A 166,854-nucleotide genomic window follows, 5' to 3' on the forward strand; every position below is an offset into this window, starting at 1 on the left:
ATGTAGAAGTTGCCTTAAAGCAGGCTATGCATCAGGCGGTAAGACGTATTAAAACCTCTTACGCACACCAGTGTAATTAACTCAGTGTGCAATTAAGCTTCACTAAATTGATTGCACTTTACCGTTGATCACCATGATACATTGCATCCCCGCGCGCTCAGCGGCTTCTCGCCCAATATTAGTATCTTCAAAAACTACACACTCATTGGCAGGAATGCCCATTAGCTCAGCAGCTTTGAGAAAGGTTTCAGGGTGAGGTTTACCGTTACTCACATCATCAGCAGTGACAATAGCGTTAAGCTGATGATGGAGTCCGTGGTGACTCAAAACATGGTCAGCATGTGCTCTATCCGACCCAGTACCCACAGACATTGGTAGTTTGCCAAGATAGTGCTGAAATACCAATAAAGTGTCTTCGATCAAATCTGGCGTATGGGCTAGCCGCTCGTATTGTGCTTTTTTAAACGCCGCCACTTCTGCAGTGTCATGAGTTTTACCATGCTTTTCATTAAGCAATCCAACCGTATTCACTGTGGGAACACCGCCAAGGCTGTAGTGGTAATCACTGTCGAAAGGGTAACCAAATTCCTCGCAGGTAATTTCCCACGCACTAATATGTGCGCTCATAGAATCAACGAGAGTCCCGTCCATATCAAAGATAATGCCGTTGAATTTAGATAAATCGATCATCAGTCACTCCCTGTCCATTCACAGCTTAAAATGATATTAGTTTGACGAATCAACCACTTGACGAGCGGTTGTCATATTGAAATCACGAGTTACTTTTAAGTATACCGCGTCATGATTACTGTTTAACGTCACTTCTTCGACGCCAGGTTGCCCCATCAAGGTATCGATAATATGGGGGTTAGCCGCACCGCTGTTAATCGCCAGTGTTACTCGCTGTATTCTGCTGACTTCATTCAAACCCAACAACAAGAGTAACCACAATAGTGCGATACCCGCCCCAATAGCGTAAACCATTTCGGGGGAGGCCAATTCTGTGATTACACCCGAAAGCATCCCCCCCAGAAACGCGCCAAAGAATTGGAAACTCGCGTAAATCCCCATAGCAGTGCCTTTTTGACCTGCCGGGGCAATACTTGATACTAGTGCAGGAAAGTTTGCTTCTAAATAGTTAAAGCCGACGAAAAACAAAATACACGCACTTAAGACCAACCACCAGCGCTGGTCTAATCCACTTAAACCACCAAGAGCAACGGCGAGCATGACAACGGCGGTAACAAGATATGACTTAGGTGTGCGCCCTCTCGCCATTCCCATCATTATTACCAACCCCACTATCGACGCGCCTAATACTGGCAAGTAAAGGCTCCAGTGTTCTTCCAACGCTAAATCAAACTTTAGCAGCGTCAGAGGGAGCTGCGTGAACAGTAGGGTAATCAACATGTGAAGCAACAGCACACTCACATTGAGTCGCCATAGTTGGGATGAGAAAAACAGCGTCGATAGCTGACCTTTCTGAGGCAAGGTATCACCGCTACTCACAATGCTGGTTTGCGGTACAACCCAAACAATCAGAGGCATACACAAGAGTGCCAATAAACCGGTAACACCAAAAATCCCCGCCATCCCCCACGCATTAGCGATTAATGGGCCAAGCAAAACGGCAAGGTAAAATGAAAAACCAATAGCGATACCTATCACTGCGAGCACCTTGGCACGCTGCGACTCTCGACTAACGTCGGTGGCTAGCGCCATAATTGCACCAGCAATAGCCCCCGCTCCCTGAAGAACGCGGCCGACGATCATTCCCAGCATGGTATCGCTCATTGCTGCAATGAAGCTTCCTAGCGCAAATACTGCTAGACCTAGCAAGATAACGGGCTTTCGTCCCCATTTATCAGACAACATACCCATGGGTATTTGCAGTGCAGCTTGGGTTAACCCGTAACCGCCAACCGCGAGTCCAACATACAAAGGCGAGTAATCTGGATAATCCATGGCTGCTATAGCAATAACTGGCATTACCATAAACAAACCCAACATACGCAAAACGTAAACCAAAGCTAATGCCAGCGATGTGCGTAATTCCAGAGCGTTCAAACCTTTATATCCTCTTGGCTAATATGGCGGCGAAGTGTAGCACAATTAATGTCAATTTCGTTGTCGACTATGGCATACTGATTCTTTTTTTCGCACTTGAGTATCAATGGACAAAATCGAAGTACGCGGGGCTCGCACCCACAATCTTAAAAATATCGATTTAACACTACCACGAGATAAACTGGTGGTGATTACCGGCCTCTCAGGCTCCGGAAAATCTTCATTAGCTTTCGATACACTTTATGCCGAAGGTCAACGACGTTACGTCGAATCACTATCTGCATACGCGCGCCAGTTTCTTTCCATGATGGAAAAGCCAGATGTGGATCACATCGAAGGCCTCTCTCCAGCGATTTCTATTGAGCAAAAATCTACTTCTCATAACCCTCGTTCTACGGTGGGAACCATTACTGAGATCTATGATTATTTGCGTTTGATGTACGCTCGTGTCGGCACACCAAAATGCCCTGACCATGATGTTCCTCTCGATGCGCAAACCGTAAGCCAAATGGTCGACAAGGTGCTTTCACTCCCAGAAGGCAGCAAGCTCATGCTGTTGGCGCCTATTGTGAAAGCCAGAAAGGGCGAGCATATTAAAACCCTGCAGAACTTATCGGCGCAAGGTTACATTCGTGCTCGCATTGACGGTGAAGTGTGTGATTTGTCCGATCCGCCTGAATTAGACTTACATAAAAAGCATACCATCGAGGTAGTAGTCGACCGATTCAAAGTACGAGAAGACCTAGCGTTACGACTTTCAGAATCCTTCGAAACAGCCCTAGAGCTAGCCGGTGGAAACGCGGTGATTGCCGATATGGACAACCCCGACGCCGAAGAAATCGTATTCTCTGCAAACTTTGCCTGCCCTCACTGTGGCTATAGCTTAAGTGAACTCGAGCCTCGTTTGTTCTCATTTAATAACCCAGCGGGAGCTTGTCCAACGTGTGATGGATTAGGTACACGCCAATTCTTTGATCCGGCAAGAGTCGTCACAAATGATGAACTGAGTTTGTCTGGCGGTGCCATTCGCGGATGGGACAAGCGCAGCTACTACTATTATCAAATGCTCCAAGCCGTTGGCGAGCATTATGGTTTTGACCTCACAGTCCCATATCAAGAGTTAGACGATAAACATAAAGACATTGTGCTCTATGGTTCAAAAGGTAAATCACTGTCGTTTAAATACATCAATGAACGTGGTGATGTGATGGAGCGCAAGCACCCCTTTGAAGGCATCATTCCGAACATGGAGCGTCGCTATCGCGAAACTGAATCCAACGCAGTGCGTGAAGAGCTTGCCAAGTTCTTGAGTCAGCAGCCTTGTAACAGTTGTAATGGCACGCGATTGAGAGTAGAAGCTCGCAACGTATTCATTGCCGATACGCCGCTGCCAACAGTCACAGATATGTCCATCGCTGACGCTTTTGCCTTCTTTGACACGCTAAACCTAGAAGGGCAAAAAGCACAAATAGCGGAGAAGATCCTCAAAGAAATTCTCGATCGTCTGCGATTCTTAGTCAACGTGGGATTAAACTATCTCACTATGTCACGCAGTGCGGATACATTGTCAGGTGGTGAGGCGCAGCGCATTCGACTCGCCAGCCAAATCGGCGCTGGTTTAGTGGGCGTGATGTACGTGTTAGATGAACCCTCCATTGGTTTGCACCAGCGAGACAACGAAAGATTACTCAAAACACTGACTCACCTACGGGATTTAGGTAACACTGTACTCGTAGTAGAGCACGATGAAGACGCTATTCGCGAAGCGGATTTTATTGTGGATATTGGCCCAGGCGCGGGCGTTCACGGTGGCGAAATAATTGCTCAAGGCTCTCTTGATGATATAAAGAACAGTGAAGATTCACTCACTGGAAAGTATTTGTCCGGCAGAGAAAAAATTGAGGTTCCCACGCAAAGAACACCGCTGAAAGATGATAAGTGGTTGTCACTCACTGGGGCCAGTGGAAACAACTTAAAGAATGTTGATCTAAACATTCCCATCGGTTTAATGACGTGTATTACTGGCGTATCTGGTTCGGGAAAATCTACTCTAATCAATGATACGCTCTACAAGATTGCCCATACAGTGCTTAACAAAGCAACCACTGCTGAACCATCACCTTACACTGATATTCAAGGGCTAGATCAACTCGACAAAGTCGTCGATATAGACCAAAGCCCTATTGGCCGCACACCGCGTTCTAACCCTGCAACGTATGCAGGTATTTTCACGCCAATTCGCGAACTCTTTGCTGGCACTCAAGAAGCCCGCTCTAGAGGCTATAAGCCAGGCCGTTTTAGCTTTAACGTTAAAGGCGGACGTTGTGAAGCCTGTCAGGGTGACGGTGTAATCAAAGTTGAAATGCACTTCTTACCCGACGTTTACGTACCTTGTGATGTGTGTCACGGTAAGCGTTACAACCGAGAAACCCTAGAGGTAAAATACAAGGACAAAAGCATTCACGAAGTATTGGAAATGACGGTAGAAGACGCTCGACAATTCTTCGATCCCATTCCTTCCATTGCCAGAAAACTGCAAACGCTGATGGATGTTGGACTCTCCTATATCCGACTTGGTCAAGCTGCTACTACCCTGTCGGGTGGTGAAGCGCAACGTGTGAAATTAGCAAAAGAGCTTTCTAAACGGGATACCGGACAAACTCTGTATATCCTTGATGAGCCCACCACAGGACTTCATTTCCACGACATTAAGCAGTTACTTGCGGTACTTCACAGACTAAGAGATCACGGTAATACCGTGGTTGTCATAGAACACAATCTAGACGTGGTAAAAACCGCTGATTGGCTGGTAGATTTGGGGCCTGAAGGGGGATCAGGTGGCGGCCAAATTATTGCCCAAGGAACGCCGGAAACCATCGCTGAAAGTGACATTTCACATACTGGACGCTTCCTAAAGCCATTATTAGAACAACAATAAGGTAGCCGATATGAGCACCCCGATGGAAATGACCTTTGACGTAAGGTTTTACGAAACAGACGCACTTGCCCACGTCAGTAACACCGCGCTGGTAGGCTGGTTCGAAGCGGCTAGAGAGCCTGTATTTCGCATGTTCAACCCCACGCTAGATTTACAAAACTGGCCACTTATTTTGGCCAGCTACAAAGTAGATTTTCTGGCGCAGATTTTCTACGGCAAACCAGTGACCGTTAAGTCCTTTGTGAGTCGTTTGGGGAGTAGTTCTTTCGACGTATACCAAGAGCTTTGGCAGAACGACATCATGTGTGCCACAGGGGTTACCACCATGGTTCACTTTGACTACGAAACCCAGCGTTCATCGCCCATTCCAGATGATGTGAAGCTGCAACTAGAAGCACATAAAAAAGAAATCGATAATGACTGATTTTATAGAAGTTATCGATAATGTTCTGTCACCGGAACTGTGCAATAAAATTATCGAGCGATTTGAGCAAAGCCCGAACATGACTCAAGGTGTTACGGGTGGTGGTGTTGATCTGGACAAAAAGCGCAGCACTGATGTGCAGTTCAGTCATAACCCAGAATTTCATGACTTAATACCACCAGTCATGAAATATACCGGTGAACAGTTAATCAAGTATATCGAGAAATATTACTACGCTTTGGTAGGCCCAATTGGGCTTACGGTAAAACACCCTAAAACTGGCGAACCGGTAAAACTCACTGGCGACAATTTCGAAGAAGTCGGCAAGCCCAATTTAGGCGGGTTGATGAAGTATCTATTTCGCTTGGGCAAAGTAAACGCGCAGCGTTACACCGCCGGTGAGGGCGGCTACCCTTATTGGCATTCCGAAGTTTATCCTCAACATCCGCATAATGACGCGCTGCATCGCATTTTGCTATTTATGTTCTACTTGAACGATGTTGAGGAAGGTGGCGAAACAGAATTTATTTATCAAAATAAGTCTGTAAAGCCTAAAGCGGGGACTATGGTTATTGCCCCGGCCTATTTTACCCATACTCACAGGGGTAATATTACGGTGAGTAACGATAAGTACATTCTCACGTCATGGTTGTTGTTCAACCCTGCAGACCGTATTTACTCACCGCCTCCTGCACGCTAGTGCTCTCGCCACCGCTTGTTTTACTAGCGGTGGTATAGGCAACTTAAAACGCCTCAACAGCCTCGCCCGAAAGTCGATATCCAACTGACGCTATATCACCTTTCCAGCCTTCTGTAGACATTTCACCGGTTACCCAAATCGCATCATAAAGATTATCTATGGAGATTCCCTCTTCAAAAGTCACATGCACAATTTGATTAGAAGGTGGAGGGGGTACGTGAACACAAGCCCCAAAAAAGGGTACCAATAGAAATTCCGTAATTTTATCTGCATCACCTTCTAGCGGTACAACAAACCCCGGTACTTTTACTCGCATACCGTCATACTTTTCAACCACAGGCGCATTGGGTTGAAGTTGCGTCATTTGACTGTCGTGTTGCATGAGGGGAGCGGTAAGTTCATTGAAACCCTCTGGAACGAGATCTTCCCAATACACTTCAACAGCAGCGTCGTCACTCATAACGCCAGTATGGAAAAACAAGAAAAATGCTAAAAAGCCTGTCGTAATACTATTTTTTATTCTTTGCATGAATCTATAAAACCTATCTGCAACGCACCAACTAAAAAGGGTTCGCGACTACGAACCCTTTAATACGTTGAAGTGCTGTGTAAGGGTTAGTTACCGTAAAACGCTACCTTCCCTTACTATACACATGAGAGTAAAAATTACTCTGCTTCGTAGCGTGCAACACTTGCAGTAATTTCTTCTTTCGCTGCGGCAGCGTCTGCCCAGCCATCTACCTTAACCCATTTACCTGGCTCAAGATCTTTGTAGTGCTCAAAGAAGTGCTCGATTTGCTTAAGTAGCAAAGGCTCAACGTCAGAGATTTCTTTAACGCCACGGTAAATTGTTGAAAGCTTGTCTACTGGAACCGCAAGCACCTTCGCGTCTTTACCAGATTCGTCAGTCATGTTTAAAACGCCAACTGGGCGACAGCGAATAACAGAGCCAGCAAGAAGTGGGAACGGAGTGATTACTAATACGTCGACTGGGTCACCGTCTTCAGACAGTGTATTTGGCACATAACCATAGTTAGTTGGGTAGTGCATACAAGTTGCCATGAAACGGTCAACAAAAATAGCACCCGAGTCTTTGTCTACTTCGTATTTCACTGGGTCTGCGTGGGCAGGAATTTCAATGATTACATTTACTTCTTCTGGCAGGTTTTTGCCTGCAGGAACAGCATTCAAGCTCATTCTAATGTCCTTTCAATAATAACTAATTCAGTTGGCCGTAAGTATACGGCGAGCGCAGCAAAATAAAAACGCTTTACGACATATGTCGTACAAAACATCGTCAAAAACCGCGCGTATCGCGCCTAATTATTTACTTTTGTAGCTCAAACAGGTTTCAACTTCTTCTTTTGAACCTATTAGCACTGGCACGCGCTGATGTATTTCTGTTGGCATAACTTCAAGAATACGTCCATCACCGGTATCAGCTAAACCACCTGCTTGCTCCATAAGGAACGCCATTGGGTTTGCTTCATAAAGTAGGCGAAGTTTACCTGGCTTTGCAGGGTCGCGTTTATCGTAGGGATACATGAAAATACCACCACGACATAACAAACGGTGAATATCACCTACCATGGCCGCCACCCAGCGCATGTTGTAATTTTTACCACGAGGACCCTCTTCACCTGCTAGAAGGTCATTGATGTAGCTTTGCATCGACGGTTCCCAATGGCGCTGATTTGACGCGTTAATTGAGAACTCTTTGGTTTGCTCGGGCACTTTTACATTGGGATGGGTTAAAAGGAAACCACCGTGGGTTTTATCCAAGGTATAAATGTGAGTACCACGGCCTGTCGTTAGCGCAAGCATAGTAGATGGCCCGTACAATACGTAACCCGCCGCAACCATTTGCGTACCCGGTTGCAAAAATGCAGAAGGATCGTTTGGCTCCATCCACTGAGGTGCATGTGTAATCGAGAAAATAGTACCGATCAGGCTGTTAATTTCGGTATTAGATGATCCATCAAGTGGGTCAAAGCTCACTAGGTAGTTACCGTCAGGGTTACAACCCACTACGTCATCCTCTTCTTCTGAAGAGATAGCTTTAACGTAACCAGATTCACTTAAAATATCTTTAAGGATTTGGTTTGAGATAACATCTAGCTTTTTCTGTGTTTCGCCTTGTACGTTTTCAGACAGGGTCGAACCAAGTACGCCGGCCAATGCGCCCTGACTGACGCGGAAAGATATTTCTTTACAGCCTGCTAAAAGTGTACGAATAAGAAGGATGAGTTCTAACGGGGCACCGTCGTTCTGCAGTTGTGAATTTAAACGTTTCATCGTGTGGTTAAGCCTTTTTGTGGGTGTAGGGTAACAACCAATCAAGCGTCAGTATTTCCTTACCTCTTTGCGAAACCAACAATACAAACCGTGTAGGAAAAGTTTGTATACAATCACAAAGGTTGACCACTTTTGACTGATTGCGTGAGCAACTTTGCACTCACCTAGTGATTGTAACCGCCTTTTGCACTAAGTGAAACCAATCTCACACACAACATACCAGCCTATTCGCGCCGTCCTCAGCTTCTGTTAAAGTAGGCGCAAATCGCGGTAAAAATAACGAGATAGATACATGCACATACATATACTGGGTATTTGTGGCAGTTTTATGGGTGGTATTGCAGCTATTGCAAAATCCCTAGGTCACAAGGTGACAGGTTCAGATACCAATGTTTACCCTCCCATGAGTACACAGTTGGAAAACTTAGGTATTGCTCTCACCCAAGGTTACGATTCGGCTCAGTTTGACCCAGCGCCAGATATGGTCGTGATTGGCAATGCAATGTCACGAGGCAACCCTGCAGTTGAGTATGTACTGAACCGCAACTTGCCTTATACAAGCGGCCCTCAATGGTTGTTAGATAATCTATTAAAAGATCGCTGGGTGATTGGTCTATCAGGCACTCATGGCAAAACAACTACCAGTAGTATGGTGGCGTGGATACTTGAGTTTGCGGGGCTTAATCCCGGCTTTTTGATTGGCGGTGTACCTGAAAACTTTGGTGTATCAGCCCGTATCGGAAAAAGTCCCTTCTTTGTTATCGAGGCCGATGAATACGACAGTGCGTTTTTTGACAAGCGTTCTAAATTTGTTCACTACCGACCAAAGACACTTGTTATCAACAATTTAGAATTTGATCACGCGGATATTTTTGCCAATCTTGAGGCCATTCAAACCCAGTTTCACCATTTGGTGAGAATGGTGCCGCAAACTGGCCTTATTCTTTATCCTGAACAAGAACAAGCCATTGTGGAAACCCTGGAAAAAGGCTGCTGGAGCGAATGCCAAACTCTGGGGGTTGACTGGACAGCCAAGCGTATTGAGGCGGATGGCAGCGTTTTTGAAGTGATTCACAAGGGTGAAGCTGTGGGTACTGTGCACTGGTCATTAATTGGAGAACACAATATCAATAACGGACTTATGGCTATTGCTGCCGCGCACCATGCAGGTGTAACGCTTAGCGACGCTATAGCAGCATTGAGTTCGTTTAAAAATGTTAAACGTCGTATGGAAACCAAGGAAACGTTGGCGGCATCACGGTTTATGACGACTTTGCCCACCACCCCACGGCCATTGAAACTACCCTAAAAGGCCTCAGAAACCGTGTAGGTAATCAGCGTATTCTCGCCGTGCTAGAACCCCGTTCAAACACAATGAAGATGGGTGTTCACCAACACAGTCTTGCTCAGTCTTGGCAAAACGCGGATCAAGTATACCTGTATGAACCGCCGGGCATGGATTGGTCACTGGAAGAGGCCGCAAAAGGCAGTAAAGTACCCACAAGCTGCTATAACAAGGTAGAGGACATCGTTCAGCAACTAAAGGTGATCGCGCAACCTCAAGATCACATATTAGTCATGAGTAATGGTGGTTTCGAAGGTATCCATCAACGTATTTTAGATGCACTTGCCGAGGACAAAGGCTAAATGAAGCATGACAAACAAGTAACACTGGCCATCACAGGGGCGTCTGGCGCTCCCTATGCACTGACGTTGATGCAGTCATTAGTTAATGCAGATTACCAAATCTACGTATTGATATCGTCCGCGGCAAAAGTGGTATTTGCCACTGAGGAAAACTTAAAAATTCCCGCAAGACCCTCTGATGCTGCAGCATTTTTTACCGAACGTTGTAACGCTAAGCCCGAGCAGATTAAGGTGTTTGGCAAAGACGAGTGGTTTTCTCCTGTGGCGTCTGGTTCAGCAGCCCCATCGAAAATGGTGGTCTGCCCCTGCTCTACAGGGACGCTTTCTGCGATTGCCGTAGGTGCCAGTGATAACCTCATTGAGCGTGCCGCAGATGTGGTCATTAAAGAACGAGGACAACTCATTCTTGTCACTCGCGAGATGCCATTGTCGTCTATACATTTAGAAAACATGCTTAAGCTGTCACAAATTGGTGCCACTATAATGCCTGCATCACCGGGTTTTTATCACAATCCTGAGAGCGTTCAAGACCTTGTAGATTTTGTTATTGCAAGGGTACTAGACCATTTGGGCGTTGAACAAAGCCACGTGGCCCGTTGGGGATACCAAACAAGTAAACACAAAGAGAGTCAATAATGTTTCGGATTCGACAGAACACTATAAAGTTATTATTGGGTGCAGCGCTAAGTACGCTTGTTGCATCGCCAGTATGGGCGTGGGGACAAACCGGCCACCGTGTAACTGGTGCTATTGCACAACAGTACTTGAGCCCTCTAAGCCATGCTGCATTAATGGATCTTCTGCCCAGCCGTTCATTGGCTCGAGCATCTACCTATGCTGATGAAATGCGATCTAACCCCTCTGAATTTTGGCAAAAAACGGCATCGCCATGGCACTACGTATCGGTACCTGAAGGGAAACATTATCATGAGGTAGGTGCACCAAAGGAAGGTGATGCAGTAACGGCTTTGGCTGCATTTACCGAAACGCTTAAAAGCGACTCTGCGAGCGTTGAAGATAAGCAATTAGCCCTACGCTTTATTGTGCATATTATCGGCGATTTACACCAACCATTACACGCTGGTAATGGTACTGACCGCGGGGGTAACGACGTGAAGGTGCGCTTTTTCTGGCAAGACTCTAACCTTCACCGAGTATGGGATTCACAAATGCTCGACAATCGCCAGTTGTCCTACACCGAATGGACAAACTGGCTAACAAAATCAATTACTGCTGAAGATATTCGCGCGTGGGACAGTACAGACCCCCTCGTATGGATTACTGAAAGCACAGAAATACGTGACACCATTTATCCCGAAGATGCTAACAGAATGTCGTACGACTACTTATACGATCACCTACCAACCGCAGAAAAGCGTCTTAAGATGGCAGGCATTCGTATCGCGTTGTACTTGAATCGAGTATTCGAAGAAGCTAACCAATAAGCAAGAGTAACCGGGGCTGGCTCAGCCCCAGCGTTCGTGCATTTTCTATCAGTCGATATCCAAAGGCTCAGGAGAGAGAATAACACCTGTACTATCGGCGTAGAGGTGGTCTTCTGGCAAAAACGTCACTCCCCCGAAGTTTACGGGTATATCTACGTCGCCAGTGCTTTCACTTTCAGCATTCACGGGGATCGTTGAAACGGCAAGTAAACCAATATCCATATCCACAAGAGTATCAACCTCTCTCACACTACCGTAACAAACAATACCTTCCCAATCGTTATCAATAGCGAGCTGCAATGATGCGCTGTCGATGAGCGCTCTACGCGTAGAGCCACCACCGTCAATCAACAATACTTTACCTTCTCCGGATTGGGCTAATACGCGGTCAATCAATCCACGGTCTTCGTAGCACTTGATGGTGGTAATTTCTCCGCCAAACGAGTAGCGACCACCGTAGCTCGCAAAAATTGGGTCAACCACGTCGACGCTATCTGCAAACAAGTCGCATAATTCGGAAGTGTTGTAATCCATTGTATTGCCTTACCTTTGCCTAACTGAACTTAAAAACTGCAACAATTACAGTGTGTAATATGCTGGTGCTACACACAAAAACTGTGAGAAGTGACATACGCTCTGTGAACTAGCATAGCACTTATTCAAGAGTTTAAAACTGTTACTTATCTAGGATATTAAATTTACGTAACTCTCTGAAAAATAACGTGCAAAAATATCCACCCGATCTTCTTTACACGGTGGCTGTCACAAAGGTTTCTTTTTTTGTAACAGGAGGGTCACAGTCGCCTTTTAGCCTATTTATTAATCAAGGTTAATGGGCGTAAATCACGTGCTATTAAAATCATTTACGAAATATGACACAGAGCTTTTTTACTTTCTGTATCGCCTTACAGTAAAACGAGACTGTAGGAGCATCATCTGGCTGTCTAAAAACCGGCGACGGGTATCTCTATTTCGTGATCGGCATGTTATTGTGGGCTTTCGAGCCTCAACACGGTGAGCTCTTTTTGTACACAGCACTCATGGCGTACGCACTGGAGCTACCCGTTTATGTTGTGCTTAAAAAGATGTTCAAACGCCCACGACCTTGCGACTTCTTAGTTAACTTAACTGCACACGTCACGCCTTCTGATAAGTTTTCATTGCCTTCCGGTCATACCGCCGCAGCATGGTTAATGGCGAGTATCGTCGCCCATTATTATCCACCTTTCGCACTACTTGCTTACAGCTGGGCAGCCCTTATTGGCCTGTCTCGTGTATTGCTTGGGGTTCACTATCCTTCTGACGTGCTCGCCGGTACTGCACTTGGCGTCACGATAGCTTCTTTGAGTATTTCCATTCTGGGGTAACATGAAATTATTGTATGGCGTGCAAGGGACCGGCAACGGTCATATTGCTCGCGCAAGAATTATGGCTGCGGCGCTGGCCCAGCGAGATGATATTGACGTGGATTTCGTTTTTACTGGCAGAGATCCTGAAAAATACTTCGACATGGATGTATTTGGTGACTACCGAACGTTTTCTGGCTTGAGTTTTATCACCAAGCATGGGCGGGTAGACCAATGGCAAACCGTGAAGCAGGCTAATGTTACTGCGCTATTTCGCGATATTCGCCAATTTGACACGTCTAAATACGATTTGATGGTTAACGATTTTGAGCCAGTCACTGCATGGGCGGCTAGACGACAAAAACTACCATCCATTTCAATTAGCCATCAGGCATCTTTTTCTTATGACGTACCCAAGTCTGGCGACACTATTCTAGACAAGCTACTGATGCGTACATTTGCTCCCACCGATGTGCAGCTTGGTGTGCATTGGTACCACTTTGGGCATCCTATTGTGCCGCCATTCGTGGCAGATAAGCCGGCGACAGTAGCGAGTAATCAGCATGTCTTAGTGTACTTACCTTTTGAAGACGTTAACGACGTTCAACAAATGTTAGAACCTCTCAGCGACCAACAATTTCAGTGCTTTCACCCTGAGATAAAAGAAGCGCGTGATTGTGGCCATATTCAATGGCACCCTACGTCAAAAGTACATTTTCAGAAAGCACTGCAGCACTGTAGTGGTGTTATTGCTAACGGCGGCTTTGAATTATCCAGTGAAGCGCTGCACTTAGGTAAAAAACTTTTAATAAAGCCATTACACGGACAATTTGAACAACTATCCAATGTACTCACGTTGAATCAACTTGATCTTTGCCAAACACTGTTCCAGCTCGATACGGATATTGTTGAAGAATGGCTCGAATCGCCGGACATAGAACGCATCGAATTTCCAGACGATCCAACACCACTGATAGACTGGCTCAAAAAAGGGGATTTGCACGACACAAAAACCCTCTGCGAAACCCTTTGGAAACACGTTAAATACGGCGATAAAACACGCTCGCGATTATTGTCTCTTGCAATTTAATCCCGCAATGCGATGATAACGGCATTCTATGAAGTTATCGCTGGAATTGCTGTGCTAAAAAAATGTGTTGCTTGCCTCTTTTTCACTCTATTTTTAGGTGGATGTGGATACAAAGGGGCATTGTACATTCCACCTGAAAGTGAGCTTTCTGAACCAGACGTTCAAGCCACCAAGCAAGAAGATGCACAGCAATCGCTTGCACCCATGCCTAGGGATTCGTAAACGTGGATTTTTTTGATTACAAAGACGGACAGTTATTTGCCGAAGATGCTGCAGTGAGAGACATTGCGGCAACGCACGGCACGCCGCTATATATTTATTCTCGCGCCACTTTAGAGCGCCATTGGCACGCTTTTAATGACGCTATTGGTGATCACCCGCATCTTATTTGTTACGCCGTAAAAGCAAACTCAAATTTAGGTGTACTGAGTACATTAGCAAAACTAGGTTCTGGCTTTGATATTGTATCAGGCGGCGAACTTGCTCGTGTTATTGCAGCAGGTGGTGATCCGAGCAAAGTCGTATTCTCAGGCGTAGGCAAAACCTCAAAAGAAATTCGCTACGCATTAGAGCAAGGCATTCATTGTTTTAACGTAGAATCAGAGCCCGAACTACACCGTATCAATGCAGTGGCAGAGAGCATGAGCACCACGGCGTCGATTTCATTGCGTATCAACCCTGATGTAGATGCTAAAACCCACCCGTATATCTCAACTGGATTAAAAGCGAATAAATTCGGTATTTCTCGCGAACGAGCGCTTGAGACTTATGAGCTTGCAGCGTCGCTAAGTCACTTAAACGTTGTAGGGATGGACTGTCATATCGGCTCACAACTTACCGACATAGACCCATTTGTTGATGCATTAGAGCGTCTATTGGTATTGATTGACGAATTGGCTGAGCGCGATATTCATATCAAGCACTTAGATGTTGGTGGCGGCCTTGGTGTGACATACGACAATGAAACACCGCCTCATCCCAAAGCTTACGCACAAGCAATGGCTGAAAAGATGCAAGGTCGAGAGCACCTCAAACTCATTTTAGAACCCGGTCGCGCTATTGCGGCAAACGCAGGTATTTTGGTCACCGAGGTAGAATTTATTAAGCAAGGCGAAGAAAAGAACTTCGCAATTGTTGATGCAGCAATGAATGACATGTTGCGTCCGTCGCTTTATTCAGCATGGCAGAAGATCATTCCTGTGAGTCAAACGTCTAGCGCTGAAGCTAAGACTTATGATGTTGTTGGGCCTGTCTGCGAAACCGGTGATTTTCTTGGAAAAGATCGTGAACTCGCTGTTGAAGCAGGTGATTTACTCGCTGTTAGAAGTGCCGGTGCGTACGGTTTTGTGATGGCATCTAACTACAACAGTCGATGCCGTCCTGCAGAAGTGTTAGTTGATGGCGATAATGCGATTCTCGTTCGTGAAAGAGAATCATTGGATTCACTGTGGGCAGGCGAGCATACCGTTTAGTTGGCAGAGCAATAGGAAAAAGAAACCGGTTCGATGCAAGTTCAATTTTCAAAAATGCACGGTCTTGGGAACGACTTCATGGTCATTGATAATGTGACCCAGAATGTTTACTTCTCAAAAGATAAAATTCTTCAACTCGCCAATAGAAATTTTGGCATCGGGTTCGATCAGCTATTAATGGTTGAACCGCCCTACGACCCAGAGCAAGATTTTCACTATCGCATTTTTAATGCGGATGGTTCAGAAGTTGAACAGTGCGGTAATGGTGCAAGGTGTTTTGCCCGTTTTGTTAAGCAAAAAGGCTTGATTAACCGCAATAAAATTGTGGTGAGCACCAAAGCGGGAAAAATGGTCCTGTATCTTGAAAAAGACGGCCAAGTAACGGTAAATATGGGTAAGCCCAATTTTGAACCTGCGCAAATCCCATTAAAAGCTAACAAGAAAGAGAACACCTACATTTTACGGGTGGAAGACAAAACACTTTTCTGCGGTGCAGTTTCCATGGGCAACCCCCATTGTGTGATAGAAGTGGATGACGTAGACACTACTGAAGTGCTCACTATAGGCCCAAAAGTGGAAAAGCATGAACGCTTCCCCGAAGGCGTTAATGTGGGTTTTATGCAAATTATTAATGACAGTCATATTCGCCTTCGCGTGTTTGAACGAGGTACAGGTGAAACCCTTGCTTGCGGTAGCGGTGCGTGTGCTGCGGTGGCAGTAGGTCAACTTCAAGGTAAGTTAAGTAAGGACGTTCGTGTAGACCTACCGGGCGGAACACTTCGGATTCGATGGCCTGGCAATGACAATGTATTGAAAATGACTGGGCCAGCAGAACACGTTTACGATGGACAGCTAAACCTATGAGTAATTTCTCAGAGCATAAAAATAATACCCTGCTAGATAGCCAGCCTGATGACTACTCCTTAAGTGCAGAAGAAGTAAGTGAATACCTACTTACAAATCCAGACTTCTTTACTAAGCACCCCGAGGTTACTGAAAAGTTAGTCATCCCTCACACACAAAAAGGCAGTGTGTCGCTGGTAGAAATACAAGGTGAGTTACTGCGTAAAAAGACACGTCAGTTAAACTATAAGCTCAACCAACTGGTAACCATTGCTAAGCAAAACGAAAAATTTACCGCGTGTATACTGACTTAAATGTTCAGCTGTTACGCTGTAAAAGTGTAGCTGAGGTTCAATACACATTAGAAGATGTTCTCCAAGAAAGACTCCAATTGTCGTGTGCCGTCATCAAGAGTTTTAAAGGCCCGCATGCAATCCCTGAGTTACAACAACGACTCTTTACCGAAAAACGTTTTCAATCAGAAACCTTCTTTTTTGGACGTCTCTCCCAACATGAACGCCAGCTGTTGTTCAGTGAACAAGCCGCAGAATCTGTAGCCCTAATGCTATTGGGAGATAACAAAGACTTGGGTATTCTTGCTATAGGAAGCGCAGATCCGTCTCACTTCACACCTGATATGGATACTCTGCTGTTACAACAGCTTCAGCAGGTTTTAAATATCATATTGCCCCCAATGATGGGCTATTAAGCGCATTGTGAATAATGCCTCAATGCTGTCTGAAAACTGCCAGTTGTGGCTCGACAAATTCAGTCAGCATTTACGCGTAGAGCGCGGTTTATCAGAACACACCATCAGTAATTATCGTCGACAGCTCACTGAAGTTGCCAAAACACTCGGCATACAAGAATGGGCTGAAGTGACCCCTTCAGATGTGAAGCGGGTGATGGGTACAGCGAAAATGGCAGGCAAAAAAGCCAACAGTATCGCATTAATGTTGTCAGCGCTCCGTACATTCAGCCAGTACCTTATCGATAATCAACAAAGAACAACTAACCCAGTGGAAGGCATACAGGCTCCCAAACAAGGGCGCCCTTTACCCAAAAATCTCACCGTAGATGCCATGAATCAATTGCTCGCCGATGAAAGTGACGAAGATATTCTGTGTAGAGACCAAGCCATGTTCGAATTGCTTTACGGCTGCGGATTACGATTGAGCGAACTCACCGGCTTAAATGTTGAGGATTGCCTTAGCGATGGCACGGTAAGAGTGACAGGTAAGGGAAACAAAGCCAGAATACTACCACTGGGAAAACAAGCGCAAAAAGCACTGACAGCTTGGTTAAAAATACGAGGTCAGCACGCATCACCCTATGAAAATGCCGTGTTTGTGAGTAAACGCCGAACGCGGATCTCCAATCGGCAGGTAGCCAACCGATTGAATGCCATGGCGATGCAGCAGAACATTAATCAGAAAGTAAGCCCCCATAAACTGCGCCATTCCTTCGCAACCCACGTATTAGAATCAAGTGGGGACCTACGTGCGGTTCAAGAGCTGTTAGGCCACGCGAATTTGTCCACCACTCAGGTGTATACCCACCTAGATTTTCAACACTTAGCCAAGGTATATGATCAAGCCCACCCACGGGCACAAAAGAAAAAATAGAGGCATTTATTTTCATGCGATTCTACCGACCCTTTTCTCCCGTTCACGCGTTCACCTTCGACCTTGACGACACCCTGTACAATAACGGACCTTACATTCGTCATGCTGATGCTGTACTCAAAGCTTACATAGCAGAACACTTTGAACACGCCTCGAAGCTCTCGCCACAGGATTGGTTTGCCATAAGAAAAGAAGTCATCACCGAAACACCTACCTATGCCTACGACATGGGAAAGCTAAGAATGGCAGTGTTACGAGTCGCACTGAAACAAGACGTGCAAGGAGAAGACAACGAAACGGCGGCTAAAGCTTGCTTTGATTGTTTTTATCACGCTAGAAGTGATTTTACCCTAGACCAAAACACGCTTGATTTATTAGAACGCCTCAGTAAATCAGCTCCCCTATTAGGTATTACCAATGGCAACGTAGATTGCGACCAGATAGGTATTCGAAAGTATTTTGTCGACGTGTATCACGCCAGCACCACACGCCCTTCCAAACCCCATCACGCCATGTTCGATGAAGCTGCCAACGCCCTATCACTCCCAGCACATCACATTTTGCACGTGGGTGATTGTTTGAAAAACGACGTTTACGGTGCCGTAAACGCCGGTTATCAGGCCGCTTGGTACGCATTTAACCGTCCCATGGCTCTGACTAACGAGCGCGTAAAAGTCTTGCCTCATGTGGCGCTTGATAACCTCAATGAATTAACGAGCTTTATTGAATAAAGTAGCTAATTACCTAGTTGGTATCTGAACAACCATGAGCTTTCACCCCCGAATCACCTATGCTTTGTTAGCACTTGGCACTGTGTTGCTTGGCCTTTTTTCTCGCTCTAGTGTACTTGAGCATAATCACTTCATTGTGATGTACGTGGGCGACTCGCTGTGGGCGTTATTAGTGTATTGGTTAGTCCGATTTTTACTACCAAAAAAGAGTTACTGGCTAAGCGCCATTGTTGCCTTACTGTTTTCGTTCTCAATTGAAGTTTCTCAGCTCTATCAGGCGGATTGGATTAATGCTATTCGTCATACTAGGCTAGGCGGTTTAGTGCTTGGGTTTGGTTTTCAATGGACGGATTTAGTGGCATATTCGGTTGGTATAGCGTTTGGTGCGACACTGGATTACCCATTGCGCAATGGGAGTAAGGAATCCAAGACATGATGGAGCCAGTGGCAAGAATTAAAGTTGATTCTCCTAGCCCTTTGAATGGTAGCATTCGCTTTGATCTGACTAAGATGCTATGGAATCTAGGCATTATTTTGACTGCAATTATATTAGGGCCTCTGACGTTTAATCTAAGTTCCTTCGTTATATTTGTGGTTATGACCTACTTATTTTTGATGATAGGTCATAGCGTGGGCATGCATCGAATGATGATCCATAGAACGTTTAGTGCCAATAGGTTTGTTAGGTGTACGCTAATATATGTAGGGGTTCTAGTGGGAATGTCAGGACCTTACGGAATAATTAGGATCCATGACATTAGAGATTGGGCGCAGAGAAAACCTACATGCCACGACTTTTTCTCACACAAACGGAGCTTTACCCAAGACTTGTGGTGGCAGTTAACGTCAAAATTTGAATTTACACATCCACCTGAATTGGCCATAGAGCGCCTCTACCGAGACGATAAGTTTTTGGCTTTCTGCGATAAAACATGGATGCTCCACCAACTACCCATCGCCATTATTCTTTATTATTTTGGTGGCTGGTCATTTGTGGTGTGGGGAGTGTTTGTACGTATTTCAGTGAGTATTCTTGGTCATTGGACGATAACCTACTTCTGTCATAACCCCGGCGTACAAAGATGGCTGGTTAAAGGAGCGGCAGTTCAAGCGTCTAATATTCGTGGATTAGGCCTTCTGACTTACGGTGAATGCTGGCACAACAATCATCATGCATTTCCTGAATCTGCAAAGATAGGATTAGACAAAGGCCAATGGGATCCATCTTGGTGGTTTATTGTGCTCCTCAAAAAGTTTAATTTGGTTTATGGCGTAAAGTTACCTCGAGACAAAACGCTTAGGGATGATTTGATAGAGTGCAAGTAACACAAGTCTTGTTGCATATGAAAAAGAGTATATATCAATGGACACTATCGCGATTATAGGTGGAGGGATTGGTGGCTTAGCCAGCGCTATTCTTCTCGCGAGAAAAGGCTTCCATGTTTCAGTGTTCGACAAAGCGGCTACTCCACAACCGGTAGGAGCAGGATTTCTGCTTCAACCACCTGGGCAAGCTGTATTGCAAAAATTGGGGGTACTCGACAGTGTTCTAAAATATGCAGTTCCCATAAGCGGATTACAATCAAAAACGGTATCAGGGCGTACTGTCCTAGACCTCGATTATTCCGCACTAAAGACCCCTTCTTACACTGGGTTAGGGGTTCAAAGAAATGATATCTACCAGGCCTTGCTATCGAAAGTATTAAGCACGGATAGAATCAAGTTTCACTGGGGCAATGAAGTCACCCAATGCATGCCAGAGGTAAGTAAAGTAACCATAGTTTCCAACAACGAAAAACACGACTTCGATCTATGTATATTATCTTCGGGAGCCAATAGCATTCTGGCTTATGAGCACTTTAGTGGCAGAATCCATCGTCCTTATGGTTGGGGTTGTCTGTGGACAACCATCGATTTACCTCAGAGCCTAGCACCGAATATCCTTCATCAAAGATGTAAAGGTTCAAGTAAGATGATGGGGATCCTTCCTGTGCAAAACATAGACGGAAACTACCAAGCCGCTTTGTATTGGAGTATGAAGTCTTCTGATATCGATGGCATAAACGGTAATAATTTCGGCGCTGTAAAGAACGAGATTGAACAGTTCTGGCCCGATGCTAAACAATCCATAGCCTCTCTACAATTTCACGACTTTATTTCTGCGAAATACAACGACGTTTGGACACCAAAACCCTATAACAATCGATTGGTAGCACTGGGGGATATTTGTCACGCCACTAGCCCACAATTGGGTCAAGGTTGCACTATGGCATTGTTAGACGCGTGGGTATTATCGATGCAACTAAATCAAAATGATGACCTACTCTTAGCGTCGCTCGACAACTGGTGGGCAATAAGACGAAATCAATTAGCTTACGTTCGCCACCTAAGCAAACTATTAACTCCATTATTTCAATCTGATAGTAAAGCACTGTCACTATTTCGCGACTGGTTAATGGCACCGATTGGACGCCTACCTTTATTCAATAACCTGCAGCTCAGTACGTTAGCATCAGACGTATTCTTGAACAAAGCTGAACTAAAGCTCCACTAATAAAACGACTCTCTAAATTTAATTGAATATATTTTTGCATGGTTTAAACCTTCCCGCATCGAACTGCTACTAACCTTGTAATTGAACGCGCACAGAATGGAAAACACCATGAAATCAACACTATTAAAATCTGCTCTACCTTTTGCCGTTATCGCTTTAGCTTCCGCTTTTTCTGCAACCGCAGAAAACATTGAACAACAAATGGATGTTCCGATGGGCGGTACTTTAGATTTGCGCACCGATGCGGGGTCTATTGAAATTCGCACCCATAATCAACCTTATGCGGTAATCGAAGTTGATGTACGAGGTCGTGACCAAGAAGACTTTGAAGTCGTCACCCAAATGCGTGGTGACACGTTAGAGGTTATCGGCGAAGTCGAATCTAACAACTGGAACAGAAGTCTACAGGTAAAGTTTGAGATTACTGTGCCTGAAGATTTTAACATTGAAGTGGACACGGCAGGGGGCTCAATCAGCATTGATGATCTAGAGGGCAACATTGACGCTCGTACCTCCGGTGGTTCAATTCAAGTAGGTGAGGTACATGGTGAAGTTGAACTACATACTTCAGGCGGCTCCATAAAAACCGAAGCTATATACGGTCCGCTTAATGCACACACTTCTGGTGGTAGTATTCGCGCCACTTTTGCAGAACAATTGACAGAAGACGCCTCGTTAGAAACATCCGGCGGCTCAATCACAGCATACTTAATTAAAGACATTCAGGTAGACATTAACGCATCTACCGGTGGAGGTTCAGTACGCACTGACTTTGACATTGATGGCCGAGTTAAAAAGCAATCTATCAAAGGTGAAATTAACGGCGGTGGCCCAGAACTGGACCTACACACAAGTGGCGGAAGCGTAAACATTCGGTCACTGTAAAAGCCTGAGTATACGCGAAATACGAGTCAGCTAAGCGCCGTAGGTGATATGAACTACGGCGAGAGGGAGCGATGGACTTTTTATTGCACGCCGTAAACCCATCCTTGGGGGCTCGGCTTCGGCATCCATGCCTCAGACGGCTATAAAAAGTCCTTCGCTCCCTCTTCCAAGTACCATAAAACCTGTTGATTTAAACAACTAGCTATTTGCGTACAGAGGCTTTTTAATTTTCGCTATCTTCTAACACGTTTTGAAGCATTGATTCGCAGGGGCGATTGCAAACGGGGCGGCCAACGACTTTTGCAGGTACACCAACCACGGTGACATGCGCAGGTACACTGTTGAGAACTACACTTCCTGCACCCACTTTAGAGCCTTCGCCAATTTCGATATTGCCAAGAATTTTTGCCCCAGCACCTACCATGACCCCTTGACGAATCTTGGGGTGCCTGTCGCCAGATTCGTTACCCGTACCACCCAAGGTCACGCTTTGTAAAATCGATACGTTATCTTCTACTACAGCAGTTTCACCAATAACAATACCCGTGGCATGGTCGAACATGACGCCCTTACCGATTTGCGCGGCTGGATGAATATCAACACCAAAGGTTTCGGCAATACGACTTTGTAAAAACAGTGCCAATTGAAAGCGACCACGCTGCCATAAATAGTTAGCCAAACGATGCGCTTGAACCGCGTGAAATCCTTTAAAGTACAATAATGGAGTGAGTAGATCACTGACAGCAGCATCCCGTGCTACGGTGGCTTCAATATCTGCCACTGCCGCTTCAGTAATCTCTGGCTGCAACAAATAGGCTTCATCAAATACTTCGCGAATAGCCAACGCTGGCATAACATCATCGGCCATTTTATTGGAAAGAATGAAGCTTAAAGACGTTTCGAAGTTGTGGTGGGTCAAAATACACGCGTGAATATAGCTCGCCAATAACGGCTCACTCTCAGCCACTCGTTTTGCATTTTGCTTCAGAGATAACCAAAAATCATTCACTTGCGCGCTCGCTTGCATAATACCCTTCCAATAGTATAGCTGTAGGTTTAGCTAGATGGGGTTATAGACCGGAAATTCAACAAACAAATTTCTTCTGTACTATACCCTTTTGTACGGTAATGCGATCAGTTTACCCTAACTATTGCCTGTATAAATGCACAGTCAGCTGGCATAATAGCGCGCTTATCTTGAACATTTGAGAGGTTAATCAAACGATGGATGTATCACGACTGCTTGACGAGCTAAACGACAAACAACGTGAAGCGGTAGCTGCGCCTTTATCTAACATGCTGGTACTCGCCGGTGCAGGTAGTGGTAAAACTCGTGTTTTAGTACATCGCATTGCTTGGTTAATGGAAGTAGAAAACATCGCGCCCTTCTCTATTCTGGCGGTAACTTTCACAAACAAAGCCGCCAAAGAAATGCGTGGTCGTATTGAATCGCTGATGGGACAAAGTCTGCACAATATGTGGATCGGTACCTTTCATGGTTTGGCCCATCGTTTGTTACGCGCTCACCACGCAGAAGCCGGATTACCTGAAAACTTCCAAATTCTAGATTCCGACGACCAGTACCGTTTAATTCGCCGTGTGCTCAAAGCCATGAATTTGGACGAAAAACATTGGGCACCTCGTCAAGTGCAGTGGTACATCAATGGCAATAAAGACGAAGGGCTTCGTCCTCAGCACATAGAAACCCACGGCGATCACACCCAACAGAAAATGCGCGAGATTTACGCGGCCTATCAAGATGCATGTGATCGTTCTGGATTGGTCGATTTTGCTGAGTTATTGCTGCGTGCGCATGAACTCTGGGCGAAGAACCCCGAGGTATTAGCTCACTATCAACGTCGATTCCGCGCGGTATTGGTCGACGAATTCCAAGACACCAACAACATTCAATATGCTTGGCTTCGTATGTTGTGTAGTGGTGACAAGAATAACATTATGATTGTGGGTGACGACGACCAATCTATTTATGGTTGGCGCGGTGCGAATGTAGATAATATTCAACACTTTTTAAAAGACTTCGAATCACCCAGCACGGTGTGCCTTGAGCAAAACTATCGTTCTACAGGTACCATTCTAAAAGCCGCCAATACGGTTATCGACAATAACCAAGGACGTTTGGGTAAAGAATTGTGGACTGATGGCACTGATGGCGATCCAATATCGGTATACGCAGGCTTTAACGAGCTTGATGAGGCTCGTTTTATTGTGTCTAAAATCAAGCAATGGCTCGATCAAGGTAACGCCTTATGCGACACCGCGATTTTATACCGAAATAACGCTCAATCTCGCGTTCTGGAAGAAGCCTTACTTCACGAAGGTTTAGCGTATCGCATTTATGGCGGACTTCGTTTCTTCGAACGTCAAGAAATCAAAGACGCTCTTGGCTATCTACGCATGGTTAATCACCCTCATGACGATGCCGCCTTTGAGCGTGTGGTGAATACGCCTAGCCGTGGTATGGGTGAGAAAACGCTGACCCAAATCCGTGAGGCCGCTCGAGCGCACAATTGTTCTATGTGGCAAGCCAGTCAGCTTTTGATTAACGAAGGCTCTCTGAAAGGCCGTGCTAAAACGGCACTAACCAACTTTGTTGCCGTTATTACCGACATGGAACAAAACATGGCAAATGAGGTACTGGAAGAACAAGCTGACATTGCTATTCGCCAGTCGGGATTATATGCCATGTATCAAGCTGAACGAGGCGAAAAAGCCCAAGCGCGATTAGAAAACTTGGAAGAATTGGTTACCGCATGTAAGCAGTTTGTCGTACCGGAAGATGCTGATGAGATGACACCCTTGGCTGCGTTTTTAGCCCATGCGTCTCTTGAAGCAGGGGAAACTCAAGCCAAAAGCGATCAAGACGCCGTGCAAATGATGACAATTCACACGGCTAAAGGTTTGGAGTTCCCATTAGTATTTATGGCCGGTGTTGAAGAGGGCATGTTCCCGAGTCAAATGACCAATGAAGAGCCCGGTCGCATGGAAGAAGAACGTCGCCTTTGTTACGTGGGCATGACACGCGCCATGCAAAAGCTTTACATTACCTACGCTGAAAGCCGCCGCTTATACGGCCAAGACAAGTATCACACGGCGTCTCGTTTTATTCGTGAGATTCCATCTGAGTGCGTTGAAGAAGTGCGACTTAAGTCCACCATTTCCCGCCCCGTTCACAATCGCTTTAGCCAAGCAACGGCTCATGCGTCCTTCGAAAACACCGGTTTTCAATTAGGGCAGCGAGTTTTACACCGAAAATTCGGCGAAGGTATAGTTCTCAATTATGAAGGCAGTGGCGATAATGCACGTGTGCAAGTAAACTTTGATGAGTTCGGCAGCAAATGGTTGGTGTTAGCCTACGCAAAACTCACACCGGCGTAATCGAATAAAAAATGGCGTGCTAATACATGTTCATGCAGCAAAACGTACTGGTAATTGAAAACAGTCACACTAGCTTAGAAATTGTCTCTAAGTTAGTGAGAAAGGCGGGGCTTAATCCCATTGGCGCACGTTCCTTGATGGAAGCTCGCGCTCGATTTTCCCAAATGATGCCTGAAAGCTGCTTGTGCGCCATAGTGGCTTATAATCTACCCGACGCTCCTCATGGCGAAGCCGCTGACGCAACCATTGCCGCGTATATCCCCACTATCGTGGTAACGGATAGCGTACACCCCCCAACGCGAGAACACATTCTTACGAAAGATGTTGTGGACTATATCCCTAAAGAGAATGCACAAAATTATGACTATTTAAGTCGCCTTCTTGCTCGATTAGAGAAGAATAAGTCCACTGGGGTGATCGTAGTCAGCACCCATCGAAAGTCGCGGAAAAACATGCTCTCGATGTTGCACAAACACAACTTTGTAGTATTTGATTGCCCAACCGCCAGTGATGCTATGCAACACTTGGCAAACAACAAGCACATTAGGCTAGTCATTACCGACTACGCCATACCTGATATGACAGGCACTGAATTTGTATCCACACTGCGCAAAGCCTTTGCCAAAGAGCAGCTTGCCATTATGGGGATTGCGGGTGGCGAAAATACGTTGCTGTCGGCACTATTCATTAAAAGTGGCGCCAATGATTTTATTCACCGCCCCTACAGTCACGAAGAGTTTTTGTGCAGGGTAATGCAGAATGTGGAATATATAGAAAGCGTTGAGGCCATACGCCGTGCGGCAAACTCAGACTACTTAACGGGATTGCCCAATCGACGCCACTTTTTCTACACGGTAACAGTGCAACAGTCTTCATTACCCGATTCACACGCCCTGGCCCTTATCGATCTAGACCACTTTAAGTCAATTAATGATACCTATGGTCATGATGCGGGAGATGAAGTGCTTAAGGTTGTTGCCAGCGTTATCGAAGAGCAGTTCCCAGATGAAGTCATCGCCCGCTTTGGTGGCGAGGAATTTTGTATTTATTTCCCTGAAACTCATATCGATGACGTAATAAAGTTACTCAATACATTCAGAGAAACCTTGGCCGACACTATCATTAGATTCAATGGGGAAACCCTCAGTGTTACATGTAGTGTGGGTGTAAGCACCCTCAATACACAAAATATAGAAGCCATGTTAAGCAATGCAGACAAAGCACTTTACGAGGTAAAACGCCAAGGACGCAACCAAGTGTTAAAAGCGTGTACAGAGTAAGTTAACAATTGTCCATTTGGTCAAATTTTATCTAAATTACCTCAGTATTTCATTGTCATGAACAATCTATGACAGTAAACTCGCGCTCCAGTCTTCAAACGAGAATCTTCAACGTGAGATTATTGAGGGCTGGATGGAATACATGCGAGTTTTTACTTACCTCTCTCTATCTCCTAGCAGCACTCTTACTCTTTTTCGTTTAGTTTTCTCGTCGATTCTGCGATGAAATGTTTCTCAGAGAACATCTGTAATCTTTGAAGATGGTTATGCGACCTAACACATAAAAGAGACAGTGAATGAAACCCACGATTAACAAAAGCAAATCACTAGCTAGTCAATATTCTCCTGTTGCCATTGCTGTGGCAATGACTATTCCCACTCTAGGCAATTTAGCATTCGCTCAAGAGGATACAGTTACAGAAGAACAAAAATTTGAGGCTATCACGGTTACCGCGACAAAACGCCCTCAAGTGATTTATGAAGTGCCAATTGCGTTGAGCGCATTTGATGGCGATATGCTTGCAGAGCAAGGTATCACCGACCTTACTGATGTGGGTAAATTTGTGCCGAACTTGAACGTTACGGGTTTCTCAGCAGGGCATACGTCCTCGGTTAACCCATTTATTCGCGGTATCGGACTACAAGACCATTTGATCACTACAGATCCTGGTGTCAGTGTATACGTTGACGGGGTTTATCTGGGTCGTCAGGTGGGTCAGAACTGGAGTTTGAGCAACATCGAGCGTATTGAGGTACTTCGTGGACCACAGGGTACGCTTTATGGTCGCAACTCTATCGGTGGTGCAATTAACATCATCACTAAAGAGCCAGACCAAGGTGACGTTACCAAGGTAAACACAGAATTTGGTACTCGCGGCCGAGTAAAGGCTGACTTATTTGTTAACCATGGTTTGTCAGACTCCCTTGCGTTCAACATGAACCTATCCGTCAACAAACGCGATGGTTTAGGTGAATTCATTAATGTACCTGATGCTGAATTTGATGTGGGCGAAACAGAAGACGTTTCTGGTCGCATATCTGTTAAATTCGAGCCAACCAATGACTTCCGCATGGTACTTACTGCCGATGCAAATAATGGCGACGGTGGCCTTCGTCCATATAATGTACTTATAGATGAAGTGGGTTCTGACCGCTATGCGGGTGGTGCAAATGGTTTAGGCGTAGCACTAGGCAATGACGACGTTGTTCCTGACGGCTACGACATGTACGACAACGCCACCAGCACAAAAGAAGTCACTAGCGTATCTAACGAGGCTCGTGGTATTTCACTCACAACAGAATGGGATATCAATGAAGACTACACTGCCAAGCTTGTTGCCAGCCAGCGTTCATCTCAATACAAAGCGGGTCTAGATGACGACGGTACTATTTATGCCCTCGATCACTACCCAGAGCTAGGTGAAGCTGACCAAACGTCTATCGAACTTCAACTTAACGGTTACCTCAACGAGTACACTGACTTTGTTGCTGGTCTTTACTACTTCAACGAAGAAGGTAAAAACCGCCAAGGTGCAGACTCTAGCTTTGATGGCGGAGCAAACCTTCTTGAACTTGACCAAGAAACCACAAGTAAAGCGGCATACATTAACGTGCGTCACGACCTAACGGACGAGCTGACCGTGTCAGGTGGTCTTCGCTACACAGAAGATGAAAAAGAAGCATCGGCAAACGTATTCTCTGCGCTAGGCACAATCTACGATCAGAACGATTGGGACGAGCTAACGTGGGAACTTGCCGCAAACTATACCTTTGAAAACGGTATGACGGGTTACGCGACCATTCAATCTGGTTACCAGTCTGGTCAATACCCAGCACGTCCTTACTGTCTTATCGGTCAATTCTTTGCCGGTGGTGGTTTTGATGACATCGATGCTGCGCAAGCTGCGGTGAGAGCTAACAACTGCTTTACTGCATCAGAAAACATAACAGCCACGAACTATGAAGTGGGTGTTAAAGGTCGAGTTAATGACTACTTTGACGTAAGTATTGCTGTATTTAATACAGAGTTTGAAGACCTACCTTACCAAGTCAGCCGAGTAAGCGATTCTGGTTTTGATACCGCTAATTTAGTCGTAGAGCAAACGTCTCGCGGTATTGAGCTAGACACAACGTTCAACTACGACAACTTCAGCATGATGACTAGCATTGGTTTTATGGATGTTGATGTAGAAGAACAAGACGGCTTTAGTCCAGTAGCGCCACTAACGCCAGATTTAACCCTAGCCATTGGTCCTTCATACACTTTCGACCTTGAGGGTGGTGCATCGATTCGCGTTCGCGCTGATTACTCATATCGTTCAGACATGTATGGCGAGCCATCATCAGCACCAGAGCGTATGACAGAGCTAGAGAGCAGAGAGTTAGTTAACTTTGACGTGGCTTACACGCCAGCCAACGAAGGTTACACGCTTGCGCTTTATGGCCGAAACGTATTCGATGAGCGTTATGACAACGCCCGTCTAAATACAGGCGACTACATCTTGCAAATTCTAAGTAATGATGCGAGCGAGTTCGGCGTTAGATTCTCAACAGAGTTCTAACCTCTTACCGAATAACTATGTGGCACTACCATGGTGGTGCCACATAGCTTACGTTTTTCTGTAGCTAAACCATCCGTACTTCCCATAGATAAGGGAAATAAAAATCACCAGAATGTGATACCACATGAAAGGTAGGTATGACACGGTAGCCACACCAAGCGTAGATGCCATAAAGATGCCTCCGTCTGACCACGGGATCATAGGCGTTGGAATGGTCGCTCCCGCCTCTGTATTACGTGACAACACACGTTTATCAATATTGAGTTGTTGGTAGTTCTGTTTTGTGAGTGTACTGGCGGTGATAATGGCGACATAAGCTGCACCACCAATCATATTTCCCACCACACCAGCCATCATAGTGGCCGAGGTTAAACGACCAATAGACGTCGCCCAGGATTTTATTCGTGTTGAAATGGTTTCTAACACTCCAACCGTTCGCATTAGACCACCTAAGCCCAACGCTAGTATGATGATAACCACTACGTTTGCCATTGATGCTATACCGCCACGATTGAGTAGTATGTTCAAAAAAGATAAGTCGGACTGAATACTGTTACCTTTGACTAAACTACCAAAAGCCATATCGAAGCTATTCGATTCGAACACCATTGCCCATATGACACCCAGCAAAGCGCCAAAGAAAATGACCGGTACAGACGGGAGTTTTAATACCAATAGCGCTATAACGATAATTGCTGGTAGCAACATGTACCAACCGATAGAAAAGTGCTGTTCGAGTGCTTTGACTACCACGTCTGTTTGATTGTTCGCTGGGTCAAAGTCATAAAGCAGCCCTACCACCAAAAAAAGACCTGCGGCGATTGCAATGGCTGGAAGGCTGACCATCAACATGGACTTAATATGCTCGATAATATTCACTTCGCATAATGAAGCAGCCATTACTGTAGTATCAGATAACGGTGATAGTTTATCACCCACATAGGCACCACTAATGACAGCGCCGGCAACAAGAGGCAGAGGCAGCCCGAACGATGCCCCGATGCCCATCATGGCCACACCTGCAGTACCTGCCGTTCCGAAGGATGTACCGGTTGCTAACGATGTTACGCTACACACAAAAAACGCACCCACAAGGAAATATTCAGGGCGCATAATCGATAAACCAAAATAGATGATATTGGGAACCACACCACCGGCAATCCAACTTCCAATAAGTGCGCCCACTGCAATGAGGACTAAGATTGCATCGCCACCTTGCGCAATCCCATCAATCAACCCTTTTTGCAATGTGTGATAGGAATGGCCAAGTAAAACGCCGAGCCCGATAATACAAAACCAACTGAAAATCAGTGGAACTTGCACGGGGACATCATTGACTTCAGAGAATAAGACGATGCAGCCGATTATAGTCAAGGCAAGGAGTAAGATCTGACGCATAGAGGGCAGTTTTACCGCCGCATTAACTGATGACATAGTGGTGGCCAATTCTCTTGATTCGGTTATCGAACAACGACGACTTCAACCATCACAACGCGCTTTGTACTATATAGGTTAGGTCGCTTGCCACACAGATTCAACACAGAGTGTGATGCAAAATTGTGCAACGTTTCTCATTAATGCGGCATGTACCCGTGACTTTCCAAGGCTAACGATATGATTACATTGAATTCACTAAACAATGAATACAGAAAGCACAAACCACGCCAGATCAAAGGGTTATGCTTTTGCCTGTTTTTGAACACGATATGCTCGAAGTGAATCTAAACTAAATAACACTAACCCAGCCCACACAAAACCAAAAGTCACCAGCCTGTCTTCTTCTAATGGTTCTCCATAGAGCGTCACCGCAAGAATAAACATGAGTGTTGGGCCAATGTACTGAAAGAACCCGAGTGTTGAGTACATGATACGTTTGGCCGCAGCAGTGAAGCACAACAAAGGCGCTGTGGTAATAACGCCAGACGCGATAAGCAGAATGTTAAACGACAAATCATTAGTGGCTAAGTTTGAATACTCAGTGCCAAACATCACCCAATACACGATTGCGAAAGGGCTGAGTAATAGGGTTTCGACAAATAACCCGGTTAAAGAATCGACGGGAACCCGTTTTCGCAATAGCCCGTATGTACCAAAAGTACACGCAAGTACCAAAGCTATCCAGGGTAATTGCCCGTAAGACACAATCAGAATGGTTACACCAACAATGGCAAGCAAAACAGCCACTCGCTGAAGTGGTCGCAGTTTTTCACCTAAAAACACACGGCCAAGGAACACATTAACCATGGGATTTATGTAATATCCCAAACTCGCATCCAGTATCTTGTCATTGTTGACAGCCCAAATATATAACAGCCAATTCGCCGCCAAAAGCACGCCTGCAATGAACAAAATCCCCATGATTTTCTTGTTGCGCATCACGCTGACAAGGGCAGGAATTTGTTTGGTAGCAACAATTAACCCAAACACCAAAATCACAGACCAAATGACGCGATGTACAAGGATTTCCGCCGCCGGAAGCATAGCTAACTCTTTGAAATACAAAGGAGCAATGCCCCACATGGTATAAGCCGCAATGGCGCAGATAACACCGGTTCTTGTGGCATTTGATGCGTTAGCTGATACGTTCACATTTGGTCCTTTGAAATGAGCAGGGCTTATTATTTGCTATTCGACCCTGACCAACAAGTGGGAAAGCATGCCGAATGGGAATTTTCTTGAGATTTAACGACGCGCGACAAAATTGTACGTTTTTTGTGATACTTCTGTGATGAATTGATTTGCCTAGTCCTCTAATTTTTATGTGCTTCCAGTCATAAACAAGGACAATACAATGAAATTTTCTAAACTTGCTGGCGCTACATTGTTCGCGTTGGCATCTGTATCAACTACACAAGCGGTAACGCTTGATATTGAAATTACTAACTTAACGCAAGCGCAAAGCTTCACACCACGCTTGGTAGTGGCACATGATGCAACTGTTGATGCGTTTGAGGTTGGTGAGACGGCTTCAACGGCATTAGCGTGGTTAGCAGAAGCTGGTGTTATAGACGACGCCCAGGAGCCAGCATCTAGTGGCGAAAACTTTGAAGCGGTACTTGGCCCAGTTGACACAGACAACGGCTCAAATACCTGGCATCGTTTTGGTGGCCTAGTAGCACCAAAAGCTACATTAAGCTATCCGTTTGACACTATGGATAAGCCTTACTTGTCTATTCTTTCAATGATGATCCCTACCAATGATGCCTTTGTTGGTCTAGACAGCATCATGATCCCAACTGAGCCAGGTACTTACACCTATTACCTTAATGCATACGATGCTGGCACAGAGCTAAACGACGAACTGAACAGTGCACGTACTGACGTTGTTGAAGCTGGAACCGGTAACGCTCTTGGTGGCTACGGTGTACCAGGCGTTGCAGGTGGCGGTGCACCAACGCGTATTGTTGACCTAGGTATGGGCGGTACGGGCGTAGCCGCAACAGTAATGAGTGGCGAAGTTGAAGACGGTACCGACGGTCCCGTTCACATTCACCGTAATGCCTTGGGCGATACTGATAACGCGGGCGGCGCAAGTGACCTAGACTCTACCGTTCACCGTTGGTTAAACCCTGTTGCGCGTGTAGTTATCACTGTTCCTGCGTCTTAAGGAGCGATGTTATGAAAAACTCAATAATTAAACTCAGTACGCTGCTGCTACTTTCTGCATTGATAGTTGCTTGCGGTGACGATGGTGATACCGGTCCAGCTGGCCCACAAGGCGCTGCTGGTATGGATGGCGCTGACGGTATGGACGGTGCCGATGGAGCAGATGGTGCCGACGGTGCTGATGGTGCTGACGGTGCCGATGGCGTGAATGGTAACTCGGCGGTGTATACCGTTCAGATAACCAACCTTACTCACGCACAGCCTTTTGCACCTGCGGCAGTCATTCTTCATGAATCTGGTTTTTACTCCTTTATGGATGGTCAGCCAGCAAGCATGGGAATTGAAGTCATGGCAGAGGGCGGTGACCCATCAATGGTTATCGATGAAGCAATGAACTCTACGGATTTCCTAGATGCACAAAACTCTGGTGGCATCCTTCCTCCAAGTTCGATGGGCGACGTGATGACATTAGTAGTGCCTGAGCTAGATGCGGATGACTTGCGACTGACCATCACTACCATGTTAGTCAATACCAATGATGCGTTTACTGGGCTTAATGCCGCAAACGTCAGTGACATGGCAGTGGGCGATAGTAAAACTTTCATGACGGTTACATGGGATGCAGGCACAGAAGCTAATACCGAAACTGCTGCAACCATGCCTGGCCCTGCGGCAGGTGCAGCCGGTGGTGGCGGTGCAGCGGCGGGTTACGATCCAACTCGTGATGATCTTGCTGACGCTGTACGTCTGCACACAGGTGTAACCACCAGCGCAAATGCTACAGACCCGAGTAGAGAGGGGTTAGCAACATCTGTGTTAGGTGAAGCGCATCGCTTTGATAATCCCACGAGTCGTGTAGTAATCACCCGCACTCGCTAGGGTATGTATTGAGTCACAGATATCAAAAAACAGTTATCTGTGACTCTTTTTAATTCCGCTTTTGATTGTCGAGTCTTTTAAAAAATGAAATTTTTTAAAACTATGTGAATGATTTTTGCCCTACCTCCGGTCTGTGTGGATTGCAGTCATATTCTGAGGATTGGGTATGCAAGACAATATTCTTGTAGTTGAAGACGACGCTGATATCGCGGATTTAATTCGAGTCAATCTATGCGAGCTTGGTGTAGACATTACATTGGCCCACAACGGTCGAGCGGGATTACAACGAGCCTTGGACGAGCAATTCTCGCTAGTCATACTCGATGTGACACTTCCAGAAGTCAACGGTCTAGATATTTGTCGTCAAGTACGAGACAAACACCCAGAGAAGGCCATTATTATGCTGACCTCTAAAAACTCAGAAACCGATCGTGTGCTCGGCCTTGAACTTGGCGCCGACGACTACATGACCAAGCCATTTAGCGTACGTGAGTTACAAGCGCGTGTAAGGGCACAGTTACGCAAAGTCCACCTGATGGCCAAGTCACCGCTTGAGTCAGACTCAGTTGAAGATAAAGACATTACTATTGGTGCGCTGGCCATTAGCACTAAACTTCATCAAGCCACTTTTTTTGGAAAGCTACTAGAACTCACGGCAACAGAATTTGACTTGCTCCTTTATCTAGCCAAACACCCAAACCAAGTATTTAGTCGAACTCAACTATTAGAGTCGGTATGGGGCTATCAGCATAGCGGCTATGAACATACGGTAAATTCCCATATTAATCGCCTACGGGCAAAAATTGAGCTTGATGCTACCGCTCCTCAAATAGTGCAAACCGTATGGGGTGTGGGCTATAAGTTCAACCCAGACGGAGTTCAAGCACAATGAAACTATGTTTTTATCAGCGGATCTCACTAGCATTAGCAGCAGTTTTTATTTGTGTGCTTGCACTGTTCTTTTTCACCAGCGCTCATTTGCAATCGATTACTCAAGATGAGGCTGAACAACAACTTCATCTGGGTCTCGCCGAACACTTAGCCTTAGACAGCCCTTTACTTAAAACCGGCGTTTACGACTACGAGGCACTCAAAAACCTGTTTCATACGTTGATGATATTAGGGCCAAATTTCGAGTTTTATTACTTAGATCCCAATGGCAAAGTACTTACCTACTCGGCAGAGGCAGGCAAAGTAAAGTCTGAGTACGTGGATTTGCTGCCCATTCAAAACCTTATTCGAGACGCGAGTCAGCTTCCCATCAAAGGCGACGACCCGCGAAACCCCGGCGTCAAAAAGATCTTTTCTGCCGCTCCGGTGATGAATGGTGATGTATTACAGGGTTACTTGTACGTCATCATTGGTGGTGAAATTTACGACTCTATTCTCGAGAATGTTAAGCAAAGTGAGAACCTACAACACCTCATTCTATTTAGCGCAATGACCCTCGTATTTTTGTTCGTGGCATTGATGATGTTGTTCAAAGCACTGACCTCCCCCCTTCGTAAACTCAGTGCTGAAATGGACAAAGTCAGTGAGTCAGACTTTCATCAAGAGCGTTTGGACGAACCGCAATACCAGTGGAAATCTAAGAGTCACGATGAAGTACAACGTTTAGGTAGCACCTTCAACCGTATGTTGAAGCACATCAATATGCAATTTGACCAGTTACAGCAAATAGATACTCAACGCAGAGTATTGTTAGCCGACTTATCCCACGACCTGCGCACGCCACTGGCTAATCTGCAAGGTTACATCGAAACCCTTGCTATCAATGACGACAAATTAGACGTCCCCAAAAGAAAACGCTTTATTGATATTTCACTCAAAAATGCGCGCAACTTGAAACACCTTATCGATCAGATTTTTGAACTGGCCTATTTGGAAGGTGGACAAGTCACTCTGAACCAAGAGCCATTCCCCCTCGGTGAGCTATTACACGATATTGCCGCGAAGTTTGCGTTGAAGGCGGCGGAAAAAGACTTAAGTCTTGATGTGAGTCTTGGCGAGTCCGACTACCGCGTGTTTGCAGATATGGGCAAGCTTGAACGCATCTTGACCAACCTGTTGGAAAATGCCATCAGGCACACGCCAGCACAAGGCAATATTACACTGGCGGTCACCCCGCAAACTGACAAAATTCGTATCGATATTCGCGACACAGGTGTGGGTATTAGTGATAAAGAAATTGCCTTTATTTTTGATGCTCGCTATCAGGCCACTAACCACGAAAAAGACAATTGTCTGCATGCGGGATTGGGACTAGCCATCAGCAAAAAGCTTGTCTCCTTATTAGACTCAGACCTGTTAGTAGAGAGTCAGTTAGGCAAAGGGACCTGCTTCAGCTTTGAATTACAGGTTGTGCCGGCGTAGCCTAAACTCAATTGAGCCTCCGCTAAACCTCGTCAACCCAGCATATATGTTCCGGTGCCAAAGGCGATGTGATCGCCTTTTTCGTTGTGCAGCTCCATTCTACAAACCACAACACGACTCCCTCTGCGGATCACTTCAGCGGTAGCTACGAAAGTTTCGCCTCTACCCGGTCGAAGATAGTCTACTCGCATGTCAATAGTGCCTGTCGTAGCCAACTGTTCCCGCAGTGTAGGCAATTCACTAAGCGGGGTTTGCTTTATGGTCTCAATAATAGCAACTAGTCCACCAATGGTATCGAGCATAGATGCAGTCACTCCTCCATGAAGAATCTTCTGCATGGGGTTACCTGTGAGTTCTTCACGCCAATTCACGCGCAGCGCTACGGAATCGTTCTGCTCCTCAAAGACTAACTGAAGAAAGCGATTGAAGGGCATGGTATCGCGAAACAAATGAATCACATGGGAAATCATTTTTTTATGAGTCAGTGCATTTTCTGACGATTCGTGGGAGACATGCTCAGAGACTGTCATAGTGTTTTGCCTTTGCCATATGTATTGATAAATAGCTTTGGGTAGCGTACCGCAAATACATTCAATGCCAACATAGCGTTTGTGATAGACCTTTATAGAAAACCTGAATTTTAGTTGGTTTTTGCGCTTTTAAGATGAAGCTCTCACTGAAAACGCGTAGAATCCATCGCTATGCAAACAGTGTCTCCACTTTCACCCGATATTGAACAACCACTTCAGGAAAATAGTCCTGCGGCGGTGCTTAAGCGTGTGTTTGGTTATGACACTTTTCGCGACGGTCAAGAAGCTGTTATTGAGCATGTTTGCAAAGGGAAAGACGCATTGGTACTGCTGCCTACAGGTGGCGGAAAATCCTTGTGCTATCAAATACCTGCGTTAGTAAGAGACGGTATTGCCATTGTTGTGTCTCCGCTTATTTCACTCATGCAAGATCAAGTGGAGCAACTCAAAGAACTTGGCGTTAAAGCGGACTATCTCAACTCCACATTGGAACCAGAGCAACAAGCCGCGGTAGCTGATAAAATTACATCCGGAGCTATTGATTTACTGTATGTCTCACCCGAGCGGTTATTGCAGTTTGGTTTTCAACAAACGCTGCAACATACCACTATTGCGCTGTTTGCCGTCGATGAAGCTCATTGTGTTTCACACTGGGGTCATGACTTTCGCTCAGATTATCGATCACTAGGGCAAATAAAGTCTCGCTTTCCCACCGTACCCGTCATTGGGTTAACGGCAACTGCCGATACCGCAACACAAGCGGACATACTCACACAGTTGCGACTGGAATCTCCCTTGGTATACAAAGGGAGTTTTGACCGCCCCAATATTCGCTATCGCGTCATGGCGAAGTACAAAGCCTTTGAACAAGTCGTTGATTACGTAAAGCAACAAGATGGCAGCGGCATTATTTATTGCAATAGTCGCGCAAAGGTCGATGACTTACACGCAAAATTGTATCGCCAAGGCTTTAGATGCGCCGCTTATCATGCTGGATTAGACGCCGATGAACGAGAACTCGTTCAGCGTCAGTTCCTCACCGATAAAATAGACATTGTTGTTGCCACCGTCGCCTTTGGCATGGGGATCAACAAATCAAACGTACGCTATGTTGTGCACCATGACGTGCCTCGAAGTATTGAAGGCTATTATCAAGAAACCGGACGCGCTGGACGGGACGGTCTTGCGTCGGAAGCTTTACTATTGTTTGACGAAAAAGACGCAGCAAGAGTGCGTCAATGGATTGAGCAAGGAGAAAACGCCGATCGCAATGCCATTGAGCTTCAGAAGTTTGCAGCCATGGAAGCATTTTCAGAAGCTCAAATTTGTCGACGTCAGGTATTGCTGAACTACTTTTCTCAATTTAGTGACAGTGCCTGTGGAAACTGCGATGTGTGTTTGGATCCACCCAAAATGTTTGATGGACTAGTCACTAGCCAAAAAGTACTTTCGTGTATTTTGCGCCTAGCACAGCAAGCCTCTTCCCAATACGTCATTGATGTTTTGCGAGGTAAACAACTTCGACGATTACAAGAAGCAGGACACAATCAGCTATCTACCTACGGCATTGGCAAAGAACAGTCTGATATCTATTGGCACAACATAATTAATCAACTGGTTCATAAAGGCTTGATAAGAGTCGACATTACTGCCAAAGCTGCACTGCGCTTAACCGAAGCTGCTCGCCCTGTATTAAAAAGTGAGGTTGCCGTGATGCTTGCGACGCCTAGACTCGAATTTAAGCCCGAGAAAAAAGCCAAACTCGCGCCAGCCAATTACGACAGAACACTTTTCGTTCGTTTAAAGCACTTGCGCAAAACCCTCGCAGAGGAGCACGAAGTGCCGCCCTATGTGGTATTTAGTGACGCCACTCTGGTGGACATGGCCTCAAAAGTGCCCACAACATTGAATGACATGCTCGACATTAGCGGTGTGGGGCAAACCAAGCTCGCTCGCTACGGCGATGCGTTTCTTCAACTTATTACCGACTACATCAACAAAGACGATTAGGCATATGCGTATTCGCCGCCTTTTTCAAGCGCGCGTTGATATGTATCGCGTTCATGCACACGCTTTACATAAGCTGCAATGGCTGGAAGATCTTTCGCCTTACCACTAGCAACAATGGCTTCTAACGGAAAAATCATTTGTACGTCTGCCGCATTAGGGGTTCTGCCAGCAAACCATTCGTTTTGCTCGAGATAGGCTTCAATATAGGCCAAACTCTGCGTTAAATTAGGGCCATAGTAGGCGTTAATGATTCCATCAACAATTCTGTCTGCTATGGGTTTAATGAAGAACATTTTCGACGCTTTTACCCGTGCTTTTTCTAAAATCATCAAAGCGACCAATGGTGGCATTAACGAACCTTCAGCAAAATGCACCCAAAACAAATACTGCTGATAGTCTTGTTTATCTGTTGGCGGAGCAAAGGTATCTTTTCCATACATTTGAACAAGGTAGTCAACGATAGCGCCCGACTCAGCGATAGTAGTATCTCCCTCAGTCAGCACAGGTGAGCGCCCCAATGGATGAATAGCTCGAAGTGACGCAGGTGCCAAATTTGTCACTGCATCACGTTCATAACGTTTTACGTCGTAATCTATACCTAATTCCTCGAGTAACCATAAAATGCGCTGTGATCTGGAATTATTTAAATGATGTAAGGTAACCATGAGTGTCTCCTCGTCCGCTCGGTGTTTCCGTGTTATTTGTTATTGTTGTCTCTCCTTCTACCTCGATTATTTGGTATTAGATTAAACTTGGATAATTTTTTTCGTTATAGGCGAAAATTAATCTTGGTGTAATGTAAGCTTCGTCATCGCATCATGGGATTTGCTAGGAAAAAGTAACCAATGATTTTACATCATCAATACGCTGAACAACTCTCTAGCTTGGGTAGTTACGTTGTTCCGTCACCCCTCGATAATATGCAGGTCGAATTGTTTAATCATGAGCTTGCCCAACAGATTGGCTTTCCCATTGATGACATATCACCAGACCAACTACTGGCAATGCTCCACTCTCCCTCTACGCCATTTACTTTCAAAGCATTTGCACAAAAGTACGGCGGCCATCAATTTGGTCATTGGAATCCTGAACTGGGTGATGGTCGGGGGCTATTGCTTGGTGAACTTAAAAACCAGCAGGGGTATTACACCGATCTTCACTTAAAAGGTGCGGGTCCTACACCTTATTCACGACATGCCGATGGTCGCGCTGTACTTCGTTCAACCATTAGGGAATACATTGGTGGCGAAGCACTTCATGCGTTAGGTATTCCCAGCTCTCGCAGTTTGTGTTTATTTTCAAGCAATACTCAGGTGTTGCGGGAAACCGCTGAGCCTGGCGCTATGATGATAAGAACCGCACCAAGTCATATTCGATTCGGACATTTTGAATATTACTTTTATGCACAGCAGCACGACAAACTAGAGCAACTGATGGATTACACCATTGCCAATCACTTTAGTGAGTGTGCTAACGCTGATAATCCGTATGCAGAATTGTTGCGGCAAATAACCCTTCGCACTGCACGAATGATAGCGCTGTGGCAGTGTCATGGTTTTGTACATGGCGTAATGAATACCGACAACATGTCCATTCATGGTATCACCTTCGATTATGGCCCATACGCCTTTATGGACTATTACGATAGTAATGCGGTGTTCAATCATACCGACCAAGGTGGCCGCTATGCCTTTGACCAGCAACCGGGTATTGCACTATGGAATCTAAACGCCCTCGCCCATGCGTTCTCAAGTCATTGTTCCATTGATGAACTCAAAGACATCCTGTCTCAATTTGAGCCAACGTATTTAGCGCAATACAACAGCATAATGTTGTTACGGATGGGCCTCGAAAGCACATCAGAGCACAAGTCTTGTTTAACCACGTGGCTAGATATGCTCGCATCTGAGCAACGTGATTATACCTACTCATTTAGACAACTTGCGTTGTGTGATGGGATTAATCTGTGCGATTCACTACGTGACAACTTTATTGATAGACGTCGTTTTGACAAATGGTGGAATCACTATTCAGCACTTCGCCAGCGCAGCGCGAATCAATCTACTGATTTAACCCGATTAAATCCGGTGGTGATCCCACGAACTCACTTACTTCAAGACGCAATAGAGAGTGCTGAACTCGACGATTTCTCAAAAACCACAACATTACTAGAGGCTACATCGACACCCTACGATAAAAAGTGGGATAATCACGACCTTTCTAAACCACCTGCAACAACGTCGGCCGTTTCATTATCATGCAGCAGTTAACACGCCAAGACATTACACAAGCGCTATCAATGCAAGGTGACAATCTCCTTATTGCTTTGCCGTTACCGTCTACCCCACTAAAAACAACACAATGGACAGAGAATTTTGCCGCACTGTTTGATTTCACCTGCTACGAAGCTGACTGGGGTGCAGATAGATACCAAATTCGCCTTCGAAACAACGATGTGGAATGCTTGCTGTGTATAGAGTGGTTATGTGAGGCAATGTGGTTAACACCGCTCGGTCAAGGTCAAACCGCGCTATTATTGAGAGACTGGTTGTACCAAAAAAAGTCCTAATAATTCTATTATTAGGTTACCTAAACTCCTGAACTTCCGTTACTATGATGGTTGAGGGATCATTTCGAAGAGGCGAAATACGCACCTATGCCATTCATTAAAAAAGGAATTTTGGCATTTACCATTATTGTTCTTGTGGCACTATCGTGGCTACTTATTACGCCTACGTCTTCTGCACTTACGGCTCCCATTCTCACCGTTGACGAAAGCTTTGAACGTTTCAACATTACCGACCGCAGCGATCAATACCTTACGCCTTTAAACGCAACCTACCTTGACGTGTTGTCCACATCTCGCACCATGCTGACCAACACTTCTGAACAACGAGACAACCGCTTGTGGTACGTTACTTCCATTGAAAACAATGGATACAGCGATATTCCGCTCGTAGTAAATATCGACAGACTCAATCTCGACGATCTACAGTTATATTTGGTTGATGAAAATCAACGGATCATAAAATCATATCGCTACGAAGCGGGTAAAGGTGACTATTCGCTTGCTAAACCGATTCCCACCATTCGCTTTGCTTTCACGCTGACAACAGATGTTCGCCCCACATTACTTGTCGGCATTAAGGACGATGGCCTCAGGCACTTTCCAATATCGGTATGGCATAAAGACGCATTGAATAGTTTTGACCGTCAACTATTGTCACTGTTTGGTGTAGTGATGGGCACCTTGTCTATTCTCACCGGGTATTTCTTATTGTCGTACCTGTATCAACGCACACCAGCAAGATTTTGGTTTGCGATGACAAATGGCGCATTGTTTTTCTTGTTCTTTGTTGTACAAGGTGGACTGGCAAGCTGGCCTGCACTCACCAACACCTCTGAAATGGCCATTGCCGTGCTGTTGTCCATCAGCTTTTTGATGATGGCGAAAGTGACACACAACTTATTTTTGAGAATTCCCCCTACACTGCGTGTAGTTAACTTTCTATTGCCAACGTTTATGGCCATTCTCACGCTAACCAGTTCACCTTATCAGGCGGTTATCACACTGTTCTGGTTATGCCCCGTCATCGGCTTGTTCAATGTGTTTTTAGCCATGACCTTTAAAGACGAGCGCAATCTCGGTTCAAGTCGACTGTTTTCAATCGCTTGGATGTGCATGTTTTTGCTGTGTGCCTTGATGGTAGAAATTATCTTCACTGGTATCACCTACACAACACCACTTATCGTCGGTTTGATCAGTCTACTCACGCTCGCTCAGCTATGTTTGGGATTTAGCGTTGAATTAAAAGAACGCACCTTTAACCTTCAACAAATATCTGAGCGAGAAGCGACGATTAACAGCTTGAACTACTTTTTTGATTTATTCCGAAACTCTGCCGAAGGTTTATATACTTCAACCCTCGAGGGCACATTAAAAACAGTCAACCCCGCCATGTGTGCATTGTTTGGCTATAAAGATGAACAGAGTATGTTGGCTGCGGTAAACAATACACGGCAATTCTACGCTGACGAAGGCGATAGAGACTTACTGGTGGGAGAACTGCTGGATAGCGGCCAAGTAATGGGACGGGAGATCAAAGGTGTTCGTGCCAACGGTAACGAGTTTTGGTTCTCAATTTCCTGCCAAGTACGAAAGAATGAAAAGGGTAATTTTCTTTACGGCTCAATTATTGATGTCACTGAAAAGAAGCAATCAGACATCAGCTTAAAATACCTTGCCACCCACGATACACTCACCGGAGTCTATAACCGCAGGCAATTTGAGAATATTTTCAGAGAGCGTCTTGCCGACGACAGCGAACTGCCCTTGTGCCTGTTAAATTTAGACTTGGATCGCTTCAAAGTGGTCAATGATACCTGTGGGCATAAAGCAGGTGATGCGCTGATTAAGGAACTCGCCCATCAACTACAAAAAGTCGTCACTGGCGACGCTATTCTTGCTCGTCTTGGCGGCGATGAATTTGGTGTATTGGTAGCTGATAGAACGGAACTGGAAGTTAACGAGCTTGCTGAAAGCATATTGAATGCGGTGCAATCGTTCCGTTTCATGTGGGAAAACCGCATTTTCAATTTGGGTGTCAGTATCGGATTAATTGTTTGCGACGACAAGAACCTCAGCCATGAGAACTACTTGGTCATGGCAGATGCCGCGTGCTACTTCGCCAAGGAACAGGGTCGAAATCAAGTACATCAGTACAACAAAAATGACGAGGGAATGCTGAGATACAAGAAAGAGTTGGATTGGATTTCAACGATCAACCAAGCACTTTCAGAAAACCAGTTCGTACTCTACTATCAACCATTGCGCCCTCTCAACAAACCAAACGATGGTTACTACTACGAAGTGTTGCTCCGGTTAAATGCGCAAGACAGCAAAGTGATTGAGCCTGCAGCCTTCTTACCCACAGCTGAACGTTTTGAAATGAACGTCAACATTGATAAGTGGGTGATTACCAATACATTCCGATGGTTATCAGAAAATCCGGAGCACGTACGCTCACTTAGACGTTGTAGCATAAACTTAAACTGTCATTCCTTAGCAGATAGAGATTTCAAGCTCTTTGTGTTGAATGCATTTGAAAACTACCAGATCCCCTACGACAAAATATGCTTTGAGGTCATTGAATCTGTAGCCATCATAAAAATGGAAGACACTCTCAATTTTATGGAAACCTTCAACAATTTGGGCTGCGCTTTTGCGCTCGACGATTTTGGAAGTGGTTTCTCATCGTATAACTATTTAAAAAGCTTACCTGTGAGCGAAGTTAAAATAGACGGTACCTTTATCAAGGACATGCTGTTCGATACCGTAGACGCTGCAATGGTGTCATCGATAAAAGATGTGGCAAAAAGTATGGGTATGAAAACCGTCGCAGAATTCGTCGAAAACGATGCGTTAATGGCACAGCTCGGTAAGATGGGCGTAGACTTTGCACAGGGCTACGGTATCGCTCCTCCCAAGCCGCTGAATGAGTTTACCCCCCTGTAACTCTTAGCAAGTATGATCTGTCTTGTTATACTTCAGAGTAGTAAATTAAAAAGAGTAAGATTAAACGAACGTTTTACTCTTGATTTCACCGAGACAGCCCCCACTTCATCTAACCTGAAAGTAGGGTGCAAGAAGTACTATGAGCAGCAAACAGCCAAAATACGAATACGTAAGTTCCGCGAAATTGCCCACCCGTAAAGGGGAATTCACTATCCATGGTTTTGTAGAAGCCAGTGGACAGGAACACGTTGCGCTATCTTATGGTACATGGGAAGAAGGTGATGTCGTTCCCATTCGCATTCACTCTGAATGCCTTACCGGCGACGCCCTGTTTAGCACTCGTTGCGACTGTGGTTTTCAACTTGATCGGGCGCTCCAGAACATAGCCGACAATGGTTCAGGCGTACTGTTGTACCTTCGGCAAGAAGGTCGAGGTATTGGATTACTCAATAAGATCCGTGCGTACAATTTGCAAGATAGCGGCTTAGATACGGTTGAAGCCAACGAACATTTAGGTTTTGACGCTGACCTGAGAAGTTATGACATTTGCAAATTGATGCTAGATACTCTCAAAGTGAGCAAAGTAGAGCTAATGACCAACAACCCACGAAAACTCAAAGCATTGACGTCTTTGGGCATTGATGTGGTTGCCCGCAAGCCCATTGATCACGGTATTACCGAAGACAACAAAGGCTATATCAAAACCAAACGGAAAAATTGGGTCACGCATTCGATCCACACGCATTTAAGTAAATAATTTTTTGGTTCAGCTTAGGTTAATTAGCGTCAGTTTATAAATTATACATACTTTGTATCACTCCCGGTGTTGGGATGTGTAAGGAGAATGTATGAAACGACTTACTTTACGTGCTTTTTTTGCCGTAGCAGGCCTAGGTGTACTGGCGTCTAGCCAAGCCACTTTTGCTACCAATATCACCACAATGCCGCCACCGGAACCGGCAACGATTGATGCCTCCTACACCGATGCTCAGATAGATAGTATTCTTGCTCCTATCGCCTTGTATCCCGATACGCTACTCACCCATATACTGATTGCTGCCACCTATCCTTTGGATGTAGTTGCTGCAGACCGCTGGCGTCAAAGCAATGCACATTTGTCTCCTGAAGAAGTGGAGCTTGCCCTTGAATCGGTAAGCTGGGATCCAAGTGTTAAAGCAGTAGCGGCGTTTTCAGATATCCTAAACACTATGGCTCAGGATTTAGCTTGGCTTCAGCAGCTAGGTGATAACGTATTAATTAATCAAAATCGTGTGCTAGCGAGAGTTCAAGTATTGAGGCAACACGCACTCGACCAAGGTAACTTGTCATCAAACGATTACCTCAATGTTTCCAGAGACCGAGAAGTCATCGTTGTTGCACCACGTCGACCTGAGGTAGTGTATGTGCCCTACTATGACCCAGTAGTGATTTACGGCCATTGGTGGCACCCCATCGCACCTGTGCGTTGGCATCACAGACGCTCATATCATCACCATCACGGCATTTTTTGGTCGCCTAGAGTCAGCTTGTCTACCTCGTTCTACTTTGGTGGCATACATTGGCACAACCGACATGTTGTGATTCATCGTAGCCCAGTTAGGCACTACTACAGAGGGCCTGCGCATCGCAGAGTACATACAAGAGAGTATCATCGCTGGGAGCACAATGTGGGTCATAGAAGAGCGCGTTATTCTAGCCCAGTAGTTTCCCGAACGGTTCGAGCACACAGGCAAGCACCTGTCAGTCAGCGCCAAGTAGTGAGAACACTCTCTGAAGCGAGAACACCGATGCTGCGATCTAGAGAAGTAATCAGCACACAGCGAGCAGTGAGAACACCAACAGCACCAGTGCGTCAACCTCAATATCGACAGGTTCAGCCTCGGCAATCCACCGAGCGTACGGTAACGCACACGACTAGAACGGTAACGAGAGAGTCAAACAGACGAGCACCAGTGTCGGTCAGTCGAAGTACAACGCACGTAAGGTCCAGCCAACCTCAACGTAGCTCTCAACCAAGAAGCGCTCCTAGTCCACGACGCTCACATGACACGGGAAGACAACACCGCCAACGTGAACGCTAAACTAGCGCTCCAAGTGCCAATCTACCATCGCCTGAACAAAACGTTCGGGCGATGCTTTATCTAAGTTGAAGTATAACGAAGGTTCGATGAGTTCCAATTCCATAATCGACCACTTATCTTTGATTCTCACTAAATCCACTCTCGCATAAAGTGCTCGTGACGGCATTGCTTCAAGTGATTGAGTGGCAACGTTAAGCATGTCTTCAGTAGGCTGAATGGATCTCAGCTGTCCACCATGCTCCTCTTGAACCCGAAAATCGCCAGTAGCCGGAGTTTTTAAAATGCCATGACTAAAAGCGTGATTGAAGTAAAACAATGAGTACTCGCCTTCATCAACAATGCTTTGCGCAAAGGGCTGAACCATGTGTTTTCTAGTGTTAAAACAACTAGTCAAGGTCGGCAATAACGTAGATAGGTTTGCTCGTGTTATCTTGAAAGTGTCATCTGCATTGGCACTTAGAATTGGCTTAATGACAAGGGTTGAGGTATCGAAATGAGAGAACTGAGCCTGTAAAAAATCGACATTAAATGTGTCAGACCAGACTGTTGGAACAATATCCACGCCCTGATTTTGCATGTCTTTGAGATAGGTTTTTTCAATATTCCACTGCATAAGCGCAAATGGATTGAGCAAGGTAGCACTAGAGGACTCTATTGTCGCTAAGCAGGCTTGAAACTCAACAGCATGCTGCTGATAGTCCCATGTGCTGCGCACAATCACATAATCAAATGTGTTCCAATCAATCGTTTTGTCATGCCAAGATATGGTTTGCACATGCCAATCACGATCGCGAAATGGTGCTATAAGCATGTCGTCATACACAAAAAAATCTTCAAGTTTGTCGGTCGACAAAAACGCAATTGATGGCAAAACCAGCTACTCCCTAATAAAGACACATCGAAGTATCGCAAAAAGCTAAAAACCTTGCGACTTTTATCACTGAATTCGAGAGAAAAGTCGGTAAAATTCAGCCCAAAGTCAAATAGGCAAAAGTTACCTTAAGCTTTAATCTTTAAATAGTTTTTAAGAGTGCACGATAAATTTGTGCCCTCAAATAGCTGTACTAATATTTATCACCTACACTTATTTTAAAACGTGTGCTGGAGTAGCGTATGCAATACCCATGGGTTCTAGAAGGTCACAGAATTTTTCGCGTTGTGATCATCATTCAATGGCTGGTGTCAGTTGTCATTGGCTTGGTGACTGGTGAGCTGCTACCCGCATTTATTTTGGGTATTCCCATTGCCATCGTTCCCTTGGTACTCAGCATACAACAGCCGAACTCTACGATTAGTCAGCACGCCCTTGCCATCGGCACTCAACTGCTTACAGCACTCCACATTCATCAGTCCCTCGGCCTGATCGAAATGCACTTTGAAATTTTTGTGATATTGGCCTTTTTGTCTTACTTCCGAAACTGGAAAGTCATCGCATCTGGCACAGCCGTTGTTGCAGTGCATCACCTACTCTTCTTCTTTTTGCAGTCTCAAGGCAGCGGTTTATACATCTTTGAAGAAGGACACGTTACCTTTCCAATACTGCTAATGCACGCTGCATTTGCACTTGCTGAAGGTATTGTACTCATGTACATGGCTAATCAGTCTTCTAGAGAGGGTGAAGGTGCTACTGCACTGAGAAATACGATCAAAGCAATGCAAAGGGAGCCTGGCAAATTAGACTTGTCTGTTGATATTAACCGTAGCAACAAAGTGGTGCTGCCATTTGCAGAACTTATTGATCAAGTAAAAGAACTAGTGACGCTGGCATCATCACTGACATCTGACGTTGTTACTGGGTGTGAGAAAATGAAAGGCGCAGCCCACAATATGTTCGATATTAGTCAAAAAACTGACCAAGAAATAGCAATGGCTTCAGCAGCCGCCGAGGAGATCGCTCAAACTATGGTGACCTCAAGCGAACAGACTACCAACGCCAGCCAGCAAGCCCTTGGCGCCGATGCTTCTGCACAGACCACCCGTGATTCGATATCGTCAACGAGTCAAACCATAGACTCGCTTCGCAGTACGTTGAATAGTGCGGCATCAACCAACCAAGCACTCAATGAGCAATGCTCGAATATTTCCGAAGCGATGAGAGCCATTACCGCAGTAGCGGAGCAAACGAATCTACTCGCGCTCAATGCCGCTATTGAATCAGCCCGCGCCGGTGAACACGGTCGTGGGTTTGCCGTGGTTGCCGATGAAGTTCGCACGTTAGCAATCCGTTCTAAAGAGAGTGCAGACCAAATAACAAACATCACCGAAGAATTAGTCTCTAGAACCGCTAGCTCTGTGAGTCAGATGCAAACCTGTATCGAGCTTGTCGATGAAGCCGTAAATTCATCAGAAACCGCTACTGGTACCATGACCGAAATTATGGAGCAGATCCGTAATGCCAGTGAGAGTATGACAAGCGTTGCTACGTCAGCCATGGAGCAACAAACCGCGTCTACTTCCATTGCCGAAAGTACGGCGAGAATTTCGGGATATACTGCGCAAGAGGTGGCCACTTCGAAATCACTGGCCGCGGAAGTTGAAATGCTGTCAGAGATTTCACAGAAGATGCACAGTGCCATTGACCGATTTAAAGTCTAATGCCAAAACACATTGCGTGGACACTGTTGATACTATGGGCGTCGGCACTCATTGCCGGCCTCGTGTTTTACGGTCAAAAACAAGTCACTCCCTTCGACCCTAACGGTGTTTTACTTCATCAGTCTACAGACTTAGCCTTTGATAAGCGCTTGGTAGAAACACTTCAAGCTAATGATATTTCGGCCAACACAGTGCTTCACGTAGGTTCAGAAAAACGATGCTACTGCGAGACGGTGACTGAGCCTCATCAATTACAGTTAACCGCCGTGTTAGAAGAGTTTGGCTATCAGTCTCAACACATTGCCATTGAGTCATTTCCAAATTTAGCCGATGTAATAACCGCTGTACCAGCGTTAATAGTGATTGATGGAGAATCAAATTTGCGATATCTAGGCCCCTACGCCACAGGGCTTGGATGCTTTACTGGGCAAACACTCATTGGACAAATTACCCAATTAGCCACACAAATAGATTATGCTGGCGCAGTGATTAATGCGGATGTGGAAGGATGCTTTTGCGAAGCCTAGTAAATACCTTGGCCTTTACGCCGTTTCCAAGTCAGTAAGCCATCAATGCTTTTAAATGACTGACTACACTTCGCGATAAAGCGCTGTTGTCATAACCACCTTCAAGCATACTGACCACCCTACCGTTACTCGAATTGTACGCAAGCTGCGCTATCTTTTGCGTTATCCAATAGTAATCTGATTCAACTAGTCGCATATGGGCCATAGGGTCTTCTGAATGACCATCAAACCCGGCCGACACCAGTACTAACTCCGGTGCAAAAGTCGCTAACTCATCAAACCAAAAGGCAACTTTTTGACGAAAATCATTGCCCGTTGTTCCCGCATCAAGGGGAACTTTCAACACATTACTCGCTGTACGTTCAATGTCGGTATGAGGATACAGGGGATGCTGAAAGCTAGAACAAAAGAGGATCCGCTCATCGCCAGACACAATGTCTTCCGTACCATTACCGTGATGCACATCAAAATCAACAATGGCAACACGGCTGAGGTTATAGTGAGACAATGCATAGTAACCGGCAACCGCAACGTTGTTGAAAAAGCAAAACCCCATAGCTTGGTCTTTAGTGGCATGATGTCCAGGCGGCCGGGTCAAACAAAACCCATGACGATTGTTCCCAGCCATAACCCAATCGACAGCATTAACACCGGCTCCTGCTGACAACAAAGCTGCTTCAAAGGTGTCTTTTGTCATGCCAGTATCATCATCAATCCATACGGTTTCATCTGGCTGGAGCACGCTAGACTTAGTCATTAGTCCGTCGACATGTTCAAAACTGTGAGCGAGTAAAAGGTGTTTTATTGAAGCAGGTTCTGCGTCTTGATGCTCGCAACTAAAATCCAATCCAGAGCTAAGTAACTGATCCTCTATAGCGTAAACTCTATCAGGTGACTCTGGATGATCAGGGCCATAGTCATACAAGGTCGCCTTTTTTGATCGAAACAAGCGCACTGTCATTCGCTATCCTCCAAGTTACGAATGAGCTCAACCTCACTGGGATCGCCGGTAAACACACGCTTAAATTTTGCTTGCTCAAATATAGTAATCATTGGTTTATTGTCTCCCCTGACATACGCTGACATCTTGCTAATACCTCGCTTAGAGGCAATGTTTATCAGCTCATTAAGTAGGCGACTCGCCATACCTTTTCCTTGTTGTGTTTCCCGTGTGACAAAAGCTGCCTCACAGGTATTGTTTTGCTCGTAGAAATAAAAACGCCCCACAGCGTGAATGGTAATTCTCGAACCTTCTTGACGAACAATACAAAGCGCCGCATCGGTTGACTGGTCGATACTGACCAAGTTACATGATTTTTCCCGTGACATCTGTTTAGGATCGTAGTTATAACGAAGCCTCAACGTCTCTTTAGTATGGGAATAGAAAAACTCCTGTAGTCGACGTTCATCAGCAGGATTAAGGGGCCTCATGTAGTAAGTCTCGCCTTTGACGTCGAGCTTTTGCAATTGAATAGCACCTAATTCGGGAATATCTGTGGGGTGTTTTTCTTGATAGTGAGGCACCCAATAATGTTGTCGAACTTCATCGAGAAGTTGAGCCCTAAATTTCGGATGTGCCACTCGAATCAGTTCTAACGCCCGCTCTCGAATACTCTTACCTTTTAGTGAGGCAATACCATACTCAGTCACCACGTAATGCACATTTCCGCGAGAGGTAACAACCCCTGCACCCTCGGTAATTCTTGGTGTTATCCGAGAAATACTCTCGCCCTTGGCCGTTGAGGGCAATGCAATGATAGGCTTACCACCTTTGCTAATAGACGCCCCTGTCACAAAGTCTACCTGACCACCAATACCACTATAAAAATCATAGCCAATGGAATCGGCCACCACCTGCCCGGTTAAATCAACCTCCAAGGCGCTATTGATGGCTATCATATTGTCGTTCTTGGCGATGTTAGTCGGCTTGTTAACATAGCTGTTGGGGTAAAATTCTATGTGCGGGTTTTTATCAATAAGGTCGTAAAGTTTTTGAGTGCCAATAGCAAAGCTGGTAACGACCTTTCCGGGATGGAAATTCTTTTTGCGGTTAGTGACCGCTCCCGACGAAATCAGCTCAATAACACTGTCTGTGAGCATTTCACTGTGGATACCCAACTCTCTGTGATTACACAGATACTTGAGTGTTGCGCTGGGAATTTTACCGATCCCAAACTGCAATGTTGCGCCATCGTCCACCAACATTGCTACGTACTGTCCAATGCGCTCGGCCACAGAATCTATGGGTTCGGGAGCGACTTCAATGAGAGGTTCAGAGGCCTCAATACACGCATCTATTTCGCTAATATGAATATAGGAATGGCCTGAAGTTCTTGGCACACAATCATTAATTTGCGCCACCACCAAAGAAGATTGCCTCACCGCTGACATACTAATGTCTACGGCTGCGCCCAACGAGCAATAGCCAAACTCATCCGGAGGGCTAACATTCACTAACGCGACATCTAGTGGCAGTGTACCGTCTCTGAACAAGCTTGATATCTCAGACAAAAACACTGGCGTATAGTCAGCTCTACCCTCATCTACAGCGTTCCTGATAACATCGCCGCCAATAAAAAAGGTGTTCGCTTTAAACAGGCTTTTATATTGCTCTTGTGCCCAGCGGGTGTCTCCTAATGCCAACATATGCACCAGCTCAATGTCACTAAACCCTTGGCTGTTATCAATAAGGTGTTGAACAAGTGCATAAGGTACAGAAGCATTGCCCCCCAAAAAGGCGCGGCATCCAGACTTAATCAATTTGTGCCAATCGGGTTCAGGCGGAAGCTTATGAATCATGAGGCGATATCCTGTCACTACTTATGGTCATCATCTTGGCACATTGTTTCGCTATTTTCAGTTAAGGTAAACATAAGACATATAAGCGATTGGTCGTAGACACACTACGATAGCCCTGTGTAGTGTCTTACTAGGTCGTTATATGCATTGATCAGCGCTTTTGCGTCCTCAGCGCTTCCGCCTTTATCAGGGTGGATCTGATGTAGTCTTTTTCTATAAGCAGTTTTTAACTGTACTCGACTCGGCGGTGAATCAGCATCGATAGGTAATTGGAGTACACCATGAGCATGTTTAACCGCCAATTGGCTCAATGGGCTCAAGCTTTGTCCCTGCATCATGCGCCAAAAATCAGTAATTAGCTTATCCACGTCATCACTAGACGTAGACGCTAACGTATCCAAATCAAGATAGTAGACTTCCAGTGGATCTTCACTTGTCAGTGCTTTTTCAGCGGTAACGTTTGGCATCAATTGAATGTTGGTAGTATGGATGTCCAACTCACCCACCCCTTCAGACCTCCATTGACGACGGAGCAAATAAAGACCGTGAAAAAGTAAAAAATGTGCTTGGAACAAAGTGTCGGACGCGCTCAGTGCCTTTTCGTCGAACAAACAATAAGGAGGTTGTTGTAGAGTGTGAATAAGTTCGTACTCTTTAATCCCTGTCACCATAGCTTCTCTCATATCGCCCAATGTATCTACGAGTATCGAGATAAAGGCAGCTGTGTCATTTGTAGTGTTCAACGCTATACTCCTTGGGTTAGCAGAGACAATGTGTGCAATTAGTGCATGCCTAAACTATTCACCATGTAATCAATCGTATATTCGCACTTTTTATGCAGAAAACTGAACCAGAACATACGATTCGCTGTTAAAGTAGTCTTATCATTACAACAATAACTAGGAGCTTTTGTGAGAGCACTTATCGCACTAACCAGCATAGTTGGTTTTTTAATGGTTATCCTGCCGGGGCCATTGTATCAATTCGCAGGTGTAAGCCTTGGTATTGCGTTCACGCTATTGAGATACGGCGTATTTGTCGGCGGCGCAGCAATTATTCTAATCATCCTTCACGTATTACTTACTTATAAGTCACGCAGACGTCGTGGGGAAGCAGCACCTAAGTGGGGTAGCTTATTCGTTTACGGTATTCTAGCAGTTGTGGCTGTAGGCATGCCTGTGAGCATGATGAGTAAAGCGAGCTCAGTACCGCCAATTCATGACATTACTACCGATGTATTCAATCCGCCTGAGTTTGTTGCCGTTGCGCCTCTTAGGGCCGATGCTCCAAACCCGATTACTTATGAGGGTGGTGACATTACCCGTCAACAGGTTGAAGCATACCCAGAAATAAAAACACAGTTAATGTCTCAGTCAATCGACGCAGTTTATGCTGCTTCTGAAAAAGCCATCACCAGTCTTGGATGGGAGCGCGTTACCGAAGGTGCAAAGCCCAATACATTGGAAGCAACAGATACTACTTTGTGGTTTGGCTTCAAAGACGATGTAGTTATTCGTCTTACCGCACAGGGTGATAACACACTCGTTGACGTTCGCAGTAAATCTCGCGTTGGCATGAGTGACCTCGGCAAAAATGCTGAGCGAATTACCATGCTGATTGAAGAAATTCGCGCTCAACTAAACTAAGCCCACGCGCCAAATAATCACCACAAAAAGCTATTTGACGGTGCTTGTCGAATAGCTTTTTTTATTCTCAAAACTCATCTGTGTCTAGAGCGTGTTGACCTTTTCTGTACGTTTTTGCAGCGAAGTGTTTGTCATTTAGGCAAGGAAGTACTCACGTCGTGTAGTCATCTACATAAGTGAGTAGTGACGCCGTATAAATGACAAACAATCGCTGCCTGAAAGGTTCATCCAAGTGAGTCTCATGCTGCTTCACTCGTTACTAATTTGGAATAACCAAACTACGCTCCTCGTTTATTGCCTGAGACTCACTTGGAATGAACAAAAAGTGTACCGCAAAGGTCAACACGCTCTAAATATTCATTAATATGTGATCGGCCTCATACGTTGCATCGTTTTAAGTGCATCAAAACTGCAATTGAGGTGAACCATGTTTGGTCTATTTAAAGGTAATCCGACGAAAAAAATGAGGAAGCAATACGATGCATTGCTTGAGAAGGCCATGCACGCTCAACGAAATGGTGATATTAAATCGTACTCAATGATAACGGCCGAAGCGGAAGCTTTGTGGGCCGAAATAGAGCAGAAAGAAAAGCAATCATAGCTTTTTGACGAGCACGGTGAGCACTCAGCTCACCGTAAATGCTAACTTAGCTAGTCTGCTTGTCTGCAACGTACTGCTTCACCACTTCTTCAAGCAGTGATAATGGTAAACCGCCATTCTTCAGCACAACATCGTGGAATTCGCGAATATCAAAATCCTCTTGAAGTTGCTCTTGCGCGTAACTGCGTAGCTCCAAGATTTTTATCATACCCACTTTGTAGGATGTAGCTTGGCCAGGCATAACTAAGTAACGCTCAATCTCAGCAACGACATCACTCATTGCCATACCTGTATTGCGAGACATGTAATCGATACCCTCTTCGCGCGTCCAACGCTTGTGGTGCATACCGGTATCTACCACCAGACGCACCGCACGAAATAGCTCAGCGACTAAACGACCAATGTTGTCTTCTGGATTTTCCTGAAATCCTTGTTCATAAGCCACTTGTTCGGCGTAAAGCGCCCAACCTTCTGAGTAAGCGGTAAATGGCGCGAAACGACGAATAAAGGGCATACCTTCCAATTCCATAGCAATAGCAATTTGGAAGTGATGGCCCGGAATACCCTCGTGGTAGGCCAAGGTGCGCATACCAAACTTAGGTGTCGCCTTTATATCGTATAAGTTTGCAAAGAATCGCCCTGGACGACTGCCATCTAACGACGGGCCTTGATAGTAAGCTCCTGCAGAGGTTTTCTCTTTAAACTCAGGAATTCGCACCACTTCCATACCCGCTTCTGGACGCACATTAAATGCACCGTTGATGCCTTCATTAATCTCATCAAGAATGGTCTGATAATCAGCTAATATTTGCGCACGACCTTCGTCACTGTCTTCGTAGTAAAATTTTGGGTCTTCAGTGAAAGCAGCCATGGCATCGGTGTATCCTACCGACGTATCAAAGCCCAAAGACGCTAGAATTGTGAGGATCTCCCCTTGGATTCTGTCAACTTCTTCAAGCCCAAGGTTGTGAATATACTCTGGCGTGTAATCTGTGGTTGTAAACAACCTGAGTGCTAACTGATACGCTTCATCACCTCTGGGGTGCTGCCAAAAACCATGATCTTCGCCAGCCTTGGTTTCTAACTCGGCAAAGTAGTCGATAAACAAATTATAGCCAGCAGTGACACTGCCGTTAATTTGCTCAACGGCTTGGGACAAAATTGCCTGTTTTTCTTCGTCCGTCACATCTTCTAGCTTACTCAGCTTCTCTTCTAGTGAGGTATAAAGAATGTTTTCTTCGACTGGTGTGCCAATGAAGTCACGCATTTGTTCTAGCACGCGTTGAATCACAAACTTAGGAGGAATAACACCGGCTTCTTCACGCAATCGTAAGTCGATTAAATACTGGGTAAACTTTCGCTCTAATTGACTGAGTCGCGAAATGTAATGCTCTGCGTCTTCCAGCGTGTTTACTTGGTGAGTAGACTCCATAAAGCTTGGAAAGCCACTCTGAATACCAAACATTTGGTTGGCTGGATAGTAGTGATATTTGAACGGTTCCGCATCAGTGAGAAGGTCTGTAAGGTACTTCACTACCTTCTTAGAGATAAGCTGGTTCGGATCTAAGTCTTCATCTGGATATTGATCTAAACCTTCACCAAATGCTTGAAATGCTTTGAACATTTCCTCTGAATTTTTTAGGGCAACATCATCGAGATGGGCGTTATGGCCTTTTATGCCAAGAGATTCTAAAAAACCCAACGATGACAGGGTTTCAGGATCTTTAAATGCAAACTTAACCATCTCGCGATTGAGGTAGTTATTAAAGAAGAAGGGCTTCTCTGCATACCATTCATGGCCTGCAAACGCACCAGCTAAAAACGCGCTCGTACCAATAACGATCCCCGTTCCTTTCAGAATTTTTTTTATCATTGTATTTCTCTTTATTTCCCTGGACTGTGGTGTTGATGTAGCAATGCTTTGCTTTGTAATTATTTATGGTTCAACACGTTCTTGTTATATCAGGTAAATAAGAGAAATACGAATTGAGACTACCCTTCGTCTATTGCCGCTTTCAACCCATTAAATGATGCTTCTACTGACTCTAGTGGCGTCATTCCTTCTGGGTATTCCTCTTGTTCAACGACAATCCACTGTGCGCCTGCGTATCGGTGTGCAGCATCTACAAAAGCACCCCAATCAGATTCATCAGTACCAATGATTATCTTGGTATCGGCAGGTACTGTACTCGGTTTTCCTTGGTATGATCGTCGTTTGAAATGAGAGGTTAACGTACGACCTGGATATTTTTTAAACAGTGCAATGGGGTCAAAGCCCGCGTATATCGCCCATCCAATATCTAACTGTAATATAAAATTTGATGGGGTATTTTTGGCGAGATAATCCCAGAACGTTTCATCGTTGAACGGTTCAAACTCCTTGGCATGATTGTGATATCCCAATTGCATACCCACTCGCTCGAGAGAGGTGGAGATAGTCAGCAAATCAGCAATGAGTGCATCTATTTCTTCAGGATTATTAACGCGTTTATCATGAGGAATAATCACGCTTTTTGCGCCCAATGCTTTGAAGAAAGCAATATTGCGCTCGCCCTTCTCTCCCATCAACTGAGGAAGGCCCGCATGCATACCGCTCACTTCCAAACCTAGCTCGTCAAGAAATGCTTTAAGGCCCTCAGGATCATCTTGAAACTTGCCATATCTACCAGCAAACTCAACACCATCGAATCCCATTTCAGCAATAGCGCGAAGCGTACCTTCAAAATCTTCACTTAGCTGATCTCGAACAGAATGCAGCTGCACAGAGATTTTGGGAGAGGCGCTTTCATTGGGCGCAGCCATCACTGAAAAACAAGGCAATACCACGAGTGTGCTAACGAGGAAAAACCAGATGCGTTTTAATACGTTCATAATGATTGAAGTGGAGTTAAGGATTACCCAACAGTAACACAATCAATCAAAAATAATCACATTAAATTAAAAACAATCAAGCAACCTGACCTGCGGCCCAACCTGAACTCCACGCCCATTGGAAATTGAAGCCGCCTAGCCAACCTGTTACGTCGACGACTTCACCGATGAAGTAAAGGCCGTCTACATCTTTAGCCATCATAGTTTTAGACGATAGAGCATCCGTGTCTACGCCACCCAAGGTAACTTCTGCGGTACGATAGCCTTCGGTGCCATTCGGCTTGATTTTCCATTCTTGCAGCGTATCTGCAATTTCACTGCATTCGGCGTGAGAAAGCTGTTTTACCGGTACGTTACGCCATCCATTTAACTCAATGAAGCTTTGCACCATACGTTTGGGAAATACCTTGCCTAAACAAGTAGCCAGTTGTGCATCGGGGTTGTTGGTGCGCGCGTCTTCAATAAGCTCGCTTGCACTTTGGGTAGGCATCAGGTTTATTTCTACTTCATCACCCGGTGTCCAATAAGAAGAAACTTGTAACATAGACGGGCCGCTTAAACCTCTGTGGGTAAAGAGCATGGCCTCTTTAAATGACGTGTTATTGCACGAGGCAGCTACATCAACGGCAATACCGCTGAGTTCCGCAAGTACCGATTTATCTTTTTCATGCAGCGTAAATGGAACGAGCGCTGCACGAGTGGGAAGCACGGGTAAACCAAATTTTTCCGCTATTTGATAACCAAAGGGTGACGCACCGAGCTTAGGCATACTTAAGCCGCCCGTCGCAATGACCAACGACTTACATTCATACATACCTAATGACGTGTTCACCACAAAACCTGATGCGACTTTTTCTACGGATAATATTTCACAGCGTGTGGTAATTGTGACATCTGCTTTAGCGCATTCACTCTCGAGTAAATTAACAATATCTTTCGCAGAGTCGTCACAAAATAGCTGTCCTAAGGTTTTCTCGTGATAAGCAATACCGTAGCTTGCTACTAATCCAATAAAATCCCATTGGGTATATCGACTGAGTGCCGATTTACAAAAATGCGGGTTATTCGATAGAAAGTTATCAGGCTCTGCATACATGTTGGTGAAGTTGCATCGACCACCACCTGACATAAGAATTTTGCGGCCGATCTTTTTAGCGTGATCGAGCACTTCAACGTTGCGCCCTCGAGCTCCCGCTTGCGCAGCGCAAAATAGCCCAGCGGCTCCCGCTCCAATGACGATGACATCACGCTTGATTACTGACACTTACTAACCCTTCTTGCTATCACTATGACTACAGGGCTGGATTATACGTTATTTCACCTATATGGCTTCATTAACTAAGTGCTCTTTTATCCAATTACTGAAAATTTGTATGCGTTTTTGCTTGGGCGAGTTTTTAAGTGATACCAAATGTGATTTCCAGCGAGCGGGATGAGGTATATCACTGAGTTTGACCAATTGCCCTGAACGCAGATAACTACCCACCATAATGTCAGACGCCAACATAGCGCCATGACCAGCGAGTACTGCGCTTAATGACAAGTCACTCGATGTGACCAAGGTTTTTTGCAGCTTTTTCGGTGTGAAACTCACACCGACATGCTCAAACCAAGACTCCCAATTAACTACGCTTTCACCTTCCAAGCTCAACAAACGGACTTTCAATAGGTGTTCAGGGTGATGAATACTCAGCCGAGATTGCAGTGTTGGCGTACAAACCGGATAACAGGCATCATCGCCAACAACGTCTACGTTCAATAACGGGCTTTTGAGCTTTTCAGTGGTGGTACTAAAACGCACAGCAAGGTCAACTTTCCCTTCCCGCAAGTCCTCTACATGATTAGAGCCCTGCACATTCACATTAATCTGTGGATATTGCACTGAAAAACTCATACAACCGTGGCACCAACCATAAAGCACAGAAGGCCTGAGTAGAACTTACCGTAAGATCGCCTTCAATAGGCTCTTCTTGCACTTGGTTTAGCCCGTGAACAACTTCTGAAAAACCTTTCTGACAGGCTTGTAAGAGCGTATGGCCTTGAGGAGTCAGCTCCATTTTTCGTGCCTTGCGACGAAAGAGCGACACCCCGAGGTTCTTTTCTAGCTGTCGCATTTGTTGACTCACTGCAGCCTGCGACACAAACAACTCTTGAGCTGCACGACTATAGCTCTGGTGTCTAGCGGCAACTTCAAAACACAAAAGGTTGTTTAGCCAGCGTAAACGCTTATCCATAACCAAAGAATAAAATAAGATTAACTTATATTACAGATTAATTCTTATCGTTGGAGATGTATACAAAGAACGCACAAAATATCGGCATGTGAACACAACAAAGGAAATGTGACTATGCTGATTCAAAATGCAGATAACTCCCTCAATGAAAGACAGAAAGCGCCTACATTGCAGATTAAAAAAGATAGTGTGATTACGAAGGTTAATCGGTATCTTGCCAAGTTATGCCATAACCTGAACTTATCCGGATGGAGCCAATTCAAGTAGAATCAACCTAATTGCAAAAAACTTAGAATAGTGTTTATCGTGGTTTGCGCTAACCTATGCATAGCGACAAATGAAACCCGCATCTTTAAAAGGACACGTACAATGGAAGAGTTTTTTGCTTCACTAGATATTAATCAATACTTACCTGCAGCACTAGCATGGGCAACGAACATTCTGCTGGCACTAGTGATTTTAATAGTGGGTATATGGGTTGCCGGCAAGGCCTATAAAGGAATTGTGGCAATCGCTAATCACTACCCACAATTGGATGACACGCTGTTTAAATTCTTTGGCAGCGTTGCTCGCTATACAGTGCTGGCATTTGTAGGTATTGCCGTGCTTAACCGCTTTGGTGTTCAAACTGCTTCGATAATCGCATTATTGGGCGCTGCAGGTTTAGCGGTAGGTTTAGCACTTCAGGGCACTCTGTCGAACCTTGCCGCAGGCGTAATGCTATTGATTTTCCGCCCGTATAAGGTCAATGACTTTGTCGATGCTGCAGGGAAGTTTGGTAAAGTTACTGAAATCGACATGTTCACCACCATACTGCAAACCTTTGACAATCAGCACATTATCATTCCAAACAGTCAAATTTGGGGAGAGCAGATTATCAACCACTCACACCACAAACAGCGTGGTGTAGATATGCATTTTGGTATTGCTTACAACGAAAACATTGAAGAAGCCAAGGCGGTTATCAATAAGGTTTTGGCAGACCATCCCCATGTATTAAAGGAGCCAGTGCCCTTCGTCGAGGTTGAAACGCTTAATGATAGCTCAGTGGACTTTCTCGTTAGGCCATTTTGCAACGGCGAGCATTATTTTGACGTGTTGTACTCAGTACCAGAGCAAGTGAAAAAAGCCCTAGACGACGCCAACATAGAAATTCCGTTCCCGCATCGTAAAGTCATTGTGGTCAACGAGGACAGTTAACTCAGAGTTATTCGCCTGATTTCTCAACAGGTGAAAAGGCAGCCAGGGGATGAGTGGTGGTTAATGACAACACTGCTCGTTCGCCAGGCTTAATGGCGTTTTCGTGGCTAACTCTTACTTTTAACTGTGCACCTGTATCGAGTGTTACTGCGTACAATCGACTTTCACCTTCAAAGCGTACCCAATCAACGGTGCCATTTCCCTCGCCATTAACCGCATCTGATGCGGCTGTTAGTGCTAGATCGTCAGGCCTCACTAACAGATCAACGCTATCAGTGGGGTCATCGATAGGCGTACCTAATACAGTACCGATTTCAGTTGTCACCTTGCCATTGCTGAGGCTACCAGGAATAAAGCTCGCTTCTCCTAAAAAGCGTGCGACGAATCGACTGGCTGGTGCAGCATAGCAAGTTTCAGGTGTATCAATTTGTTCCAAAATGCCTTTATTGAGTACACCAACTCGGTCGCCGATGGAAAGCGCCTCGTCTTGATCGTGCGTTACCCAAATAGCCGGAACTCCAGCTGCTTTTAGCGCTTCCCGAATCTCCCAACGCAGACTGTCTTTTAGTGCTGCATCAAGGTTTGATAAGGGCTCATCCAGCAATACAAAAGAAGGTTCATGAGCTAACGTTCTTGCTAGCGCAACCCGCTGTTTTTGACCACCAGAGAGCCGAGCGGGCTTGGCGTCGCGAAATGCTGACAATCCAAGTAAGTCGATCCAATGATCAGCAAGCTTGGTGTCTTTTAAGCGAAAGCAGATGTTTTGCTCAACAGTAAGGTGTGGAAACAGTGCAAAGTCTTGAAACACCATTCCCACATTGCGTTTTTCTGGCGGCACATGTTTCGCTGCTGACGACGTCCAGTTACCTAACTGAATTTGTCCCTCTGAGATAGGAATAAGTCCGGCTAACGCTTGAAGTATGGTGGTTTTACCGCATCCCGTGGGACCCACTAGCATCAGGATTTCATCGCTACCCAAAGTAACATCTAACTGGTTAACAACGGTGGTACTTCCGTAACGCACGGTCAGGCCGTTCACATTCAACATTAGCGATCTTTTTCCTCAGAAACTGAAAAGTTACTGCGCCCCTCTCCGGAAAGCATTAATACTAATCCCAATCCAGACAGGAGTACCAATAGCAAACCTGGTACTGCAGCGCGCCCAAAATATCCCGCCTCGTAAACGCGCCATAAGTAGGTAGCTAGTGTTTCAAACCCAGTGGGCCCTAGCATGAGCGTGGCAGGTAACTCTCGCATAGCTTCAAGAAACACCAAAGCCGCGCCAGCAATCATGCCCTTTAAGGTCAGCGGTAAGGTAATACGCATAAATGCTTCACGGGGACTGGCGCCTAACACCCGAGCCGCATTAATTAATCCAGAATCTAGATTCTCGGTGGTGGTTCTTACCGTTCCGACGGCCAAGGGAATGAATCTAAGCACATAAGCTGCAACAAGTAACCCCAAGGTTTGATACATAAATGGGATTTGCAAGCCAAGGTAGACGAGTGCTGTTCCCATAACGATGCCAGGCACGCCAAAACCAAAGTAGGTAGTACGCTCCATAATGCGTCCAGCTTTACCTGCAACCGCAGCCTGCGCCACAGGAATGGCAAGCACGACTGCCACGATTGCCGCTAGCACCGACGCATAGGCGGAGTTAATGGCAAACTGGAACTCAAAACCACCAGCGCCTTCGCGAACAAGCCACAACAAGAATATTCCCAAGGGCATAACAATCGCGAGAAACACAACGGGCAAGCTGGCCGCTAACATAAGATTGCGCTGCCATGATGCTGGCCATAATGAAAGGTGTCTGCCCGGACGTTCTTTATTTACGCCAATACGTGACTCGATAAAGAGGATCAACACAACAATCAACATCAATTGTAAAGACAGCATCGCCGCCTGACTTAATCCAAAAGCATTGTATTCAACAAAAATAACACGGGTAAACGTATCTAACCCCATGATAGCGGGTGTACCGAAATCAGATAAGGCATAGAGGGCCGCAAGTAAGGCCCCTGCTGCAATACTGTTTTTTACCCGAGGAAGTACGATGCGCCATAAGCTTTGGGGTAGCGATAGTCCCAGAGTTCTTGCAGCATTCACTAAGCTACCATCTAGACTTAGCAATGAAGCACGGGTTGTCATCATGACGAATGGATAGGTATACAAGGACATCACTAGCGCCGCGCCCCATAGACCATTGACAGCTGGCAAAGTAATACCAAGAAGGTTATCAATTTCTCCACCACGTCCAAAGGCAAAATACAGGGCAAATGCACCGAGGTAACTCGGCAATGCCAGAGGTGCAGCAAGTAGTACTAACCAGAAGCGCTTAAAAGGCATTTCTACATAAGCCATTAGTATGGCTAAAGGTACACCAATGAGTAGAGAGCCTAATACGGTAAGACCCATCAGTGCCAGTGTATTACCTAGTACCCTTAGATTATGAGCATCGAACAAAGTAGACGTATCTGAAGCAAGCGAGACGAGCACGCCTACGGGCAATATGGCAATAAGCGCTATGACTAGCGCGAAAGGATAAGATTTAGGCCAGTTTGTCACAGTACGCCGACTTTTCTCATTAAGTTTAAGGTTGGGCGCAAATCAGCGAGCTTTCGAAGGTCTAATTCTGGTGGTGCTATTGTGTCTAGAGACGGCAGTGCCGATGGCGCACTAACACCATTAACCAACGGGATCTCGTAAGCCTCTGAGGCGAGGTATGATTGTACTTCGGTGGTCAGTAGATATCGGATGAAGTTAGTGGGAAGGTCACCTTCACTCAAAGCTACAATACCTGACGCGTTGACCAAACAACCCGCATCACCCTTGGTAAATGCAAGATCTACATTGGCATCGGGTTTACCCGACTTTAAACGCAACGTGTAGTAATGGTTAGCAAAACCTAGGTCAACTTCACCTCGTTCAACCCCCATAACAACGCCTAATTCGCCTGCGTATTTTTTAGCGTTTCGGCTCACACCTTTTAACCAATCAGATGTTGCCTTTTCGCCCTCGAGCAAACGCATCGCTGTTACGAAAGATTGAAAGGATGCATACGCTGGCGCCCAGCCAATTGCAAGGTCACTGTCCGCCAGAGCCATCACGTCGTCAGGGATTTGCTCTGGCGTAAGGCGCTGGGTGTTATAGGGTAAGGTACGAACTCGCCCAGTCACAGGCGACCAACTAGGGTACTGAAACCCTGCTTGTAACTGCGACTGCAAATCTGACGGTAATGGCTGCGCTACTCCAGCATCAGTAACAAGACCAATAGAACCTGTATCTACTGCCCAAAACAAATCAGCTCTACGTACGCCCGCTTTTGCCTCAGCAACTATGGTATTTGCCAATGCCGCTGATGCACCGCGACGAATTTGTAGATTTAAATCTGGGTTCCGCTTTTTTATCGCGTCGAGTACATTCTCGTACAAGCCGCCTTCGCCACGACCAAGATACAAAGTAAGATCGCCAACTAACTTAGGGAGTTGCTCAACAGATACTGAGGGCATGGCCGACGCAGCGCTGAAGACACTCATTGGAACGCCAGCAAGTAAACCTGACGCCGCTAGTCCCTGAAGAAATGTTCTGCGCTGCATAGTAGCCCTTAGCTTTTAGCCATTAATAATTGGCGTTTAAAATACGTCTCTGCGTTGTTGCTCTGCGGCTTCGAGAAGTCCTTTTGCAACATCAATCTTGTCCTGCATAGACTCAACTACGCTTCTCACCGCGTCCACGCCTTTGTCTTGGCTGATGGCTTGAGGAAGCGTTACGTTAAAGTCTTTTTCGAGATCTTCAACAAGGTCTGCGTTTAGCGCGATAAGTGCGCCTTCAACACCTTCAAAACGTTGCAGGTAGGTATCGTGAACCAAGGTGGTAGCAACTTCTGTCAGTTGCTCGGCATATTTTGCCACCACTCGGTCAAGGCGTTGTTTGATATCTTCTAGCACTTCAGGTGCTGTCGTAGGCTCGGATTCAGTGGTTTGCACTGCAGCAACCAAGCCTTTCTTTTGATACTGGGACGCAAGTTTAACTGCACCTAAAGCTTGCCACAAGGCTTGATTCAGCTTGTCTTGCTCTTGTCGAACTAGGTTAATGTCTGAACCATTGTCCATAGCCATTTTTACGCCATAAATTCCTTGCCAAATTGTGGCATAAATAGGCACATATTGAGTTTCGATAGCTGAGTGAAAATCTACTTCTTCCCAGTATTCGATCAAAGAATCGGAATCTACACTCTCAGGTTTTGCTTCATAGGCATTTACTACACTGTCGTATTTTCCTACCAGCCACTGTACTTCTTCATTGTACTCTTTCAGGTGGGCGTGAAGGTTGTTTACATGATCACCAATTTCACCATTGGCCGATACCTGACCTGTAAATACTGATATGGCGATTGCTGACGCGCTCAACAGTGCGGTAAATTTTTTCATTCTTTCTATTCCTCTATCATTTCCCTAAATGATATTAATTATCATTAACCAAGTAAAGATAACCTTTGGTTTAAGTCTACGTATCTGAGGGATATTTGGTTTTTGAAAGGATAGCTGTGTAGATTAGATGCGAGCCAGTAATGCTCTGACTCGCGTTGGATTTATTTATTGTTACAGGCTATCAAGCATTGCTTGAGCATCACTGACTTCAAATTGGCCAGGGTCTTCTACGTTTAATTGCTTAATGATTCCGTCTTCCAACAACATTGAATAACGCAGTGAACGAATGCCACCAAAATCACCCGTATTCATATCAAGTCCAATCTGGCGGGTAAAATAACCATTGCCATCAGCAAGCATCATGATTTCATCGGCATTATTAGCTTCGCCCCAGGCATGCATTACAAATGCGTCGTTAACTGAAAGACAAATGATGAGGTCTACACCTTTTTCTTTGATCTTATCGGCCAGAGCAACATAACCCGGTAAATGAGACTGTGAGCACGTTGGTGTAAATGCGCCAGGCAACGCAAACATTACAACGCGTTTGTCTTCAAAAATCTCATCAGTTCTATAATTCTTAACCTTACCATCTTCCAAGATAGTAAATTCTACTTCTGGTAACGCGCTTCCCACTTCTATCATGACGCTCTCCTAATTCTTGTTACATAAGTATACGTCAAACCTATGTTTTTTACTTTCTATTGCCATGGTCGGGTTAATCTCAGCCAGTACGCTTGCACTGTTTGGCCGTTTTACAACAACCCTCGCATTAGCGAGCGATAGTGCGGGTGCTAGCAACGCATCAGCATCGGGGTCGTGCCCCAACAAATGCTGAAAAATTCGCATCTCTTTTTTAACCAAAGCAGACTTTTTTCTATGAGGAAACATGGGATCTAGGTAGATGGCATCCACGTCACCATCCTTCCAGTATTGCATTACCTCTGCGCTATTTCCATGATGAAGTGTCATTCTCTCGGCAAGTTCAGGGTATTCAATAGCCAATCGGCGTATACCATCTTCCAATAAGGCAGCCACCACAGGGGATCTTTCTATCATACTCACATGGCATCCCACAGACACCAAAACAAAGGCATCTCTCCCCAGCCCAGGTGTAGCATCAACCACATGCCAATGCTCCGCACCTTTCAAGCCAATAGCTTTCACGATAGCCTCTTTTTTACCACCACCATGAGCTTTACGATACATGCTCGCGGGAGAGGCAAAGTCCACAACGACGGGGTTTACTTTTTTCTCTTCTCCGTCCACAAGCCCGAGGGTGCCATCTACAACCTCGAGATACAGTGTTTGCGGGCTATCATCGATAATCGGAAATGACCAGTGCTCACTGATCTGGCGGCCGAGCAAGGCGTCGTTTGGAGCGCTGTCACTCGCAATTCGCAAAGGAATAAGTTTAGGCATGACCATATTGTTCTTTGTGTCCTATCCAGCGATTAATGATAGCCTGAGCATGAGATGGATAACTAGACCAGAGTGTATTGGCGATATCCTGTACTTGAGGGATCAAGTAGGCATCACGCATTAAATCGGCAATCTTCAATTCTGCCATACCCGTTTGGCGAGTTCCCATAAACTCACCTGGACCTCTTATTTCTAAATCTTTTTGTGCAATATAAAAGCCGTCATTTGATTCTCGCAACACACCTAAACGCTGAGTCGCCGTTTTGGATAGCGGGCTTTGGTACATAAGCACGCATTGGCTCTCTACCGCACCTCGACCCACGCGCCCTCTTAGCTGATGCAATTGAGCTAGCCCAAGTCGTTCAGGGTTTTCAATGATCATGATACTGGCATTGGGCACATCAACTCCGACTTCGATAACAGTAGTTGCCACCAATAAATCTAAATCACCCGCTTTGAAATCCGCCATTACCTGTGCTTTTTCAGCGGCTTTTAGCCGACCATGTACCAATCCGACTTTCAAATCGGGTAATGCTGTACGTAAAGTCACGGCCGCATCTTCAGCAGCTTGACACTGAAGCACCTCTGATTCATCAATGAGTGTACATACCCAGTACGCCTGGCGGCCGTTTTCTTTACAGGCCGTTCTCACCCTTTCAATAACATCTGCCCGCCGAGTGTCTGGTAACACAACGGTAGTCACTGGCGTTCTACCCGGCGGTAACTCATCAATTACGGAAGTGTCCAAGTCAGCATAGGCCGTCATTGCCAAGGTGCGAGGAATAGGCGTTGCTGTCATGATAAGTTGGTGAGGAAAGCGACCTTGTTGCTCGCCTTTTTCGCGCAACGCTAAACGTTGATGCACGCCAAATCGATGTTGTTCATCAACAATAACCAAAGCGAGATTTTGATAGGTGACTTGCTCTTGAAAAATGGCATGAGTACCTACCAACATTTGAATGTCACCATTTTCTAATCTGCTGAGCACTTCGTCCCGCGCTTTTCCTTTGAGCTTCCCTGCCAGCCAACCGACCTCGATACCCAGTGGCTCCAGCCATCCTCTAAAATTGTTTGCATGCTGTTCCGCCAACAATTCTGTAGGAGCCATTAACGCTACCTGATAGCCCGCACCAATAGCAGACAGTGCCGCAAGTGCTGCAACAAGTGTTTTTCCAGAGCCTACATCCCCTTGGACTAAACGCATCATGGGTCGTGGGTTCACCATATCCTGCTGAATATCAGTAACCACTCGCTGCTGTGCGCCTGTGGGAGAAAAGGGTAATTGTGCGAGCATTTTATCGATCAAAGTTTGGTCAACAGCTATTGCAATACCGGGCTGTGCATCTGATTGCTTGCGCACTTTGAGCACACTCAAATGATGGGAAAGTAATTCTTCTAAAATCAAGCGATACTGTGCCGGATGTTGCCCCTCTTCTATATCGGTTAAATCAGTATCTGCTGGCGGGCGATGCACTAGCATCAATGCTTCAATCAAACTAATTTGCTCGTCATACAGACCTTCAGGAAGAAGATCAGCTAGCCCACCGTCTTGCAACATCTGCAACGCTTGGTCGGTAAGATTACGCAGCGTAAGTTGTTTTACACCCTCTGTGGTGGGGTAGACAGGCGTCAAGGCTAGCTCTTCTAATTCAGCATCTTTGTCGACTAGACTGAACTCCGGATGCATCATCTCTAATCCGAATTTTCCAGTACGGATTTCACCGAAGCACCGCACCGTATTTCCCGGTGTCATCATTGACCGCTGAACAGCACCAAAATGAAAAAAGCGCAGAGTGATAGTGCCGCTACCGTCACTGACTTTAACCACAAACATGCGCTTTTTGCCATATTGAATGTCGGCGCTCTTCACTTCGCCTTGAATACTCACGTGAGTGAATGGACGGCACTCAGCCACAGCATATATGCGCGTGCGGTCCTCATACCGATGAGGTAAGTGGAACAAAACATCTTGAACCGTGAATAAACCCAGTTTATTGAGCTTTTCAGCCACTTTTGAACCTACTCCCTTAAGTGCCGTGATAGGAGTAGCAGCAAGTGATTGCATGATACGGGCAACCTTAAATCAAACTTATGATTTCACTAGCAAAGAGTGTAAAGGATTGCGCCTGTATTAGCGAGACTGATTATGGACAGGTATACAGTGCTTATGGCTAACAACCTCCCCAATAAAGTCCGTAATCTATTTTCTAAACAAATCTCAACAACTGACGATAAGGTAATATTCCGTGGGTTCGCGCTCGCCAACATATTCCTCAGAAGAGACTGTCGAACAACATTCGCGCGCGGAAAAGAATCATCGTCGATAGTTTTGCCTTTGGATATTAATCATAAAAAATCAGGCAGTTATAATAACAATATGGAAGTGATACGTAGATAATGAGCTTGTTTGTCAACACGAATATTTCGTCGATGAATGCGCAACGACAGATATTTAATTCTCAAAAAGAACTGTCTACTGCGTTCGAACGTCTGTCTTCTGGTTTTCGTATAAATAGTGCGGCAGATGATTCGGCTGGGCTACAAATCTCAGATAGAATGACGTCTCAAATTCAAGGGTTAAACCAAAGCGTGAGGAACGCTAATGATGGTATATCTCTTGTGCAAACGGCGGAAGGTGCACTAGCTGAAGTCACAACAAACCTTCAAAGACTCAGGCAGCTCTCAGTACAGTCTCAAAATGGCATTAATAGCGACTCCGATAAACAAGCGCTGCAACAAGAAGTGACTGAACTATTGGCCGAAATAAACAGAATTTCGTCTGACACTCAATTTGCGGGCAAAACATTATTGGATGGTATGTTCAGCTCTACTTTTCAAGTTGGCGCGAATGCCGGACAAAAAATTGATGTTGGTTTGACGCAATTTTCAGGGGCCGGTTTTGGTACTGATGGACTGGGCATTACTGGACTAGATGTCACGACTGATAGTGGTGGCAGCTCTATTGCACGCTCCGACATTACTTTCACTCAGTCGCCCTCTACACTGGCTTTTAACGAATATTTTGCGTTCGAGTTTCCTTTAACTACGACTTCGGCGCAAGTGCTGATTTCTTCTGACGGCGGTGATACGTTTTCGGTGGTTAATGTCAGCTTTAACGCCAGCATCGGTGATGCGGTAAACAACACCACAGATGCATTAAACGCTGCCTTAGGCAGTAACCTGTTCTCTCCCGGCGCCGCAGAGGTTGTTTTTGACAATGGTTCCTCAGCAGACAATATACAGGTAGTCATTAATACCGACGAAACCGAGATTAACTCTACTTTTCCGTTTACATCAAGCTTTGGGACAGTGACGTCGAGTGGGTTTGAAGAGCCAGATGCGGGCCCTTTGGATACGATTGATGGGGCACTATCGCGCGTTGGCTCGGTTAGGGCTGAACTTGGGGCTACGCAGAATCGATTTCAATCTACGATCCGCAACTTATCTAACATCGCTGAAAATCTCTCTAATTCCCGCAGTCGAATACGTGATACCGACTTCGCAGAAGAAACAGCGAGCCTCAGTAGTAATCAAATTATTCAGCAAGCAAGCACGAGCCTACTCGCTCAAGCGAATCAGCGACCACAAGCTGTGCTCTCCTTACTGGGGTAATCGCCAAAAATTGATGTTAATCATCATTCAACCACGCCCGTTTGTATGCCATTAATGGTTGTACAAGAGCATGACATTCCTTTCATTTCTTGCTGTGCAAGTGGACAAGAGCTTACTGGCGAGCAATCAGGGCAAGTATTAAGTCTACAAATAGAACCCAGCTGTAATTCGGGTCGCATGTCATCATTTTGGTCCATTGCCGAAGGGCTATAACACCCAGTGATGAATACCAGCAACATGATGATTATTCCGTATTTCATTGGTTATCCTTTATCGATATACATTTACTTCGCAGAGTTTGGTTATTAAGCCGAGCACTATTTCTGAGAATTACGACCATATTTTGAGCAAAAAATTCACTACTTTTTCATTATGAGCGTTATAAAGTTAGTGACCAATGATGCACAAATTGTAACCATTGTCGCTAGAGCGTGTCGGCTCAGTGTTATATGATTGAAGCAATAGTTTCAGCATGATTCGACACCTTTGAATATGGCAAATCAACTAGCCCCCCACCAACTCGCTTATAGAGCACTCAATCGATTTTCGATTGGTGCGAAATCTGGCGAATATGCATCAGCTCTTACTGATCCAATGGGCTGGGTTAAAGCGCAGCTAGATGAGGCATTGCTACCCTCGTTGCTTGCTCCAGAAGTGTCGTCTCAGCAATTACTCGCTCAAGTACAGCTACTACAAAAACAAAAGAGAGCTGAGAGAGATGGTCGAGAAGCCCCCATTGATCCCATCACTCACAAGCCTTACGAGCGCGTTTCAAACAAGCTACCCATAGATACATTCAATCGCTTTAATTTCTCTCTCATAGAAGCACAAATGAATACCTCTAACGGTGTGCTTTTTCGGTTACTCGACTTTTTCTCAAATCACTTCAGCGTGAGTCGTGGTAGCGATGTAATGAAAGTACTCTCTGTCACTTTTGAGCGAGAGGCCATACTACCTCACATACTCGGCCGCTTTGACTCTCTGCTTATAGCCGTTGAACAACATCCAGCCATGCTAGTTTACCTAAACAACGAGCGTTCATTCGGCCCCAACAGCCCCAAGGGTAAAAAAAGTGGTTTAAATGAAAATTTAGCGCGAGAAATTCTTGAGTTGCATACCCTTGGCGTCAATGGGGGGTACACACAAAGTGACGTAACTGAAATGGCCAAAGCCATTACAGGGTGGAGTATCGGTAATAGCAACAATGGAGAAATAGCTGGTTTCGCATTTCGTAAACAAGGTCACGAACCGGGAAGTAGAACGGTGCTCGGCAAAACCTTTGTCGAAGGGGGGCAAAGCCAAGGCGAGGCCGTGCTTTCGATGTTGGCCAACCACCCATCTACAGCAAGGCATGTCTCAACAAAGCTCGCCCGCTACTTTATTGATGACACTCCCCCTATGGAAGTCGTAGACGCCATGGTCGATACCTGGTTAAACACAGGAGGAGAACTTACCAGCGTTCTGAACACATTAATTTTTCATAACCTAACTTGGCAATCTCAAGAGATGCAATTCAAAACGCCGAGAGAGTTTATGGTTTCGACGCTGCGTGCATTAGATACTTCTACCGTTGAAGAAAAGTTAACCATTCCTTGGTTGCGGCGCTTTGGACAACCACCATTAGAAGCCAACTCTCCGGCAGGGTACAGTGACTTTGATTATGCGTGGGACAGCTCTTATGCGCTGCTCACCCGTGTCGATTGGATTGATATGCTTACACGTCGAGTTCCCTTAGATATCGAAAGCTTGATGGTTAACACAGGCGCAGCATATTTCCCGCCACAACGATTAATGCAGATTGAAAACGCTGGAAACCGAGAACTATCCGCATCCCTCATGCTACTCAGCCCTGACTTTCTCTATAGGTGATTCATGGATAGACGTGCATTTTTACATTCTTCCTTAGCATCGCTTTCACTGGTATCAAGCCCATTAACAGCGTCTACCGTTTCAAATTCTGAAGTAATGCGAAGACCATTTATTTGGGTGATTCTGCGTGGAGCGACTGATAGCCTTCATTCTCTAATTCCATCCTTTGAGAGTCGCTTAACAGAACTGAGACCAACGCTTCATAAAGACGCGCTAGCGGATGCTTTACCCTTAGACAAAGGCTTTTTACTGCATAAAGAACTCAACTTCCTACACACTTTGTATGGTCAAGAATCACTTCTCCCAGTCGTAGCGGTGGGAAGTGGGTACAAAGCACGGTCGCACTTTGCAGGACAAGATTACTTAGAGTCAGGACTGTCCCGTGCCAAAATTGACTCAGGCTGGCTAGCTAGAGCTGTTAAAGCCAGAAATACCAATGCGCTAGCAGTATCCATGAGAGTACCTATCAGTTTGCAAGGGGCAAGTGACAAAGTTGATACCTGGTATCCCACCAAGCTCGGTAAGTCCAACGACAATTTACTTTCAGCGCTTTCTACTATGTATGAAGGTCATGACGAATTGTCTTCTAAACTGCAAAAAGGCCTTGAAACACGTAGCATTGTTCGCGGTGAAGTAAGCTCTACCAAGCGTATCGACAATTTTGCAGCGATTTGCCGCGACTGTGGCATTTTTTTCAAACACAGCGAAGCACTGCAGGCTGCCGCCATAGAATTAAATGGCTGGGATACCCACCAAAATCAAAATCAACGCACTGCAAATATGAATAAAAAGCTCGATAATGGTTTAGCTGTGTTGAAAAAAGAGCTTGGTGATTTGTGGGAAAGTACCGTCGTATGCGTCGCCACTGAGTTTGGCCGAACGGTTAAAGAAAACGGTACACAAGGTACTGACCATGGTACAGGAAGTCACATGTTCTTTTTAGGTGGCGCAATCAATGGTGGAACGATTGCTGGTAAATGGCCAGGGCTTGACGAAACCTCTCTTTTTCAAAAGCGAGACCTTTTGCCCACTTCAAACACCTTTGGATGGATAGCAACCGCGCTCAAGCAACATTGGGCACTGTCTGATGATCAAGTAACTAGCATATTTCCTAATCAAACTGGCACAAGTATGCAGTTGATAAGGCGAGAAAACACATAGCACGTTGACCACTTACCATTTGCACCGCTTTAAACCAAAGCGTATTGTCTTGGCGCATGTTTGCCTTGTTAACTTCACGGGTTAAAACCGTAACCGTTTGTAATTATTGAACAATGCCAATTGGTATAGAGCTTGAATCGAATTTGTAATGCACTTTCAATGAATTAAAGGATTAGTCATGACTCCCGAAAAAATCGCCTTAGTACAAACTTCTTTTAAAAGTGTTGTTCCCATTGCAGATACCGCTGCTGAATTGTTTTACGGGCGCCTTTTCGAAGTTGCACCAGAGGTTAAGCCTATGTTCGATGCGTCGAACATGGAAGAACAGGGTAAAAAGCTGATGAAAACCCTAGCGGTAGCAGTTATTGGGTTATCTGACCTTCCGGCAATCGTTCCTATTGTGCAACAACTCGGTGTAAAACACTTGGATTACGGTGTTGAGCCCGCGCATTTTAGCCCCGTAGGAGAATCGCTACTCTGGACATTAGAAAAAGGTCTTGGAGAGGCGTGGAATGAAGAGTTACTCGATGCATGGACGGAAGCGTATACTTTACTTTCAAACACCATGATCGATGCAATGGAAAAAGCTAAAGCAGAAGCGTTAGCGTAATATGTGAGAGATGCAAGAATACAGAACTTTCTTGCATCTCACTAAGCGACGAATTACTTGCTCGCTTCGTCTTCTTTTAATGCAGACAGAGCATCTTTAGACATCTGCATTTGCTGCCACCATGATTCATCCGCAGCGATATGACCGTTTTCATCAATAGGTGGATAGGGAACGTCTTTGCGTTTGCACATATTCACTAGTCGAGGATAGCCACCTTCAAACAATAGTGTTTGACACTCTTCTTCGGCAAGGTGCTGCTCGTTGTACATCCCTGCCAGCTCACGCTGGCGCTGGGCTTCGTAAAGTACAAGGGCTGCTGCTACAGATACGTTTAGCGATTGCACCATACCTACCATGGGAATAACAATGTCTTGATCGGCCATAGCAATGGCTTCGTCGGTAACACCGTATTTCTCCTGACCAAATAGCACAGCGGTTGGCTTGGTGTAATCTATCTCTCGAAAATCTACGGCCTTCTCAGAAAGGTGAGTCACAAGGACTTGCATTCCCTGACCTTTCAACTCACCAATAGCTTCGCCAATAGTATCGTGGTTAGTTTGACGCACCCACTGCTGGCTACCCATCGCTGTGCCGCCGCGAAGTTTGTACTTGTCTTCCCACACGGTATGTACTCTGTGTATACCAATGGCATCACAGGTGCGAACAACCGCTGAAACATTGTGAGGTTTATGTACGTTCTCAAGACATACTGTTAAATCAGTCTGTCGTTTAGCCAACATATCTCGGATACGCTGGTACCGCTCTGGTGACATAACTTACTCCGGTAACTCCATAACGCCATCTATTTCAATCTGAGCACCTTTTGGAAGTGCTGCCACCTGAACAGCAGCGCGCGCTGGATAAGGCTGACTGAAATACTGGCTCATGATTTCATTTACCGTAGCAAAATGAGAAAGGTCAGTAAGGAAGATATTTACCTTTACTAGGTGATCGGTAGAACCACCCGCTGCTTCACACACAGCTTTGATGTTTTCAAACACTTGAACTGCTTGCTCTGCAAACACGTCAGACACCATCTCCATGGTTTCGGGTACCAGTGGAATTTGACCAGAAAGATAAACAGTGGTGCCAGCTTTAGCAGCTTGGCTGTAAGTACCAATAGCGGCAGGTGCCTTATCAGTATGAATAATAGACTTAGACATAATGCATCCTAAAAATAAAAAAGCGCGATAATGATCGCGCTAATGTCGAGACTGGCTATGACGAGACACTTTCTGAACCTCTTGCATGGTGCGAATTTTCTTCATTACCCGTGCAAGATGAACGCGATTGTGGGTAGTCAATTCAATATCAATAAAGTAAATATTACTCTCTTTTTCCTCAGTCTGCAGACCAATAATATTTGAGTCACAGCCAGAGATCATATTAGTGAGCGTAGCAAGGGTACCTTGGTGGTTGAACAACTCTATTCGCAATGACGCTTTAAATTCGCCTTGAGGCTCACTGTCCCATTGCATAGGCAATACGCGCTGGGGCTCTTCTTTGGTCAGTTTGCGAATGTTGTTACAACCGGTTTGGTGAATTGTCATTCCGCGGCCAGGACTAAGTACCGCAACAATTTCATCATCAGGAATTGGATGGCAGCAACGAGCGAAATTAACCAACAGACCTTCAGTACCGCGAATGGCCACGTTACCTTTGCGATCCTCTACGTCTGATGATTCACCAATCAAACGTCGTGCAACAATTGCGCTGAGTTCGTTACCTACACCGATATCAATTAACAAGGCATCAAAATTATCGTGCTTGGTTTCCGCTACAACACGGTCGATGTCTTCTTGGGCAATATCATCTAACTTCACGCTTCCCAGCGCATGTCGAAGTAAGCGATTCCCCATATTTACCGCTTCTTGAGAATGTTGTTTACGCAAATACTGGCGAATATGGGTTCTTGCTCGAGCACTTACTACAAAGTTTAGCCAGTTCGCGTTTGGCTTCGCCTTAGGTGAAGTAATAATTTCTACCGATTGACCGTTTTCCAGTGGTTTACTCAAGCTGTAGTTTCTGCGCTCTACGCGAACACCCACACAGGTATCACCCACATCTGAATGCACGGCATAGGCGAAGTCCACTGCTGTTGCGCCCATAGGTAGCTCGATAATGCGGCCATCAGGCGTGAATACGTAGATTTCGTCGGGGAATAGATCTGTTTTCACCGACTCGATAAATTCAAAAGACGAGCTGGCAGATTGCTGCAGCTCGAGCAGCGATTGCATCCACTTACGGGCGCGAAGCTGAGCTGTGGTGCCGCTATCACCTGGTTCTTTGTATAGCCAATGTGCAGCAACCCCTTTGTCGGCCATGTGATCCATTTCAGTAGTACGAATTTGGATTTCAACAGGAATACCGTGTGGCCCAATCAACGACGTGTGCAAGGACTGATAACCATTGGTACGAGGAATAGCGATGTAATCTTTAAAGCGATTCTCAATAGGTTTATATAAACCGTGCATTGCACCAAGGGCGCGGTAGCAACTATCAACAACATCCACCACGATTCTGAAGGCGTATATGTCCATAACCTCGTTGAACATAAGCTCTTTGTTCTTCATTTTGCGGTAAATGGAATACAAATGCTTCTCTCGCCCTAACACATCAGCCTTGATGTTGTTGGACTGGAGCCGAGTTTCTAACTCTTCGCGAATATTCTCAATGATTTCTCGGCGGTTACCTCGTGCCTGACGTACTGCTGACTTCAGCGCTCGATGACGCATGGGATACATGGCTTGAAAACCTAGGTCTTCAAGTTCATTTTTAATATCGTGAATACCCAATCTATGGGCAATAGGTGCGTAAATTTCGAGAGTTTCAAGCGCTATTCTTCGGCGCTTATCAGGGCGAAGCGCACCCAAGGTACGCATGTTGTGCGTTCTGTCTGCTAGTTTGATGAGGATGACTCGAATATCTTGAACCATAGCCATCATCATTTTGCGGAAGTTTTCAGCCTGTGCTTCTTGCTTACTGCTGAAGGCAATTTTGTCGAGCTTACTTACGCCTTCTACCAACTCAGCTACGGTATCACCAAACGCTTCTGCCAAATCTTCTTTGCTGTAATGGGTGTCTTCTATTACATCGTGAAGCAGAGCCGCCATGATAGTTTCATGGTCAAGGTGCATATCGGCAAGAATGCCCGCTACTGCAACCGGATGCGTAATGTATGGATCACCGCTTGAACGCATCTGACCATCATGCGCTTCTTGCGCTAAAACGAATGCGTCCTGCACCAACTGAACTAACTCAGAAGACAAGTATTCAGTGACTTTTTGTTTCAAACCTTCAAACAAATACACAGTGCGATGAAATTCCTATTATTTACCCATTATTAAGAATACGTAGATTTATGCGTGAAGCCAAGCAAACAAAGAAAAGCGCCAGTGCTTTTTCACGGCACTGGCGCTCTATTTGACGTTACTGCCCCTCAAATGAGGGAAAGTCTTACTGATCAGATAAAATGTTAGCGACAGATGCAAACTCAGCATGTTCTTGCTGCTGTTGTTCACGGATCTCGTCTTGCTCTAGCGTGCTAGCAGTCACTAAACCTTCTTCGATTTCGCGAAGTGCAGTAACCGTTGGCTTGTCGTTTTGCACGTCAACCATAGGATCTTTACCTTCAGTAGCGATTTGACGCGCACGACGTGCAGCTACCAATACTAGGTCAAAGCGGTTACCAATTTTATCTACGGCGTCTTCTACGGTTACGCGAGCCATGTATTTCTCCGAAACTAGGTTGTGCAATTAAATTCAAAAGGCCGCGTAGTATACACTGTTGTATACCGCGATCCTAGCGGTTTGTGTGATTTTACACCAACAAGATCAAGGCTTTTTAGTCAACTCAGCAATTAGCGAGCTATGACGCATACTCTGCTTTATGGTTCGTACCCGTTGTGCGGTGACAATTCCATGCAACTCGCCAAGTGCCGTATCAAAATCATCATTGATGATCAGGTGATCAAATTCATCATAGTGGATCATTTCATCCACCGCTTTACTCATTCTTCCCGCAATCACTTCTTGAGAATCTTGACCGCGATTGTTTAAACGCTCATTCAATACATCGAGTGATGGGGGGAGAATAAAAATACCGCAGGTATCTGGCAGTACTTCCTTCACTTGACGGGCACCTTGCCAATCAATATCCAAAAATACATCAATGCCCTTATGCAGGGTTTCCTCAATGGTAATTCTAGAGGTACCGTAGTAATTGCCGAATACTTCAGCCCACTCAAAAAACGCACCTTGCTCTATTAACGCCTCAAATTCTGTCTTGTCGACAAAGTGATAATGCTGACCATTTACCTCACCGGGACGAGGGGCACGTGTTGTGTGTGAAACAGATACTTGCATTGGATTAGCAGCATTTGCGCCATACTTTTCCATTAACGCCTTAATAAGACTAGATTTTCCTGCACCAGATGGTGCAGCAAGTATAAAGAGGTTACCTAATAACGAAGCCATGTATGCGAATATTTTTCAGATAAAGGGTGAATTCAAGCGCTAATAGTAGCATATTGAACGCATAAGCCCTACGGCACGTTTAATGTTAAATGCGTATGATTTTCATTAACTTAAATCAACGTAACTAAACTGTCAGCCAAAAATAAAAGTGCGAATTGATCGCGACATATGGCTAAAAAAGAGAGACACAAAAGGAACACACAAAGCATGACACCGACTCAACTACCCTACGTCGATATCACTCCAGAACAACCAGCTGATGCATGTGTGATCTGGCTCCATGGATTAGGTGACTCCGGACATGGCTTTGCCCCCATAGTCCCGGAACTGAAACTTCCAGAATCAATGTCAGTTAGATTTGTATTTCCTCACGCTCCAGAGCGCCCTGTCACCGTAAACGGTGGCATGCGCATGCGTGCATGGTACGACATTAAAACCCCTCGATTTTGAAAGCAGAGCAGATTTAGATGGCGTACTGACGTCGGCAGCTATGGTAGAAAAGTTGATGGATGCTGAAATCGCCAATGGCATCGCCCCAGAACGTATTGTGCTAGCTGGATTTTCACAAGGCGGTGTTATTGCGTTGCACTTACTACCACGCATTACAAAGAAAATTGCGGGCGTCATCGCGCTATCGACTTATATGTGCGAACCCAGCCGCTTACCTACGGAAGCCACTGACACCAACAAGTCTACGCCAGTAATGATGGCACACGGCGACCAAGACGAAGTGGTTCCCGTGTTCATGGGCAACGCCGCCTATCAAGCCCTCAAAGACAATGGCTTCAATGTTACATGGCAAACCTACACCATGCAGCACAACGTATGCATGCAAGAACTCAACGACATTTCAGCATGGCTTCAGAAGGTATTGGCTTAATCTGAATCTCGCGAGAGTAGGCGAATTCATTCCAAACACGCTGTGAACCCATCCTTGGGCGCTCTGTCGCCGCATCCTTGCGGCGAAAGGTTTGTAATGAATTCGCCCACTCTCACTGTAGTTACCATACTCATATGCTCTATACATACTGAACCGAGTTGAGTAGTAGTTATTCCTCGAATCTTCCCTTTTTCGATTTCTGAAAAGACGTCTATTTAAATGAGTTGGTAAAGTACTCTCATTATTCCGAAACCAAGCACCGACGAGATTAGCAAGTGCCTATACGGGATGAACCAATATCCCGAATTCATCATCATTAGTACCCAGCAATGGTTGAAAAAAGTTTGAGGTGTAAGGGAGAGTCATAAGCAAAATGTCACTGGCATGGATGCCAGTGCCAAGCCTACAGGGAAGTATTTACGGCGTTTTTGCGTTGGCTCCCCTTGCATCTCGAACTTTGCAGCGGTGCTGTTACAAAACCAAGGATGGGTTCACAGCGTGTTTGGAATGCACTCTCATTCTTGGTGTAAATCCGCACTAGTTGTTTGAAGTCAATGCGCAAGTGCTAGGTTTTTTGTACACTATGGCAATCGTCTATATGCTGCAGGACAATCATGACAGACACTCAAGTTACTCGCACAATTCGCATTGCTACGCGAAAAAGTGCCCTTGCACTTTGGCAAGCTGAATATGTAAAAGCCAAATTACTCGAAGCGCACGCTAATATTGCGGTAGAGCTCGTTCCAATGAGTACTCAGGGAGATAAGATCCTTGATACGCCTTTGGCCAAAATTGGCGGTAAAGGGCTTTTTATTAAAGAACTTGAAGTGGCGATGCTGGAAGGCCGTGCGGATATTGCAGTTCACTCGATGAAAGATGTACCTGTAGCATTTCCTGAAGGTTTTGGTTTACACGCTATTTGTGAGCGAGAGAATCCGTTTGATGCGTTTGTGTCGAACACCTACGAAAACTTGGACGCCTTACCACAGGGTGCAGTGGTGGGTACATCTAGCCTTCGCCGTCAGTGCCAGTTGAGAAAACACCGCCCCGATTTGGTTATCAAGGACCTTCGCGGTAACGTCAATACTCGCTTAGCCAAGCTAGATGCTGGTGAATACGACGCTATAATTCTTGCCGCCGCCGGCCTTATTCGTTTAGAGATGCAAGACCGCATTCGCACAGAGCTGCCAGAGGCTATTTCATTACCTGCGGTTGGACAAGGCGCTGTGGGTATTGAATGTAGAGATGACGATGCAGAGCTTATCGCCCTGCTCGCTCCGCTTAATCATACTGAAACTAATACCCGAGTCACTGCAGAGCGTGCGATGAACGCTCGGCTAGAGGGTGGTTGTCAGGTGCCCATTGGCAGTTTCGCTACGTTATCAGAGGGTACTGTCACACTAAACGGTATGGTAGGAAAGTCTGATGGCAGTACCTTGCTATATGCCACTGTGTCGGGTGATGTGAAAGATGCAGAGAAAGTCGGTATTGAAGTGGCCGAAGAGTTATTGTCACAAGGCGCGGGTGAAATCTTAAAGGCACTTCACGACTAAATGTTCATCCTAACTCGCCCGTTACCCAAACTCGCTGCCAGCCAGCAAGCGTTTGAGGACGCGGGCGTTCCCTGCATTGGCGTCGCCACCACCGACATTCAACAACCTAATGACGTTTCCGCTCGTATCCACTCGGCGTTTTCGCAACATGCGACCATTGATGTGGTTATTGTTACTAGTGTATACGCCGTTTCACCAATACTGACCAGCGGTATCAACCTCAATGCGATGCAGATCATTGCTATTGGCACAGCCACCGCCCACGCACTCAAGCAAGCGCTGCCAGCGCATAATATTTTAACGCCTTTATACCATACGTCTGAGGGTATACTCAGCATGCATCAACTTGATGGTAATACCAGTAAACAAGTGGTTATTATGAAAGGAGAAGGTGGAAGGCATCATATTGCAACTACACTTAATGAACGTGGTCACAGTGCAATAGAGTGTAACGTATACCAACGCATAGATTTGCCAACGCCAGTGTTTACAAATAAGTGGAAAATTAGCGACGTTAGCGGCATTATCGCTACCAGTGAGCATTTAGCAAAACAATTACTTAACGCCGAAAGCACACTGGCTAACTTACCTTGGCTAACCATAAGCCAACGGGTCGCAGACGCGTTGCGCGAGCAAGGAATTAACTCGGTGGCTGTGTGCAATGGCGCTACAGACAACGCACTTATTGCCTGGATAAAGGACAATTGGGAGTATTAAATGACCGATAAGCAAGAAACGGGTCTTCAAACCAGCGTATCTTCACCTATGGATAGTAAAGACTCTACAGTTTCAGCCCCTACCCCAACAGCCCAAAGCACCCCCAAAAAACGGCTAAGGGTAACGGCACAGGCTTATTATGGCTGGCCTTTAGTTTTCTGTTTGTTTGTATTCTCACGCTCGGTGGTGGTGCATATTGGTATTACACTCAAGCCACTAACCAAGCTCAGTTGGCGAATGAGGCTCAAATTGCGAATAGCATGGCCGTGCAGCAACTCAAGGCAACTCTCGAAGGCTCTCAATCTCAGCTACAAGCGCTAGCCGATACCAACTCGCAACTCAGTGAATCCGTGGCTTTGTTAGAAGCACAAAACCTCGCGCTTGAACAACAAAACCTTGCCACTCTGGAACAAATGAAATCGTTGGAGGGCCGCCGTCCTGCAGACTGGCTTATCGCAGAAGCAGATTATTTGGTGCGTATGGCTGGACGAAAAGTATGGCTCGACGACGACATACGCACAGCAATCATGTTGCTTATAAACGCCGACAAACGATTAGCATCATTGGCTGACCCGTCATTACTCCCCGTTCGCGCAAAAATAGCCGAAGATATTCAAGCTCTGCAACAAGCTAACAGTGTGTCGGTTAGTTCGGTAGCACTGGCAGTATCAGGATTGCTCTCACAAGTGGATATGCTACCTCTCAATGTATTTGAAAAGCCCGTCGACATTAACGCTCAAGATAACGAACTGAGTGAGTCAACGGCAGACTGGAAAGCCAACCTAGGTAAAGTCTGGGACAGTATGGTAGAGGACTTTTTTACCGTAAAAACCCTATCAGGCCCAGTAGAGCCGGTGCTTACCCAAGAAACACAATGGCTCATTCGAGAGCAACTAAGATACCAACTAATGCAGGCACAAGCTGCGGCATTAGATTACAACGCCACCTTGTTTGAGCAAACACTGACACAAGCCAACAGTATTATAGTGAGCCGTTTTGACAATACTGACAGTCAGGTGGTGGGTTACTTAACTGCGGTCCAAAACCTAGCAAGCACAGATGTGACTCGCGTCGTACCTACCGAGCTTGTCTCTCAGCAACCTCTCGCCGAGTTACTTGATGAACGAGTGCGTCAAGTCTTTGGTGAGGGAGCGAACGCACTATGAAGATACTAATCAAATTGGTCATTGTTCTTGGGCTATTTGTCATCGCTATGATGGCTGGGCCTAAGCTGCTGGGCGGTGATAAGGGCTACGTATTGATTGTATTGGGTGATACCGCTGTCGAAATGACAATCGTCAGTGTCGTTCTTATATCAACCGCCTCATTAATAGGACTTTGGATTTTCGTTCGAATATTACTTTGGTGTATAAGCCTCTTCAAAGGCTCTCACCGCTGGATTGGTTACTTTGGTGAACGTAAACGACAGCAGGCTTTCTATGCAGGTTTACAAGCCCTTGCCACAGGCGATCGTGAATCTGCGCGAAAGGCGCTCGAAAAAACAACCCAAGGGGATTTTCGCGGTGTGAATTATTTGGCAGCAGCACAAAGCGCCACCGATGATAGAAAAGCCAACTACTTCCTAGTGCAAGCCAGTGAGTATCCCGAATCTAAGTTGGCTGCGACCATCATGCAAGCCAAGCTGCTCGACAAGCAAGAAAAGTCAAAGGAAGCACTAGCACTGCTAGACGACATTGCTGAACCTCACGACAAAAATAGCGAAGTGGTCAAATTAAAGGCCCAACTTCTCGCCAAGCTCAATCAGTGGCAAACCCTGCAAACCAACTTACAAAGCTGGAAAAAGGTACTGCCAAAAGAAGACGTGATTAACTGGTCTCAGCACATGGCAAAAGGAAAATTTGCCGAAATCGCCAGTAAACAAGGGGCAGCTGAACTAAAAAACTACTGGTTAAGTTTACCTCGAAAACAACGTATCGATGTTGGTTTGCGCGCTGCGTATGCCGAACAATTACTTGACCAAGGCATGCACTCAGATGCACAAATCATGCTTGTGGAATGGCAAAAGAAAGGGCCCGAACCAAGCTTGTGCCGACTCATGCGTCAACTGAATCTACCCAATGCCTCTGCGGCAATCACAGCTCTTGAAGGTTGGATCAAAGCCGACAATGAAAACGCCGATCTGTACTCTACCCTTGGTGCTGTTGCGTTTAATTCAAATGATGACGTACTGGCTGAAAAAGCGTTACTACGTGCCATCAAGTTAAACCCAAACAAAGAAGACTTTGAAAAGCTCTCAGCCATTTTCGAGCGAAAGCACGAGCCTGTAAAAGCGCTACATTATATTAAGCAGGCCTATCAAATAGATACGTCATCATTGAACCTGATATTGCCAACAACAGAGTAGAATCAACAGACTAAAATAGGTTCTGTACTCAAAACTTAAAAAGACCAAACTATTAGGATTCCGCGTGGAGAACCTCTACTTCAATTGGCGCACAGCAATGATGCTAGTCATCTGTTGTATCGTGGTGCGCTATGCGTGGCGTCTGATTAGAAATGGTAAAGAAAAACGCGCTAGCCAATGGTTAGGCGCGTTCTTTTTGTGCTGCGCAATTGATGTTGTACCACAGATTATTGGCTTTGCCGGATTTTATGCTCAATGGCCAGGCTTGACCTTTTTCCCATTCAATACCGAATGCTGGCTGGGGGCATTGCTATATTTGCATAGCTACAGTTTGATGCATCAACAACCTATTGGTTGGCGTAAGTGGCTACTAGTGCCAGGTGTATTGCAGACTACCTATTATAGCTGGGCATTCCTTTTCTTAGGTGATTACAAACAAAAATGGGCATTTAACGACGCCTTCCATGAACCGTACATTTTACCTTTGGAAACTGCCTTAAGTGTTGCATTAATGCTATTTGCGTTGGTTCATGTGCGCCGCTCGATCCCCGTATACAAGAGCCATCTCGATCAGTTTTCGGCCAAAGTCGTCGCTTGCGATCCCTCTTGGCTAGACAATTTGTTTAAAGCCAGCGTATTAACCGCTTCGGTATATGTCGTATTGGAATTGACAACAATTTTTTCTACGTTGTCGTATATCGACGCGTTTCCATTTCAAATTGCCATTATGTTAGTCATTACTTGGCTAGCAATGGATGCCTATACACGTCTTAATCAAAACTTTCCCAAGCTCGATGATTCAACCGCTCGCGATGAGGAACAGTCGAGCAAAGCGAGTCCTCCCAAAGATTGGTCTCAACTTGGGCAACGAATGGCACAAGCGATAGACCAACAACAACTGTTTCTCGATCCTGATTTTTCCTTGCTTCAACTGGCAAGCAAAATCGGCACAAATGAAGTTTATGCCTCTAAAGCATTTAACAATGGTTTGTCCTGCACCTTTAACGAGTTTGTCAATCAACGTCGTATCGAGTTTGCCAAAATACTGCTACAAGAAACCGACCAATCAATACTAACCGCTGGCATGAATTCAGGCTTCGCTGCTAAGTCGACATTTAATCGTGTATTTAAGCTCTATGTTGGTCTAACACCCACCCAGTTTCGTCAACAGAATCTCGCGCCTTAACGTCTCATTTCTTTAAAAACTGCATAAATAAAGGCGTTGAGACGCATTAATTATTCTGCGGTAGATAATTTACGTACTTTCCATGTAACGAGAATAATCATGAAAACACGTTTAACGCAGAACATTTTACTGGCCTTCAGCCTTTGTTTATTTATGTCATTTAACCTAATAGCGGGTGAATCGGTAGGCCGCTTAACCGTGCAACAAGCGCAGCAAGAAATCGATTTGATTGAAGAGGTCTACGAACGCGTTCACCCTGGCTATACGAGATACGCAACTGAGAGTGAAATGCGTGCGGCTTGGCAACAGTTGCGAGAGCAAATCAACAACCAGCAGGGGATCGACGTCAATGACTTTTATTTGGCCATTCAACGCGTATTGGTGCTCATCCACTGTGACCATACCAAAGCCAATATTCCAGCCGCTTTGCTCGAGCAGCGCAAAACAACAGGCGTATTTTTGCCCTTTCGTTGGCATTGGGTAGAACAGCGTGGTTTTATCACTCAGGTGTCAGCGAGTGCTACTGAACAACTGAATATTGGTGATGAGATATTAACTATCGATGGCCGCCCTTTAACCGATCTTGTAGAAGAAGTTATTCAGTACATACCCTATGACGGTAATACCGAATGGACACGCAATGCTGGTGTTGCACAGTCGTTGGAATTTAATGGCGGCGCAGTCGACCACTTTGGATCAATGCTTTGGCAAAACAAACCTGAAGTAACCCTTAGGGTGCGAGATAAAGATGCCAACGTGCGTTCACTGACTGTCGCTCGAATCAACTATGACGAATATCGCAAAATTCCTATTGTCGCCGCTGGCGCGCGTAATTTCAAAGACGCGATCCGCTTTGAAATAATTGATGCCAACACTGCTTATCTGGCAGTCGATACCTTTGTTAACTATCGCCAACCGGTGGATCCGGAAGCAGTTTACACGCCAGTGTTTGCGCAAATTAAGCAAACTGGAATTAAGAAGCTAATTGTAGACTTACGCAAAAATGGTGGTGGTTCAAATGATGCGAGCCAAGGATTGATGCGCTTTTTGTTAACCGAAGAGAAAGTACTGTATAACGATATGTATATGAAGACGCTCGATATGGATGGCATTCGCCCATATCTGTCTAGCTGGGATGAGCGCGTTTTAGATCCCTATCGCATTGCCTTTTCAAAGCGCGACGAGCAACACTACTCATTGCGTGCATTTCTGACCGATGATTTAGATACGGTAGAGCCCCATGAGCTAGCATTTGACGGCCAACTTATCGCGTTAACTAGCGAGTCAAATTCGTCAGGAAGCGCAATGCTACTGACCCACTTAAGCGAGCAAGATAATGCCACGCTAGTCGGTCAAAAAACCGGTGGTAGCTCGACTGGCCCAACTGCTGGTGTATTAATTACATTAACCTTGCCACATTCCAACATCACCACCCGTGTACCGGTCTTCCGCTATCAAATAAACGCTGCTGATCACGGTTTCGGTTTAGGCGTTAACCCAGATATTGAAGTCGCCGTAACCGCTGAAAATTGGTTGGAAAATGTTGATGCTTCAATGGCTGCAGCGCTAGCACTTTAAATTTACATCGAGCGGTATTCCACAATATCTGCACATTCAATCACTATTACAGCTCGATATACATCTTCTAGTTTTCTAGTCGGTAATCGGCTTGTTCCTCAGCCGTTAAAAAGCTCCACGCAATAAAGCGGCTGATTTTTTGACCTTGGGCCATTTTAACCACCTTAACTTGCTTCGCATTGACCTTTTTCAACGCGAGCTTAATGCCACTTACGTTGTCTTTCTTCGACACTAACGTGGTAAACCAAACCACCTGCTGTGCATAGTGTTGGCTCTCTCGAACCATTTTGCGGACAAAGCGTAGTTCTCCGCCTTTGCACCACAACTCGTTAGAGCGGCCAGCAAAATTAAGAGCCGGAGTTTTGCCGTCAGAAACTTTGGTGTTCTTTCCTAAGTTTTTCCATTTTCTTTGGCTACCTTGAGCGGCCTCTTCTGCGGAGTTATGAAAAGGCGGATTACATTGGGTTAAATGAAACCTTTCGCCTTCGTTAATGATGCCTTGGAAAATCTGATTGGATTGCTTTTGATGACGGATCTCAATGACTTTAGACAAACCTTGGTTGGCGTTCACGATTTGCTTTGCCATTTTTACAGACCGGGCTTCGATGTCTGTTGCAACATAGCGCCAGCCGTAACTTTTGTGGCCCAGCAAAGGATAGATACAATTAGCCCCCGTACCAATGTCGAGCACCCTTACTTTCTTGTGGTCTATCTTCCCTTTAACACTTGATTGCAAAAGGTCAGCTAAGTAGTGAATGTAATCGACTCGTCCAGGAATGGGAGGGCACAAAAAGCCTGGCGGGATATCCCAATGGTCAATATCATAATAGGCTTTGAGCAAGGCTTTATTGAGTAACTTAACGGCATCAGAGTTAGAAAAATCTAACGTCCTTTTGCCATATTTACTCTCTATAAAGCCAGTAAGTTCTGGGACGAACTTACACAACTGGCCAAAATCGTAGTCTTGGTTATGCTTGTTTCTAGGGTGGAGTTTCGATTTAGCGTTCACACGAGTTAGCTTGCTTCCAGCTTTCTCGCTATTCTATCAAATGTGGGGCACACGACGCACCCCACGTTTTTGACTTATGCTTCTTCAACCGTCGCTTCGATGATGTTTTGGGCGAAAGACTGATAAGCCCCACCAAAGTCTCTCGCTAAACTATCTGGGAATAGGTGGAAGTCACCCGCTTTAAGTGCTGACACAATTCCATCACCCACAACACTAGCAGATTCACCTTCCATACCCACTTGAGCTGCCATATCAGTATCAATGGGACCAGGGTGAACACTCAGTACATGAACGCCTTTCTCAGCAAGTTCATCTTTGAGGCCTTGAGTGACTGTGTAAGCCGCAGCTTTAGAGGCTGAATAGCTGGTTAAATCTAGGAAGTTTTTGATTGAGGCAACGGAGTTCAACTGAACAAACGCCGCTCCTGCATCTTGGCTATTTTTCTCAAGCACCGGAGTAAAAGCTTGTGCCATTTTAACCAAACCTAAAACATTGATATTGATTTCATATGCGAACGCGCTTTCAAAATTTTCACTTAGCGGTCTGGCAAGCTCAAGCACACCTGCATTATTCACCACTAAAGTAACGTCACTCGCTACTTGCGCCGCTGCGGCTATATCACTTGGCTTTGATACATCTAGCTGAATAGGAACGACTCTATCTTTATATTGTTCTACCAACGCTTGTGTTGAATCAATATTTCGCACCGCCAAGTAAACCTTTTGGGCTCCATGACTAATAAGTGATTCGACGATGGATTTACCAATGCCTCGGTTAGCCCCAGTAACTAATGCGATTTGATTTTCTACGTTAAAACTCATGATGTGATCCTCTAACACTTAAATTCTTTTGATGACTACTTTTCAATGACCATTAATTTGTACCGATTGGTACAATTGATTTTTAATGTACCGATCGGTATGATTGATGTCAATAAATTTGATCAAATATTTTTCAGGTGATTTCTATGGCAGGTGGGCGCCAAAGAGAATTCTCTCAGCAAAAAGCGTTAGAGAGTGCAATGCAGGTATTTTGGAAGAAAGGCTTTGTAGGTGCTTCTTTAACCGACCTGACTACTAGCATGGGCATCAATAAGCCCAGTATGTATTCAGCGTTTGGCAACAAAGAGCAACTGTTTGTTAAAGCGACTCAATACTATATTGATCGCTACGCGTCACCTCCTTTTGACTTGTTAAGTGGGGATGAACCAATTAAACAGCGCGTGGCTCGCTATTTACGTTCTGTAATAAGTAGTCAGTGTCATTCGGATAAACCGAAAGGTTGCTATATTTCGTTGTGCGTTGCTGAATCAGAGGGTGAGCAGTTTCCAGAATCTGCGGCAGAGATCGTAGAACAAGCTAACCACTTTGGTGAAAATGCCTTAACCGACTTTTTCAGAACCGAACAGAGCAGCGGTAATTTAGCAGCCGGAACGTCTGCGGAAAAACTAGGGCGCTACTTTATTGCGTTTTTGCACGGTACCTCATCACTAGCACGGGGTGGGCGCAGTGAAGATGAGCTGTTGGCTTTAGTGAATATTGCTGTAGAAGCGATTGTCTAAACGATACTTCTACAGCAAAGCTGCTGTTAGCTTGTCTGTCGAAATCTTTTTCTCACCGAGTGTGAATACAACACCGCTGGAACAATCACGAACACCGCTAAAATCAACAGCGCCCAATGATAATTACTTGAGAAAGCGTCTAGATGACTGATATCGACGGCAGCTTGATTATTAACGTTCTTTGCAAAAGCTATTGCTCCTAGAGCGGCATCGTTAGCCCATGAAAATCCACCACTAACGGCGCTTTCCCAACCCATTGAAGACAGCGAAGAATACGCCTTATAGCCTATTGCTGAAGCGCCGAATGCGATAACACCGATAGCCACAGTGCCCAAACTAAATAAACCAAAACCCACAGCCCCGATACTGATAACACCGAACGAAACAATTCCCACACTGACGGGTGCTATGGCAACACCACCCCAGGCAAAGAGTAATCCTCGCGCTTCAGTACCACCCGCTATCCAACCAAACGCGGGCTGCTCGCCGTGTTCAGGCAAACCAAATTGAAAGTGATAAAGCGGTGCGCCAAGAATACGAATTCGACTAATCGTTTCTCGCGACTTTTTATCATTGCTGCTGTCAGAAAAAGCCTTCGGATTGAACAAGCGCTCCCGAGCTCGGAGGTTTTTGAGACTGACTGGCGTTCGATACGCTAGCAATAGGTAACTGAGGGTAAACAAGGCCACCAAGGTATGAGCAATACCAGAGTACAACGCTGCGGAGCTTTCTGACTCAAGCGCTAAGTGTTTAAGACCAAACATTCCTAGCACGTAAACAATAGCCAGCAACATATAGCTTGCCACGATTCTAATAACAAAGTGTTTCTCATTATTGGTACGCGATTGGTCTAACCCTGCTCTTAAACCAAAAAACGCACTGACAAAGCCAGATAACACCGCCAGAAGCGTAATAAAGGGAGCTAGCTTCAACACAGAGCTTGCTTTTGATGCGCCTACGCCGAGAGCCGCAGCTTTCGCCGGCGGCGCAATACCGCTGATAGCTGTGTAAACGGCAAGCGTAAAGGCGGCACCGGGCTTGGTTTTCTGCAATGCATCTTCCACAAATGAAGACATTGCTTGCTTTAGCAACTTTCGTCCACGAGATAATCGCTGCTTTGCGGCGGGAACTTCAATATCAAGCTCCTGTGCCACCCGCTCTACAGATTGCTGTTCGCGATAAAACAATATGAGTGGCTCACGATAAGTTTCATCTAATTCATTTAGCACTCGCCACATTAGTGTCTCTTGCTGATCTTGTATGGCTTGGCTATCCAAATCACCACTCTCATCGGTCACATTGACGTCATCGGTGATCTCGAGTCCCGCCTTACCAACATCTTTATCTGCTTTGCGTCTAAAAAGACTGACTTTGAACCGTAAAATACCGCATAACCAGGCTTTTAATTTTTGCGGTTCTCTTAAGGTATCGAGCTTCTTCCACGCTTCTATAAAGGACTCTTGCGCAATATCTTCGCTTAGCTTGATATCGCCCACCGACGAGTAGGCCAGTGAACACAACAAATTTTGATAACGGGCAACGATTTCACAAAAAGCATCTCGATCTCCTCCAAGTGACTGTATTACCAGTGCTGAGTCATCAATTTGCGCGGCAGTGTTGCTTTTTCTAAACATAGTTTTCGTCGATAGGAAGTGAGCTTACTTAATAAGTGTGTAGTCGCTAGTAAAAGGTGACACAGTTTTTTCATTTTTAGTGAATTTTTCACCAATAAAAAATAATTCACTTTTTTTGTCACCTTATTCTCACAAGGATCCACTTATTCAGTAACTACACCGCAATCTTGTGCGGATTGCTTTTTGAACCCTAACGAAGAGTTACTGAATGATGAAATCACTTTTATTGAGCGCTGCAAAATTAATAATACCCGTGTTAGTTGCACTCGCGGTATCTAACCCCTACGACGTACATGCCGAGTCTGTTGGCACGCTGGTGGATGACTTTAGTCACACCACAACCAATAGTTTAGGCCATGAAAGGCAGTTCATGAACGACACCTTATCTGGTGGAAAGACCCATGCCGAAGAGCAAATCACCTCAGGCGTCATACACCTCAGTGGAAAAATCGTACCACCTCGCGGACAACCAGGCTGGTCAAGTGCCATTCTGCCTCTCGCACCATTTGGCGAACATCAAGATGTAAGCAATTACCAAGGTATTAGGCTCAGAATCAAACTTAACCATGGCAACTTAACACTTTCTGCCAATAGTACTGAAATTACCAACTTTGATTATCACACTGCGCCACTTGTTGTGAAAACTGACGGCGAATTTCACGATGTAGAGGTGCCATTTGCATCAATGAAGCGCATGTGGTCAGAACAAGTCGCCCTCAATACTAAAACCATCACGAGCTTGAGCATCGTCGCGTTTAGCCTTCAACCAGCAGACTACAGCTTTGAAGTTGACGAAGTTACTTTTTACTAACTAAAACGAAAGATAAAACGATGAACAACTCTCAGAACAGCAGACTTGAATATCTAGACGTGGTGCGTGCCTTGGCGTTAATTCTGGGCGTTGTTTTTCATGCGAGCTTATCATTTGTGCCCATCTTTATCGGGTGGGCAGTCATGGATGTATCCACAAGCTCAGCGGTAGCGATATTTATGCTTATTAGCCATTCATTTCGCATGCCGCTCTTCTTTTTGCTGGCTGGCTTCTTTAGTCATTTGGCCTACTATCGATACGGTAAAAAGGCTTTTTTCAAATCTAGGTTAGTCAGAATTGGGGTTCCTTTTCTACTTGGATGGATGATCCTTCGCCCACTACTTGTCTCCTCTTGGGTGATGGGAATGGAGAGCATGCAGGGCGACGTTCATATTTGGCCTGCGCTTATTCAAGGTGTTCACTCTTTGCTGGAACTACCCAGTAACTTGTTAGTAGGTACGCACCTCTGGTTTTTGTATTACTTGCTCATGATCACCGCCGTAGTAGTTAGCCTGCGAGTGATACTTTCACTTAGTAGCAGTGTTGAGTGTAACGTTAAACGCTGTGTAGCTGGTGCATCTCGTTGGGTAAGCCGGAGTCCATTTGCAGTAATATTGCTCGCCGTACCGTGTACAGCTGTGCTTTGGCATATGGATACATGGGGTTTAGACACACCCGATAAATCCCTCTTGCCCCTGGCGTCAGTAACAGTGCTCTACGGTTTTTGTTTTATTGTCGGCTGGGTGCTTCACTCACACATCGACATGCTCAAGCACATTACCAAGTTACGGATCAGTACCTTTGTTTGTGCTTGTATTGCTGTTATTTCATGTATCCACTTATCGGGTTATGAATGGCAACCCGCTCACGAGCAATACACCATGCTCAAAGCCTTGTTTCTGTTTACCTATGCAGTGATGATGTGGTCGTTGATAGTGCTTTCCATTGGCATATGTAGAAGGTTTATCAACAAACCTAATGCTTTATTGAGGTACCTTTCAGACGCTTCCTATTGGATTTATCTGATTCACTTACCGATAGTCATTTGGCTACAAATCGCCGTTGCTGAAATAGCGTTACATTGGTTGCTCAAATGGCTACTGGTTTCTGGTGTAACTCTGGCGGTATCCTTGGTCCTTTACGATATTCTAGTACGCCCTACGTTGATTGGTCGTGTGCTCAATGGGAAGCGAAAGAGGAGTTTTGTCTCAACAAGGGAAAAAAATCGGTCTCTGTCAGATTGTTAGTCGAACTAATATTTATAATTTAGCTACCATACTGATAAAGCCAATATAAAACAGAGAAATACCAGCAAACCACTCAACAATAACATTACATTAACTCATTATTTTTTCTAAGTGTAAAAAACAAAAATGTGTTTTGTTTTCCATATTTTCTACCACTACAATTTGCCGAAATTATAGGCACAACTTAATCTAAGCAATTGAGAAGTAATATTCACCACTTGTAGTTCTGGTAGGGCGAAACATGGATACCGTTGAATTTATTCAAATTCGAAAATTTATAGTAAAACTTGGGAAAATGCTGCACAAGTATGGTACCCCGTCGTTTCGCTTGGAAGCCTATCTTACCGATATCGCCACCTATTTAGGTGTACATGCGTCGTTTACTTCTACGCCCACGTCGTTAGCAGTTGTAATGTGGAGCGACAAGCACGAAGACGAATACAATCACGCCGCCAGATTGATGCCCGGCGACCTAGATATGAACGCTTTGTCGCTCACCGATGAGCTTGCCAGCGAATTGTTGGAAGGCAAGCTATCGCTTACCGAAGCGAATGCACGACTCAATGAAATTGACGCCATGGGCAGTCCTTACGGTAAATGGATCACTGGGTTTTCCTTTGCCATGTCTACCAGCGCATTTGCCATGCTAATGGGTGCAAGCTGGGCGGAAATCGGCTGGACCGGTCTATTGGGTTTAGTGGCTTATATGTGGAGTTTATGGGCAGAAAAGTCCAAGCGCGTACACCTTATGCTAGAGCCAGTTACTACCTTTGTGGGTAGTTTGCTCGCTTGTGCGATTAGTGCTTACCTCGATCCAGGAATTAATATCCCTTTGATTGTTATGTCATCAGTTATTGTTTTTGTGCCAGGTCTTGCCTTAACCATGGGCCTTGCGGAACTGTCATCACGTAACATGGTATCAGGTACTGCTCGTACCATGGATGCGGTAATGCAGCTGTTTAAACTGTATTTTGGTGCCTTTCTTGGCGTTTCAGCAGGATTTAGTATTTTTGGCGAGAACGTGTATCAGCCCGCTGAATCATTGCCTTACTGGGCAACTTGGTTAGCCGTATTTTTGCTTTGCTTATCGCTTGTCGCCATATTCCGCACGCGGATAAAGCACATTCCATGGGCGCTGGCATCGGCGTTTATTGCATACAGTGCAACAGCATGGAGTTCTGATTACATGGGGCAAGGTTTGGGTGCGTTTATGGGCGCATTCGCCTTGGGTATATTTGCCAATATGTTCACGCGTATTGCAAACCAACCTGCCACCATTGTGGCCATGCACGGACTCATCGTATTGGTACCCGGCTCAAAAACCTATATTGGACTTAACTCATTTGTTTCAGGACAAGACTTTGTTCAAGCCGAACACTTGGGCCAAGAACTGTTTTTGATATTTATGTCGTTAGTGGCTGGGCTTATTTTTGCCAACGTTATTGCGCCGACTAAGAAGGCGTTGTAGTCATCAAATTATCGTTGGCGACAAAACGGCAGAAGGAAATTAATAGCCGTAGGTGCGCCAACCTTCGAGGTAGTAATCCAACAGAATAGGCTTGTCTATTCTGTTGACCTCTGCGTCTTCATACATTACATCTTTTGCAAAAATGCGCATGGAAGCAAGCATATCCTCATTTAGATATTGAGTAGACGCTAGAGTTCGTGGCTCCTGCATAATCGATGATGCATCAACTGCTGCCATTACAAAACCCCAGTTACCAAAAGAGGGAATATCGGAATGATAAGGGGTAACCACACTGAAACCAGCACTCCTAATGGTATTTACGATGCTCCAGTACGCTTTTGTCGCATAATATGGGCTTGTAGCTTGAGTAACAAAAACACCATTTTGAGTTAATCGCGTAGACAGAAGTCGGTAAAAGTGTCGCGTGTAAAGGCGTGCTAAAGATATATTGTTTGGATCAGGTAAATCGCTGATGATGAGGTCAAAAGCCTGCGTATTTTCATCTAAATAGCCGAAGGCATCACCTTGCACTAAGGTCACCTTTTTATGCTCGAGACTATTTTCATTTAGCCGCGTTAGGTAAGGGTTTTCTTGAGCCAGTTCAACAACACGCTGATCTAAGTCAACCAAAACAATCTCTTGTATACCGTCATACTTCAACAATTGCTTAACCGCTAGCCCATCTCCCGCACCAAGTAACAGCACACGCTTTACTGGTTGAGCAATATAGGCCATTGGATAAACCACTAGAGCTTCATGGTATCTGTGCTCATCGACCGATGAAAATTGAATATTGCCGTTGAGGAACATGCGAGTATCGTCACGCTCCTGAGTAATCACAATTTTCTGATATACAGTTTGTTCAGCATGTACAATCCTGCCATTGAACAACGCGTCATCCCAGCGCTCTAAGGCAAATTTTGTCATCACTATACCCAGTGCCAACACAAGAAAAACCGCAATACACACAGTTTTTACTTTACTCTTTGATCCGCTCAGTTCGGCTTTAAAATAGCGCGCAACAACAACCACAATAGAAAGATTGATAAGACCTAAAATTAGCGATGATTGGTAATTACCAAAGTTGGGGAGCAAGAAAAATGGAAAAGCTATTGTAGCTATCAGCGCACCAACATAATCAAACGAGAGAATATTTGCGATGTTAGATTTGAGGGCCTGAAAGTCTTCCATGAGTCGAGTCAGAAACGGGATTTCCATACCAATAAGAAAACCCACCGCTAGTGTACAAACCACATATGTAGGAATAAACACGTCACCTGCTACATAGCTCAAATACAACATTGGCACGCTTAACCCACCAACTGCCGCCAGTAGCACTTCTAACAGTAAAAAGTGCGTGACTAGATTTCCACTCACATATTTCGAACAATACGAACCTGCTCCCATCGCCGCCATATACAATCCAATGGTCAATGAGAAGTAGGTAACGCTATCACCGAGGAAGTAGGATACTGTTGTAGCTATAAGTAGCTCGTAAACAATAGAGCAAAGCCCAGCAACAAACGCAGCATGTACCAGCGCTTTGCTCTGTTTCGTATTGGAAGTCACTTGCCTTGCCCTGGCCCACCACTGCGAGAATGTGTGCCGGATACACTTCCCGAGCGATTACTTTTTTCATAGTAATAGTAGGTATCATTCCAGTACAAACCCGAAGGTCCATTGTAGTAACCGTAATACCCCATGTAACCGTAACCATTAGATGCAAAAGGCACCATAACCAAGTAAACAATACCTATGACAATACTTGCGATGATTATGCTTTTTTTAGTCGTCATCTTTCATGGTCGCTTCTAAGGTTTTTTGAAAAATACCGTATTGAATTTCGATACAAATAAGCCCTGCAATTATCAACAGAACACCCATCCAAAAATGCAGCACAGCACTGCCATTACGCTTGATGAGCTTCACGTACAATTTCGACGGATGTCTATTACTCTTGCTACTCACCATGAAGCTCAAGTAAAACTCGCCAGCTTCAGGGAATGTCAGATTGCTCTCGAAATTATGTCTTTTTTCTTGCCAAGGGCCGTCTGAATCTCGCCCTGTTTCGTGCCACAACTCTTGTCCAAACGAGTACAGGTACTCGCCAAAACGATCCTCTACAACCACTTCAACAAATGTCCAACTGTTGGCTCTCAAGGTTGTTCTGGTCTCTATTTCGTATGTTGTATAAGGTTTATCAATTACAATTGGACCGATTTTGTGAGCTTTTGAACCTTCGGCAATATTGCTCAAATTATTGGCTGGAACAGGAGACACCGTATGCTTCTGAACTAGTTGTGGTACACGAAAATAACCTGCGATAGCAAAACCAATAAGTCCCAAGAGACACAATGCGACTCCAAGCTTTCCGATCTCAATTTCCTTGTGCTTAGTTGTCATTATTTAAACCCATTCATATTAAAACAATTGAACAAGTACTAGCGAAAAGCTAATGACAATTGAGGCCACAAGTAGGCCAGCAGCAACACTTTGATCGTGTGTTATTTCATGAGAAAGGCTTTTTCCGGGAATGACTAGTCTATCAACCAAGCGCAGCAACAGAGGTAAAAATATAAACCCTAGAACAGCACTACCAGCAAAAGACAACAAATCTGTATTCCAAGCAACGAAGTCACCCGTCACGCTATTTTTTACAATAATGCCTAGCCCAATTAATGCTCCCGAGAAACCAACAGCGGCGGCAAAGTTGTTCTTCTCTAACTCTGCATATAAATCATACGGCGCTACAAGGTTATAGATAATAGTGAAGGCAACCAAACTCAATTGACCTAGCAGAAAGAAAACAAAGAAGGTCAATACCGATCCTTGGCCACTCAAAGCTCCTGAAACCACAAGCCCAGTCGCTAAATACACACCAAATTGAATGGCACCAACACCATTGTTTTGTTCTTTAGTGAGTTTTTCAATATTGCAGAAAGTTCGTAAGATAGCCTTATCATTGACCCATCGGGATAAATTCAGCAAAAGTATTCCCAACACACTGTAACCACCTACCAGAAATATATCTTGAGTTAAACCATAACTAGGCCCAGCCAATTGACTCACGAAGATTAGTGCTACGGCAATGTAATACCCTGACATCGTGAGAGCGATAGAAGCATTATCGTGTTCGGCAAGTTCTTTATTGAGGCTATAAGACGTAAACAAATCCTTTGCCCATTTTGCGGCGAGAAAAATCACCGCAAACAATACTAGATAGACAACGGCAGGGAGTAATATTTCGGATACGTTCGCAAAGTCCATAGATTAATGCCTTGTAGAGTGGTGATTAATAATTATTGATTTGATACCGCTAGGGTTGAAGGAAGGCTTCCCCTTGCATGAGCAGAAACATCAACTTTGGTTGCTTCAAAAGCAGTGGTAAGCGGTGTGATTGCTAGTTCAGGATTGCATTGACCACACATAAATATATCAATAGCGGCATACTCATTTTCGGGCCATGTATGAATACTGATATGAGATTCGGCGAGTAGTGCAACTCCCGTTATGCCTTGATTCTCACCAAATTCATGGAATCGTGTATCCAGCAAAGTTGCACCGCATAGCTGCGCAACTTTGCTCAACTGCTCCTGAATAAAGCCAAGATCGGTTAAATGCTTTGCACCATAAAGGTCGATAAGAAGATGTTTGCCTTGAGCAAAACCATGGACTGACACCAGAGCTCTCCTTGCTAAATCAAGATTCCATTATTTTGTAAACCTGATAATACCGCAAATATCTAATCGAAAAAGTTAATTTTTCACTCGCCCTTTAACCACAATCAAAATCCACACCATCATAATCACCACCACAAATACGACAGGTATTAATAACACTTCTATCTGTTGGAGAGCCTCTGGAAGGCGATTTGCCTGTCCTAAAAAAAATGCAGCGGTAGACATTAATAATGGGAAAAACATACGCCACAAATGCCTTAACACTCGCTGTTTTCCGGCCAAACCTTTTTTGTAGATAAAGCGGAAATCCAACAAGGTACAAACAAAGGCAACCGTACCAAAGGCAATAAATGCCTCACTTCCAAACCCTGCTAATTCACCACTCTCAGTGTTTGCAGCTTTGTGGGCGTAATACACAAAGCCCGTAGTGAGTAACAGGGCAAATATAACCATTAGCTTATCGACAAAATGTACACGCTGTGCTGGTTGCTTAATTGTGCTGTAAGACGTAACAATGAAATAGCTAATCAATAAACCATTCATAAAAGACAGTGGTATGTCTTTTACATGGGCTACTATTGCACCGCTTAACCCAAGCATCAAAATAGACGCCATAAATGTTAACCCCAGTAGCCTGTGCGCTCGCTGTCCTTTTTTGGTAAAAGGTGCACAAAATCCAGACAGAATAGCGATGGTTCCTGCGAGAATGTGTAAATAAACCAAGCTATTCACTGGCTTGCTCCCCAGTAAATAGCTGCTCTTGATTAAACCCTTTAAAAAGTAAGTAAAGAGGCAATACTAACTGATTTATTGCCAATGGAAGCTGCAGGAGCATAGGAATAGTTAGGTCAAACTGCGCGTGAGCAACCGCGATAACTTGCAATATGCAGGCTGTCACAGCAAACCACATGAGAGGGGTTGGAAGAAATTTCGCTCTCAATAGTAAACTGTAGAAAGCTAGAATACTCACGCTAGATATCAGAATGGCCATAAAATGCGCTTTATTTCTGCCGATGGCGAGCACCTGACGAATGTGTTCATCAGCTATAGGCAGTGATTCGGCAGCTTGTCCATTGGCGTAGACAATCCAAGCACCAAGTTCTGAAAATTGAACGCTCTCATAAATAGTGAGACACAGCGCCAGCCCCGCTAAGCTCAATGCCCAAATAAAGTGATTTTTAAGCCTTCCATGTAGCCACTTTCGTACTGCCATACAAATGGTGAAATTAATGGCACTTAACGCTATTGCCAGCAAAACGCCAAAGCCGATCATTGCATTTAGTGTATCCTTGCTAAGTACCAACGGATCGGCAAACAATGGTTTATAAAAAAAGAAGTTAAGCCAAATACCTGCAAACATTTGTACAAGCAGCAATATGCCTATGGCCTTTGCCGTTGAGTTTACTCCTACTTTATCTAGCCTTTCCATCACTGTTTCTCCAAGTTCTTATGTTCTCAAACTAACACTAAGCTTATAGAGGCAACACGATGGGTTCTTTTCACCAATGCAACGCAAAGTAACAAAAGGTAACATTCTCCCTTGTCCTGTTGTGTTTTGATGTGTGAATTGGAAAACTACTAAAAACTAACTACGCCTACAGACGGTAGCCAAATAATGCACAATGTATTGATCATCGATGACGACCCTATTTTGTGCGAAAGGCTGCGTGACTATTTTCGAAATCACAATCTTGCACTCTCAATTGCACACACCCCAAGAGAAGGGCAGGTCAAACTTGAGTCTCAATCATTTGACGTTCTTCTGCTCGATGTAATGCTACCTGAAACCGATGGTTTTACCCTGTGCAAACAAATACGAGAAACCTCGGAAATACCCATCATTATGCTAACGGCCCGTGGTGAGCTATCTGATAAAGTATTGGGACTAGAATTAGGGGCAGACGACTATCTGGCCAAACCCTTCGAGCCTCGCGAGCTTGTGGCCCGTATTCAAGTCATTATTCGGCGTAACCAATCTCAAGAAAATCACGTAATAGACCGCAATGAGACATGGCATTTTGAAGGAATGACTATAGAAGTGCAGCGCCACCGAGTGTTAATTAATCATTTGCACGTGCCTTTAACGGGTATGGAATTTCGATTACTAACCTTGCTAGCTGGCTCCCCGGGGCAAGTATTTAATCGCGATCAGGTGTTGAACGCTCTGCGTGGCACCGATGCCGATATTTACAGTCGTTCCATCGACATTCTAGTCAGTCGATTACGGCAAAAAATAGGCGACCAACCCAAAGACGTAAAATTTATTCGTACTCTTCGCGGTGCTGGGTATACCTTTGTAGCGAGAAAGCTATGAAGCATCTTCATTTGGGTCTATTTGGTCGCTTCTTTTCACTGTTCGCCCTTACCACACTGTTGTTAGTAGTCTTTGTTGTATTGGGTATTTTCGCAATGTCGGAAGACGATGCCAAAGCCTACCTCACTGACAATCAAACCACTTTCCAAGAGATACTAGAAAACATTGCTCGAGAACCGCTAAACACAGAAAAACTCAACAAGGACGCCGCAGAAAACCGAGTTGAATTGATGATTATTCAAAACGGCGAACGGTGGACCACATCTGAGGACTTTCCAACCGTCGGTGATGTTACTCAACACGCAGAAATGATTGGCGCTTTGTACTTCGCAAAGTTCCAAGGAAAGTACTACTTAACAGGTCGGCAGGGTAACAACTATGCGTCAGTCACATCGAACATCATGAACCTCATTGTTTACCCCAACTGGATGGTATTCTGGCCTTGGGTGGCAGCACTTGTGGTTTTAACGTTGTGTTATGTCACGTTACAAAGATTACTAAAGCCCATTAATCTGGCAATACACAGTGCCGAACGGCTAAGTCATGGTGAACTCGATTATCAAATTACACAACACCCAAAAACTGAACTTTCCATACTTACCCGTGGATTGAATAGAATGGCGAAAAATCTCCATCGGCTATTTAACGCGCAAAATGATTTGTTGCTGGCGATAAGCCATGAATTGCGTTCGCCCTTGGCAAGAATGAAAATATCTTTAGCTATGCTCGAAGCTAGCCCGACGGTTGATGGGCTGAGCCAAGACATAAAACACATGGATGACTTAATTGCCCAGTTGCTTGAAGGAGAACGACTAAAACAAGGCCATGCCATTCTTGACCTTACTACTTTCTATTTGCCAACTCTCATTGACGATTTACTGGCCGAACCGCTCATCGCCGGTAGAGCCAAACTCAACAACGAGATACCAGAAGTTGCCGTTAGTATGGATGTAGGCAGAATCATGTTTGCTCTACGCAACCTTTTGAAAAATGCTATTGAACACTCGCCGAAAGATAGCCTTGTAGAGATCACTATCACAGAGCAGACATCTTCTATCGTCATCGAGGTAAAAGACAACGGCCCCGGCATTCCCGACGAATTACGCACGCGAATTTTCGAGCCGTTTTTCCGTGTAGAAAATATAGATAACCGTTCATTCAATGGTGTCGGGCTAGGGCTGTTTTTATGCAAGCGCATAGTGGAGGCACATCACGGGGAAATCACTGTTAGCAATAACCCCAAAGGCGGCTGTACCTTCTCGATTGCTTTGCCAGCTTCTCTTCCCCTTTAACCAAACTTAATGTACAAGACACTTGCTCATCGGCTCGCTATGCTTTAGAAAAGTACCCAAAGGGCGACTACCATGCTAAGGAGAGCCGTTATTTTTCGTTTATTAACAATACTCTATTGTGTCTTTGCTCTTATGCCTGTTTATGGCAAAGAACAAGTAGCCTACAAAGAAATACTCGAACTACCGTTTATCGAAGCACAAAAGTGGATGAGCTATGGCGACGATCCGCTGCAAAAGATAGGCGTTTGGCCAGCAGCACAGCATTCAGAAGCTCACGAAACGGCACTGGTATTCATTCACGGTGGATGCTGGCTGAATGCGTTTGACTATCACCATGCTAAAGGGATGTATTCGGCGCTTGCTAGTCAGGGCATGGATGTCTACGTTATCTCTTATCGCCGTACAGGTGATGAAGGCGGTGGTTGGCCCGGTACCTTTAATGATATTACCAATGCCCTGTCTCACCTATCTGCCTACTGGCAAAAAACAACCATACCGATGAAAAAGGTACTTGCAGGGCATTCCGCTGGCGGTCATTTAGCCTTACTTGCTGGTCAGCACAATCGCGCCGAAATGCCTACGTTTGATAAAGTGATTGGCCTAGCGGCGATTACCGATGTAACCACCTATGCGGTGGGCGAAAACAGCTGCCAAACGGCTACACCTGCATTTTTTGACGGCACCCCTGCTGAAAAAGCGGATGACTACGCCGATGCCACACCACATTTGACCGAAAACACAGGTATGTTCGTAACACTTCACGGTGACCAAGACAATATTGTGCCGGTAAAACACGCTTACTTAAGCAACGCTACCGCTATGATAGTGAATGGTGGCGGGCACTTTGACTGGCTGCACCCAGAAACCCCATCGTTCAGGCAGTTTTTAACCATTATTAAAGAAGAGTAGTTTATGTCAGACGCTGTAGTACTCGACAGAGAAGACGTTTTAGCAGACAAACGGGCCTTATTTTCACTCCCGCCTAACACGGTGTATCTGGACGGTAATTCGCTAGGCGCTCTTCCTACCGCGTGTAAACAAGCGGCTCAAGCAGTGGTTGAGCACCAATGGGGTGATGATCTGATCACCAGCTGGAACAAGCATCAATGGATTGACTTACCAAGCCGCGTTGGTGACAAAATAGGTCGCCTGATAGGTGCAAAAGCAGGCCAAGTGGTGTGTTGCGATACTATCTCCACCAACCTCTTCAAGGTCTTGAGTGCGGCGATAAAAATGTCGCCAGAACGCAAAACTATCGCCACCACAAAAGACAACTTTCCTACCGACATCTACATGGCAGAAGGGTTGTTGTCGCTCCTTGGTGATGAGTACAAGATTCAATTTATTGACGAGAATGACGTCGCATCACAGCTTCATGATGACATTGCTGTACTGATGCTCACTCAAGTGAATTTTCGTTCTGGACGTAAGCAAGATATAACTGCGGTTACCGCAGCAGCCCATGAAAAAGGCATTTTAACCTTATGGGATCTCGCTCACAGCGCTGGCGCATTTGCGGTTCACCTCGATGAGGCCAACGCAGATTTTGCGGTAGGTTGTACGTATAAATACCTTAACGGTGGGCCTGGCTCTCCTGCCTTTGTCTACGTTGCTGAGCGCCATCAAGCCCGTTACCAACAACCATTGTCAGGTTGGATGGGACACAGTTCGCCCTTTTCGTTTTCACATGAATATACGCCCCACGATTCAGTTAAGCGCAATTTGTGCGGCACGCCAGGCGTGATTGGTATGCAAGTGCTAGACGCTGCCCTGTCGGTATTTGACAACACCGACATGGCCTTAGTTGAAGATAAATCGGCCAAGTTACAAGCATACTTTTTAGCTAAGCTTGAAGCTCATGGGCTCGCAGAGACATTTACTTTAGCAAGCCCAGCAGCGGCGGAGCGAGGTAGTCAGTTGGCGTTTTCTCACCCCGAGGCTTATGCGATTTGTCAGGCGTGGATAGACAAAGGCGTTATCGCCGATTTTAGGGCACCCGACATATTACGCGTTGGCTTTGCCCCGCTTTACTTGCGCTTTGTTGATATTGAGCACGCCGTTAACGAGCTCGCGTTAATCGTAAACAACAAAACCTATCTGCAAAGCCAGTATCAGGTAGTTAACGACGTTACTTAACCTTAACTCGGGTTACTTGAGTAACTTCATCAAGGCTTTACCTAGGCGCACATTCAGTGCGCCAGCGGCAACGGCTTCCGCAGCATTTTCGACGAACTTAGCCGACAAGCTTCCACTCACTTGGCTCATAATTTCATCGGTGGCTAGATCAACAATACCTTGTGCTGCAATGTTCTGTGCCAAAACCCCCATTAACTTCCAGTTTCCAGAAGCGCTAGGTTTTAGACCGTATACTTGTGCCACCTTGCGAATAGTACGAAAACTTACCCACAAAATTGCCGCAGTTTGCAGCAAATTATTGGGGCTAATAAACGCCATGCTTCCCGCAGTAACAGCCTCTTGGTTTAGCACTTCACGGGCTTTTTTCTGCACCTTTTGCGTTACGTTATCGTGATACAGCGCCAAACGTTCATTGCCTGTCATGTCTACATGAATGTGCAACAAGTAACGCTGATAACAAAACGCTGCGTAAGAATCTGCAGAAAAATGTGTACCGTGACGGTCTATCACATGAGCAACCTGAGCCACATCTAACGATTCACCGGCTTTGCTTTGTTGCTCAAGTAATTGAATGTCACTGGAATCAAGTAATGCGCTATTTACTCGACGATACCCCAAATACTCCCGTGCTGATAGGTAACTTAATCCACCCACCACACAAGTGAGCATAATACCCAGAAAGGTAGTAATAATCGGGTATTGGGCAGCATTTGACGCAAGGGTAGTGATTGCATCAAACAACATAAATCCAATCACCGTAGTTAACGCCAGACCAAGAGTGGCAAGGCCAACAGAGAGCCGGGATTTTTTCACCGGAGGTTGCCATTGCTCGGGCTCAATACGCTCAGGTAGGGCTTGTTCTGGAGGCGCTATATCCAATGGCTGCTGAACTATTTTTGCTCGATAAGTAGGTTCAGGCACGGATTCTACGGTGTTGGTATCGGAATTATTAGTATTTGCCATCACTTTGCTCCTCATTGGTGAGTAAGTACTGGAATAATCGGTCTAGTCCGCGGCCAGCCAATATGCGGGCTTTGAAATCTTTGGGCACAGCCACGTTGAGTACAGGAAAGTGAGCATCAGATTCCATGTCTTTCAGTCGGGTAGGTACGCTTTCAAAAGTAGCTTCAACATAGCCAAGGTCTTTGTCTTGGTATCGCAATGCTTGTGGTGCGCTGCCCTCGTCGGTCACTTTGATAGCCGACACTAAAAAATGCTCAAAGGCGATAGGTTTGTCAGCAAATTTTGCCCGCGCACCTTCGGTAATTTGTTCAAGTAGTGCCAGTAGATTGTCGTGCTCACCAGCGGGTAACAGGTCAGATTTTGTCGCAACAAAAGCCACCTTACCTATTTTAGGTGATTTACCTAAACGCTTAGCAAACCAGCTTTGTTTGCCGTACACGAAGGCATCGGCCAAATGGCTAAGGGTTTCTTTTAATTGATACAGATGCTGGCGACTGTGATTCAACCCTTCAAATAAATCTACGAGAATGATCTGCTTCTCGGTTTCTTTAAATACATCTTCTTTGATGGGCGATAGCCAGTCTTTGCCAAACTTTTGATAATGCGCGTTAAACACTTCAAACCACGGGTGAGAAATATCACTGGTAATGCTTGATGGCAGTGGTGCGAAGCCATGTTCAAAACGGTCAAATTCCGAGGTGTCTAACAAAAAGCTACCGGGTTGAAGCATGGAAATACCGTTACTTTTCGCCACTTTCAAATAACGGGTATAACATTCCACTAATTCGCCTATACGTTCCCGTGTTGGCGCTGCTTCAAAATCAAAACGATTTACAAATGCCTTCCACTCTTCAGCGTAGTATTGTTGCGGCCCACTACTGAGCTGTGCCCAAGCGGTATCAGACCACTGAGCATAGCTTTTGCTCAGCATAGGCAAGTCGGTTAACCACTCTCCGGGGTAATCCACAAACTCAAAAATCACGTCGGTGTGAGGTAGCAACTTTCGCTTTACGCTATGGGTTTCTTGCACCCGAATAATCAGCTTAAAACCATAGGCTTCGTCGGTAGGCGCAGGCCATGCTTGATTGGCTAACGCCTCTAAACTCAATGTAAGTGGAAAGGGCTTAAAGCCCTCAAGGGGCTCAATACGGGTAAAAATAATATCTTCTGGCGGCAGGGTTCGCAGCAAAGGTAGACATACATAGCCTTCGTCATTGCGCGATTTAAGCATGGTCAAAATACTGGTGAACAGCATAGACTTACCACTGCGACTCAACCCCGTTAAGGTAAACCTATGGGTTTGCTTAGTCACAATATCAGCCAGTTTATTACTCGACGTAGTAGCCACCTGAGCCGCTTTATCCACCAGCGCCGACCAACGATTTTGCATGCCTTGTATCTTTTCCTAATGCCTCATATACCAATGATGTATGCATTTACCGGCAGATCACAAGGCGCAGCCACGTTTTGTTACAACTCTTTGGGTTGAAGCGAACATGAGGAGAGGGAGCAATACACTTTTTATTGCACGCCATGAACACGTCCGTGTGGGCTCGGCCTCGGCATCCCTGCCTCGGACGGCTATAAAAAGTGCATTGCTCCCTCTCCTGTATAGTGCTTTAGTTATCGAAGTGATGCTGCACTAGCGCTTTGATATTTTATCTTCCTTCGATTAGCTCAATGGCATAACCGTCAGGGTCGCGCACAAAGGCGATTACTGTGCTGCCGCCTTTTACAGGTCCGGGCTTACGATAAACGTCTGCGCCATTGGCTTCTAGGGTTTCGCAAACGGCGTAAATGTCGTCGACACCGATGGCTAAATGCCCAAAGGCTGTACCTTTGTCGTAAGTGTTTTCTCCCCAGTTATAGGTGAGTTCGAGCACAGTGGTGTCGCTTTCATCGCCATAACCAACAAACGCCAAGGTGTACTCGTATTGCTTGTTTTCTGACGTACGTAACAAACGCATGCCCATAAGTTCGGTGTAAAAATGTAACGATGCTTCAAGGTTTTCTACCCGCAGCATGGTGTGTAATAAACGCATAGTGGCTCCCAAAATTTTACGTCTTCAAATTGCATTATAAATGCGAACTAAGGCAACTAGTAGGTGTGAAATTGTATTGTGGCGAGTCTAAAGAGTGTTCATTTTTTTAACACTCCAACACCATCTTCACTTTACTTTTAATGTTTATGAGGGGGTATCAACAAGTTATATTTCTGGCGTATTTTATGCTTTTCTGCGTACGACTTAACCACAACATAAGGAAAGTGTTTTGAAGAAAGTTCTTGTCGCCATAATAAGCTTTTTATTTCTAGCAAACTCTGCAAACGCAACTGTCATCAGTATTAATTTTGAAGATGCCACACCAAGCACGCTACTCGATAATTTTTACTCAAGTTTAGGTGTCACTTTTGTCGATGCACTTGTTACTCTGCAAGGGGGATTAGCAGGAGGCTCTGGCAGCAACACTATCATCAATGTGAACGGTGCAGTTCACGATGCAAGTGAGCCTTTACAAGCTATTTTTAGTAACACTGTGTCTAGTGTAAGTATTAAGGGGTTAGATGTAGGAGTTAACGGTTTTGCTTTAGTTGCTTTTGACCGCGATGGAGTTCAAGTCGATGCACAACAAGTAGTTGGCACGTCCACGGGCTTCAACGAGTTTTATACGTTAACCGTGAATGCAGCAAACATTCACAGAGTTGAGTTTTATCAAGTGTTCGACATATTAGCAGAAGGCATCATTTTTGATGACTTTTCATTTACTTTGGCTACTGTAAATGTTCCCTCTACGGTGCTTTTCTATGGTGTTTTAATTTTTATTATTGGCCGCTATCGTCACAAAAGCTGCGTTTAATAATACGGCCTACTATCAGTAGTTACTGTAGTCCTTTTATTACACCGAGGGTTAGTGTTCTCCTTAGTAAATTAAACAATATTGCACGAGATTTTTGCTATCTTTTAAAGCAAGATCAAACGGTAAACAACGGTCCGTGCAATATTGAAGTTTACAAGAGCTCTCGTTGGTGAAACTACACTAACACTAAAACACATACGACTTCTCATCATTACTGGCACATCAATGCTGGTAGCATTTATGTTCACCGACTTGGCATTTTTGCCAGAATCACTCCACATGACCTACATTGAATCTCGAATTACCATGCAATTCCCTGTGTGTTTTCTGTTGCTTGCCGCTACCTTTTTACCCAACTTTGCCAAGCACTACCAAGCAGCATTGTCTGCATCCATGTTGTCGATAATTTTCATAAACTATTGGTTGATTATTCAATGCTGGGAACAAGCCGGTGTGGTGTTTTCTTATGAAGGCACTGTGATGTATAGCCTTTTTTCAATGTTCGTGTTCCGCATGTCATTTAAGTTTGCCATGGTATTTTCCGCCGCCACATTACTTGGGTTTGTGGTTATGGTGTTGATGTATCCAATGTATGGAGACTACACAGGGATTAACGTCGGATTTGTGTTAATGAGTCTTTTCATTGGCTTGTTAGGAACCTATAGGATTGAGAGTGGTATTAGAAAGCTGACACAACTGAACGACAAGCTAACTACACTCAGTGAAACCGACCCCTTAACTTCTCTCCTTAATAGAAGAACCTATGAAGCTAGATTCTCAAAGCAATTTAAGCTAGCTCAACGAGGACAATCTACACTGTGCGTTTTTGTAATTGACTTGGATTATTTCAAAGACTTTAACGACGGTTATGGGCATGTAAGAGGCGATAAAATCATTCAACAACAAGCCAGTAATTTGAGTGCTATCTTCAAGCGAGAGACTGACATAGTAGCTAGGTACGGCGGCGAAGAGTTTATTGTTGTGACCACCAATGTAACAGAGTCGCAATGCCACGATTTTGCAAACCAACTACTGGCACAGTGGCAACAACTAGCTATTCCTCATGGCAAGGGGAGAGCCGGTTCCTGGGTTACTTGTTCAATTGGTTTCTATTGGGCGCAGATGAATCCTAGAATCACGAAAGAAAGTATTGTAAAGCTAGCCGATCAAGCTCTCTATGAAGCAAAAGAAAAAGGAAGGAACTGCTTTGTTCAGTATTGTGAAAAATAAAGGATGTAGGCAACGCAATCCCGCTTGAAAGCCAGGCGAGATTGCGTTTTCTATTTATCTTAGTTCTCACCTTCTGAAGATTGCGAAGGCTTTATTTGCTCTTGCTTCGACTCCGCAACACATTCAATGGTTTGTTGTGCTTTGGGGTCGGGCAAAAACATTTGCACCAACATGCCAAAAGCCATGGCTACACCTTTTTGACGCCTTGCCCAACGGTACATAAGTGCAAAAAAGCCCATTAACACTGCAAACCCTAAACATACAAAAAAAGGCAGTAGTGCAATGCTTACTGTGCTCATGGTTGCCACCCTAACGCTTTATAGACTGGGCGAGGGAAAACGCCGCGTCGAGGGCGTCGACTGCATCAACGGGTATGTCGGGATTTAAACCTACTTGTTCCCAATTAAAGTTGGAGGTTGCTAGCACTGGCTTTGCGAGGGAAATTCGAAAGGTCAGTGTATCGGTAATGGGCCTTACCCCAACGTAATAACCCGCTCCCGCCGTTTTGCTACCTACGAGTGTAGCTTTACCTTGCGCTTGCAACACACCAGCAAACAGCTCAGAGGCACTCGCCGTGGTACTACTAGTGAGAATCCATAGGGGTGTGTTTTGTCTAAAATGCTTATGGGCAGGTTGCGTATCTATGGTAATCACATCAGTAGCTAGCGTGTCACCGTATTCGATAGACCACAAAGGAGTCTCAGGGGCAAAAAAGTAACTCAGCATATGCTGAACTAAGTAAGGCGAGCCTCCTATGGTGTCCCGTAAATCAATGATTAGTCCGTCTGCGTGTTGTAAAAACTGCATCGCAATATCTGCGGTATTGAGTGCATCCTCGTCGGGGTGAAATTTGTTAAATTTCAAGTATCCAAGGTTGCCATATAGGTACTTCACTTGCTCAAAAGCATGGTTGTACGTCAACCTTCCTGGAGCCGTAGGCAAAATATGGGTAAGGGGCGCTTCGGGGTCTTGAACCATTAAGCTCAAGTGCAGATCACCAGAAATATTTCGAATATCTCGGCCAACCGTTTCAGCAAATTCCGAGAGGGTGTTGATGTTATTGTAACGGCCATTATCTAGCCTTTCATTAACGGCATTGATAACGGATTGTGTGGCAGTTTGGTCAATATAGTGTTGCTCAAAAACATCAAGGGTTTGAGCAACCAGTGAAGTTACGTTTATAGATGAATCAACGGGCGCGGGTTGCTGCGGATGGCTACTGGCCGAAGTTGGGTTGGGCAATAACAATAGTATTAATAGTAAAATAAGGATGCACAACAAGTGCGTGAGTAACTGTTTCATAGTGTTCTCTTTTCAAATACTTGCCGGCCTCGCGATAGCGTGGCTCAGACGTTAAAAGGGTGTTTTTTGTAATGCAGAAAAGAGACGCTACCCTGCGATAGCAAGCTGGCGATAAAGGCTGTTACTGGATTTCCACTGTTCAACACGAAAACGCATTGACGTTAAGTTGTTGAACCATGGGCTTAGAATAGGTTCAGAGTGAAGATGAACGTGACTGCTGTTGATGTTAAATACATCTACCACAAAATCCACGAACGACCATGAGGGCTGCTGTCGAATGTCGTTAAACACACTGGCTTGTTGTACATATAACAAAGTCAGATCGAGGTTCTGCGTATCAACCTCTACTTCGTAATACGACACAGCATTGCCTTGCTCAACGTCATGTTGTGCAGACATACACAAAAAACTCATTGTTAAGCCCATGGCGAGCATGACAATTTTTAAAACGTTCATTATTCCAAGGCAGCAGTTAAAAGCATAAGTGAATAGTGGGTCTGAAAATAAACATTTCAATACTAGAAGGTTATACTCGATCGGGCCTTGTTGCCGTGGTAACTAATAACACCGTAAGGAATAGCTATGAGTAATATCCACACGCTAATTGCAAACACATTGGACGCTAGCCCAGAAGCGCGTGGACCTCTTATATACAAGTTACAACGTTTCGTAAAACAGCATGAGGGCGACAAAGTACTTGCGCCATTAGAATCCGAACTTCACAAGTTCTGCGAATTTATTATAGATGAGCGGGACAACGTGAATGGCTGTGCAATTAGCATGTTTCGCCGAATCCCCATTAATCAACGTGCTGTTGAACAACTCATTACTGTATCTGAGCGCACGCTCAATAGCGATCTCATTGAAATTTTTGGTTATATAGATAACAAGTACTGGCGGCAAAATATTGAAAACTACGTCACTAAAGGGCTATCAAACGTGCATTGCCGATATGCTGCTAGTAGAACACTTGATATCAAAGCCAGCTGCTTACAAAGTGAAAAAACAGTAGAAGCCATTGCCGAGACTCTCAGTATCGCAAACCCGTTGGAATTTGGAAGTTTGTGTTCTGCGCTGAGATACGCTGTTGAAAAATCATCAATTGCAAACGCAAAACACCACTTCAACGTGCTACTAAAAAGCTGTACTGATGAACGAAGAGAGCAAATCGAGTCGTATCTCGCAAAGCTCAGAAAAACCTACTAGTGGCTTTCTGTTCGACCACCGATTTTTCGCATTATTCTATTCTTTGCCGAATGCCAATGATTTTTAGGCAATGCTGGTGCATTTTGAATAATGTCGTCAAAGGGTATGTCTTGTACTTTCAATGGCGGTACGTGGGCACAGAATATGGTTTCGAGTTGTGCGTTTGCCACGCGATGCAGTGATCGTCGATATTGATTAGGGTGACATATGGGGTAGGGGGCAACCAACTCACCTTTAACTTTTACCATTAAGTCGGCCACATAGGCTTGCTTAGTAGGCACATGAACTAGTGATAGGTCGTGGTCAGTATGCCCCGGCGAATAAATTACCTGCCAGTCATCGAAGTAGGGGAGTCGTTGTTCGTCTTTTAACACCACGTCGTGGTTGAGCTTTGGGTTATACCACAGCGCTTGTCTGGCTTTGCCTAAACGACTCGCTACCCACCACGCCAACGCAATATCAATCATGTGCGCAATACGACCAGATAGTCCTAAGTACCATTTGAACGCCTTAGGATGTGCGCCAATTTGTGCACCAGTACGAGAACGCAAACGAATAGCACCACCGGCATGGTCAGGATGCATATGAGTAACCACAATAAATTTAAGCGCAGATAAGGGCAGGGTGAGGGTATCGGTAATGAAGTCACAAACCATATCTACATCGGCACGACTACACCCATCAAGAAGCAACAGCTTGTCGCCCTCTTGAACAAGGTAAATATGCTGAATATAACCAGATAGCGTGTGCACCTTCATGAATCGCTCCGCTCCTATGATTTGGCTCAGCGCACAACTGTACCAAAAGCTATCTGGTTAGACCAGAATCCTCGAATAATGAAAGTATAAGCTTTCTTAACCAAGCAAGGCCGGGCTCGTCTTCTTGCTGCTGGTGCCAATACAAATGAGTTTCTAATGCGGGCAATTCAAAAGGTAGTTTTTCGGCGTCGAGTTCGGCTCCCTCAAACGCTCCTACGATTGAACCCGGTAGTGTAAGCAAAGCGCCTGTTTGCGAGGCAACATCGGCGGCTGCACGGTAGTTTTGGCAACGCCAAGATGAAGGACGATTGATACCCAAGCGTTGTAGTGCTAACTCCTCTACCGATGCCCCTTTTGGTCGGTTTGATACCGTCACATGACGGGCATTGAGATAATTTTCAGCGTTAAGCTGACCTTGCAGCGGATGTTCTTTTCGTAACAAAACGCGATAAGTATCGCTTCGCAGCACACAATGAGAGATAGGTCCAGATACAGGCCGCCCAATATCAATCACAAGGTGCAGGTTGCGGTTAGCGAGGTCCGCTGCCATGGTCTCGCGATTTAGTCGTGTACTTACTAGCACAACATTGGGCGCTTGTACCTCAAGCTGCTTGAACAAGGTAGGCAATACGCTTTGCTCCAGCGATTCCTGCATAGCAATAACGAAACGTTGATGACTGTGGGCGGGTTCAAATGCGGCGAAATGGCCGAGTGCATTGCGCAGGTTGGCCAGTGCGGTCAGCACATCAGGAGCGAGTCGCTCACACGCTGCCGTAGGCACCATGAGTTGTTTCTGACGCACGAACAAAGGATCGCCCAATAGCTCACGGAATCGGCGCATAGCATGACTTACCGCAGAGGGGGTGATGTGAAGCGTTTCCGCCGCACGGGTCATGTTGCGCTGTTGCCATAAGGCTTCAAACACCTTTAACAGGTTTAAGTCGAGCTTTTCAAATTGTCTTTCCATAAAACCTATTCTCCACCCATCTCACTATGAATGAAATTCAAATATATCAAGGATGATATTTCATTTCATTCATTTAATTATGTGAACTAGTCTAGTTTACAGACAGTTTGTTTCAGCTTTTACACAGGCAGGTAAAGATTATGGATTTTGCGCATAACGAGAAAACGCAAGCGTTACTAGAAAAACTCGATGGGTTTATTGCCGAGCATATCGAGCCTATCGAAAACGAGGTGTACGACTTTCATCACAAAGAGAATAATCACGGTGACTGGAAAAACTGGAAACTGCATCCAGCCACTGAAGCGTTAAAAACAAAAGCGCGAGACGCTGGCCTGTGGAACCTCTTTTTACCTGATGTCGAGAAAGGCCAGGGTTTGACCACCCTAGAATATGCACCGCTGGCAGAACGTATGGGTAAGTTTTTATTTGCCCCCGAGATATTCAACTGCAATGCCCCTGATACGGGCAATATGGAAGTGCTTTATCACTTTGGTAATCAAGCGCAGCAAGACAAATGGCTAACCCCCCTGCTAAACGGTGAAATCCGATCAGTCTTTGGTATGACCGAGCCAGATGTTGCTTCATCTGATGCCACAAACATGGCGGCAACCATTATTGAAGACGGCGATGATGTGGTGATCAATGGTAAAAAATGGTGGTCTACGGGGTTAGGTCACCCTAACGCTGCCATCACAGTATTTATGGGTTTATCTAACCCTGAAAACGATAAGCACAGTCGGCATAGTATGGTGATTGTACCCCTTGATACACCGGGAATTACCATCAAGCGTATGCTTGATGCCTACGGTGACTACGATGCGCCATACGGACATGGTGAAATGCATTTTGATAACGTGCGAGTGAGCAAAGACAACCTAGTGATGGGCTTAGGCAAGGGCTTTGCAATCGCACAGGGACGTTTGGGGCCAGGCAGAATACATCACTGTATGCGCGCTATTGGTATGGCTGAAAAAGCCCTAGAGCTCGCGCTAAAGCGGGGTCACGAACGGGTTGCCTTTGGTAAACCTATAATTCGCTTGGGTGGCAATTTAGAGCGTGTTGCTGAAGCGCGTATGGCCATTGAACAAGCGCGTTTACTTACCCTTCATGCGGCGTGGAAAATCGATAATCTTGGCGTAAAGCATGCCATGACCGAAATTTCAGCCATTAAAGTGGTGGTGCCTAATATGCTTCAATCTGTGGTGGATATGGCCCTTCAAATTCATGGTGGCGCGGGTATGTGTAGCGATTTTCCTCTGGCTCGATTTGCCGCTGGCGCTAGGGCATTGCGCCTTGCTGATGGCCCTGACGAGGTACACAAAGGTATGGTGTCTCGTCTTGAGCTTAAGAAATATCAGTAAAAGCAACGAGTTAAAAGACGTCAGATGACTGGCGTCTTGATTTAGCGTTTCAATATCAATAGTATGATTTTCATACAAGAAGGAACCTTAAACACTGTAGTATTCCATGCATATTCTGACCACTACTGATATCCCTGAAAACGAACAGTTTGATTACTGGACGTCGATTATATCTGGGCGTGGTGTATCGCTGAGTCTTGAGCGAGAAGAAAAGGCACCATTTTACGGAAAAGTGCGTGCCGCCAACGTAGGTGATATTACGGTAAGTCACATTTGTTGTGACGACAATCTTACCGTGAGAACAGCGCGTCATATTGCACAAGATACTGCACTTTATTTCTTACTTTACATTCCACTGTCTAGTGACGTTTTTATCAGCTCAAACGACAATAACTACACCTTACCCGTAGGTTCCCTGTCGTTAATTAATACTGCCTTTCCTTTTGTTTCTAATAATGCGTCAAGAAACCTATTGAGCTTTAAAATTCCTTACCATGCTTTACCAGAGGTGGTTCGCAGTGAACCAGCTCTGATTTGTGCGAATACCTTTGTACCTGAAAGCTTGCGCAGATTGGCTATGGTATTGAGCACAGAGTTACTTAATCCGCGACCTATTCCTAAAGATCTCTCCACCATTGCTGAAACCTTTTTACTGCAGCTCAATAGCTTGTTTTCAGCAAACACCGAAGGCGAAGAAGCCTCTCGAGATCATGCTTACACCTTCAGACAGGTCTGTCGGTTTATCGAAGCGAATTACTTCGACGCTATCACGCTGCCCGAAGTAGCAGCTTCGCTCAAAGTATCCGTTCCCTACTTAAAGCGGGTATTGGCGTCACATCAAGTGTCGTTTAGAAACTTATTGCGTGATTATCGATTGGCCCGCGCCCTCCCCCAGCTTATCCACCCCTATTCCAACCAAGGCATAGCAAAGCTGGCGGTGGCTAATGGGTTTAAAAATCAATCCCACTTTTCAAAATGCTTTCGTGAAAGCTTTTACTTACCACCGCTAAAATTTAAGTCGTCATTCGAGTTCGTCTGAAGCGTTTGCTTGGTGTAGCAACTCTATGCCACGAATCACAGAAAGCAGTGGCAACGACATAAAATAGTGATCGGCATAGTTTTCGTAGTGCCATGTAATGTTTTCGGGTGCACTATTTTCTAGTACTTTCAAGAACGCTGCATAATCGGCTTGTTGATGGGTTTCTTTTACTGATTCGCCATGGGTAAACAACAAGAACGGTGCATGCTCACTCTGGCTTTGTAGCTTTTCAGCCGAGCTAGACAGTATTTGTACATAGTCGTCTTTAAGCTCAGGGCTAATGGCAATATGGGCGTCGAACAAACCAGGCTTGTTAATCAAAGCCGATAACACAACACTGCCATTGACTCTAAACCCACTCATAATGCGATAGTCAGTGGTGCGGTAGTGTTCGTCGATATAAGGAATCAGCGTAGTTTCGAAAAAGTCGAGCAGTGGTGTAGTGTTTCCTTTTGGATCAAACAACATACCTACCCTATTGCCCGCTTGTGGCGTTACGATGATAGTTTGAGGCCATGGCCATTCACCATTATGACTCAGCCAGTCATGCATACCTTGTAAATAGGTATGCGCGTAGTAGTGAAAGTCGAGCATAAGTGGGTAACGCTTATCGGTGTTTTTTGCATAATTAGTAGGTAGCGCAACGTTAAACACAATGGGTGAATCAATATCTGGGTGCGTAAAAGTGACTTGTTCTATGGTGCCCTGTGCTGCCGTGTTTGCACTGAACATGGCCATTGCCAGCAGTAGCAATATTCCTTTTAATGTATTCATTTTGTTTCCTTTTTTATTGTTATCACTATTCAAATGTGGAACGTATTGAGCTTTTCACCGACGGCAACAAACGTCGGCTCACCGGAACTTGCTGGTTATTTTGCAGATTAAGCACACTGCCCGCTTTATCGTCGCTTTTATCAGTTGCTAACGATGCTACCTGTTTAAGATTAACCAGATAGGAGCGATGCACCCGCAAGAAAGTGGCTGGCAATATTCCCTCCAACTGTTTTAACGAGCCTGAATAGAGTTTCTCGGAATTATCAACCAGATAGATTTCAACGTAGTCACCAGATGCTTTGCAATAGGCTATTTGATGAGCCTGCAGATATTCGAGCTTTCCACCCAACGACACTTCTAATGTCATTGGCTTGTCTATTTGTTGCGACTGAGCCAATTGATACTCAAGCTTGGCGATAGTGACTTTGTCATCTTGTAGTTGCAAATAAGACTGGTGCTGCTCTTTAGCGTGTTGAACAAACAAATAGCACAGCACACAAGCAATGAGCGCAAAGTAAGTAATTTCGTGAAAATTAGCCGATGAGAAGCTGATGAGTAAAGCAACGGCCACTTGAACCAGCAGCCATTTAAGTAAATGCCGACTGCGAGAACGAAACCAAGCCATAAACACCTGTACTACGCTAAACAGTAGCGGAATGAAAATGCCCAGTGTGGTTTTAATATCAAAGCCCTGAGCAAAGAACACACACAAAATAGTGCAAAAGGCCCCTGTGTATATCCAGTGTACTGCGTGCTTACCTGACACTTTAAAAGCACTGAACGTCAGTAGCATTAACCCAAAAAGACAAGAAAATGCAGTGACGGCGAGTAATCTAACGTCGTGCCACGGATAAGTATACGACACAAGCCCTCGACTCATTTCGGTAAACAAATGAGCACCTGCGAGTAGACACATGACGCCAGAAATAATGTGTAGAGATTGATCGGTGCGTAGAAGGGCAAGTACAGCAAAGTAGATCCCACCAACCAGAAACGCTCCCACCAAGATCAGGCCAAGCTGGGCGTACTGCTGAATGTAGTCACTGGGGTCGGTGTATTCGCCAATGCCAATAAAATGGATGGGGAAGCCTAATTGCAGCACACTTTGTTGTGCTGAAAGTTCGAGGACCAGAGTGTTGTTCTCGGGTTTGAGTTGAGAGGGGTTCAATGGAAACACCACGTCCATTTCGCCAGCTATCTCGGTGTCTTTTGAGCCTGGCGTACCGTTGACTCCCACCAGCTCTCCATTGAGAAAAGCCCGACTTGATGCCTTAGCAAATAAAAACAACCCCAAAGGTTGACGCATTTCATCCAAACGTTGCGGGGCATCAAAGCTGATTGACACCCAAAGGTGGCGACCCTGGGGGTCTACGTCGATAAGATTTGCAATCCGACATTCGGGCTCGGTGAATGTCGGGACTTTAGGTACAGAGGTTGTAAATTCACACAGCTGAACCGGTGACGATGCTGAAATGCGTGCAAGTACTCCAGCAGCACTCTGAACACTCACTAACATCAATGCCATTATCAGCCATCGGGTGAAACCTAACCTCATACCCACCGAATTCCTTTACTACCGTTTATCGAATTTTTACTACCGCTTAACGGAATCACCAATAAAATCAGTCCGTTGAAAGAGTTTACCTTCACACTCGCTGAAGGCTTGCGCTTAATAGATGCATGCAAACAAAGCAGCACGGCTTATATAAAACTAGCATGTAGGAGCCATCATATGCGAATTACATCCATTCTTATAGCAGCATTCGTCCATTGCATTGCGCCAGTTACCGCGGCACAAGACATGTACCCCAATGAAAAAGCGATTGTATTTGAGGCCAATAGCGGCGACACCACAGATGCCGTAGAAGGCTACTTTATGGTGCCTGAAAATCGCAATAACCCTGATAGCCGAGATATTCGCGTTAACTATGTGCGTTTTCCTGCCTTAACCGACGCTGCAGCGAAGAATGCGCCGATAGTTTACTTAGCAGGAGGTCCGGGTGGTTCGGGAATAGGTACCGCTAAATGGCGTCGTTTTCCCTTGTTCGAGGCGATGAGAAAACACGGCGACGTAATAGCGTTAGACCAGCGGGGCACGGGAGCATCAGAGCAAGCAAAAGAATGCGTATCGAGTATCGTACTGCCCCTAAACCAAGTTTCGACTACGGAACAAATCTCCTCAGCCTATACCCGTGCAGCGACAGAGTGCTTTGAACAATGGAAATTTCAAGGCATAGATGTCTATGGCTATACCACAGTACAAAATGCATTAGATATTGATGACCTACGTGAGCACTTAGGTGCTGAAAAAGTGTCCTTATGGGGTATTTCGTACGGTAGCCATTTAGCGCTCGCAGCAATGAAGCTTTTGCCAGAACACATTGACCGAGTTGTTTTAGCTAGCGTTGAAGGTCTAAACCAAACCGTAAAACTTCCCCAACGTACCGATGAGTATTTTACTGCCGTACAAGGGGTGATTAACCAACAACCATTGAAAACCATGGTACCCGACTTACCTGCACTAATGCACAGCGTTCACGATACGCTAGAAAAACAACCTCTACCGTTAGAGATACCTAACCGAGACGGCTCAACCACAACTATGCTGTTCCAAAAAGGCCATATGCAAGCCCTCGCGAGTATGATGATTGCTGACCCAGGCCAATACCTTGCCATGCTGATACACACCTACTTGAGCTTAAGTGCTAACGATACTGGCTTACTGATGTCGATACTTCAACGAGGTATGTTTAACGAAGCACCACTGTCGTTCCGACTAATGCCTCTAGGAATGGACGCCGCTTCTGGTATTACGTCAGAACGTTTGGCCCTTGTTGAACAACAAGCTAAGTCGAGTTTGCTTGGGTTAATGCTCAACTTCCCTATGCCCATGCTTAACCGCTTTGATACAACGCTGGATTTAGGTGATGACTTTAGACGGGATCCACAATCCGCTATTCCCACACTGGTGTTTTCGGGCAGTCTCGACGGACGTACTTACCCAAGCGAACAAGCACAAGCAGTGGCAGGGCTTAGCAACCTTACTCATATTGAAGTGCAGTATGCGGGTCACAATTTGTTTATGGCGTCACCTGAAGTGCAGAATAGAATGCATACCTTCTTTGCTGGTAAGGAAGTCAGTCATACCCCCATTGCACTACCCTTGCCTAATCTGAGTCTTTCTAGACCGGAGTAATTCCCTATTGTACAAACCGCAAAGACTTGATAGAACTAAAAATAATCACTATTCCCTAGAGATTTACTATGAAGTTTTTGCGTTGTTTTACAGGGGCAATACTCAGCCTATTTGCTTTGACGGTAGTTGCACAAAGCGAGATGAAATCAGTTGAAGTAGCACCTTCAGCCTTGGCTCCTCGCCCAATAATGATTCAGGGGCCAATGCCTATTGAAGCGGAGTACTTTGCTTCATTACTCACAGATGTTTCTACGTTCACTTCAGGCAACGCCACTTTTTACAGTGGAATGTTGAACCACTACCCAGTTGTTGTGGTGAAAACGGGGAAAGGACTCGAAAACACCGCAGCAGCGACCGCTGTTGGTATAAGCCTGTTCAATCCAAGACTTATTATTAACCAAGGGACGTCTGGCGGGCACGATCCCTCGCTTAACGTAGGCGATATTGTGCTGGGCGAGCGCAGCGTCAACGCAGCCAACTTTAAAACCCCCAAACGATTAGCAGGCGAAGGCTCCGACCCAATGGCATGGATACCTATGGACCTAATGGCATCAGAGGGCAGCGCGGGTGAAGGTAGCAGTGCCGCCGATGCTGAGAAAATACGCTACTATCGTGGCGACCAAACACTCATTAACCTAGCGCTATCCATTAAGGCTAAGCACACACGAGGAAAAGTTGTGACTGGCACCATAGGAAGCGGTAACTTTTGGAATAACGAGGTGGATAGAATTGCATGGCTACACAATTACTTGGGTACCAGCGTTGAGGAGATGGAAAGCGCTGCAGCAGCACAAATAGCGCACGCTTATCACGTACCTTTCATTGGGGTAAGAATATTATCGAACAATATTACTAATCACGGCGAATATGACCCATCAACCGCTAAGGACTGCCAGCAATTTGTTCGTCATTTGGTCACAGCGTATATCGAAACATTGCAAAAAACGCCGCGCTAATCACCGGCGGCGTTCTTACTTATCGTTACTATTTGCTGACGTCGAACGCTAGAAGCTCTTTATTCAAGCGGCTAATTTGCTCGTCGAGCTCATGCAACTTAGTTTGGTTGTCGGTGATATTGTTCACTTGAAGAATTGAAGAGTCCTGTAGCGTTTTAGCTGATTCAGCAATGGCATTAGACATTGCCGAATGCTCTTCAGTCGATGCCGCCACCGTGGTAATACTCTGATTGAGTTGGTTAATCAGACTGTTAATTTCATTCATTTTTTCACTCGCTTCATTGGAGCTAGTAACGGTTTCTAGTACCCGCGAAGAACACTCTTGCATCACGTCAACAGACTTGCGTGCGCCTTCCGATAAGCGTTCGGTAATCTGATTAATTTGTTCAGCGTTCTCGCCAGTTTTGTTGGCTAGTGTTCTTACTTCATCGGCAACAACCGCAAACCCACGACCATGCTCACCTGCACGGGCAGACTCGATAGCGGCATTCAGTGCTAGCAAGTTAGTTTGGTCAGAAATGCTCTTAATTGAATCCATTGCCACGGCGATAGTTGACACCATGTCTGCTAATTCAGAGATAGACGTCGTTGCATTATCCATATCTGACTTCAGTGCTCCCGCCTGACTGGCGTTGTTGTCGATAAGATCTTTAGCATTGCCTGTTTCTCGTTGCACATTGGTACTCAACGAGCTAATGCCTTCGACATTCTGCGCTACGTCTTGATTTGCTTCGCTAATTTGATCAAGGGCTAGAGATATTTTAGATACTTCATCCGCATTGCTATTCAAACTCTCTACGGTAGCCGCGGACGACGAAGAGATCTCAGACGATAAATCTTGCGCCATGGCACCACTGGTTTGTGTAGTACCAATCAAGCTTCTCAATGCACTCATCAAACCATTGAATGCCTTAATAGTGCTTGATGAACCAGCCACAGATGATGGAATAGTAATAGTATTGTCTGCCATCATGTCATCTACCGCACTCGACAAGGTGACATTAGATACAGATTCCCGCTCCGCTTTTTGCGCGACGTATATCAATACAACACCTTCTGCCACAGCAAAAAACGCATGTACCAATAGCACAGAGAAAGTGAGATGAGTGTCTTCAAACAAATACACACCAGAACCACCGCTTTGCATCATATAGAAAGACAGGTGGTGCAAAGCAATAAACACAACGGCACTGACAATAACTTTCCAGTCACGATAAATACTAAGGAAGGCGAGTAGCGTGAAAATTTCAAAATGCGCTTCGGTAAAGCCCATCACCAATTGAATATGCAAGGCCGTAAGTGCTTGTGTACCAATGGCCACAGCGTGACGAGTCAACGCCTCACCCGGCATGGATTGGATAAGGAGAATGGGTACAGCAGCGATAAGTGTGCTAAGCACTATACTCATCATCAGCGATCCCGTAGATGCACCAATGGCAACGGCCGCAACCCACTGCACACCGATTACGATACGGAAAATTTTGTTTGCTTCAATTATCCACGGATACACCATGTAAGCCCCTCTAACGACAAATATAACCATTCACGCAGCAACACTTCATTATTTTAATAGTTGACCCTAATACCAATAAGATCAATGTTTGCTACTAAAGAACAAAAACCATGAAAGGTCACTGTGAGTATTGCCTCGTTATCTGCAACCTGACACTAGTCTTTAGTCGATTTAGAGAGATTTTGCCCGTTTTTCGCAAATTTCATTCTTTAGTATAAGTGGCAGAAGGGTTTACCCACTCGATAAGCACTGATCGATGGCTTGTCTTAATTCAGAGAAAATACACGTTTAATGTCGTCTACAGCGTATTTAAGCCCTTGCTTACTGTCAGCAATGAGCTCGACTCTAGAATCTTGGCAGGTCTCGATGGGTTCCACGCTAAGCTTTCCATCGGCAAGATTGAAACCTTTGGTTCCCTGATTGGTGTTTACCACACCTTTAAATCGCTCTACATTCAGATTTTGTATCGTTTGAAAGAGTAGTTTGTAATCGAAAACCATGCGTGAGGAGAATATCCAACCACAAGAATAAAAGCCCTGACCGCTGTTTTCTACTTGTAACCAATCTTGCCCCGGTGGTAACGCGAGCTCAGTAGCCTCTGACTTACTATGGGAATGACTATGTCCGTGGTCGTGGTCGTGGTCGTGGTCGTGGTCGTGGTCGTGGTCGTGGTCGTGGTCGTGGTCGTGAGAATGTACTTCCGTTTCTTCCGCAGGCAAATTAAAACGACTGGGTGGTTCAAGCAAAGCGAAATCAATATTTCCGTGTTCCGCGTGGCTTAGTGGAATGTCCATAACGCCTAAACCTGCTCTGTAAACATTCAAGTTGTCAAAATCCTCAGGGCGATATAAGTCGCCTTTGGTAACCACCAAGTGATCGGCTATATGCACTTGTTCTTGAAAAGTTGCGTGATCTCGCCACTTAGCAGAGGTAAGCTTTCTCGCGTCAATGAGCGTAAGTGTCGCTTTAACATCTAGCACGCCTCGATAGTGAGGCTCACATAAGGTTTCTAATACCTCGGTAGGGTGCCCCAACCCCGTGGGTTCAATGAGTAAGCGGTGGGGCTTGGCTTGCGCTAACAGCTGATTGAGCGCGATTTGCATGGGTAACCCAGACGTACAACACATGCACCCGCCCGGCACCTGACGCACATAAATCCCGTCTTTTGAGTCAGTGTTGCTACCGTGCATAAGCGCACCATCGATGCCAACTTCGCCAAACTCATTGACTAATACTGCCCATCGTTCGTTGCTGGGCTTGGTTGCCAGCAACGCTTTAATCAAGGTAGTTTTACCTGCACCTAAAGCACCAGTAATGACGTTAGTAGGAACACCTGAAATTACTTCACTAGTAGTTACTGAAGCTTCACTCATGCAACAAACTCATCCCATGGGCCAGTAATAGCAAGGGTCACTGTAGGCGAGTATAGGTTCACAAAAAGTGTTTTTCCGTCTGGAGAAAAACATGCACCCGCTGGTTCGGTTTGCAATCTCACCTTACCTAAGTCGTAAGTCTTACCCTCTGGCGTTACGCCTTTAAGATGATTATCAACCAAGTCGGAATATTGATCTTCGCACACTATCAAGTGACCGTTTTGACCAATGGTAAGGTTGTCGCCAAAATTAAATGTGGCTTTGTCTGGACTCTCGAGGAATAACGACAACTCACCGGGTTGCTCCTGTTCACCGGATTTACCTTCCATAGGTGATGGCACGTAACGCATTATTTGACCTAGCTTTTTGTTACCACCACTGGTACAGCAAAAATACATCTCATCGCCATCAAACTGGATACCTTCGCCCCGTGCAAATAGTGCTGCACCGTCGCTATATCCACGTGCTCGTAAATCGTCCTCTGGGCTGGTGACATTATCTAAGTCTATCCAGTAACACCCGTAGGCTTTATCCGATTCCATAGTCACTGACGACCAGTTTCTTGTGTCAAACTTAGGGGCGTCAAGTACAGCAAGCGCTTGTAACTTGCCGCCTTTATCTAGCTGACCTTGAACATTGGGGATAAAGCGATAAAACAAGCTATCGCCTCTATCTTCGGTAAGGTAAACAATGCCAGTTCGTGGGTCTACACAAGCAGCTTCATGGTTAAAGCGTCCCATGGCTTTTAAAGGCACAGGCGCCACTAAGCCGCTAGCACTTGCTGGAACTTCAAAAACGTAACCGTGGTCTTCTCCAATAATGCTAGACGCTTTATCGACTGACTCTTCACAGGTTAACCAGCTGTTCCATGGCGTTGTGCCACCAGCGCAGTTACGAACGGTTCCCAGAAGACTCATAAATTGGTTGTCAACTTGTTGAGTTTTGACGTTGTATACAATACTGCTAGTACCACCGGCTAATGGCCTACCTGAAGCATGGCTGTCGTAAGCTGATGACGAGAGATTTTCAGGCGGTAATTGCTTGTGTTCATTGCCCTTAGGTAATGAGATCTCATGATTTCGAACCAATACAACTCGTTCTTCATCCAACGGAACACATCCCATACCATCGGCGCGATCAGGAACCGGTAAACCGTCAGACATAACATCGCCCAGCTTTGATAACACGCGGTAGTGAAAGCCTTCAGGCAAATCTAATAGGCCATTTGGATCACTCACAAGCGGTCCGTAGGCTTTATCGAAGGGTAACGCACCCTTGCCATTACCTTCCAACAGCAATGCTGAAGCTTTTAGGTGAGTGAATAACCCACCAAAAGCGATACCGACTAACCCTTTATTGAATTGACGACGGTTTATCATGATCCGTTCCTACCATTATTAATTCGTTTAAGTAACCAAACGCCGCACAAAAGAAAAGACGCGCCTCATACGAAACCTACCTTAGCATTCACCAGGGTAGAGCGCCCAGGGAAGGGTAACCGTCTGTTTCGTACAAAGTGCGTCTTATAGCGTTCTAGCTTTGGCTAGGATTGTCTGGGTTTAGAAGTAACCCGTAACACCAAAACTAAGATTTCTGCCAGGACGTGGCGCGATGTCTTTCAAGAAAGACGTATGCACTCGCGCTTCAGTATCTGTCAGGTTATTTCCTCTGAAATAAACTGACATAGGATACCCCTGAACATCAAAGTCGTAATTCACGCTCACATCAACCAAGGTATATCCGTCGGTAGATGTTTCTCTTTCTGCCACATCATTTTGCTCTGCATAACGTGTTACATCAAGATGCGCCGATAGTTGTTCAGCTTGATAACTGAACGTTGCACCGAATCTCATAGGAGACGTACGAGGAAGGTTTCCACCATCCCGTAAACGGGCTTTCACATAATCACCAAATACGGTGGTTTTAAAGTTTGCATTGTGCTGAAGCGCAGCTTGAACCTCAAAACCGTGAAGCACTACATCTTCTGTGGTGAACACGTAGAGCGGTAGCTCATCAACGTGTTCATCATGCTCTTCACCCTCGTCGTGATCATCATGACCTTCTTCTTCATGACCGTGGTCGTGCGCAGCTTCCACGTAGTAACCGCTGAACTCTTGGAAATAGTAATCATCAACACGGTTGTAGAAAGCGTTCAAGATAAAACCAAAGTCGCCTTGGGTTTTTCTTAGTGTTAGGTCAATGTTTTGCGACACTTCTTCGCTAATGCCGTCTAGATGGCTTTCAAACTCAGCGTGATCTTCATCGTCGTGTAGTTCGAAAACAGCACCCACTTCATAGGTACGGGTACCAATGTGAGGTCCGAAAGACAGTAGCTCTGCTGCCGATGGCGCTCGCTCTGAACGAGATACCGATACACCTAGGTTGTAACCTTCAGTGAAGTCCCACACTAAACCGGCAGAGAAACTTATTGGAGTGAAATCATAGTCAGCAGCCAGTAACTCGGTGTGTTCATCATGATCGTGGTCATCATCATGCTCGTCGTGATCGTCGTCATGGTCATCATCGTGCTCGTCATGATCATGGTCGTCTTCGTCGTGATGATGTAGTTCTACCTCTGGGAACGGTACGCTGTCCGCTTCTAGAGATACTTTTTCGATTCTTGCACCCAACTGAATAAGCACATCGCCAAAGCGACGCTCTTCCATCACGGCTAATGCAAGCATACTGGTATCTGATGGTGGTGCAAACGCCTCACTACCAATCGCAGAAAACTCGTTGTCTTTATAATGAAGACTGACCGCACCATCCCATCCAGCAAAGGTGTTGTGGAAAAGATCGATTTTTACTTCGTTAGATACGGTTTCAAAGGTTGTACCCGCTACGCCACCCTCAATTTCTGAATGCTCGTAGTCAGAGTGACCGATAACGAAGTTAACACGGTTGAACACATCAGAGTTGAGCTTCAAGCTCCCCTTACCTTGAATGCGAGTTTGCTCTAAATCCGCAAACACGTTCTCGTCATGTTCATGCTCGTCTTCGTGCTCATCGTGGTCGTCTTCATGATCTTCATCATGGTCATCATGCTCTTCTTCACCATGACTATGACCAGGGATGCCGTATTCGCGATTAAACTGCTCTACCGATAGGCCAACGAATCCGTCATCAAGCAAGTAGCTCGCGCCAAACGTAAAGCCGCTTGACTCTTCTGCACTGTTTTCAACAACATAATCTGAACCATGCTCATGCTCGTCTTCATGGTCGTGATCATCACCCTCAAGTTCTGGTGCTACTGGAACCTCGTAGTCTTCGGTCTCACGCATGTATCCGTCTACGTAAAACGCGAAGTTATCGCCACCAAACGTGCCGTTAAATGCACCCAGCTTTTTGTCATCAACCGTGCTGGTTTCCAAACGCCATTCACCACGAGTGGTATTGTCGGTAGGAACGCGGTTATCTACAACGTTAACTACACCACCAATAGCACCGCTTCCGTAAAATAAGGTTGCTGGACCACGGAGTACTTCAATTTTTTCCGCGGTTGATGCTTCACTGCCTACGGCATGGTCTGGACCAACACGAGATACATCGCCCACATCTAGACCATTTTGCGCGATAAGTACGCGAGGGCCACTTAAACCACGAATAACCGGCGTACTAGCAACATTAGCATGGGCACTTGAATGCACACCTACTACGCCTTCAAGGGTATCACCTAGTGTTGCAGCTTGTTCTCTGCGAAGAGTTTCACCTGCCAATACACTGACAGGTACTGAAGATTCCATTACCGATAAGTGGAGTGGAGTCGATACAATATCAATGACTTCGATAGGTGACGGTGTTAGCGTAAAGCTGTCTGAGACTGTACCACCTTCGATTACCTGCACGTCAGAATGCAAATGGGCGTAGCCTTGAGCACTGATATGCAGTGCACCATCGCCAGTAGGTAGAGAAGTCAGCGTGAAGCTACCTGTTCTATCAGTAGTTGTTTGTTTACCAGTTCCTTCTAAAACAACCACAGCACCGGCCACTGGTGTGCCTTGTGCATTGGTGACCTTACCTTCAATCGTTTGCCCGTGAGCAAAATTTGATGCGCCAAGGATTGACGAAATGGCAACAGCTGTATAAAGCTTCACTGTGACTCCTTTTGTATAATGTGTAGTCTCTTTTTGCGTAATGTTATAATATAACATTTATTCAGACAAGGTCATGATGACGGGATATAACAAATGAATAAAAAACTTTATTAGCGATGACGATGATTTTCGCAAGCACAGCCCATAGTCAGTCTCATGTGCACGACCAAGGAACCTTGTTCATTGGGCAAGACAGCAACACCTGGACGTTTCAATTTGTGCTTCCTGCTGCCAATGGTTTTGGATTTGAACACTTACCTGAGAGCCAAAGTGACTTAGATGCTGTAAATGCGTTCATTAGCAAGATATCAGAGCACGCGAACAGTCTTACACTACCTAGCAGTTGCGAATTAGCTTCTTTTTCTGAGAGTTTTAGTGAAACGTATGTCATAGCCGTGGAAAATGAACACGAACATCATGACGACCATGATGAACACGAGCATCACGACGACCATGATGAACACGAGCATCACGACGACCATGATGAACACGAGCATCACGATGACCATGATGAACACGAGCATCACGACGACCATGATGACCATGAAGGACACAGCGAGAGTACTCACAACGATCTGACGTTTCAGTATGTTTTAGAGTGTAGTGATGATTCACCCGAGTTTTCTGTCACCTTATTTGAAAATGCACTTAACCTTCATGACATCACAGCACAGTGGATCACCGAGACAGGTCAAGGTGCAATCGAGCTCACACCACAACGCAATCAACTTAACTTTGGGAGTAATTAATGCCACAAAACAATGACAAGTCACGGTTTTCTGCCGACCACGCAGCGGTCGCGCTTTCAGTGCTATGTACACTGCACTGCTTACTGTTACCTGTGCTCTTGATTCTTGTTCCCACAGGATCGTTCTTTTTATTCTTGAGCGATGAGTCGTTTCATGCGTGGATTCTTGTTGCAGTGCTGCCAATTAGCTTGTTAGCCGTCACCTCTGGTTACCTTCATCACAAGCGCTTGTCTACCCTAGCCTTGTGCTTGTTTGGCATTGCTCTTCTCGTAGTATCCGCCGCGGTTGGTCACGATTTATTTGGCCATGAGGGAGAAATTGCCGTCACAATAATGGGGTCAGTGTTAATTGCTGCCGGTCATATCAGGAACATTCGCTTAAAGCGTGCGGCTAACGAAGCGGTGAATACCAATTAATGGCTGCGGAAATCGTCCGGGCTCCCAACGAAGGGACGAATCGAAACGGTATCTAATTGGTACGCTGCCGTTCCCATAGGATCTTCAAACATACCTTGTGAAAACAAGCCACTCACAAGGTATGCCTTTTCTAACTCAAAGTCAGTAAATCCTGGTGCTAGCTTAGTGAAAACCATTTGATTAGGCGGCGGAGGCGGAAAGTGAATACACGCGCCAAAGTAAGGCACGATGAACACGATTTCAGGGCTTTGGTCTTCATGAAAGCTAATAGGCACAATAAACCCAGCCATGGCTACGGCAGCGCCATTGTAGGTATCTAACGTATTGGTGGAGTACATTGCTGCTTGGTAGTTCTGGTCTGACGCCGCCTGAATCGAACGAAGGATGTTATTGGTAACATCTTCTACAGTGTTGGCAGACGAGCGGGTTTGGTATTGAGATAACGCGTCCCGCTCTGCGTCAGGCAAGAGCGCTTGCCACTGTAACTCAATGGTTGATTGAGATTCAAATGAACGAACTAGACTGCTGTCGGGTGTCGAATAGACAAGATGCCTAGCATCAAAGCGCTGCTTTAAATAAACGGCGACGGGTTGAGCCGCCATACCAAGCAGGGCGAAGGCAACAACAACCAGTGTTATCTTTACGCCCAGTCGCATATGAATTAGCGCTCGCCTCGTTTACCCTTCAGTGGTTAGATAAACCCGTTGCACATACAAATAAGGATAACCGTTCAAACGCGCTTTAGCGGTTACCTCGATGTGATGCTCACCAGGTGTAGTTACCTCATAGTCCAACGCATATGAACCATTGTTAGCTACTAGTTCCTCGGACTGTGCCGCACCCAGGGTTAGTCCTGCGCTTGACGTAAAGATAAGAGATACATCTTGATACTCACCAGGTAGGCTGTATTTGATATCAAGCACGTTTGCGTCGTTAACTTCAGCAACAATGTTCTCAGCAAATTCCAGTTTAATTTGCTGAGGTTCTACACGCTGTTTTCTCACTAGCGGGTGGCTTCCACCAATACCAAAAGCACCAAACATAGCATTACCATGGTACTCACAAGCAATGGCTTGAGAAAAAGGCAGTGCAAGCAACAAGGCTAGGCCTACTACACTTATTTTCTTCATCATGTTTTATCCCTCGTATGGATAATGATTTGCTACTGAAATGGCATATGCTGCACTTCCAATAGCATTATCTGTTTGCTCTATCGAAACTTTACCTTCAAACCAGAATGGCGCTTCCAATTCTTCAACGGCAATACCTTCTTTTACTTGGGCATACACCATTTGGTTCGGTGGAGGTGGCGGTAAGTGAAGGCACGCGCCAAAATATGGCACGATAAAAAACTCAGTTACCTTTGTTCTTCGTTCGATTCTAATGGAACAATGAACCCGGGTATTTTTACCGTTTCACCGTCAAATTCAGCTACAACTCTGCTTGATTTTAAGGCTGAGAAATAACGGGTTGCCGCCTCATCTTCAGTTTGCAACGCTCCCATTTGATCAAGGGAGTCCTGCGCTGAACCGTCAGCTATATTCAATACGGACTCGGGCGGGTTTAGCAAAGCATCAAGATCATCTTGAGGCATAAGCTCAATCCACTCGATTAGTCGATACTCTGTATTCTCAGCATACACTAACGCCGATAATGTACTCATTAAAAGTACAAATACTGCTATACACGCTCTATTGATTCTTTGCATACAAACTGAGGTCATTCACCATCCACAATTGAAATATGTTATAACATACACGGCTTAGTTAAAAAAATATGATTTCGATTAAAACCGCTAGGAGACGCTGAGTTGCATAATTACGCCATTGAAATTGACAACGTGTGTCACAGTTACGGAAAGAGCCCCCAAGCAACGACATTTCGTTTACCACAATGGCATGTGGAAAAGGGCGACAAAGTATTTCTTCACGGCAACTCGGGTTCTGGTAAATCAACCTTATTGAATTTGTTGTCGGGTGTTCTTGCGCCGCAAAGTGGTAACATTAAACTACTCGGAAACAACACTACCGCGCTTTCAAACGCCAAAAGGGATTTATTCCGCGCACAACATATTGGCGTGGTGTTTCAAACCTTCAACTTGATTCCCTATCTTTCCGTTAAGGGTAACATAGAACTCGCCGTGCACTTTGCTAAGGGTAGCACCAAAGGTGCGAAAGCTGATGTGACGCAAAGAATGCTGAGTTTACTCGATACCTTAAAGCTAAGTGCAGATATTCTAGAGCGCCCGGTAAAGCAATTGAGTATTGGCCAACAACAGCGTGTTGCCATTGTTCGCGCACTTATCAATACACCAGAAATACTTTTGGTGGACGAGCCCACCTCAGCGCTAGATGCTTCCGCCCGTGATGCCTTTATGGAAGAGCTGATGAGTACCGCTACAGCGACTCAAACCACAATGATATTTGTAAGCCACGACCAAGCACTGAGCGCTTTTTTCTCTAATCACACTGATATCCAAGCCATTGCTACATTGAGCAATGGTGCTCAAGGAGGGGCGTAGTCATGTTGCTTTCACTCGCCAAGCAGAGTCTGCTTAGCCGTAAGAAAACGGTTTTTCTTACCTTTATGTCACTGACGATCAGTATGCTTGTTCTCTTTGGTGTTGAGCATATTCGACTGCAAGCCAAGGAAAGCTTCAACCGCACCATTTCGGGTACTGACCTGATTGTTGGTGCACCCAGCGGACAGCTTAATCTACTGCTTTATTCAGTATTTCGCATAGGTTCGCCCACTAACAATATAAAATACGCGTCTTATGAGCGTTTGGAAAATCACGCTTTAGTAAATTGGGCTATCCCTATGTCTTTAGGTGATTCACACAAAGGCTTTAGGGTACTGGGTACAACCAACGCCTATTTTGAACACTTTAAATACGGTACCAAAGAGCCACTAGTATTTGCGGATGGACAACCTTTTGAGACATTATTTAATACCGTACTTGGTGCAGATGTAGCCCGAGAGTTAGGTTATAAGCTGGGTGACGATATTGTCATTGCTCACGGTATCGGCAATACCAGTTTTCAGAACCATACTGACTCTCCGTTTAAGGTCACTGGCATACTTGAACCTACCGGGACACCCGTAGACAAAACCGTTCACGTAAGCCTTGAAGCGATTGAGGCAATTCACTTGCCTCCCCACAAAGTAAAAGCTCTGGTAGAAAACCCGCAAGCGTTTCCTTTGGAAATCGACAGTGTTACTGCGGTCCTCTTAGGGCTTAAAACCAAGTTTGCTACCTTTACCTTACAAAGAGAGGTAAACAACGATCCAAAAGACCGCTTAATGGCCGTATTGCCTGGCGTTGCGTTAAGTGAACTATGGAAGCTTGTGGGTAATGTTGAAGGGCTGTTGAGAGCTATTGCAGGCATGGTACTTATTTCTGCCCTCTTTGGTTTGTCTACCATGCTCTTGGCTTCAATGAATGAACGACAAACGGAAATTGCCGTGCTGCGTATTCTGGGCGCAGGCCCTTATAAAATAGCCGCACTCATCGTGGTTGAAGCGCTACTTATGTCAGCCGCGGCTATGGTCACGGCATTAGGAGTGCTGTCACTCAGCTTAATGGTTCTCAAAAAATGGCTAGCCGCAGAGTTTGGCCTATTTTTGAGCGCCAATGTGCTATCACAAGAACAGTTTGTGATCATGATACTGGTGATGACCGCCAGCTTAGTGACTTCACTTATTCCGAGCTTTGAAGCCTATAAATCATCATTGCATCAGCGGCTGTCGAAATAACAATCAAGGACATGGCGGGAACCTGCCATGTCCCTGAATATTTAGACGTTGATTGCAACACCAAAGCCTCCAGCAAAACCGATAAGCAAAGCGATAAGAATCACCAGCATGTTCACCCATTTTCCTTTGGGTGATGCTGTTTGGTGAGCCTCGCCTTCATGTATGTACGGAACTAGCTTGAGCGTTCGCAATTCCACTTCCAACACACTCGATATCGCTTGCAGGGTGTCAGCGGAACAATTGCCGTAATTCTCAGCGCGTTGTACCGTGCGCAGACTCAACCCACAGGCATCTGCCATGTGCTGCTGAGTCCACCCTTTGTCTTGCCGCAATCCTTTTATTTTTTGTGCGTTAACTTCCATAGTTACGCTACTTCTCAACAAACAAACGAACGATTTGCACCGCCATGGTTCCTGCGCCATAGCCCGCAAGCACGTACAAGATCAATTTCGAGAATAACGAGCGTGCGGACATGCCTTTGATGTAGCCCTTAGACTGTTCATCTAAAACTTTCCTACCCTTCATCAGCTTACATGCCACAGTGCCAGTGAGCACATTTTCCATACTTATTACGATGGTATATTCAGTATCGTTAACAACTACACCGTGCTTACCTTCAAAGCCGAACAAGTTTCTGCGATTAGATATTATTTCGTCGTTGAGAAACACCGTTTCTCTGCCTGACCATGCACTGCCAAATACAGCGATATGGTTGCCATCGATTTCAAAATAAAACCAATAACCATTGGTGAGTGAAATAGTCTCAAGTTGTTTGTCTTGTTGGTGTGAATAAGTTGCCATGAGAATCTTCCTTATGGGTAGCACCCAATATTATGGGCATGAGTTAATGTTCAGCCTCATCATGGCTATCTAACACTGGCTAATATACGTCTTGCCTATGACAGTCTCAATATTGTCACGTGACAGCACACTGTCACATAGCATAACTCTTTGAATAGTAAATACATGTCATTTCACCAGATTCCTATGAAGACATGAGTAAATTTGTACTAATTACTAAAACTGAAACGTTTTGCCACACTTTTTTAGCCGGTTTTTTGTATATAAATGCTACAGTAATTCCGCTAACGACAGCTTTTAGGAAATAACAATGAAAAAACTCGGATTACTCAGCCTTATGGTGTTGTTTAGTTCTGCGTCCCTCGCCGACGTAGTAACTCGCACTGCCAATAATGGCAATCTAGTAATGGAAGATGTACCTGAAATTCCTCAACAAATTGTTGAAGAACTCAACCGCTATCAAAATGTAAGATCTGCGCCTTTTCGTGGTTTTACCGCGTCAGCAGAGAGCATTTATGTGTCTACCCGATTCGGCGATGTGAGCCAAATACACCGCGTAGATATGGCAGGCGGTGCTCGCCACCAGCTAACGTTTTTTGAAGAACCTGTGGGCGGTGTAAACCGTCGCCCTAATTCTGACAACCTCGCATTTACCATGGATGCGGGTGGTAGTGAATATGCACAGATTTTCATTCTGGATACCCAGTCAGGTGAAAGCACCATGCTCACTGATGGCCAATCTAGAAATGGCGCTATGGTGTGGAACGAAGACGGTACCTTACTGGCTTTTCAAAGTACTCGTCGCAATGGATCGTCTAACGATATTTGGATGATGTCTCCTGAATCACCAGAGGAAGCATCAATCGCACTTGAATCCACCGATGGCAGCTGGTGGGGACCAGTGTCGTTTTCTGAAGACAATAAGTACCTCATTGCTCAGCAATATATCAGTGCCTCTGACTCAAGAATTTACTTGGTTGATTTAGCGTCAAAAGAGAAAACCTTGCTCGCTGGTGGTGGCGACACACCTTCCGTCAACTTTGGTCTGAGCTTCTCTGGCGACGACAAAGGGCTTTTCTTTATTACCAACCAATACAGCGAATTTAACCAGCTGGCGTATAAAACGTTCGATAGTGATGACGTGACTATTGTAACCGAAGATATCAACTGGAATGTTGATGAGTTTGCCATTTCAAATGCTGGTGATCGCGCTGTTTTCGCATTAAACGAAGACGGCCTAAACGTGCTTTACTTGCTTGATACTAAAACCTTTGCGTACGAAAAAGTACAAGGTCTTCCCGTGGGGCTCGTAGGTAGCCTTGAATTTAGTGATGATGATAGTAAGTTAGGACTTACTTTAAATACAGCGCAATCGCCGAGCGATAGCTTTGTTCTTGCACTAAATGACAACCCACTTAAACACGGTGACATGACCCGCTGGACCTTCAGTGAGGTGGGTGGCTTAGACACGTCAACCTTCTCTGAGCCTGAGCTTATTCGCTTTGAAAGCTTTGACGAACGCTCTATTCCTGCGTTTGTATACAAGCCGAATAAAGAAGGCAAACTCCCAGTAATCATTAGTATTCACGGCGGTCCAGAATCACAGTTTAGACCAGCGTTTCGCAGCACCTTCCAACTATGGATGGACAAGCTAGGCGCAGCGGTTATTGCACCAAACGTTCGAGGCTCTTCTGGTTATGGTAAGGAATACATCAATCTAGATAACGGCTTTAAACGAGAGGATTCGGTAAAAGATATCGGTGCCCTACTCGATTGGATTAAAACCCAGCCCGATCTTGATGAAAATCGCGTAGCTGTATTTGGTGGTTCATACGGTGGATACATGGTGCTAGCCAGCGCAGTTCACTACAGCGACAGACTAAAAGCTGCAGTAGATATTGTGGGTATCTCTAACTTTGTGACCTTCTTAGAGAACACCAAGTCTTATCGCCGCGACCTTCGTCGTGTTGAATATGGCGACGAACGAGACCCTGCCATGCGCGAGCATTTAGAGGCCATTAGCCCCAACAACAACGTAGAGAAAATCAACGTACCTATGTTTGTAGTGCAAGGTGAAAACGACCCTCGCGTCCCTGTCACCGAGGCCGTTCAGATTGTTGAAGCACTGCGTGAGAACGGCAAACCTGTGTGGTATATGAATGCCCTCAACGAAGGCCACGGGTATCGCAAAAAAGAGAACCGCGATATTTATACCCAAGCCGTAGTTTTGTTTTTGAAGAGTTTTTGTAACGACTATTTTTAGAGCAGCACCAGTGTGCTGCTCTAATGCTTGTGATCCACATATCTAGACATAAAAAAGAAAACAGCCACTTGAAACAGCAAGGCTGCTGCAAAGATCAAAGAGCTATCAGCAACACCTGCCACCATAAAGCACGCCAGCGCTATAACCCCATTGGTGAGTGCATAGGGAAGTTGGGTACGAACATGTTCGAACTGATCACATTCCGCCCCTGTAGACGATAAAATTGTGGTTTCTGAAATTGGCGAACAGTGATCACCGAACAACCCGCCAGATAGCACTGCGCCAATGGCCACCAACATGGGTGAGTCTATTGCTATAGCGGTTGGAATAACAATAGGCATTAAGATAGCAAATGTTCCCCAAGACGACCCCGTTGCAAAAGAGATAATTCCAGCAACAATGAAAACAGCAGCGGGTAACAACCAGCTTGGAAAGCCAGCTTGTGCAAGTTCAGCAATGTATGCAGCAGTACCAAGTTCTTTACCCACAGCACTTAACGTCCATGCAAGCACAAGCATAACGGCTACTGACATCATACCCGACATACCTTTTAAATAGAGCTCTACATTGTCTTTAAACTTACGCACACCATAAAACGCCATTAGCCCCATCAAGGTGATGGCTGCAAAAAAATACCCTGACGACAATGCGGCGCGAAAAACTGATCCTGAGACCCTTTCGAAAGGAAAACCTTGTGGTACCAGCATAAGCAGCATCACAAGTAACATGACAGCTAGAGGTAAAAATACAAAGCTCGCTTTCGCGTTGGGGTGAGTAAATACCCGAGATGTGCCGTCAGACTTAGCTAAGTTCTCACCAGAAACCACCGATGCCTCTGCCCTCGCCATGGGACCAAAATCCATGCGAAATAAAGCAATCAGCGGTACCACACCCACCGCTAAAATGGCATAGAACTGATAAGGAATGGCACCAATAAATGCATCCCAATCGCTCATGGCATAATCCGTGGCGTCAAATTCCTTTTGCATAATGCCCATGATATACACTCCCCAACCAATGAAGGGGATCATGATTGCCACTGGCGAAGATGTTGAATCAATGATAAACGCGAGTTTTTGGCGAGACATTTTCAGCTTGTCGAACAACGGGCGGAAGACAGGCCCGACGATCAGAGGAGTACCTAAATCTGAAAAGAAAATGACAATACCACCGGCCCATGCTGCAAGGCTTGCTTGAAGTTTATTCTTCACCCACTTAACCATACTGGACGCAAACGCATTTCCGCCACCAGACTGCTCTACTAACAAAACAAAACCACCAATGAAAACTAGCAGAACAATAACACCAGCGTTGTAACTGTCTGTGACTTGAGGAACGATGTAGCCACTTATCAAACGTCCGAAAGCATCCAAAGGGCCAACATCGACAAACAAGCCCTCGATCATGGCCACGCCTGAAACAACACCAGCAAATAGGCCAATCACAACATTACGAGTGTATAACGACAAAAGAAGCGTTATAAAAATGGGAATAAGAGAGGTATAACTGGGGGCTTCCACTGCACTATCCAATTGAATTCAAAAAACAAACTTGACATCAATTGTTTTAAATATCAATTAAATAGTCCGACCTTCATATAAAGATCAATATTAAGCTGTTAGAAGTCCACCGCTACGTTTATAAACACCGATCGAGAATGTGATTGTGGATACGAATTGACTGAACGTTGCCCCATTTCAGGAAACCAAACATCCTCATCGAATACATTATCTATGAATAGCGAAGCGCGAACATCTTTCAGGCTTTCACTGTTAAACCACTCACCTAAGTCAGCTAGCACATTCACACTCACCAGATTAAACGCATCGGCAGGTGGGTTAACGACTACCACATTGACGCCCGGCATTTCCTCTAACTTGCTCGAAGCCCCAAAATAGCTTGCCCATACGCTGGCAGTAACACCGGCATCTGAATTGTAGCTCAGCCCAACTTTAATCATTTGATTAGGCGCAATCATTACATCAGTGTGACCTTGGTCATCCTCATTTTTCTGATAGCTTGCGTTGCCATTGAGTTGCAGTTTAGGCGTTATCTCCCAACGCCCTTCCAGCTCAATGCCCTCATAGATGATCTCTTGCGGTAAGTTTACAAAAAAGGTCGTTCCATCAATACGCCGCCGCCCAATGAGGTCTGAGCTTTCGCTGTGATATAGGGTTGTTGAAACTGTGGCATTTTTCTGCGTGTAAGTTAGCTGTGCTTCTGCGGTAGTAATATTTTCTGGCTTTAAATTCATGTCACCGCGTAAAAAGCCTGAGGAAAAGTTAAGCTCCGCTCCGTAAGGTGACCGAAAAGCGTCAGCATATAAAAGTTTACCCGACCAATGCTGATTGAATTTATGTACTAACGCAAAACGAGGCGAGGTGTGAGCACTTTGCCCCTCTGGTTTGTTGTGCTGCAAACCTGCGGTTAATCGTGTGTTGTCAGAAATGTAATAGTCTACCTGTCCATAGATACTGTTCCGTAAGGTGTTTATTTCGCCGCCGCGAATATCTAAATCACCTTTTATATGATCCTCTACTGCACCAAGTACGACCGATGTTCTATCATTAATTCGCCCATTTACGGTAATTTCGTACATGTAACCAAACGATGAATACGACACTGCCGTTGGGCTAATAATGGTCATATCAACATTGTTATAGGTTGCATTGATGGTTGATGACCAGTCGTCATTGAAACTGTGTTTGTATCCAAGGTTTATATAGTTGCGTTGATGGGTCCACTCATCTAAGCCATTCCAGTTAAAAGCGCCGCTAATATTGGGAAGTTGAATTTCACTGAACATGCCTTCAACTGAAAAGCGCTTATAACTTCCATCGATTCTGCCAAAATATCCCTCTCGGTAAAGAGTGGTTTCACCGAAGGTATTGGTGGTGTCAAAAGCGCCAAGTGTTGCACCGTCCTCGTTGAGTAATTTAACCTGAGCATTGATTTGTGCATATTCAGACGAATGTCCCGTGCTTACATCCACAGAGCGGTATCCAAAGCTACCAACAACACCTTCAATACCTACATCAAAACTTGAAGATGCTGTTTTAGTAATAATATTAATCGTGCCATTAAACGCATTACTGCCATACAGCACCGAACCAGGTCCCCGAATAACCTCGATTCGCTCAATTGCACTCACAGGGAACAACAAATTGATATCCGTTTGGCGACCGCCGTTCTGCGACTCTCGAAGGGGGCGTCCGTTGATAAGGTAGAGCACGTGATTGTTTAAGTGCTGAGTTGCACCAGCTCGCATTGTACTTCCATTGCTGCTCAATGCGAGAGAATCGAAAATGTAATAATTGGGTATTCTTAATAGAATGTCTCGCAAATTGCGTGCACCAAAGCGCAAGATATCCTCAGACGTTATAACACTCACCACGCCGGGAGCATCTTCAATAAGCTCTTCTTTTTTCGAAACAGTAACAATTTTAACGGTTAGAAGTTCTTCCAACGACATTTCAAATAAATCACTGGCTTCAGCGGCATTGGCTTTATCGAAGGTAAGAATCAGCAATAACACTAAAAGGAATTTATGCATGCATACACAAGCGAGCGCGAGACAATAATTTAGTATATTGCCCAAACAGATAAGCCGCCACTCGATGCGAGCGACTTATGTACTTTTTTTGCGACAAATAAGTGCGGATATAGAATTTGAAAGGTGTAGGATGAAACGAAGTATTAGTAAAAGAAGTGGTATTTGTAATATAAAAAATTGAACTTAGCAGGAAAGATAGCTACCAAGCATCGCCAAGCAGCTATCTGTAAAAGGTTATGGCATGCGAATGAAGATTTCTCCGTCTTCACCACCAACAACAAAGCTAACGCCAATATCTCCTGAACTGACTGACTTATGAGGATATTGGAACTTAACTTCTACAGCTTGACTGCCAGGAGGGTTGTAGTAAACCACGCCATTCTCAAATGAACGGTAGACAATTCCAGTGCTCAAAACCGCCATATCTCCATTGGGCTGCCCCAACTTTACGCTCCACTCTGGATACCAGTCATGCATATGGTCAGGTGTTGGCATTGGGTTATAATCAGCAAACAGCACGTAGCCATCACTATGAGTTAATCCTAAGGTTGTCACCCTCCTCATGGAGCGTACGTCCCCTCTTAACCCCCAAGCTTCTAGCGCATTTACCGTTGGATGACGGAAGTTGGATTCAAAGTACTCGAGCGCTTTTGCCATCGACTCCCACGAACACAACTTGGTCTTATTTTGTGGCATGCGTCCGTTTGGGCCACACTCCATGAAAGCACCATTAATGTAGTCCTTGTACATTTCACCATCATTAATATCATCGTGAATATTAACGGTAAGCAGAGCCTCATCACCAATATACTCACGCACAAGCTTTACAATGGGTAAATAACCACTCCAATCCAGCATTACACCATCATATACACCAGACTCAATCACAGCACGCGCTTGCTCGCCGATTCTGTGTTGAAAAGCTTCATGCTTGTAGTTCAGCATATAGTAAGGCTCGGGACCACCGTCCCAACCTGCGACTCTTTGACCTTCCTCGTTTCTCAGCCAAAAATCGCTATCTTCTGGTAGGTAGCTACCCGGCGCGTCTCTCCACCGCACTTCAAACAGGGTTACCATGTGTGGATTTTTACTAAGCATGTAACGCAGATTCTCTTGTGCAACGTTGAGAGAATTCTCCGTAAACGAGGTAGCCAAACCAGGAAATTCATGGTCCCAATTCAAGCCAATTGCCAGCTTGGTATCAAAGCCGAGTTGGCTAACTGGTTCTTCCCACAGTAAATTATGCTTTGCGGCGTTATCCAGAAATGCTTGGTGAGTTTCAGCGGGATATTGAGACGGCATATCCAAAGGGTTCCAAGCTTGGAAAACCGCTGGATAGTTTTTTAGTGCTACTCTTTCCTCTAATGAGAGTGTTTGCTCGTCCGCGCATCCGCTAGTACAAACAGTCAATAGCAGAGCCGTGTATAACTTGGATTTAAGCGAACCAAACATAATTTAGCACCCTTGCTGAGTATGATAGTAGACAGCGTTGTTGCGAAGACATTGCTTAAATGATGGCAAGTTAGTTTCATTGTCGATAACTACAAGCTCTACGCCAACCATTTCAGCAAAGTCACTTAACTGACTGATACTCACACCTTGCGTGTATGCACTGTGATGAGCACCGCCTGCGTATATCCACGCTGCACCTGCAACCTCTAGCGAAGGCTGGGGTTTCCACAATGCGGTTGCGACCGGTAGATTAGGCAATGGCTCTGGTGGCTCAATCGTATCAACAAGGTTTGCGATGATTCTGAATCGGTTACCCATATCGATGGTTGACACATTCATTGCTGGTCCTGTAGCTCCAGCGAAAAGTAATCTTGCAATGTCCTTTTTAATACCGATGGTGTGCTTGGCTACCACTGCAGAAGGCTTTTCTGACGCAATGCTCGGACATACTTCTAACATATGGGCTCCCAACACAAGGTCTTGTTCGCCGAAGTGGTAGGTATAGTCCTCCATAAACGAAGTGCCTCCCTTTTTCCCAAGACTCATCTTCTTAAAAATTCTGACCATTGCAGCAGTTTTCCAATCTCCCTCACCGCCATAACCAAACCCCTTACTCATGAGTCGTTGGGTTGCTAAGCCAGGTAGTCCTGTCAAACCAGTGAGGTTCTCAAAGCAGTTAGTAAATGCACCAAAGCCACCTTCTGTAAGAAAGGTCTCCATAGCGATCTCTAATCTCGCTTCGTTGCGCAAAGCATTGACCTGCTCAGAGTCTGCAAGCACTTCCTCATCGATTTGATAGTCTGTTTTATATAATGCGACCAACTCATCAATTTGTGACTCACTAACTTCCGCACACTGAGCTTCTAGGTCACCCGTACTGTAAGCGTGAACTTCTATACCCAGCTTTATTTGTGCCTCGACTTTGTCGCCTTCAGTAACGGCCACTTGGCGCATATTGTCGCCGAATCTAGCAACCTTAAGATTTTGTGCTTCATTGAAACCTATGGCCGCTCGAGCCCAGTCATCAATTTGCAGGCGCACTTTCTCGGTATCCCAGTGGCCTACAACGACTTTTCGGTCCTGCCTCAAGCGAGTACCAATGTGTCCAAACTCTCTATCGCCGTGTGCACTCTGGTGTAGATTCATGTAGTGCATATTTATATCTGACCAAGGAAGACCCGCGTTAAACTGGGTGTGCAGATGCATGTAAGGTTTTTGAAGAGATTTGAGCCCTCCAATCCACATTTTTGCTGGGGAAAAGGTATGCATCCAAAGCATAAGTCCAATACAGTTTTCTGACACATTGGCCTGATTACACACATCCTTGATTTCTTTAGGACCTGTTACAACTCCCTTGCTAACGATTTTCACCGATATTGCATTATCGTCATCAAAGCTTTGCGCCATTTCTTGGCTATTTTTTGCAACTTGCTCCAAAACACCTGGGCCGTACAAGTGTTGCGAACCCGTAACCAACCAAATTTCTTTTTCACCAAAAATTTTCATAAGAATACCTTTTACTAATTCTCTCTATTTCACTTTTGTCCGTAGTAGGCATTAGCCCCGTGTTTACGAAAGTAATGTTTGTCTGAAATAGCTTGTTTAAGCGGTTGCAATGTCGGTGTGATCCCTTTGGTCACATAAGCCATTTTTGCTAACTGCTCTAAAATTACTGCGTGATATACCGACTTAGCGGCGTCTTTTCCCCAGGTGAAAGGGGCATGACCAGCAACGATCACCATAGGTGTCTCGTCAGGGCTTCTCTCTGTAAAGCAATCAGTTATTTGAACGCCGGTTTCTTCCTCATAGTCTCTATCAATTTGGCTATCTGTCATCACTGCGGTGCACGGGATATCTCCGTAGACAAAGTCAGCATGTGTAGTCCCAAGACAAGGAATAGCAGCCTTGGCCTGAGCCCAAGCTGTCGCATAGGTAGAATGGGTGTGCGTTATACCGCCAACGTTCTCAAAATGCTTGTATAGGTGGGCGTGAGTACGAGTATCTGATGAAGGACGCATAGTTCCCTCCACAATATTGCAGTCTAGGTCTAACACCACTATGTCATCAGGTTTTAAATCTTCGTATGGTACTCCACTAGGTTTAATGGCAAATACACCACAATTGCGGTCAATCTCCGAAACATTACCAAAGGTGTAAACAACTAAACCACGTTTATCGAGCTCCATATTAGCCTCATAAACACGTTCTTTTAGTGCTTGATAGTTACTCATAGCGTTGTGTCCTCAACGAATTGTCCGAGCGTTTTGTAGCTTTGATAAGCCACTTTGTAGAACGAAACAGCATCTGGGTTGGGTGTGTAAGTGTGTGCAACTGGTGAGGCCATCACACGCTGTGCATCTGCCACACTTTTATAGGCTCCGCCGATTTTGGCAGCGAAAATTGCGGCGCCAAGTGCGCAACTTTGGTCGCTTTTTAGTGTTTGGATAGGTCTATTCCATATGTCAGCGCAAGTTTGCATGACCAAGTCTGATTTTTTTGAAATACCACCGATTGCAACGACAGAGCGAATAGGGATTTGATTGTCGGTAAATCTCTCTATGATGGCTTTTGCACCGAAGGCCGTCGCTTCGACCAATGCCCTAAAAACATGTGCTGCGCTCGTTCCAAGCTTTAACCCAGTAATAGCAGCGGCTACATGTTGATTCGCGTCTGGTGTTCGTCTGCCATTGACCCAGTCCAAAGCCAACACACTGGTTTGCTCTCGTGGAATATTCTGTGCTTCCTGCGATAGCGCTATAAGCGTCTGGTCGTTCAGAGCTTGAATGAGTAAACGCTTTTGCTCTTCTGTGACGCTATCACTACTGTTTACAATCGAAACCGCAGTTGCGTTAATCAGTCTTTGGAACCATGCATAGAAGTCACCGAAGGCTGATTGTCCGGCCTCCAGACCTACCATATTCGGTACAACCGATCCCTCTACTTGGCCACAAATTCCATTAACAGCGTTACTTGAAATGGTGTCAGGAGAACAGACAGTTATGTCACATGTTGAAGTACCCATGACTTTAGTGAGTACTCCTTCCTCTACATTTGCGGCAACAGCACCCATGTGACAGTCAAAAGCACCAAACCCAATAGGTAAATTTTTAGGGAGGGATAGTCGATGAGCCCACTCCGATGTAAGACACCCAACCGCTTGGTCAGAGCAAAAGGTTTCTGATGGCAATCGATTGACTAAGCCGTCAAGTAACGGATCTACCGATACAAAGAAATCATTAGGTGGAAAGCCACCCCAGTTCTCGTGCCACATCATTTTATGCCCTGCAGCACAGCGACCCAGTCTTAACTCTGACGGATGGGTAGTTCCGGTAAGTACCGCAGGCAGCCAGTCACAGTGTTCGACCCACATGTGTGCCTGGTTTGCGACACTCTTATCATTGCGCATGACGTGCAATGCTTTTGCCCAATACCATTCGGAAGAGTAGATTGACCCCTCGTACTTCAAATAGTTAGTGGATGCACTGAGTGCCTTTCTTGTAATTTCTTCCGCTTCAGATATTGCTGTATGGTCTTTCCAGAGGACAAACATTGCATTGGGGTTGTCCACAAATTCAGGCTTTAGCGCTAGCGCCTGGCCATTCTCATCTACAGCGATGGGGGTAGAACCAGTAGTATCTATACTGAGACCAATAATATTGTCATTGGCATTTTTTGGCGCGACTTGCCAAAGCGATTGAATTACAAGTTCGGTTGACTCTAGGTAATCGAGAGGATGTTGCCTAAATTGATCTCGTTGAGGCTCACAAAACATCCCCTTTGACCATCGAGGGTAATTAACCACACTCGTACTTACTTCCTCCCCACTAGTTACATCTACTAGCAATGCGCGAACGGAATCAGAACCAAAATCAAGGCCTATAGCATAAGGACCCATAAACAATGTACTCTCATCAGCATTAATTTGTAATTTAATTATATTATAATACAAATAGAATTCTGGCAACATGAGACCAGGAAGTTATCGGCTTATAAACAAAATATTTACATAGAAGTGTGCGACTACAGAGTAGTGGGAAGAAAATAATCGTTTGTTATGTTGTAGGTTTCTAAAACATCAATTGCATTCATGCCTGCACTTCTAGCGGCTTCTAAACCTAATTTTGCGTCTTCAAAAACAACACATCTAGATGGAGATACACCAAGCTTTTGTGCACATAAAGTGAAGGTGTCCGGCGCAGGTTTTGGACGAGCAACTTGGTCTGCACCAACAATGGCGTCAAGGTAAGGTGAACATCCACATAATGAGAGAATTTGCTGTGCTTCAGCGGTATATGCCCCAGTTCCCACCGCCATCTTCTTCTTACCATGGAAGGCAGTTAGCACTTCGAACAGTTTCGTCGGTTTTACGTACGATGAGAAAATGCGTTTAACAACATTTTCTTTAAAGTCGTTCATATACGAATAACTATGAATAGGTGTGACTTCAAAGCGTTCACAGAGATGTTTGAGAGTATCTTTTGTTGGAACGCCCGCCAAAGAGCGCATAAGAGGACCATCTATCGGAATGTTGAAGTGGGTCAATGTTTCGCACCACGCAACCTCATGCAGTTTACCACTGTCTATTAAGGTACCATCCATATCGAATATGAATGCATCATACTTATCGAGTGCTTCCAAATACTTCATTCTTCCCTCAATATTGTTTAAATAATCCCTCCATCAACAATAAAGTGTTGTGAAGTACACATTCGACTATCATCCGAGGCCAAAAACAATGCCATTGCGGCAATATGTTCAGGTATTACAAATTCTTTAATACACTGAGATTCTTTTACGCTCTCGCGTGCCGATTCATCTGATAATGAGTTTTGTAATTGTCGCTCAGTGAGTACCCATCCCGGAACGAGAGTATTAACTCGTATGTTGTCGCTTCCCATATCGCGAGCTAACCCGCGCGTCATACCTTCAATAGCAGCCTTCGAGCTTGTATAACCTGGCATGCCTCCGTGGGTGGCATACCAACTCATAGAGCCAAAGTTTATTATTGAACCACCACCTTTGCTTTTCATAGTTTCGTACACTGACTGAGCAGCAAAGAAATAGTGCCTGAGATTTATTGCAATACGCTCATCCCAATATTCGAGAGTCACATCCCTAAAATCATGCCTATCATCGTTCGCGGCGTTATTGACTAAAACGTCGATACCGTCGAAGCGTTCGATAATGTCGTTTAAAACTTCTTGCAGTTGATGGATGTCAATCAAGTCACAAGCATAGAACCGAGGCAATGGAAACTCCCCCATGCCCTCAAACAAAGAGAGCAGCTTTGTCGCCTTCTCTTCATCTCTGTCTAGAAACACTACCCTGGCATGCTGTCTACAAAAAGCCTCAACAAGGTTGGCCCCAATACCAGAAGCGCCTCCTGTTATAACGACAGTTTTTCCATTCAAACTTGGGTAAGTATTTGTAAGGTTCATCAGCTTTTTTCATCTACTGCTTTTTTTCGATGATAACAACTTGGAGAACCCGGATATATACCCTTATGACAATTATATCTTTATCTGTACAGGTTAATGAACACCAGTCCCTTTGTATTCAAACCAACTGAATTGCGCTATTTTTGATTTATCAAACAAACTCGTATTTGCATACATGCCGATCATCGGACCATTAAATCCTCCAGCGACCTCATCACTTGTGGACGACGCGTCCACATTACTCACGAGCACTTTACTAGCGCCCGCATCACTGCGATAAATGAAAGACAACATTGGACCATTGTCTTCAATAGCCAATATTATAGGGTCATCCTCAATAAATGTTTGGGCAATCACTACGGATTGACCTTTATGGTTGTGGACGACTTGCAAACTGTTTCCCTTCCGAAAAAACTTATAGTGATTGCGATAGTTGCGGTAAATCACTAGCCCGGCTTCATCTTGTTTTTCAAAGTTTTCGACATCAACACGCGTGGAGGCACTATACCTCGGATGTTGAATTCTTCTCACGACCATCGAAGGCTGCTGATGCTCTTCATCAAGAGAGGCAAACTTTGGAGTTAGCATTAGTCCTTTGTCACCGATTGTCAGCCACTCTCTGGTTTGCGCTCTGAGAGTCACATAATCGAGAGAGAGTTTTTGGGTAGAGAAATTATCTCTAATTGGTGTGGACTCGATGGGAGTCCAAGGTAAATCGGGAATCAGAATATCTAACTCTAATCGAGCTTTTCCAGGATTGAATACTGGCCAACCATCTTCCCATTTTATCTGTGCCAAAAAGGTTTCACGAGCTAGAGGTGTCAAGTCGTCAAACCTGCGCTTTGCAAGCATAACCGCGTACCAATCGCCGTTTTGTGTCTGTATCATATCTGCATGACCGGTACTGTGAATGTGTACGTCTTCTCCTAGGTTACGATGCGTAAGCACTGGATTTTTATGGTTTGGAATATATGGGCCGAGTATGTTTTCACTGCGAAAGATGGTAACGGCATGATCTTCAGAGGTGCCTCCTTCGGCTACCATGAGATAGTAGTAACCGTCTTTCAGGTACAAATGAGGCCCTTCTGTCCAGCGAGCGTTACTCGCGTGTCCGTAGGTAAGCTGCGTTTTGTCACCAAGCAAAGTGCCTTCGACTAGGTCTATCTCTTGAATCCAAATTCCATTGGGATTTGGCCAAGTCACCTCTTGTCTGTTGAGAATACCCGTACCCAAATAGTAAGACTTACCATTTTTATCCCAAAAGAAAGATGGGTCGATACCACGATCACCTTCTATCCAAATGGGTTTGCTCCATGGGCCATCGGGATCAGTTGAAGTCACATAGAAGTTTTGTCCACATTGAACACACGTTGAGACTATGTAGAACAACCCGTTGTGATAATGAATGGTCGGCGCATATACACCTCTACTCGTATCTACCTTATTTAACGCAGCAAAATAGTCTGGGTTAGATACAGCATGCCCAATCTGCTTCCAGTTAATCAAATCTCGGCTAGTGAAAATAGGAATCGAGGGAAACCACTCAAAACTTGAATTAACTAAATAAAAATCTTCACCCACTCGTACTACTGAAGGGTCAGGGTAAAACCCCGGCAAAATAGGATTTCGAGCTCGTGGGTCATCAGGAACAGTAGCAAGCGCTTGCATACTAACAATACAACTGCTCAAAGTAATAAAAATACTGACGAGTATGCATATGTTTCTAAATGGTTTCATATTAGAGTACCAAGATCAGCGCTGAAATAGAGGCTATAAATAAAATCAGGGGCCTCATTGGAAGTGAATTCAAGTAACTAGCGAAATAATGTGACAACAACAAACCTATAATCATTGCCGGCACTATCTGCATGAATAGCGTGAGGTGCTGAATGGTGATCAGCTCATTGACGTGCAAAGCAAAGATTGCCGCAGAATTAATAGCAACGAAAAAGCAGTTTAGGTTTGCACTGACCTCTTTTTGATTAGCTCCTTGGTAAAGGATACCCATCGGAGCTCCGCCTGCTGAAGTCAACGACCCCATAAAGCCGGCTAAACTTCCCGCAACAAAACTTTCTCTACCTCTAATCTTTGGAGAGTAACCCAATACAGATAAACACACTCCAACGAGTATCAAAATACCAAAGATAAGTTTATAGGTTCCAACCGTTACTGAAGCCAAGATGGTACCAGCCAATGCAACCCCTATAACTCCTCCAGTGACCGAATACTTTAGTTGATATTGATTCACATGCTTGAAGTCTTTTGCAGCAATAACACTGGTAATTAGTAACGAAGCGAATATTAGAGGTACAGGCACTAATTCAGGCATGACATGCATAAATAACGGAGCACACAACAAGCCAAAACCAAAGCCTATTGTGTTCTGTAATGCAGAACCAACAACAACCACACTTAAGACAAATACCCACTCAGTCAAAAAATTATATCTCCAGCAAAAAATAAATATTATATTACTTATTAACAATTTTCAAACATTAGGAGGGACAACAAGAGCTAAAAACGAGGAATAATGTCGAAATTTTAGACATTGATTTTACCAATAGAATACAAGACACCCCTTATAAATAATATAATAATATGTAAAAATATTCCTTGAATTATCACAATATGGATGAAGCCATTAATGAATCAACTCGAAGCACTTAAAAAAATGACCACCGTAGTAGCGGACACCGGCGATATCGACGCTATAAAGAAGTATTCACCAGTGGATGCTACGACAAATCCCTCATTAGTACTTAAGGCAGCTACGCTTCCTCAATATTCCGAGTTATTACAAGAGTCTGTCTCATGGGCCTGTGAGCAAACGTCAGTGCGTGAAGCTAGATTATCTCTGGCGAGTGACAAGTTAGCCGTATCTATTGGTAAAGAAATAAGCAAACTTGTACCGGGGAAGATATCTACTGAAGTAGACGCTAGATTATCATTCGATACCCAAGAGACTATTTCCAGAGCGTATCAGTTACTCGAGCTTTATGATGATATGGGAGTATCCAGGGACAAAGTACTAATTAAAATCGCTTCAACATGGGAAGGGATCAAAGCAGCTGAAATTTTGGAAAAAGAAGGCATAAAATGTAATCTGACATTGCTTTTTAGCTTTGCGCAAGCAAGAGCATGTGCCGAAGCGGGAGTTTTTCTTATCTCACCCTTTGTTGGACGTATTCTTGACTGGTACAAAGCGAAAACAGGCACTCAATATTATGCGCCACACGACGATCCTGGCGTAAAGTCAGTGGCAAATATCTATAACTATTACAAATCTCATGGCTATTCCACCATCGTCATGGGGGCAAGCTTTAGGAACATTGAACAGATACAAGCGCTAGCAGGATGCGACAGACTTACGATAAGCCCATCATTACTTGAAACTTTGGCGAATACGGATACACCGTTAGAGCGAGCGCTACAAGACAATGGTAAAACCATTGAAGCGCCTTTACCTATCGAACAAACACAGTTTAGATGGGCAATGAACGATGATGCTATGGCAACTGAAAAGCTCTCTGAGGGAATACGTAATTTCGCTGTTGACCAAGCACAGTTAGAGGCACTGCTTGCTAAACATATGTAATGTTTAGGTCAGTGCCAATCAATTCATGTGCAGTTTGAGCATTACTCAAACTGCACTACGTCTTTGTTATCGACATTAATATCGAATACCCCGACATTTCCCGCATTTTCCATTGTTACTCTCTCTCCGCTGATGTAAAGCCCATTGAAATAGATATCCTCTATGTTCCCACTGCCTAAATTGAAATCTTGGATGGCATTTATCTGCAATGTTGGCAAAAGCTGTCCATTTCCACCGTAGCGACGCTTAGTAAGTACCATTTGGTCGTAAGGAAATAGACGTTCAACATTGATATTTTCGAAATACCAACGGGAGTAAGATTGATTAGGATAAAGGCCATTTTTCAGATAAACGACCCGACTAACCGGACCTTCCATGTACACATTTCTGAATGTGATATCTGAAATTTCTCCAGCGTTGCTGTTGCCAGCTGGACGCTCCGTCAGATTCGCCAGCCCCCTATTTTTATTCAGTCCCGTCCATTCTGTATGAATAACGTGAATATTTTCGATAAGAGCCTTATTAACGCTTTTTGGAAACCATCCAAATTGAAAAATTGCACCGTTATCCATCTGCCACACAACACAGTCGCGGACAGTCGCGTTGTGATTGTAAACTTTGAAAGCGTCATCCATAGCTGACACAAAACAATCTTCAACTACAACGTTATCGGGAAGAGCAAAACCATCATTATTGTATCGCCACATACCAAGCATTTTGATGTTGCTTATAATTCCAGAACGTTGCGCAAGGGGTATATCTTTGTCATAACTCAAACCGAGAGCGTAAAAAGGTATGTTGACCATAGTAATACCCTCGATTAAAAAGTTGTTTTGATTAGCATCTATTGGTTTAACACCTGACCGGGGACAACCTGCCGAGTAGCCATTGTCATCAACACAAACCGCCTCACCATTAGTTCTAACATCAGCTCTAAACTGAAACAGTTCTCCAGACAATACACCTCTGCCAGTAACGTGAAATCCTGACCTTCCCGACTTTTCATCGTGATCGCCATTCAACGCTCCTCGCACATAGGCGCCCCCTTCAATGTGAATACGAGACACAGATTCAGGAACAAACCATAAGCCGATATCGTGTAAACCTGGCTCAAAAATAACACTACTCGCACTTTCCGCTCGCTGACGGTCAAAAACACTGCCATCCTTTACAAGGTATGTCTTTGGATCCTCAAGGTTCAAGGCTGACGCAATATCTTTTGACTGCGGCTGATCAGCAAATAAAAGTAAAGCGTCAAAGGGAAGTGATTGAATTTCAGAGTATCGTTCGTCAACAAACTCAATCGACAGCTTGCGATTGCTTTGTAGCACATTAATTCTTATGGTTTTTGCAACTAAGTCTTTCTCAACAATCTCATAAGCAATTCCCTCTAGCTGTGTTGGACGAACAATAATGTCGCGTATAAAGCCGTCATCGACATTTTTTGTCGCTGTCACCGCTACACCAGCGTATGACGCATCAAAGTCAAACTGTCCCCAAGAAAAGCTGCGGTTATTCTGGCGATAAACGTCTGCCCCATCTTGCTTTCCCGGTTCTAGCTTCGGAGACATTGCTTCAGAAGGCGGGGTAGTTAGCAGCAAGTCTATAGGCCGTCCGCCTACCGTCACAGAAAAAAGGTTTGAACGATGGTAACTACTAACACTATCGTAGTCATAGTATGAAACATGAGGAGCTTCCGTCACGTTTTCTAACTTTTCAGGGATACTGTTAGTGGATATATCATGACTACATCCAGCTAAAATAATTACTACTATTCCAAGTATCCAGCATAGCGAACGCCTCATTACCTGCTCTCCTATCTATTATTTTTGTACCGATAAAAGTAAATTAATCCCACATACAATAAATAATATTGTACTATAAATACACATGAATAATACAATATGGGAAAAAAATGACAAATCATTCACAACTCGCCAATGCTATTCGTGCGCTTTCAATGGACGCGGTTCAAAAAGCAAATTCTGGACACCCTGGCGCACCAATGGGGATGGCTGACATTGCCACAGTACTTTGGACAAAATTCCTATCACACAACCCGGTCAACCCAGAATGGCCCAACAGGGATAGGTTTGTATTATCCAACGGACACGGCTCAATGCTAATTTATTCATTGCTCCATTTGTCGGGGTATGACCTTGATATAAATGAATTAAAAGCCTTTAGACAATTGCATTCGAAAACACCGGGACATCCTGAATATGGTTATACACCAGGTGTTGAAACTACTACGGGTCCGCTGGGCGCCGGAATTTCCAATGCAGTAGGTATGGCAATTGCGGAGAAAACATTAGCGGCTACATTTAACCGTAAAGACTTCGATATCGTTGATCATTTTACCTATTGTTTCTTAGGTGATGGTTGCCTGATGGAGGGAATATCTCATGAAGTGTGCTCATTAGCAGGAACGTTAAAGCTAGGTAAGTTAATCGCATTCTGGGACGACAACGGTATCTCGATTGACGGTCATGTAGAAGGTTGGTTTACTGATAATACCAAAGAGCGATTTCTCGCGTATGGTTGGCAGGTACTGTCGGTAGACGGACACGACCCAGAGCAAATATCAACGGCTATTGATACTGCCAAATCCTGTAGTGAAAAGCCCACTCTCATTTGCTGCAAGACGACAATTGGTTTTGGTTCTCCAAACAAAGCCGGAACTCATGACTGTCATGGAGCACCACTGGGCGAAGATGAAATTGCTCAAGCTCGAGCATTTTTAGGTTGGTCATACTCTCCATTCAAAATCCCTCAGGATATTTATGACGGATGGGATCAAAGAGTAAGGGGTGAACAACGCGAGCAGCACTGGAACATGCTATTTGAACAATATCGTCACGCTCACCCGAGTCTCGCCGATGAATTTGAAAGACGTGTGCTTAACAAAACATTACCGGCAGATTTTGAAGCGAAGATCGATGAGTACATATCGCAGTGTCAGCAAAAATCAGAAAAAATTGCCTCTCGGAAAGCTTCACAAAATACCATAGAGCAAATAGCTAGTTTAGTTCCTGAACTACTGGGTGGTTCGGCCGATTTGGCCGGTTCCAATTTAACACTTTGGAGCGGTTCTAAGGGCATACAGGACCACGCCGACGGTAACTACATCTACTATGGTGTTCGTGAATTCGGCATGAGTGGCATAATGAATGGTATCGCACTCCACGGTGGATTTATAAATTACGGTGCAACTTTCCTGATGTTTATGGAGTACGCTCGTAATGCCGTAAGAATGGCTGCATTAATGGGTATTCAAAACATTTTTTGTTTATACCCATGATTCTATTGGACAGGGAGAAGATGGGCCAACCCACCAGCCAATTGAACAACTAGCCAACCTCAGAAATACGCCCAATTTAAATACATGGCGCCCTTGTGATGCAACGGAAACCGCCGTAGCTTGGAAAATGGCTATAGGCCGTCAGAACGGACCGTCAGCGCTAGTTTTTTCTCGCCAAGCCCTTATGCCAGTGGATAGAAGTGTAAGTCAGGTAAAAGCCATAGAAAATGGAGGATATATTCTTCGTGACTCCGTAGGCACACCTTCACTCATCATTATGGCCACCGGGTCTGAAGTATCACTTGCACTTGCAGCCGCCAATGTCCTTGGAAATAGCGTTCGGGTGGTCTCTATGCCCTCTACTTCGCTGTTTGACCAGCAACCAGATTCATATAGGGAAAAAGTATTACCATCAAGTGTTGAAAACCGAATTGCTGTTGAAGCGGCCCATGAAGACTTTTGGCGTAAATACGTTGGGTTGAAGGGGAAGGTACTGGGCATGAAGAGCTTTGGTGAATCTGCGCCCGGAAACATCCTACTAGCGCACTTTGGCTTTACGCTAGATACGCTAGTAGGTATGGCGGAAGAACTACTTAATAAGTAGTGAAATCTATTACAGGAGGCCAGTTTTCACTGTGAGTTCTGGCCTTTTTCATGTAATCGAGTATCGCAGCCGAAATTTCTGGGTGTAAAGCACTTACGTCATTTACTTCTTTGATGTCGTTATGCAAATCGAATAGCTCAAACGGTGCCGCACGACGATGACCATTGACAACGCGAGAACGCAAAATACCTTTCCACCTGCCGTCCATTAGCACAACCACACCTTTGTCTTTACCGTTGAACTCCCAATATAAGAATTCCGACGAAACAAAAGCCTCATGCTCCCTCTTTAATACTGGTAAAAAGCTATTGCTATCGAGGTCGTCTGGTGCTTCGACGCCTAGAATTGCCGCAAACGTTGCCATAAAATCACCGAAATAGGCAACCGCATTGCTTTGTCTAGGCGTTTCAATTAACGAAGGCCAGGAAATGATAGTAGGTACTCTTAATCCCCCCTCAGCTAATTCCATTTTCCAGCCTATGAGAGGCTCAGACGGCTCAAAAAATTCTAGTGGTTCCGTATGATCCACATGAGGTCCATTATCTGAGGAAAATACAATGATAGTGTTTTCTCTAATATTGAGTGACTCTAAGGTTTCAATGATAGTACCAATATCACCATCCATTCTTGTAATCATCGCAGCATGGCGCTTTGCTCCCTCTTGCCATGCCTCCTCTTGGTACCTCCCAAGATCGGGAACCTCTGCACCATCGGCTCTTCTCAGTTGAGTAGCCTCATTGTTCGAATGGGGCACATTGGTAGCGAAGTAGAGAAAAAATGGCTCCGTTGCATTCTGATTTATGAAGTCGACGGCCTCCTCAACAAAGAGATCAGGCGCGTAAAGATTGCGCCCGTGAATAGGCGCTACACCGGCACCATAGATTCGGCCATTTCCCATTGGAAGATTTATGTTTGGTAAGCCCACCTTCAATTCATTTCGCCACAAATAGGTTGGGTAATAGTTATGCGCATGATGTTGACTCAAGTAGCCGAAAAAGTGATCAAAGCCTTGTTTATTCGGGTGTCCCTGAGTATTTTGCATACCAAGCCCCCATTTGCCCACCAATGCAGTTTTATAGCCTGCCGTTTTAAATAGCTCTGCTAGAGTGAAGTCTTCATCTAATAGCTCCTGCTTGCCATTGTCTTCCGGGAAAGCATTTCCTCGTACTCGAGTATGACCAGCGTGCTGGCCTGTCATCAATACACTACGCGATGTTGCACACACAGGAGCTCCCGCGTAGAACTGAGAAAAGGTGATCCCCGATTCCGCTAACGAATCAAGATTGGGAGTGCGAATCTTAGTCTGACCGTATGGGCCTATTTCGTTGTATCCAAGATCGTCGGCCAAAATAAAAATAACATTGGGAGACATACCTGCAGTAGCTTGGGCAACGGCAAAACTCGTTCCCCAACAGAGGACTAGAAATAGGAGAGTTTTCATTACTCATACTCCCATTTGTAAAGCCAAGGGTCATTGGTTTGTTGCTGAAACTCTATAAGCTGGGAAGATAATTCTTCAAAAACGCTTTGATAGTCGGGATGGTCAATCAAGTTTTCGTTTTCTAGTACTTCACCCTTTTCGGTCGACACATCGTACAATTCAAATTTAGGGCGATGTAAGTAGCTTTCAATTGAACGTGCTCCGAAATTTCCAGCAACATTTGTCAGTGCTTCTTGCCAGGTGCTGGATACTTGAAGATCTGAGGCAAACGGGTAAGTCAGTCCAGATGCAATATTCATAATCAACTTGTACTTAGGCGTTCTAACCGACCGCATTGGATAATACATAGTGACTTCATGAAATGTATGAGAGCTAAAAACTTTATCCCAACCATGGGTATTGGTAGGCGATTCGATGACCTCCGAAAAAGAACGACCATGGAAATTTTCACCATCTACATCTACCGATGCCAATGACAAAATTGTCGGCGTAATATCAGTCCAACTCACCATTGCCTGCGTAGTGCTACCTTTATGCTCATACTTTCCAGCGGGCTTGATGATCAAAGGTAAACGAATGCCTGGGTCATAAACCGTAGTTTTTGCACCGGGCATAGCGGTTCCATTGTCAGATAAATAAATAATGACGGTATTTTCATATTCTCCGGCGCGCTTTAACTCATCAACTAAAATACCAAGTGTTTTATCAACTCTACTTATTGATGCATAAAGCTCAGCGAGTTCTCGGCGAGTACTGGGTAAATCTGGCAAATATGATGGAACAACAACATCTTGCATCGATAACCCCAGCCTAGCGATTCCCTCACCACTGTCGTCAGGCACATTGCCAAAGATGTTATCACCAGTGCTGTTTATATCTCCTGAACGGTGTGGGTCATTAGTCGCCAGGTACAAAAAGAAAGGTTTTTCAGATGTTTCCTGAATCAGAGGAATTGCCGCTGTCGCCATGCCTTCGGAATCTCTCTCGCCATTGGGTTTGGCGTAGGGAGCTTGGAGGCGCTGTTCGAAAGCGTAGGTACTTGTTGGCGCTAAGTGAAACTTACCCACTTGCGCTGTACGATACCCCGCATTTTTCAAACGAGTAGGAAGCGCAATTACACTACCATGTGTGCTGAAGTGATGATAGCTATGAGCATGTCCGTACTGACCATTTGCATGATTATGTAACCCAGTTAACAATACTGAGCGCGACGCGCTGCAACTTGCACTTGTTGCGTAGGCGTGGTCAAACTTAAGACCGACGTCTGCTAGTGCATCAATATTCGGTGTTTGTATTAGAGGGTTGCCGTATACACCAATCGCCTCTCTACCATGATCATCCGCCACCATTAGCACTATATTTGGTCTATCATTCGCGAAACTGCTGTGATGAATCACACTTAATATACAAGTGGTGATTACCAGAAACACTTTTGCTCGAATCAATTTCATCGCACCTGCTTCCTATGCTTTACTCGTTAAAAATACGTTAAATATGTTTATTTGTATTATTATATAATATATTATCGATTACAACTTTCACGATATGCTCATTAAAAAGCACTTACTTATTGGTAGAGGATGTAATGAACAACAAGCTAAAAATCGGAATAGGGCTACTTTTTGCCAGTATAGTTTCGCAGGGCTGTACTGCGACAAATGAAACTACACAAAGCACGAGTACACCTGATTACCTGAGGAAAACAGATGTTGACGCGAGCGACTCTTTTCTTCACCAAGTCGCTGAAAAACCGCCGTTGGGTTGGAACAGTTTTGATGCCTGGGATAGTCGAATTAACGAACAAGAATATATTGAAACCGTCGACTTCATCGCAGAGCATTTGAAGCCTCATGGTTGGGAGTATGCGGTTATAGACTACATTTGGTGGAACCCCGCACCAGGTGCTCATAACACTGCAGATAATTTTGAGCGACGTATTGGTCATCCCAATGTTCGACTCAATGAAGATGGCTCACTCAAGTACCCTGAAGCAGTAACCATGGATGAATATGGTCGTCTTCAGCCAGCTGTTGAACGTTTCCCATCATCAGCAAATGGACAAGGCTTTAAACCACTGGCTGATTACGTTCACAGCAAAGGGCTGAAATTTGGTATTCACATTATGCGTGGAATGCACCGTCATGCATGGTATGAAAATACCCCCATCCTAGGCTCGGACAAAAGCGCTAGAGATATCGCAAAATTTAACGACCATGCCGGTTGGCTTAACAATATGTTCGGCATTGACTATCGTCAAGAGGGTGCTCAGGCGTTCTATGATTCCTTGTTTGCACAATATGCTGAATGGGGTGTCGATTACATCAAAGCCGACGATATGATGGGCACTTGTGGCGGTGAATTTCACAGTTATTACGCTGGCGAAATTGAAATGATGCGCAAAGCGATTGACCGCTCGGGACGCCCTATGGTGTTAAGCTTATCGTGCGGTGAAGCGCCAATTGCCTGGGCCAATCACTTAGAGGGCAACGCTAACCTTTGGCGCGTATCAAAAGACTTTTGGGACCGCTGGAAAGACCTTAAGCGCAGTTTCCAGCTTTTAGACAAGTGGTCTCCATTTATTGGCAATAATACTTGGCCAGACGCAGATATGATCCCGTTTGGGAAGCTCTCTCTTGACGATCGACCTCACGGTAAAGAGCGTGTATCAAAGTTCACATTAGACGAACAGTATTCATTGATGACACTATTTTCCATTGTAAGGTCACCGCTGATGATTGGTGCAGACTTAACGTCTACTGACATGTCTACAATAGAGACCTTTTTCAAGAACGATGAAGTTTTGTACGTAAACCAGAACAGTGAACACAACCGACAAATAGTCCGCGTAGACGAAGAAACTGATAAGTCGGGAAAAACCGATTCACACTACGCTGCGTGGATAGCGAGTGACTCTCAGAGCGACGATCTGTTTATCGCTTTGTTTAACCTGAGTGATCAAGAAAAAGAAGTTGGTTTTGATTTCAATTGGGAAGATTTACGTGGTGATTACCAAGTCAGAGACCTGTGGCAACAGAAGCCTATTGGTAGGGCTTCGGTAAGATTTTCGCAAACGCTTCCGGCTCACGGCGCGGGACTTTATCGATTTAGTCCTGTAGTCGATTCAAATCAAGAGTGGATCCCGCCCAAAGGACCTAAACCACACGACAATCAATAATCGCGCATTGAGGAGCTTTTTTTAAGCTCCTTTTTTTGGAGCAGCTATTATGCAGACACTTTCACTTTTGAAACCTGTTCTATTTGTAGGTCTACTTGTATGTAATGTGTTTCACTGCCACTCTTTTGATCAGGAAGATAAGCCAAATATATGGGTATACTCAGATTTATCGGACCCTTCTGTAACGACGAATACCGGCCATCCTATTAATGATCCCGACGATATAGTTTCACTGGCCGCATTACTCCTAAATGCAGACAGATTCAATATCATTAATATAGTCGTTGGCTCGACTAACCGAGGGGCTCAAAATAATCCACTGCCCTTTTTAAAGGAGACCTTTATCAGTGCGTACAATCATGATGCGACATTATTCAGACAAGGAGGTCTAGATTTCCCAACTCATGTCCCCTTCACTTGGTCTAGCCTGACGCAAGGTGCAAACCCAATATCATTTAACATTGATAATGACTACAGGACGCTTGATAATTTTCCCAGTGTAAGCGCTTTGGCCAAATATGCATCTGACCAACCAGTCACTGTGCTTAATTGGGGCCCCCTCACTGAAACAGCAATACTGCTAAATCATCTAATTGCGACCCGTAATATCGATGCACTAAATAATCTCAGAATAGTGTCACATTGGACTACCTCTTTTCACCATCAAGGTTCGATTGACCATCCGCACAACGTAGCCAATTGCTTAGACGACCTGAATGCATGTAGATATGTAAAGGATGTCGCCAAACGTCATGGCATCAGATTTTATGAGCTCGGTTCCTCTGGACAAAGTGGTCTCGTCAACGCCAGTAAAAACACTATCAGAGAACCCTATTTTGAACACAGCCGATTAGGTCAATTATTTAATAGAGCTAAATTCTATTTCGGAAAGCAAGATCAAAGTGATGGAGCGACGTTTTGGATATTGCTGAACGAAACACATTCAATAGAACCTATCGATCTGAGCCTAGATGATGCAGTTTTGTTCAACCACTTCACCCCAAACAGCGAAGCAAATTTAATCGCTCGATTTAAAGAAGTCTCTGCTTCCGTTATGCTCTCGTTAAACGAGCGAGCTAGACTGATAGCCGACAGTTCGGCAAACACACCGTTTACACAACAACAGATAGCCAATTGGTTTACCTATGCCTACAAGAAAAACGGCAAGGTCGAGATAGTTGCACCATACAAAAAAATGCAATTCTCAATATGGTCTGAGAGTAATGAACTAATCACCTCTGGCACGTTGCTCAGAGGTAATCAATACATTGATATCGACACGGATTCAGCAATCACGGTAAAAATTACGATGGGTCAGTGGCAAAAATCTTTTTCACTCTAACATCAAGATTTAGTGAGTGCGTTTAGCAAGTAGTCTATCCAACAAACGTCGATGACTATCGAGCTGTTCTTTACTCTCAGCGCTACTCACTAAATTATCTATTTCGAACGGGTCATTGACCATGTTGAATAGCTCCTCAGAACCGTCTCTGTAGCGAATATATCGGTATTCATCAGTGCGAACTGCATGATTGCCCAACCCATTGGTGTTGAGCACCGCATTTTCCCAATTGCTCTCATCATTGTTAATCACATCGACTAAGCTAGTCCCATGCACGTGTCTGGGAATAGACAAACCGGCTAATTCAACAATCGTAGGATAGAGATCTTGAAGGCTTACTTTAACGTCCGTAGTACGCTGCATAGCGTCGCTGGCCCGAGGGTCTATGATAATTAAATTTGCAAGATTTGCTGGTTCCCACAAGGTAATTTTCCCTTCTCTTAATTTATCCCCCAAATGATAACCATGATCACTCCAAAGAATTACAACAGTGTTGCTGCTTAAAGGGTGCTCATCAATAGCATTAAGTAATACGCCAATCGATTGGTCTGCATAGGCGATAGTAGCAAGGTATGCTTGCAATTTTGCCTTAAACGCCGCTACGCCCAAACCTGAACCTCTTGCCTCGTTTTGTGCGAGAAGCTGTACGAAACTGCTATCTCTCACGAGCTTGTCAGCACCGGTAGACAAACCACTCACCTCGTCCACCAGTTGTTCAACAAACTCTCCATTAATTGCCATTTCGTTTTGAGGAAATAAATCAAAATACTTCTGTTCTGCGACAAAAGGTAAATGTGGAGCAAACATTCCTGCCGCCAAAAAGAATGGTTTGTCCTTGGGTAAAACCACCGTTCGTTGCTCGCCGTTTGCGTCTACTCTTGAAGACTCTCCATTGAGTAAGAGTTCAGCAACAAACTCCATATTGCGATAGTCATTTGAGAACTCAGTTTGTACTTCTGTAATCCCAAAGCGCTTGTAACTTTTTTCATCTCCAAGATAGTAAGGGCTCAGAGTTTCTCTAGCAGACGGTGACAAACCACTTTGATTACCATTGCCTACGTACATTTCAAGCCATTCATCCCATGAAAACAAACGGTCAGGCCAGTCATTAAAATGCCCTTTTTCATACACAGCCCTTCCCTTATGAAAAACTTTACCTACACCTGCAGTGAAATATCCATTTCGCCTTAAATACTGAGGTAAGGTGACAACATTAGCTAAGCTCTCGTGATGACGGAAGTGCTTTTGATGATTGTCATATCCTGAAATATGGGGTGGGACTCCAGTAAGCAACGCCGTTCTTGATGGGCCACATAAAGGCGCAGCACTATAGGCATAATTAAACGTCACTCCTTTATGAGCGAGCGACGCAAGGTTAGGGGTAAGCCTGTCGTAAACCTGTTGCCTACTAGTTTCGTCTGGATAAACCCGTTGTAAAAAACTACTCTCATGATGCTGCATTGCAGTATTGAATACATTTAAGTCATCAACCGCAATAAACAAAAAGTTCGGTTGCACTTCCTCACTTTTGGCAACAAACGACAAGCACATGAACAAACATAGTGTCAAACCGCGTTTTAACAACATAGTCTTTTGCTCCTAATGATGGGGCTCTAGAAGAAGCGCCAGTAGATAAAGAAGGTAATTCCTAGAATGGCCGCAGTATGAACATAGTCCCAGTAATCAATACCACGTTTGATTTCTGCCACTTGATCAGGATCTACACTTTGCAACGTTAATCCTTTCAAAGACTCCTCGTCTTTTGGTTGGGTAAATGCGCTTAGTACAACCATGAGAAGAATAATCACGATGAAAAGAGCCACACAGATATACAACCAATTTTCGTTGGCGTACCAGCCCATTACAGGTACCGATGCCAATGTTTCGGCAAAGAAACTCATCACTAAACGACACATCCCCAATGCAAAACCAATCACAAGTCCCCAGAATGCAGCCGCCTCGGTAATCCGTTTGCTACAGATTCCCAGCAAAAATACTGCAGCGATCCCCGGAGCAATGAGAGCCTGAACTTGCTGTAGGTATTCAAACAAATTTGCAGATAACGCGAGCATTAGCGGTATCCAAAGCATGCCTAAGATCACAATGACCACCGTCGCAATGCGACCAACCTGCAACAAATTGTTTTCACTCGCTTCAGGTTTAAACTTCTTATAAAAATCAATAGTGAAAAGTGTCGCGGAAGAGTTAAATAAAGATGCCAAAGAACTCATCAATGCAGCGAGAAGCCCTCCTATGACAATACCTTTTATTCCCGCTGGCAATAGTTCGGTAACCAACGTTGCGAATGCCGCATCAGATGAACCATAACTGATGATTCCTTTCTCTTTTAATGCCACAGCAATCATACCTGGGAACAAGAAAAGGAATACTGGCAACAGCTTTAGATAACCAGCAAACATAGTTCCTCGTCTTGCCTCTTTGATTCCTCTCGCAGATAGCACACGTTGAACAATGTACTGGTCAGTACACCAGTACCAAAAGCCTATAATGAAAGAACCAAAGATTACGCCTGGCCAAGGGAAATTTGGGTCATCCCATGGCCGAATCAAATGCAGGTTTTCTTGATTAATGCGCTCTACTTCAGCCCAACCACCGGCCAAGTCTAGACCTATCCACACGATAACAATGGAACCGACGAGTAGCACGGGAGTTTGCACCACGGATGTCCACATAATCGCTTTCATACCACCAAGCACAGTATAAATCCCAGTGACAACTACCATCCCTATTGCAGCGATCCAAAAGAAATCGATTCCCCAGATCGTATCGATGCCGAGCAATGTTTGTAATACCAATGCACCCGCGTAAACGGTTACCGCGACTTTGGTCAGCACGTAGCTAACAATAGAAATACCAGCGAGGAATGTTCGAGACCGTGCAGAAAAACGACGCTCTAGAAATTCTGGCATAGTGTACACTTTAGATGACCAATAAAAGGGCACCAAAAACCAACCCAGCAACAAAATAATGTATGACTGGAGCTCCCAGTGAGCTAGGGCCATGCCCGATGATGCTCCAGCGCCAGATAGTCCAACTAAATGCTCTGAACCAATATTTGATGCAAATATAGATGCACCAATTGTTAGCCACGTTGCATTTCGGCCTGCTAAAAAATAGTCTTCGGTGTCGTTTTCTTTTGAACGCATGGAAAAGCCAACAACGGCTACTAACATGGCAAAAAAAGCACAAAGTACTATCCAATCAAGTAAATCTAGCTCGATCATAACTACTCCAGTTCTCAGTCTCTTCCCGCGGCGCCAGCCGAAGGTTTCCATTTAGGCGATGGTTCATGGGCAGAAGCCATGAATTGCTCGATGTGTTCAACAATATCTGGGTACGCGTCAGAAATATCCTGTGATTCTTTGGGATCATCTACCACATTGTATAAAGCCAAGTCACCTGTGTGAAAAGGGCTGCGAATGGCTTTGTAATCTCCGTATCTCACTGCTTGAATTCCACCCATTTCGTAAAATTCGAAATACAGCATTTCGTGCAATTTCTGATGCTCGGTCTGTCCTTCTAACGTCGGCAGGAAAGAGATACTATCCAGGCCTTCAGGCGCAGAAACTCCAGCAATTTGCGCAGCAGTCGCCATGAAATCACCAAAATAAGCGATATGATTGGTAGAACTATTCGCAGCTATGCGAGTTGGTGACCAGGCAATCATTGGAACACGAATTCCACCGTCTGTGAGCGCTCGCTTTGTTCCACTAAACGGCCCTGAGGAATTGAAAAAGTATGGGTCATTTCCTCCCTCTTCGTGTGGTCCATTATCGCTAGTAAATATAACAATAGTGTTTTCATCAATGCCTTGCTCTATCAGCTTAGAGAGAATCTTGCCAACACCATCATCAATATGACTCACCATTGCAGCGTAGCCTTTCGCGGGTTCAGGCCAATCGAGGTCAGCATACTGTCCGTAACTAGGTACCTCCATGCCATGTGCCCAATCCACTTTTTCAGATTCATTGTTCGCATGAGGACTCGTTAGAGAAAGAAAAAGAAAGAAAGGATTGTCGCCTTGACCATCAATAAACTCTAATGATTCTTGGTAAAACAGATCGCTAGCATATACCCTTCTATTCTCGTGTTTTGCTACACCACCATGAAAAGACATATAGGGAAATGGGCTAGGTTCGACCTTGTTCGGTAAAACAACTTTCTCTGTGTTTCTCCAAAGAAAATCAGGGTAGTGATTATGGGCATGAACTTGATTTAGGTAACCGAAAAAGTAATCAAACCCCTGATCATTTGGCAATCCAGTATTTCCCTCATCACCTAAACCCCATTTACCAATGAGTGCTGTGCTATACCCAGCATCTTGCAGCAATTCAGCTACGGTAAAGTCCTCAGGTAGTAGCGTTTGAATAGTCTTGTCCGCATTACCTCTGACACTTGTGTGTCCCATGTGGTATCCAGTCATTAGGACTGATCGCGATGGTGCGCACACCGTCGTTCCTGCATAAAAGTCGGTGAACGTCATACCCTGTTCTGCCATACGGTCTAAATTGGGCGTCTGTATTTTTCTTGGCCAAAGCTTCCCAGATCGCCGTACCCAAGGTCATCAGCCATGATCCAGATAATATTGGGTGGCGTTACTTCTGTGGCAGCAACCCTCTCACTATCGGAATTGTCGCATCCCGCCACTGTTGCTGTGAGTAGCCCCATCACAAGGCACTTCTTGATAGTGTAAAAAACATCCATTGCTTTTATATCCTAACTATTAATTTGCGATTTGGTGTTGTTGTGACTTTCTATCGGGGCTCATGTCACTCTTGCTGACAGGCCAATAGGGGTGAGGAAAATGATTATCTGACATAATCTTATCGAAAGACTCCACAAGTGCAGGATGGTCTGCGGCGACATCCGTGGTTTCCCACGGATCACTGTCTAAATCGTAGAGTTCTATTGGACCAGTCATTAATGGCAAACGAATTGCTTTCCACTTGCCTTGTCTTACGGCCTGTGATGAACCATGTAAATGGAATTCCCAGTAAAGATAGTCATGATTTGCTTGATTATTCTCGCCGAGCAACGTTGGTGCAAAACTCAATGAATCAAGTTCCCCTTCGAACTCAGTTTGAGCGAGTTCCGTAAAGGTTGCGAACACGTCACCAAAGTAGGCAATATGATCACTCACCACCCCGGCTGGCACTGTTCCAGGCCCCCAAGCGATGGTTGGCATTCGAATTCCACCCTCGTATAAATCCCTTTTAATACCTCGTTGGCTACCATTAGAATTATGAAACTCTGGGTCATTACCGCCTTCAGCATGAGGGCCATTGTCGCCACTAAATATAACGATAGTGTTTTCACTCAACCCCAAAGATGTCAGCTTATTCTTGATGTCACCCACGTAACTATCGACGTTGGCAACCATTGCGGCATACCCTTTTGCAGTGTCGGGCCACAATTCGTCGTCAAATTCACCGTAATTTGGAATTTCCATTCCATGAGCCCAATCTACTTTGTCAGCTTCGTTGTTTGCGTGAGGCGAAATTAACGAGTAGAAGAGAAAGAATGGAGATTCATCGTTGGCGTGGCGTTCGATAAATTGAAGGGCTTCGACGTGTAACCTATCATCTGCGTATTCATTACGTTGCTCAATGTCGGTCACAGTGCCGTCAAAACCGAACTTGAAACAATAACTGCAGTCTACGGATGTCGTTACGTTGTTGAGTTCAACTCTTTCGCTATTGCGCCAAAGAAAATCGGTGAAGTGGTTGTGTGCGTGAACGTGATTTAGATAACCAAAGAAATAATCAAAGCCCTGCTTATTCGGGTGTCCACTGTCATCTATCTCGCCCAGCCCCCACTTACCAACAATACCTGTAGTGTAACCAGCGTCTTGTAAAACTTCGGAAACTAGTACCGTTTCGTCATCGAAACTTTTACTTTTAAACGTTGGTTTTCCGTTCACGTCCACAGAAGGTATGGTCATGAAGTTAGCTCTTACAGGCGTTCTACCACTATGCAAACCCGTTAACAGTACGCTCCTAGAGGGTGCACATACCGCAGACCCTGAGTAAAAATTCGTAAAATTGATACCTTCGTTCGCAAGTGCATCTAAATTAGGCGTTGAGAAATTTGACTGTCCATTGATACTAAGGTCACTGTATCCAATATCGTCAGCTAAAATAAAAATAATATTCGGAGGTTCTTTTGACGTTTCACTCTCGTTATTTGTCTCAATCTGAGAGGTTATGTCTTGGCTATTCACCTCAACTTGAGAACACCCAAAAAGCCCCCCGAAGATTACAAATAGAACCGCAACAAATACACCATACTTCATGGAACTCTTCTCTCTCATAATCATGAAACCCGAAATAACTAATATTATAATACATATTATTTCATTAAACGAAAGGAAATGTGAAGAGTAAATACAATTTTTTTACATGGATACGTGAATTGTTGGCGATAGATGTGATCGTATCAATTCGTGTTTTGAGCAATTAATTTGTGTCTAATTTCTGCTCTATAAATGTGAGCGCTTCATCAATCAGCAGAAACATACCATTTTTCGCTCGTTCAGCATTGCCGGTTTTAATGGCTTGATAAATTCTTGCATGCTCTTCATATATCGCTTCTGGAAGCGCTTTAATCGGGGAGGTATGTTGAATACTTACGTAGAGAGCAGTCTTAGTAAAATCTCTCATTCGAATATAAAATCGATTCGACGTTGCATATAGAATTGCGACGTGAAAATCTATATCAGCTCTGAGTTCGGCCTCTTGATCACCACTTTCCATGGCGTTTTTCATTCGTTCCAAAGCATCTCCAATCGCTGCGATTCGCTCCTTATTTTGAAGACGTGATGCAAGTGCGCAGGCTTCTGGTTCAACAGCCATACGCATCTGAGTAAACTCTTTAAGCACTGCTAGCGATGGTTCCTCGTCAAGCATCCACGAGAGCATCTCTGAGTCCAAGATATTCCAGTCTTCTTGACTCAGAATACGAATACCCTGTTTGGGTTTGCTTGAAATTAGCCCTTTCGCAGTAAGCATCTTTATCGCTTCTCGCACTGCAGTCCTACTGATTCCAAACTGCTCACAGAGTATCGCTTCGGTAGGCAAACCTTTATCTTTGTCGTACTTACCAGCGATGATTGCTCTTCCAAGCTCACTGGTCATTCGTTGGGATAAATTCTTATTTCTGTCAAGCTTCGACATGGTTAGTTGCTTCCTTAGCACTGAGGCCAAATTCGCCGTTATTCGCGGTTTTCACTGGTAAATATTATTACAATATTAATTGTTTAGCGACGTAAATTAAAGCGATTACATGAATAAAAGCTGAGCACCTTTTATCTGTTTCTAATTATCAATTCATCACGCTACTTAACCTTACTTTGTGACATCTTGTTTCCCACACATAAACAATATATTTACTTTTATCCAAAACAAAGTAACATAATATTATATTACTAATAGAGTTCAGTTATGGATAATGTAATTCAGCTTTCTGCTGAAGATTGGCTCAGTTTTGGGGGCTATTTTTTAGTGATCAGTATTGTTGGCTTAATTGCTGGCAAGCGCAGCAAAAACAAAGAGCAAAATGCCGAAAGCTATTTTCTGGCAGG

Annotated in this window: 146 protein-coding genes and 7 pseudogenes (1 of these 153 only partly in view); 72 read left to right on the forward strand and 81 right to left on the reverse strand. The window is 45.0% G+C overall.

What is annotated here, in order from left to right:
• On the forward strand, positions 1–80 hold the 3' end of the coding sequence (locus EYS00_RS12185; RefSeq protein WP_130636940.1) for a hypothetical protein. It extends 499 nt beyond the left edge of the window; the window shows 80 of its 579 coding nt (coding positions 500–579); the start codon falls outside the window, past its left edge; its stop codon occupies positions 78–80.
• A gap of 22 nt (positions 81–102) precedes the next feature.
• Here the strand turns inward: EYS00_RS12185 and EYS00_RS12190 are convergent, their stop codons facing one another.
• On the reverse strand, positions 103–690 hold the full coding sequence (locus tag EYS00_RS12190) for a beta-phosphoglucomutase family hydrolase (RefSeq protein ID WP_130636942.1): 588 nt from the start codon (positions 688–690) through the stop codon (positions 103–105).
• A gap of 36 nt (positions 691–726) precedes the next feature.
• Positions 727–2,067 (reverse strand): MFS transporter, encoded by a 1,341-nt coding sequence (locus EYS00_RS12195; RefSeq protein WP_130636944.1) that lies wholly within the window; start codon positions 2,065–2,067, stop codon positions 727–729.
• Between the two features lie 106 nt (positions 2,068–2,173).
• Here EYS00_RS12195 and uvrA point away from each other — a divergent pair, with 106 nt between their 5' ends.
• The 3 genes from uvrA to EYS00_RS12210 are packed head-to-tail and all read left to right on the forward strand — an operon-like array spanning position 2,174 to position 6,129.
• Positions 2,174–5,005 (forward strand): excinuclease ABC subunit UvrA, encoded by a 2,832-nt coding sequence (uvrA, locus tag EYS00_RS12200; RefSeq protein ID WP_130636946.1) that lies wholly within the window; start codon positions 2,174–2,176, stop codon positions 5,003–5,005.
• A 10-nt stretch (positions 5,006–5,015) separates the two neighbouring features.
• Positions 5,016–5,429, forward strand: coding sequence for a thioesterase family protein (locus tag EYS00_RS12205; protein ID WP_181412800.1), 414 nt, complete (start codon positions 5,016–5,018; stop codon positions 5,427–5,429).
• Complete coding sequence (locus EYS00_RS12210; RefSeq protein ID WP_130636948.1) at positions 5,422–6,129, forward strand: 2OG-Fe(II) oxygenase; 708 nt, start codon at positions 5,422–5,424, stop codon at positions 6,127–6,129. The genes EYS00_RS12205 and EYS00_RS12210 overlap by 8 nt, the downstream gene beginning before the upstream one ends.
• Before the next feature lie 43 nt (positions 6,130–6,172).
• Here EYS00_RS12210 and EYS00_RS12215 read toward each other — a convergent pair whose 3' ends face one another.
• From EYS00_RS12215 to EYS00_RS12225, 3 genes are all read right to left on the reverse strand, one after another.
• Complete coding sequence (locus EYS00_RS12215) at positions 6,173–6,589, reverse strand: DUF3299 domain-containing protein (protein WP_373995570.1); 417 nt, start codon at positions 6,587–6,589, stop codon at positions 6,173–6,175.
• A gap of 206 nt (positions 6,590–6,795) precedes the next feature.
• Complete coding sequence (gene ppa / locus EYS00_RS12220) at positions 6,796–7,326, reverse strand: inorganic diphosphatase (protein WP_130636953.1); 531 nt, start codon at positions 7,324–7,326, stop codon at positions 6,796–6,798.
• Between the two features lie 126 nt (positions 7,327–7,452).
• Positions 7,453–8,424 (reverse strand): class 1 fructose-bisphosphatase, encoded by a 972-nt coding sequence (locus tag EYS00_RS12225; protein WP_130636955.1) that lies wholly within the window; start codon positions 8,422–8,424, stop codon positions 7,453–7,455.
• 292 nt (positions 8,425–8,716) lie between these two features.
• Here EYS00_RS12225 and mpl point away from each other — a divergent pair.
• The 3 genes and pseudogenes from mpl (at position 8,717) to EYS00_RS12240 (ending at position 11,516) form a co-directional block, all read left to right on the forward strand.
• Positions 8,717–10,071: pseudogene (mpl, locus tag EYS00_RS12230) on the forward strand (UDP-N-acetylmuramate:L-alanyl-gamma-D-glutamyl-meso-diaminopimelate ligase).
• The gene (locus tag EYS00_RS12235; RefSeq protein WP_130636957.1) at positions 10,072–10,707 is read left to right on the forward strand and encodes a flavin prenyltransferase UbiX; all 636 of its coding nucleotides are present in this window, start codon (positions 10,072–10,074) and stop codon (positions 10,705–10,707) included.
• The gene (locus EYS00_RS12240) at positions 10,707–11,516 is read left to right on the forward strand and encodes a S1/P1 nuclease (RefSeq protein ID WP_130636959.1); all 810 of its coding nucleotides are present in this window, start codon (positions 10,707–10,709) and stop codon (positions 11,514–11,516) included. The genes EYS00_RS12235 and EYS00_RS12240 overlap by 1 nt, the downstream gene beginning before the upstream one ends.
• 48 nt (positions 11,517–11,564) lie before the next feature.
• Here the strand turns inward: EYS00_RS12240 and rraA are convergent, their stop codons facing one another.
• Positions 11,565–12,050, reverse strand: coding sequence for a ribonuclease E activity regulator RraA (rraA, locus tag EYS00_RS12245; RefSeq protein WP_130636962.1), 486 nt, complete (start codon positions 12,048–12,050; stop codon positions 11,565–11,567).
• Positions 12,051–12,348: 298 nt separating this feature from the next.
• Here rraA and EYS00_RS12250 point away from each other — a divergent pair.
• The 12 genes and pseudogenes from EYS00_RS12250 to EYS00_RS12305 all read left to right on the forward strand — a co-directional run bounded on the left by EYS00_RS12250 (position 12,349) and on the right by EYS00_RS12305 (position 22,062).
• Positions 12,349–12,883: pseudogene (locus EYS00_RS12250) on the forward strand (phosphatase PAP2 family protein).
• Position 12,884: 1 nt separating this feature from the next.
• The gene (locus EYS00_RS12255; RefSeq protein ID WP_130636965.1) at positions 12,885–13,952 is read left to right on the forward strand and encodes an MJ1255/VC2487 family glycosyltransferase; all 1,068 of its coding nucleotides are present in this window, start codon (positions 12,885–12,887) and stop codon (positions 13,950–13,952) included.
• A 12-nt stretch (positions 13,953–13,964) separates the two neighbouring features.
• Positions 13,965–14,174 carry a lipoprotein gene (locus EYS00_RS12260; protein ID WP_130636967.1) on the forward strand — a complete coding sequence of 70 codons (210 nt, stop codon included), beginning with the start codon at positions 13,965–13,967 and terminating at the stop codon, positions 14,172–14,174.
• A gap of 2 nt (positions 14,175–14,176) precedes the next feature.
• Entirely contained in the window at positions 14,177–15,424 is a 1,248-nt protein-coding gene (gene lysA, locus EYS00_RS12265; RefSeq protein WP_130636970.1) for a diaminopimelate decarboxylase, read from the forward strand.
• 33 nt (positions 15,425–15,457) lie between these two features.
• Complete coding sequence (gene dapF / locus EYS00_RS12270) at positions 15,458–16,288, forward strand: diaminopimelate epimerase (RefSeq protein ID WP_130636972.1); 831 nt, start codon at positions 15,458–15,460, stop codon at positions 16,286–16,288.
• Positions 16,285–16,976: pseudogene (locus tag EYS00_RS12275) on the forward strand (DUF484 family protein). Before dapF ends, EYS00_RS12275 begins: the two are co-directional and overlap by 4 nt.
• A gap of 22 nt (positions 16,977–16,998) precedes the next feature.
• Positions 16,999–17,892 carry a tyrosine recombinase XerC gene (xerC, locus tag EYS00_RS12280; protein ID WP_165399380.1) on the forward strand — a complete coding sequence of 298 codons (894 nt, stop codon included), beginning with the start codon at positions 16,999–17,001 and terminating at the stop codon, positions 17,890–17,892.
• 14 nt (positions 17,893–17,906) lie between these two features.
• Complete coding sequence (locus tag EYS00_RS12285) at positions 17,907–18,623, forward strand: HAD-IA family hydrolase (RefSeq protein ID WP_130636976.1); 717 nt, start codon at positions 17,907–17,909, stop codon at positions 18,621–18,623.
• 34 nt (positions 18,624–18,657) lie between these two features.
• A complete protein-coding gene (locus EYS00_RS12290; RefSeq protein WP_130636978.1) occupies positions 18,658–19,059 on the forward strand; it encodes a DUF2809 domain-containing protein in 402 nt (133 codons plus the stop codon).
• A complete protein-coding gene (locus EYS00_RS12295; protein WP_130636980.1) occupies positions 19,056–19,949 on the forward strand; it encodes an acyl-CoA desaturase in 894 nt (297 codons plus the stop codon). The genes EYS00_RS12290 and EYS00_RS12295 overlap by 4 nt, the downstream gene beginning before the upstream one ends.
• Positions 19,950–19,986: 37 nt before the next feature.
• A complete protein-coding gene (locus EYS00_RS12300) occupies positions 19,987–21,177 on the forward strand; it encodes an NAD(P)/FAD-dependent oxidoreductase (protein ID WP_130636982.1) in 1,191 nt (396 codons plus the stop codon).
• 108 nt (positions 21,178–21,285) lie between these two features.
• Positions 21,286–22,062, forward strand: coding sequence for a DUF4097 family beta strand repeat-containing protein (locus EYS00_RS12305; RefSeq protein ID WP_130636984.1), 777 nt, complete (start codon positions 21,286–21,288; stop codon positions 22,060–22,062).
• Positions 22,063–22,285: 223 nt separating this feature from the next.
• Here the strand turns inward: EYS00_RS12305 and cysE are convergent, their stop codons facing one another.
• Positions 22,286–23,089 (reverse strand): serine O-acetyltransferase, encoded by an 804-nt coding sequence (gene cysE, locus EYS00_RS12310; protein WP_130636986.1) that lies wholly within the window; start codon positions 23,087–23,089, stop codon positions 22,286–22,288.
• Between the two features lie 197 nt (positions 23,090–23,286).
• Here cysE and uvrD point away from each other — a divergent pair, with 197 nt between their 5' ends.
• The 3 genes from uvrD (at position 23,287) to EYS00_RS12325 (ending at position 29,299) form a co-directional block, all read left to right on the forward strand.
• Positions 23,287–25,458 carry a DNA helicase II gene (gene uvrD, locus EYS00_RS12315; RefSeq protein ID WP_130636988.1) on the forward strand — a complete coding sequence of 724 codons (2,172 nt, stop codon included), beginning with the start codon at positions 23,287–23,289 and terminating at the stop codon, positions 25,456–25,458.
• A gap of 26 nt (positions 25,459–25,484) precedes the next feature.
• Positions 25,485–26,738: a diguanylate cyclase gene (locus EYS00_RS12320; RefSeq protein WP_242618758.1), complete on the forward strand. Its 1,254-nt coding sequence runs from the start codon at positions 25,485–25,487 to the stop codon at positions 26,736–26,738.
• A 296-nt stretch (positions 26,739–27,034) separates the two neighbouring features.
• Positions 27,035–29,299 (forward strand): TonB-dependent receptor, encoded by a 2,265-nt coding sequence (locus EYS00_RS12325; RefSeq protein ID WP_130636990.1) that lies wholly within the window; start codon positions 27,035–27,037, stop codon positions 29,297–29,299.
• Positions 29,300–29,347: 48 nt separating this feature from the next.
• Here EYS00_RS12325 and nhaC read toward each other — a convergent pair whose 3' ends face one another.
• Positions 29,348–30,733: a Na+/H+ antiporter NhaC gene (gene nhaC / locus EYS00_RS12330; RefSeq protein WP_130636992.1), complete on the reverse strand. Its 1,386-nt coding sequence runs from the start codon at positions 30,731–30,733 to the stop codon at positions 29,348–29,350.
• A gap of 243 nt (positions 30,734–30,976) precedes the next feature.
• Entirely contained in the window at positions 30,977–31,819 is an 843-nt protein-coding gene (rarD, locus tag EYS00_RS12335) for an EamA family transporter RarD (protein WP_242618762.1), read from the reverse strand.
• Between the two features lie 271 nt (positions 31,820–32,090).
• Between rarD and EYS00_RS12340 the strand changes: the two genes are divergently transcribed.
• The 4 genes from EYS00_RS12340 to EYS00_RS12355 all read left to right on the forward strand — a co-directional run bounded on the left by EYS00_RS12340 (position 32,091) and on the right by EYS00_RS12355 (position 36,157).
• The gene (locus EYS00_RS12340) at positions 32,091–32,906 is read left to right on the forward strand and encodes a spondin domain-containing protein (RefSeq protein ID WP_130636997.1); all 816 of its coding nucleotides are present in this window, start codon (positions 32,091–32,093) and stop codon (positions 32,904–32,906) included.
• 11 nt (positions 32,907–32,917) lie between these two features.
• On the forward strand, positions 32,918–33,784 hold the full coding sequence (locus EYS00_RS12345) for a spondin domain-containing protein (protein ID WP_130636999.1): 867 nt from the start codon (positions 32,918–32,920) through the stop codon (positions 33,782–33,784).
• 166 nt (positions 33,785–33,950) lie between these two features.
• Complete coding sequence (locus tag EYS00_RS12350) at positions 33,951–34,676, forward strand: response regulator transcription factor (protein ID WP_130637001.1); 726 nt, start codon at positions 33,951–33,953, stop codon at positions 34,674–34,676.
• Complete coding sequence (locus tag EYS00_RS12355) at positions 34,673–36,157, forward strand: HAMP domain-containing sensor histidine kinase (RefSeq protein WP_130637003.1); 1,485 nt, start codon at positions 34,673–34,675, stop codon at positions 36,155–36,157. Before EYS00_RS12350 ends, EYS00_RS12355 begins: the two co-directional genes overlap by 4 nt.
• Before the next feature lie 32 nt (positions 36,158–36,189).
• On the opposite strand, the gene EYS00_RS12360 is transcribed toward EYS00_RS12355, so the two are convergent.
• Positions 36,190–36,687 (reverse strand): thioesterase family protein, encoded by a 498-nt coding sequence (locus EYS00_RS12360; RefSeq protein WP_130637006.1) that lies wholly within the window; start codon positions 36,685–36,687, stop codon positions 36,190–36,192.
• Positions 36,688–36,858: 171 nt separating this feature from the next.
• Here EYS00_RS12360 and recQ point away from each other — a divergent pair, with 171 nt between their 5' ends.
• A complete protein-coding gene (gene recQ, locus EYS00_RS12365; protein ID WP_130637008.1) occupies positions 36,859–38,697 on the forward strand; it encodes a DNA helicase RecQ in 1,839 nt (612 codons plus the stop codon).
• Here recQ and EYS00_RS12370 read toward each other — a convergent pair.
• Positions 38,694–39,362, reverse strand: coding sequence for a glutathione S-transferase family protein (locus tag EYS00_RS12370; protein WP_130637010.1), 669 nt, complete (start codon positions 39,360–39,362; stop codon positions 38,694–38,696). The genes recQ and EYS00_RS12370 overlap by 4 nt on opposite strands.
• A gap of 180 nt (positions 39,363–39,542) precedes the next feature.
• Here EYS00_RS12370 and EYS00_RS12375 point away from each other — a divergent pair, with 180 nt between their 5' ends.
• From EYS00_RS12375 to EYS00_RS12395, 5 genes and pseudogenes are all read left to right on the forward strand, one after another.
• Positions 39,543–40,967, forward strand: a complete 1,425-nt coding sequence (locus EYS00_RS12375) for a YdiU family protein (RefSeq protein ID WP_130637012.1) — start codon at positions 39,543–39,545, stop codon at positions 40,965–40,967.
• Positions 40,955–41,266: a DUF3630 family protein gene (locus EYS00_RS12380; protein ID WP_130637014.1), complete on the forward strand. Its 312-nt coding sequence runs from the start codon at positions 40,955–40,957 to the stop codon at positions 41,264–41,266. The genes EYS00_RS12375 and EYS00_RS12380 overlap by 13 nt, the downstream gene beginning before the upstream one ends.
• A gap of 87 nt (positions 41,267–41,353) precedes the next feature.
• Complete coding sequence (locus tag EYS00_RS12385; RefSeq protein WP_130637016.1) at positions 41,354–44,212, forward strand: EAL domain-containing protein; 2,859 nt, start codon at positions 41,354–41,356, stop codon at positions 44,210–44,212.
• Between the two features lie 139 nt (positions 44,213–44,351).
• Positions 44,352–44,965: pseudogene (ribA, locus tag EYS00_RS12390) on the forward strand (GTP cyclohydrolase II).
• 95 nt (positions 44,966–45,060) lie between these two features.
• Positions 45,061–46,293: a DUF3300 domain-containing protein gene (locus EYS00_RS12395; RefSeq protein WP_130637018.1), complete on the forward strand. Its 1,233-nt coding sequence runs from the start codon at positions 45,061–45,063 to the stop codon at positions 46,291–46,293.
• 1 nt (position 46,294) lies between these two features.
• On the opposite strand, the gene EYS00_RS12400 is transcribed toward EYS00_RS12395, so the two are convergent.
• Positions 46,295–47,164 (reverse strand): RimK family alpha-L-glutamate ligase, encoded by an 870-nt coding sequence (locus EYS00_RS12400; protein ID WP_130637019.1) that lies wholly within the window; start codon positions 47,162–47,164, stop codon positions 46,295–46,297.
• 242 nt (positions 47,165–47,406) lie between these two features.
• Between EYS00_RS12400 and EYS00_RS12405 the strand changes: the two genes are divergently transcribed.
• Positions 47,407–48,888 carry a methyl-accepting chemotaxis protein gene (locus EYS00_RS12405; RefSeq protein WP_130637020.1) on the forward strand — a complete coding sequence of 494 codons (1,482 nt, stop codon included), beginning with the start codon at positions 47,407–47,409 and terminating at the stop codon, positions 48,886–48,888.
• Positions 48,888–49,415, forward strand: a complete 528-nt coding sequence (locus EYS00_RS12410) for a DUF6436 domain-containing protein (protein WP_130637022.1) — start codon at positions 48,888–48,890, stop codon at positions 49,413–49,415. The genes EYS00_RS12405 and EYS00_RS12410 overlap by 1 nt, the downstream gene beginning before the upstream one ends.
• 31 nt (positions 49,416–49,446) lie before the next feature.
• Here EYS00_RS12410 and EYS00_RS12415 read toward each other — a convergent pair whose 3' ends face one another.
• The 3 genes from EYS00_RS12415 to EYS00_RS12425 all read right to left on the reverse strand — a co-directional run bounded on the left by EYS00_RS12415 (position 49,447) and on the right by EYS00_RS12425 (position 52,957).
• Entirely contained in the window at positions 49,447–50,376 is a 930-nt protein-coding gene (locus EYS00_RS12415) for a histone deacetylase family protein (RefSeq protein ID WP_130637025.1), read from the reverse strand.
• A complete protein-coding gene (locus EYS00_RS12420) occupies positions 50,373–52,214 on the reverse strand; it encodes a bifunctional acetyl-CoA hydrolase/transferase family protein/GNAT family N-acetyltransferase (protein WP_130637027.1) in 1,842 nt (613 codons plus the stop codon). Before EYS00_RS12420 ends, EYS00_RS12415 begins: the two co-directional genes overlap by 4 nt.
• Positions 52,215–52,318: 104 nt before the next feature.
• The gene (locus EYS00_RS12425; protein WP_130637029.1) at positions 52,319–52,957 is read right to left on the reverse strand and encodes a DNA-J related domain-containing protein; all 639 of its coding nucleotides are present in this window, start codon (positions 52,955–52,957) and stop codon (positions 52,319–52,321) included.
• A 168-nt stretch (positions 52,958–53,125) separates the two neighbouring features.
• Here EYS00_RS12425 and EYS00_RS12430 point away from each other — a divergent pair, with 168 nt between their 5' ends.
• Entirely contained in the window at positions 53,126–53,860 is a 735-nt protein-coding gene (locus tag EYS00_RS12430; protein WP_130637031.1) for a DUF1499 domain-containing protein, read from the forward strand.
• A 427-nt stretch (positions 53,861–54,287) separates the two neighbouring features.
• Positions 54,288–54,461, forward strand: a complete 174-nt coding sequence (locus EYS00_RS12435) for a DUF6435 family protein (protein WP_130637033.1) — start codon at positions 54,288–54,290, stop codon at positions 54,459–54,461.
• 46 nt (positions 54,462–54,507) lie between these two features.
• Here EYS00_RS12435 and EYS00_RS12440 read toward each other — a convergent pair whose 3' ends face one another.
• From EYS00_RS12440 to EYS00_RS12460, 5 genes are all read right to left on the reverse strand, one after another.
• A complete protein-coding gene (locus EYS00_RS12440; protein WP_130637035.1) occupies positions 54,508–56,334 on the reverse strand; it encodes a DUF885 family protein in 1,827 nt (608 codons plus the stop codon).
• A gap of 119 nt (positions 56,335–56,453) precedes the next feature.
• Positions 56,454–57,332, reverse strand: a complete 879-nt coding sequence (locus EYS00_RS12445; RefSeq protein WP_130637037.1) for a sugar phosphate isomerase/epimerase — start codon at positions 57,330–57,332, stop codon at positions 56,454–56,456.
• 76 nt (positions 57,333–57,408) lie between these two features.
• Positions 57,409–58,596, reverse strand: coding sequence for an NAD(P)/FAD-dependent oxidoreductase (locus EYS00_RS12450; RefSeq protein ID WP_130637039.1), 1,188 nt, complete (start codon positions 58,594–58,596; stop codon positions 57,409–57,411).
• Positions 58,597–58,653: 57 nt separating this feature from the next.
• Entirely contained in the window at positions 58,654–59,226 is a 573-nt protein-coding gene (locus EYS00_RS12455) for a LysR substrate-binding domain-containing protein (RefSeq protein WP_130637041.1), read from the reverse strand.
• A complete protein-coding gene (locus EYS00_RS12460; RefSeq protein ID WP_130637043.1) occupies positions 59,195–59,566 on the reverse strand; it encodes a LysR family transcriptional regulator in 372 nt (123 codons plus the stop codon). Before EYS00_RS12460 ends, EYS00_RS12455 begins: the two co-directional genes overlap by 32 nt.
• A 369-nt stretch (positions 59,567–59,935) precedes the next feature.
• On the opposite strand from EYS00_RS12460, the gene EYS00_RS12465 reads away from it, so the two are divergent.
• On the forward strand, positions 59,936–60,766 hold the full coding sequence (locus EYS00_RS12465; protein WP_130637045.1) for a mechanosensitive ion channel family protein: 831 nt from the start codon (positions 59,936–59,938) through the stop codon (positions 60,764–60,766).
• Positions 60,767–60,773: 7 nt separating this feature from the next.
• Here the strand turns inward: EYS00_RS12465 and EYS00_RS12470 are convergent, their stop codons facing one another.
• The 7 genes from EYS00_RS12470 to recG form a co-directional block, all read right to left on the reverse strand.
• Positions 60,774–61,814, reverse strand: a complete 1,041-nt coding sequence (locus EYS00_RS12470) for an ABC transporter ATP-binding protein (protein WP_130637047.1) — start codon at positions 61,812–61,814, stop codon at positions 60,774–60,776.
• Positions 61,814–63,334 (reverse strand): iron ABC transporter permease, encoded by a 1,521-nt coding sequence (locus EYS00_RS12475; protein WP_130637049.1) that lies wholly within the window; start codon positions 63,332–63,334, stop codon positions 61,814–61,816. Before EYS00_RS12475 ends, EYS00_RS12470 begins: the two co-directional genes overlap by 1 nt.
• On the reverse strand, positions 63,331–64,365 hold the full coding sequence (locus tag EYS00_RS12480) for an extracellular solute-binding protein (protein WP_130637051.1): 1,035 nt from the start codon (positions 64,363–64,365) through the stop codon (positions 63,331–63,333). The genes EYS00_RS12475 and EYS00_RS12480 overlap by 4 nt, the downstream gene beginning before the upstream one ends.
• A 36-nt stretch (positions 64,366–64,401) precedes the next feature.
• A complete protein-coding gene (locus EYS00_RS12485) occupies positions 64,402–65,199 on the reverse strand; it encodes a hypothetical protein (RefSeq protein ID WP_130637053.1) in 798 nt (265 codons plus the stop codon).
• A 171-nt stretch (positions 65,200–65,370) separates the two neighbouring features.
• Positions 65,371–65,844, reverse strand: coding sequence for a peroxiredoxin (locus EYS00_RS12490; protein WP_130637055.1), 474 nt, complete (start codon positions 65,842–65,844; stop codon positions 65,371–65,373).
• A 9-nt stretch (positions 65,845–65,853) separates the two neighbouring features.
• Complete coding sequence (locus EYS00_RS12495; RefSeq protein ID WP_130637057.1) at positions 65,854–66,621, reverse strand: class I SAM-dependent methyltransferase; 768 nt, start codon at positions 66,619–66,621, stop codon at positions 65,854–65,856.
• On the reverse strand, positions 66,614–68,686 hold the full coding sequence (gene recG, locus EYS00_RS12500; RefSeq protein ID WP_130637059.1) for an ATP-dependent DNA helicase RecG: 2,073 nt from the start codon (positions 68,684–68,686) through the stop codon (positions 66,614–66,616). The genes EYS00_RS12495 and recG overlap by 8 nt, the downstream gene beginning before the upstream one ends.
• 332 nt (positions 68,687–69,018) lie before the next feature.
• On the opposite strand from recG, the gene EYS00_RS21200 reads away from it, so the two are divergent.
• On the forward strand, positions 69,019–70,233 hold the full coding sequence (locus tag EYS00_RS21200) for a flagellin (RefSeq protein ID WP_130637061.1): 1,215 nt from the start codon (positions 69,019–69,021) through the stop codon (positions 70,231–70,233).
• Between the two features lie 23 nt (positions 70,234–70,256).
• Here the strand turns inward: EYS00_RS21200 and EYS00_RS12510 are convergent, their stop codons facing one another.
• A complete protein-coding gene (locus EYS00_RS12510) occupies positions 70,257–70,493 on the reverse strand; it encodes a hypothetical protein (RefSeq protein WP_130637063.1) in 237 nt (78 codons plus the stop codon).
• Positions 70,494–70,725: 232 nt separating this feature from the next.
• Between EYS00_RS12510 and EYS00_RS12515 the strand changes: the two genes are divergently transcribed.
• The 3 genes from EYS00_RS12515 (at position 70,726) to EYS00_RS12525 (ending at position 73,873) form a co-directional block, all read left to right on the forward strand.
• Positions 70,726–72,102 carry a DUF1800 family protein gene (locus EYS00_RS12515; RefSeq protein WP_130637065.1) on the forward strand — a complete coding sequence of 459 codons (1,377 nt, stop codon included), beginning with the start codon at positions 70,726–70,728 and terminating at the stop codon, positions 72,100–72,102.
• 3 nt (positions 72,103–72,105) lie between these two features.
• On the forward strand, positions 72,106–73,263 hold the full coding sequence (locus tag EYS00_RS12520) for a DUF1501 domain-containing protein (RefSeq protein WP_130637067.1): 1,158 nt from the start codon (positions 72,106–72,108) through the stop codon (positions 73,261–73,263).
• Between the two features lie 178 nt (positions 73,264–73,441).
• Positions 73,442–73,873 (forward strand): globin family protein, encoded by a 432-nt coding sequence (locus EYS00_RS12525; protein WP_130637070.1) that lies wholly within the window; start codon positions 73,442–73,444, stop codon positions 73,871–73,873.
• A 53-nt stretch (positions 73,874–73,926) separates the two neighbouring features.
• Here EYS00_RS12525 and trmH read toward each other — a convergent pair whose 3' ends face one another.
• From trmH to gmk, 5 genes are all read right to left on the reverse strand, one after another.
• A complete protein-coding gene (gene trmH / locus EYS00_RS12530) occupies positions 73,927–74,646 on the reverse strand; it encodes a tRNA (guanosine(18)-2'-O)-methyltransferase TrmH (protein ID WP_130637072.1) in 720 nt (239 codons plus the stop codon).
• Between the two features lie 3 nt (positions 74,647–74,649).
• Positions 74,650–75,036, reverse strand: a complete 387-nt coding sequence (locus EYS00_RS12535) for a RidA family protein (protein WP_130637075.1) — start codon at positions 75,034–75,036, stop codon at positions 74,650–74,652.
• A gap of 39 nt (positions 75,037–75,075) precedes the next feature.
• Positions 75,076–77,184 carry a bifunctional GTP diphosphokinase/guanosine-3',5'-bis pyrophosphate 3'-pyrophosphohydrolase gene (gene spoT, locus EYS00_RS12540; RefSeq protein WP_130637077.1) on the reverse strand — a complete coding sequence of 703 codons (2,109 nt, stop codon included), beginning with the start codon at positions 77,182–77,184 and terminating at the stop codon, positions 75,076–75,078.
• 145 nt (positions 77,185–77,329) lie between these two features.
• The gene (rpoZ, locus tag EYS00_RS12545; RefSeq protein WP_130637079.1) at positions 77,330–77,602 is read right to left on the reverse strand and encodes a DNA-directed RNA polymerase subunit omega; all 273 of its coding nucleotides are present in this window, start codon (positions 77,600–77,602) and stop codon (positions 77,330–77,332) included.
• Between the two features lie 105 nt (positions 77,603–77,707).
• A complete protein-coding gene (gene gmk, locus EYS00_RS12550) occupies positions 77,708–78,349 on the reverse strand; it encodes a guanylate kinase (RefSeq protein WP_130637081.1) in 642 nt (213 codons plus the stop codon).
• Between the two features lie 207 nt (positions 78,350–78,556).
• Here gmk and EYS00_RS12555 point away from each other — a divergent pair.
• The 7 genes and pseudogenes from EYS00_RS12555 to EYS00_RS12585 all read left to right on the forward strand — a co-directional run bounded on the left by EYS00_RS12555 (position 78,557) and on the right by EYS00_RS12585 (position 86,628).
• A pseudogene (locus EYS00_RS12555) lies at positions 78,557–79,229 on the forward strand (alpha/beta hydrolase).
• Between the two features lie 614 nt (positions 79,230–79,843).
• The gene (gene hemC / locus EYS00_RS12560) at positions 79,844–80,782 is read left to right on the forward strand and encodes a hydroxymethylbilane synthase (RefSeq protein ID WP_130637084.1); all 939 of its coding nucleotides are present in this window, start codon (positions 79,844–79,846) and stop codon (positions 80,780–80,782) included.
• Positions 80,783–81,499: a uroporphyrinogen-III synthase gene (locus EYS00_RS12565; RefSeq protein WP_130637086.1), complete on the forward strand. Its 717-nt coding sequence runs from the start codon at positions 80,783–80,785 to the stop codon at positions 81,497–81,499.
• Positions 81,500–81,765: 266 nt separating this feature from the next.
• On the forward strand, positions 81,766–82,665 hold the full coding sequence (locus tag EYS00_RS12570; protein ID WP_219995995.1) for a uroporphyrinogen-III C-methyltransferase: 900 nt from the start codon (positions 81,766–81,768) through the stop codon (positions 82,663–82,665).
• Complete coding sequence (locus EYS00_RS12575; RefSeq protein ID WP_130637090.1) at positions 82,662–83,864, forward strand: heme biosynthesis HemY N-terminal domain-containing protein; 1,203 nt, start codon at positions 82,662–82,664, stop codon at positions 83,862–83,864. The genes EYS00_RS12570 and EYS00_RS12575 overlap by 4 nt, the downstream gene beginning before the upstream one ends.
• A gap of 64 nt (positions 83,865–83,928) precedes the next feature.
• Entirely contained in the window at positions 83,929–85,050 is a 1,122-nt protein-coding gene (locus EYS00_RS12580) for an AraC family transcriptional regulator (RefSeq protein ID WP_130637092.1), read from the forward strand.
• Between the two features lie 99 nt (positions 85,051–85,149).
• Positions 85,150–86,628: a S41 family peptidase gene (locus tag EYS00_RS12585; RefSeq protein WP_130637095.1), complete on the forward strand. Its 1,479-nt coding sequence runs from the start codon at positions 85,150–85,152 to the stop codon at positions 86,626–86,628.
• Positions 86,629–86,695: 67 nt separating this feature from the next.
• On the opposite strand, the gene rlmF is transcribed toward EYS00_RS12585, so the two are convergent.
• Complete coding sequence (gene rlmF / locus EYS00_RS12590) at positions 86,696–87,637, reverse strand: 23S rRNA (adenine(1618)-N(6))-methyltransferase RlmF (protein ID WP_130637097.1); 942 nt, start codon at positions 87,635–87,637, stop codon at positions 86,696–86,698.
• Between the two features lie 74 nt (positions 87,638–87,711).
• A complete protein-coding gene (locus EYS00_RS12595; protein WP_130637099.1) occupies positions 87,712–88,458 on the reverse strand; it encodes an SDR family oxidoreductase in 747 nt (248 codons plus the stop codon).
• Between the two features lie 146 nt (positions 88,459–88,604).
• Between EYS00_RS12595 and EYS00_RS12600 the strand changes: the two genes are divergently transcribed.
• Positions 88,605–89,198, forward strand: a complete 594-nt coding sequence (locus tag EYS00_RS12600) for a TetR/AcrR family transcriptional regulator (protein WP_130637102.1) — start codon at positions 88,605–88,607, stop codon at positions 89,196–89,198.
• A 26-nt stretch (positions 89,199–89,224) separates the two neighbouring features.
• On the opposite strand, the gene EYS00_RS12605 is transcribed toward EYS00_RS12600, so the two are convergent.
• The gene (locus tag EYS00_RS12605) at positions 89,225–90,832 is read right to left on the reverse strand and encodes an RNA polymerase sigma factor (RefSeq protein ID WP_130637104.1); all 1,608 of its coding nucleotides are present in this window, start codon (positions 90,830–90,832) and stop codon (positions 89,225–89,227) included.
• Between the two features lie 208 nt (positions 90,833–91,040).
• Between EYS00_RS12605 and EYS00_RS12610 the strand changes: the two genes are divergently transcribed.
• The 3 genes from EYS00_RS12610 (at position 91,041) to EYS00_RS12620 (ending at position 94,358) form a co-directional block, all read left to right on the forward strand.
• Positions 91,041–91,643 (forward strand): CIA30 family protein, encoded by a 603-nt coding sequence (locus EYS00_RS12610; RefSeq protein WP_207301703.1) that lies wholly within the window; start codon positions 91,041–91,043, stop codon positions 91,641–91,643.
• 20 nt (positions 91,644–91,663) lie between these two features.
• A complete protein-coding gene (locus tag EYS00_RS12615; protein WP_130637106.1) occupies positions 91,664–92,890 on the forward strand; it encodes an acyltransferase family protein in 1,227 nt (408 codons plus the stop codon).
• Positions 92,891–93,131: 241 nt separating this feature from the next.
• The gene (locus EYS00_RS12620; protein WP_130637108.1) at positions 93,132–94,358 is read left to right on the forward strand and encodes a threonine/serine exporter ThrE family protein; all 1,227 of its coding nucleotides are present in this window, start codon (positions 93,132–93,134) and stop codon (positions 94,356–94,358) included.
• Positions 94,359–94,397: 39 nt separating this feature from the next.
• On the opposite strand, the gene EYS00_RS12625 is transcribed toward EYS00_RS12620, so the two are convergent.
• The 7 genes from EYS00_RS12625 to EYS00_RS12655 form a co-directional block, all read right to left on the reverse strand.
• Positions 94,398–95,927 (reverse strand): polyamine aminopropyltransferase, encoded by a 1,530-nt coding sequence (locus tag EYS00_RS12625; RefSeq protein ID WP_181412801.1) that lies wholly within the window; start codon positions 95,925–95,927, stop codon positions 94,398–94,400.
• Complete coding sequence (locus EYS00_RS12630) at positions 95,924–96,154, reverse strand: hypothetical protein (protein WP_130637112.1); 231 nt, start codon at positions 96,152–96,154, stop codon at positions 95,924–95,926. Before EYS00_RS12630 ends, EYS00_RS12625 begins: the two co-directional genes overlap by 4 nt.
• Positions 96,144–96,761, reverse strand: coding sequence for a hypothetical protein (locus EYS00_RS12635; RefSeq protein WP_130637114.1), 618 nt, complete (start codon positions 96,759–96,761; stop codon positions 96,144–96,146). Before EYS00_RS12635 ends, EYS00_RS12630 begins: the two co-directional genes overlap by 11 nt.
• Before the next feature lie 18 nt (positions 96,762–96,779).
• Positions 96,780–97,625, reverse strand: coding sequence for a DUF350 domain-containing protein (locus tag EYS00_RS12640; protein ID WP_130637116.1), 846 nt, complete (start codon positions 97,623–97,625; stop codon positions 96,780–96,782).
• A gap of 32 nt (positions 97,626–97,657) precedes the next feature.
• Positions 97,658–98,038: an adenosylmethionine decarboxylase gene (gene speD, locus EYS00_RS12645; RefSeq protein ID WP_207301704.1), complete on the reverse strand. Its 381-nt coding sequence runs from the start codon at positions 98,036–98,038 to the stop codon at positions 97,658–97,660.
• A gap of 75 nt (positions 98,039–98,113) precedes the next feature.
• Positions 98,114–98,770 (reverse strand): hypothetical protein, encoded by a 657-nt coding sequence (locus EYS00_RS12650; protein WP_130637121.1) that lies wholly within the window; start codon positions 98,768–98,770, stop codon positions 98,114–98,116.
• Positions 98,763–99,467: a DUF4386 family protein gene (locus EYS00_RS12655; RefSeq protein ID WP_130637123.1), complete on the reverse strand. Its 705-nt coding sequence runs from the start codon at positions 99,465–99,467 to the stop codon at positions 98,763–98,765. The genes EYS00_RS12650 and EYS00_RS12655 overlap by 8 nt, the downstream gene beginning before the upstream one ends.
• 186 nt (positions 99,468–99,653) lie before the next feature.
• Here EYS00_RS12655 and EYS00_RS12660 point away from each other — a divergent pair, with 186 nt between their 5' ends.
• From EYS00_RS12660 to kynU, 4 genes are all read left to right on the forward strand, one after another.
• Complete coding sequence (locus tag EYS00_RS12660; RefSeq protein ID WP_130637125.1) at positions 99,654–100,352, forward strand: response regulator transcription factor; 699 nt, start codon at positions 99,654–99,656, stop codon at positions 100,350–100,352.
• Positions 100,349–101,644: a HAMP domain-containing sensor histidine kinase gene (locus EYS00_RS12665; protein WP_130637127.1), complete on the forward strand. Its 1,296-nt coding sequence runs from the start codon at positions 100,349–100,351 to the stop codon at positions 101,642–101,644. Before EYS00_RS12660 ends, EYS00_RS12665 begins: the two co-directional genes overlap by 4 nt.
• A gap of 72 nt (positions 101,645–101,716) precedes the next feature.
• The gene (locus tag EYS00_RS12670; RefSeq protein ID WP_130637130.1) at positions 101,717–102,553 is read left to right on the forward strand and encodes an alpha/beta hydrolase; all 837 of its coding nucleotides are present in this window, start codon (positions 101,717–101,719) and stop codon (positions 102,551–102,553) included.
• 3 nt (positions 102,554–102,556) lie between these two features.
• On the forward strand, positions 102,557–103,780 hold the full coding sequence (gene kynU, locus EYS00_RS12675) for a kynureninase (RefSeq protein ID WP_130637132.1): 1,224 nt from the start codon (positions 102,557–102,559) through the stop codon (positions 103,778–103,780).
• 12 nt (positions 103,781–103,792) lie between these two features.
• Here the strand turns inward: kynU and EYS00_RS12680 are convergent, their stop codons facing one another.
• The 3 genes from EYS00_RS12680 to gloA form a co-directional block, all read right to left on the reverse strand.
• A complete protein-coding gene (locus tag EYS00_RS12680; protein ID WP_165399375.1) occupies positions 103,793–104,743 on the reverse strand; it encodes a YcjF family protein in 951 nt (316 codons plus the stop codon).
• Complete coding sequence (locus tag EYS00_RS12685; RefSeq protein ID WP_130637136.1) at positions 104,730–106,133, reverse strand: YcjX family protein; 1,404 nt, start codon at positions 106,131–106,133, stop codon at positions 104,730–104,732. The genes EYS00_RS12680 and EYS00_RS12685 overlap by 14 nt, the downstream gene beginning before the upstream one ends.
• 268 nt (positions 106,134–106,401) lie before the next feature.
• Positions 106,402–106,785, reverse strand: a complete 384-nt coding sequence (gene gloA / locus EYS00_RS12690) for a lactoylglutathione lyase (protein WP_130637138.1) — start codon at positions 106,783–106,785, stop codon at positions 106,402–106,404.
• A 229-nt stretch (positions 106,786–107,014) separates the two neighbouring features.
• Here gloA and EYS00_RS12695 point away from each other — a divergent pair, with 229 nt between their 5' ends.
• A complete protein-coding gene (locus tag EYS00_RS12695; RefSeq protein WP_130637140.1) occupies positions 107,015–107,599 on the forward strand; it encodes a hypothetical protein in 585 nt (194 codons plus the stop codon).
• A 144-nt stretch (positions 107,600–107,743) separates the two neighbouring features.
• Positions 107,744–108,829 carry a GGDEF domain-containing protein gene (locus EYS00_RS12700; RefSeq protein WP_130637142.1) on the forward strand — a complete coding sequence of 362 codons (1,086 nt, stop codon included), beginning with the start codon at positions 107,744–107,746 and terminating at the stop codon, positions 108,827–108,829.
• A 59-nt stretch (positions 108,830–108,888) separates the two neighbouring features.
• Here EYS00_RS12700 and EYS00_RS12705 read toward each other — a convergent pair whose 3' ends face one another.
• The 3 genes from EYS00_RS12705 to EYS00_RS12715 form a co-directional block, all read right to left on the reverse strand.
• Positions 108,889–109,128, reverse strand: a complete 240-nt coding sequence (locus EYS00_RS12705) for a hypothetical protein (protein ID WP_130637144.1) — start codon at positions 109,126–109,128, stop codon at positions 108,889–108,891.
• 10 nt (positions 109,129–109,138) lie between these two features.
• Positions 109,139–110,131, reverse strand: coding sequence for a S41 family peptidase (locus EYS00_RS12710; protein ID WP_130637147.1), 993 nt, complete (start codon positions 110,129–110,131; stop codon positions 109,139–109,141).
• Between the two features lie 87 nt (positions 110,132–110,218).
• Entirely contained in the window at positions 110,219–110,587 is a 369-nt protein-coding gene (locus EYS00_RS12715) for a hypothetical protein (RefSeq protein ID WP_141252471.1), read from the reverse strand.
• A gap of 126 nt (positions 110,588–110,713) precedes the next feature.
• Here EYS00_RS12715 and EYS00_RS12720 point away from each other — a divergent pair, with 126 nt between their 5' ends.
• The gene (locus EYS00_RS12720; RefSeq protein ID WP_130637151.1) at positions 110,714–111,337 is read left to right on the forward strand and encodes a hypothetical protein; all 624 of its coding nucleotides are present in this window, start codon (positions 110,714–110,716) and stop codon (positions 111,335–111,337) included.
• Here EYS00_RS12720 and EYS00_RS12725 read toward each other — a convergent pair.
• Together EYS00_RS12725 and EYS00_RS12730 are read right to left on the reverse strand one after the other, a co-directional pair.
• The gene (locus tag EYS00_RS12725) at positions 111,334–112,095 is read right to left on the reverse strand and encodes an MBL fold metallo-hydrolase (RefSeq protein ID WP_130637153.1); all 762 of its coding nucleotides are present in this window, start codon (positions 112,093–112,095) and stop codon (positions 111,334–111,336) included. The genes EYS00_RS12720 and EYS00_RS12725 overlap by 4 nt on opposite strands.
• A 49-nt stretch (positions 112,096–112,144) precedes the next feature.
• Positions 112,145–113,062, reverse strand: a complete 918-nt coding sequence (locus tag EYS00_RS12730; RefSeq protein ID WP_130637155.1) for a LysR family transcriptional regulator — start codon at positions 113,060–113,062, stop codon at positions 112,145–112,147.
• A gap of 140 nt (positions 113,063–113,202) precedes the next feature.
• Here EYS00_RS12730 and EYS00_RS12735 point away from each other — a divergent pair, with 140 nt between their 5' ends.
• Positions 113,203–114,423: an acyl-CoA dehydrogenase family protein gene (locus EYS00_RS12735; protein ID WP_130637157.1), complete on the forward strand. Its 1,221-nt coding sequence runs from the start codon at positions 113,203–113,205 to the stop codon at positions 114,421–114,423.
• Between the two features lie 106 nt (positions 114,424–114,529).
• The gene (locus tag EYS00_RS12740; protein ID WP_130637159.1) at positions 114,530–115,462 is read left to right on the forward strand and encodes an AraC family transcriptional regulator; all 933 of its coding nucleotides are present in this window, start codon (positions 114,530–114,532) and stop codon (positions 115,460–115,462) included.
• Here EYS00_RS12740 and EYS00_RS12745 read toward each other — a convergent pair.
• The gene (locus EYS00_RS12745) at positions 115,445–116,236 is read right to left on the reverse strand and encodes an alpha/beta hydrolase (protein ID WP_130637161.1); all 792 of its coding nucleotides are present in this window, start codon (positions 116,234–116,236) and stop codon (positions 115,445–115,447) included. The two genes, EYS00_RS12740 and EYS00_RS12745, sit on opposite strands and share 18 nt — an antisense overlap.
• Before the next feature lie 25 nt (positions 116,237–116,261).
• Positions 116,262–117,791 (reverse strand): LytTR family DNA-binding domain-containing protein, encoded by a 1,530-nt coding sequence (locus EYS00_RS12750; protein WP_130637163.1) that lies wholly within the window; start codon positions 117,789–117,791, stop codon positions 116,262–116,264.
• 177 nt (positions 117,792–117,968) lie between these two features.
• Between EYS00_RS12750 and EYS00_RS12755 the strand changes: the two genes are divergently transcribed.
• Complete coding sequence (locus EYS00_RS12755; RefSeq protein ID WP_130637165.1) at positions 117,969–119,432, forward strand: alpha/beta fold hydrolase; 1,464 nt, start codon at positions 117,969–117,971, stop codon at positions 119,430–119,432.
• A 68-nt stretch (positions 119,433–119,500) separates the two neighbouring features.
• Positions 119,501–120,388, forward strand: a complete 888-nt coding sequence (locus EYS00_RS12760; RefSeq protein ID WP_130637167.1) for a 5'-methylthioadenosine/S-adenosylhomocysteine nucleosidase — start codon at positions 119,501–119,503, stop codon at positions 120,386–120,388.
• A 28-nt stretch (positions 120,389–120,416) separates the two neighbouring features.
• On the opposite strand, the gene EYS00_RS12765 is transcribed toward EYS00_RS12760, so the two are convergent.
• From EYS00_RS12765 to EYS00_RS12780, 4 genes are all read right to left on the reverse strand, one after another.
• On the reverse strand, positions 120,417–121,931 hold the full coding sequence (locus EYS00_RS12765; RefSeq protein ID WP_130637169.1) for a methyl-accepting chemotaxis protein: 1,515 nt from the start codon (positions 121,929–121,931) through the stop codon (positions 120,417–120,419).
• A 236-nt stretch (positions 121,932–122,167) separates the two neighbouring features.
• Positions 122,168–123,274 (reverse strand): GTP-binding protein, encoded by a 1,107-nt coding sequence (locus EYS00_RS12770; protein WP_130637171.1) that lies wholly within the window; start codon positions 123,272–123,274, stop codon positions 122,168–122,170.
• Positions 123,271–124,653: an alkaline phosphatase PhoX gene (locus EYS00_RS12775; RefSeq protein WP_130637173.1), complete on the reverse strand. Its 1,383-nt coding sequence runs from the start codon at positions 124,651–124,653 to the stop codon at positions 123,271–123,273. The genes EYS00_RS12770 and EYS00_RS12775 overlap by 4 nt, the downstream gene beginning before the upstream one ends.
• Before the next feature lie 180 nt (positions 124,654–124,833).
• Positions 124,834–127,425, reverse strand: a complete 2,592-nt coding sequence (locus tag EYS00_RS12780; protein WP_130637175.1) for a TonB-dependent receptor — start codon at positions 127,423–127,425, stop codon at positions 124,834–124,836.
• A gap of 65 nt (positions 127,426–127,490) precedes the next feature.
• Here EYS00_RS12780 and EYS00_RS12785 point away from each other — a divergent pair, with 65 nt between their 5' ends.
• Together EYS00_RS12785 and EYS00_RS12790 are read left to right on the forward strand one after the other, a co-directional pair.
• On the forward strand, positions 127,491–128,117 hold the full coding sequence (locus tag EYS00_RS12785; protein WP_165399376.1) for a DUF2796 domain-containing protein: 627 nt from the start codon (positions 127,491–127,493) through the stop codon (positions 128,115–128,117).
• A complete protein-coding gene (locus tag EYS00_RS12790) occupies positions 128,117–128,533 on the forward strand; it encodes a MerC domain-containing protein (RefSeq protein ID WP_130637180.1) in 417 nt (138 codons plus the stop codon). Before EYS00_RS12785 ends, EYS00_RS12790 begins: the two co-directional genes overlap by 1 nt.
• On the opposite strand, the gene EYS00_RS12795 is transcribed toward EYS00_RS12790, so the two are convergent.
• The 3 genes and pseudogenes from EYS00_RS12795 to EYS00_RS21280 form a co-directional block, all read right to left on the reverse strand.
• Positions 128,530–129,189, reverse strand: a complete 660-nt coding sequence (locus tag EYS00_RS12795; protein ID WP_130637183.1) for a DUF3299 domain-containing protein — start codon at positions 129,187–129,189, stop codon at positions 128,530–128,532. The genes EYS00_RS12790 and EYS00_RS12795 overlap by 4 nt on opposite strands.
• A 21-nt stretch (positions 129,190–129,210) precedes the next feature.
• Complete coding sequence (locus EYS00_RS12800; RefSeq protein WP_130637186.1) at positions 129,211–129,666, reverse strand: hypothetical protein; 456 nt, start codon at positions 129,664–129,666, stop codon at positions 129,211–129,213.
• A gap of 3 nt (positions 129,667–129,669) precedes the next feature.
• Positions 129,670–130,256: pseudogene (locus tag EYS00_RS21280) on the reverse strand (DUF3299 domain-containing protein).
• Positions 130,257–130,343: 87 nt separating this feature from the next.
• Between EYS00_RS21280 and EYS00_RS12810 the strand changes: the two are divergent.
• Together EYS00_RS12810 and EYS00_RS12815 are read left to right on the forward strand one after the other, a co-directional pair.
• A complete protein-coding gene (locus EYS00_RS12810) occupies positions 130,344–131,054 on the forward strand; it encodes an ABC transporter ATP-binding protein (protein WP_130637188.1) in 711 nt (236 codons plus the stop codon).
• 2 nt (positions 131,055–131,056) lie between these two features.
• Positions 131,057–132,289, forward strand: a complete 1,233-nt coding sequence (locus EYS00_RS12815; RefSeq protein WP_130637190.1) for an ABC transporter permease — start codon at positions 131,057–131,059, stop codon at positions 132,287–132,289.
• A 41-nt stretch (positions 132,290–132,330) separates the two neighbouring features.
• On the opposite strand, the gene EYS00_RS12820 is transcribed toward EYS00_RS12815, so the two are convergent.
• Positions 132,331–132,651 (reverse strand): helix-turn-helix domain-containing protein, encoded by a 321-nt coding sequence (locus EYS00_RS12820; protein WP_130637192.1) that lies wholly within the window; start codon positions 132,649–132,651, stop codon positions 132,331–132,333.
• Between the two features lie 7 nt (positions 132,652–132,658).
• Positions 132,659–133,090 carry a hypothetical protein gene (locus EYS00_RS12825; RefSeq protein WP_130637194.1) on the reverse strand — a complete coding sequence of 144 codons (432 nt, stop codon included), beginning with the start codon at positions 133,088–133,090 and terminating at the stop codon, positions 132,659–132,661.
• Between the two features lie 310 nt (positions 133,091–133,400).
• On the opposite strand from EYS00_RS12825, the gene EYS00_RS12830 reads away from it, so the two are divergent.
• Positions 133,401–135,353: an alpha/beta fold hydrolase gene (locus EYS00_RS12830; RefSeq protein WP_130637196.1), complete on the forward strand. Its 1,953-nt coding sequence runs from the start codon at positions 133,401–133,403 to the stop codon at positions 135,351–135,353.
• Between the two features lie 20 nt (positions 135,354–135,373).
• On the opposite strand, the gene EYS00_RS12835 is transcribed toward EYS00_RS12830, so the two are convergent.
• The 10 genes from EYS00_RS12835 to EYS00_RS12880 form a co-directional block, all read right to left on the reverse strand.
• The gene (locus EYS00_RS12835; protein ID WP_130637198.1) at positions 135,374–136,873 is read right to left on the reverse strand and encodes a Na+/H+ antiporter NhaC family protein; all 1,500 of its coding nucleotides are present in this window, start codon (positions 136,871–136,873) and stop codon (positions 135,374–135,376) included.
• A 98-nt stretch (positions 136,874–136,971) separates the two neighbouring features.
• Positions 136,972–138,906 carry a TonB-dependent siderophore receptor gene (locus EYS00_RS12840; protein WP_130637200.1) on the reverse strand — a complete coding sequence of 645 codons (1,935 nt, stop codon included), beginning with the start codon at positions 138,904–138,906 and terminating at the stop codon, positions 136,972–136,974.
• Positions 138,907–139,140: 234 nt separating this feature from the next.
• Positions 139,141–140,358 (reverse strand): hypothetical protein, encoded by a 1,218-nt coding sequence (locus EYS00_RS12845; RefSeq protein ID WP_130637202.1) that lies wholly within the window; start codon positions 140,356–140,358, stop codon positions 139,141–139,143.
• Positions 140,359–140,361: 3 nt separating this feature from the next.
• Positions 140,362–141,864: an L-arabinose isomerase gene (gene araA / locus EYS00_RS12850; protein WP_130637204.1), complete on the reverse strand. Its 1,503-nt coding sequence runs from the start codon at positions 141,862–141,864 to the stop codon at positions 140,362–140,364.
• A gap of 29 nt (positions 141,865–141,893) precedes the next feature.
• Positions 141,894–142,589, reverse strand: a complete 696-nt coding sequence (araD, locus tag EYS00_RS12855; protein ID WP_130637207.1) for an L-ribulose-5-phosphate 4-epimerase AraD — start codon at positions 142,587–142,589, stop codon at positions 141,894–141,896.
• Positions 142,586–144,253 carry a ribulokinase gene (locus tag EYS00_RS12860; RefSeq protein WP_130637209.1) on the reverse strand — a complete coding sequence of 556 codons (1,668 nt, stop codon included), beginning with the start codon at positions 144,251–144,253 and terminating at the stop codon, positions 142,586–142,588. Before EYS00_RS12860 ends, araD begins: the two co-directional genes overlap by 4 nt.
• A gap of 125 nt (positions 144,254–144,378) precedes the next feature.
• Positions 144,379–145,005, reverse strand: a complete 627-nt coding sequence (locus EYS00_RS12865; RefSeq protein WP_130637211.1) for an HAD family phosphatase — start codon at positions 145,003–145,005, stop codon at positions 144,379–144,381.
• 17 nt (positions 145,006–145,022) lie between these two features.
• The gene (locus EYS00_RS12870; protein WP_130637213.1) at positions 145,023–145,796 is read right to left on the reverse strand and encodes an SDR family NAD(P)-dependent oxidoreductase; all 774 of its coding nucleotides are present in this window, start codon (positions 145,794–145,796) and stop codon (positions 145,023–145,025) included.
• 93 nt (positions 145,797–145,889) lie between these two features.
• Complete coding sequence (locus EYS00_RS12875; RefSeq protein ID WP_130637215.1) at positions 145,890–147,533, reverse strand: glycoside hydrolase family 43 protein; 1,644 nt, start codon at positions 147,531–147,533, stop codon at positions 145,890–145,892.
• A 1-nt stretch (position 147,534) separates the two neighbouring features.
• Positions 147,535–148,233, reverse strand: a complete 699-nt coding sequence (locus EYS00_RS12880) for a sulfite exporter TauE/SafE family protein (RefSeq protein ID WP_165399377.1) — start codon at positions 148,231–148,233, stop codon at positions 147,535–147,537.
• A 195-nt stretch (positions 148,234–148,428) separates the two neighbouring features.
• Here EYS00_RS12880 and tal point away from each other — a divergent pair, with 195 nt between their 5' ends.
• Complete coding sequence (gene tal, locus EYS00_RS12885) at positions 148,429–149,391, forward strand: transaldolase (protein ID WP_130637219.1); 963 nt, start codon at positions 148,429–148,431, stop codon at positions 149,389–149,391.
• A 41-nt stretch (positions 149,392–149,432) separates the two neighbouring features.
• Here tal and EYS00_RS12890 read toward each other — a convergent pair whose 3' ends face one another.
• Positions 149,433–151,196, reverse strand: a complete 1,764-nt coding sequence (locus tag EYS00_RS12890) for a hypothetical protein (RefSeq protein WP_130637221.1) — start codon at positions 151,194–151,196, stop codon at positions 149,433–149,435.
• 110 nt (positions 151,197–151,306) lie between these two features.
• Here EYS00_RS12890 and tkt point away from each other — a divergent pair.
• Positions 151,307–153,296, forward strand: a pseudogene (gene tkt / locus EYS00_RS12895) (transketolase).
• Here tkt and EYS00_RS12900 read toward each other — a convergent pair.
• Positions 153,286–154,737, reverse strand: coding sequence for an arylsulfatase (locus EYS00_RS12900; protein WP_130637223.1), 1,452 nt, complete (start codon positions 154,735–154,737; stop codon positions 153,286–153,288). The pseudogene tkt and the gene EYS00_RS12900 sit on opposite strands and share 11 nt — an antisense overlap.
• Positions 154,737–156,188, reverse strand: a complete 1,452-nt coding sequence (locus EYS00_RS12905) for a sulfatase (protein WP_130637225.1) — start codon at positions 156,186–156,188, stop codon at positions 154,737–154,739. The genes EYS00_RS12900 and EYS00_RS12905 overlap by 1 nt, the downstream gene beginning before the upstream one ends.
• A 134-nt stretch (positions 156,189–156,322) precedes the next feature.
• Between EYS00_RS12905 and EYS00_RS12910 the strand changes: the two genes are divergently transcribed.
• Together EYS00_RS12910 and EYS00_RS12915 are read left to right on the forward strand one after the other, a co-directional pair.
• Entirely contained in the window at positions 156,323–157,912 is a 1,590-nt protein-coding gene (locus EYS00_RS12910) for a glycoside hydrolase family 27 protein (protein ID WP_130637228.1), read from the forward strand.
• Between the two features lie 49 nt (positions 157,913–157,961).
• Complete coding sequence (locus tag EYS00_RS12915) at positions 157,962–159,254, forward strand: hypothetical protein (protein ID WP_130637231.1); 1,293 nt, start codon at positions 157,962–157,964, stop codon at positions 159,252–159,254.
• Positions 159,255–159,263: 9 nt separating this feature from the next.
• On the opposite strand, the gene EYS00_RS12920 is transcribed toward EYS00_RS12915, so the two are convergent.
• The 6 genes from EYS00_RS12920 to EYS00_RS12940 form a co-directional block, all read right to left on the reverse strand.
• Positions 159,264–160,841 (reverse strand): sulfatase-like hydrolase/transferase, encoded by a 1,578-nt coding sequence (locus tag EYS00_RS12920; protein ID WP_130637235.1) that lies wholly within the window; start codon positions 160,839–160,841, stop codon positions 159,264–159,266.
• 26 nt (positions 160,842–160,867) lie between these two features.
• Positions 160,868–162,499, reverse strand: a complete 1,632-nt coding sequence (locus EYS00_RS12925) for a sodium:solute symporter (protein ID WP_130637239.1) — start codon at positions 162,497–162,499, stop codon at positions 160,868–160,870.
• 14 nt (positions 162,500–162,513) lie between these two features.
• Complete coding sequence (locus EYS00_RS12930; RefSeq protein WP_207301705.1) at positions 162,514–163,773, reverse strand: arylsulfatase; 1,260 nt, start codon at positions 163,771–163,773, stop codon at positions 162,514–162,516.
• Between the two features lie 5 nt (positions 163,774–163,778).
• Positions 163,779–163,979, reverse strand: coding sequence for a hypothetical protein (locus EYS00_RS20695; protein ID WP_207301706.1), 201 nt, complete (start codon positions 163,977–163,979; stop codon positions 163,779–163,781).
• Between the two features lie 19 nt (positions 163,980–163,998).
• Positions 163,999–165,567, reverse strand: a complete 1,569-nt coding sequence (locus tag EYS00_RS12935) for an arylsulfatase (RefSeq protein WP_165399378.1) — start codon at positions 165,565–165,567, stop codon at positions 163,999–164,001.
• A gap of 163 nt (positions 165,568–165,730) precedes the next feature.
• Positions 165,731–166,447, reverse strand: coding sequence for a FadR/GntR family transcriptional regulator (locus EYS00_RS12940; protein WP_130637244.1), 717 nt, complete (start codon positions 166,445–166,447; stop codon positions 165,731–165,733).
• Positions 166,448–166,854: the final 407 nt, after the last annotated feature.

Origin of the sequence: Alteromonas sp. KUL49 (genome assembly GCF_006538345.1) — a bacterium.
GTDB lineage: Bacteria > Pseudomonadota > Gammaproteobacteria > Enterobacterales > Alteromonadaceae > Alteromonas.

What these genes read in the sequence shown, in the direction of transcription:
- EYS00_RS12740 (WP_130637159.1), top strand. Translation starts at nt 114,530, where the DNA reads ATGCATATTCTGACCACTACTGATATCCCTGAAAACGAACAGTTTGAT.
- EYS00_RS12460 (WP_130637043.1), bottom strand. Translation starts at nt 59,566, where the DNA reads ATGGATAAGCGTTTACGCTGGCTAAACAACCTTTTGTGTTTTGAAGTT.
- EYS00_RS12410 (WP_130637022.1), top strand. Translation starts at nt 48,888, where the DNA reads ATGCCAAAACACATTGCGTGGACACTGTTGATACTATGGGCGTCGGCA.
- rpoZ (WP_130637079.1), bottom strand. Translation starts at nt 77,602, where the DNA reads ATGGCTCGCGTAACCGTAGAAGACGCCGTAGATAAAATTGGTAACCGC.
- EYS00_RS12535 (WP_130637075.1), bottom strand. Translation starts at nt 75,036, where the DNA reads ATGTCTAAGTCTATTATTCATACTGATAAGGCACCTGCCGCTATTGGT.
- EYS00_RS12665 (WP_130637127.1), top strand. Translation starts at nt 100,349, where the DNA reads ATGAAGCATCTTCATTTGGGTCTATTTGGTCGCTTCTTTTCACTGTTC.
- EYS00_RS12640 (WP_130637116.1), bottom strand. Translation starts at nt 97,625, where the DNA reads ATGGACTTTGCGAACGTATCCGAAATATTACTCCCTGCCGTTGTCTAT.
- EYS00_RS12340 (WP_130636997.1), top strand. Translation starts at nt 32,091, where the DNA reads ATGAAATTTTCTAAACTTGCTGGCGCTACATTGTTCGCGTTGGCATCT.
- EYS00_RS12730 (WP_130637155.1), bottom strand. Translation starts at nt 113,062, where the DNA reads ATGGAAAGACAATTTGAAAAGCTCGACTTAAACCTGTTAAAGGTGTTT.
- EYS00_RS12260 (WP_130636967.1), top strand. Translation starts at nt 13,965, where the DNA reads ATGATAACGGCATTCTATGAAGTTATCGCTGGAATTGCTGTGCTAAAA.
- araA (WP_130637204.1), bottom strand. Translation starts at nt 141,864, where the DNA reads ATGAAAATTTTTGGTGAAAAAGAAATTTGGTTGGTTACGGGTTCGCAA.
- EYS00_RS12610 (WP_207301703.1), top strand. Translation starts at nt 91,041, where the DNA reads ATGATGAAATCACTTTTATTGAGCGCTGCAAAATTAATAATACCCGTG.
- EYS00_RS12215 (WP_373995570.1), bottom strand. Translation starts at nt 6,589, where the DNA reads ATGAGTGACGACGCTGCTGTTGAAGTGTATTGGGAAGATCTCGTTCCA.
- EYS00_RS12320 (WP_242618758.1), top strand. Translation starts at nt 25,485, where the DNA reads ATGTTCATGCAGCAAAACGTACTGGTAATTGAAAACAGTCACACTAGC.
- EYS00_RS12815 (WP_130637190.1), top strand. Translation starts at nt 131,057, where the DNA reads ATGTTGCTTTCACTCGCCAAGCAGAGTCTGCTTAGCCGTAAGAAAACG.
- rarD (WP_242618762.1), bottom strand. Translation starts at nt 31,819, where the DNA reads ATGTGGGGCATTGCTCCTTTGTATTTCAAAGAGTTAGCTATGCTTCCG.
- uvrA (WP_130636946.1), top strand. Translation starts at nt 2,174, where the DNA reads ATGGACAAAATCGAAGTACGCGGGGCTCGCACCCACAATCTTAAAAAT.
- EYS00_RS12440 (WP_130637035.1), bottom strand. Translation starts at nt 56,334, where the DNA reads ATGATAAAAAAAATTCTGAAAGGAACGGGGATCGTTATTGGTACGAGC.
- EYS00_RS12900 (WP_130637223.1), bottom strand. Translation starts at nt 154,737, where the DNA reads ATGAAAACTCTCCTATTTCTAGTCCTCTGTTGGGGAACGAGTTTTGCC.
- EYS00_RS12615 (WP_130637106.1), top strand. Translation starts at nt 91,664, where the DNA reads ATGAACAACTCTCAGAACAGCAGACTTGAATATCTAGACGTGGTGCGT.
- EYS00_RS12630 (WP_130637112.1), bottom strand. Translation starts at nt 96,154, where the DNA reads ATGACGACTAAAAAAAGCATAATCATCGCAAGTATTGTCATAGGTATT.
- EYS00_RS12605 (WP_130637104.1), bottom strand. Translation starts at nt 90,832, where the DNA reads ATGTTTAGAAAAAGCAACACTGCCGCGCAAATTGATGACTCAGCACTG.
- gloA (WP_130637138.1), bottom strand. Translation starts at nt 106,785, where the DNA reads ATGCGTTTATTACACACCATGCTGCGGGTAGAAAACCTTGAAGCATCG.
- EYS00_RS12840 (WP_130637200.1), bottom strand. Translation starts at nt 138,906, where the DNA reads ATGCATAAATTCCTTTTAGTGTTATTGCTGATTCTTACCTTCGATAAA.
- EYS00_RS12870 (WP_130637213.1), bottom strand. Translation starts at nt 145,796, where the DNA reads ATGAACCTTACAAATACTTACCCAAGTTTGAATGGAAAAACTGTCGTT.
- EYS00_RS12520 (WP_130637067.1), top strand. Translation starts at nt 72,106, where the DNA reads ATGGATAGACGTGCATTTTTACATTCTTCCTTAGCATCGCTTTCACTG.
- EYS00_RS12620 (WP_130637108.1), top strand. Translation starts at nt 93,132, where the DNA reads ATGGATACCGTTGAATTTATTCAAATTCGAAAATTTATAGTAAAACTT.
- EYS00_RS12255 (WP_130636965.1), top strand. Translation starts at nt 12,885, where the DNA reads ATGAAATTATTGTATGGCGTGCAAGGGACCGGCAACGGTCATATTGCT.
- EYS00_RS12585 (WP_130637095.1), top strand. Translation starts at nt 85,150, where the DNA reads ATGAAAACACGTTTAACGCAGAACATTTTACTGGCCTTCAGCCTTTGT.
- EYS00_RS12790 (WP_130637180.1), top strand. Translation starts at nt 128,117, where the DNA reads ATGCCACAAAACAATGACAAGTCACGGTTTTCTGCCGACCACGCAGCG.
- EYS00_RS12565 (WP_130637086.1), top strand. Translation starts at nt 80,783, where the DNA reads ATGTTCATCCTAACTCGCCCGTTACCCAAACTCGCTGCCAGCCAGCAA.
- EYS00_RS12470 (WP_130637047.1), bottom strand. Translation starts at nt 61,814, where the DNA reads ATGTTGAATGTGAACGGCCTGACCGTGCGTTACGGAAGTACCACCGTT.
- rraA (WP_130636962.1), bottom strand. Translation starts at nt 12,050, where the DNA reads ATGGATTACAACACTTCCGAATTATGCGACTTGTTTGCAGATAGCGTC.
- EYS00_RS12760 (WP_130637167.1), top strand. Translation starts at nt 119,501, where the DNA reads ATGAAGTTTTTGCGTTGTTTTACAGGGGCAATACTCAGCCTATTTGCT.
- EYS00_RS12845 (WP_130637202.1), bottom strand. Translation starts at nt 140,358, where the DNA reads ATGTTTGGTTCGCTTAAATCCAAGTTATACACGGCTCTGCTATTGACT.
- EYS00_RS12795 (WP_130637183.1), bottom strand. Translation starts at nt 129,189, where the DNA reads ATGCGACTGGGCGTAAAGATAACACTGGTTGTTGTTGCCTTCGCCCTG.
- EYS00_RS20695 (WP_207301706.1), bottom strand. Translation starts at nt 163,979, where the DNA reads ATGGATGTTTTTTACACTATCAAGAAGTGCCTTGTGATGGGGCTACTC.
- EYS00_RS12415 (WP_130637025.1), bottom strand. Translation starts at nt 50,376, where the DNA reads ATGACAGTGCGCTTGTTTCGATCAAAAAAGGCGACCTTGTATGACTAT.
- EYS00_RS12860 (WP_130637209.1), bottom strand. Translation starts at nt 144,253, where the DNA reads ATGGGTCCTTATGCTATAGGCCTTGATTTTGGTTCTGATTCCGTTCGC.
- trmH (WP_130637072.1), bottom strand. Translation starts at nt 74,646, where the DNA reads ATGTCACCAGAGCGGTACCAGCGTATCCGAGATATGTTGGCTAAACGA.
- ppa (WP_130636953.1), bottom strand. Translation starts at nt 7,326, where the DNA reads ATGAGCTTGAATGCTGTTCCTGCAGGCAAAAACCTGCCAGAAGAAGTA.
- EYS00_RS12465 (WP_130637045.1), top strand. Translation starts at nt 59,936, where the DNA reads ATGGAAGAGTTTTTTGCTTCACTAGATATTAATCAATACTTACCTGCA.
- nhaC (WP_130636992.1), bottom strand. Translation starts at nt 30,733, where the DNA reads ATGTCATCAGTTAATGCGGCGGTAAAACTGCCCTCTATGCGTCAGATC.
- EYS00_RS12385 (WP_130637016.1), top strand. Translation starts at nt 41,354, where the DNA reads ATGCCATTCATTAAAAAAGGAATTTTGGCATTTACCATTATTGTTCTT.
- EYS00_RS12820 (WP_130637192.1), bottom strand. Translation starts at nt 132,651, where the DNA reads ATGGAAGTTAACGCACAAAAAATAAAAGGATTGCGGCAAGACAAAGGG.
- EYS00_RS12240 (WP_130636959.1), top strand. Translation starts at nt 10,707, where the DNA reads ATGTTTCGGATTCGACAGAACACTATAAAGTTATTATTGGGTGCAGCG.
- EYS00_RS12490 (WP_130637055.1), bottom strand. Translation starts at nt 65,844, where the DNA reads ATGATAGAAGTGGGAAGCGCGTTACCAGAAGTAGAATTTACTATCTTG.
- EYS00_RS12800 (WP_130637186.1), bottom strand. Translation starts at nt 129,666, where the DNA reads ATGATGAAGAAAATAAGTGTAGTAGGCCTAGCCTTGTTGCTTGCACTG.
- EYS00_RS12405 (WP_130637020.1), top strand. Translation starts at nt 47,407, where the DNA reads ATGCAATACCCATGGGTTCTAGAAGGTCACAGAATTTTTCGCGTTGTG.
- EYS00_RS12910 (WP_130637228.1), top strand. Translation starts at nt 156,323, where the DNA reads ATGAACAACAAGCTAAAAATCGGAATAGGGCTACTTTTTGCCAGTATA.
- EYS00_RS12750 (WP_130637163.1), bottom strand. Translation starts at nt 117,791, where the DNA reads ATGAGGTTAGGTTTCACCCGATGGCTGATAATGGCATTGATGTTAGTG.
- EYS00_RS12935 (WP_165399378.1), bottom strand. Translation starts at nt 165,567, where the DNA reads ATGAAGTATGGTGTATTTGTTGCGGTTCTATTTGTAATCTTCGGGGGG.
- EYS00_RS12435 (WP_130637033.1), top strand. Translation starts at nt 54,288, where the DNA reads ATGTTTGGTCTATTTAAAGGTAATCCGACGAAAAAAATGAGGAAGCAA.
- EYS00_RS12825 (WP_130637194.1), bottom strand. Translation starts at nt 133,090, where the DNA reads ATGGCAACTTATTCACACCAACAAGACAAACAACTTGAGACTATTTCA.
- EYS00_RS12190 (WP_130636942.1), bottom strand. Translation starts at nt 690, where the DNA reads ATGATCGATTTATCTAAATTCAACGGCATTATCTTTGATATGGACGGG.
- recQ (WP_130637008.1), top strand. Translation starts at nt 36,859, where the DNA reads ATGCAAACAGTGTCTCCACTTTCACCCGATATTGAACAACCACTTCAG.
- EYS00_RS12765 (WP_130637169.1), bottom strand. Translation starts at nt 121,931, where the DNA reads ATGGTTATATTTGTCGTTAGAGGGGCTTACATGGTGTATCCGTGGATA.
- EYS00_RS12445 (WP_130637037.1), bottom strand. Translation starts at nt 57,332, where the DNA reads ATGAACGTATTAAAACGCATCTGGTTTTTCCTCGTTAGCACACTCGTG.
- EYS00_RS12375 (WP_130637012.1), top strand. Translation starts at nt 39,543, where the DNA reads ATGATTTTACATCATCAATACGCTGAACAACTCTCTAGCTTGGGTAGT.
- EYS00_RS12680 (WP_165399375.1), bottom strand. Translation starts at nt 104,743, where the DNA reads ATGGCAAATACTAATAATTCCGATACCAACACCGTAGAATCCGTGCCT.
- EYS00_RS12355 (WP_130637003.1), top strand. Translation starts at nt 34,673, where the DNA reads ATGAAACTATGTTTTTATCAGCGGATCTCACTAGCATTAGCAGCAGTT.
- EYS00_RS12345 (WP_130636999.1), top strand. Translation starts at nt 32,918, where the DNA reads ATGAAAAACTCAATAATTAAACTCAGTACGCTGCTGCTACTTTCTGCA.
- EYS00_RS12925 (WP_130637239.1), bottom strand. Translation starts at nt 162,499, where the DNA reads ATGATCGAGCTAGATTTACTTGATTGGATAGTACTTTGTGCTTTTTTT.
- EYS00_RS12725 (WP_130637153.1), bottom strand. Translation starts at nt 112,095, where the DNA reads ATGAAGGTGCACACGCTATCTGGTTATATTCAGCATATTTACCTTGTT.
- EYS00_RS12875 (WP_130637215.1), bottom strand. Translation starts at nt 147,533, where the DNA reads ATGAAACCATTTAGAAACATATGCATACTCGTCAGTATTTTTATTACT.
- EYS00_RS12745 (WP_130637161.1), bottom strand. Translation starts at nt 116,236, where the DNA reads ATGAATACATTAAAAGGAATATTGCTACTGCTGGCAATGGCCATGTTC.
- EYS00_RS12595 (WP_130637099.1), bottom strand. Translation starts at nt 88,458, where the DNA reads ATGAGTTTTAACGTAGAAAATCAAATCGCATTAGTTACTGGGGCTAAC.
- EYS00_RS12890 (WP_130637221.1), bottom strand. Translation starts at nt 151,196, where the DNA reads ATGAGGCGTTCGCTATGCTGGATACTTGGAATAGTAGTAATTATTTTA.
- EYS00_RS12785 (WP_165399376.1), top strand. Translation starts at nt 127,491, where the DNA reads ATGATTTTCGCAAGCACAGCCCATAGTCAGTCTCATGTGCACGACCAA.
- araD (WP_130637207.1), bottom strand. Translation starts at nt 142,589, where the DNA reads ATGAGTAACTATCAAGCACTAAAAGAACGTGTTTATGAGGCTAATATG.
- EYS00_RS12865 (WP_130637211.1), bottom strand. Translation starts at nt 145,005, where the DNA reads ATGAAGTATTTGGAAGCACTCGATAAGTATGATGCATTCATATTCGAT.
- EYS00_RS12290 (WP_130636978.1), top strand. Translation starts at nt 18,658, where the DNA reads ATGAGCTTTCACCCCCGAATCACCTATGCTTTGTTAGCACTTGGCACT.
- EYS00_RS12575 (WP_130637090.1), top strand. Translation starts at nt 82,662, where the DNA reads ATGAAGATACTAATCAAATTGGTCATTGTTCTTGGGCTATTTGTCATC.
- EYS00_RS12300 (WP_130636982.1), top strand. Translation starts at nt 19,987, where the DNA reads ATGGACACTATCGCGATTATAGGTGGAGGGATTGGTGGCTTAGCCAGC.
- EYS00_RS12525 (WP_130637070.1), top strand. Translation starts at nt 73,442, where the DNA reads ATGACTCCCGAAAAAATCGCCTTAGTACAAACTTCTTTTAAAAGTGTT.
- EYS00_RS12930 (WP_207301705.1), bottom strand. Translation starts at nt 163,773, where the DNA reads ATGGCAGAACAGGGTATGACGTTCACCGACTTTTATGCAGGAACGACG.
- EYS00_RS12485 (WP_130637053.1), bottom strand. Translation starts at nt 65,199, where the DNA reads ATGAAAAAATTTACCGCACTGTTGAGCGCGTCAGCAATCGCCATATCA.
- EYS00_RS12295 (WP_130636980.1), top strand. Translation starts at nt 19,056, where the DNA reads ATGATGGAGCCAGTGGCAAGAATTAAAGTTGATTCTCCTAGCCCTTTG.
- EYS00_RS12370 (WP_130637010.1), bottom strand. Translation starts at nt 39,362, where the DNA reads ATGGTTACCTTACATCATTTAAATAATTCCAGATCACAGCGCATTTTA.
- EYS00_RS12770 (WP_130637171.1), bottom strand. Translation starts at nt 123,274, where the DNA reads ATGAGTGAAGCTTCAGTAACTACTAGTGAAGTAATTTCAGGTGTTCCT.
- kynU (WP_130637132.1), top strand. Translation starts at nt 102,557, where the DNA reads ATGTCAGACGCTGTAGTACTCGACAGAGAAGACGTTTTAGCAGACAAA.
- cysE (WP_130636986.1), bottom strand. Translation starts at nt 23,089, where the DNA reads ATGCAAGCGAGCGCGCAAGTGAATGATTTTTGGTTATCTCTGAAGCAA.
- dapF (WP_130636972.1), top strand. Translation starts at nt 15,458, where the DNA reads ATGCAAGTTCAATTTTCAAAAATGCACGGTCTTGGGAACGACTTCATG.
- EYS00_RS12920 (WP_130637235.1), bottom strand. Translation starts at nt 160,841, where the DNA reads ATGTTGTTAAAACGCGGTTTGACACTATGTTTGTTCATGTGCTTGTCG.
- EYS00_RS12350 (WP_130637001.1), top strand. Translation starts at nt 33,951, where the DNA reads ATGCAAGACAATATTCTTGTAGTTGAAGACGACGCTGATATCGCGGAT.
- EYS00_RS12705 (WP_130637144.1), bottom strand. Translation starts at nt 109,128, where the DNA reads ATGAGCACAGTAAGCATTGCACTACTGCCTTTTTTTGTATGTTTAGGG.
- EYS00_RS12905 (WP_130637225.1), bottom strand. Translation starts at nt 156,188, where the DNA reads ATGAAATTGATTCGAGCAAAAGTGTTTCTGGTAATCACCACTTGTATA.
- EYS00_RS12360 (WP_130637006.1), bottom strand. Translation starts at nt 36,687, where the DNA reads ATGACAGTCTCTGAGCATGTCTCCCACGAATCGTCAGAAAATGCACTG.
- hemC (WP_130637084.1), top strand. Translation starts at nt 79,844, where the DNA reads ATGACAGACACTCAAGTTACTCGCACAATTCGCATTGCTACGCGAAAA.
- EYS00_RS12225 (WP_130636955.1), bottom strand. Translation starts at nt 8,424, where the DNA reads ATGAAACGTTTAAATTCACAACTGCAGAACGACGGTGCCCCGTTAGAA.
- EYS00_RS12710 (WP_130637147.1), bottom strand. Translation starts at nt 110,131, where the DNA reads ATGAAACAGTTACTCACGCACTTGTTGTGCATCCTTATTTTACTATTA.
- recG (WP_130637059.1), bottom strand. Translation starts at nt 68,686, where the DNA reads ATGCAATCACTTGCTGCTACTCCTATCACGGCACTTAAGGGAGTAGGT.
- xerC (WP_165399380.1), top strand. Translation starts at nt 16,999, where the DNA reads ATGCTGTCTGAAAACTGCCAGTTGTGGCTCGACAAATTCAGTCAGCAT.
- EYS00_RS12720 (WP_130637151.1), top strand. Translation starts at nt 110,714, where the DNA reads ATGAGTAATATCCACACGCTAATTGCAAACACATTGGACGCTAGCCCA.
- EYS00_RS12600 (WP_130637102.1), top strand. Translation starts at nt 88,605, where the DNA reads ATGGCAGGTGGGCGCCAAAGAGAATTCTCTCAGCAAAAAGCGTTAGAG.
- EYS00_RS12685 (WP_130637136.1), bottom strand. Translation starts at nt 106,133, where the DNA reads ATGCAAAATCGTTGGTCGGCGCTGGTGGATAAAGCGGCTCAGGTGGCT.
- EYS00_RS12660 (WP_130637125.1), top strand. Translation starts at nt 99,654, where the DNA reads ATGCACAATGTATTGATCATCGATGACGACCCTATTTTGTGCGAAAGG.
- EYS00_RS12775 (WP_130637173.1), bottom strand. Translation starts at nt 124,653, where the DNA reads ATGATAAACCGTCGTCAATTCAATAAAGGGTTAGTCGGTATCGCTTTT.
- EYS00_RS12735 (WP_130637157.1), top strand. Translation starts at nt 113,203, where the DNA reads ATGGATTTTGCGCATAACGAGAAAACGCAAGCGTTACTAGAAAAACTC.
- EYS00_RS12715 (WP_141252471.1), bottom strand. Translation starts at nt 110,587, where the DNA reads ATGAACGTTTTAAAAATTGTCATGCTCGCCATGGGCTTAACAATGAGT.
- EYS00_RS12755 (WP_130637165.1), top strand. Translation starts at nt 117,969, where the DNA reads ATGCGAATTACATCCATTCTTATAGCAGCATTCGTCCATTGCATTGCG.
- tal (WP_130637219.1), top strand. Translation starts at nt 148,429, where the DNA reads ATGAAGCCATTAATGAATCAACTCGAAGCACTTAAAAAAATGACCACC.
- EYS00_RS12285 (WP_130636976.1), top strand. Translation starts at nt 17,907, where the DNA reads ATGCGATTCTACCGACCCTTTTCTCCCGTTCACGCGTTCACCTTCGAC.
- gmk (WP_130637081.1), bottom strand. Translation starts at nt 78,349, where the DNA reads ATGGCTTCGTTATTAGGTAACCTCTTTATACTTGCTGCACCATCTGGT.
- EYS00_RS12305 (WP_130636984.1), top strand. Translation starts at nt 21,286, where the DNA reads ATGAAATCAACACTATTAAAATCTGCTCTACCTTTTGCCGTTATCGCT.
- EYS00_RS12940 (WP_130637244.1), bottom strand. Translation starts at nt 166,447, where the DNA reads ATGTCGAAGCTTGACAGAAATAAGAATTTATCCCAACGAATGACCAGT.
- EYS00_RS12395 (WP_130637018.1), top strand. Translation starts at nt 45,061, where the DNA reads ATGAAACGACTTACTTTACGTGCTTTTTTTGCCGTAGCAGGCCTAGGT.
- EYS00_RS12495 (WP_130637057.1), bottom strand. Translation starts at nt 66,621, where the DNA reads ATGCCTAAACTTATTCCTTTGCGAATTGCGAGTGACAGCGCTCCAAAC.
- EYS00_RS12515 (WP_130637065.1), top strand. Translation starts at nt 70,726, where the DNA reads ATGGCAAATCAACTAGCCCCCCACCAACTCGCTTATAGAGCACTCAAT.
- EYS00_RS12235 (WP_130636957.1), top strand. Translation starts at nt 10,072, where the DNA reads ATGAAGCATGACAAACAAGTAACACTGGCCATCACAGGGGCGTCTGGC.
- EYS00_RS12210 (WP_130636948.1), top strand. Translation starts at nt 5,422, where the DNA reads ATGACTGATTTTATAGAAGTTATCGATAATGTTCTGTCACCGGAACTG.
- EYS00_RS12780 (WP_130637175.1), bottom strand. Translation starts at nt 127,425, where the DNA reads ATGTTATATTATAACATTACGCAAAAAGAGACTACACATTATACAAAA.
- uvrD (WP_130636988.1), top strand. Translation starts at nt 23,287, where the DNA reads ATGGATGTATCACGACTGCTTGACGAGCTAAACGACAAACAACGTGAA.
- EYS00_RS12830 (WP_130637196.1), top strand. Translation starts at nt 133,401, where the DNA reads ATGAAAAAACTCGGATTACTCAGCCTTATGGTGTTGTTTAGTTCTGCG.
- EYS00_RS12380 (WP_130637014.1), top strand. Translation starts at nt 40,955, where the DNA reads ATGCAGCAGTTAACACGCCAAGACATTACACAAGCGCTATCAATGCAA.
- EYS00_RS12510 (WP_130637063.1), bottom strand. Translation starts at nt 70,493, where the DNA reads ATGAAATACGGAATAATCATCATGTTGCTGGTATTCATCACTGGGTGT.
- EYS00_RS12325 (WP_130636990.1), top strand. Translation starts at nt 27,035, where the DNA reads ATGAAACCCACGATTAACAAAAGCAAATCACTAGCTAGTCAATATTCT.
- EYS00_RS12480 (WP_130637051.1), bottom strand. Translation starts at nt 64,365, where the DNA reads ATGCAGCGCAGAACATTTCTTCAGGGACTAGCGGCGTCAGGTTTACTT.
- EYS00_RS12655 (WP_130637123.1), bottom strand. Translation starts at nt 99,467, where the DNA reads ATGGAAAGGCTAGATAAAGTAGGAGTAAACTCAACGGCAAAGGCCATA.
- EYS00_RS12915 (WP_130637231.1), top strand. Translation starts at nt 157,962, where the DNA reads ATGCAGACACTTTCACTTTTGAAACCTGTTCTATTTGTAGGTCTACTT.
- EYS00_RS12635 (WP_130637114.1), bottom strand. Translation starts at nt 96,761, where the DNA reads ATGACAACTAAGCACAAGGAAATTGAGATCGGAAAGCTTGGAGTCGCA.
- EYS00_RS12455 (WP_130637041.1), bottom strand. Translation starts at nt 59,226, where the DNA reads ATGAGTTTTTCAGTGCAATATCCACAGATTAATGTGAATGTGCAGGGC.
- EYS00_RS12670 (WP_130637130.1), top strand. Translation starts at nt 101,717, where the DNA reads ATGCTAAGGAGAGCCGTTATTTTTCGTTTATTAACAATACTCTATTGT.
- EYS00_RS12420 (WP_130637027.1), bottom strand. Translation starts at nt 52,214, where the DNA reads ATGATTCATAAGCTTCCGCCTGAACCCGATTGGCACAAATTGATTAAG.
- EYS00_RS12205 (WP_181412800.1), top strand. Translation starts at nt 5,016, where the DNA reads ATGAGCACCCCGATGGAAATGACCTTTGACGTAAGGTTTTACGAAACA.
- EYS00_RS21200 (WP_130637061.1), top strand. Translation starts at nt 69,019, where the DNA reads ATGAGCTTGTTTGTCAACACGAATATTTCGTCGATGAATGCGCAACGA.